Below are 192,265 nucleotides of genomic sequence, written 5' to 3'. Positions count from 1 at the left end.
GGGGCGGACCGTGGGGGGCGGGTGGCGTCGTCGCTCGGGCTCGGCGCCTCGTCGGACATGCGTGGATCCCCCTGCCGCCCGGTTCGGGCCTGTGTCCTGCGTTCCGTCACCCGTACGCCGTTCCGTCCCGCGCACGTTCCGTCATGCTACGGCCCGAGGACGGCGGAGTGCGGGCGGGGCGAGGACCCCGGCGGCCCGTCGCCGCCTCCGCCTACGATGATCCCGACCCACCGATCAGCCGATCACCCGCGTCCCGTCCGGCCTCCGGGCCCGGGGCGCCGTCCCGGGGAGGACCCCATGACCGACCGCCTCGACGCATCCTCCGCAGCCGCCCCGTCCGGCTCCCCCGCGTCCGGCGCGCCCGCCGGTCCCACCGCCGCGGCCGCGGCCGGCGGCCGCGATCTGCACGCGTTCATCGCCGGGCTGCCGAAGGCCGAACTGCACGTCCACCACGTGGGCTCCGCCTCCCCCCGCATCGTCTCCGAGCTGGCCGCGCGGCACCCCGACTCCAAGGTGCCCACCGACCCCGAGGCCCTGGCCGACTACTTCACGTTCACGGACTTCGCCCACTTCATCGAGGTGTACCTGTCCGTCGTCGACCTCATCCGCACCCCGGAGGACGTCCGGCTGCTGACGTACGAGGTCGCCCGCGACCTGGCCCGCCAGCAGGTGCGCTACGCCGAGCTCACGATCACCCCGTTCTCCTCGACCCGGCGCGGCATCGACGCGTCGGCCTTCATGGACGCGATCGAGGACGCCCGCAAGGCGGCCGAGGCGGAGTTCGGGACCGTGCTGCGCTGGTGCTTCGACATCCCCGGCGAGGCCGGGCTGGAGGCCGCCGAGGAGACGACCCGGCTCGCCACCGACGACCGGATCCGCCCCGAGGGCCTGGTCTCCTTCGGGCTCGGCGGGCCCGAGATCGGCGTGCCGCGCCCCCAGTTCAAGCCGTACTTCGACCGGGCGATCGCCGCCGGGCTGCGGTCCGTGCCGCACGCCGGCGAGACCACGGGACCCGAGACCGTGTGGGACGCGCTGACGCATCTGCGCGCCGAGCGGATCGGTCACGGCACCAGCGCCGCGCAGGACGGGAAGCTGCTCGCCCACCTCGCCGAGACCGGGATCGCGCTGGAGGTCTGCCCCACGTCGAACATCGCCACGCGCGCGGTGCGCACCCTCGACGAGCACCCGATCAGGGCGTTCGTGGACGCCGGCGTGCTGGTGACGGTCAACTCCGACGACCCGCCCATGTTCGGCACGGACCTCAACAGCGAGTACGCGGTGGCCGCCCGGCTCCTCGGCCTCGACGAGCACGGCGTCGCCGGCCTCGCGAAGAACGCGGTCGAGGCCTCCTTCCTGGAGGAGAGCGGCAAGCGACGCGTCAGGGACGAGATCGACGCCTACACCGCCGGGTGGCTCGCCCCCTGACGGCGGGCCGCCATGGGGCGCCGGGGGCCGCCACAATGGGCGCATGCAGAACGTGACCGCCGTGGCCCATCGCGGCGACCCCTACCGCTTCCGTGAGAACACGATCGACTCGCTGCGGTCCGCGCTCGACCGGGGCGCGGACGCCGTGGAGTGCGACGTCCGGCTCACCAGGGACGGCGTGCCCGTCCTGCTCCACGACGAGACGCTGAAGCGGCTGTGGGGGCGGGACCGGCCGCTGCGGTCGCTGTCCGCCGCGGAGGTGCGCGGGCTCACGGAAGGGGCGGTGCCCACCCTCGCGGAGGCGCTCGCGGCGACGGACGGCAGCCGGCTGATGCTCGACCTGCCCGGCACCCGGGAGGAGCGCACCGCGCGTCGGATCGTCGACGCCGTGCGCGAGGCCGGGGCGGCCGACCGGGTCTACTACTGCGCCGACGCCGTGGCGATGCTCGCCGTGCGCGCCGCGGCCCCGTCCGCCGAGATCGCGCTGACCTGCACGAGCCTGGCGCCCCCGCGTCCCGCGCTGCTCGCGGCGGTGAAGCCGCGCTGGCTCAACTACCGCTTCTCTTTGGTGGACCGGGACCTCGCCGCGCGCGTCCACCACGACGGCTACCTGCTCTCCGTGTGGACCCCCGACACCCGGCGCGCGCTGCGCCGGCTCATCGACCTGGGCGTCGACTCCGTCACCACCAACCGCATCGACGTCCTGACGGCGCTGCGCGAGCGGGGCTGAGCGCGTCCCGCCACGGCGCGCGTGTCGGACTCAGCGGCGGGTCTTCGACGCCGACGGTCCGCTGGACGGCTCGTTGGACGGCGCGGTGGACGGCGCGTCACGCCGGGGCGAGCGGGAGTCCTGGGGGACGGGCGTCGGGCTGGTGCCGCGGGTGCGGTCCGTGCCCGGGGCAGCGGTGGCGGCGGACGCAGCCGGGGTGGCGGGGCTGCGGGTCGCGTCCGCCCCCCGGGTAGGGCGCTCGGCGCTCTCCGGCGGCGTGGCCGACGGCTCGGGCCGGGGCACGGTGGACGGACCGCCGGTCGCCGGGGGCGGGGCGAGCGGCGGCGTCGGCCGCACGGGCGCGTCGGACGACGTCAGGCGCAGCGGCAGCAGGACGGCGAGGACGGTGACCGCGCACGCCGCTCCGACCCCGGCCGCGGTGCGCAGCGCCCGGCGGCGGACCGCGCCGCGTCGGATCTGCTCGTAGCGGCCGGGCGGCGGGCCGAGGTGTCCGGCGGGGGGGCGCAGGACGACGGTCAGGGGGTCGTCGGGGTCGAGCTCCGGGCCGTCGTCGAAGTCGTCAGCCGGTGTGATCAAGGCTTCTCCTCAGGTGGACGCGGAGCAGTTCGCGGGCCGCGTGCAGGTCGGCCTTGACGGTTCCTTCCTTGCGTCCGGTCAGCACGGACACCTCCCGGATCGGCATGTCAGCGTAGTAGTGCAGCAGGATCGGCACGCGCAGCCGGTCGGGCAGGGACTGCACGAGCATCCGCACCGACGGGTCGGCCTGTTCGGCCGGCGGCGCCACGGCGACCTCGACGGTGACCCGGCGCACCGCCCGGCGTTCGCGTTCCAGCTTGCGCCAGTGGTCGCGGACCAGGTTGGCGGCGGTGACGAAGAGGAACCCCTGGGGCTCGGTCACCGTCGTCCAGCGCGCCCAGAGCCGGGTGAAGGCCTCCGAGGCGATCTCGTGCGCCGTCTCGTCGTCGTCGACGAGACGGCGGCACCAGCCGGCCAGGCGGGGGTAGAGGGCGGCGAACAGTTCGGACGCCGCCCTCTCGCGCGAGCGTGAGCGTTTCAACGTTCTCCCGCAGTACTCGACGCGTCGCCGGCCCCGGCCCCGGACCCCGGGGCGGACCCGGGGACGAGAGCGGCGAAGACGATCACGTTGTCGCGGTACCCGTCGCCGGTGCGCGGGCCGCCGCAGGTGATGAGACGCAGTTCGGGCCGGTCGACGTTCCCGTAGACCTCCTCGGTGGGGAACCGCGCCTTGTCGACGGTCCGCACGCGGGTGACGGCGAACGCGGCCGCCGTGCCGTTCTCCAGGCGCACCGCGATCCGGTCGCCGGGACGCAGCCGGTCGAGGCGCCGGAACACGCCGTCGCCGTACCGGCCGACCGTGACGTGGGCGAGGATCACCGACGGCCCGGTCTGTCCCGGCGTCGGCGAGTGCTCGTACCACCCCGCCCGGTCGTGCCGTTCGATCGGGGGCACCTGCACACTGCGGTCGGCGGCCAGCCCCAGCCGCATGACCGCCGCGTCGACCCCGATGGCCGGGATCCGCAGCCCGACCGGCACCGAGCGCGCGAGGGGGCGCGCGGCCCGGGCGGCCCGGGTCGGGGACCCCGGTCCGCCCGCGGTCGCCGTGCCGGTCGCGCCGGAAGCCGCGGTCGTGCCGGCCCGCGCGGCCGGTTCGCCGCCGTGCGCGGCGCAGCCGGTGAACAGCAGCGCCGCGAGGGCGACGAGCGCCGGGGCGCGCCTGGAGAGCGGGCTCATGCGCCGGTCGCCCTCCGGCGGCGCACGACGTAGAAGACGGTGCCCGCCGCGGCGAACGCCGCGGCCGCGCCGCCCCCGATGAGCGTGCCGTGGCCGTCGGAGGCCGGCTCGGCGACGCCGGTGTCGGCCGCTCCGCGCGGCACGACGCCGACCTGGCCGGGTGCGTCGGACGGCGCCCGGGTGGCGTCGGGCGCCTTGGTGGGCTCGGCCGCCCTGGTCGGGCCGGTGTCGCCGCCCGTGGCCGGGCTGGACGGGCGGGTGCTGGGAACGGGGGACGGCGTCCCCGCGTCGGCGAGCGCCGGGGCCGCGCCGGCCAGCAGGGCCGTGCTCGCAACTGCCAGGGCGGCGAGGCCCGTTCGGGGCATGAGTCGCATGTGTCGCTCTCTTCTCTCGGCGGTCCGTTGACGGATCGAGCGAAGAGACGAGACAGCCCGCGACCGGGTTGTAAAGAGATGGCAAAGCCCCGATGCCCGCGGTCGGAGCCGCCGCCCGGGATCGTCGACCGGACGGCATCGGGCGGCACTCGAGTCGGCCCGCGCGCGTACCGGCGGCCGGGGCGGGGCGTCCCGCGAACGCGGACCGTTACGCGTCGAGGGACGTCATGACGTGCTTGATGCGGGTGTAGTCGTCGAAGCCGTAGCCCGAGAGGTCCTTGCCGTAGCCGGACTTCTTGAAGCCGCCGTGGGGCATCTCGGCGACCAGCGGGATGTGGGTGTTGATCCACACGCAGCCGAAGTCGAGCTTCTTGGACATCCGCATGGCGCGGCCGTGGTCCTTGGTCCACACCGAGGAGGCGAGGGCGTAGTCGACGCCGTTGGCCCACTCCACGGCCTGGTCCTCGTCCGTGAAGGACTGGACGGTGATGACCGGCCCGAAGACCTCGTTCTGGATGATCTCGTCGTCCTGCTTCAGCCCGGAGACGACGGTCGCGGCGTAGAAGTAGCCCTTGTCGCCGACCCGTTCGCCGCCCGCCTCGACCTTGGCGTGGGCGGGCAGCCGCTCGATGAAGCCGGCGACCTGCTTGAGCTGGTGGGGGTTGTTGAGCGGGCCGTAGAGCACGTCCTCGTCGTCCGGCTGCCCGGTCTTCGTCTCGGACGCGGCCTTGGCGAGCGCGGCCACGAACTCGTCGTGGATGGACTCCTGGACGAGCACGCGGGTGGCGGCCGTGCAGTCCTGGCCGGCGTTGAAGTAGCCCGCCACGGAGATGTCCTCGACGGCCTTGGCGATGTCGGTGTCCTCGAAGACCACGACCGGCGCCTTGCCGCCCAGCTCCAGGTGGACGCGCTTGAGGTCCTTCGACGCCGACTCCGCCACCGACATGCCGGCGCGCACCGAGCCGGTGATGGACGCCATCGCCGGGGTCGGGTGCTCGACCATCAGCCGGCCGGTGTCCCGGTCGCCGGTGACGACGTTGAAGACGCCCTTGGGCAGGACGGAGCCGATGATCTCGGCGATCAGGACGGTGGAGGCCGGCGTGGTGTCGGACGGCTTGAGCACGACCGTGTTGCCGGCCGCGATCGCCGGGGCGAACTTCCACACGGCCATCATCATGGGGTAGTTCCACGGCGCGACCTGCGCGCAGACGCCGACCGGCTCACGGCGGACGATCGAGGTCATCCCGTCCATGTACTCGCCGGCCGAGCGGCCCTCCAGCATCCGGGCCGCGCCCGCGAAGAAGCGGATCTGGTCCACCATCGGCGGGATCTCCTCGGAGCGGGTGAGCCCGACGGGCTTGCCCGTGTTCTCCACCTCCGCCGCGATGAGGTCCTCGGCCCGCTCCTCGAACGCGTCCGCGATCTTGAGCAGGGCCTTCTGGCGCTCGGCCGGGGTGGTGTCGCGCCAGCCGGGGAAGGCCTTGGCGGCGGCGGCCATGGCGGCGTCGACGTCCGCCGGGCCGGACAGCGGGGCGGTCGCGTACGCCTCGCCGGTGGCGGGGTTGACCACCTCGGTGGTCCGTCCGTCGGCGGCGTCCCGGAACTCACCGTCGATGTAGTTGCGCAGACGACGCAGCTCGGTGCTCACTGCCGGCCCTCCAGATGTGGGTGTCCATTGACTGAGACACCCACACTAATCGGTGCTCTGACGTTTTCAACACCCCCGATCCCGCCAGGGCTGCGGAATCCGCAGATCTCACACACGTAAACAACGAATTTCATCGCCCCGACCTTGCGGAACTGTCGAGACGTCGTGCACAGTGTGGCCGTGGCCAGTCGAAGCGCAGAGCACAGGGACTCCCGCGAGTCCAGGAACGGCAGCACCCCTCACCTGGATGCCGTGAGTCTCGCCATCATCGAGCAGCTCCAGGAGGACGGCCGCCGGCCGTACGCCGCGATCGGCAAGGCCGTGGGCCTGTCCGAGGCGGCCGTACGCCAGCGCGTCCAGAAGCTGCTCGACCAGGGCGTGATGCAGATCGTCGCCGTCACGGACCCCCTCACCGTGGGCTTCCGGCGGCAGGCGATGGTCGGGATCCACGTCGAGGGCGACGTCGAGTCCATCGCCGACGCGCTGACCGCCATGCCGGAGGTCGAGTACGTGGTGATGACGGCGGGCTCGTTCGACATCCTCGCCGAGATCGTCTGCGAGGACGACGACCACCTGCTCGACGTCATCAACAAGCGCATGCGCGCCCTGCCCGGCGTGCGCTCCACCGAGAGCTTCGTCTACCTGAAGCTGAAGAAGCAGACCTACATGTGGGGAACCCGATAACCGTGAGGACCCGATAACCGTGAGCACCAAGGACCTCAGCCGCACCGCGTACGACCACCTGTGGATGCACTTCACCCGCATGTCCTCGTACGAGAACTCGCCCGTCCCGACCATCGTCCGGGGCGAGGGCACCTACATCTACGACGACAAGGGCAAGCGCTACCTCGACGGTCTCGCGGGCCTGTTCGTGGTCCAGGCGGGCCACGGCCGCGTGGAGCTCGCCGAGGCGGCCTTCAAGCAGGCGCAGGAGCTCGCGTTCTTCCCGGTGTGGTCCTACGCCCACCCCAAGGCCGTGGAGCTGGCCGAGCGCCTCGCCCACCACGCGCCGGGCGACCTGAACAAGGTCTTCTTCACCACCGGCGGCGGCGAGGCCGTCGAGACGGCCTGGAAGCTCGCCAAGCAGTACTTCAAGCTCCAGGGCAAGCCGACCAAGTACAAGGTCATCTCCCGCGCGGTCGCCTACCACGGCACCCCGCAGGGCGCGCTGTCCATCACCGGTCTGCCGGCCCTCAAGGCCCCCTTCGAGCCGCTCGTCCCGGGCGCGCACAAGGTGCCGAACACCAACATCTACCGCGCCCCGATCCACGGCGACGACCCCGAGGCCTTCGGCCGCTGGGCCGCCGACCAGATCGAGCAGCAGATCCTCTTCGAGGGCCCGGACACGGTGGCGGCCGTCTTCCTGGAGCCGGTGCAGAACGCCGGCGGCTGCTTCCCGCCCCCGCCCGGCTACTTCCAGCGGGTGCGCGAGATCTGCGACCAGTACGACGTGCTGCTCGTCTCGGACGAGGTCATCTGCGCCTTCGGCCGCCTCGGCACGATGTTCGCCTGTGACAAGTTCGGCTACGTCCCGGACATGATCACCTGCGCCAAGGGCATGACCTCGGGCTACTCGCCGATCGGCGCCTGCATCGTCAGCGACCGGCTGGCCGAGCCGTTCTACAAGGGCGACAACACCTTCCTGCACGGCTACACCTTCGGCGGCCACCCGGTGTCCGCCGCCGTGGGCCTCGCCAACCTCGACCTGTTCGAGCGCGAGAACCTCACCCAGCACGTGCTGGACAACGAGGGCGCCTTCCGCGCGACCCTGGAGAAGCTCCACGACCTGCCGATCGTCGGCGACGTCCGCGGCAACGGCTTCTTCTACGGCATCGAGCTGGTCAAGGACAAGGCCACCAAGGAGTCCTTCGACGCGGAGGAGACCGAGCGCGTCCTGTACGGCTTCCTCTCCAAGGCGCTGTACGACAACGGCCTGTACTGCCGTGCCGACGACCGCGGCGACCCGGTCGTCCAGCTCGCCCCGCCGCTGATCTCCAACCAGGAGACGTTCGACGAGATCGAGCAGATCCTGCGCGCCACGCTGACGGAGGCGTGGACGAAGCTGTGACGTCAGCCTGATCAGCTGATCAACACCGGCCCCGGCGTCGACCGTTCGAGTGAGAAACGGCGGCCCGGGGCCGCGTGCTGTCCGGATGCCCGCTCCCGCGTCCTTAGCGTGCCAGTGACCGATCGGCCCTGCCTTCGTTCCCCCGCACGGGGGAACGGCACGGGAACCACAGATCTGAACCGAGGTGTACGCCATGGAGGCCCCGCCGGACAACGACGTGCTCTGGGCACGCTCCCTGCACTTCACGCACCCCGACGGCTCCCCCGGGCTGAGCGGGGTCTCGCTGGGTGTGCGGGAGGGCGAGATCCTCGCCGTCAGCGGACCGCGCGGCAGCGGCAAGACGACCCTGCTGCGCTGTCTGGCCGGTCTTGCACGGGCCCGCAGCGGCGAGGTGTGGTTCAACAGCGTCCCCGTGCACACGATGGGCCCGATGGCCCGCGAACGGCTGCGCCGCGACCGCTTCGGCTGGATCGACCCGGCGCCGCTCCTCGTCCCCGAACTCGACGTCTGGGAGAACGCGGCCCTCCCCCTGATGCTGCGCGGCACCAGCCGTCGCCGGGCCAAGGTCGCCGCGCTGGAGTGGCTGGAGCGCCTGGACATCGGCGACCGGTCCCGCTGCCGCCCGCACGAGCTCACCCAGGCCGAGCGCCAGCGGGTCTGCATCACCCGCGCCCTGGCCCCGGCCCCCTCCGTGCTCTTCGCGGACGAGCCGACGGCCCCCCTGCACCGGGCGGACCGGGCGCACGTCCTGCGCACCCTGACGACGGCCGCCCGCTCGCACGGCATCACGGTGGTCCTGGCCACCCACGACGCGGAGACGGCCGCCCTCGCCGACCGCACGGTGGCGCTCCTGGACGGACGCCGGGTCAAGACGGTCCATCTGCCGCCGGTCACCGAGTCGCAGGGCCGGGGGGCGGCGTGCTCGCTCTCCGTCTGACCCGCGGCGCCCGTCCCGCCGTCCAGCTGCGCCGTCTGCTGGTCGCGGCGGCGTCGGCGGGCACCGGCTTCCTCCTGCTGAGCACCCTCGGCCACGCCCTGGCCCACCCCGAGGACCCCGCGGCCGCCGCGCTCCGGCTGGCCTGGTGCGCGGTCCCGCTGGCCGCGACCGTGCACCTCGCGCTGGCGGTCGCCCGCACCGACCCGGGCACCCGGCCGCGCCCCGGACTCGCCGCGATCGGTCTGGGCCCGGCCCGTCTGATGGCCGTCTCGGCGATGACGACGGCCCTGTCCACGCTGCTCGGCTCCATGCTGGCCCTGCTGGTCTTCCTCCATCTGCGCGGCGACCTCACGGGCATGCCCTTCGACGGAGCCGCGAGGGACTTCCTGGCGGCCGGCCGGCCGCTGCCGCTTCCGGCCGCGCTGACCCTGCTGGCCCTCGCACCGGTGTCCGCGTCCCTCGCGGTGGCGCTCATGCTCCGCCCCCGGGACGTACGGGTCGCGGCCCGCACGGCGCCGCGGATGTTCGGCCGCTTCGGGGCGTACGCGACGACGGGACCCGGCGAGACCTTCGGCGCCTACGGCAGGTTCGGCAGCCGGGTGGTCCGCCCCCTCACCGGCCGCGCCGCCCCCGCCGCCGAACCCTCCCCCGGGTCCGCGTCCGCCGCGCCCGACGCGCCCGCGCCCTCCGCCCCTGTCGAGGCCACGCTCCCCGCCCCCGCGGACGGCGCGCCCGGGGAGACGGTCCCGGCCGCCGTGAACGGCTCCGCGCCGCAGGACGTTCCGCCGGCGCCCGCCGTCCCGGCCCCCGACCCCACCGCCCTGCCCTGGGGCACGGCGCTGCTCGCGGTCGGCCTGGCCGTCGAGGCGTACGCCGACCGCGGCCCCGACATCGGCGGGCTCCCCCTCCCCGGGGGCCTGCCCACCGGCCCCGCCGCCGCCCTGCTGGGCTGGACGCTCACCGCCGTGGGCCTCGCTCTCGCCGGCCCCGGCCTCACCCACCTGTGCGGCCGTCTGCTCCAGTCGGTCCGGCCCGGCGCCCTGCGCCTGCTCGCGGGCCGCGGGCTGATGCAGGAGGCCTCCCGCGTGGGCCGCCCGCTGGGCGTGGTCTGCGCGGTGGCCTCCGGCGCGTACACGATGGCCCGGCTGTACGACCCCGCCGACCGGGCGTTCGGCCCGCTCACCACCCTCGGCGCCGTGGTCGTGGCCGGCTGCACCCTCGCCACGCTGGCGACCGCGGCCGTGGAGGCCCGGCAGTCCCGCGCCGACACCACGGCCGCCCTCCTGCGCCTCGGCGCACCGGCCAGGACGCTGCGCACCGCCGCCGCCCTGCGCACCGCCGCCCTGCTGGCGCTCTTCGTCCCGCTCACCCTGCTCGTGGCCGAACTGGCCGCCCTCCCGCTGACGCGCTGAGACCGCCGTCCGCGCCGGCGCAGAAAAAAGCCTCCCGGGGCCGATGAGTTCCGCCCGGTCCCGCGGTCCACCCCTCGACCACGCACACAGCGACAGCGAGCCTTTCGGGAGAGACCGGATGACCACCTCCGCCCATCAGCAGATGATCTTCGTGAACCTGCCCGTGAACGACCTGGACGCCTCGAAGAAGTTCTTCACGGAGCTCGGCTACTCGATCAACCCGCAGTTCAGCGACGACAACGCGGCCTCCGTGGTGATCAGCGACACGATCGTGGCGATGCTGCTCACCAAGCCGTTCTACGCGACCTTCACCAAGAAGGAGATCGCGGACGCCACGACCACCAGCGAGGTGCTCGTCGCGCTGAGCGCGCCGAGCCGCGAGAAGGTGGACGAACTGGTCGACAAGGCGATCGCCGTGGGCGGTTCGCCGAGCGGCGAGACCCAGGACCACGGCTTCATGTACGGCCGCTCCTTCGACGACCTCGACGGCCACACCTGGGAGATCGTCTGGATGGACCCGTCGGCCGTCGCGGGCTGACCGGCCCCGACGCCCCGCCGGGCCCGGGCCGGACCGGAACCGGGGATCGCCTCGAACCCCGGTTCGGCGGTGCCTAGCATGGGCGGGTGCATCCGACGACACCCGCCCAGCCGTTCGACGGTTCCCACGACCGTGAGATCGAGTCCCTCGCCGAGTTCGACGAGGTGGTCGCCGCTCACGGCACACTCACCCACTTCCGCGTCCAGTCCGTCGACCTGACGGACCGTACGGACGCCCTGCTCTCCCTCGACACCTCGGGCGCCGTCTTCCTCGGCTGCCCGATGGACCCGGCGGCCGCCGCCCGCGCACGGGCCTGCGGCGCCCTGGTCTTCCCGCCGGTGCCGGGCCTGTCCTTCGACCCGTACCGCGGCCACGTCTACTCGCCGGACGAGTTGTTCGCCTCCCTCGACGAGGGGTACGAGGCGACGCCGGACGCCCGGACGTACGCCTGGTTCCAGCGAACCAAGGCGGACGGCGACATCTTCGGCTCGATGCTCCGCTCGATCCACGACGACGCCGTCTCGGACGCCCTCGACGAACTGCTCGTCGGCGCACGCGTGGTGGGCGTCATGGGGGGTCACGCGATGGCGCGCGGCACCGAGGAGTACGCGGGCGCCGCCCGGCTCGGCCGCGAGCTCGCCCGCGCCGGGCTGACGGTGGCCACGGGGGGCGGGCCCGGCGCCATGGAGGCGGCCAACCTCGGCGCGTACGCGGCGCCCTTCGACGCCGGGATGCTCACCGAGGCCCTGCGGATCCTCGCCAAGGCGCCGAAGTTCACGCCCTCGGTGACCGATTGGGCCCGGGCCGCCTTCGAGGTCCGCGCCGCCTGGCCCGACGGCGGCCCCTCGGTCGCCGTCCCGACCTGGTTCTACGGTCACGAGCCGCCGAACCCGTTCGCCGCGCACATCGCCAAGTACTTCTCCAACGCCACGCGTGAGGACGGCCTGTTGGCCCGGTGCACCGCGGGCGTGGTGTTCCTGCCGGGCGCCGCCGGGACCGTCCAGGAGATCTTCGACAACGCGACGCCCAACTACTACGAGTCGCGGGGCGAGCCGACGCCGATGGTGCTCGTGGACCGTGCGCACTGGACGCAACGCCTGCCGGCCTGGCCGCTTCTGCGGTCTCTCGCCCGGGAGCGGTCGATGGAGTCCCGCATCACCCTGGTCGACCGGATCGAGGAGGCGCCGGAGGCCCTGAAACGTCTGGGTGGTTAATAAGCGGGTAAAGCCAACCGCTCAGAGGGGTGGCCGCATTGACACTGCTTATGAAACGCTTATAGACCTGTGAGCCTGCTGGGGATGGTGACGCACTCGGCTCACCCGGGGGCGCCATCTCCCCCTCCACCCCCCGCAGTTGCGCTTCCCGTAAAGGACAAACGTGTCCCTTTCCCGCCGTACCGCCGCCCGTTCGGTGCGCATGCTCGGTGTCACCGCCGCCTCCGCCGCCCTCGCGCTGAGCGCCGCCGGCACCGCGCTGGCCTGCGACATCAGCGAGTTCTCCGCCGCCGCCGCCTGTGACGGCGCGAAGGGCGTCATCACCGTCACCGACAAGGACCCCACCGGCGTCCCGGCCGTCGTGACCGTCTTCCTCGAGAACAACGGCGCCGACCTCCGGCAGGTCGGCAAGGAGCAGACGGTCTCCGGCTCGAAGAAGGGCGTCACCGTCTCCTTCGCCGAGGACTGGGAGCCGAACGCCGAGTACCGGGTCCACATCGTGGCCGTCAAGGGCAAGAAGACGCTCGTCGACGCCGACATCGCCCCGAACGTGACCACGCCGTCCAAGGCCTGCAAGGCCGACGACACGACCCCGTCGACCAGCCCGTCCTCGTCGCCGTCGTCGTCCCCGTCCTCGCCGTCGTCGCAGACCGCGCAGCCGCCGGCCGGGACGGCCACGCCGTCGCCGTCCCCGTCCGACTCGGCGGGCGACAGCGCCGCGCCCCCGGCCCCCGCGAGCAACGCCCCCTCGCCCGCGGCCCAGGAGTCCAACCTCGCCGAGACCGGCGCCAACTCCAACACCGGCCTGATCATCGGCATCGCCGCCGTCCTGGTCGTCGTCGGCGGCGGAGCGGTGTTCTTCGGAATGCGCCGCCGCGGAGCCAGCCACCGCTGACACACGGCCGCCCGCCACACGGCCGGCGCCACGCACCGACGGATGGCCCGCCCCCGGTTCCGGGGGCGGGCCATCCGTCGGTGCGGCTCGGCCGAGCGCGGCCGGCCCGCTCCTCAGTCCAGCACCACCGTCTCGGCCGGATCGAAGGACACCCCGACCGCGCTGCCGACCTCCGGCGCGTCGCGCAGGGCGCACGCCGCCTCCAGCCGCGGCGCGCCCTCCGGCTGAAGGTGCAGGGCGACGTGCGTGCCCCGGAAGGTGCGGGCGGCGACCGTGCAGCGCAGCCCGTCGTCCGCGTCGCCCAGCCGCACGCCCGCCGGCCGCACGAGCAGGGTGCGCGCCCCCTGGCCGGACCCGGCCGGCACCTGCGTCTTGCCCCACGGCGTGACCGCGACCTCGCCCGTGACGGTCGCCTCCACCACGTTGTCGAAGCCGAGGAAGCGGGCCACGAAGGCGTCCGCCGGCCGCTGCCAGACCTCCAGCGGCGTACCGGACTGGGCGATGCGGCCGTCCCGCATCACCACCACCCGGTCGGCCAGCGCGAACGCCTCGCCCTGATCGTGGGTGACGGCCAGCACGGTCGTCCCCAGCCGGCCGAACAACTCGCGCAGTTCGACGACCAGCCGCTCGCGCAGCGACCGGTCGAGCTGGCCGAGCGGCTCGTCGAGCATCAGCAGCCGGGGGCGCGGCGCGAGGGCCCTGGCCAGCGCCACCCGCTGCTGCTCGCCGCCCGAGAGCGAGGCCACGGCCCGTCCGGCCGCGCCCGGCAGCCCGACGAGTTCGAGCAGCTCCCCCACCCGCTCGCCCTGCCGGCGCCGGGGCATGCCGTGCATCCGCAGACCGAAGGCCACGTTGCCGCCCACGTCGCGCTGCGGGAACAGCTGGTGGTCCTGGAACATCAGCCCCAGCTCACGCCGGTGCGCGGCCACCCCCGCCTGATCGCGCCCGTCGAGCAGGACCCGCCCGCCGTCCAGGGGCTGCAGACCGGCCACGGCCCGCAGCAACGTCGACTTGCCGCTGCCGCTGGGCCCGAGCACGCACACCACCTCGTGCTCGGCGACGGCGAGATCGACGGCGTCCAGCACGGCCCGCCCGCCGAACCGCACGGTGGCCCGCTCCAGTTCGAGCGCTCGCATCACAACTCCCCCGCCCGGTCGGTCCGCAGCCGCTCCAGCACCAGCAGGGCCACCGCGCACACCACCATCAGAATCGTCGAAAGGGCCATCGCCTGGCCGTAGTTGAGCTCACCGGCCCGGCCGAGCAGACGCGCCACGGCCACCGGCAGCGTCGGGTTGTCGGGCCGGGCGATGAACACCGTCGCCCCGAACTCCCCCAGCGACACCGCGAAGGCGAACCCGGCCGCGACCAGCAGGGCCCGCCGCACCATCGGCAGATCGACCTCACGCCACACCCGCCAGGGCGACGCCCCGAGCACGGCCGCCGCCTCCCGCAGCCGGTGGTCCACCGCCCGCAGCACCGGCAGCATGGTCCGCACGACGAAGGGCACGCCGACCAGCGCCTGAGCCAGCGGCACCAGGATCCATGTGGCGCGCAGATCCAGCGGCGGTTCGTCGAGCGCGATGAGGAACCCGAAGCCGACGGTCACGGCGGAGACGCCCAGCGGCAGCATCAGCAGCGCGTCGAAGCCCCGGACCAGCCGTCCGGCGTCCCGGCGGGCGAGCGCGGCCGCGGCGAGACCGCCGACGGCCACGGCGATCGCGGTCGCGGCGAGCGCGTACCGCAGCGAGTTGCCGATCGCGTCGATCGGCGGGACCAGGAAGACGTTGCCGTCGTCGCCGGTCAGCGCCCGGTAGTAGGCGAAGCCGGGCGCGTCCAGCGAGCGCTGCACCAGCACCGCGAGCGGCAGGACCAGCAGGACGGCGATGTTCGCGAGCACCCCGGCCAGCAGCGCCCACTGCCCGGCGCCGCGCGGCCGGCGCGCCGTCCCGGCGGCGTCCACCAGCCGCAGCGAGGTCTCCCGCCGCCGCACCGTCCAGGCGTGCACGGCGAGGATCGCGCCGACGGCCGCGAACTGGACGATCGTGAGGACGGCGGCCGTGGACAGATCGAAGATCTCGGAGGTCTGCCGGTAGATCTCCACCTCCAGGGTGGAGAAGGTGGGGCCGCCGAGGATCTGCACCACGCCGAAGGAGGTGAAGGTGAAGAGGAAGACCATCAGCGCGGCCGCGGCGACGGCCGGTCCGAGCGCCGGCAGCGTCACCGTGCGCCAGGCCCGCAGCCGGGACGCGCCCAGCATCCGGGCCGCCTCCTCCTGCCGCGGGTCCAGTTGCGCCCACAGACCGCCCACCGTGCGCACGACGACCGCGTAGTTGAAGAAGACGTGCGCGAGCAGGATCGCCCACACGGTGGTGTCGAGACGCACCCCCCACAGCTCGTCGAGCAGCCCGCCGCGCCCGACGAGCGCGAGGAACGCCGTGCCGACGACGACGGTCGGCAGCACGAACGGGACGGTGACGACGGCGCGCAGCACCTGCTTGCCCCGGAAGTCCAGGCGCGCGAACACGTACGCGCCGGGCAGCGCCACCAGCAGCGTGAGCGCGGTGGAGGCGAGCGCCTGCCAGGTGGTGAACCACAGCACGTGCCGGATGTCGGACTGCCCGAGCACGTCCCACAGCCGCCCCAGGCGCCACGCCCCGTCGACGTGCAGCCCCCGGGCGACGATCGCGGCGACCGGGTAGGCGAAGAAGACCGCGAAGAACGCGACGGGCACGGCCAGGAGGCCGAGCCGCGCCGCCGCGCCCCTGCGCGCGCCCTTGGCGGTTGCGGCCGGGGCTACCTCAGTACGAGCGAGGTCCACGACTTGACCCACTGGTCGCGACGGTCGGCGATCTTCGCCGGGTCCATGGTCTCGGGGTGCTCGGCGGCCGGCCCGAACCGCGTGAACTCGGCGGGCACGGCCGCTCCCTTCACCACCGGGTACACGAACATGTTGAGCGGCATGTCCTCCTGGAACTCCTTGCCGATCAGGAAGTCGATCAGCGCCTTGCCGCCCTCGCTGTTGCCGGCGTTGCTCAGCAGACCCGCGAACTCGATCTGCCGGAAGCAGGTGCCGGACGCGACGCCGGTCGGCGCGGTGGCCGGCTTCGGGTCGCCGTAGATCACCTCGGCGGGCGGCGAGGAGGCGTACGAGACGACGAGCGGCCGGTCCGCCTTGGCCTTCTTGCCGCCGGCGGAGCCGGAGAACTCCTCGTTGTAGGCCTGCTCCCAGCCGTCGACCACCTTCACGCCGTTGGCCTTGAGCTTCTTCCAGTAGCCCTCCCAGCCGCCGTCGCCGTACCGGGCGGCCGTGCCGAGCAGGAAGCCGAGGCCGGGCGAGGAGGTGGAGGCGTTCTCGGTGACGAGGAGGTCCTTGTAGGCGGGCTTCACCAGATCGTCGAAAGAGGCCGGCGGGGCCAGCTTGTGCGCGGTGAAGTAGGCCTTGTCGTAGTTGACGCAGATGTCGCCGAAGTCGATCGGCGTGACCCGGTGCCGCTTCGCGTCCAGCTGGTAGGGGCCGCCGACCTGCGCCAGGCCCTTGGCCTCGTACGGCTGGAACAGCCCGTTGTCCAGGGCCCGGGACAGCAGGGTGTTGTCGACGCCGAAGAAGACGTCGCCCTGCGGGTGGTCCTTGGTCAGGATCGCCTTGTTGACCGCCTGCCCGGCGTCGCCGTCCTTGAGGACCTTCACCTTGTACCCGGACTGCTTCTCGAAGTCGGCGAGGACGCCCTTGGAGACGGCCCACGAGTCGTGGCTGACCAGGGTGACCGTCTTCGAGGCCGCCGAAGCCGTCGAGCCCGTCGAGCTCGCCGTCCCCTTGCCGTGCGTGGATCCGCACGCGGACAACGCGGGCAACGCGACGAGACCGAGCCCGACGGCCACGGCCGCGAAGGTCTTGTTCTGCACTGGTTTTCCTCCTGGGGTTGACCAGGAAGAGACGCGGCCCCGCCCGGGGTCCGCGCGGACTCCGGGCAGGGCGCAACAGCTCGAGTGATGACCGAACTTCCTACCCAGAATGACCTGGGCGAGGTTCAGAGGGTCTGCGGGCCTGGGTGCCGCACTCTCAGCGCTGTGGCGCTCCCCTGTCGGAATATGAAGATGTGTACGGTCCTCAGACTACCGCTCGGTGGCCGCGAGCTGACCGCACGCCCCGTCGATCTCCTGACCGCGGGTGTCCCGGACGGTCACGGGCACCCCGTGCGCGGCGATCGCCTCGACGAAGGCCTTCTCGTCCTCCGGCCGGGAGGCCGTCCACTTCGAGCCCGGCGTCGGGTTCAGCGGGATGAGGTTGACGTGCACGGGCTTGCCGCGCAGCAGCCGGCCGAGCCGGTCACCCCGCCAGGCCTGGTCGTTGATGTCCCTGATCAGCGCGTACTCGATGGACAGCCGGCGACCCGAGCGCGCGGTGTACTCGAACCCGGCGTCCAGCACCTCGCGCACCTTCCACCGCGTGTTCACGGGGACGAGGGTGTCGCGCAGCTCGTCGTCCGGCGCGTGCAGGGAGATCGCCAGGCGGCACTTGAAGCCCTCGTCGGAGAACCGCTGGATGGCCGGCACCAGGCCGACCGTCGACACGGTGATCCCGCGCTGCGACAGCCCGAGGCCGTCCGGCGCCGGGTCGGTCAGCGCGCGGATGGCGCCGACGACCCGCTTGTAGTTGGCGAGCGGCTCGCCCATCCCCATGAAGACGATGTTCGACAGCCGCGCCGGGCCGCCGGGGACGTCCCCGTCCCGCAGGGCCCGCATCCCGTCCACGATCTGGTGGACGATCTCGGCGGTCGACAGGTTCCGGTCGAGCCCGGCCTGCCCCGTGGCGCAGAACGGGCAGTTCATCCCGCATCCGGCCTGTGAGCTGATGCACATGGTCACCCGGTCCGGGTACCGCATGAGCACCGACTCCACGAGCGTGCCGTCGAACAGCCGCCACAGCGTCTTGCGGGTGGTCCCCTGGTCCGTCGACAGATGCCGGACGACCGACATCAGATCCGGCAGCAGCGCCTCGCGCAGCTTCTCGCGGGCGCCGGCGGGGATGTCCGTCCACTCCGCCGGGTCGTGCGCGTACCGGGCGAAGTAGTGCTGCGACAGCTGCTTGGCGCGGAACGGCTTCTCCCCGATCTCCGCCACGACCTCCTTACGCTCGGCGGGCGAGAGGTCGGCGAGATGCCGCGGCGGCTTCTTGGCTCCGCGGGGGGCGACGAAAGTGAGTTCTCCGGGTGCAGGCATAACACGACCAGTGTGGCAGATCATCGCCGGGGGCCCAGGCCAGAGCGGGGTGGGGGTGGTCACCCGTGGGTGCCGACTGTCGACGTTGGTCGGCTTCGGACGGCCCAGGGACGGCCCAGGGTTCAGTCAGCCCCCGACTGGCCCTGCCCAAAGCGCGGCGCCCCCGTCACTCCGGCTGCACGGGAGCGACCGGGAGCTGTTCCCTGTAGGGCCATGTGAAGGTGCGGTCGGGTTCGAGATGGGCGTCCCCCCAGTGGATGGCGTGGATGCCGTTCTCGGCGTCGGCCGTGAAGAACACACAGACCAGCCTGGTGGAAGCTCCCAGCTCCTCGAACGCTTCGTGCAACCCCAGGTACTCCTCGGTCACCAAGTCCTCATCGACGTCGAACAGGCCCTCCGGAGGCTGCGGCCCGTGCGCCCGGAACAGCCGGTGCCGAGTGGGCGACGCGTTGGCCGGCAGCCGGGCTCGATCCAGGGGCCTCGGTCTGTCCCCGTACCGGAACGGGAAGAGTGCGTGATCGTTGATCACCGCATACTCGTACCCGCGCACGTCCCGCACGGCTTCCCCCAGCTCGCGCGCCGTCTCCGCCAGGCTTTCGCGCACTCCCCCCGCAAGGGCGACACCGTACGGACTCCGCTTCTTCAGCCCCGCAGCGAGATGCGCGGCATGAGCCTTCCCGTGCGCCTTGGCCAGTTGCACCGGAACCGCAGCGGCCAGCGCGCCGGCATGCAGCCCAAACCGCTCGACGGCCCAGGCCGACGGCCCGACCGGATAGCCCCCCAACACCGACATGCAGTGCTCTCCTCCCCCAGGTCCCGCCTGAGAACTGTGTGACACATACACGAAGGGGAAACAAGGGGGCGATCTGGCCAGGAGCTGGTTTTTACGGGCGCAATGCTCAGAACAGTCACCACTGACCGACCGCGGCTGTGACCCCGCAGTCGCCTCATCGATCAACGCCCCGACCTGGTGCTTAGCCGTCGACAGTTGCCGACGTGGTCATCGTTCAGGTGACGCGCGCTTTGAGGGTGGACGTGGTCGGGAGCTGGGAGCGCAGAGCATGCGGCTACCGCGACACCAGCTCTGCTCTTCGCTCCTTTGGCTGCGGCAAGCGTGTTGATCGCACGTTGCGGCCTGGACGGTGCCTGCTTCGCTACATGTTGAGACTGCCGTCGCCACCGATGGATCTGCACGTCCGCTCCTCTGCGCGGCAGCCGCAAAGTAAGGGTGGGGATCGGGACTATGTGACAGACTGCGACTGATCGGAACCGGACCGAGGCGGAGGCCAAATTGTCGACGGAAGTACATGTGTCCATCACTCCGCGCGGAATGAGTGTCCAGGAAGCCTACAGACTGTTTCGAGATGACTCTCTCCTCGTGAACCGCCGATATCAGCGAAAACTGGTGTGGGCTGTATCCGAGAAGCAACTTCTCATTCGCAGTATTCTTGACGGCTATCCGATTCCTCTTATCTTGCTCGCCGAGCGCCCTGAGATTCATGGGGCTGGCAAGTATGAGATCATTGATGGAATGCAACGACTTGATGCAATCTTCTCCTTTATCGAGCAGAAGTTCGATTACGAGGGTATGCATTTCGACCTGAATCAGAGTGCCCGCGCCCGACAGGCGGCGAACGCGGGAGCATTTCCCCCGGCTGACGCGTCGACAATACTGCCAGCCGAGAAATGCGCCAACATCTTGGATTATCAGCTCGCTGTGACAATTTTCCCCACGCACACCGAGCAGCAGATCACTGAAGTGTTCAGTCGGATCAACTCCAATGGCCGTCAACTCAGCGTTCAGGAAAAGCGCCAAGCTGGCATGCTTAACCCCTTTTCAGAGACTGTGCGGTCTATCGCCAGTTCTCTCCGCGGGGATGTTTCTGAAGACGTCCTCCTACTTCATGACATGCCCAGCATCTCGGTTGACTCGGCCAGAGAGCGCCAGCAGTACGGAGTTAAGGCTGAAGACACTCTGTGGATCCGTCACGGCATCCTGAACGTTAAGCAGCTTCGAGAGGGAGATGACGAACAGATGGTCGCGGACATTGCCGCATCCATCCTGTTCGGCGAACCTTTCGCGGCAAGCAAGGAAGCGTTCGATGATTTGTACGACACCGGTAATGAGAAGTATCGGCGCTTGGATCGCAGCCTTGCAGCCTATGGGATTAAGCGACTTGAGTCAGAGATTCAATCCACCTTCTCTGTCCTGTCGGAGGTTATCGACAGTGAGCTAACACTTCCCAACGGCCTGCGGAATCTTGTGCGACCGGGCGGTTCAAATCCGATTCGAACCCCTTTCTACGCCATATTCATGGCCTTTTATGAACTGATCGTCAAGCAGCAGAAGTCGCCTGACGACTACGCCGCGATCGTCGCCGCCCTGCGTAACGTTGGCCAACGGCTAAAGACGGGGCGTCATTACATTTCAACGGAAGATCGCGTATCCAACATCGATGCCATCACAGGTTTGATTCAGCGTCACTTCGTGGCCAAAGTACCGCCAGTATTCGGGCATGGCCCAGGGCTGGCGCTCGACTTCGAGAATTCGCTGCGCCGTTCTCGCATTGAAACGAGTCGCTACGAGTTCAAGCAAGGCCTTTTGCGTCTTGACGATCGACGCCAATGGGATGACGCCATCATTGGCCGTCTCGCGGAAACAATTTGCGGTATCGCCAATGTTAAGCCGCGCACAGACGGCTACCTGTATTTGGGGGTCGCCGACAAGGAAAGCGACTCGGTGCGCATTAAAACCGTCGACGATATCGAACCAATCGCGGTTGGACCACATTACGTAGTTGGCGTTGACAGGGAAGCACGGAATAAGAAGATGTCACTGGACAACTACGTCCAGCGCTTCGTGACGCACATTTCCCAAGCCGGCCTGAGTGAACCACTCAGCTCGCAGCTCTTGTCCAACGTTGACACTATCGAATATAAGGGACTCTCCGTGATCCGGATACTCATTCCGGGGCAGAGCGACCTCTCGTACTGCAATGACGCCGTATTCGTTCGTCGTGGATCTTCGACGGAACGAATTGACGACGTCAAGCAAGTAGTAGCCCTCGGTCGACAGTTCGTACAAAAATAGATACTCGACCTCGTACGGCCAGGATATCTGGGTCGGCGGAGCGGCTTTGGGCTGGAGCTGCTTAGGGGCGAGTGATCATGGCCCCGTAAGCTCATGGCGAGTCGGGCAGTCTGTGGACCTGCCCGTAAAGCACGACGTTGGGGCCATGATCTTCGAGGCTCGCCCCAAAGTGGCTGCCCAAAGCCTTGGAGCCGACCGCCCCAGCCATAGAGGGTGTCTCCCCTCTTCATGCCCGCAGCCGCCGGGCGCGGCCAGCCGGGGCGCGGCGCAGACAGGAGGCAGGCCGCGCGCGCGCCCGCGCCATGCGCGGGCCTCGGTCCTCCTGGACGCGGGCGAGAGCATCAAGGCCGTGAGGCGAGTACCTCGGCCACGCCGATCCGGCGATGACGCTGCGGGTGTACGCCCACCTGATGCCCAGCAGCAGCGAGCGAGCCCGGCGGGCCCTGGACGACGTCTTCGGCACGGCCCAGGGACGGCCCACGGGGTACGGGACGGCCCCCTGCTGGCGGAAAAACCGCTGGTAGGGGGCTTCTTCATGCCCGTGAGAGATCAGTTCTCCGGGTGCAGGCATAACACGACCAGTGTGGCAGATCATCGCCGGGGGCCCGCTCCGGCCCGGGGGTGGGGGTGGTCACCCACGGCCGGCGCCGGTCGGCCTCGGACGGCCCAGAGCCCACGCCCCGGCACCGGAATGATCTCTCCTGCACCGCGAAGCCGGCCGGCCGTCGCGGAGACAGCAGCCGATGGGTCGGTCAGCGGGACCGACCGTGCTTGTGCAGCGCAGCGCCGGCGCGGATGTGTCGGGCACGCCACGGGGTGGACCGGGGGTCGGAAGCCGCGTGCCGGCCGTCGGTTCGTCGGGCGGTCCGGGGCTATGCCGTGCGGTGCTCCAGTCGGTCCTTCAGCAGCCGTTCGTTCACCGGGAACTCCTTGCGGACCTGGCGGCGGACGACGAGGGGGACGAGGAGCTTGCCCATCCCCTTGCCCTCGAAGTCGAGGTCCATGATCACGCGGGACCGGCGGCCCTCGTCGATGGGGAGGATCTCGCCGTGGAAGTGGCCGCGCACGGGGCCGTCGACGCCCTGCATGGCCCAGGCGCGCGGCGGGTCGTACTCGGTGTACTCCATGGTCATCGGCATCTCCCGGCTGCCGATGTGCCGGGTGACCCGCACGCGGGAGCCGACGGCGGTCGGCCCGGGGTCGAGTTGCTCCGCCGACACCGCGCTCGCCTGCCACTCGGGCAGGTGGGAGGGGTCGATGACGTAAGCCCACACGTCATCGGGAGTGGCGTCGACGTCGATCGATTCATGGAAGTCGGACATACAGCCCGCCCCCTTTCAGGGCGATCCCCCTTGTGGTGCCTCTGCCGGGCGCCCCCCCGTGTGCCGCCCTCACCAGGATCGTCCCATCGGGCCGTCCGCGCGACCACGGCAGCGGGCCCCCTGCCCGGACGATCGGGAAGGGGGCCCGCGCAAGCCGGTCCGGGCCCAGGTCTCAGCCGGAGCCCACGAACAGGACGAGCAGCAGCCAGACGACCGGAGCCGTCGGCAGCAGGGAGTCCAGCCGGTCCATGATGCCGCCGTGTCCCGGCAGCAGCGTTCCCATGTCCTTGATGCCCAGGTCGCGCTTGATCATGGACTCGCCGAGGTCGCCCAGCGTGGCGCTGACGGCGACGGCGAACCCGAGCACCAGCCCCTGCCACCAGGTGCCGTCGTCGATGAGGAACTGCATGCACAGCGCACCGGCGACCATCGCGAACGACACCGCGCCGAGCAGGCCCTCGCGGGTCTTGCCGGGACTGATGCGCGGGGCGAGCTTGGTCCTGCCGAAGCGCCAGCCGACGGCGTACGCGCCCGTGTCGCTGACGACCGTCAGGACCAGGAAGGTCATGACGCGGAACGCCCCGTCGTCGGCGGTGAGCATCAGGGCGACGAACGTGGCGAGGAACGGGACGTAGAAGGCCGCGAAGACCCCGGCCGTGACGTCCTTGAGGTAGCCCTCGGGCGGTTCCGTCATCCGCCAGACCAGCACCGCGAGCGCGGTGAGGGCCATGGCGACCCAGGCGCCCTCCGGGCCGCGGACGTATCCGGCGACCACCATCGCCGCGCCCCCGACCGCGAGCGGCACCAGCGGCGCCTTGATGCCCTTGCGCTCCTGGAGCCTGCTGGTCAGCTCCCACAGGCCGACGACGACGGCGACCGCGACGACGCCGACGAACACGGCCTTGACGACGAACAGCGACGCGACGATGACCACGCCGAGGCCGACCCCGACCCCTATGGCCGCGCCCAGGTCGCGGCCCGCGCTCTTCTTCGGCGGCGCGGGCGCCGGGTGAGGGGCGTCGGGCATGGGCTCCGGATTCTGCGGCGCCGCCGCAGGGGGCTGCGCCGTCGGGGTGTCGTAGCCGTGGGCGGCCAGGCCGTGGGGCCCGCCGCCGTACGGCGCGTGGCCGTGGTGCTCGTCGGGGAACGAGTCGGTGAACAGGGGGCCGCCCAGCCGAGCGGCCCCCCGGTCGTCATCCTGGTTTCCACCGTGTGCGGGGACGTCGGGGACGATGGGCATGGGGCGAGTCTGCTGCGCCTCAGGCGCATCGTACGCGGGACCCGCCGGAGCGGCCCCCTGGACAGGCCCCTGGTCGGCGGGCCCCCAGTACCCGGCCCGCGACCCGGCGTGTGGCGGTGAGCCCCAGGAAGAGTCGTTCATCAGACCTCGAGCAGCTCCGCTTCCTTGTGCTTCAGGAGCTCGTCCACCTGGGCGACGTACTTCGCGGTGGTGTCGTCGAGTTCCTTCTCGGCACGGCGGCCCTCGTCCTCGCCGACCTCGCCGTCCTTGATCAGCTTGTCGATCGCGTCCTTGGCCTTGCGACGGACCGCGCGGATGGACACCTTGGCGTCCTCGCCCTTGCCCTTGGCGACCTTGATGTAGTCGCGGCGGCGCTCCTCGGTCAGCTCGGGGAACACCACTCGGATGATGTTGCCGTCGTTGCTGGGGTTGACTCCCAGGTCGGAGTCGCGGATCGCCTGCTCGATGTTGCGCAGCGCGGTCTTGTCGAACGGCGTCACGACCGCCATGCGCGGCTCCGGCACGGAGAACGAGGCCAGCTGGTTGATCGGCGTCGGCGCACCGTAGTAGTCGGCAACGATCTTGTTGAACATCGCCGGGTGCGCACGGCCGGTGCGGATCGCGGCGAAGTCCTCCTTGGCGACCACGACGGCCTTCTCCATCTTCTCCTCGGCCTCGAGGAGGGTCTCTTCGATCACCACTTGCTCCTGCGTGTCTTGAGTAGGCCCGGCTGCGGATCCTTGCGGGGGCGGCGGCCGGCTGCGTCGCGTCTTCTTCCTGCACGGTTCCCGTCCGGCAGGACATTGTCCATCCTCCGACGACGGTCCGTCCCCCGGTCGGGCGTTGTCGGGGCTCGGACGTTGCCGGGGAGAACCGGGATGGCGCCGGTCAGGACCGGCCGCCTTGCTCACCCACGAGCGTGCCGATCTTCTCACCCTTGACCGCGCGGGCGATATTGCCCTCGGCCAGGAGCTCGAAGACGAGAATCGGCAGCTTGTTGTCGCGGCACAGCGTGATCGCGGTCATGTCGGCGACCTTGAGGTCGCGGGTGATGACCTCGCCGTAGCCCAGGGCGTCGAACTTGACGGCCCCCGGGTTGGTCTTCGGGTCGGAGTCGTAGACGCCGTCGACGCCGTTCTTGCCCATGAGCAGCGCCTCGGCGTCGATCTCCAGGGCGCGCTGGGCGGCGGTGGTGTCGGTGGAGAAGTAGGGCATGCCCATGCCGGCGCCGAAGATGACCACGCGGCCCTTCTCCAGGTGCCGCACGGCCCGCAGCGGGATGTACGGCTCGGCGACCTGGCCCATGGTGATGGCGGTCTGGACGCGGCTGTCGATGCCCTCCTTCTCCAGGAAGTCCTGGAGGGCGAGGCAGTTCATGACCGTGCCGAGCATGCCCATGTAGTCCGAGCGGGCCCGGTCCATGCCGCGCACCTGGAGCTCGGCGCCGCGGAAGAAGTTGCCGCCGCCGATGACGACCGCGATCTCGGCGCCGTCGCGCACGACCGCGGCGATCTCGCGGGCGATCTTGTGCACCACGTCGGGGTCCACGCCCAGGCCCCCGCCGCCGGAGAATGCCTCACCGGACAGCTTCAGCAGAAACCGGCCGTGTACCTTGCCGTCGTCGCTCTTCTGGGCCTTGGTGGTCATGGGAGATCCCGCCTCTTTCACGTGGTGCACATACGAAGAAGGCCACTGCCGGTGGGGTGTCGTGGGCAACCCGTGCGCGGCAATGGCCTCCTCGTCAGATCTGCTGTCGTCCGTCACGCGTGCGCGTGACGGCGTACCGGACGACTGCTCCCGACCCTATCGGGCCGAGGCGTCGAACGCGGTACGGACTCAGATGCCGACCTTGATGCGCGTGAAGCGCTTCAGGGTGACACCGGCCTCGTCCAGGACCTTCTGGACGGACTTCTTGTTGTCCAGCGCGTACGGCTGACCGAGCAGCGTGGCGTCCTTGAAGAAGCCGTTGAGGCGACCCTCGACGATCTTCGGCAGGGCGGCCTCGGGCTTACCCTCGGCGCGGGTGGTCTCCTCGGCGACGCGGCGCTCGGACTCGACGACCTCGGCCGGCACGTCCTCCTTGGAGAGGTACTTCGGCGCGAAGGCGGCGATGTGCTGGGCGACGCCCTTGGCGATCTCCGCGTTCGGCTTGTCCAGCTCGACGAGGACACCGATCTGCGGGGGCAGGTCGGGCATCGTGCGGTGCATGTAGGCGGTGACGTAGCCCTCGGTGAACTGCGCGAAGCGGTCCAGCACGATCTTCTCGCCCAGGTTGGCGTTGGCCTCGTCCACGAACGCCTGGACGGTCTTGCCGGCCTCGATCTCGGAGGCGAGGAGCGCCTCGATGTCGGCCGGGGCGGTCTTGGCGACGTGCTCGGCGATCGCGGTGGCGACGGCCTGGAACTTGTCGCCCTTGGCGACGAAGTCCGTCTCGCACTTCAGCTCGACGAGGACGCCGGAGGAGTTGTCGTCGGCGATGATCGAGACCACGGCGCCGTTCTCGGCGGAGCGGCCCTCGCGCTTGGCGACGCCCTTCTGGCCCTTGATACGGAGCGCCTCGACGGCCTTGTCGACGTTGCCCTCGGCCTCGTCCAGCGCCTTCTTGCAGTCCATCATGCCGGCGCCGGTGAGCTCACGGAGCTTCTTGACGTCAGCGGCGGTGTAGTTCGCCATGATCTGTGAATCTCTCTCGGAGTTCGAAGTCTCGAAGATCTACGAAGATCTGGGGGCTGTGGGTGAACGGCGGGCGGCGCACTCGGCGCCCCCCGCCGTCACTTCATCCCTGGGGCCGGGCGGACGCGACGGCGACCGCACGGCTCACGGCCTGGATCAGGCCTGCTCGCCCTCGGCGGCCGGAGCGGCCTCGGCGGCGGGGGCCTCGGCAGCCGGAGCCTCGGCAGCGGGGGCCTCGGCAGCAGCCTCGGCGGCGGGAGCCTCGGCAGCGGCCTCGGCCGGCTTCTCGGCGGCGTCGGCGTTCTCGGCGTCGGCCTTCTTCTCGCCCTCGAGGAGGTCGCGCTCCCACTCGGCCAGCGGCTCGCTCGCGGCCTTCTCGCCCTTGTCACCGGTGGCGACGCCGGAACGGGAGATGAGGCCCTCGGCGACGGCGTCGGCGATCACGCGGGTGAGCAGGGTGACGGAGCGGATCGCGTCGTCGTTGCCCGGGATCTTGTAGTCGACCTCGTCGGGGTCGCAGTTGGTGTCGAGGATGGCGACGACCGGGATGTTGAGCTTCCGGGCCTCGCCGACCGCGATGTGCTCCTTCTTGGTGTCCACGATCCAGACGGCGCTGGGCACCTTGGACATCTCGCGGATACCACCGAGGGTCTTCTCGAGCTTGGCCTTCTCACGCGAGAGGACCAGGAGCTCCTTCTTCGTCAGACCCGAGGCGGCGACGTCCTCGAAGTCGATGAGCTCGAGCTCCTTGAGGCGCTGGAGGCGCTTGTAGACGGTCGAGAAGTTGGTGAGCATGCCGCCCAGCCAGCGCTGGTTGACGTAGGGCATGCCGACGCGGGTGGCCTGCTCGGCGATGGCCTCCTGCGCCTGCTTCTTCGTGCCGACGAACATGACCGTGCCGCCGTGGGCGACGGTCTCCTTGACGAACTCGTAGGCGCGGTCGATGTACGACAGCGACTGGAGCAGGTCGATGATGTAGATGCCGTTGCGCTCGGTGAAGATGAAGCGCTTCATCTTCGGGTTCCAGCGACGGGTCTGGTGACCGAAGTGGACGCCGCTTTCCAGCAGCTCCCGCATCGTGACGACGGCCATGGCCGTTCTCCTTGTTTTTCTCGGTTGTGCCGCGGGGGCCGGACGGCTCCCGCGCCTGACGCCCGCGATGCGCCGAGCCACGAAGGACCGAGGGGCGCGAGTACCGGAGAACCGACCGGAGCCGGTCCCCGTTACCGGGGCGTGCGAAGTCGACCCGGTGACCCGGATCGCCAGAAGAAGTGTACGGGACCCGCGGGGGCCCGGGTGACGCCGATGTCCACAAGCGGCGGCCGGTCCACAGGTCCGAGCGGCGCCGGGCGGGATGCGGAACGGTTCCGGCATGCACGCGAAGCGACTTCTCGGCGGCCTCGCGCCGCTGCTGATCCTCTCGATCCTGGCGTCCACGGGCCACGCGACCCCGCTGGCACCGCCCCCGCCGTCCACACCGACTCCGACCGTGACCGTCTCGGCCTCCCCACCGGCCCCACAGGCCTCCGACGGCCCGAGCACTCCCAGCCTCCCTAGCGTCACGCCGACCCCCGACGACCCGAGCACCCCGAGCACCCCACCGGCCCCGGCCACACCAGCCGACCCGACCACCCCGACCACCCCGACCCCACCATCCCTTCCAACCGTCCCGGCGGTGGCGCGGGTCTGGCCGGTGGGCTCGCGTCCGCCCGTGGTCCGCGGCTGGGACCCGCCGGCCACGCCGTACGCCCGCGGCCACCGCGGGGTCGACCTGGCGGCGGCGCCCGGCGCACCCGTGCGGGCGGTGGCCACCGGGCGGGTGTCCTTCGCGGGACGGGTGGCGGGCAGGGGCGTCGTCGCGGTGGAACTCGCGGACACGGGCGAGCCGCCGCTGCGGACGACGTACGAGCCGGTGCGGGCCTCGGTGCGCGCGGGCGACCGGGTGGTCGCGGGGCAGGTCGTCGGCGCGGTCGAGCCGGCGGACGCGCACTGCTCCGGAGGCTGCCTGCACTGGGGCCTGCTGAGAGGCGAGACCTATCTGGACCCGCTGAGCCTGCTGCCGCCCTGGCTGAGGCGCAGACTCCCGGCCCGACTCCTCCCGGTCATCGGCGTGCCCCTGCCATGAGCCCGGCCCTGCCCCACCCGGCCCGTGCGCTCCTGCCGTGAGCCGGGCCCGGCCGCATTCGAGCCGTGCGCTCCCGCCAGGAACCGACCCGGCGTCCGCGGCGCGTGCGCTCCCGCCGTGAGCCCGGCACAGCCGCACACTGCCGGCGGACTCCTGCCATGTACCGGCCCGACGCCTGCGACCCGTGCGCCGCTCCCGCCGTCAACCCGGCCGCCTACACCCGCCCTGGCGCCTACCCGCCCGGCCGGCGCACCCTGCCATGAACCGGCCCGGCGTCCGCGGCGCGTGCGCTCCCGCAGTCGCCCCGGCTGGATCGCCCACGGCCCGCGCACTCCTGACCGGTGCCCGGCGTTGCCGCGCACGGCGGTGGGCTCCTGGCGTGGGCGGGGTGGCAGCCCCGCCCGTCCGGTCCGTCAGCCGCCGACGCCGCGCAGGGCCATCGCCACCGCCGCGTCGGTGATCTCCGCGGGGTCCTCGGCCGCTCCGAGCTCGATGCGCCGCACCGCCGCGTCGACCACGCCCTGAAGGAGCATGGCCGTCAGCCTGGGCTGCGTGTGGCCCAGGTCGGCCAGCGCCTCCCCGATCATCGTCACGAGAGCGCCGTGCGCCGCGCGGATCTTCTCCCGGGCGCCCGCGTCCAGTTCGCTCGCCGAGATGGCCACGACGGCCCGGTGACGCCGGTCCCCGACCAGCGCGAGCTGGCGGCGCACATAGGCCTCGACCTTGGCCTGCGCCCCGTCGGCGGCGGCCATCGCCGCCTCGACCTCCGCCGTCCACGCGGGGAAGTCGACCTCGCACAGTTCCTCGACCACGGCGGCCCGCGACCGGAAGTACTCGTACACGGACGAGCGCGCGAGGCCCGTCCGCTCGGCGAGGGCCGGGAAGGTCAGCGCGTCCGTCCCGCCCTCGGACAGAAGGGTGCGCGCCGCGTCCAGGAGGGCGGCACGCTGCATCGACCGGTGCTCGGCCACGGAGGCCGCTCGAATCCTTGGCACGTCGACCACTGTACGGACGCCCCGCCGCCGGCGGGAGTGACGCCGAGGGGCTTCGTGTCGTCGGCCCGGGTCAGCGGCCGAAGCTCGCCAGCTTCGCGCGCAACTGGAGCACGGACTTGGTGTGGATCTGACTGACCCTGCTCTCGGTCACGCCCAGCACGTTCCCGATCTCCGCGAGGGTCAGTCCCTCGTAGTAGTAGAGCGTGACGACCGTCTTCTCCCGGTCGGGCAGCGTGTTGATCGCCCGGGCCAGAAACCGCCGCAGCTCCCGGTCCTCGGCCACCTCCACCGGGTTGTCGGCGGCCGTGTCCTCCAGCGTGTCCATGAAGCTGAGGCCGTCGCCGTCCTCTCCCCCGACGTGCAGCAGCTCCTCGAGCGCCACCACGTTGGCCAGGGACAACTGGCTGAAGACCGCGTGCAGTTCCTCGACGGCGATGCCCAGCTCGGCGGCCACCTCGCCCTCGCTGGGCGTCCGCCGCAGCCGCGCCTCCAGCGTCGCGTAGGCCCGCTCCACGTTGCGGGCCTTCTGCCGCACCGACCTCGGGATCCAGTCCAGCGCCCGCAGTTCGTCGATCATCGCGCCCCGGATCCGGGTGATCGCGTACGTCTCGAACTTGATCTCCCGGTCGAGGTCGAACTTCTCGATCGCGTCGATCAGCCCGAAGACGCCCGAGGAGACGAAGTCGGCCTGTTCCACGTTCGGCGGCAGACCGACGCTCACCCGTCCCGCCACGTACTTCACCAGCGGCGAGTAGTGCAGGATCAGCTGTTCGCGCAGCCGTCCGTCGCCTGTCGCCTTGTACGACCGCCACAGCTCGTCGAGCGTCGAGGGAGCGGGCGGCCGCACGCTGCCACCGTCGCGGGCGGCTGGGGGGACAGCCGCCCGGTCGGACCCGGAGGTGTGCTGGGGCATTCGTCGCCTTGTGCCGTTCTGCCGTGAAGTGCGTGAGGTCGGTACCGCGTGGTGCAGTGGTCCGGTCTGTGCCGGAATCCACGTGAGCGTAGCGTGACTGGAGTGTCGCGGTGAGCGAAGGACGTGCCCGGACCGGTACGCAGATACGTTCCGCTGAACGCTCTCCGGAGTCACGGCGGTCGCTGCGGGTGACGGCCGAGCGGGTCAACTGCCGGAATTGGCAAGGCTTTCCGGCGTTCCCCCGGACGGCCGAACCCCCCGGGTCAACATCGGGGCCGGCCTCCTCGAACGGAGACCATCGCCTGGCGTGTCAACTTCCAGCCGTCGCCGTGTCGTTCGACGTAGCCGAGCGCTCTGAGCTCGTACAGCCGGGCGATCGCGTCGTCCGGTGTGGTGCCGGCCTCCCGGGCGATCTCGGGCGGCGCGGCGGACCGTCGGGCGGGGAGGGCGGCCAGGACCCGGCGGGCGCCCGGCTCCAGCAGGTCGCGCGGCAGTTGCGGCCCGCGTCGGTCCGGGGCCAGTTCTCCCATGTCCCCGACCAGTTCGACGACCTCGGCGGCGTCGGTGACCAGCACCGCCTCCCCCCGCAGGAGTTCGTGCACCCCGGCGGACAGAGCGCTGGTGGCCGGCCCGGGCACGCCCATGGTGTGCCGGCCCAGCCGCTGCGCCGCCCGCGCGGTGACCAGCGAGCCGCTGCGGTAGGCGGCCTCGACGACGACCGTGCCCCTGGTGAGGGCGGCGATCACCCGGTTGCGCAGGATGAACCTGCTCGGCGTGGGGTGGTCGCCCGGCGGCAACTCCCCGACCACCAGCCCCTGTTCCGCGATCCGGCCGATCAACTCCGTGTGCCCGCTCGGGTAGGGCCGGTCGACCCCGCTGGCGAGGACGGCGACGGTGGCGCCGCCCGCGCCGAGGGCGCCCCGGTGGGCGGCGCCGTCGACTCCGTAGGCCCCGCCGGACACGACCACCCACCCCCGTTCCGCGAGGCCGCAGGCGAGCGTGGCGGCCATGTGGGCGCCGTACGGGGTGCAGGCGCGGGCGCCGACCAGGGCGACCGACCGCAGCGCCCACATGCGCAGGCTGGGGCGTCCTCGCACCCACAGTCCGAGCGGCCGGGCGTCGCCGAGTTCGTCCAGCGTGCCCGGCCATTCGGCGTCGCCGGGGCAGACGTACCGGACCCCGGCCTCGCGCGCGACGGCGAGGTCGCGCCGCGGGTCGGCCTGCCCGGCGCGGGCGAGCAGCCCGGCCCACCGTCGCGCGGTCACCCCGGGCAGCGGCTCGCCGTCGTCGCGCAGCCGGCGCACCACCTCCCGCACGCCCCGTTCCCGCACCCACCGGCCGCTCACCTCGTCCCCGGGCTCGACGACCCGCCCGAGGAAGATCCGGTCGAGCCGGTCGTCGGCCGCGGGGCCGTCGCCCGTCACGCCGGCGCTCCGAGAGTCATCGGAACGCCGCGGGGCACCCCGGTGCGCAGTTGCAGCGCCAGGGCCACGTCCCCCGCGTCCGGCCGGTCGTGGCCGACGAGGTCGGCGACGGTCCAGGCGACGCGCAGCACCCGGTCGAGACCGCGGGCGGTGAGCACCCCGCGCTCGAGGTTGCGTTCCGCTTCGTCCATGGCTCCGGCGGCCGCGTGCCAGCGGTTGCGCAGCTCACGGCCCGGCACTTCGCTGTTGGTCCGCCACGGGGTGTCCGCGAGCCGGGCCGCCGCCCGCTCGCGGGCGGCGCGGACCCGGTCGGCGACGGTGCGGGTGGACTCGCCCCCGGGGCCGCGGTGGGCGAGCTCGGTCCGGCCGACCGGGTCGACCTCGACGCGCAGGTCGACCCGGTCGAGGAGCGGGCCGGACAGGCGTGCCTGGTAGCGGCGGATCGCGGAGGGCGGGCATTCGCACAGGGTGTCGCGCTGCGAGAATCGGCCGCACGGGCAGGGGTTGGCGGCGAGCACCATCAGGAAGCGGGCCGGGAAGCGCACCACGCCCGCGCTGCGCGCGATCACCACGTGGCCCGCTTCCAGCGGCTGCCGCAGGGCGTCGAGGGCGTGGCTGCCGAACTCGGGGGTCTCGTCGAGGAAGAGGACTCCTCGGTGGGCCAGCGAGACGGCTCCGGGGCGCGCGACTCCGGGGCCGCCTCCGACCAGCGACTGCATGGTGGCCGAGTGGTGCGGAGCGCAGTAGGGGGGCACGTCGACGAGGGGCTTGCCCGGCGGCAGCAGCCCGGCCACCGAGTGCACCGCCGTGACCTCCAGCGACTCCTGCCGGCTCAGCCGGGGCAGCACCGCCGGCAGACGTTCGGCGAGCATGGTCTTGCCCGCTCCCGGCGGACCCTCCAGGAAGAGGTGGTGGCCGCCGGCCGCGGCGACCTCCACGGCGGTGCGCGCCGAGCGCTGTCCGACCACGTCCGCGAGATCGTGCCCCTGGTCCTGCTGGGCCGCCCCCATGCTGTGCATGCCGGTGGCCGCGCCGGTGCCGGGCATGCGCAGTCCGGCCAGCAGCGGATCGGGGCGGCCCGTGTCGTCCGGTTCCTCCTCGGGCACCGGTTCGTCCGCGAGGACGGCGATCAGCTGGCGCAGGCTGCGCACGCCGAGCACGGAGACGCCGGGCACCAGTGAGGCCTCCGCGGCGGCGCACTCGGGCACGACCACCTGTTCGTATCCGGCGTCGGCCGCGGCGAGCACCGCGGGGAGGATGCCCCGGACCGGGCGCACCCGGCCGTCCAGGCCCACTTCCCCGATCATCACGATGTCGGCGAGCACCCTGGGATCGATGCGTTCGGCCGCGCCGAGGACGGCACAGGCCACGGCGAGGTCGAAGCCCGAGCCCCCTTTGGGCACGGAGGCCGGGCTGAGGCCCACCGTGAGTTTCTTCTGCGGCCACTCCGCGCCGGAGTTCACCACCGCCGCCCGCACCCGGTCGCGGCTCTCGCTCAGGCTCTTGTCGGGCAGCCCTACCAGCGTGAACGCCGCCACTCCGGGCTCCAGGTCGGCCTGGACCTCGACGACGACCCCCTCGACGCCGACCAGCGCCACCGAGCACGTACGCGCGAAGCCCATCTCAGGCCACCCCCCGCGCGTGCTCGACGACGGGCGCACCGCGGCGGGGCAGGAGGACCCCGACGAGGTCGATGCGGACGCCGCCCGGCGGGGCTCCCCCGTGCGCCTGGGTCCATCGCACGGCGAGCGCGCGCAGTCGTCGTGCCTTGTCCGGCGTCACCGCGGCCATCGGGTGCTGGAATCCGCCGCCCCTGCGGGTCTTGACCTCGCAGACGACCAGGACGTCGCCGTCCCGGGCGACGATGTCGATCTCGCCGGTCCTGCCGCAGCGCCAGTTGCGCTCCAGGACCGTCATCCCGGCCTCGACGAGCCGTCGTGCGGCCAGATCCTCGCCGTACCTGCCGAGTGCTCCTCGGGCCAGATCCGTGTTCGTGCTCATGTGGGCACCACCTCCGGCACCCACGCTCACGCATCCGCCGCGCCGGATGGGATCTTGGTGGACAACCCGGCGGCTGTGGACAACCTCGTCACCCGCACGGGCGGCGGGCCGGCCGGGCGCGAGGGGATCAGCTGCCCGGGAGCTCCAGATCGCTCTTGTTCAGCTCCTCGATGTTCACGTCCTTGAACGTGAGCACGCGTACCTGCTTCACGAACCGGGCCGGCCGGTACATGTCCCACACCCAGGCGTCGGCCATCGACACCTCGAAGAACACCTCGCCCTGGACCGAGTGCACCTGCATCTCGTAGTCATTGGTGAGGTAGAAGCGCCGCTCGGTCTCGATCACGTATTTGAACAGACCGACGACGTCGCGGTACTCCCGGTAGAGCTTCAGCTCCATCTCGGTCTCGTACTTCTCGAGGTCCTCGGCGCTCATGGCATGTTCCCCTTCAGCCGTGCGATCTCCCCATTGTGCGCCAGGGACGCGCGCCCCTAGACGATTTCCGTGTCAAGGGTCACGGGCCTGGCCGGGAGACCGTCGTCGAGCAGCGTGCGCAGCAGCTCGGCGAGTCTGGTCGGATACACCGTCTCATGCGCCTGGGCCAGTTCCCGACACGTCCACCAACGCGATCCGGCGACGCTGCGCCGCTCCAGCTCGGTGAAGGCCGTCGCCCCGGTCGCCGCCCCGGTCGTGCGGGCCAGGTAGTACCACTCGTCCTGGTCCCACCGCCGGCCGGCGAAGGGGAACGAGCACACCCGCCGCCACAGCACCGGGCCCAGCTCCACCCCGGTGATGCCGGTCTCCTCGGCGAGCTCGCGCAGTGCGGCCTCCTCGCGGCTCTCGTCGCCCTCGACGCCGCCGCCGGGCGTGAACCACCAGTCGTCGGCGGGATCGTCCGGCTCGTGGCCGTGCAGCAGGAGGATGCGGTCCTGCGGGTCCAGGAGCACGACCCGCGCGACCTTGCGCAGCCCGCCTCCGGCGGGTTCGACGCCGGCCGGCTCGTCCGCCGTCTCAGCGGGCACCGGCGGGCTCCGGACGGGCGCGGCGCCCCGAGGTCCGCTTGGCGATCGGTCCGTAGGCGCCACCGCCGAGCACCAGCACCGCCCCGGCGACGATCAGCCAGCCGATCATGCCCAGCGGGCCCGGCCGGGAGAGGGCGCCGAGCGCCTCGAAGCCCGAGGGCCGCTTCAGCATGCCGTTCATCGGCCAGACGACGGCGTCCACCCGGGCCTTGACGGCGCTGCGCGCGACGGTGCCCTGGGCCGCGTCGGTCAGGTGGGCGGTGGAGTCCAGGGAGCCCTCCCGCTCGTCGCCGAGCAGGAACAGCCGGCCGTCCGGGACCTTCACGGTCGGGATGTTCTTGTTCTCGGCCAGGCTGCCGGCGGGCAGATACGGTTCTTCGATCTGCTTGCCGTTGACGGTCAGCTTGCCGTCGGTGCAGCAGGAGACCGTGTCGCCGCCGACGGCGACCACCCGCTTGACCACGGGCGCGTCGCTGACCCAGGTCTTGTCGGTGAAGACGACCACGTCCCCGCGCCGCACCTCGCCGCCGTCGACCCGCTCGGCCAGCACCCGGTCGCCGGCGGCGATCGTCGGACTCATGGAGCTGGTGGGCACGGTGTACGGCCGGTAGACCAGCGCCGCCCAGCCGAATCCGCCCAGGAACAGCACGAGGCCCAGCGCGACGGCCAGACCGGACAGACGTTGTCCGGTCCGGCTGCCCACCGGGCCACTGCTGGTGCCGCCGCTGTGCGGGGCCGTACGCGTCGTGCTCTCGCCACCCATGGATCCGCACCCTACCCGGCGGTACCGAACCGGGTCAGCCCTTCGCCCCCGGTCTTCCCGGCACGCGCTTCAGGCTTGGGAAAGGGTTTGCACGGTGCAGAGGGAGAGGTCAGCGGGTCCCGGCGTCGCCGTCGCGCCGGCGACGCCACAGGACGACCGGCACGGCGCCGACGAGAGCCAGGCCTCCCGGCGCGACCGTCAGCGCCGCGGAGGCCGCGGACTGGTCGTTCAGGCCGGTCTGGTCGAAGGTGTCCGGCACCGGCAGCGTGCCCCAGTGGCTGATCGGCCAGGCCTTGACGATGGCGCGTCCGACGACCTGGTCGACGGGGACCATGCCGTGGTTCTTGTCCGACTGGTTGTAGCGCGAGTCGCGCGAGTTCTGCCGGTGGTCGCCCATGACCCACACATAGCCCTTGGGGACCTTCACGGTGAACTGACCGCCCTGGTCGTCCTGGCTGCACGGGGTGTTGCCGGGGTAGACGTACGGCTCGTTGAGCGCCTTGCCGTTGACCGTGAGCGGGCCCGTGCCCTTGCAGGAGACGGTGTCTCCGCCGACGCCGATGACCCGCTTGATCAGGTCCTTCTCCTCCGCGGACGGCATCAGGCCGATCCAGCTGAGGACGGTCTGGAAGGCGTTCGGCTCGGCGGTGTTCTCGCCCGCCAGCCAGTCGTCGGGGTCGTGGAAGACGACGACCTCGCCGCGCTCCGGCTCGGAGCCGAACCACGGGGTCAGTTTGTCCACGAGGACCCGGTCGCCGATCTTCAGGGTGTTCTCCATCGACGCCGACGGGATGGAGAAGGCCTGCACCAGGAACGTCTTGATCAGCAGCGCCAGGACGAGCGCGATGCCGATCAGGATCGGCAGCTCCTTCCAGAAGGAGCGGGGCTTCTTCGCCTTCGGTGCCGGGCCGCCCGATCCCTCGCCGCCGGTCCGGGGCGGCTCGCTCGACGGCGGGCCGTCGCCGCCCGCCGCAGGGTCACTCCCGGAGGTCACGCCGTCGTCCGGAGCCGGGTCGGCGGCTTCCACGGGGTGTCCGCGGTGATCCTCGCCGTCGTGCCCGGACCGTGCGCCAACCGCCACATCCCCCACGCCAACTCCTCACTCTGTGCCGCTGCCTGCCCCACGTACGACGCAGGCCCACCACTCCCATAACGAGCGGGAGTTCCGCAGGGCTCGGGAGTTGCCGGACCGATCCGTTCGGATCGCCGGAAGCAACACTATGCGACAGCCGGGCGGGCGCGGTCGCCGCGGCGGCCGAGCCGGTGACGGAGGAGAAAGTTTGCGGTTCCTTGAGGCGCACCCAGTGGCCCAGCGGCCAGGCGATCACCATGGCCCGGCCCACCACCTCGTCCTCCGAGACGGTGCCGCCGTAGTCGGTGTTCTGGTGGAACCGGGAGTCGGCCGAGTTCGCCCGGTGGTCGCCCATCACCCACAGCCGGCCCGGCGGGACGGTGATGTCGAACGGCGTGCTGGAGGGCGCGTTGCCGGGGTACAGATACGACCCCTCCTCCAGGGGAGCGCCGTTGACGGTCACGCGCCCCTGGGTGTCGCAGCACACCACGCGGTCGCCGCCCACGCCGACGACCCGCTTGATGAGGTCCTTCTCGTTGTCGGAGGGCAGCAGACCGATGAAGGTGAGGCCTTCCTTGATCTGCTTGACGACGACCGGGTCCTTCTTCTTCGCCGTGGTCTGCTCGTCGTTCAGCCAGCCGCCCGGGTCCTTGAAGACGACGACGTCCCCGCGCGCGGGCCTGGAGCCGAACCACGGGGTGAACTTGTCGACCAGGACGCGGTCGCCGATCTGGATCGTCTGCTCCATGGACCCGGAGGGGATCACGAAGGCCTGCACCAGGAACGTCTTCAGGACCAGGGCGATCAGCACGGCGACGCCGACCAGCAGCGGGATCTCCCGGACGGCCGACCGCCTGCGCTTGCGCTTGACCTTGCGCTGCAACTTGCGCCGCTCCGCGCGTGAGCGCCCGCCGCCGGGGCTCGCGGCGCGCCGCGAGCCGGTGGGCAGCAGGTTGTCGGCCGGGGACGCGGACATGCCGCGCGGTCTGCCGCGGTTACCCATGGGCGCCCTCCGCGCCGGGCACGCGCGCGTAGGCACTCGGACGGGACAGCCGGGCGAGGTGGGCGTAGGGCCAGACGATCCAGTCGGCGCGGCCGATCACGTCACCGACGGGGATCATGCCGCCGCCCGGTGAGCCGAGGTGGTCCCGCGAGTCGCTGGAGCGGCCGCGGTGGTCGCCGAGGACGAACAGCGCGCCGCCGGGCACGACGACGTCGAAGTCGACCGTGGACGGGCTGTCGCCGGGATACAGGAACGTCGACTCGTCGACCGACCGGCCGTTCACCTGGATCCTCCCCTCCTTGTCGCAGCAGACCACTCGGTCTCCCCCTACCCCCACGACGCGCTTGACGTAGTCGGAGTTCCCGAAGTAGCCGGTGCCGTCGAACACGACGACGTCGCCGCGCCGCGGCTCGGCACCGAAACGGTACGCCAACTTATTTACGAGAACCCGGTCGCCGATCCTCAATCCGTTCTCCATGGATCCGCTGGGGATCTGGAACGGTTGTGCCACGAAAGCGTTGAGGGCCAGCAAAAACACCAGGCAGACCAGCAGGGTCAGGCTGACCCGGCCGCCCGGGATCCACTGGGTGAGGCGTCCCGCGAACGCGAAACGCGACCGGCCCTCCGGTCCGTCCGGGCCCGGGGTCTCCTGGGAGACGTTCTCGGGTGCGGAAGGGCGGGAGGAGCGGTCGCGCTGCGTCGGCTGAGCTTCGGTGTCCATCGGGGCCAGATGCTATCCGGCCCCTCTGTGAACCCCGGAAGGCGCTCAGTTGTCGCGCTTCTCCTTGATCTTCGCGGCCTTGCCGCGCAGCTCACGGAGGTAGTAGAGCTTGGCGCGACGCACGTCGCCGCGGGTCACGAGCTCGATCTTCTCGACGATCGGGGTGTGCACGGGGAAGGTGCGCTCCACGCCGACGGAGAAGGAGACCTTGCGGACCGTGAAGGTCTCGCGGACACCGGCGCCCTGACGGCGGATGACGACGCCCTTGAACTGCTGCACACGGGAGCGGTTGCCCTCGATGACGCGGACGTGGACGTTGACGGTGTCGCCCGGACGGAAGGCCGGGACGTCGCTGCGCAGCGACGCGGCGTCGACGGTGTCGAGCAGGTGAGACATTTCGTCTGCTTTCTTCGCTGATGCCACAGGTCATCAACGGAACTAGATGTTCGAGGATTGAGTGCCGTGTGCCCGTCGAGGCGGGCGTCGTGTCCCCCTGTGGCAGGGGCGCACACCGGACGGCGCACAACAGCGACCTATTGTTCCACGCCGTCGGTCCTGCGCCAAAATCGACCGTGGGGCTCGCCCTCGGGATCGGGTGTCCAGCCCAGGATGGAGAGCATCTCGCGGTCCTTCTTGTCGAAGGACTTCGGCGGGCAGCGCTCGATCAGGTCGGGCCGGTTGGCAGTCGTGCGGCGCAGCGCCTCGTCCCGTCGCCAGCGGGCGATCCTGCCGTGGTGCCCGCTGAGCAGCACCTCCGGGATCTCCCGGCCGCGCCAGGCGGGCGGCTTGGTGTACACGGGGCCTTCCAGCAGGTTGGCCATGGCGCCGGGGGCGAAGGAGTCGTCGCGGTGGGACTCGGCGTTGCCGAGGACGCCGGGCAGCAGACGGGCCACCGCCTCGGTGACGACCAGCACGGCGGCCTCCCCGCCGGCCAGCACGTAGTCGCCGATGGAGACCTCGTAGACGGGGACCCTGGTCGCGTACTCGTCGACCACGCGCCGGTCGATGCCCTCGTAGCGGGCCGGCGTGAAGATCAGCCAGGGGCGTCCGGAGAGCTCGACGGCCAGTTCCTGGGTGAAGGGACGCCCGCTCGGGGTCGGGACGACGATCGCCGGGGCGCGCGCGCCCGTCTCGTAGCCGTCGGCCAGCACCGAGTCGAGGGCGTCGCCCCAGGGGTCGGTCTTCATGACCATGCCGGGGCCGCCGCCGTAAGGCGTGTCGTCGACCGTGTTGTGCCGGTCGTACGTCCACTCCCGCAGGTCGTGCACCCGCACGTCGAGCCGGCCACGCGCGCGGGCCTTGCCGACGAGGGAGACGTTCAGCGGCTCCAGGTACTCGGGGAAGATCGTGACGACGTCGAGGCGCATCAGGACTCGTCCCCGGCCGCGTCCCCGTCGGCGTCCGCGTCGCGCGAGGAGGCGATCTCGGCGCGGTCGTCGATCAGCCCCGGCGGCGGGTCGATGACCGCCCGCTGCTCCTCGAGGTCGATCTCGACGACGATCGCCTCGACGAACGGGATCATCACCTCGCTGCCGTCGGGCCGCTCGACGATGAACAGGTCCTGCGAGGGGAGGTGGGAGATCTCGGTGATCCGGCCCACCTCCTCGCCGTCCCTGGTGACGACGTCCAGGTCCATCAGCTGGTGGTCGTAGTACTCGTCCTCCTCCTCCGGCAGCTCCTCGGGATCGACGTCGGCGATCAGGAGCGTGTTGCGCAGGGCTTCGGCGGCGTTGCGGTCGCGCACGCCCTCGAAGCGCAGGAGGAGACGGCCGCTGTGCACCCGGCCGGTCTCGATGGTCAGCGGGCCGGTCGAGGCCGGGTCCGTGGACAGGACGGCGCCGGGCGCGAGCCGCAGCTCCGGCTCGTCGGTGCGTACCTCGACGGTGACCTCGCCCTTGATGCCGTGGGCGCGGCCGATCCGTGCGACTACGAGCTGCACTTCTCAAGATCTCCTGTCGTGCCTGTCGAACCTGTCGTGCCTGTCGAACCTGTCGAGCGTGGCGAACCTGTTGCGTGTCATGCCCGTCGCGCCGCAACGACTACGGGCCGGGGAGGGCCCAGTGGCCCTCCCCGGCCCGAGCCGGTGCTGCGAAACGCGTCAGCGGACGTGATCCACGTCGACGAGGTCGACGCGGACGCCCCGGCCGCCGATGGCGCCCACGACGGTGCGCAGAGCGCGCGCGGTGCGGCCGTTGCGGCCGATCACCTTGCCGAGGTCGTCCGGGTGGACCCGGACCTCGAGCACGCGCCCGCGGCGCAGGTCGCGCGAGGCGACCTGCACATCGTCGGGGTTGTCGACGATGCCCTTCACGAGGTGCTCAAGCGCCTCTTCGAGCATGCTGCTCAGGCCTCGGTCGGCTCGGAGGACTCGGCGGCAGCCTCGTCCTTCTTCTCGGCCTTCTTCTTCTGGGTGATCGCCTCACCCTTGCCCGAGTCGTCGCCACCGAGGGCCTCGAACGACGGGCGGGCCTTCTTCGGCTCGGCGACGAGCAGCGGCGCCGGGGCGGGCTCGCCCTTGAACTTCTGCCAGTCGCCGGTCTTCTTCAGGATGGCGAGCACGGGCTCGGTCGGCTGCGCGCCGACACCCAGCCAGTACGCGACACGGTCGGCGTCGACCTCGATGATCGAGGGGTGGTACGTCGGCTGGTACTTGCCGATCTCCTCGATCGCACGACCGTCACGACGGGTACGGGAGTCGGCGACGACGATGCGGTAGTGAGGCGAACGGATCTTGCCCAGACGCTTCAGCTTGATCTTGACTGCCACGGGAGTGGGTTCTCCTGGTTTTGACGTGATGGGGCACGGCCTGGTCGCCGCGTGGGGTTGCGGTACCCGAGTGCCCCGATGGACGCGTCAGCCGGAGGAGAGAGGGGTCCTGTGCGACTGTCGAGTACAGCTTGCCATTGTGCCACACACCGCGGGTCGCCTCGGGCCGAGGGCCCGCCCGCGGCCGGGCACACCACGGAGGCGTCCGGCGTGACGGACGCCTGTCGGATGTGCGGCCGACGCCGCCGGGCCCCGGCCGCACACGCCCGTGCCGTACGCCCTCGACCGGCAGCCACGAGATGCCGGTGCCGGGCCGCCCGGGCTACGCCGCGCCGGCGATCTCCGGGATCCGGAACGGCTTGCCGCAGCCCCCGCACACGATCGGCGCCTGGGCCAGGACCGAGGGCACGACCCGGACGTTGCGCCCGCAGTCGCAGACGGCCTTGACCCGGACGCCTCCGCCCGAGGAGCCGTGCCGGGCCGCGGGGCCGCGGAAGGTGCGGGCGGTGTCGGCGGAGGTGGCCGCCGTGTGGGCCTTGAGGGCCCGCTGGAGGCGCTCGATGGTGGGCCGGTAGCGACGCTTGGCCTCCGGGTTGAGCGTCACCAGGGAGAACCCGCTGCTGGGGTGGGGCTCCTCGGGGTGGTCCAGCCCCAGCTCCTCGGCGATCGCGAGGAATCTGCGGTTGTGGTAGCGGCCGGCACGGGAGGTGTCGCGGACGCCTCGGGCGGCGGCGATGCCGTGGACTGCCTCATGGAGCAGTCGCTCGAAGGAGAGCTCGTGACCGCAGGCGGACGACGACTCCCCGATCAGGGACTCTGGCGCGGCGAGATCCGGCAGCTCGGGGTGGTACCGCTGAATGTCGGCCCACGCCTCTGCCAGCTCTGCGGCGAGAACTGGTGGTGTCTGTGTCGTGCTCACGTAATGACAACGAGCGGGGGTGCCCCTGTGTTCCTATTCCGGGGCATCCCAAATAATTTGCACGTACCCGTCAGTTGGCACTGATGCGTCCGGACGAGGGCGGGTGCGCTGATCTGCGGAGAAGCCTCACAGCTCATACCAAGCTGGTGCGTAGTCCGCGCTACGACCCGGCGCGTAGGACCGCTCCGCGCGCCGGGGTGCGGACGTTCCGAGGGGCGCAAGAGGCGTTTCGGACGCTCTCGCCGACGGAGGGCGCCGTCCCGGTAAGCGCGTGCCACGACCGTGACGTTACCGCGACCGTTCCCGCCGTCCGGCACCGGGCCGCCCTCGGCGGCCGACGGGTGCGGGGGCCCCGGTCATGACGCGATGGTACGGCCCCGAGTTGCCGGAATGTGAATTCTCGCCACAGGCACATGCCGTCCCCAACCAGGGCCCCTCAACCCCTGGACGCGGCCGCAGACGGGGAGTTACCTGGCATACGGGAGCGGTGCGAGGGCACTGCACGGGGGCCCACCTGAGCGAGTCGAGCGGCAGACTCCCGGCGGATTGGGGCGCTTTTCCATGACACCTGTGCTCGTGCGACAGCACCTGGCTCACGCGGGGACGTCCCACGCGGATCCGGTCGCCCGCGCGCGTGACTGGTCCGAGATTCAGGAACGGATGCTGGTCCCGCTCTACGAGGCGGTCCACGAGCGGCTGGACGTGGGGCCGGGCACCCGGCTCCTGTCCCTCGGCTGCGGCTCCGGACTGGCCCTGGTGATGGCGGCCTCCGCGGGCGCGGCCTTCACCGGCGTCGAGCCCTCCTCCCCCGCCCGGCTGGCCCTCGCCCGCGAGCGGCTGCTCGGCGACGGCCCGGGATCTCGCGCGCGGGGGGACGCCCGGCTCACCGACCGGCTGCCCACGGCGGACGCGGACCGGCCGGGCGGCCGGCCGGCCCCGTACACCGTGGTCACGGCGTTCGAGCCGATCGGACGCGTGGCGGGCGACACGGAGGAACTGGCCGAACTCCTGGCGGCCGCGGCGCCGCTCGCCCGGCGCGGCGCGCCCGTGGTGCTGGCGGGCTGGGGGCCGCCCGAGCGCTGTGCCACCACCGCGGTGCTACGGGTCGCGGCCAAGCTGGCCGACCAGGACCGCGGCACGGTCCGGTTACGTCCGGCCATCCGCGACGACCTGGAGGAGGTCGCCCGGCGGGCCGGACTGCGGCCGGACGGCTCGGGACGGGTGGCCTGCCCGTTCGGGTACGCCGACCTGGACAGCGCCCTCAAGGGGCTGCTCTCGACGGGCCTGTTCGACGCGGCGGTGGCGGCGACGGACCAGGCGCAGGTCGAGAAGGAGGTCGCCGAGGCGCTGCATCCCTACCGGCGGCCGGACGGGACGGTGTGGATGCCGAACGTGTTCCGGTACCTGATCGCCCGCACTCCCTGACGCCACCCGGCCGAGGGCCGTGACCGTCAGGCCTGCGCGTCGGGCTTGGTCAGCCGGGAGATGCCGGCGATCCGGTACGCGTCCGCCTCCTCCAGCGTCTCGTGTTCCAGCAGCGCCAGAGCGAGGGCGTCCAACTGCCCCCGGTGGTCGCGGAGTTTGCGACAGGCCTCGTCGTAGCACTCGTCGACCAGGCGGCGCATCTCGCTGTCGATGACGTCGAGCGTCGCCGGGGCAGCCGCGAGGCCGTAGGCCTGCTGGGCGTCGCTGGGAAGGGCGGAGAGCCGGCCCACCCGTTCACTCATGCCCCAGCGCGCGACCATCCCGCGGGCGATGTTGGTGACCTGCTCCAGGTCGTTCTCCGCGCCGGTGGTGACGACGTCGTACACGACCTGCTCGGCCGCCATCCCGCCGAGTGCGCCGATGATCCGGCCGCGCAGGTACTCCTCGGAGAGCGCGTACCGCTCGACCTCGGGGGTCGACATGGTCACCCCGAGGGCCCGTCCGCGCGGCACGATGGTCACCTTGCGGACCGGGTCGGCGCCGGGCTGAAGCATGCCGAGGAGGGCGTGGCCGCTCTCGTGGAAGGCGGTGCGCCGGCGGTCCTCCTCGGGCATGACCAGCGTGCGCTCGGCCCCGAGCTGCACCTTCTCCAGCGCCTCGGACAGGTCGGACTGCGTGACCTGCTCCTGCTTGCGCTTGACGGCGAGCAGGGCGGCCTCGTTGGCGAGGTTGGCCAGATCCGCTCCCGTCATGCCGGGGGTCGTCCGGGCCACCCGGGTCAGGTCCACGTCGGACGCGAGCGGGATCTCGCGGGTGTGGATGGCGAGGATCGCCTCGCGCCCGGCACGGTCCGGCGGGGAGACGCTGACCACCCGGTCGAAGCGGCCGGGCCGGGTCAGCGCCGGGTCGAGGATGTCGGCGCGGTTGGTCGCCGCGATGACGATGACGCCCTCGGAGCCGGTGAAGCCGTCCATCTCGGTGAGGATCTGGTTCAGGGTCTGCTCGCGCTCGTCGTGCCCGCTGACCGAGGCGCCGCCGCCGCGGGCCCGGCCGATGGTGTCGATCTCGTCGATGAAGATGATCGACGGCGCCACCTTGCGGGCCTCGGCGAACAGCTCGCGGACCCGGGACGCGCCCACGCCGACGATCATCTCGATGAACTCGGAGGCCGAGGCGGAGAAGAACGGCACGCCCGCCTCGCCCGCCACCGCGCGCGCCAGCAGGGTCTTGCCGGTGCCCGGCGAGCCGGCGAGGAGCACGCCCCGGGGCATCTTCGCGCCCATCCGCCGGTACAGCTCGGGGTGTTCGAGGAAGTCGACGACGTCGTCCAGTTCGCCCTTGACCTCGTCGATGCCGGCGACGTCGGCGAACGTGGTGCGCCGGCCGTCGGGCCGCAGTTCCACCGGCTTGGGCGGGGCCTTGCGCCCGAGCATCCCGCCGGCGCCGCCGAGGCCGCCGCCCATGCGTCGGGCGAAGAAGATCCACAGGGCCGCCAGCAGCACGATCGGCGCCAGCGACAGGAGCACGTTGGAGAGCAGGCTGCGCTGTTGCACGACCGGTCGGGCGGTCACCGTGACGTCCTGGCGGTCCAGGCTCTGCCAGAGGTCGTCGTCGGCGAAGGCCGGGCGCTGGGTCTTGAAGGTGGTGTACTGGCCGCCGCCGTCGGGGTCGTCGCGGGCCTTCTTCAACTGCCCCTGGATGGCGTCGCCCTTGGAGTAGATCTTCTCGACGTTGCCCGAGTCGACCTGTCTGCTGAACTCCGTGTAGGAGATCGTCGGTTCGTCTCCCCCGCCGAGGTAGTTCAGCCCGATGTACACCAGCAGGAAGACGATCACCGCGGTGACGGCCAGCCCCCACCAGCGGCCCCGCGGCCTCCTGCCGTCGGGGGAACGCTGTCCGTCGTCCGGGGTGCCCTCGCTTCGCCATGGCTGGTCGGGGGCCTTGCGCGCCGGAGCGGCATTGCTCATATCTGGACGTTACGGCAGAGCGCGCGGCACGGCATGCGCTGAGGGCGCCCTCCGGCACGGAGAACGCCCTCACGGCCTTGCGGGGCCTCAGCCCATGAACTTCTTGAACTCGTCCGGCAGCTCGAAGTCCTGAGCGCCCTGCTGGGGCAGGCCGAGCGCGTTGCCGCCCTGCGCCTGGGCCTCGCGCCGGCGGGCCGCCTCCAGCTCCTGCTGCTTGCGCTTCATCGGGTTGCCGGAGCGCTGCTTGCCCTTGGCCTGCTTCGGCTGCTTCTTCGTCCGGCCGGCGCCGCCGCCCATGCCCGGCATCCCCGGCATCCCCGGCATGCCGCCGCCCTGGGCCATGCGGGACATCATCTTGCGGGCCTCGAAGAACCGCTCGACCAGGCCCTTGACCGCGCTCACCTCGACGCCGGAGCCCTTGGCGATACGGGCGCGGCGCGAGCCGTTGATGATCGTCGGGTCCTGGCGCTCGCCCGGGGTCATCGACTTGATGATCGCGGCCGTGCGGTCGACGTCGCGCTCGTCGAGGTTGGCGATCTGGTCCTTGATCTGGCCCATGCCGGGCAGCATGCCGAGCAGCTTGGAGATGCTGCCCATCTTCCTGACCTGCTCCATCTGGGCCAGGAAGTCGTCCAGGGTGAAGTCCTGGCCCTTCTTGGACGCCAGCTTGGAGGCCATCTTCTCGGCCTCTTCCTGACTGAACGTCTTCTCCGCCTGCTCGATCAGGGTGAGCAGGTCACCCATGTCGAGGATGCGGGAGGCCATCCGGTCGGGGTGGAACGCGTCGAACTCGTCGAGCTTCTCGCCGTTGGAGGCGAACATGATCGGCTTGCCGGTCACCGAGGCGATCGACAGGGCGGCGCCGCCGCGGGCGTCGCCGTCGAGCTTGGAGAGCACGACGCCGTCGAAGCCCACGCCGTCGCGGAAGGCCTCGGCGGTGTTGACCGCGTCCTGACCGATCATCGCGTCGACGACGAAGAGGATCTCGTCCGGGGAGACGGCGTCGCGGATGTCCGCGGCCTGCCGCATCAGCTCGGCGTCGATGCCGAGGCGGCCGGCGGTGTCCACGATCACGATGTCGTGGACCTTGGCCTTCGCGAACTCGATGGAGTCCTTGGCGACCTGCACCGGGTCGCCCACGCCGTTGCCCGGCTGCGGGGCGTACACCGCCACGCCGGCGCGCTCGGCGACGACGCTGAGCTGGTTGACGGCGTTGGGGCGCTGGAGGTCGCAGGCGACGAGCAGCGGCGAGTGGCCCTGCTCCTTCAGCCAGCGGCCGAGCTTGCCCGCGAGGGTGGTCTTGCCGGCGCCCTGGAGGCCGGCCAGCATGATCACGGTGGGCGGCTGCTTGGCGAAGCGCAGCCGGCGGGTCTCGCCGCCGAGGATCGTGACGAGCTCGTCGTTGACGATCTTCAGGACCTGCTGGGCGGGGTTCAGCGCCTTGGAGACCTCGGCGCCGAGGGCCCGCTCCTTGACGTTCTTGATGAACGTGCGGACGACCGGAAGGGCGACGTCGGCTTCGAGCAGCGCGATGCGGATCTCGCGCGCCGTGGCGTCGATGTCCGCTTCGCTCAGGCGCCCCTTGCCGCGCAAGTTCTTGAAGGTCGCTGAAAGGCGATCGGAGAGAGTATCGAACACGGCGGCGTCGGTCCTCGGAGTCGGGGGCAGTCTGAGCGTCTTCCAGGGTATCCGGCCGCGCAAGGCATTCGTCCCCGCCTGCTGTATTCGGCGGACGGGGACGACGCGTGCGCGGCCCGCGCTCACGCCCGCAGCGTCTCCTCCAGCTTGCGGGTGACGGAGGCGGCCTCGTCGGCGGGCAGGGGCGCGCCGTCGCCTCCGGTGACGTAGAAGGCGTCCACGGCGTTGGCGCCGAGGGTGGAGACGTGCATGCTGCGCACGTGCAGGCCCGCGTCCTCGAGGGCCTGCCCGATGCGGAACAGCAGGCCCGGCGCGTCCTGGGCGCGCACCTCGATGACGGTTGCGTGCCGGGAGGCCGCGGAGGCCACCGTGACGCGGGACGGCGGCGCCACCACGCCCCGGCGGCGGGGGTAGGCGGCGTCCCGTTCCGCGAGCCGTCCGGCGATGTCGAGCGAGCCGTCGAGGGCGCGGACGAGGTCGGCGCGCAGCCGGGCGGCCTGGGGCAGGGAGCCGTACTCGGCGGCGACCCGCCAGTTCAGCAGCAGGACCGAGCCCTCGACGCCGGTCGGCAGGTCCACGGCGCGCAGTTCGGCGGTGCGCACGGTCAGCCGGTGCACGGCGAGCACCCCGGCCACGGCGGGCAGCACGCCGGGCTGGTCGGGCACCGCGATGAGCAGCTCCACGCCGAGCGGCTCGGGGTCGCCGGCGGGGCCGTCCTCGGCGGGCGGCTCGGTCTGGGCGTGCAGGGACAGCACCGGGCTGCCGGTGGCGACGGCCTCGATGGCGAGCCGCTCCTGCTCGGCCGTGGGCGCGGCCGCGTCGGGCTCGTCCGGCTCGTCCCCGGCGAGGACCGCCGCGACCCGCTTGACCAGGTCCGCCACGAGCGAGCCTCGCCAGGAGGACCAGGCGGCGGGCCCGGTGGCGAGCGCGTCGGCCTCGGTGAGCGCGTGCAGCAGTTCCAGGGTGCTCTGCGAGCCGACGGCGTCGGCGACCGAGCGGACCGTGGCCGGGTCGTCCAGGTCGCGCCGGGTGGCGGTCTCGATCAGCAGCAGGTGGTGCCGGACGAGGGTCGACAGCACCGCCACGTCCGCGCGGTCGAAGCCGATGCGGGCGGCGACGTCCTTGGCGATGATCTCGCCCGCCACCGAGTGGTCGCCGGGCCAGCCCTTGCCGATGTCGTGCAGCAGGGCGGCGACCAGGAGGAGGTCGGGGCGGCTGACGCGGCGGGTGAACTCCGAGGCGCGCACGGCCGTCTCGATGAGGTGGCGGTCGACGGTCCAGATGTGCACGGCGTTGCGCTGCGGCCGGCAGCGCACCCGCTCCCAGTCGGGCAGCAGCCGTGTGACCAGGCCCTCGGCCTCCAGCGCCTCCCAGACCTCGACGGTGGGCCGTCCGGAGCCCAGCAGGGTGACGAGCTGCTCGCGGGCCTCGGCGGGCCAGGGCGTGGGCAGGGGCCGTACGGTGGCGGCCAGGCGGCGGACGGCGTGCAGGGAGAGCGGCAGGCCGGCCTGCGCCGCGGCGGCCGCGGCGCGCAGCGGGAGCACGGGGTCGCGTTCGGGGCGGGCGGCCCGGGCGAGCACCACCTCGCCGTCCTGTTCGACGACGCCCTCGGCCAGCGGCGACCGCTCGGGCGCGGGCTTGCCACCGCCGAGCGCCCTCCCGTCGCCCGCCACCGCCCTTCTGAGGAAGTCGCTTCGCTCCCCCACCAGTCTGCGCAGCCGGGGCCGCACGGCGCGCGAGCGCAGCACGCGCCCCACCTCGCGCCAGGTGACGTCGCTCGCGTAGGAGATGACGCGTGCCGCCTCGTAGACCTGCCGCAGCAGGGTGTCCGCGTCCAGCAGCCCCAGCTCGGCGGCGACCTGGTCCTGTTCCTGGAGGGCGAGCCGGTCCGTCGCGCGGCCCGTGGCCAGGTGCAGGGCGTCGCGGACGTCGAGGAGCCGGCGGCGGGCGTCGGCCAGGCCCTCGCGGGGCGCGTCGGCCAGCCAGGAGGCGGCGACGGCGCGCAGCGCGGTGGCGTCGCGCAGCCCGCCGCGCGCCTCCTTGAGGTCGGGTTCCAGCAGGTACTGGAGCTCGCCCTGGCGTTCGGCGCGCTCGGCGCAGAGTTCCTGGAGCTCGGGCAGCCGCCGGGGCGCCTGGTTGCGCCAGTCGGCGAGGACCGAGGTCCGCAGCCCGGCGGTCAGGCCGAGGTCGCCGGCGAGGTGGCGGGCGTCGAGGAGGCCGAGCTGGACCTTGAGGTCCTCCCCGGCGGTCCTGCGGGCCTCCGCCGGGGTGCGCACGGAGTGGTCGAGGGCGAGGCCCAGGTCCCAGACGGGGTACCAGAGGCGGTCGGCGAGGGCCGCGACCGCCTTGGCGTCGCCGCCGTCGTGCAGCAGCAGGAGGTCGAGGTCGCTGCGCGGGGACAGCTCGCCGCGGCCGTAGCCGCCGACGGCGACCAGGGACACGCCCCTGACGTCCTCGGCGCCGGCGGCGAACAGGCCCGCCAGCCACTCGTCGGTCAGTTCCGCGAGGGCCGCACGGCGCGGCGGCCCGGACCGCGCCCCCTCGGTGAGGAGGCGCAGCCGGGCCGCCGCGTAGCCGCTGGGTCCCGAGTCCTCTGCATCCATCGCCACGTCCGTACTCGTCACCCAGCGACTCCTGTTCTGTTCTGCCGTCAGAGCGCGTCCGGGCCGCGCTCGCCGGTGCGGACCCGTACGGCCGTCTCGACCGGGAGGGACCAGACCTTGCCGTCACCGATCTTGCCGGTGCGGGCCGCCTTGACGATGACGTCGATCAGCTGCTCGGCGTCGTCGTCCTCGGCCAGCACCTCGATACGGATCTTGGGGACGAGGTCGACGGTGTACTCGGCGCCACGGTAGACCTCGGTGTGTCCCCGCTGACGACCGTAACCGCTGGCCTCGGTGACCGTCAGGCCGTGCACGCCGAAGGCCTGGAGGGCTTCCTTGATCTCGTCGAGCCGGTGGGGCTTGACGACGGCCGTGATGAGCTTCATGCGTCCACCTTCTTGCTCGCGCCGGCGACCGCGGTCGGCAGGGCGGCGGTCGTGCGGGCGGCGCCACCGCCGGCCCCGCTGAAGTCGTATGCGGTCTCGGCGTGCTCCGCCTGGTCGATGCCGGCGATCTCGTCGTCCTCGGAGACCCGCATGCCGATGGTCTTGTCGAGGAGGAAGGCGAGGACCGCGGAGACCACCAGGGAGTAGGCGAGCACCGCGAAGACGCCGGCGCACTGCTTCCACAGCTGGTCGAAGGAGTGGTCGCCGTAGAAGACGCCGGTCGCGGTGGACTGGCCCTTGCCGGTGGCGAAGAAGCCGATCAGCAGGGAGCCGAGGACACCGCCGACGAGGTGGACGCCCACGACGTCGAGCGAGTCGTCGTAGCCGAAGCGGTACTTCAGGCCGACGGCCATGGCGCACAGCAGACCGGCGATGGCGCCGACGGCGATCGCGCCGAGCGGGGAGACCGCACCGCCCGAGGGGGTGATGGCGACCAGGCCGGCGACCGCGCCGGAGGCGGCGCCCAGCGTGGTGAACGCGCCGTGGCGGATCTTCTCGTAGATGAGCCAGGCGAGCATGGCGGCGGCGGTGGCGACCTGCGTGTTGACGAACATGAGCGCGCCGACGCCGTCGTCGTTGCCGAGCCACGAACCGGCGTTGAAGCCGAACCAGCCGAACCACAGCAGACCGGCGCCGAGCATGACCAGCGGCAGGCTGTGCGGGCGCATCGGGTCCTTCTTGAAGCCCACGCGCTTGCCGATGACGAGGATCACGCCGAGGGCCGCGGCGCCGGCGTTGATGTGGACCGCCGTGCCGCCCGCGAAGTCGATGACGCCCAGCTCGAAGGCCCAGCCGCCGGCGCCCCAGACCCAGTGCGCGACCGGGAAGTAGACGACGGTGGCCCACAGGGCGACGAACAGCGCCCAGGCGGAGAACTTCACGCGGTCGGCGAGCGCACCGCTTATCAGGGCGGGCGTGATGATGGCGAACATCATCTGGAAGACCATGAACACGAAGACCGGGATGGTGTAGCCGTCCCACAGCTGCGTCAGGCCGATGTTGCTGAGGCCCACCCAGTCGGAGTTCCACCCGATGAGGCTGCCGGAGTCGGTCCCGAAGGCGAGTGAGAAGCCGTACAGCACCCACAGGATGGTGACGATCCCCATGCTGATGAAACTCATCATCAGCATGTTCAGCGTGCTCTTGACGCGGACCATGCCGCCGTAGAAGAAGGCGAGGCCCGGGGTCATGATCAGCACCAGGGCGGAACAGATGAGCATGAAGCCTGTGTTCGCGGAGGACAGCTTGGGTGCCTCCGCGGCAAGCGTGATGGCTGCTGCCATCGGCGTCTCCTCGTCGTAGGTACGGCCCCGTGCGGGCGAAGCCAGAGCGGGTTCGTGAGGGGTGGGCCGGTTATGCGCCATGAGATTCGCGCAGCGCGGTTTCGGCGGAAGCCCCTCGTTGTTTCGCCGCCGTGACGAAGACGACTCCTGCGTTACGCCTCGATGAACTGCCTGATGTCCGCCGAGCGGATCGTTATCGTGGCGCAACCTGCACAGCCGGAGGACGGCCAGAAGAAGGACCGGCCGCGGTCGGCCTTCCGATGACCTGGCACGGGGGAGCCGAGTCGGGCTGTTCGGGAGGGCCGGCCGCGGCCGGGGTACCGGGGGTGCTGCGAGGCGGTCAGACCGCCTCGGCCGTCTCCGGGAGCTCGATGGTGAGACGTTCGGTGAGGTCCACGACCTCGGAGAGCTCCCCGAAATCGCGTACAGCGCTGTCGACGGTCTTGCGGATCCGGGTGTTGACCCGCTCGGAGCGCACCTTCTTCGCCTCCCTCATGGCCTGTGTGGCGAGGGTGGCGCTCTGTTCGGGCTCGCGTTGCAGCAGATGGACGGTGGCCATGCCGATCAGGTTCAGCACATAGGAGCGCTGGTGGTCGCCGTCGCCCGCGAACAGCTCGACGGCCCTGCGCATCAGGGGCTCGGCGAGCGAGGCGTAGGTGGGGCTGCGGCCGGCGACATAGGCGAGGTCGCGGAAGGAGTGGCTGTTCTCGCCGTACAGCTCGGCCTCGGAGAAGAAGCGGATCCAGTCCGGGTCCGGCTCGTCCCACTCGTCGGCCTCGGCGAAGGTGTCCTCGGCCATCCGCACCGCCCGTTTGCACCGGCCGGGCTGTCCCATGTTGGCGTAGGCGCGGGCCTCCATCGCATACAGCATGGACTGGGTGCGCGGACTGGCGCAGTCCCGGCTGCCGTACTGCGCGAGGTGGATCAGCTCCAGCGCGTCCTCGGGGCGGCCGAGGTGGATCATCTGGCGGCTCATGCTGGACAGCACGTAACTGCCGAGCGGCCGGTCGCCGGCCTCCTTGGCGGCGTGCAGGGCGAGGACGAAGTACTTCTGCGCGGTGGGTTGCAGGCCGACGTCGTACGACATCCAGCCGGCCAGCTCCGCCAGTTCGGCGGCGACCTTGAACAACTTCCTCGAGGTGGCCTCGGGCTGCGGTTCCTGGAGCAGGTCGGTCACCTCGTGCAGCTGTCCGACGACCGCCTTGCGGCGCAGCCCGCCGCCGCACTGGGCGTCCCACTGCCGGAACATCACGGTGGTGGACTCCAGCAGCTCCAGCTCGGGCCGGGAGAGCCGGCCGCGGGCCCGGCTGGTCGGCATCGCGTCCGGCTCCGCGAGCGGGGCGGGCGGCGAGGGGACCAGCCAGCGCTGCATCGGCTCGACGAGGGAGGGTCCCGCGCACAGGGCGAGCGAGGTGCCGAGGAAGCCGCGCCGGGCCAGCATCAGGTCGCTGCGCGAGAACTCGCTGAGCTGGGCCACCGTCTGCGGGGCCGTCCACGGCAGGTCGACGCCGGTCGCGGAGGGGGCCTGGCGCGCGGCGCGCAGTCCCAGGTCCTCGACCGACACGACGCAGCCGAAGCGCTCGGAGAACAGCTCGGAGAGGATCCGGGGGATGGGCTCGCGGGGGTTCTCGCCGTCCAGCCAGCGGCGCACCCGGGAGGTGTCCGTGGAGATGTGGTTGGCGCCCAACTGGCGTGCCCGGCGGTTGACTTGGCGCGCCAGTTCGCCCTTGGACCAGCCGCTGCGCACGAACCACGAAGTGAGCAGCTCGTTCGGGCGCTTGTCCGCGCCCGCAGCGTTGGTTCCGCTTGCGCCGTTGCCGCTCACTGGAACGCCCCCATTCCTGAGACCACTTGTCACCGAGTGCGCCAAGCCCTATCAGAATGCCGGTAAATACGGCCCGCCGTACGGGACTTGTCACCCTTCGAACGGAAAGGCGACTTGCCTCCGGCATACCCACAAGCGCATGTGCCTCCGTGACCCGCACACTCAACGTAGTCCTACGATCACGCTCCCAGCCATGGCGATCCCGGAATCGCCACCATTCGCCACCCCTTCGAATGAACTCTCGGTGGCCCGTCCGCGATTCACTTGACACAGGACAGCCGGGAGTGAGCGGAGCGATGCACTCAGGGGCGCGCGCGGTCGGCCACGCCACCGCGGACGCTTGAGGGCGCTGCCTGGAACACGCGGCCCGCGGGAAGCGACAACACAGAGAGTCACATCGCGGGACCGCTGCGTAACCATCACCGCGGCGGACCCGTTGGAGGGGGCAGTCGGACCCGTTGGAGGGGGCATGGGCTTCACGATCGGCGGCATTCGCGAGATCCGATCCGGGGCGCGCAGGCGGGGCCGCGCGTCCGAGTGCACCGCCGTCGCCGAGTTCACGGGACTGTGGGGCTGGGACGCGGTGCCGGGCGCGCGGGCCGCGGCGGGCGTCTGCTCGTGCGGCCGCCCCGACTGCCGCGCGCCGGGCGCGCACCCGCTGGAGTTCGCCCCCCGGGTCTGCGCCGGAGCCACCCTCGACGACGTGAGCAGGACCTGGTCCGAGTTCCCGGGCGCCGCGATCATGCTTCCCGTGGGGCGCGCGTTCGACGTGCTCGACGTCGCCGAGGCCGCCGGGCGGCGCGCCCTGGTCCGGCTGGAGCGCATGGGCCTGCCCCTCGGCCCGGTCATCGCCGCCCCGCAGGGACGCACCCAGTTCTTCGTCGCGCCGGGCGCCGCCGCCGAACTGCCCGGACTGCTCTACCGCATGGGTTGGGACGACCCCACCGCCCTCGATCTGCGCGGTCTCGGCCCCGGCACGCACATCACGGCCCCGCCCTCCGACCGCGGCGGCCTCGGCCCGGCGCGCTGGCTGCGTCCACCCGCGCTGGACTCGGCCACCCGGCCGCCGGAGGCGCGGCTGCTGCTGGGCACCCTCGCCTACCTGGCCCACCGCTCACGCGCCTGAGACGGACCCGCGGCGCGCCCGTCGGGCACACCGCGTAGGGCGTGCCCGACGGGCGCACGGCCGTGGGGCGCGTACGAGGGCGTACACAGGCGAAGCGCCCGCTCCCCACTGCACCTGGGGGCGGGCGCTTCTCGCGGTCGGGCGGCGACGGCCGGCACGGGCCCGGCCGCCTCGCACCGCGGCGCTCCTCGGATCCGGGGCGCTCGTCGGATCCGGACGGCGCCGCGTGCCGTCTCAGTCGCCGATGAGGGCGTCGACGAACGCCTCCGGCTCGAAGGGCGCCAGGTCGTCCGCGCCCTCGCCGAGACCCACCAGCTTGACCGGCACGCCCAGCTCGCGCTGGACCGCGACCACGATGCCGCCCTTGGCGGTGCCGTCCAGCTTGGTCAGCACGATGCCGGTGATGTCCACGACCTCGGCGAAGACGCGGGCCTGGACCAGCCCGTTCTGCCCGGTGGTGGCGTCGAGGACGAGCAGCACCTCGTCCAGCGGCGCGTGCTTCTCGACGACCCGCTTGACCTTGCCGAGCTCGTCCATGAGCCCGGTCTTGGTGTGCAGCCGGCCGGCGGTGTCGATGAGGACGACGTCGACCCCCATCTCCTTGCCCTCCTTCACCGCGTCGAACGCGACGGAGGCGGGATCGCCGGCCTCGGGGCCGCGCACGGTGTGGGCGCCGACGCGCTCGCCCCAGGTCTGGAGCTGGTCGGCGGCGGCGGCGCGGAAGGTGTCGGCGGCGCCCAGGACGACGGTGCGTCCGTCGGCGACGAGCACGCGCGCGAGCTTGCCGGTGGTGGTGGTCTTGCCGGTGCCGTTGACCCCGACGACCATCACGATGCCCGGCTTGCGGTCCGCGGGCTCGGTCTTCACCGTGCGGTCGACGTCCGTGCCGACCAGCGTGAGGAGTTCGTCGCGCAGCAGGGCGCGCAGTTCCTCCGGGGTGCGGGTGCCGAGCACCCGCACCCGCTCGCGCAGCCGCTCCACCAGTTCCTGGGTGGGCTGCACGCCGACGTCGGCGGTGAGCAGGGTGTCCTCGATCTCCTCCCAGGTGTCCTCGTCGAGGTGCTCGCGCGACAGCAGCGTGAGCAGCCCCTTGCCGAGGGCGTTCTGCGAGCGGGAGAGCCGGGCGCGCAGGCGGACCAGCCGGCCCTCCGTCGGCTCCGGGATCTCGAGTTCGGGGATCTCGGGAGCGGGCGGCTCCTCGACGGCGGTGCCGCTCGCGCGGCCGCCGGGGAGGTCCACCTCCTCGATCGTGCGGCGCGGTTCGTCGCGCGGCGTCTCGGCCTCGTCGCCGATGTGCGGCTCGGTCGGCGGGGCGGTGATGTCGGGCGTGGTGGGGGGCGGCGGGGGCAGCGACTTCTGCCGTCGACTGCCGACGACGAGCCCGCCGAGCACCGCGAGCACGACCACGGCGATGACTACAGCAAGGATGACGGTTTCCATAACGCACCCAGTATGCGTGACCCCTCCGCGCCCGGACGGTCGGCGACCCGGTCGCCCGTACCCGGTCGGCGCTCCCGGCCGGGCCCTGGCGGGGTCGGCGCGCGGATGCCCGGAGCGAGCGTCGCCGGCGTCGGTCCGCGTCCCCGTCCGCCCCCGGTCCACACCCCCGCACCGGCTCCGGAGCGCGCGCGCCGCCCGCCGGACCGCCCCCGTGTGATCGGCGGCGGCCCGGATCTCACGAGGGCGTGTCGGCGTGGACGAACACGTCGCCCTCGGCGAGGTCGTCGACCTCCTCGGCCGGCACGACGGAGAAGCCGGCCAGCCGCAGGATCCCGATCAGCGCCGTCTGCATGAGCACGACGACCTCGCCGTAGCGCTTCCACTCCGGCGCCGCCGGGTCCTGCCGTTCCGCCGCGGCGCGCAGACCGGCCGCGCCCAGTTCCGGGGCGCCCCACCGGACGTGGAGGCCTCCGGCGTGTTCGCCCTGGCACTCGACCTCCACCGAGGCGCCGGGCGGGCTCGGTTCCTGCGGATGCTGGACATGAGCGGGCAGGCCGGCGCGCCGGAGCTCCCGGCAGACCCGGGCCGCCAGGTCGTGACCGGCGGCGATGACCTCCTCCGGGGCGAACGGCTGACCGTACGCGGCGGCCCGGGCCCGGGTGTCGGGGTCCACGTAGGTCACGGGGTGTCTCCTCGTGTGAAGTCGTCCGGCGTGCGGGCGACGACGGCCGAATGCCGAAGGGGCGTGCGCAACGATCCTCGCGCACCCGCCGCCGTCGAGCGGTCGGGGGGCGGTCCGTGAGCGGGCGTACGGCCGGCGGGCTCCCGAGCATGGCCATCTGACGCTACGTCAGTTACCGTCCCCCCACATCGCCGAAGGGGGTCGCCATGCCCGTCACCGTCGTCCGATTCAACCTCGTCGCGCCCGGTGCGACCCCCGCAGAGCTGGGCGTGCGCTACCGGGCGGCGTTGGAGATGGCCGCGTACGCGGACGAGCACGGGGTCACGACCGTGCAGACCGAGGAGCACCACGGCGTCGAGAACAACTGGCTGCCGTCCCCGTTCACGTTCGCGGGCGCGGTGCTCGGGGCGACCCGGCGGCTGGCGGTGACCGTCTCGGCCGTCATCGGCCCGCTGCACGACCCGCTGCGGCTCGCCGAGGACATCGCGGTGCTCGACCTGCTGAGCGGGGGCCGGCTGGTCACGGTCGCCGGGATCGGCTACCGGCCCGAGGAGTACGCGCGGGCGGGCGTGGAGTGGAAGCGCCGGGGCCGGCTCCAGGACGAGTTGCTGGAGACCGTGCTGCGGGCCTGGACCGGCGAGGAGTTCGTCCACCGAGGCCGCACGGTGCGGGTCACCCCGCGCCCGGCGACCGCGCCGCACCCGCTGCTGCTGGTCGGCGGCTCCTCGCGGGCCGCCGCCCGCCGGGCCGCCCGGCTCGGTCTGCCCTTCTTCCCCAGCGCGCACCTGCCGGAGCTGGAGGCGTACTACAAGGAGCGGCTGGTGGAGTACGGCACCGAGGGCTGGACGATGATGCCCGGCGCCGAGACCCCGCTGCTGCACGTCGCCGAGGATCCGGACCGGGCCTGGGACCGGTACGGCGGGCACTTCCTGCACGAGGCCCGCACGTACGCCTCGTGGCAGTCCGGGGACATCCGCTCGGCGGTGCGGTCGGGGGCGCTCACGGTCGACGAGCTCCGGGACGAGGGCGTGTACCGGATCGTGACGCCGGACGAGTGCGTGGCGCAGGGGCTCGACAACCTCGTCCTGCACCCGCTGGCGGGCGGGATGCCGGTGGAGGAGGGCTGGCGGAGTCTGCGGCTGTTCTGCGAACGCGTGCTGCCCCGGCTCGGGGGGTGAGCCGGGGCAGCACGCGTCACGGGTGTCGAGGAGCGGGCAGCGGGGACTTGGCCCGGCTCCTCGAGTTCGGGGGGGGCGAAGGCCTCGTCGAAGCCGGCCCCGGTCCCGTGGGTCAGCCCATCTCCTCCAGCGCCTTGCCCTTCGTCTCCTTGACGAACTTCAGGACGAACGGGATGGAGAGCGCGGCGAAGACCGTGTAGATCATGTAGGTCGCGGAGAGGTTCCAGTCGGCCAGCGACGGGAAGCTCGCGGTGATGGCCCAGTTGGCGATCCACTGCGCGGAGGCGGCCACGCCGAGGGCGGCGGCGCGGATCCGGTTGGGGAACATCTCGCCGAGGAAGACCCAGACGACCACGCCCCACGACAGGGCGAAGAAGAGGACGAACACGTGGGCGGCGATCAGGGCGATCCAGCCCTGGGTGGCCGGGAGCTTGCCGTCGACGAGGTCGAAGGAGAACGCCCAGGCCTCCAGCGCGAGGCCGACGACCATGCCGACGGAGCCGATGAGGGCGAGCGGCCTGCGGCCGACGCGGTCCACGAAGATCATGGCGATCACGGTGCCGATGATGTTGATGATCGACGTCGTGAAGGAGTAGAAGAACGAGTCCGTCGGGTCGACGCCGACCGACTGCCACAGCGTCGAGGAGTAGTAGAACGCGACGTTGATGCCGACGAACTGCTGGAAGACCGACAGGCCGATGCCGATCCAGACGATCGGCTTGAAGAAGAAGGAGCCGCCGAGCAGGTCCTTGAAGGTGGACTTGTGCTCGCTCTTCATCGCGTGCTCGATCTCGGCGACGCGGGCGTCCAGGTCGATCTTGTCGCCCTCGACCTCTTCCAGGATGTCGCGGGCCCGCTCGCGCCGGCCGACGGAGATCAGGAAGCGCGGGGACTCGGGGATGGCGAAGGAGAGCAGGCCGTACAGGACGGCCGGGACGACCATCACGCCGAGCATGACCTGCCAGGCCTCCAGGCCCATGAGCTTGCCGCGCTGGTCGCCGCCGGCCGCGTTGAGCAGGCCCCAGTTGACCAGCTGCGAGATCGCGATGCCGATGACGATGGCGGCCTGCTGGAAGGAGCCGAGCCGGCCGCGGTAGGCGGGCGGGGCCACCTCGGCGATGTAGGCGGGGCCGATCACGGAGGCCATGCCGATGGCGAAGCCGCCGACGACCCGCCACAGGGCGAAGTCCCACAGGGCGAAGGGCAGGGCCGAGCCCACGGCGCTGACCGTGAACAGCACGGCGGCTATCTGCATCACCCGGATGCGGCCGATGCGGTCCGCCATGCGGCCGGCGGTCGCCGCGCCGACGGCGCAGCCGATCAGGGCGATGGCGATGACCTGGGCGAGGGCCGCGGAGCCCACGTCGTAGCGGTCCCGGATGGCCTCGACGGCGCCGTTGATCACGGAGCTGTCGTAGCCGAAGAGGAAGCCGCCCATCGCTGCCGCCGCGGCGATGAAGATGACATGCCCGAGATGATCGGGGTGAGCCGTCCCGGCTCCTGACTGGGGTGCCTGCGCTGTGCTGGTCACGTGAACTCCTCGGGCCACCGGCAACGCTGCCGGTGTGGTCAGCCCCCCAGGTAGGTGGCACCTGAAGGTAAATCCAACGTTCCTGACCTTATGCCTTCAAGTTTCAAAATCAAACGCGGGGAATTGTGAGAACTCAGACAAGATCACGTCACATGTGTTCACTTCTTGAAGGCAGCGCGAGGTGCGGCGTGCTCCCGGGGCCGGGCGGCCGGGCCGTCAGCGAAGCCGCTGACTGATCACCTTCGACACGCCGTCGCCCTGCATGGACACGCCGTAGAGCGCGTCGGCGACCTCCATCGTGCGCTTCTGGTGGGTGATGACGATCAGCTGCGAGGCCTCCTGAAGCTCCTGCATGATCCGGATCAGCCGCTGAAGGTTGGTGTCGTCGAGCGCCGCCTCGACCTCGTCCATGACGTAGAACGGGCTGGGACGGGCCTTGAAGATCGACACCAGCATCGCGACCGCGGTCAGCGAGCGCTCGCCGCCGGAGAGCAGACTCAGCCGCTTGACCTTCTTGCCGGGAGGCCGCGCCTCGACGTCGACGCCCGTGGTGAGCATGTTGTCGGGGTCGGTCAGGATCAGCCGCCCCTCCCCGCCGGGGAAGAGCCGGCCGAACACGCCCTCGAACTCGCGGGCGGTGTCCCGGAAGGCCTCGGTGAAGACCTGCTCCACCCGCTCGTCGACCTCCCTGACCACCTGGAGCAGGTCGGTGCGGGTCTTCTTGAGGTCCTCCAGCTGCTCGCTGAGGAACTGGTGGCGTTCCTCCAGCGCGGAGAACTCCTCCAGGGCCAGCGGGTTGACCTTGCCGAGCTGCTGGTAGGCGCGCTCGGCGGCCTTGAGCCGCTTCTCCTGCTCCGCCCGGACGAACGCCCTGGGCAGGTTGCGCGGGTGCTCCGGGTCCTCCGGCAGTTCCTCGCCCTCGGCGGGGGGCGAGGGCGGCACCGGCTGGTGCGGACCGTACTCCGACACGAGTCCCGCCGGTTCGACACCGAGTTCCTCCAGAGCCCTGGTCTCCAGCTGCTCGATCCGCAGCCGCTTCTCCGCTCCCAGTACCTCGCCCCGGTGAACCGAATCCGTCAACTTGTCGAGTTCCGCCTTCAGATCACGCCCCGCGGTGCGGGCGGCGGCCAGCTCCTGTTCACGGCGCGCCTTCGCGGCGTCCGCGGCGACGCGCTCCTCCTCGGCCCGGCCGAGGGACACGTCGACGTGGGCGAGCAGCTGCCGGGCGCCGTGGGCCACGGCTTCCGCGACGGCCGCCTCGTGCCGCAGCCGCGCCCTGCGCTGCTCGGCCCGCGCGCGTGCCTCGCGTTCCGTGCGCGCGGCGCGGTCCAGGGAGTCGGCCCGCCCGGCCAGCCCCCTGACCCGCTCCTCGTGGGTGCGGACCTGCAGTCGCGCCTCCATCTCGGTCTGCCGGGCGTTCGCCCCGTCCGCGGCGAGCCGGTCGCGCACCGAGGTGTCGGGTTCCTCCTCGACCGGCATCTCCTCGGCGACGGCCAGCCGTTCGGCCAGCTCCTGCGCCTCCTCGACGGCGCGGTCCAGGGCGTCCTGCGCCCGCGCCGCGGCCGCCGTGGACCGCTCCGCCTCGCCCGCGGCGCCCCGCGCCTGTCCCGCCAGCCGTCCGAGCTGCTGGGCCACGGCCGACTTCTCCCGGTCGGCGGCCCGCCGCCGCTCCCCCAGCTCCTCGACGAGCGCGGCGCACTCCTTGCGCCGCTCCCCCGCCACGCTCTGCGCCCGGGCGAGGTGCTCGCAGCGCACCGCCAGCTCCTCCAGCTCGGCGGCGGCCTCGTCGACGGACGCCTGCACCTCCAGCAGACTGGGCGCCCCGGCCGACCCGCCGGACGCGAAGTGCGCCCCCAGCAGATCGCCCTCCGCCGTGACGGCGACGAGATCGGGGTGGCCGTAGACGAGTTCCTCGGCGTCCTCCAGAGTGCCGACGACGACGATCCCGCGCAGCAGCCGGCGCACGGCGGGCATCAGCTCGGCGGGGCCCCGGACGAGGTCGGCGGCCCAGGGCGGGCCGTCGCCGCGCCGCTGCGCGGGCGGCTCGTCCGCGGCGCCGCTCAGCAGCAGCGCGGCCCGGCCCGCGTCCTGCTTGCGCAGCAGACGGATCGCGTCGGCCGCCGACGCGGGCGTCGTCACGGCGACCGCGTCGGCGGCCGCCCCGAAGGCCGCCGCGAGGGCGACCTCGTGTCCCGGGGTCACCGTGAGCAGTTCGGCGGCGGGACCGAGCAGACCGCTCAGGCGGTCCCGCGCGCCCAGCAGCACGCCGGTGCCGTCCTTGCGCCGCAGCCCGAGCGCGAGGGCGTCGCGGCGGGCCTGCGTCGCGGCGCGGCTGCGCTCGGCCGCCGTGGTGGCCTCGCGGGCCGCGGCGAGGGCGGCCTCCGCCTCGGCGAGCCGCAGCCTGGCGGTCTCGTGCCGCTCGCCGAGCTCGTGATCGTCGGCGTCGAGGCCGTCGACCTCGGCCTTCAGCGTCTCGTACTCCTCCTGTGCGGCGACGGCGCGTTCCTGTGCCTCGTCGCGGGCGGCGGCCAGCCGGTCGATCTCGGCCTGGGCGGACGCGGCGCGCGAGCGCGCGGCGTTGACCTGCCCGTTCAGCCGGGCCAGTCCCTCCCGGCGGTCGGCGATGGCGCGGGCCACGTCCTTCAGCCGCCGTTCCTCCCCGGCGAGTTCCCGTTCGAGGTCGGCGCGGTGGCCGACGGTGTCGTCCAGGGCGTGCCGGGCCGCTTCGAGGGCGGCCTCCAGCTCGGCCTCCTGCTCACGGACGCGGGCGGCCTCGCGCTCCAGGTCCTCGGGGTCGCGGCCGCGCCGCTCCTCGGGGGGCGCCGAGGTGGCGCTCTTCACCCGCGCTTCGGCGAGCGAGATCGTGCCGCGGACGCGTTCGGCGAGCTGGGACAGCTCGTACCAGGTCTGCTGGGCGCGCTGCAACCGCGGCGTGAGCCGGCGGACCTCGTCCTCCAGGAGGGCCTCGCGTTGCAGCGCCTTGCGCAGCTCCTGCTCGGCGGCCTCCTTGCGCTGCTTGAGGGCGGCCTCGTCGGCGATCTCGCCGGCCAGGGCCTCCCGCAGCCGTACGAGGTCGTCGGCGAGCAGGCGCAGCCGGGCGTCGCGCAGGTCGGCCTGGATGACGGCGGCCCGGCGGGCGACGGCCGCCTGCCGGCCGAGGGGCTTGAGCTGGCGCCGCAGTTCGTCGGTGAGGTCCTGCACGCGCGCGAGGTTGGCCTGCATCGCGTCCAGCTTGCGCAGCGCCTTCTCCTTGCGCTTGCGGTGCTTGAGGACGCCGGCGGCCTCCTCGATGAAGGCGCGGCGGCCCATCGGATCGGCGTGCAGGACGGAGTCGAGCTGGCCCTGGCCGACGATGACGTGCATCTCGCGGCCGATGCCGGAGTCGGACAGCAGGTCCTGGATGTCGAGCAGGCGGCAGGTGTCGCCGTTGATCTGGTACTCGCTGCCGCCGTTGCGGAACATGATCCGCGTGATGGTGACCTCGGCGTACTCGATGGGCAGCGCCCCGTCGGAGTTGTCGATGGTCAGCGACACCTCTGCGCGGCCCAGCGGGGGGCGCCCGGTGGTGCCGGCGAAGATGACGTCCTCCATCTTGCCGCCGCGCAGCGACTTGGCGCCCTGCTCCCCCATGACCCAGCTGAGCGCGTCGACCACGTTGGACTTGCCCGAGCCGTTCGGGCCGACGACGCAGGTGATGCCCGGTTCGAACCGGAGCGTGGTCGCCGAGGCGAACGACTTGAACCCCCGGAGGGTCAGGGCCTTGAGGTGCACGGCGCTGGACTCTACCTTCCGGGGGTGTCTCACTCCATGAACCCGCGGTTTCACCGCTGAACGCGCAGGGCACACCAAACGTTAAGAGACTGAAAGGGTGCGTGGGGGAAGCATCGGCGGGGGCCACGGGAGCGACGGGAAAGAAAGAAGGGACGCCGAAGCGGCGTCCCTTGCAAACTCTGACAACTTAGCGGTCCGACGCGGTTGATGTGTGCCGCCCGACCTCTGCGATGCCGTTGTGCAGCGGTGCAGCGATCAGGTGAGCGCAGGCTCCGCCTGGCGTGCGTCGATGCTCTCCATAAGCGATTCGTGAGAAGCGGCAGCCGTCAGCGCGTCGTTCTCGGCCTGGATCCGTCCGAGCTCGGATTCCAGATCCTGTACACGCTGCTGCAGCCGTCGCATCTCGGCGAGGAGTCGCGGGTCGGAGCCGCCGACGTAACCGAGAAGCGCCTTTGCCATGATGGATGGTCCTCCACAATGAGTGACCGACCGAAGCGGTGTGGGTCGTGAGGGATTCGCACCCGCGATGCCTGGCGGGATCTTGTTCGTGCTGGCGTTCATCCATGCCAGACAGCGGAGGTGCGCGGGGTGCTTTCAGCGTCTCACCAAAAAGTTTGACGGTCAACACGATCACGCCCCGTATTGGCGGGCAACCCTGTGGCGCGCGGCCGTCACGGCGGCGCTGCGGCTCCTGCGGGGCCCTGGAGGCGTGGCGATCATCCTTGCGTGCGGAGCCTGCCACCGCAATCGATTCTTGGCAACCACCTGGCGCTTTCCTCTTCCGGCAGCTGCCGGTGGCACATCCCCCCGCTCCCGGGGCACGTCCTCACGCGACTCCCTCAGCGGATCGCGAAGCCGTCGTAGCCGCCGCGCGGTGTGTCCCATATCTCGGTGACGCCGTCGACGCGGCCGGGCGTGTCGTCACCGAGGAGCCAGCCGAGCAGTCCCTCGCAGCCCTCCCGGCCGCCCTCGGCGACCACCTGGACCCGTCCGTCGGCCAAATTGAGAGCAAAACCACTCAGGCCGCCGATCTCCAGTGCCTTGGCCCGCGTGAACCAGCGGAATCCCACGCCCTGGACGTGTCCGCGCACCCAGGCGACCAGCCGTACATCCTCGCTCATGCGTGCAACCTAACCGGGCAATGTCTCTCGCGGCACATCCTCCCCGAGCGCCATGGGGTACCGTCCCCACCCAATGATTCTCATATGAAACTCACTCGATCGGGTGAGTCCGGTCGACCGGGGGGAGCAGGAGGCGCGCGACGCCCCGAGCTCCCGGCCGACCCTGGGGAACACCGCTTGGACGAGGAAGGCAAGGACATGGGACGCCACCGACGCTCCGCCGCCGGCCGCGCCGCCACGAGCCGCGCCACGGGGGTCACACAGACGCACGGCTCGCTCGCGGAGGGTCGCACCCCGCAGGACCGGTACGGCTCCGACCGTCCGACGATGGGCATCGCGCCGTATCTGAACCCCGAGGCGTACGCCGACTCCGTGGCCCGCAGCCAGGAGTACCTGTTCGCCACCGATGACGAGCACCGGCGCGCCGACACCGCCGCGTTCGGGTCCGGCGGTTTCGCTCCCGGCGGCAGGGCCCCGGGCCGCGACGGCTCGGGCCGCCGCCGCAAGAAGCGCGTCGTGACGCCGGTGAAGACGGGCCTGCTCGGCGTGTCCGCGGCGGTCGCCCTGGGCACCGTCGCGGTGGCCACCGGCGTGGTGCCGGGCGTGGACGGCTACCGGATCGGCGGCGGCAACGGCCCCGCCGACAAGGTGCAGGCCGCCGGCTCGCCGACCAACTCGGCCGCCGAACAGGGCGGCACCTCCGGCGCGGCCGAGTCCGGCCGCGGCGCCGAGTCGACCAGTCGTGACGCCGGCCGCGCCGCGTCGCCGTCCACGTCCTCGGCCGCGCCCTCCCCCTCGTCCTCCGCACCCTCGGCCTCGGCCTCGGCCTCGCCGAGCAAGACGGCTGCCGAGAAGCCGCAGGCCACGCCCTCGAAGCAGACGCGCAAGCCGCAGAGCACGCCGTCCAGGTCGAAGACGGCCACCAAGGGACCGCAGCGGGCCGACGCGCCGATCACGGTCTCCGCCGAGGCCCAGGCCGCGGCCGAGGTGCTGAGCCTCGTCAACGAGGAGCGGGCCAAGGTCGGTTGCAGCGCCGTCTCGGCGAACAGCGCCCTGTCGGACCTCGCCGAGAAGTTCAGCGACGACATGGCCGCGCGCGGCTTCTTCGACCACACCGACCCGGACGGGGCGAGCCCCTGGGACCGGGCGGCCAAGGCCGGCATATCCGGCCTCGGCGGCGAGAACATAGCCCGCGGGCAGTCCGACGCGGCCGCCGTCATGGCGGCCTGGATGAACAGCCCCGGTCACAAGGCGAACATCCTGAACTGCGACTTCAAGACCCTCGGCGTCGGCGTCCACTTCGGCCCCGGCGGCCCCTGGTGGACGCAGGACTTCGGGTACTGAGGCCCCTCCGCCGTCCGGGCGCAGAAACGATCAAGCAGACGGGGCGCGGCCGGCCAGGAAGACGGCGGCCGTCGAGGCGACCCGGTGGCCGAGGTGCTCCGCCGTCGCGACGTCGGCCTTGTGCACGGCGTCCGGGCCCTCGTCGACGTTGGTCTGCGCGGCGGCTCCGAGGAACACGCCGAGGCGGTTGAGGTCGTTCTCGGATCCGGTGGAGCTGTTCCAGCCGGGCAGCAGACCGAGGTTGACCCAGTGCATGCCGAGCTGCGCGGCCAGGATCTGGAAGAACTGGAGCGTGTGCAGCTTGTCGCCGCTCTTGGATCCCGAGTTGGTGAACCCGGCGGCCAGCTTGTCCTTCCAGGCCTGGGTGGCCCAGCGGGCCGAGGTCGCCTCGGCGAAGGCGTGGAACGCGCCGGACGCGGTGCCCATGTAGGTGGGCGAGCCGAAGACGATCGCGTCCGCGCCGTCGAGCAGCGTCCACTGCTCCTCGGTGATCTCGTCGACCTTGACCAGGTGCACCTCCGCGCCGGCGTCGGAGGCTCCCGCGCGCACGGCCTCGGCGAGAACCGCGGTGTGGCCGTAGCCGGAGTGGTAGGCGACGGCGACGACAGGGGCGACAGCGGCGACCGGGCCGGCGGCGGCAGCGGCGGGGGCAACGGGGGCGGACATACGCACTCCTCGTGAACAGAGCTGTGGAGCAGCTCAGGGGCAGTGACTGAAGGAAAGCACTAACTTTTCGTTAGTGCAACCTGTCGGCTAGCGCTGCCTTGGAGTACGCTCCCGGTATGACCATCACCCAGGTGGACGCGGAGGATCACGCGCTGCCGTTCAACGTGTTCGCCAAGGCCTGCCCCTCGCGCGGCACGCTGGAGCACATCACCGGCCGCTGGGGCGGGCTCACGCTCGGCGCGCTGTACGAGGGCTCACTGCGGTTCAACGAACTGCGTCGCCGCGTCGACGGCGTGAGCGAGAAGATGCTGTCCCAGACGCTGCACGCCCTGGAGCGCGACGGACTGGTGCATCGCGAGGCCCAGCCCACCAACCCGCCCCGCGTGGACTACGAACTGACCCCGCTCGGGCGCGAGGTGGCCGAACGCCTGCTCGGCCTGATCCACCACCTCGAGAGCCGGATGGACGACGTCCTCGCGGCCCGCGAGGCCTACGACGGTATGCGCGGCGGCGTCTGACACTTCGGGCAGAAGTAGCTGGACCGGTTCATCCACGGGCGCCGGCGCATGGGGGTGCCGCAGCGCTTGCAGGGCAGGCCCTCGCGTCCGTAGGCGTCCAGCGACCGGTCGAAGTAGCCGGATTCGCCGTTGACGTTGACGTAGAGGCTGTCGAAGCTGGTGCCGCCGACGGCGAGCGCCGCGTTCATCACGTCGCGCACGTGGCCCAGGAGCTCGCGCGTGCGCGGACGGGTGAGGTTCCCGGTCGGGCGGTCGTAGTGCAGCCGGGCCCGCCACAGCGCCTCGTCCGCGTAGATGTTGCCGACTCCGCTGATCAGCGACTGGTCGAGCAGGGCCCGCTTGATCGTGGTGCGCCGGCGCCGCAGGGCCTGGTGGAAGGCCTCGTCGTCGAACAGCGGGTCGAGGGGGTCGCGGGCGATGTGCGCGATGACGTCCGGCAGGCCGTCGGGGGTGACGTCGTGCAGGGACAGGCCGCCGAAGGTGCGCTGGTCCACGAAGCGCAGTTCGGTGTCCACCTCGTCGGCGAACCGCACCCGGACGCGCAGGTGCTTCTCGTCGGGCGCCCCGTGCGGCTGGACCAGGAGCTGGCCGCTCATGCCGAGATGGGCCAGGACCGCGAGGCGGGTGTCCTCCAGCGGCAGCCACAGGTACTTGCCGCGGCGGCTCGGCGTGCCGACGCGATGGCCCGTGAGGCGGTGCGCGAAGTCGTCGGCGCCGGCGAGGTGACGGCGCACCGCGCGCGGATGCAGCACCTCGGCGGCGGCGACCGTGCGATGGGCGACCCACCGCTCCAGACCGCGCCGGACGACCTCGACCTCGGGCAACTCGGGCATGGGATCCCCCGTACGGAACGCCCGCCTCCCTGCGGGGGCGGGCGTTCGTCTCGTACTGCTGTCTCGCTGTGTCGCTGCTGTGGTGCTCGTCAGGCGGAGGCGGACTCGGGGTCCGGCGTGCTGCCGTCGGCGACCGGGACGGCCTCGGCCGTCCGCTCCGCCTTGGCGCGCTCGTCCGCGGCGGCCCGGATGGACCGCCAGGCGGACTCGGCGGCCTGCTGCTCCGCCTCCTTCTTGCTGCGGCCGGTGCCGGTGCCGTACGAGACGCCTCCGACGCGGGCGGCAGCAGTGAAGGTCTTCTCGTGATCGGGGCCGGTCTCCGTGACCAGGTACTCGGGCACGCCGAGCCCTTCGGTCGCGGTGAGCTCCTGGAGACTGGTCTTCCAGTCCAGGCCGGCTCCGAGGTTCGAGGACTTCTCGATCAGCGGGTCGAACAGGCGGTGCACCAGTTCGGAGGCCGCTTCGAGGCCCTGGTCGAGATAGACCGCGCCGATCACCGCTTCCAGGGTGTCGGCGAGGATGGACGCCTTGTCCCGGCCGCCCGTGCCCTCTTCGCCCCGGCCCAGCCGGATGAAGGAGCCCAGGTCGAGGCCACGGCCGACCTCCGCCAGCGCACGCGAGTTGACCACCGCGGCCCGAAGCTTGGCCAGTTGGCCCTCGGGCAGATCGGGGTGGGTGCGGTACAGCGTGTCCGTGACGACGAGGCCGAGCACGGAGTCCCCGAGGAACTCCAGCCGCTCGTTCGTCGGCAGACCGCCGTTCTCGTACGCGTAGGAACGGTGGGTCAGCGCACGCACCAGAAGGGCGGACTCGAGCTGATAGCCGAGCCGCCCTTCCAGAAGCGTGTGGGACGAGGCTGTGGTGTCCGCCTTTTTCTTGGCGGTCGTGTCCGCCTTGGCGTCAGACATGAAGCCTCTCACCAGCCGCTCAGACCTCGAGGACCTGGCGCTTGTTGTAGGTGCCGCAAGACGGGCACGCGATGTGCTGCAGCTTGGGCTCGTGGCAGCGCTCGCACGCAACCAGGGTGGGGACCGCAGCCTTCCACTGCGACCGGCGGTGGCGCGTGTTGCTGCGCGACATCTTCCGCTTCGGAACAGCCACGGCTACTTCTCCTGCTTCTCGTCGGCGGGCGCTGATCGAGGCACGCCGCCGCTCATCTCGTCCTTCTCGCCGTCTCCGAGTGAACCGGCGAGTCCCTGCAGTGCCGCCCAACGAATGTCGGTGGCGTCATGGTGGTGTCCCGGGTCGTCCGCCAGCCGGGCTCCGCACTCGGAGCACAGGCCGGGGCAGTCGTCCTGGCACACCGGCTGCATCGGCAGTGCGAGCACCACCGCATCACGCAGCACGGGTTCGAGGTCGAACAGACCGTCCTCGAGAAAGAGCCTGTCCTCGTCTTCCTCGGCGTCGTCGGCCGGCTCCGCTTTCACACGGCCCCGGTCGTCGGCGTCAGGGTACGAGAACATCTCCTGGAACTCCGCTTCGAGATCGAGCTCGAGCGGCTCCAGACACCTTACGCACTCCCCCTCGGCCTGTGCACGGGCGGTGCCTGTGACGAGCACCCCTTCCATGACCGACTCGAGTCGGAGCGAGAGCTCCACCGGGGCGCCTTCCGGCACACCGATGACTCCCTGGATCCCGAGATCCCGGGGAGCGTCGATCTCGCGGGTCAGGCGCTGCAGCGCGCCAGGACGCCGCCCCAGCTCGTGTGTGTCGAACACAAGAGGGTTGCGGTGGTCGAGGCGGGCGTTCAGGGCCATTCCTGCTTTCGATCTTCGAGCTCGGAGCCGCCCCCGGTGTTACGGGCGGCACGATCGCGGGCGCATGCGAAATCGGCCAGGCGCACACGCGACCGAAGAGCCAGGATACTGGAGCTTTCGCCCACAGCCCAATCGGGTGGCGCGGGGCCCTACAGGCCGCGTTCCTGCTCGTACGCGCGCAGCTGCTCGGCGCTGATCATGCTGGTGTCGAAGAGGCTGGTCTCGTCCAGGGCGTACCCGGGCCGGCCCTGTTGCTGCGGTTGCCCGTCCTGCTGCGCCTGCTGGGCGGGCTGGTGCGGGTCGTAGGCGGGCTGCTGGGTGTCGTAGCCGTACGCGTACGGGTCCGCCTGCTGGTAGCCGTAGGCGTCCTGCTGACCGTAGGTCTGCTGCTGCCCCTGCTGCTGGTAGCCGTACGGGTCCGCCTGCTGGGGGTAGCCGTCCCCCTGCTGCTGGTACCCGTACGCCGGCTGCGGTTCCTGCTGCGCGTACGGCTGCTGGGCGGGCTGTGCGGCGCTCGCGTCCTGCTCCGCGAGGGCGGCCAGGTCGGCGAGGTAGTCGGCGTCCGAGGAGTGCTGGAACGTCGTCGGGTCGCCGGCGAGGGCGCCGAGGTCGTCCGTGGCGATGCGGCCGTGCAGCTTCTGGCGGCCGCGGCCGACCGCCTCCAGGGTCTTGGCGAGGACCGCCTCGAAGGCGCCCAGCTTGGTGTCGACGTAGGCGTCGGCGTCGCGGCGCAGGGTCTCGGGGTCGTGGCTGCGCTCGGGGGCGTCCTCGTCCTCGTAGCCGTTCTCGTCGACGCCCGGGCCGGTGCCGAGGAGCTTCTCGCGGCCCCGGCCGACGGAACCGAGCGTCTTGGTGAGGACGACCTCGAAGTTGGCGAGCTTGGAGTCGACGTAGTCGTCGGCCTCGGCGCGGACCTCCTCGGCCTCCTTGCGGGCCTCGGCGAGGATCCGGTCGGCCTCGGACTGCGAGCGGCGGGCGATCTCGGTGTCGGAGAGCAGGGAGCCGCGTTCGGCGTGCGCGGAGGAGATGATCCGCTCGGCCTCGGCGCGGGCCTGCTCGACCATCTGCTCGCGGCCGCCGATCAGCTCCTCGGCCTGGGCCAGGGAGTCGGGCAGGGCCGCGCGCACCTCTTCGAGCAGGGCGAGCAGGTCCGCGCGGTTGACCACGCACGAGGCCGACATCGGCATCGACCGGGCACTGGAGACCGCCGTGACGATCTCGTCGAGCTTCTTCTGCACGTCCACCGGTTGCTCGCCACTTCCTACAGCTGGGTTGGAGACGGACGGGACGACTGTACGGCCACGGGGTGTCCGCAGGACACCGGATGACGGGCCGTCAGAAGCAGCGTGCGACGTCAGTCCTGCCGCAGGCGCTCGGTCAGCGCCTCGAGCACCAGCGCGGGCACCAGGTGCGAGACGTCGCCGCCCCAGGTGGCGACCTCCTTGACCAGGGAGGAGGACAGGAAGCTGTAGGTGGGGTTGGTCGGCACGAACAGCGTCTCGACGCCCGAGAGGCCGTTGTTCATCTGGGCCATCTGCAGTTCGTAGTCGAAGTCGCTGACCGCGCGCAGGCCCTTGACGATGGCCGGGATCTCGCGCTGCTTGCAGAAGTCCACGAGGAGGCCGTGGAAGGCCTCGACCCGGACGTTGCCGTACTCGGCGGTGACCCGGCTGATCAGGTCGATCCGCTCGTCGACCTCGAACAGGCCCTTCTTCGACTTGTTGATCATGACCGCGACATAGACCTCGTCGTACAGACGGGAGGCGCGGGAAATGATGTCGAGATGTCCGTTGGTGATCGGGTCGAACGACCCGGGACAGACGGCACGGCGCACTTGTGCTCCCTCGCTCTCCGGTCCGGTCATCGCGCGTCTTCGCACGTAGAGGCGGCGCGACCGTACCAAAACGTTCCCTCGCCGTAGCGACGAGACCGGAGACCCGTGAAGCCCTCCGGCCAGGGGAACTCCCCGCCTCTGGTGCTGCGCTCCACGGTGACGAGGGCGTCGGCCGCTAGCCAGCCCCCCGAGAGGAGTGTGAGCAGGATCTCGCGAAGATCGTCGTCGGATACGGCGTACGGGGGGTCGAGGAAGGCGAGGTCGTAGGGCGCCGCGGGCGTCTCCTGGACGACCTGGCGGGCCTTGCCCGCGCGGACCTCGGCGCCGGGCAGCCGCAGCGCCTTCACGTTCTCCCGGATCGTGCGGGCCGCGCGGGCGTCCGCCTCGACCAGGAGGGTGTGGCTCGCGCCGCGGGACAGGGCCTCCAGGCCGACGGCGCCGGAGCCGGCGTACAGGTCGAGGACGCGTTCGCCGTCCAGGGGGCCGCCGAGGAGCGACTGCCAGGTGGAGAAGAGACCTTCGCGGGCGCGGTCGGAGGTGGGACGGGTGCCCGTCCCCGGCGGGACGGCCAGGCGACGTCCGCCTGCTGCGCCAGCGATCACGCGGGTCATCTCGGGTCCTCGTTCGGCAGGGGTCACGGGTCCGACGGCGGGGCGGGTCGGTCCGGCGGTTACGGGTCCAGTCTCTCAGGCCGCGCCGGGACGTCGCCGCCCCCTACGACGGCCGCCGGCGCTCAGCCCTTCTCCAGGTACTGCTCCCTCTCCTCGTCCAGCAGGGCGTCCAGGGCCGTTCGCAGGCCCGGGTAGGCGCTGAGCTCCGGGTCCGCCGTGACCACCGCCACCGCCTCCTGCCGGGCCTCGGCGATGACCTCCTCGTCCTCGATCACCGCGAGGACGCGCAGGGAGGTGCGGGCGCCGGACTGCGCCTGGCCGAGGACGTCCCCCTCGCGGCGCTGTTCGAGGTCGATGCGGGAGAGCTCGAAGCCGTCGAGGGTGGTGGCGACGGCGGTGAGCCGCTGCCGGGCCGCGCTCGCCTCCGGCATCTCGCTGACCAGGAGGCACAGGCCGGGGGCCGAGCCGCGGCCCACCCGGCCGCGCAGCTGGTGGAGCTGGGAGACGCCGAAGCGGTCGGCGTCCATGATCACCATGGCGGTGGCGTTGGGGACGTTGACGCCGACCTCGATGACGGTCGTCGCGACCAGGACGTCGGTGTCCCCGGCGGCGAAGCGGCGCATCACCGCGTCCTTGTCGTCGGGGTGCATCCTGCCGTGCAGGACTTCCACGCCGAGTCCGCTCAGCGGGCCCTTCGCCAGCTGCTCGGCCACCTCCAGGACCGCGAGCGGCGGGCGCTTCTCCGCCTCGTCCTCGGCGGACTTCTTCCGGCCGCCCTTCCCGCCGTCCCCGGCTTCGTCGGCGTCGTCGCCGATGCGCGGGCAGACGACGTAGGCCTGGTGGCCGCCTGCCACCTCCTCGCGCACGCGCTCCCACGCGCGCGCCAGGAAGTGGGGCTTGTCGGCGGCCGGCACGACATGGCTGGCGATGGGCGAGCGGCCGGCCGGGAGCTGGTCGAGGACGGAGGTCTCCAGGTCGCCGAAGACGGTCATGGCGACGGTGCGCGGGATCGGCGTGGCCGTCATGACCAGCAGGTGCGGGGGCTGCCTGCCCTTGCCGCGCAGGGCGTCGCGCTGCTCGACGCCGAAGCGGTGCTGCTCGTCGACCACGACCAGGCCGAGGTCGTGGAACTGGACCTTGTCCTCGATCAGCGCGTGCGTGCCGATCACGATGCCGGCCTCGCCGGTGACCAGGTCGAGCAGGGCCTGGCGGCGGGCGGCCGTGCCCATCGACCCGGTCAGCAGCACGACCTTGGTGGCCCGGTCGGATCCGCCGAGCATGCCGCCCTCGGCGAGGTCGCCCATCATCTCGACGACGGAGCGGTGGTGCTGCTGGGCGAGGACCTCGGTGGGGGCGAGCAGGGCGGCCTGTCCGCCGGCGTCGACCACGGCGAGCATGGCGCGCAGGGCGACGAGGGTCTTGCCCGACCCCACCTCTCCCTGGAGCAGCCGGTGCATCGGGTGGTCCAGGGCCAGGTCGTCGAAGATCTCCTTGGAGACCTTCTGCTGGCCTTCGGTGAGGGTGAAGGGCAGGCGGGCGTCGAAGGCGGTGAGGAGGCCGTCGGCGGCGGGCCTGCGGGGAACGGCCGGGAGCAGGGCGTCGGCGTGCCGGCGGCGCGCCAGGGCGACCTGGAGGACGAACGCCTCGTCCCACTTCAGCCGGGCGCGGGCGTCGGCGATGTCGGCCTTGGTGTGCGGGCGGTGGATCTTCAGCAGGGCCTCGGGAAGCGAGACCAGGCCGCGGCCCTCGCGCAGGGAGTCCGGGAGGGGGTCGACCGCGTCGCGGGCGTCGGGCAGGACGGTCTGGACCGCCTTGGCGATCTTCCACGACTCCAGTTTGGCGGTGGCCGGGTAGAGCGGGATGAGGGCGCCGGCCCAGCTCTCGACGGACTCCTCGGCGTCGGCGCGCAGCAGCTCGTAGGCGGGGTGGGCCAGTTGGAGGCGGCGGTTGAAGACCGAGACCTTGCCCGAGAACATCGCGCGCGTGCCCGGCAGGAGGTCCTTGTGGGGCTTGTGCACGCCGCTGCCGAAGAAGACCAGTTGCAGCCGGCCGCTGCCGTCGGTGATGGTCACCTCCAGCCGCTGGCCCTTGCCCCGGGGGGCCTTGGCGGAGGCGAAGCTGTGCAACCGGGCGTCGGCGACCTGGGCGACCACGGTCACGTGCTCGTCCATGGGGAGGTCGGCGAGGTGGGTGAGCTGGCCGCGCTCCTCGTATCTGCGGGGGTAGTGGTGCAGGAGGTCGCCGACGGTGTGCAGGCCGAGGTGCTCGGCCATCACCTTGGCGGTGGCGGGACCGAGCACCGACTTCAGCGGTCGTTCCAGTGGTTCTTTCAGCGCGGGCACGAGATCCATTGCACACCACGGCACTGACATCGCCGCACAGGTGTCCCGAAACCCCTGGTCAGACGGCTCGTTCGGGCCCTACCATGGCGCTTTGGCCATCATCCGCGGTCACCGCCCCACCGGGACCGCCCGACCCCGCGCCGTGCTCCTCCCCCAGCCCGCGGCGCTGCAGCGATGGACTCCCAGACCTCACAGTCATCCCAGGCGCCCCAGCCGCCCCACACGTTCCAGGTCGACCTGCGTGGCCTGGTGGACCTGCTGTCCCATCACCTCTACTCCAGTCCCCGGGTCTATCTGCGCGAGCTGCTTCAGAACGCGGTGGACGCCGTCACCGCCCGGCGGGCCGAGGAGCCCGACGCACCCGCGCGGGTGCGGCTGTTCGCGGCGGACGGACGGCTGCGGGTCGAGGACTCCGGCATCGGGCTCACCGAGGCGGACGTGCACAGCCTGCTGGCCACCATCGGGCGCAGTTCCAAACGCGCCGAGGGCCTGCACGACGTCCGCTCCGACTTCCTCGGCCAGTTCGGCATCGGCCTGCTGGCCTGCTTCGTGGTCGCCGAGCGGATCCGCGTGGTCAGCCGCAGCGCGCGGACGCCGGACGCGCCGCCCGTGGAGTGGACGGCCCGGGACGACGGCTCGTACACCGTGCGGACGCTGCCCCACGAGGAGCGCCCCGAGCCGGGCACCACCGTCCATCTGGTGGCGCGGGCCGGCGCCGCGGAGTGGCTGGCCGAGTCGCGCGTGCTGGCGCTGGCCCGGGACTTCGGGTCGCTGCTGCCCTACGACGTCCGGGTCGGCGACGAGGCGGTCACCGACCTGCCCGCCGTCTGGGACCGCCCGTACCCCTCCCCCGCCGACCGGCGGGTCGCGCTGGCCCGGCACTGCCGCGAGCTGTTCGGCTTCGGCCCGCTGGACGCGATCGAGCTGGACGTGCCGGTGGCGGGGATCCGCGGGGTGGCGTACGTGCTGCCGTCGGCGGTCAGCCCGGCGCAGCGCGGCGGCCACCGGGTGCACCTCAAGGGCATGCTGCTGACCGAGCGCGGCGAACAGCTGCTGCCCGACTGGGCGTTCTTCGTGCGCTGTGTCCTGGACACCGACAGCCTGCGCCCGACCGCATCGCGGGAGGCGCTGTACGAGGACGAGACGCTGGCCGCGGTGCGCGAGGCGCTGGGCGGGCGGATCCGGTCCTGGCTGACGGGGCTCGCCGCGGGCGACCCGGAGCGGCTCGCGGGGTTCCTGGCCGTGCACCACCTGGGCGTGAAGTCCCTGGCGCGGCACGACCGGGAGATGCTGCGCACGATGCTGCCGTGGCTGCCCTTCGAGACGACCGACGGACGGCTGTCGCTGGAGGAGTTCGCCCGGCGCCACCCGGTGGTGCACTTCACCCGGACCGTGGAGGAGTACCGGCAGGTCGCGCCGATCGCGTCCGCGCAGGGCGTCGGGGTGGTCAACGGCGGTTACACCTACGACGGCGAGCTGGTGGAGGCGCTGCCCTCGGTGCGGCCGGGGACCGTGGTCGCCGAGCTGGACGCGGACACGGTGACCGCCCACCTGGACGGCGTCGACGCGGCCGAGGAGCTGGCGCTGGCGGGCTTCCTGGCAGCCGCGCGGGCGCGGCTGGAACCGCTGGCCTGCGACGTCGTCCTGCGGGCCTTCCACCCGCTGTCGGTGCCCGCGCTGCATCTGGACGACCGGGCGGCCCGGCACGAGCAGGCACGCGCGCAGGCCGAGGAGGAGGCCGACGACCTGTGGGCGGGCATCCTGGGCTCGCTGCGCGGGAGCGCCCCGCGCGCGCGTCTGGTGCTGAACCATCTCAACCCGCTGGTCCGGCGGATCGGTTCGCTGCACGATCCCGAGCTGATCGGCACCGCCACGGAGTCCCTGTACGGGCAGGCGCTGCTGATGGCTCAGCGGCCGCTGCGCCCGGCGGACTCGGCGCTGCTGAACCGGGCGTTCATCGGCCTTCTGGAGTGGGCCACACACGGGGAGTCGGCCCAGCGGGAGCCGACGGAGGGACGGGCGGCCGACGATGAGTGAGATCACCGACTTCGACTCCCTGCGCCGGGCGATGGCGGAGAACGGCGAGCAGCCGGAGGGTCCGGCCCGCAACGCGCGCGCGGAGCAGTTGCTGCTGGAGGCCGAGAAGCTGAAGATCCCGCTGGCCGTGATCGAGGCGCTCGGGCACCAGCTGAAGGTCTACAACTACAGCTCCGAGAAGGCGAAGATGTTCGTCCCGTTCGCGCGGCTGCTGCGCATGTGGGACGAGCGGCCCGAGGACTTCGACGCGTACGAGACGCACTCGCTGCACTGGGTCTTCAAGTGGATGTCGGCGGGCATGCTCGACCAGCCGCACGTGCCGTTGGCGTCGGTGGAGAAGTGGCTCGGCGAGATGGAGCACCGCTACCGCCTCGCCGGGCACTCCGAGCGGGCGGTGCGCAGCGCCGAGTTCAGCGTCGCCGCGCACGTGGGGGACGTGGAGCGGGCCGAGCGGGCGTTCGCCGCCTGGCTGGCCGCGGACCGGGACACCATGGCCGACTGCCACGCGTGCGAGCTGCACGGGCAGGGCTGGTGGCAGGCGGAGCGCGGCCGGGACGCCGAGGCCCTGCGGGTGTGGGCGCCGGTCCTGGAGGGCGAGTACGCGTGCGCGCACGAGCCGCACACCGTGCTGGCCTCGTCCCTGGTGCCGCTGTTGCGGCTGGGCCGCCCGGAGGAGGCCCGCGCCCACCACCTGCGCGGGTTCCGCCTGGTGCGGCCCATGGAGTCGATGCGCGGGGCCTACGCCGACCATGTGGAGTTCTGCGCGCTGACCGGCAACGAGGCGCGCGGCCTGGAGCTGCTCGCGGAGCGGCCCGCGTACTTCACCGACGAGGGGCATCCGCGCAGCAAGCTGGAGTTCCTGAGCGTGACGGTGCTGCTCATGGAGCGGTTGGCGGAACTCGGGTGCGGCGATCGGCGGGTGCCCGGTCCGGCCGGCCGGGAGTGGACCGCCGCCGAACTCGCCGCCCACGCGCGCGCCCAGGCGCTCGCGCTGGCCGCGCGTTTCGACGAGCGCAACGGCACCCGGCACGTCAGCGAGCGGGCACGCGCGCGGATGGCGCAGCGGCCCCTGGCGGAGCGGCTGCCCCTGGGGGTGCGGGCCGCCCGCCCGGTGTCCTCCGCGACCGCGTCGGCGCCCTCGGCGCAGGCTCCGGCTCCGGTCGGGGAGTCCGGCGAGCCGGACCTCGCGGCCCTGCTGGCCGAGGCGCGGCGGCTGTCGGAGACCCTGCGGCCGCACGCCGTCGAGGCCTGGGCGCGGGTCGCCGAGGCGGCCGCGGGCTCGGCGGCGGGGGAGCTGGCGGCGCGTGATCGCGCGGAGATCGCCGACCACGAGGCGATCGGTCTGGGCCCCGAGGGCGCCGAACGGTTCGAGCAGGCGGCCGAGCTGTACGCGCGGGCGGGCGACCCCGGGGAGGCGCTGGCGGCACACGCGCGTGCGGCCTACGTCCGTGCGCTCGCCGGCGAGGTGGACGAGGCGCTCGCCGCGGTGGCCGGCCCCTACGACCGCGTCCTCGCGCTGTACGCCGACGGCGGCACCGAGGTGCCCCAGGCGGCGGGCGTGCTGATGGCGCGGGCCCGGATCCTGATGCGGCACGTCCACGGGGCCGAGGGGCCCGTGGACGACGACGTCCTGACGGCGGCGGAGGCGGCCGTGCGGGAGCTGCTGGCGCTGGTGGAGGGACGGGCGGGGGACGACGTGCGGCTCGCCGCGCGGGTCGCCGAGGGCCGTGCGATGCTCGCCGAGCTGGCGGTGCGGTCGGGGGACCCGGAGGCCGGCGTGGAGCTGTTCGCGCGGGCGGCCGGCGAGTTCGTCGCGGCGGGACTGCCGTGGTTCGCCGTGGAGTACGAGGCCCGGCTGGCCGGTCTCGCCCACCAGCTGGACGACATGGCGGAGGCGGAGCGGGCGCTGCGGGCGGCGCTGGAGCACGGCGGACCGTTCCTGGAGGCGGTGGGGCGGGCGCAGCTGTATTTGCAGCTCGCCGAGGTGGTGGGCGGCCGGGGAGAGGACGCCGAGGCCGCGGAGCACGCCCTGGAGGCGGCGCACTGGGCGGACGAGGCGGGCGTGGGCCCGACGTTCGGCGCGTGGGCCCGCCACCAGCTCGGCGGGTACCTGGTCCGGCAGGGCCGCTGGGCCGAGGCCGCGGAGGTGCTGGAGTCGGCGCTCGCGGACCTGAGCGCCGAGACGCACGGCGACGGCGCGGTCGTCCAGACGCAGTGGTGGCTGGGCGACTGTCTCAGCGAGCTCGGGGACCACCGGGACGCGGCCGAGCGGCGGCTTCAGGCCGCCGAGATCGCCCGGCACTGGCCCGAACAGCACGACCACGCGACGCTGGCGCACCTGGCCGCCGAGTCGCTCGGGCAGGCCGGTCTGCACGCCGAGGCGGACCGGGCGTACGCGCGCGCGGGCGCCCTGTGGCGCGACCTCGGCAACGTGCACGGGCTGGTCCGCTCGCTGCGGGCCCGCGCGTGGCTGGCGTTGCGCACGGAGGCGGGCGCCGGGGCCGCGCGCGACCTGATGGCGACCGCCCTGGAGGAGTGCGCGGACGCGTTCGACGCGGCGCGCGACGACGAGGTGCGCCGCCGGATCGTCGCCGAACTGGGCGACACCCACCGTCAGTTCGGCGATCTGCTGGCCCGTTCCGCCGCCGAGGACGCCGACGACGACTCGATCCGGTCCGCCCTGGACGAGGCGCTCTCCCAGATCTCCGAGGCGGTCGCGGTGTTCGTCGCCCTGGGGGACGACGCCCTGCACGCCCGGACCGGCGCGGAGCTGGCGGCCGGCTGGCTGGAGAGCGACCTGGGGCGTCCGGCCGCGGCGGCGGCACGCGCGCGTGCGGTGCTGCGCGCCTACGCGGACGCGCAGGCGGGGGCCGGGTCGGACGCCGACGAGGAGGCCGGGCCCGGCGAGCACGGCGGCGACCGCGGCGACGACGAGACGGCGCGGGCCCGGCGGGCCGAGGCGGAGCAGCTGTTGCAGGTGGCGGAGGAACAGAGGGAGCGCTGACGGCGCCACGCTCGCCCGCACCCCGCGATCCCGTGCAGTTCGGTACGGAGTCGCGGGGGGGGGCGGCCGGGCTACTCCACGCCGATCAGCAGCAGGGCTCCCTGCCGTCCGCCCCGGTAGACCACCGTGTCCACCGCGAGGTACGCCTCCCGCACCCGCGCCTGCAGACGCTCGGCGACGCCCTCGGGGGCCTCGTCGCCCAGGACGAGGGTGACGAGTTCACCGCCGGCCGACAGCATGCGGTTCAGGACGGTCTCCGCGGTGGCGGTCACGTCGGAGCCGATGACCGCCACGTCGCCGTCGACGAGCCCGAGGACGTCGCCGGCCTGGCAGATGCCGGCCATGGTCCACGACTGGCGCTCGGCCACGACGACCTCGGCGTGACGGGTCGCGCCGGCCGCCGAGGTCATCGAGACGACGTCCTCGTCGAAGCGGCGGTCCGGCTCGTGGACGGCGAGGGCGGCGATCCCCTGGACCGCCGAGCGGGTCGGGATCAGCGCCACCCGGATGCCCTCCGTGCGGGCCTGCTCGGCGGCCGCGGCGGCGGTGTGCCGCAGGTCGGCGTCGTTGGGCAGCAGCACGACCTCGCGCGCGTGGGCCCGTCGCACGGCCTCGACGAGCTCGCCGCTGGCGGGCGGCTCACCGGGGCGGGCGAGCACGGTGGTCGCGCCGGCCTCGGCGTAGAGCCCGGCCAGCCCCTCGCCGGGCACGACGGCGACGACCGCGCGCTGCACGCGCTCGCGGGGCGGACGCTCGCTCCCGCGCGTGTGCGCGTCGCCGGCCCCGAAGTGCGTGATGCGGATCCGGTAGGGCCGGCCCGCGTCGACGCCGGCCTCCACGGCGGCACCGGCGTCGTCCACGTGCACGTGGACGTTCCACAGGCCGTCGCCGCCGACCACGACGAGCGAGTCGCCGAGCGCGTCCAGCCGCTGCCGCAGCCGCCCGACCGCGGCGTCCTCCGCCTCCAGCAGGTAGATCACCTCGAAGGCCGGACCGCTCTCGCCCTGCGGCCCGTCCGCGCAGTCCTGCGCGGAGCCCTCGCCGTCGTCGGCCCCGGGCGCCCCCTCCCGGCCCTCCCGGCCGTTCCGGCCCTTCTGCTCCCGGCGCTCGCCGCGCTCCCGCGCCGGGTCGCCGGAGGCGACCGGGGAGAACCCGGGCGCCTCCCCCGTGAACGTCTCCACCAGTGCCGCGAGCACCGCGACCAGTCCCCGGCCGCCCGCGTCGACGACCCCGGCGTGCTCCAGGACGGCCAGCTGTCCCGGGGTCGCGGCGAGCGCCGCGCAGGCCCCCTGGTAGGCGGCCCGGGCGACGGTCCCGCAGTCGCCCTCCGCGCCCTGCGCTCCCACCGCCGTCTGCGCGGCGTCCGCGGCGGCCGAGGCGACCGACAGGACGGTTCCCTCGACGGGGTGGGCGACGGCCTGGCGGGCGGAGTCGGCCGCGCGCCGCAGGGCCAGCCGCAGCCCGCGTCCGTCGGTGTGAGAGGCCTCACCCTCGGCGGCGAGCACCTGGGCCATGCCGCGCAGCAGCTGCGCGAGGATCGTCCCCGAGTTGCCGCGCGCCCCGATGAGCGCGCCGTGCGCCATCGCGCGGGCGGCGTCGGCGAGGGCGGGCTTCCCGGCGGGCTCGTGGGCGCCGCCGGCCCCCGAACCGGCCTCGTACCCGGCGAACACCGCCTCCACGGCGGTCGCCGCCGACTCGACGGTCAGGTACAGGTTGGTGCCGGTGTCCCCGTCCGCGACCGGGTAGACGTTGATCGCGTCGATCTCCTCACGCGCCCGCCCCAGGGCCGCCAGGGCGAGGCCGCACCAGGTGCGCACCGCGAGAGCATCGAAGAATGTCTGCGGCACCTGCGCCACCTGCGCCTCCCTGGCTGCTGGACTGGACGCAGCGTAGACCCCGGACGGGTGAACGGCGGCAAGCGGGCCGGGCCGCGGCGGACGGAGCCGCCCCGGGCGCGGGCCGGGCCCCTGAGCAGCCATGGTAGTTTCGTTGTACCGGCGCAGTCGTTGTATGCTGCTCCGGTTGCCCGATCCGCATCGGGCCATCCCCCTGGCACCGCCACTCAGATCCTAGATCCTGATCCCGGCATGCCGGGATCATCCGTAAGTGCATCTGAAGTCTTTGGAGTGACCCGTGGCTGCCAACTGCGACGTCTGTGGCAAGGGGCCGAGCTTCGGCAACAACATCTCGTTTTCGCACCGCCGTACGTCCCGTCGCTGGAACCCCAACATCCAGCGCGTCCGTACCGTGGTCGGCGGGACGCCGAAGCGCGTGAACGCTTGCACCTCGTGCATCAAGGCCGGCAAGGTCTCGCGCTGACGCACGTCCCCCTGATCTCGACTCCGTTCGAGCCGGGGGGAACCCCTCGCGCGCGGCCACTGCTGGTTCGCTGCATCGAGCCGGTCCACCCAGTGTGGACCGGCTTTTTGCTGTGCCGCGTCCCGTGGGACGCGGAGCGCGGGGCGCGGCCGTCAGGCGGTCGGGGCGCCCCGTGTGAGGGCCCAGCCGTGGTCCACGGGTCCGATGCCCGCGCCGAGCGCGAACCCGGCGGCGATCGCCCCGGTGACGTAGCTCTTCGCCTCCGTCACCGCCTCCGGCACCGAGCGCCCCCGCGCGAGCTGGGAGGCGATCGCCGAGGCGAGGGTGCAGCCGGTGCCGTGCGAGTGCCGGTTGTCGTGCCGCGGGGCGCGCAGCCAGTACTCCTCGACGCCGTCCGTCAGCAGGTCCACCGCGTCGCCGGGCAGATGGCCGCCCTTGATCAGCGCCCAGCGCGGTCCGAACGCCAGCACGGCGGCCGCCGCGTCCCTGAGCTGCTCCTCGGACTCGACCCGCACGCCGGTCAGTTGGGCCACCTCGTCGAGGTTGGGGGTGGCGACGGTGGCCCGCGGCAGCAGCTTCGCGCGCACGCAGTCCAGCGCGGAGGCGGCCAGCAGCGGGTCGCCGTGCTTGGAGACGCCGACCGGGTCGACGACCACGGGGGCGTCGGTCCCGGCCAGCAAGTCGGCGACGGTCTCGACGAGTTCGGCGGAGGAGAGCATGCCCGTCTTGACCGCCTGCACGCCGATGTCGTCGACGACGCTGCGGTACTGGGCGCGGACCGCCTCCGCCGGCAGTTCCCACGCCCCCCGCACGCCGAGGGAGTTCTGCGCGGTGACGGCCGTGACGACGCTCATGCCGTGCACGCCGAGGGCGAGCATCGTCTTCAGGTCGGCCTGGATCCCGGCCCCGCCGCCGGAGTCGGAGCCCGCCACGGTCAGCACCCGGGGCGGGGTCCCCTGGGCGGTCACGACTCCATGTCCCCGAAGTGGTCCCAGCCGCCCTTGCTGGTCCAGGGCGCGCCGTCGACCGTGACCTGCGGCAGTGCGGAGGGGTTGAGCACCTCGCCGATGACCTTCCAGCGGGCGGGGAGTTTCACGTCCGGCGGGAACGTGGCCACGATGGCGTGGTCCTCTCCCCCGGTGAGCACCCACTGCATGGGGTCGACGCCGACGGCCTGCCCGATGTCGTTCATCTGGGTGGGGATGTCTATGGCGCCCGACCGGATGTCGATGCGGACCTTGCTGGCCTCCGCGATGTGCCCGAGGTCGGCGATCAGTCCGTCGCTGACGTCGCACATCGCCGTCGCGCCGAGCGCGGCCGCCGCCGGACCGGCGTGGTACGGCGGTTCGGGACGGCGATGGGCCTCCACGAACGCGCGGGGCGAGCGGAAGCCGCGCGAGAGGACCGCGTACCCGGCGGCGGACCAGCCGAGCCAGCCGGTCACCGCGACCAGGTCGCCGGGCTGGGCGCCGCCCCGGGTGACGGGCTCCTGGTTGCGCAGATCGCCGAGCGCGGTGATCGACACCATGATCGTGTCGCCCCGCACGACGTCGCCGCCGACCACGGAGGCGCCCGCCACCTGGCACTCGTCGCGCAGGCCGTCCATCATCTCCGACGGCCAGGTCACGGGGAGTTCGGCGGGCACCACGAGGCCGAGGAGCAGGGCCGTCGGCACCGCGCCCATGGCGGCGATGTCGGCGAGGTTCTGCGCGGCGGCCTTGCGGCCGACGTCGTAGGCCGTCGACCAGTCGCGGCGGAAGTGCCTGCCCTCCAGCAGGATGTCGGTGCTGGCCACGACCCTGCGGTCGGGCGCGGCGACCACCGCGGCGTCGTCGCCGGGGCCGACCCGGACCGCGGGGGTGGTGGTGAGACGGGAGGTGAGCTCCCTGATGAGCCCGAACTCGCCGAGTTCACCAACAGTGCCCTTCATTTACCCTTCGGCCCCTTCTGTACCTGTTTGTGCCCGGTAGCGCATACCCAGTGTCCTCGATACGGTCGAGGCGTCCGTCGACGTCTTTCGTGCCCCCGCACCCCGGCGCGCGCGCCGTGGTCCTCGTAGGTCTCCCCGCGGCGCGCGGCGACGCGATACCGTGGCGTTCCTTTTCCCCACATGATCCTCGTGGCCGCCCTGGAGGTTCCGTGGTACAGGCGTACATCCTGATCCAGACGGACGTCGGCAAAGCGTCGACCGTCGCCGAGGAGATCGGCAAAATCCCTGGCGTGGTCCAGGCCGAGGACGTGACGGGACCCTATGACGTGATCGTGCGCGCCCAGGCCGACACCGTGGACGACCTCGGCCGCATGGTGGTCGCCAAGGTCCAGCAGGTGGACGGGATCACCCGCACCCTGACCTGTCCGGTCGTGCATCTGTAGCCCCCGTCTACCCTTGGCCGGTGAACCTCTTCCGTCACCGGCCCGTCGGCCTGCCCGCGCTCGTCCTGCTGATCACGCTCGCGGGCTGCTCCTCAGCAGACGACAACGCGTCGACGGCGGTTCCCCGTCCCGGCGCGAAAGCCGCGAAGCTGTGCCGGGACCTGGACAAGGTACTGCCGTCGAAGGTGGACGGGGAGAGCCGCCACGATCCCGAGCCCGCCTCCGCGCTCACCGCGGGCTGGGGAGGTCCGGAGATCATACTGCGCTGCGGTGTCGCGCGGCCGCCGAAGATGATCGACCCCAAGGTCGCCGAGGGGGCGGACCCGGACGCGGTGGCCGGCGGGGTCGACGGCGTCGACTGGCTGATGGAGACGCGGGACGGCGGGGGCAGCCGCTTCACCACGGCCAGTCGCAGCGCCTATGTCGAGGTGTCCGTGCCGGCCGGCACGGACACCTCCGGCGTCCTGATCGACCTGGCCCCCGCCATCAAGAAGGCGATCCCCGAGGGGATCGCCGACTAGACCGTCCGACCGGACCGGCCCCCGCCCGGTCCCGGACCGGCCGCCCCCGGATCAGCGCAGTCCGGTGGACCTGCGCAGCGCCGCCTGCACCAGACGGTCCACCAGCTCGGGGTAGCCGATCCCGGTCTCCTGCCACATCTTGGGGTACATCGAGATCGGCGTGAAGCCGGGCATCGTGTTGATCTCGTTGATGACGAACTCGCCGTCCTCCGTGAGGAAGAAGTCCGCGCGGACCAGGCCCTCGCAGGACGCCGCGTCGAAGGCGTCCACCGCCAGCCTGCGGACCTGCGCCGTCTCCTCGTCCGTCAGCGGCGCGGGGACGATCCCGGGGGTCGAGTCGATGTACTTGGCGTCGAAGTCGTAGTAGGCGTGCGCGTCCGGCGGCGGGATCTCGGCCGGGAGCGAGGCGCGGGGACCGTCCTCGAACTCCAGGACGCCGCACTCGATCTCGCGGCCCCGCAGCGCCGCCTCGACGAGGATCTTCGGGTCGTGGCGCCGGGCCTCGGCGATCGCCTCGTCCAGGCCGGACAGGTCGTCGACCTTGGTGATGCCGATGGACGAGCCCGCGCGCGCGGGCTTCACGAAGAGCGGCCAGCCGTGCTCGCCGGCGAGGTCGACGATCTTCTTGCGGGCGCCCGGCTCGTCCTGCTCCCACTCGCGCGGGCGGATCACCACGTACGGGCCGACCTTGAGCCCGAAGGAGGTGAACACCCGCTTCATGTACTCCTTGTCCTGGCCCACGGCCGAGGCGAGCACGCCCGAACCCACGTACGGGACGCCGGAGAGCTCCAGCAGGCCCTGGAGGGTGCCGTCCTCGCCGTAGGGGCCGTGCAGCACCGGGAAGACGACGTCGACCTCGCCGAGCGCCTTGGGCACCGATCCCGGCTCGTAGTAGACGACTTCGCGGTTGGCGGGGTCGACGGGGAGCACCACTCCGCCGTCCCGCGACTCGGCGAGCTCCTCGACGTCGGGCGTGCGGCGGTCGGTGATCGCCATGCGCTCGGGTTCGTCGGCGGTGAGGAACCAGCGGCCCTCGCGGGTGATGCCGATCGGCAGGACTTCGTACTTGGTCCGGTCGATGGCCCTGAGGACCGCGCCGGCGGTCACCACGGAGATCCCGTGCTCGGAGCTGCGGCCGCCGAAGACGACGGCCACCCGCGGCTTGCGGACGGGCTGCTGAGGGCTCTGGGGGAGGTTCTCGGTGCTCATATCGGCTTGAGAGTACCCGGTGGTAGGGCCGGGAGTCAGCGTCCGCCCGCCGCGTTGGCTCAGCGTCGCTCCGGCTTCGCGCTGCGCGACATGAGCTCCTTGACGGCGACGACCGGAGGCTTGCCCTCGTGCACGATGGCGACGACCGTCTCGGTGATCGGCATGTCGACGCCGTGCCGCCGCGCCAGATCGAGCACCGACTCACAGGACTTGACGCCCTCGGCGGTCTGCCGGGTGACCGCGATGGTCTCCTGAAGCGTCATGCCCTTGCCGAGGTTGGTGCCGAAGGTGTGGTTGCGCGACAGCGGCGAGGAGCAGGTCGCCACCAGGTCGCCGAGCCCGGCGAGTCCGGCGAAGGTGAGCGGGTCCGCGCCCATGGCCAGGCCCAGCCGGGTGGTCTCGGCGAGGCCGCGGGTGATCAGCGAGCCCTTGGCGTTGTCGCCCAGGCCCATGCCGTCGGCGATGCCGACCGCGAGCCCGATGACGTTCTTGACCGCGCCGCCCAGCTCGCAGCCCACCACGTCGGTGTTGGTGTAGGGCCGGAAATAGGGCGTGTGGCAGGCGGCCTGGAGCTTCTGGGCGACGGCCTCGTCGGTGCAGGCGACCACGGCCGCGGCCGGCCTGCGCGAGGCGATCTCCCTGGCCAGGTTGGGGCCGGTCACCACGGCGACGCGGCCCGGGCCCACCTTCGCGACGTCCTCGACGACCTCGCTCATCCGCATGGTCGTGCCGAGCTCGACGCCCTTCATCAACGACACCAGGACGGTGTCCGCAGCGAGCAGGGGCGTCCACTCGGCGAGGTTGGCGCGCAGCGTCTGCGAGGGCACCGACAGGACCGTGTAGTCGGCGCCGGCGGCGGCCTCGGCGGGATCCGTCGTGGCCCGCAGGTTCTCCGGGAGCTCGATGCCGGGGAAGTAGTCGGGGTTGGCCCGGGTGGTGTTGATCGCGTCGGCCACCTCGGGGCGACGCGCCCACAGGGTGACGTCGCAGCCCGCGTCGGCGAGCACCATGCCGAAGGCCGTCCCCCACGAACCGGCGCTGAACACCGCCGCCTTCACGGACTTGCTCACTTGCTGTTCTCCCCCTCGTGACGGGCTTGCGCGTGACCGGTCCCCGGGCCGCTCTCCGCGCCGGTCTCCGCCTGGGTGCGGCGGCGCTGCTCGATCCGCTCCCGGCGCGGGTCGTACGGCCTCTCGGGCGCCTTCTCGCCGCGGATCTCCTCCAGCTGGGCGGTGACGGCCGCCATGATGACCTCCGTCGCCTCCTTCAGGAGCTCGGGGGTCATCTCGTGGCCGTAGAACCGGGTGAGGTCCACGGGCGGGCCCGCGAGCACATGGTGGGTCTTGCGCGGAAGGAGGTGGGGCTTCCTGGCGTAGGGCGGCAGCAGTTCGTTGGCGCCCCACTGGGCTACGGGGATCACCGGGCACTTCGTCTGCAGTGCCACGCGCGCCGCGCCGGTCTTGGCCGTCATGGGCCAGCCGTCGGGGTCGCGGGTGAGGGTGCCCTCGGGGTAGAACGCGACGCACTCGCCGCGCTCCACTGCCTCGATCGCGGCCCGGAAGGCGCTCAGCGCGTCCGTGCTCTCGCGGTAGACGGGGATCTGTCCGGTGCCACGCATCGCGGCGCCGACGAATCCCTCCTTGAAAAGCCCGCTCTTCGCCAGGAATCGCGGCACCCGTCCGCTGTTGTACTGGAAATGGGCGTACGCGAAGGGGTCGACATGCGAATTGTGGTTCACCGCGGTGATAAATCCACCCTCGGCCGGAATGTGCTCCATTCCGCGCCAGTCCCGCTTGAGCAGAACCACCAGCCAGGGTTTGCAGAGGACCGCTGCGAAGCGGTACCAGAAGCCGATTCTGCGGCGGGGCACGCGGACACCTTCCTCTAGGACTTCCCAAGGCCTGCTCCTGGACCCGGGGCCGCACAAGTGTCGCCCCGGGCCGCTGGTCTGTCGAGAACACCGTACGCCCGCCTCCGCGACCTGCGGACGGGCCGGGTGACAATGTCCGCGACGAGAGAGGGACGGTACGCCGGTGCAGTGGAGCTTGGTCATACCCCTGAAGCCCTTGGCGCTGGCCAAGAGCAGGCTCGCGGACACCGCCGGCGACGGGCTGCGCCCCGGACTCGCCCTGGCCTTCGCCGAGGACACCGTGGCCGCCGCGCTGGCCTCGCCGGACGTGCGCGATGTGGCCGTAGTCACGGACGACGCGCTGGCCTCGCGCATCCTGGCGGCGCTCGGCGCCCGGATCGTCCCGGACGAGCCGCGCGCGGGTCTCAACGCCGCCCTGGCGCACGGAGCGGCCGCCGTGCGGGCCTTTCGCCCGGATTCCCCGCTCGCCGCCCTCAACGCCGATCTGCCGGCGCTGCGCCCGGCGGAATTGGCGCGCGTCCTGGCCGCGGCCGCGGAATTCCCCCGCGCTTTCCTCCCGGACGCGGCCGCGGTCGGCACCACGCTTCTCACCGCCGCCCCCGGCCATGCGCTGCGCCCCGCATTCGGCGCGGATTCACGGGCCCGCCACCAGGCCGGCGGCGCCGAGGAACTCCGTCTCGACGCGGTGGATTCCGTGCGCCAGGACGTGGACACCGGCGAGGATCTGCGCGCGGCGCTGGCGCTGGGAGTGGGCTCCCGGACGGCCGCGGCGGCCGCGCGGCTGCTGATCCCGGAGCAGTAGGCTGCCGGCATGCAGGCGACCGCGTACACGTACGACCCCGGCACGCGCAGCGGACAGGTGCTGCTGGACGACGGGACCCCCGTCTCCTTCGACGCGGCGGCGTTCGACGCGGGCGGGCTGCGGCTGCTGCGGCCCGGACAGCGGGTGCGCATCGAGACGGAGCGCGGCGGCGACGGCGGCCCGCGGATCACCCTGGTGACGCTTCAGACCTTCTGAGCGGGCCGCGCACACGCCGCGGGCCGGGCTCCGTGCGGGAGTCCGGCCCGGCGTGTGAGTGCCCCAGGTGCCCTACGCCTTGCGGGCGGTGGCCTTCTTGGCGGTGGTCTTGCGCGCGGTCGACTTCTTGGCGGGGGCCTTGGTGGCCGTCGCCTTCTTCGCGGCGGGGGCCTTCTTGGCCGTCGTCTTCTTGGCGGTGGCCGACTTCGTGGCGGTGGTCTTCTTCGCGGCCGCCGTCGTCTTCTTCGCCGTGGTCTTCTTGGCCGTCGTCTTCTTGGCGGCGCCCGTGGTCTTCTTCGCCGCGGCCGTCGTCTTCTTCGCCGTGGCCGTGGTCTTCTTCGCGGCCCCGGCGCGCGTCGAGGGGGAGGCCTTCTTCGCGGCGGCCTTCTTGACCGTGGCGGAAGAACCGCCGGTCAGGCTGCCCTTGGGGGCCTTCTTGACGGCGACCTCGCCACCGCGGGGAAGCTTCTTCGACCCGCTCACCAGGTCCTTGAAGCCCTGGCCGGCACGGAAGCGCGGCACGGACGTCTTCTTGACCCGCACCCGCTCGCCCGTCTGGGGGTTGCGGGCGTAGCGGGCCGGCCGGTCGACCTTCTCGAACGAGCCGAAGCCGGTGACCGAGACCCGGTCGCCGGCGACCGTCGCGCGGACGATGGCGTCCAGGACCGCGTCGACCGCGTCGGCGGCCTGCTGGCGGCCGCCCACCTTGTCGGCAATCGCTTCTACGAGCTGCGCCTTGTTCACGTCTTCCCCTTCGGAGACATTAGCCGGAACGATACTGTCCGAGCTTTTTCGCACGTTAGGCAGATATATACCGCAAATCAAACACGAAACGGGCTAATCACCCTTGTGCCGCAACGAAATCGGCGGCTCCGGAGGCGATCAACGCTCCTCTTCGGGCGTTCGCCCTTCGTCGAGGTCCGCCATGAACCGCTCCAGACGCCTTGTCGCATCGGCGAGATCGTGCTTGGCCGCGGCCGTAATGACCAGCAGCTTCCGGGTCAGCGCCATCCGTACGCCCTCCGGGACTTGCAGTGCGCGCACTCTCGCGTGCGCTTCCTTGAGTTGGTTCGCGACCGCCGTATAGAGCTCGAGTTGGCCGTCGTGTTCCATGCACAGATTGTGCCATCTGGGGCGAGTTGTCGCCCGCCCAGGGGGCAACTGCCGCCTCAGACGGCCGTCCGGGCACATCCGGCGATCACGTCCTCATCGGGCGCATACCCCGGCAACACCCCGCCTAACGTGGGAAGTTGACTACGACGGTCCGAGCGTGCAGGGCCGAACGGGTGCAGACGCAGCCGTACCCCCGATCGGTGGGATCGGGGGTACGGCGGGGGTGTCGCGGTGGCCGAAACTCGACCTGCCCGGGCCTGTCGGGCTCCGGGATCAGACCGGGAGCGTCCTCGGCTTGTGGGACGGGCGCTTGGCCTCGTAGGCGGCGATGTCGTCCTCGTTGCGCAGGGTGATGGAGATGTCGTCCAGGCCGTTCAGCAGCCGCCAGCGGGAGTTCTCGTCCAGCTCGAAGGAGGCGGTGAGGCCCTCGGCGCGCACCTCGCGGGCCTCGAGGTCGACGGTGATCTCGGCCTGCGGGTCCCGCTCGCTCAGCTCCTGGAGCGCCTCGACGGTCTTCTGGTCCAGCACGACCGTGAGCAGGCCGTTCTTGAGCGAGTTGCCCCGGAAGATGTCGGCGAAGCGAGAGGAGATCACGGCCTTGAAGCCGTAGTTCTGGAGCGCCCAGACGGCGTGCTCGCGGGAGGAGCCGGTGCCGAAGTCGGGGCCGGCGACCAGCACGGTCGCACCCTGCCGCTCGGGGCGGTTGAGGACGAAGTCCGCGTCCTTGCGCCAGGCCTCGAACAGCCCGTCCTCGAAACCGTCCCGCGTGACCTTCTTGAGCCAGTGAGCAGGGATGATCTGGTCGGTGTCGACGTTGGAGCGGCGCAGCGGGACGGCCCGGCCGGTGTGTTTGGTGAATGCTTCCATGGCTGATCAGACTCCAGCGGGCGTACGGGTCTCGGCGTCGGACAGGTCGGCCGGGGAGGCCAGGTGGCCCAGGACGGCCGTGGCGGCCGCGACCTGCGGCGACACCAGGTGGGTGCGGCCCCCCTTGCCCTGCCGGCCCTCGAAGTTGCGGTTGGAGGTGGACGCGGAGCGCTCACCGGGCGCGAGCTGGTCGGGGTTCATGCCGAGGCACATCGAGCAGCCCGCGTGCCGCCATTCGGCGCCGGCCTCCTTGAAGACGACGTCCAGGCCCTCGGAGACGGCCTGGAGACCGACGCGCGCCGAGCCGGGGACGACCAGCATCCGTACGCCGTCGGCGACTTTGCGGCCCTCGACGATCGCGGCGGCGGCCCGCAGGTCCTCGATGCGGCCGTTGGTGCAGGAACCTACGAAGACGGTGTCCACGTTGATGGAGCGCAGCGGCTGTCCGGCCTCCAACCCCATGTACTCCAGGGCCTTTTCGGCGGCGAGGCGCTCCGAAGCGTCTTCGTACGAAGCGGGGTCGGGGACGTCCGCCGAAAGCGGCGCGCCCTGGCCCGGGTTGGTGCCCCAGGTGACGAACGGCGACAGCGCGGCGGCGTCGATGACGACCTCGGCGTCGAACTCCGCGTCGTCGTCCGTCCGCAGCGTCTTCCAGTACGCGACGGCGGCGTCCCAGTCCTCGCCCTCGGGCGCGTGGGCGCGGCCCCGGAGGTAGGCGAACGTGGTCTCGTCGGGGGCGATCATGCCCGCGCGGGCGCCGGCCTCGATCGACATGTTGCAGATGGTCATCCGGGCCTCCATCGAGAGCTTCTCGATGGCGGGGCCGCGGTACTCCAGGATGTAGCCCTGGCCGCCGCCGGTGCCGATCTTCGCGATGATCGCCAGGATCAGGTCCTTGGCGGTGACGCCGTCGGGCAGCTCGCCGTCGACCGTGATCGCCATGGTCCTTGGGCGGGCCAGCGGGAGCGTCTGGGTGGCCAGCACGTGCTCGACCTGCGAGGTGCCGATGCCGAAGGCCAGCGCGCCGAAGGCGCCGTGCGTGGAGGTGTGGGAGTCGCCGCAGACGACGGTCGTGCCGGGCTGGGTCAGGCCCAACTGCGGGCCCACGACGTGCACGACGCCCTGCTCGACGTCGCCGAGCGGGTGCAGCCGCACGCCGAACTCGGCGCAGTTCTTGCGCAGCGTCTCCAGCTGGGCGCGCGAGACCGGGTCGGCGATCGGCTTGTCGATGTCGAGGGTCGGGGTGTTGTGGTCCTCGGTCGCGATGGTGAGGTCGAGACGGCGCACGGGGCGGCCGTTCTGACGGAGGCCGTCGAAGGCCTGGGGGCTGGTCACCTCGTGCAGCAGGTGCAGATCGATGAAGAGGAGGTCGGGCTCGCCCTCGGCGCGCCGGACGACGTGGTCGTCCCAGACCTTCTCCGCGAGTGTCCTACCCATCGCTTTCCCTCCGGCCGGCACAGGAGCACCGGCCCAACTAGAGATCTTGTGGAGGCGACGCCCTCGATCGTGTTCTCGGCGTTCCCGGGCACCCGCCGCCAGGCCCGTTGGTCTGCGGGCCGTCATGTCTCCAAGGGTTGCGCGTCTCACGGAAAAATGAACTTGCGTTTCACAGAGTGAGACGGGAGTATCGTTTCATGGACAACAGTAGCGGCGTCGGCGTCCTGGACAAGGCAGCCCTTGTCCTGAGCGCCCTGGAGTCCGGTCCGGCCACCCTCGCAGGCTTGGTCGCTGCCACCGGACTCGCACGACCCACGGCCCACCGCCTGGCCGTGGCTTTGGAACACCACCGTATGGTGGCGCGGGACATGCAGGGGCGCTTCATCCTGGGCCCCCGGCTGGCCGAGCTGGCCGCGGCCGCGGGCGAGGACCGCCTGCTGGCCACCGCCGGCCCGGTGCTCACGCACCTGCGCGACATCACGGGCGAGAGCGCACAGCTCTACCGCCGCCAGGGCGACATGCGCATCTGCGTGGCCGCGGCGGAACGCCTGTCCGGTCTTCGGGACACGGTCCCGGTGGGCTCCACGCTCACCATGAAGGCCGGCTCCTCGGCGCAGATCCTGATGGCCTGGGAGGAGCCCGAGCGGCTGCACCGCGGCCTCCAGGGCGCCCGGTTCACGGCGACGGCCCTGTCGGGCGTCCGGCGTCGCGGCTGGGCCCAGTCCATCGGCGAGCGCGAGCCGGGCGTGGCCTCCGTGTCCGCCCCCGTGCGCGGCCCCTCGAACCGCGTGGTGGCCGCCGTCTCCGTCTCGGGCCCCATCGAGCGCCTGACCCGTCACCCGGGCCGGATGCACGCCCAGGCCGTCATCGACGCCGCGGCCCGCCTGTCGGAGGCCCTGCGCAGGACGGGCTGACCCCGCCGAGGGGAAAGGGCAGCCTCAACGCCGCGGCGGCCCTCTCCTCCCACGGCGCCGGCCGGTGTGCGAACCGGTCCCGGGCATACCGCCCCCGCTCCCCCAACGGGACCCGACCGTGCGCGGCCGCGAGGCCGAAGGCCGGCATGTCCCCGTAGACCGCCTCGCAGGAGCCTTCCGGCACGCTGTACGCCTCGTGCCAGATCCCGACGTGCCCGCGGACCTTCCCGCGCCGCTCCAGGCGGTCGACCCTCGCCCACGCCCGGTGGCGGAAGGCGTCGGACGCGCTCGCGTAGGCGTAGAGCTTCTCCTTGGACTCCCAGTACCGGACGACGCAGTACGTCCGGGGCGAGGCCGTCAGCAGCACCCGGGAGAGCAGCCCGCGCTCCGGGTCCTTCCTCAGCTCCGCCGGCATGCGGAACATGGCCGGCATGACCGGCGCCCACTGGTGCACGGCCCGGGCATCTGCGCCGGCTGCGGCTGGTGCGCGCGATGATCCAGGTGGGCCGGCTGCCGGTGGCCACCGTCCGCGAGGTGCTCGGCCATGTCGACGGCGACTCCCTGGGGCGCACGATGCGGCTGGGCGCGGCCCTGCGGGCGCTGCCCCGGGCCCCGAGCCGGACGCGGAGGACGACTGCGTGCGCGCGGCGCACCGGGAGGCGGACGGCCTGCTCGTCCGCCTGGGCTGGACGAACGCCCGGCTGCTGAAGTCCCTCTCCCCCGCCTACCGTTCGCTGGTGGTGGCGGTGGCCGCGCTGCGGCGGCTCGGCTACGCGTGGGACGCCGAACTGCTCGTGTCCTACGCCCGGTTGATGCACCGGACGGCCTCGCTCGACCTCGACTTCGTGGAGACGCGGGAGTCGGAGGCGCAGCGGGTGGAGACGGCGCTGCTCGGCGCGATCCGCGTCGAGCCGATGTTGCAGGCGCTGCACCGGCCGGCCCAGGAGGAGGAGTCGGCCCGGCGGTACGGCTTCGGGTGAACGCGCGCACGGAAGGGAACGGGGGAGACCGGAAGGGCACGGGCAGGACACGACGAAGGCCCTCCACCGAAGTGGAGGGCCTTGCGTGGTGCGTACCCCCGACCGGATTCGAACCGGCGCTACCGCCTTGAGAGGGCGGCGTGCTAGGCCGCTACACAACGGGGGCGAGGATCTTGCGTTTCCGCAGATCCGAGCTGGTCTACCAGGACTCGAACCTAGACTAACTGAACCAGAATCAGTCGTGCTGCCAATTACACCATAGACCAATGTGGTTTAGACCAGTTTGTACCCCCGACCGGATTCGAACCGGCGCTACCGCCTTGAGAGGGCGGCGTGCTAGGCCGCTACACAACGGGGGCCCTAGCGATCCTGCATCGAGGTGAGCGGGAGCTACCCGAACTCCCCCCGCGGGAAGGATCTGTACCCCCGACCGGATTCGAACCGGCGCTACCGCCTTGAGAGGGCGGCGTGCTAGGCCGCTACACAACGGGGGCGTTGCGGAGATGATCTCCGCGTGCGCAGATGAGCTCTGCGAGCTGGCCTACCTGGACTCGAACCAAGACTAACTGAACCAGAATCAGTCGTGCTGCCAATTACACCATAGGCCACTGGAACGCAAGCCCCGAAGGGGATCTTGTTCTAGTTTTGCTCCTCCGGTTCCGGCCTTTCGGCCCGCTCTCCGGCGGCGCAGGAAGAACATTACCCGAAGGTGGACTGCGCTCCAAAACGGGTATCGGAGCCGAGCAGCGCGGGAAGTTCGGCGAGGCTGACGATGCGGTGCCGCCCGGACGGGAGCTCGACGGTCGCCCCGCCTCCGTAGCGGTCGATCCACACCGACAGAAGCCCGGCGTCCGCGGCGCCCCGTCCGTCGATCTCCGGATGGTCGCCCACGTAGGCCACCTCGTGCGGGGGCAGGGAGAGCGCCTCGCAGGCCGCGAGGAAGGCGCCGGCCTCCGGCTTGGAGACGCCGAGCTCGGCGGCGCACAGGATGACCTCGAAGCGGTCGTGGACGCCGAGGACGCGCAGCTTGTGGTCCTGCACGTGGATGCTGGAGTTCGACAGCACGGCATGGCGGTGGCTGGCGGCGAGGGCGTCGAGCACGGGCAGGACGTCGGGGAACAGCGACCAGGCGGCCTCGTAGTGCGTGATGTAGCGCCGGAACCAGGCGTCGGCCTCCTCGTCGGTCAGCTCCGGCCGCTCCAGGAACGCCCGCACCCGGTCGCGGCGCTGGTCCTCGAAGGTCATCCCGCCCGCGGAGAACCGCGCCCACTGCTGTTCGGTCACCTCCCGCCAGCGCGCGAGCGCCTCGTCCGCGGTGCCGAAGCGGTCGAGCAGCCGCTCGGTGGTGAGGTACGACCGCATGCCCTCGCGGTCGGCGGTCGTGTAGTCGAAGAGGGTGTCGTCAACGTCCCAGACCACGGCACGAATGCTCATGCCCCGACCGTATCGCGGGCCGGCACGCCGAGGACATGAGCGAGTGCCGGGTCCTGTTCACCGTCGAGGCCCGGGCGGCCTACGACGGTCTGCCGAGTGAGCGCCGGGCGCACCTGGACAAGGCCGTGCGGATACTGGCGCGCGATCCGTTCCGCAAGGCCGCGACCTGGTCGTCGTCGTGCCGGAGATCTTCGACGAGTTCGCCTGCCTGACCGACGAGAGCGACGCCGTGTGGGGGCGAACGCGTGAGGGGCGGCCCCCGGAAGTCCGGGAGCCGCCCCTCATGTGCGGTGCGCCGTCACGCCGCGAGCTTCGCCAGGGCCGCGTCGATCCGGGCCAGCGTCGTGTCCCTGCCCAGGATCTCCAGGGACTCGAAGAGGGGCAGGCCGACCGTGCGGCCGGTGACGGCGACCCGGACGGGGGCCTGGGCCTTGCCGAGCTTCAGGCCGTGAGCCTCGCCGGCGGCCAGGACGGCCTCCTTGAGGGACTCGGGCGAACTCCAGTCGGCCGACGCCAGCTTCTCCCGCGCCGTGGTCAGCAGGGCGTCGCTGCCCTCCTTCATCGCCTTCGTCCAGGAGGCCTCGTCGAAGACCGGCTCCGGCAGGAACAGGAAGTCGACGTTGTCGGTGATCTCGGAGAGGACCTTCAGCCGGGTCTGCGCGTGCGGGGCGATCGCCTGCCACTTCGCCTCGTCGAAGTCCTCCGGGGCCCAGGGGGCGACCGGGGCCTTCAGCCAGGGGGCGCAGCGCTCGGTGAAGTCCTTCACGTCGAGCAGGCGGATGTGGTCGGCGTTGATCGCCTCGGCCTTCTTGAGGTCGAAGCGCGCCGGGTTGGGGTTGACGTCGGCGACGTCGAAGGCCGCGACCATCTCGTCCATCGTGAAGATGTCCTGGTCGGCCGAGAGCGACCAGCCGAGGAGCGAGAGGTAGTTGAGCAGGCCCTCGGGGAGGAACCCGCGCTCGCGGTAGAGGTTGAGCGAGGACTGCGGGTCGCGCTTCGACAGCTTCTTGTTGCCCTCGCCCATCACGTACGGCAGGTGGCCGAAGAGCGGGGTGCCCTTGGCGATGCCCAGCTCGGTCAGCGCCTTGTAGAGGGCGACCTGGCGGGGCGTGGAGGACAGCAGGTCCTCGCCGCGCAGGACGTGCGTGATCTCCATCAGCGCGTCGTCCACCGGGTTGACCAGGGTGTACAGCGGGGCGCCGTTCGCGCGGACGATGCCGTAGTCGGGGACGTTCTCCGGGGTGAACGTCAGCTCGCCGCGGACCAGGTCCGTGAACGTGATCGTCTCGTCGGGCATGCGGAAGCGGACGATGGGGGCGCGGCCCTGGGCCGTGTACTCCTCGACCTGCTCGGCGCTCAGGTCGCGGCAGTGGCCGTCGTAGCCGGACGGCCTGCCGGCGGCGCGGGCGGCCTCGCGGCGGGTGTCCAGCTCCTCCTGCGAGCAGTAGCAGCGGTACGCGTGCCCCGCTTCCAGCAGCTTGTGGGCGACGTCCTTGTAGAGGTCCATGCGCTGCGACTGGCGGTACGGCGCGTGCGGGCCGCCGACCTCGGGGCCCTCGTCCCAGTCGAAGCCCAGCCAGCGCATCGAGTCGAGCAGCTGGGTGTAGGACTCCTCGGAGTCGCGGGCCGCGTCGGTGTCCTCGATGCGGAAGACCAGCGTGCCCTGGTGGTGCTTGGCGAACGCCCAGTTGAACAGGGCGGTGCGCACCAGGCCCACGTGCGGGTTACCGGTGGGCGAGGGACAGAAACGGACGCGTACGGGAGTGCCGGGTGCGCTAGCCACGCTTGACAACCTTGTTGGTGAGAGTGCCGATGCCTTCGATGGTGACGGCGACCTCGTCGCCGACAGCCAGGGGGCCTACCCCTGCCGGGGTGCCCGTGAGGATCACGTCGCCGGGGAGCAGCGTCATGGCCTCGGTGATGTTGACGATCAGATCCTCGATGGAGTGGATCATCTCGCTGGTGCGGCCGAGCTGCCGCTGGGCGCCGTTGACCGTGAGCTGGACGGTGAGGTCGCCCGCGGTCTCGAGGTCCAGGCCGGTCTCCACCCAGGGGCCCAGGGGGCAGGAGGTGTCGAAGCCCTTGGCCCGGGCCCACTGCTTCTCGCGCTTCTGGACGTCGCGGGCGGTGACGTCGTTGGCGCACGTGTATCCGAAGATCACGTCCTTGACGCGCTCGCGGGGGACCTCGCGGCACAGCCGGCCGATGACCACGGCGAGCTCGGCCTCGTGGTGGACCTCCGCGGAGAAGGACGGGTACTGGATGGCGTCGCCGGGGCCGATCACCGAGGTGGACGGCTTGAAGAAGGCGAACGGGGCGTCCGGGACCTCGTTGCCCAGCTCGCGCGCGTGTTCGGCGTAGTTGCGGCCGAAGGCGACGACCTTGTTGGGCAGCACGGGCGGGAGCAGCCGGACCTTGTTCAGCGGCACCTTGGTGCCGGAGAGCTCGAAGTCCGTGAACGGGATGCCCTTGATGATGTCGAGGACGAGCTCGTCCGGCTTGTCGCCCTCGACCGCGCCGAAGGCGACGTTCCCGTCGATGGAGAACCTGGCGATGCGCACGGGTTGGTTGGCCCCTTGACTGAGCTGGCTGGAGTGTGACGGTCCAGGCTAACGCGGAAGGGCGTCCCCGGCCGGGGACGCCCTTGACATCGGTGGACGGCCGCCTTGAGCATTCGGCGGCCGACGCCCGTATCCCTCCACGAAGATCGGCGGACGTCGGCGCGCGACGCACGACGAGCGGCGACGGACAGCGACGGGGATCGAGTGGAGCGACGGGTGGGGCTACTGCGCCACGGAGGCCGCGACCGGAACCTCCATGAGGATGGTGCGCCGGGGGTTGGCGGTCTGGGCCGGGAGGTCGACGGAGTGCTCCGGCTGCACGGGGAGCTGCAGTTCGTCGGCGCCCGCGAGGTGGGCCAGCGTCGTGCGCCGCGGGTTGGCGATCTTGTGGAACATCGTCGTCGTCTTCACTGGTGTACTGGACCCTGTCTTCTCCGGGCGCCGAAGGGGCCTTCGAGGGCCTCCGCCTCGGCGCGGCTTGTCGGATTTGCCATCCCTGTAAAACGTCAGGCTAAACACGCGAATCCCGGTGAACGCGTGAAGGTCACATGATCGCCGTGTGAGTTTGCTCACGAATCCAGGGGTAAAACGGTCAATTCGGCTTCCCAAGCGACTGCAACGAAACGGACATTGACCCCCTGAAGCCCCCATTCCGCTCCTGATCATGGCGACTGGGACACCGGCTGCACCCTGCGGCTTCGCCCTCTTATGTCCGCCTTATGTGGGATCGGTTTCTACATCCCGTGACGTCACCCTCACTTCGTGTCACGGATGTCACAGCCTGGCCAACGGGCCTTGTTGGAGATCCTGCACTGTGCTGGAATTCCTCGGACCGCCGCGGGATCGAGCCGGCGCACGAAGGGCGCGTCAGAGCGCCCGGTGGCGGCGAAGGTCAGGGGGAGCCGGCGCCGGTACTCACGACCATTCGGGGGGCGTAATTCAGGACGCCCCTCCACACGCCGACACCGTCCTTCCGTTCATCCGGAAGGGCGCCTGGTCCAGAGGTTGCGACGCTAGTGCAGGGACGTTTCAAGAGGGATGGCAGCGCTTCGGCCGAGCCGGAGCCGCACGGCGGGACTGGCCCGATGGCAGTCGGCTCCTCGCCCCAGCACGCCCAGAACCCGGGCCCGGCCGCGTCCGGCGACGGCGGTGAGCGCCCCGGGCGCCCCGGCGCGTCCGCGTCGCCGAGTTCTCCTCCCCCGACCCCGACGGCGAAGCCGCCGACCGGTCCCCCCGGTCCCGGCTCGCGCGTGGCGCTGCGCAACTGGCGCATCTCCACCCGTCTGGTGGCGCTGCTCACCCTGCCGGTGGTCGCGGCCACCACGCTGGGCGCGGTGCGCATCAACCAGTCCATGGACGACATCCAGCAGCTCGACAACATGAAACTGCTGACGGACATGACCAAGCAGGCGACCACGCTGGCCGACCGGCTCCAGGACGAGCGCGACAACTCGGCCGGCCCGCTGTCGCACGGCAGCAAGGGGACCGACTTCGGCGTCACGGGCTACCGGCAGAAGACCGACAAGGCCCTGGTCGCCTTCCAGGACGCCTCCGAGGGGATCGACACCGCCAGTGCGGACGGCGACCTCGAGGGCGTCCGCGACAGCCTCGTCGGCCTGCTGGCCGACCTCGGCAACCTCGCCAAGATCCGCACCACCGCCTACGCGGAGCCGGGCAACTCCACCCAGACGGTCGAGGCCTACCACCGTCTGATCACGAGCCTGCTCGACCTGTCCCAGGACATGGCGCAGGCCACGAGCAACCCGGAGATGATCCAGCGCACGCGTGCCCTGGCCGCCTTCTCCGCGGCCCAGGAGTACGCCTCGGTCCAGCGCGCCGTGCTCGCGGCGGCGCTGCCCGTGGGCAACGCCACCACCGGCAAGCTTACCGAGAACGACCGCCAGTACGGCCAGGCCGCGCTCGACAACCAGCAGTCCGAGCTCTCGAGTTTCCGCAGCATCTACGGCAACGAGGGCGCCGACGAACTGCTCCAGCCCATCGACAAGGGCAACCCGGTCATCGAGGAGGCCAACACCTACGCCGACCGGGCGCTCGGCTCCGCCACGGGTCTTCAGTCGCTGGACAAGCGCTCCTACCGTGACTGGATCGACGACAGCACGACCAAGATCAAGCAGATGAACAACATCGAGCACACGCTGCTCGAGGACATGGAGCAGAAGGCGCGTGAGCTGCGCTCCGCGTCCGAGCGCGAGGCGATCATCTCCGGTGCGCTCATCCTGCTCGTGCTCGGCGTCTCGCTGGTCGGCGCGTTCGTCGTCGCCCGGTCCATGATCCGCTCGCTGCGCCGCCTCCAGGAGACCGCCACCAAGGTCGCCCAGGACCGGCTGCCCGAGCTGGTCAAGCAGCTGTCCGAGTCCGACCCGCAGGACGTCGACACGTCCGTGGAGTCGGTCGGTGTGCACTCCCGGGACGAGATCGGCCAGGTGGCCGCGGCCTTCGACGACGTGCACCGCGAGGCGGTCCGCCTCGCCGCCGAGCAGGCCCTGCTGCGGGGCAACGTCAACGCGATGTTCACCAACCTCTCGCGTCGCTCCCAGGGCCTCATCCAGCGTCAGCTCTCGCTCATCTCCGAACTGGAGTCCCGCGAGGCCGACCCGGACCAGCTGTCCTCGCTCTTCAAGCTCGACCACCTCGCGACCCGCATGCGCCGTAACGGCGAGAACCTCCTCGTCCTCGCGGGCGAGGAGCCCGGCCGGCGCTGGACCCGACCGGTCCCGCTGGTCGACGTCCTGCGCGCCGCCGCCTCCGAGGTGGAGCAGTACGAGCGCATCGAGCTCTCCTCGGTGCCGACCACCGAAGTGGCCGGCCGGGTCGTCAACGACCTCGTGCACCTCCTCGCCGAGCTGCTGGAGAACGCCACCTCGTTCTCCTCCCCGCAGACGAAGGTCAAGGTCACCGGTCACGCCCTGCCCGACGGCCGGGTGCTGATCGAGATCCACGACACCGGCATCGGCCTGTCCCCCGAGGACCTCGCCGCGATCAACGAGCGGCTCGCGTCGCCGCCGACCGTGGACGTGTCGGTCTCCCGGCGCATGGGTCTGTTCGTGGTCGGCCGGCTGTCGCAGCGTCACGGCATCCGCATCCAGCTGCGCCCCTCCGACTCCGGCGGCACGACCGCGCTGGTCATGCTGCCCGTGGACGTCGCCCAGGGCGGCAAGAAGCCCCAGCCCAAGCCCGGCCAGGGCGGTACCGCGGGCGGCCCCGCCGCCGCGCAGGCCGCCGCGGGCGTCGCCGCCGCGCGGCGCCAGAACGGCTCGCAGGGCGGCGCGCTCGGCGCGGGCGCCCCGAACGGCGGCGGCGCTCTCGGCGCCGGTTCCGGCGGGGGCGGCCGGCTCGCCGGCGGCCAGGGCGCGCGGGCCGCGCTGCCCGGCCGTGACGGCGGTGGCCGTCCCGGCGGACAGCCGCCGCGCGGACCGCAGCAGCCCGGGCACTCCCCCCAGCAGGGCCGGCCGGCTCCGGCCGGCTTCGGCGGCCAGGCGCCGGGCGCGCCGCAGGGTCTGCAGGCCGCCGGCACGGGGACGCAGGGCACGGACATGTTCGGCGGTGGACGTCCGCCGCAGCAGCGGGGCGCCAAGAACGAGCAGGGCGGCCGCGGCCGTCAGCCGCAGCTGCCGCCGCGCGGTGGTCCGCGCGCCGAGCTGCCCGGCGGCAACGCGCAGCCGCGCGTCACCAGCTGGGGCGACGAGAACGCCCAGCCGCCGGTGCCGCGCACCCCGTTGGACGCCCCGCGCGGCCACGAGGAGCCGGACGTCGCGCAGACCTCGCGCATGCCGCGCATCGACGACCGCCAGGGTCCCGGCGCCACCGCCGAGATACCCGCCATCCCGCGGGCGGACGAGCGCCAGGGCCCGGCGGGCCCCGCCGACTTCGGCCGTCCGGTGGCGAACGGCGTGCACGGCACGGGCCAGTTCCCGGCCGTGTCCGCCCCGCAGGGCGGCTACGACGGACGGCAGGACACGGGCCAGTTCCCGCGCCCCGGCCTGAACGGCACGGGCGGTGCGAACGGTCGGCAGGACGGCGGCCAGTTCGAGCGGCCCGGCACGACCGGTCGTGCGGACGGCAACGGCTTCACCCGCTCCGACGTCTTCGGCGCCCCGAACGGGCAGAACGCTCCGGCGAACCCGAACCAGTTCGCCCCGCAGGCCTACGACAACGGCTCCACCGGCCAGTTCGCCGCTCCCGGCTACGAGGGCTCCGCCACCGGGCAGCACGCGCTGCCCGACCGCCAGGACCCCTCGGCCGCGGGCCGGTACGCCGCTCCGCAGTCCGGCGGCTACGGTGCTCCGGCCCAGCCGGAGGCACTGCCGCCGGCCGGCCCGGGCGATGGCCGCACCCCCCTGTACGACACGCTGGAGACCAACTGGTTCCACGGTCAGCAGGCGGGCGGCACGGCTCCCGAGGCGCAGCAGCCTCAGCAGCCGCAACAGCAGCAGCCGGTTCCGGCCGCACCCCAGCGTCCCGCTGCCGCCAGTGCTTCCTGGCGCACCTCGCCGAACGACGAACTCGTCCGGCAGGCCGAGCGCGTCAGGCAGCCGGCCGCGGGCGGCGTCACCACCTCCGGTCTGCCGCGCCGGGTACCGCGGGCGAACCTCGTCCCGGGCACGGCTCAGCAGCAACAGCACCAAAGCGGTCCGCAGGTCTCGCGTGCGCCTGACGACGTACGCGGCCGGCTGACCAATCTCCGTCGGGGCATCGCACAGGGTCGACAGGCCGGCAACGGCCCCCAGACCGGCAGCTTCCCCAGCCCCACTCACCAGCAGGAGCGTTAGTTGAGCCAGATGAGCCAGGCAGCACAGAACCTGAACTGGTTGATCACCAACTTCGTGGACAACACCCCAGGGGTGTCCCACACCGTCGTGGTCTCCGCCGACGGGCTCCTGCTCGCGATGTCCGAGGGCTTCCCGCGCGACCGTGCCGACCAGCTGGCGGCCGTCGCGTCGGGACTCACCTCGCTGACCGCCGGCGCGTCCCGGATCTTCGAGGGCGGCAGCGTGGCGCAGACCGTCGTCGAGATGGAACGAGGGTTCCTCTTCCTCATGTCCGTCTCGGACGGCTCGTCGCTCGCCGTGCTCGCGCACCCCGAGTGCGACATCGGCCTCGTCGGTTACGAGATGGCGCTCCTCGTCGATCGTGCGGGCGCGGTCCTCACGCCCGATCTGCGCGCCGAGCTCCAGGGCAGTCTGCTCCACTGACCCGCCCGCGTACCACCCGCCTCACGAAATCACCGTCCGGCCGACACAATCCCCCCACCGGCCCAGACGGACGGCACGACAATCCGAGAATGCTGTCCCGCCCGGAGGATCCATGACCCCGCCCACCGCCCATCATGACCCGTACGCGGAGCCGTACGGGGATGAGGGCGACCAGCCGCTGGTGCGTCCGTACGCGATGACCGGTGGCCGGACCCGGCCGCGCTATCAGCTCGCCATCGAGGCGCTGATCAGCACCACGGCCGACCCGGCAGCGCTCATGGGGCTGCTTCCCGAGCACCAGCGCATCTGCCACCTGTGCCGTGAGGTGAAGTCGGTCGCCGAGGTGTCGGCGCTGCTGGCCATGCCGCTGGGCGTGGCTCGGATCCTCGTCGCGGACCTCGCCGAGGCCGGCCTGGTGGCCATCCACCAGCCGGGCGGCGACGAGAACAACGGCGGCGCACCTGACGTGACGCTGCTCGAAAGGGTGCTCAGTGGACTTCGCAAGCTCTGACGGAGGGCGGGCCACCACCTCCGCGAAGATCGTGGTGGCGGGCGGCTTCGGCGTGGGCAAGACCACGTTCGTGGGCGCCGTCTCCGAGATCAACCCGCTGCGCACGGAGGCCGTCATGACGTCCGCGAGCGCGGGCATCGACGACCTCACCCACACCGGGGACAAGACCACCACCACGGTGGCCATGGACTTCGGCCGCATCACGCTCGACCAGGACCTGATCCTCTACCTGTTCGGCACGCCCGGCCAGGACCGTTTCTGGTTCATGTGGGACGACCTGGTGCGCGGCGCGATCGGCGCCGTGGTGCTGGTGGACACGCGGCGGCTGGCCGACTGCTTCCCGGCGGTCGACTACTTCGAGAACAGCGGCCTGCCGTTCGTCGTGGCCCTCAACGGCTTCGACGGTCAGCAGCCCTACCAGCCCGAAGAGGTGCGCGAGGCGCTCCAGATCGGCCCGGACACCCCGATCATCACGACGGACGCCCGGCACCGCTCGGACGCCAAGAGCGCACTGATCACGCTGGTCGAGCACGCGCTCATGGCACGACTGCGGTAACTTTCCACAACATCGGCCTCTACGGCGGTTGTCGTAGACGCTTCGGAGCCGGCTGTGGCCTTTGACACGGCCGGCTCCGGTGTTCATAACGTTTCGGCAGAGGAATCGACGGGAACCGCCACGCGTCGCGGTCGCTCGGTCTCACTGTGCGCACGAAGGCCCCGTCTTTTGGCGGGGCTCGTTCTTTTTGACCGTTTTATCTGGGGTTTACATCACGCCGAACCCATTCTTTCCCATGTTTGGAAGAGGACTGGTCGTCGTGCTGGAATGCCTGAACTGCCCAATAGTCAATGACGTACTCATGGTCGATGGCTGACCGGGCTCTGAGACACTGCGGCACGACGAAGGTGCCGACCGCCGAGAGGTTGTTGGTCGAGTGAGGCGAAGCAAGAAAAGTCCCGAGCCGGCGGCGCGGGGCAACTTCACCCCGCCGCCGCGCGGAGCGGCGACCGCCCCTGCGCCCGGCTCGGAGCCGACGGCCGCGCCCGCGAAGAGCGGCGGCCGTCTCTCCCCGCGCAACTGGCGGGTACCGACCCGGCTGAACGCGATCCTGCTCATACCCGTGGTGGTCGGCCTGGTCATGGGCGGCTTCCAGGTGAAGAGCTCGATCGACACCTGGCAGGAGGCCGAGGACGCGGAGAACACCGCGCGCCTGGTGCGGGCCGCGCTGAGCTACGGCGACGCCCTCTACAAGGAACGCGACGTCTCCGCCGCGCCCCTGCTGGCCGGCAAGAAGGACGACGCCACGGTCACGTCGTCCCGCAAGGCCACCGACGACGCCGCCGACGCCTTCGACGCCGCCGCACAGGACATGCCGTCCAAGCCCGGCCTGGAGCGCAGGCTCAAGCTGTTCCGCGTCACCGAGACCAAGCTGCCCGCGCTGCGCGCGGCCGCCTACAGCTCCAAGCTCACCGGCGTGCAGACCGAAGAGGGATACACCCAGGTCGCGCACCCGCTGATGGAGTTCTCCAACGAGCTCGGCCTGGGCACCGGAAACATCACCTCCTACGGCCGTACCGTCTACGCCATCTCGCTGACCAAGGCCGCGCTCTCCCTGGAGCGTTCGATCGGCATGCACCTGCTGATCAAGCCGGGCCCGCAGGACACCGACTTCGCCAAGCAGAAGGTCTCCCTCTCCTCGTACGCCTACCTCGAGGGCATCGCCGTCGAGGAGTACATCGGCGGCGGCACCGAGGCGGACGCCAAGCGGCTCGAGGACGCCACCGCGAAGATCAAGAGCGACGGCGCCGCGCTGGCCGCCGAGCAGAAGCAGAAGGACCCGGACTACGTTCCGCCGCCGTCCGACCCGACCACGATGGTCGGCGCGATCTCGACGATGGAGACCAAGTCGGGCGCCGAGCGCGCCGGTCTCGCCGAGAAGGGCATCAGCAAGGAGAACTGGTGGGCGGTCACGACGCTGAAGTACGACGCCTACCGGCAGATCGAGTCGGACATGGCCGACAAGGCCGTGACCGAGGCCTCGGACATCGCCGCTGACGCCAAGACGTCCGCGATCATCACCGGCGCGGCCGTCGTCGTCGCCCTGCTCCTCGCGTTCATCCTCGCCGGCGCCGTGGCCCGTCAGATGAGCCGCGCGATGCGCCAGCTGCGCAACGCGGCCTTCGGCATCGCCGAACAGCGCCTGCCGATGCTGGTCGACCAGCTCTCGCGCACCGACCCCGGGCGCGTGGACACCCGCGTCCAGGCCATCCCGATCACCACCACGGACGAGATCGGCGAAGTCGCCCGCGCCTTCGACCAGGTCCACCGCGAGGCCGTCCGGCTCGCCGCCGAGCAGGCGCTGCTGCGTGGCAACATCAACGCGATCTTCACCAACCTCTCGCGCCGCAACCAGTCCCTGATCGAGGGCCAGCTGACCCTCATCACCGACCTGGAGAACAACGAGGCGGACCCGGACCAGCTGGAGAACCTCTTCCGCCTGGACCACCTCGCCACCCGTATGCGCCGCAACGGCGAGAACCTGCTGGTCCTCGCCGGCGAGGAGCCGGGCCGCCGCTGGGACCAGCCGGTTCCGCTGGTCGACGTGCTGCGCGCCGCCTCCTCCGAGGTGGAGCAGTACGAGCGCATCGAGCTGTCGGGCGTCCCGGAGGCCGAGATCCACGGCCGCGCCGTGACCGACCTCGTGCACCTGCTCGCCGAGCTGCTGGAGAACGCCACCACGTTCTCCTCCCCGCAGACCAAGGTCCGCGTGACCGCCACCCGTCTCCCCGACGGCCGGGTCATGATCGAGATCCACGACAAGGGCATCGGCCTGACCGCCGAGGACTTCGCGGACATCAACCACAAGCTGGCCAACCCGCCGACCGTGGACGCCGCGATCTCCCAGCGCATGGGCCTGTTCGTGGTCGGCCGGCTGTCCGACCGGCACGGCATCCGCGTCCAGCTGCGTCCCTCGGGCGAGCAGGCCGGCACGACCTCGCTGGTCATGCTGCCGGACGCCATCACCCACGGCGGCGGCGGCGAACAGCAGCAGTCGCGCGACGACTTCACGGTCTCGCAGATCATCCCCGAACAGCAGCAGCAGCAGAACTTCGGCGGCGAGGACTTCAACACCGGCCTGCCGATGCGCACCGCCGCGGAGCTCGGCTTCGACGACAGCCGCTACGAGGTCCCCGACGACATCCGCGAGCTGGACCCGGTGGGCCGCTCCCTGCTGCGCGAGGAACGGCGTGCGGCGCTGGAGACGCCTGCCGAACAGCAGGCCCAGCAGGAGCAGCAGGCCCAGCAGCAGCAGGCCGGTCAGCCCGGGCAGCAGCAGCCGGGGCAGAACGGACAGCGCGGGCAGCAGCAGCCGACCGAGGCCGCCTCGTACGGCGAGGGCTTCGACGCCCCCCAGCGGTCGGAGTACGACGCCGGGCACAACGGCTACGACCCCGCGTCGAACGGCGCCCGGGGCGGCTACGACGCCCATGCCACCGGCTATGCCGACCTGCCCGGGTCGTTCGACCAGCAGACGGCGTACGAGGAGCAGCAGCGCCCGGCGTACGACGACCAGTACTTCGGTCAGAACGGCGGCCTGCCGCAGAACGACACGTTCTCCACCAACGGCGCCCTGCCGCAGAACGACGCCTTCGCGTCGAACGGCGGTTACCCGGACCCCGCGTATGCGGAGCCCGCCCAGCCGGTCCGTGAAGAGCGTCCGACGCCGTCCGCCGGCGCCTCCGAGGGCTTCCAGCCCTACGAGGAGCAGCAGTCCTACCAGGACGACTGGCCGCAGCAGAACGGTGGGACGAACGGTTACCAGAACGGCTACCCGGACCAGTACGCTCCGGAAGCGGAATCCGTGCAGGCCGCTGACGCGGGTGAACAGAACCGCGTAGGCTTCGACCGTCCGGGACCGGCCTCCTCGGCCCCCCACGCGCTGACCGAAGCCGGTCTGCCTCGCCGCGGATCCACCGCAAGCGGCGCGAACGGCACACGGCCCGCCAAGCAGCAGGAAGCGCCGGCCACCTCCTCCGAGAACGGCGGCGGCAGCGACGTCTGGCGGTCGGCCAACGACGAGCGCTGGCACCAGGCCTCCGCTCTGAAGAGGCCGAAGGCGGGCGGAGTCACCTCTTCCGGTCTGCCGCGGCGGGTTCCCAAGGCCAACCTGGTCGAGGGCGCCGCCGAGAACACCCCCCAGGGCGGCCCACAGGTCTCCCGCGCCCCGGAGGACGTCCGAGGCAGGTTGAGCAACCTGCGTCGGGGCGTCCAGCGCGGACGCAACGCAGGCAGCAGTGAAACGAACGGTCAGGGCTTCGGTTCTGACAGCACCTACAACCAGGAGCGTTAGTGTGAGCCCGATGAGCCAGGCGGCACAGAACCTGAACTGGTTGATCACCAACTTCGTGGACAACACCCCGGGGGTGTCCCACACGGTGGTGGTCTCCGCCGACGGACTCCTTCTGGCGATGTCCGAAGGCTTTCCCCGTGACCGTGCCGACCAGCTCGCGGCCGTCGCCTCCGGCCTGACGTCCCTGACGGCAGGCGCTTCCCGGATCTTCGAGGGAGGCAGCGTGAACCAGACGGTTGTGGAGATGGAGCGGGGATTCCTCTTCATCATGTCCGTATCCGACGGTTCCTCGCTCGCGGTGCTCGCACACCCGGAGGCGGACATCGGCCTCATTGGGTACGAGATGGCCCTTCTGGTGGACCGGGCCGGCTCGGTCCTGACGCCCGACCTTCGTGCGGAGCTCCAAGGGAGCCTTCTCAACTAACAGCGGGACGGTGCGTTTTGGCGTCCCGAGGCCGTAGGGTTTCGGGACGCGGCTTCCACGTGATGGGCGCCAGGCACAGTCGGAGGAGGAGAGAGAGTGGCAACACCCCCAGGCGGTTCCAATTCGGGTAACTGGTCGTACGGCCCTGCCCAGGGCCAGGGCGACGGTTCCCAGAACCCGAACCGTTACAACTTCCCCTCCGCGCCCAGCCAGCAGCGGCCGTACTCGCCCCAGGCCCCCCAGGGTCCCGGGCCGTCCCCGTACGACCAGCCGCAGGCGCCGCGCATCCAGCCCGTGCAGCCGCATCGCCGCACCCCCGAGGCGGCTCCCGCCGGGGCGGCGAACAACCCGCTGGTGCGTCCGTACGCCATGACCGGTGGCCGGACCCGCCCGCGATACCAGCTCGCCATCGAGGCGCTGGTGCACACCACCGCGCAGCCGCACCAGATGCAGGGCCAGTTGCCCGAGCATCAGCGGATCTGCAACCTCTGCCGAGAGATCAAGTCGGTCGCCGAGATCTCGGCGCTGCTGACCATCCCCCTCGGCGTGGCCAGGATCCTCGTCGCCGACTTGGCGGAGGCGGGACTGGTCGCCATCCATCAGCCCGGCGGCGACGAGAGCGCCGGCGGCCAGCCAGACGTGACACTGCTCGAAAGGGTGCTCAGTGGACTTCGCAAGCTCTAGCGGGGGTCCCTCCCGCTCCACCACTTCCGCGAAGATCGTGGTGGCGGGCGGCTTCGGCGTGGGCAAGACCACGTTCGTCGGGGCTGTTTCGGAGATCAATCCGCTGCGCACCGAGGCCGTCATGACGTCCGCGTCGGCGGGCATCGACGACCTCACCCACACCGGGGACAAGACGACCACCACGGTCGCGATGGACTTCGGCCGCATCACCCTGGATCAGGACCTGATCCTCTACCTCTTCGGCACGCCCGGCCAGGACCGTTTCTGGTTCATGTGGGACGACCTGGTGCGCGGCGCCATCGGCGCGATCGTGCTCGTCGACACCCGCCGTCTCGCCGACTGCTTCCCCGCGGTCGACTACTTCGAGAACAGCGGCCTCCCCTTCGTCATCGCGTTGAACGGTTTCGACGGCAACCAGCCGTACAACCCGGACGAGGTGCGCGAGGCGCTCCAGATCGGCCCGGACACCCCGATCATCACGACGGACGCGCGCCACCGTGCGGACGCGAAGTCGGCTCTGATCACGCTCGTGGAGCACGCGCTCATGGCGCGCCTGCGGTAGAAGGTCACGCGGCCCCGGCTGCCCCGGACGGCATCGGCCGTCCGGGGCAGTCCGCATTCGGGGCGTGGCGGCCGGCAGCGCACGCAGAGCATGCAGAAGGGCCCCTCTCCGGGAGAGGGGCCCTTCTTGACACCTGGGGTCAGCGCCAGCTGTGCGGGGCGCGGAAGCCGCCCTCGCGTTCCAGGCGGCGCCAGCCGGCCCGGGGACGGGAGCGGTGCGCGGTGGTCTCGGAGGGACGGGCGGCCGCCCGGGCCAGGAGGATCGCCGTGATGGCGGCGACTTCCTCGGGCTCGGCATGGCCCTTCTCGACGCGGATGTCGGGAGCGTTCATGGGTGTCAGTCTCCGTGGATGAGGTTTCCGCAGGGGATCCGCCGGGTTACCCGTGGGGTCCGTCGGGTTACTGCGGGGGGTTGCCGTGCTTGCGCGAGGGCAGGTCCGCGTGCTTGGACTGGAGCATGGCCAGGGACCTGATGAGGACCTCGCGGGTCTCGGCGGGGTCGATGACGTCGTCGACCAGGCCGCGCTCGGCCGCGTAGTACGGGTGCATCAGCTCGGACTTGTACTCCTTGACCATGCGGGCCCGCATGGCCTCGGGGTCTTCTGCCTCGGCGATCTGACGGCGGAAGATGACGTTCGCGGCGCCCTCGGCGCCCATGACGGCGATCTCGTTCGTCGGCCAGGCGTAGGTGAGGTCGGCCCCGATGGACTGGCTGTCCATGACGATGTAGGCACCTCCGTAGGCCTTGCGCAGGATCAGCGAGATCCGGGGCACGGTCGCGTTGCAGTAGGCGTACAGCAGCTTCGCGCCGTGGCGGATGATTCCACCGTGCTCCTGGTCGACGCCGGGCAGGAAGCCGGGCACGTCCAGAAGAGTGATGATCGGGATGTTGAAGGCGTCGCACATTTGCACGAAACGGGCGGCCTTCTCGCTGGCCTCGATGTCCAGGACGCCGGCGAGGGTCTGGGGCTGGTTGGCCACGATGCCGACGACCTGGCCGCCGACGCGGGCGAGGGCGCAGATGATGTTGCGGGCCCAGCGCTCGTGGACCTCGAGGTACTCGCCGTCGTCGACGATCTCCTCGATGACCCGGGTCATGTCGTAGGGCCGGTTGCCGTCCGCGGGGACCAGGTCCAGCAGGACGTCGCCACGCCGCTCGGCCGGGTCGGAGGACTCGACGCGCGGCGGGTTCTCCCGGTTGTTCTGCGGGAGGAGGGACAGCAGGTAGCGGACCTCGGCGATGCAGGTCTCCTCGTCGTCGTAGGCGAAGTGGCACACGCCGGAGGTCTCGGCGTGCACGTCCGCGCCGCCCAGGCCGTTCTGGGTGATCTCCTCGCCGGTGACGGCCTTGACGACGTCGGGCCCGGTGATGAACATCTGCGAGGTCTCGCGGACCATGAACACGAAGTCGGTCAGGGCGGGGCTGTAGGCCGCGCCGCCCGCACACGGGCCCAGCATCACCGAGATCTGCGGGATCACCCCGGACGCCCGGGTGTTGCGCTGGAAGATGCCGCCGTAACCGGCGAGCGCCGAGACGCCCTCCTGAATACGCGCCCCCGCACCGTCGTTGAGCGAGACCAGCGGCGCCCCCGCCGCGATGGCCATGTCCATGATCTTGTGGATCTTCGTCGCGTGGGCCTCGCCCAGCGCACCGCCGAAGATGCGGAAGTCATGGGCGTAGACGAAGACCGTACGGCCCTCCACCGTCCCCCACCCCGTGACGACCCCGTCCGTGTACGGCTTCTTGGCCTCCAGCCCGAACCCGCTCGCCCGGTGCCGCCGCAACTGCTCGACCTCCTGGAAGGAGCCCGGGTCCACCAGCAGCTCGATCCGCTCCCGAGCGGTCAGCTTGCCCTTGGCATGCTGCGCCAGGGTCGCCTTCTCGCTCGGACCGGCCAGCGCCTGCGCCCGGATACCGTGCAGCTCCGCCACGCGCCCACGCGCGTCCGTGGGCTCCGAGGACTCCGAGGTGGGCTCGCCGGTCGTCTCTTCCAAAACGGTCATGTAGCGACCTTACGAAGCCCGCCAAGGAAAGAGTGACGTCGACTCCGTACAGTCCTCGGAGCGTTTTCCTGGTACCACCGAACAGAACCGGGTCGGCACGCAGCCGTTCCGACTGCTCAGAGGGCCCGGGGGTTGTAGGTGTCGCACAAACTGGGCAGGGGAGACCCGGCTCATATTTCGCCCCGCGCCTGCCCTCCACGGGGTGAACCGGCAGCGCCGGACGGCGGCCGCCCCGCGCCCGGCGGTCGCGACGGGGGGTGCGGGAGTCGCCCGGAAAATCCCTTCCCCGATTAAGTTGAAAGTTGAACGGAATGGGACTACTGTCGTACCCATCAGCTCGTTGAAGGTTAAACATCTTCGACCTCCTCCGTCCCCAAGGAGCACGTCATGGGCATCTTCGGCCGCAAGAACACCGACGAGACCGCCACCGCGACCGCGACCACCGCCGCCACGGTGAACCCCGAGCTCGCCGCCCTGACCGGCGCGTACACGATCGACCCGGCGCACTCGACGATCGGCTTCACCGCTCGCCACGCCATGGTCACCAACGTCAAGGGCAAGTTCACCGACTTCACCGGCGCGTTGCAGCTGGACGGCGCCGACCCGTCCCGGTCGACCGCCACCATCGACGTCACGATGGACAGCATCGACACCGGGTCGGCCGACCGCGACGGCCACCTCAAGAGCGCGGACTTCTTCCGGACCGACGAGTTCCCGGCGATGACGTTCCGCTCCACGTCCGCCGAGGCCCTGGGCGGCGACGACTACCGCGTCTCCGGCGAGCTGAGCATCCTCGGCGTGACCAAGCCGCTCACCATCGACCTGGAGTTCAACGGCTCCGCCAAGGACCCGTTCGGCAACGAGCGCGTGGGCTTCGAGGGCAAGGCCGAGATCCTGCGCTCCGACTGGGGTCTGACCTGGAACGCGGCGCTGGAGACGGGCGGCGTCCTGGTCTCCGACAAGATCAAGCTGAACTTCGACATCTCGGCGATCAAGAACGCGTAAGCGTGGGGCCGAATACGGCTAATACCGGCAGAAAGGGGCCGGAAGCGAAGAGCTTCCGGCCTCTTGGTGTGTCCTGTGTCACAGTCGCGAACCATGAGCATCAAGACCGGACCCCAGTACTATCCCGGCGCCAACCGCGAGCACTGGTACCAGGACGACTTCGGCGGTGACCGCATGGAGGTCAACGTCGTCGTCCTGCACACCACGGAGGGCCGCTCGCTGCCCGACTACCAGGGCGGCTCGGTCGCGCCCAACCTGACGGCGGTGCCCGACCTCGCCGCCAAGCGGCTCAAGTGGTACCAGCACTTCGAGATCGACGTGTCCTCGCGCGCGCTGGCCAACCGGCGCGGGGGCGTCGAGACGAACACGCTCAACGTCTGCCAGGTGGAGCTCGTCGGCACCTGCGACCCCGCGCTGCACACCAAGTGGAACACCCACGGCCAGGCCCACGTCTACTGGCCCAAGGCCCCGGAGTGGGCGCTGCGCGCCGTCGCCCAGTACCTGGCCTGGATGCACATCCACCACGACGTGCCGCTGCGCGGACCGGCGCTGTGGCCCGCGTACCCGAAGTCCGCGGGCAACGGGGGCGGGCAGCGGATGAGCAACGCGCGGTGGAACGGGTTCAAGGGCGTGTGCGGCCATATGCACGTGCCCGAGAACGACCACGGGGACCCGGGGGCGATCGACTTCGAGGCCCTGGTCGGCTTCGCCAAGGCCGCCGCCCAGGACTGACGGCGCGGCTCCCGGGGCGGTGGGCGCCCCGACGGCGGCTGACGGGCCGCGCGCGACCCGTCAGCCGCGGCGGCGGGCGTTGAGGCGGGCGGCCTGGCGGGTCAGGTGGTCGCGCTCGGCCAGGTCGCGCGCCTGGTGGGCCGCCTCGGCGTACAGTCGCGCCGCCGTCACCGGGTCGCCGTCGCGCTCGTGGAGGTAGGCCGCGACGGCGGTGTGGCGGGGCAGCGAGGCGTCCAGCGCCGCGAGCGCGGCCAGACCCGCACGGGGTCCGTCGGCCTCCCCCACGGCGACCGCCCGGTTCAGCCGGACGACCGGGTTGTCGGTCAGGGCCACGAGCTCGTCGTACCACTCGACGATCTGCACCCAGTCGGTCTCCTCGGCGCTGGGCGCGTCGGCGTGCAGCGCGGCGACGGCGGCCTGGGCCTGGAACTCGCCCAGCCGGTCGCGGGCCAGCGCTCTCTGGAGGATCGCCACGCCCTGCGCGATCGCCGCGGTGTCCCACCGGCCGCGGTCCTGTTCGGCGAGCGGCACCAGGCTGCCGTCCGGCGCGGTCCGGGCGGGGCGCCGGGCGTGGTGGAGCAGCATGAGGGCGAGCAGCCCCGCCGCCTCGGGATGGTCGACGGCGGCCGCGAGCTGCCGGGTGAGCCGGATGGCCTCGGCGGCGAGGTCCACGTCGCCGGAGTAGCCCTCGTTGAACACCAGGTACAGGACGCGCAGCACGGTGGCGACGTCGCCGGGCTGGTCGAACCGCACGTCGGAGACGGTGCGCTTGGCCCGGCTGATGCGCTGCGCCATGGTCGCCTCCGGCACCAGGTAGGCCTGGGCGATCTGACGGGTGGTGAGCCCGCCGACGGCGCGCAGGGTGAGCGCGACGGCGGACGACGGCGTGAGCGAGGGGTGGGCGCACAGGAAGTAGAGCTGGAGCGTGTCGTCCGCGGCGGGCGGGGGGCCGGGGACCGGCTCCTCGTCGACGCGGTCCTCACGCCGGCGGCGGGCGGTGTCCGCGCGTCTCGCGTCGAGGAACCGGCGCCAGGCCACGGTGACCAGCCAGCCCTTGGGGTCGCGCGGAGGGTCGTCCGGCCACACGCGCAGCGCCTCGAGGAGCGCGTCCTGCACGGCGTCCTCGGCCGCCGCGAAGTCGGCTCCGCGGCGGACGAGGACGGTGAGCACGCTCGGCATGAGGCTGCGCAGCAGGGCCTCGTCCATCGGGGCGCTCACTCCGTGACGGTGCAGTGCTCGCCCATGAGCGGGCGCACCTCGAGCCATTCGTGGATCGGCCTGCCGCCGGCCCCGGGAGCGGCCGACAGCTCGCCGGCCAGTTCCAGGGCCCGCTCGTGGCTGTCGACGTCGACGATCGTCCAGCCCGCGATGAGGTCCTTGGTCTCGGCGAAGGGTCCGTCGGTGACCGGCGGCCGGCCCTCTCCGTCGTAGCGCACGAAGGTGCCCTCGGGCGCGAGCGCCTGGCTGTCGACGAACTCGCCGGTGCGTTCGAGGCGGGCCGCGAAGTCGTTCATGTACCGCACGTGGGCCGAGATCTCCTGCGGGGTCCACTGGTCCATGGGGACGTCGTTCGTCGGGGCCGGGGCGCCTCGGTAGTGCTTGAGTAGCAGGTATTTGGCCATGGCGGTTCTCCTCGGTGCGGTTGCGGCCCATTGTGGCCGCGTTCGCCCCGGGGACGGAGCCGGACGCGGGTTCTCGACATCGCCGTCCGGCTTCTTCCTGACGCTCGGGCCCCGCCCGCGGCTGGCCGGATCGGCCCCTTGTGCGCGGGGCGGCCGGGTTCGCATAATCCAGCCATGGTTTTGACCTGACCATGTCAGGAGGATGGGCGAATCTTTACGCGTGCGCACCCCATTGACATGCGCACGCTAAGACCCGCACGCCACGGAAGGGCAACCCCCCACGGAGGGCAGCACCTTGAAGAAGCTCCTCACGGCACTCAGAAGATGCGCCGTCGTCGGCGCGGCCGCGCTGGCGATGGCCGGCCTCCAGCCCGTCTCGCCCGCGCAGGCGGCCCCCTCGCCCGTCGTCGGCGGAACCCGCGCCGCGCAGGGCGAGTTCCCGTTCATGGTCCGCCTCTCCATGGGCTGCGGCGGCGCGCTCTACACCCAGCAGATCGTGCTCACCGCCGCCCACTGCGTCGGCAGGACCGGCGCCAACACGGGCATCACCGCCACCGCCGGCGTCGTGGACCTCCAGTCCACCGGCGGCCGGGTCCAGGTCAGGTCCACCTACGTCTACCGCGCCCCCGGCTACAACGGCAACGGCAAGGACTGGGCGCTCATCAAGCTCGCCTCGCCGATCACCACCCAGGCGACCCTGAAGATCGCCACCACCGCGCAGTACAACACCGGGACCTTCACCATCGCCGGGTGGGGCGCCGCGACCGAGGGCGGCTCCCAGCAGCGCTACCTGCTCAAGGCCGCCGTGCCGTTCGTCAGCGACGCGACCTGCCGCTCCTACAGCGGCTACAGCGGCCTCGTGGCGAGCGACGAGATCTGCGCCGGGTACGCGGCCGGGGGCACCGACACCTGCCAGGGCGACTCGGGCGGCCCGATGTTCCGCCGGGACGACGCGGGCGCCTGGATCCAGGTCGGCATCGTGAGCTGGGGCATCGGCTGCGCCCGGGCCAACGCCCCCGGCGTCTACTCCGAGGTGTCCACCTTCGCCTCCGCCATCGCCTCGGCGGCCGCCTCGCTCTGACCCGGGCACCGGCGGGCCCGGCGGGTCCTCGCCGACCGGGCCCTTCTCCCCACACCCCCCACACGGGGTCCACGGGCCCGGCGCCCCACCACGCCGGGCCCGTACCCGTACCACCGCTCGTACGCGGGACCCGGCACTGGGGCCCGTGCGCGCCGCCGCGCTCAGAACCCCCCGCCGAAGTCGCCGCCGCCGAAGTCCCCGTAGCCGGCGCCGTAGCCGGCCGCGTAGGAGGGGGCGGCCATCATCGAGCCGAGCATCGTGCCGACGAGGAGGCCGGGCAGGATGCCCCCGCCGAAGTAGCCGCCGGCCCAGGGGCCGTAGGCGGGACCGGCCTCCCAGTACGGGCGGCGGCCGTAGTCGCTGTCGACCTCGCGGATCACCGGGTCGCGGCCGTCGGCCAGCCGGGTCGCGTCCGCCGCGCAGACCGGCACCTCGCGGGTGGCGCCGCCCGGCGGCGTCCAGGCGGCGTCGGCGACCGAGGGGCCGTGGCGGGGATCGAAGAAGCAGGGCGGACGGCGCTCGGGCAGCGGTCCGCCCTCGCGGCGGGCGGCCAGGGACGCCAGGGAGAACCGGCCGTCCTCCAGCGCCCCGGTGACGGCCCGCACGTCCTCGGGTCGGGCGGCCGCGGCCATGGCCGTCTTCGCCTGCTCGTAGGCGTCCAGGGCGCGTTCGTAGTCGGCGCGCATGGCGTCGTCGGCGCCCGCCTCGGCCGGATGGAAGTCGAGACGGTCGAGTTCCTCGCCGAAGGCCGTGATGTCCTCGTCCACGACGACCCGCAGCCGCTCGAGCGCGGCCCGCTGCTCCTCGGCCCGGCGCCGGCGGCTCCGCCGCACCAGGGTGTACGCGCCCGCCCCGCCGGCCGCGAGCACCGCGCCCGCCACGATCAGCGCGGAGGAGGAGATCCCCCCGCCGCCGCCCGGGGCGCCCCAGCTCGCGGGGGCGGAACCGCCCATGCGGGTCAGGGCGCGGTCGGTGAAGTCGCTCAGCTGGGTCTTCGCGTCGCTCGCTCCGTCGACGCTGCCCACCAGGTTGCGCACGGCCGTCCGCGGCAGGACCGAGGAGTCGGCGCGGGCGTCGAAGCGGTCGCCGAGGCGGACGGCGTACAGGCCGGTGACCCCGGTCGCGGTGCGCAGGTCGCTGAAGAGGCCGGCCGTGGGGTAGCCGGCCGGCAGGACGGCGATGAACAGCGGTTTGTCGGCGTCCTCGATCTGCCGCTCCAGGGCGCGCGCGTCCGCCGGCGACAACTGCGCGGCCGCCGCGGGGTCGACGTAGACCGGATCGCGGCGCAGCGCGTCGGCGATCGTGGAGACGCCCGTGGCGGCGGCCGCCCGCGGGGCGCCCGCCCCCCACACGGTCCACACCGTGAGGGCGACGAGCACCAGCGCGAGCAGGGGTCCGGCGAAGCCTCGGGCCCGACGGGTCGAGAGCACGGCCTTCATACCTCGAAGCTACCCGAACCCCTCACGGAGCGGACATCGGGCGGCTTTCGGGCATCGGGCGGCTTTCGCACATCCGACGCCTCCCGACCGCCCGGCGGCTCCCCGCCGTCACTCGGCCGGGTCCACGCCCGCCCGCAGCAGTCCGTAGGTGTACGCGTCCTCCAGGGCCTGCCACGAGGCGGCGATGACGTTCTCCGCCACGCCCACCGTCGACCACTCCCCCGTGCCGTCGGTCGTGGAGATCAGGACGCGGGTGGTCGACTGGGTGCCGTGGACGCCCTCCAGGATGCGGACCTTGTAGTCGACCAGGTCGAGCTTGGCCAGCTGGGGGTAGATCTTCTCCAGGGCCACCCGCAGGGCGCGGTCGAGGGCGTTGACCGGGCCGTTGCCCTCCGCCGTCGCGACGATGCGCTCGGCCTTGGCCCAGAGCTTCACGGTGGCCTCGTTGGCGTGGGTGCCGTCGGGGCGGTCCTCGACGATGGCGCGCCAGGACTCGACGTCGAAGTACTTCAGCGCCCTGCCCTCGACCTCGGCGCGCAGCAGGAGTTCGAAGGAGGCGTCGGCCGCCTCGTAGGTGTACCCCCGCAGCTCGCGCTCCTTGACCCGCTCCACGACCCGGCCGACCAGTTCGCGGTCGTCGCCGAGGTCGACGCCGAGCTCCTTGCCCTTGAGCTCGACGGAGGCGCGCCCGGCCATGTCGGAGACCAGCATGCGCATGGTGTTGCCGACCTGCTCGGGGTCGATGTGCTGGTAGAGGTCGGGGTCGACCTTGATGGCCGAGGCGTGCAGTCCGGCCTTGTGGGCGAAGGCCGAGACGCCCACGTAGGGCTGGTGGGTGGACGGCGTGAGGTTGACGACCTCGGCGATGGCGTGCGAGATGCGGGTCATCTCCCGCAGGCGGCCCTCGGGCAGCACCTTCTTGCCGTACTTCAGCTCCAGGGCCGCGACCACCGGGAACAGGTTCGCGTTGCCGACGCGTTCGCCGTAGCCGTTCGCCGTGCACTGCACGTGGGTCGCGCCCGCGTCCACGGCGGCGAGGGTGTTGGCCACCGCGCAGCCCGTGTCGTCCTGGGCGTGGATGCCGAGGCGCGCGCCCGTGTCGGCCAGCACCGTCGAGACCACGGCCTGGACCTGCGCCGGGAGCATTCCGCCGTTGGTGTCGCACAGGATGACGACGTCCGCGCCGGCCTCGGCGGCGGCCCGGACGACCGCCTTCGCGTACGCGGGGTTGGCGCGGTACCCGTCGAAGAAGTGCTCGCAGTCGACGAAGACCCTGCGACCCTGCTCCTTCAGGAAGGAGACCGTGTCGCTCACCATGGCCAGGTTCTCGTCCAGGGTGGTGCGCAGCGCCAGCTCGACATGCCGGTCGTGGGACTTCGCGACCAGGGTGATCACCCCGGCGCCGGACTCCAGCAACGCCCTGACCTGCGGGTCCTCGGCGGCCTTCGCTCCCGCTCGGCGAGTCGCGCCGAAGGCGACGAGCTGGGCGTTGCGGAAGGCGATCTCCTCCTGCGCGCGGGCGAAGAACTCGGTGTCGCGCGGGTTGGCGCCGGGCCAGCCGCCCTCGATGAAGCCCACGCCGAAGTCGTCCAGGTGCCGGGCGATGGCCAGCTTGTCGGCGACGGTGAGGTTGATGCCCTCACGCTGCGCGCCGTCGCGCAGGGTGGTGTCGAAGACGTGGAAGGAATCGTCGAGTTCGCTGGGTGCGGTCATGGTCTGAAGGCTCCTGTGTCGGATCTCGGTCGTTACCGGAATGACCGGCTCCACCGTCCCCCCATGGTCCCTCGCGCTCTCGCTCCCGGCTGCGGGTGGGCCAGAAAAGCGAAAAACCCCTCGCGGGTGCGAGAGGTCTGCGCGCGGGTCGAGGACGACGATGGCCGCTCGTACCTGGTCGTACGGAGCGGTCACTGCGGACCGGCGCGCCTGCTGCCAATAATCGTGGCGAACGAGAGCACGCGGGCAGTTTGGCACAGACCGTCCCCGTGCTCACCGGGTGTCTCAGGATGCGAACAGCGCGTTCTCACCGCGGCGCCAGCAGGCTTCCGGCGAGGAACGCGCCGACGTGCCGGAGGACCTGTTCGCGGTCCGTGCCGCGCAGGCCGACGGCGACGTGGATGGAGAACCCGTCGAGGAGGGCCCGCAGCCGGGCCGCGAACGGGTCGGGGTCCACCCGCCGGAACTCGCCGCGCGAGGTCCCCTCGGCGAGCAGGGCGACGAGGTCGCGGTGCCAGGCGCCCTCGATGGCCGCCTGGCGGTCGCGCGCGTCGGTGTCGCCGGCGGCGTTCCGCGAGCGGTTCCAGACCTCCAGCCAGAGCGTCCAGTGCGGGTCGCGGTGGCCGTCGGGGACGTACAGGTCGACATAGGCGTCGAGGCGCTCGCGAGCCGGTGCGGCACGGGCCAGCAGGCGGGCGCGCTCGGCGCCGAGCCGGCCCTCGCTCCACTCCAGGGTGCGCAGCAGGAGCTCGTCCTTGGAGTGGAAGTAGTAGAGGAGGTGGCCGCTGCTCATGCCGACCTCGCGGCCCAGCGCCGCCATGGTGAGCTTCTCCAGACCGCGCTCGGCGATCATCCCCATGGCCGCCGCGAGGACGTCCTCGCGGGGCGGGGCCTGTCTGCGCCCACCGGCCATCCGCTGCTCCTAGATCCTCGGCTGCTGCTGGGTGATGCAGTGGATGCCACCGCCGCCGGAGAAGATCGTACGGGCGTCGACCGGCGTGACCGTCCGCCCGGGGAACAGCCGCCGGAAGATCCCGGCCGCGAGGTCGTCGCGCGGGTCGTCGAAAGCGCACAGCACGACGCCGCCGTTGCAGAGGTAGTGGTTGATGTAGGAGTAGTCGGCCCAGTGGCCGTCGGCCTCCAGCACGGTCGGGGCGGCGATCTCGACGACCTCCAGTGGGCGGCCGCGCGCGTCGGTCTGCGCCCGCAGCAGGGCGACGGTCTCGCGGGTCACCTCGTGGTCGGGGTGCGCCGGGTCCGGCTGGCTGTGGGCGACGACGACGCCGGGGCGGGCGAAGGCGGCGACGATGTCCACGTGGCCGAGGGTGCCGTAGCCGTGCGGGGGGTAGTCCCCGGTGAGTCCGCGCGGGAGCCAGATCGCCTTGCGGGTGCCGAGCATGGCGTGGATCTCCGCCTCGGCCTCCTCCCGCGTCCACCCGGGATTGCGCTCGGGGCCGAGCTGGACCGTCTCCGTCAGCAGGACCGTGCCCTCGCCGTCGACGTGGATCGCGCCGCCCTCGTTGACCAGCCGGGAGGCGTACGTCCGCGCCCCCGCGAGGTCCGACACGGAAGCGGCGATCTTCGCGTCGTGCTCCCAGCGGGCCCAGGCCTGGGCGCCCCAGCCGTTGAACGTCCAGTCGACGGCGGCCAGTTCGCGGCCGTTCGTGAGGAAGGTCGGGCCGATGTCGCGCATCCAGGCGTCGTCGAGGTCGCGCTCGACGGTGTCGACCCCGGGCCCGAGGAGGGTGCGGGCCCGCTCGGACTGTCCGGGGCCGCACACCACCGTCACCGGCTCGAACCGGCGGACCGCGCGGGCGACCGACGCCCAGGCGGCCCGCGCGTCCTCGAGGCCGGCCGGGTCGTCGAACGTCGGGTTCGCTCCCGGCCACGCCATCCAGGTGCGCTCGTGCGGGGCCCACTCGGCGGGCATGCGGAAGCCGTCGGCGGCGGGTGTGCTCATGTCAGGGGTCCTCAGAGGAAGTACAGGCGGTTGAGGGAGACGGAGTCGGCGGGTTCCGAGCGGATCGGCTCCCCGTCGAGGGTGACCAGGCCGGTGCGCCGGTCGACGTCCACGACCCCGGTGCGCGAGTTGCGGCGCAGGTCGGCGGGCCCGATGCCGCGGGTGCCGCGGACGGCGACCCGGCGGCGCCGGGTGGGCATGGTGTCGTTGCCCTGGTCGAGGGCCGCCTGTGCGACGAACGCGACGGAGATCTCGGCCGGTGTGGCGCCGTGCGCGCCGAACTGCGGCCCCAGCACCAGGGGTTCACAGGTGTCGGTGGCCGCGTTCGGGTCGCCGACCACGCCGTACGCGGGGAACCCGGCCTTCAGCACCAGCTGCGGCTTGGCCCCGAAGTACTCCGGCCGCCACAGCACGAGGTCGGCGAGCTTGCCGACCTCGACGGACCCCACCTCGTGCGCCAGACCGTGGGCGATCGCCGGGTTGATGGTCAGCTTCGCGATGTAGCGCAGGACGCGCTCGTTGTCGTGCTCGTCCGGGGCGCCGAACTCGGCCTTCATCTTCGCGGCCATGGCGAGGGTGCGGCGCACGGTCTCGCCGGCGCGGCCCATGCCCTGCGCGTCGGAGGAGGTGATGCCGATCGCGCCGAGGTCGTGCAGCACGTCCTCGGCGCCCATGGTGCCGGCGCGGATGCGGTCGCGGGCCATGGCGGCGTCGCCGGGCAGGTCGGTCTTCAGGTCGTGGACGGAGACGATCATCCCGTAGTGCTCGGCGACGGCGTCCCGGCCGAAGGGCAGGGTGGGGTTGGTGGAGGAGCCGATGACGTTCGCGACGCCCGCCATCTTCAGCACGTCGGGCACGTGACCACCGCCGCAGCCCTCGATGTGGAAGGCGTGGATGGTGCGGCCCTCCAGCACGCGCAGGGTGTCCTCGACCGACAGGCACTCGTTCAACCCGTCGCTGTGCAGGGCGACTTGCACGTCGTGTTCCTCGGCGACCCGCAGCGCCGTGTCCAGCGCCCGGGTGTGGGCGCCCATGTCCTCGTGCACCTTGAAGCCCGACGCGCCGCCCTCGGCCAGCGCCTCGACCAGCGGGGCGCCGTGCGAGGACGAACCCCGGCCCAGGAAGCCGATGTTGACCGGCCAGGCGTCGAACGCGCCGAACGCGTGCCGCAGCGCCCAGGGCGAGTTGACCCCGACGCCCCACACGGGCCCGAACTCCTGCCCGATGATCGTCGTCACGCCGGAGGCCAGCGAGGCCTCCATGATCCGCGGCGACAGCAGGTGGACATGGGTGTCGACGGCGCCGGCGGTGGCGATGAGCCCCTCGCCGGAGACGATGGACGTGCCGGTGCCGACGACGACGTCCACGCCGTCGAGGGTGTCCGGGTTGCCGGCCCGCCCGATCGCGCAGATCCGCCCCTCCCGGATGCCGATGGACACCTTGCGCACGCCCAGCACGGCGTCCACGACGACGACGTTGCTGACGACGACGTCACAGGTCTCGCGCACGGCGGCGGCCTTGAGATGGAGCCCGTCGCGGGCCGTCTTGCCGAAGCCGGCGAGGAACTCGTCGCCGTAGCTCTGGGAGTCGGACTCCACGCGGATCGTCAGCCCGCAGTCGCCGAGCCGGATCCGGTCGCCGGCGCGGGGGCCGTGGGTGGCGGCGTACTCGTGCGGGCCGAGGCGGCGGGCGTCGGTGGGGTGACCTGCGGGGCGGCTCATCGCTCGCCCTCCCGGCCGCCCGGGTCCGCGACGCCGAGGTAGCCGCAGGCGGCGGCGCGGGCCAGGGCCTCCTCGCGGGCGCCGGGGGCGTCCAGCGGGCCGTCGACCAGCCCGGCGAAGCCGATGGCGACGCGGGCCCCGCCGATCGGCACGAGGCCGACCTGAAGCGTCTCCCCCGGCCCGAACCGGACCGACGAGCCCGCCGGTACCGCGAGCCGCATGCCGTAGGCCTCGGCGCGGGGGAAGTCCAGGCGCGGGTTGACCTCGAAGAAGTGGAAGTGGGAGGTGACGGAGACGGGCACGGTCGCGGTGTTGGTGACGGTGAGCCGCACGGCCGCCTCGGGCTCGGCGTGCGCGGGCCCCGGCAGCAGCGCGCCGGGCGCCAGGTCGCGCAGTCCGCCCGCGATGGGGTCCGAGACCACCGCGAGCCGTGAGCCGTCGTCGAAGACGGCTTCGACGTGCACCTCGGTGACGATGTCCGCGACGCCCGGCAGGACGTCGTCGGGTCCGAGCACCGAGCGGGCGGCCTCGACGGCCTCCGCCAGCCGCTTCCCGTCCCGGGCGGCCTCGCAGACGGTGTCCGCGACGAGCGCGGTCGCCTCCGGCACGTTGAGCCGCAGTCCGCGGCCCCTTCTCGCCCTGGCCAGCTCCGCGGCCCCGAAGAGCAGCAGCCGGTCCCGCTCGGTGGGGGTGAGTCGCACCTGGCCTCCCTGTCCGTGTTTGAGCAGCACTCTAAACGTTTTGCAGGAGGATCAGAAGACGTGACGGAAGGTTTTAGAGCGCTGCTCTATACCCGCGGGAGGTGGGGGCGGCGGTGGGCGCGTGAAGACGCCGCAGGGCCGCCCCCGGTCGGGGCGGCCCTGCGGCGACGTCGAAAGGAGCCGGGATCAGCCCAGGCGGTGCATCCAGCCGTGCTTGTCCTCGGCCGTGCCGCGCTGGATGTCCAGCAGTGCCTGGCGCAGGCGGAGGGTGACCTCGCCGGGCTCGCCGCCCGACTGCTGCCACTGGGCGCCGGTGCGCTTGACGGTGCCGACCGGGGTGATCACGGCGGCGGTGCCGCAGGCGAAGACCTCCCGCAGCGCTCCGCTCTCGGAGTCGCGCTGCCACTGGTCGACGGAGACGCGGCCCTCCTCGGCCTCGTAGCCGAGGTCGCGGGCGACGGTCAGCAGGCTGTCCCGGGTGACGCCCTCCAGGATGGAGCCGGTCAGCGAGGGCGTGACGATCTTGTTCCCGTAGACGAAGTACAGGTTCATGCCGCCGAGCTCCTCGACCCACGTGCGCTCGACCGCGTCGAGGTAGCAGACCTGTGCGCAGCCCTGGGCCGCGGCCTCGGCCTGGGCGAGCAGGGAGGCGGCGTAGTTGCCGCCGGTCTTGGCGTCGCCCATGCCGCCGGGGACGGCGCGGACGTGGTCCTCGGAGACCCAGATGGAGACCGGCTTGACGCCGCCCGGGAAGTAGGCGCCGGCCGGCGAGGCGATCACGATGAAGAGGTACTCGTTGGCCGGCTTCACGCCCAGGCCCACCTCGGTCGCGATCATGAAGGGACGCAGGTAGAGGGACTCCTCGCCGCCGTGCGCGGGCACCCACTCCTTGTCCTGGGCGACGAGCGCGTCACAGGCCTCGATGAACGTCTCGACCGGCAGTTCGGGCATGGCCAGACGGCGGGCGGAGCGCTGGAACCGCTCGGCGTTGCGGTCCGGACGGAAGGTGGCGACGGAGCCGTCGGGACGGCGGTAGGCCTTGAGCCCCTCGAAGATCTCCTGCGCGTAGTGCAGCACGTTCGTCGCCGGGTCGAGGGGGATCGGCGCGTACGGAACGAGCTGACCGTCGTGCCAGCCGCGGCCCTCGGTCCACCTGATGGTCACCATGTGGTCGGTGAAGTGGCGGCCGAAGCCGGGGTCGGCCAGGATCGCCTCGCGCTCGGCGGCGGAGAGCGGGCTGGCGGAGGGCTTGAGCTCGATCGTGGGCGTCGTCATGAGTGGTTGTCCTTCACCGGTTGTGTGTGACGGGCCGCGCTCACGTCCGTACGGCCAGTGGCGTGTGCTAGGACGTCCGAGCATTGCCTGATACCGCGGCTCCGCGTTCGATTATCGCAAGCGGGGTGCGCGGAAGAAAACGGCGTGAATGCGACCCGGGGTCGATGGTGACACCCGGCAGGACATACGAGAAGCCGCCGGGTGCGAGGAGACCCGGCGGCTTCGATGGGTTCCCCCCGCTCCTGGGAGCCGGGGGATCGCGTGGTGCGCCGGGTCAGCCGGCTACTCGTGCGCGGAGCGCGTCGCCGATCTCGGAGGTGCTGCGCGCGGGCAGCGCACCGCGCTCGGCCAGGTCGGCGGAGACGGCGTCCTCGATGCGGACCGCCTCGGCGTCGTGCCCGAGGTGGCGCAGCAGCAGGGCGACCGAGAGGACCGTGGCGGTCGGGTCGGCCTTGCCCTGGCCCGCGATGTCCGGGGCCGAGCCGTGGACGGGCTCGAACATGGAGGGGAACTCGCCGGAGGGGTTGATGTTCCCGCTCGCGGCGACGCCGATGCCGCCGGAGACGGCCGCGGCGAGGTCGGTGATGATGTCGCCGAAGAGGTTGTCGGTGACGATGACGTCGAACCGGCCGGGGTCGGTGACCAGGTAGATCGTCGCGGCGTCCACGTGGATGTAGTCCGTGGTGACGTCGGGGAACTCCTCGGCGACCCGGTTGAAGACGTTCGTCCACAGGTGGCCGGCGAAGGCCAGCACGTTGTTCTTGTGGACCAGCGTGAGCTTCTTGCGGGGGCGGGCCTGGGCGCGGGCGAAGGCGTCGCGGACCACGCGCTCGACGCCGAAGGCCGTGTTCACGGAGACCTCGGTGGCGACCTCGTGCGGGGTGCCCTTGCGGATCGTGCCGCCGTTGCCGGTGTACGGGCCCTCGGTGCCCTCGCGGACCACGACGAAGTCGATCTCGGGCTGGCCGGCCAGCGGGGTGGCCACGCCGGGGAGCAGCTTCGAGGGCCGCAGGTTGACGTGGTGGTCGAAGAGGAAGCGCAGCTTGAGCAGGAAGCCCCGCTCCAGGACGCCGGAGGGCACGCTCGGGTCGCCGATGGCGCCGAGCAGGATCGCGTCGTGCTTGCGGAGCGCCTCGGCGTCGGCGTCGGTGAGGGTCTCACCGGTGGCGTGGTAGCGCCGGGCGCCGAAGTCGTACTCCTTGGTCTCCAGCTTCACGTCCTGCGGGAGGACGGCGGAGAGGACCTTGAGACCTTCGGCCACGACCTCCTGGCCGATGCCGTCACCGGGGATCACTGCGAGATTGAGGCTGCGAGACATGCGGGAACCCTACTCCTCGTCCCATGGGATGACACGGACTGTCCGTCATCCGGACAGTGGCGTCGCGGGGCGGACGGGAAGGCCCGAGGAGCGGGCGCGGCTCCCGGACTGCGTGCGGACCGGGCTCAGTGGCCGGTCTCGCCGCCGTTGTCCCTGCGGTCGAGGGCGCGCTGCAACGCGGCGGCGGCGTTCTTGCGGTCGGACTCGGTCGTGCGGGAGACGTGACGGACTCGGCGGCGGACGGTCGTCTCGGCCATGGGGAATCGACTCCTTCGAATTCCAGGGAGTGCCAGGGGAAGTGCGAGACGCCGGAGGGGGCGGGGAGCGGGCCGCAGGGGTTGCCTGCGCGGGGCCCGGCTCACGACCGCCATTCGCTTGATCGAGCGAGACGTTCGGCTCCTACAAAACTAAGGGAGGAGCGCGCGCCTGTCTCCACAGTTACTCGGACTTCCTACTATCTGAGACGGGCGCGGCATATCTAACCGGTGAAAATACATTGACTGGTTAGATGTGCCCGTGGTGCACTCATGCCATGACCTTCCGAGCGCATCCCCAGGTCCGTCACCGCACCGCCACCGTCCGCGGCCACGAGGTGTACTACCGGGAGGCGGGACCGGCCCACGCGCCGGTCCTGCTGCTGCTGCACGGCTTCCCGAGCAGTTCGCACATGTTCCGCGACCTGATACCGCTGCTGGCCGACCGCTACCGCGTCGTCGCCCCCGACCACCTCGGCTTCGGCCGCTCGTCGGCGCCGGCCGCCTCGGACTTCGCCTACGGCTTCGCGGAGCTGGCCGAGATCACCGACGCGTTCACTCAGGTGCTCGGCCTCGACCGGTACGCCCTCTACATCCAGGACTACGGCGCGCCCATCGGCCTGCGGCTGGCCCTCGCGCACCCCGAGCGGGTGACGGCGATCATCACGCAGAACGGCAACGCCTACGAGGAGGGGCTGGGCGAGGAGGCCTGGGCCCCGGTGCGGGCGCTGATCGCGCGGCGCACGCCGGAGACGGAGCGGGCCGTACGGGAGATCAGCAGTGCGGAGGGCGTCCGGTGGCAGTACCTGCACGGCGTCCCGGAGGACCTGCGCGACCTCGTCAGCCCGGACGCCTACGAACACGACGCGGCGAGCATGGCGCGTCCGGGCCAGGCGGAGATCCAGCTCGACCTGATCGCCGACTACGGCTCCAACTTCGCCCTCTACCCGGCCTTCCACGAGTACTTCCGCACCAGCGGGGTCCCGCTGCTGGCGGTCTGGGGCGCCGGCGACGAGATCTTCGTCCCGGCGGGCGCGCTCGCCTACCGGCGCGACCTGCCGAAGGCCGAGGTCCATCTGCTGCCCACCGGCCACTTCGCCCTGGAGACGCACGCGGGGCAGATCGCCGCGCTCATCGGGGACTTCCTCGGCCGCAGCCTCTGAGCACGGGCCGCCCCGCGCGGCGGCCCGGTCACGAGCGGGCCCCGCGCGAGCGGTGACGCGAAGGGCCGGGCGGATGTCCGCCCGGCCCTTCGCGTCACCCGGCCGGTCCCGGCGCGGGGTGCGAACGTCAGCCCATGTGCGGGTACGTGTAGTCGGTCGGCGCGACCAGCGTCTCCTTGATGGCGCGGGTCAGGGTCCAGCGCATCAGGTTCTGCGGGGCCCCGGCCTTGTCGTTGGTGCCGGAGGCGCGGCCGCCGCCGAAGGGCTGCTGGCCGACGACGGCGCCGGTGGACTTGTCGTTGATGTAGAAGTTGCCGGCCGCGTAGCGCAGCTTCTCCATGGTGTACGCGGCGGCCGCGCGGTCGCCGGAGATCACCGAGCCGGTCAGCGCGTAGTCCGACACCGACTCCATCTGCGTCAGCATGGCGTCGTACTGGTCGTCCTCGTACACGTGCACGGCGAGGAACGGGCCGAAGTACTCGGTCGTGAAGACCTCGTTCTCCGGGTCGCTGCACTCGACGACCGTCGGGCGGACGAAGTAGCCCACCGAGTCGTCGTAGGAGCCGCCGGCGACGATCGTGCAGGACGGGTCCGCCTTCGCCCGGTCGATCGCGGCCTTGTTCTTGGCGAAGGAGCGCTCGTCGATGACCGCGCCGATGAAGTTCGAGAGGTCGGTGACGTCGCCCATGGTCAGGTAGTCGACCTCGGCGGCGAACTCCTCCTTGAAGCCCGAGTTCCAGATCGACGCCGGGATGTAGGCCCGGGAGGTCGCGCTGCACTTCTGGCCCTGGTACTCGAAGGCGCCGCGGGTCAGCGCCGTCTTCAGCACCGCGCGGTCGGCGCTCGGGTGGGCGACGACGAAGTCCTTGCCGCCGGTCTCGCCGACCAGACGCGGGTAGGAGCGGTACTTCTCGATGTTCGCGCCGACCGTCTTCCACAGGTACTGGAAGGTCTTGGTGGAGCCGGTGAAGTGGATGCCGGCGAGGTCGCGGTGGTTCAGGGCGACCTCGGACACCTCCAGGCCGTCGCCGGTGACCAGGTTGATGACGCCCTTGGGCAGCCCGGCCTCCTCCAGCAGCTCCATCAGCAGGACGGCGGCGTGCGTCTGCGTCGGGGACGGCTTCCACACGACCACGTTGCCCATCAGCGCGGGAGCGGTCGGCAGGTTGCCCGCGATCGCCGTGAAGTTGAACGGCGTGATCGCGTAGACGAAGCCCTCCAGCGGGCGGTGGTCGAGCCGGTTCCACACGCCCGGGGAGTTGGCCGGGGGCTGCTCGGCCAGGATCTGGCGGGCGTAGGCGACGTTGAAGCGCCAGAAGTCGACGAGCTCGCAGGGACAGTCGATCTCCGCCTGCTGGGCGGTCTTGGACTGGCCGAGCATCGTGGAGGCGGCCAGCGTCTCGCGCCAGGGGCCGGCGAGCAGTTCGGCGGCGCGCAGGATGATCGCGGCACGGTCGTCGAAGGACATCGCGCGCCAGGCGGGGGCGGCGGCGAGGGCCGCGTCGACCGCGTCCTGGGCGTCCTGCCGGGTGGCGTTGGCATACGTGCCGAGGCGGGCCTTGTGGTTGTGCGGCTGCACGACGTCGAACCGCTCACCGCCGCCCATCCGTCGCTCGCCGCCGATGGTGCAGGGCAGGTCGACCGGGTTGTCGGCCAGCTCCTTGAGCTTGGCCTCCAGCCGGGCGCGCTCCGGGGAGCCGGGGGCGTAGCCGTGCACCGGCTCGTTGACGGGGGTGGGGACCTGGGTCACAGCGTCCATGAGTTCCGTAACTCCTTACTGAGCGGTGTTGCGAGCGGGGGTGACGAGCGGGGGCCCGGGGCCCTCGGTGCGGGATCGCGGGCGTGAGCGGGGGCGGCTCAGCCCTTGCTGACCATCGAGCGGAGGAAGAACCGCAGGTTGGCGGGCTTCTCCGCGAGACGGCGCATGAAGTAGCCGTACCAGTCGGTGCCGTAGGCGGTGTAGACGCGCATGCGGTGGCCCTCGGCGGCGAGGCGCAGGTGCTCGTCGCCCCTGATGCCGTACAGCATCTGGAACTCGTACTCGTCGAGCTTGCGGCCGGCCTTGCGCGCGAGTTCCTGCGCGATGGAGATCAGGCGCGGGTCGTGGGACCCGATCATCGGATACCCCTCGCCCTCCATCAGGATGCGCAGGACCCGGACGTAGGCCTTGTCGATCTCGTGCTTCTGCTGGTACGCGACCTGTGCGGGCTCCTTGTACGCGCCCTTGACGAGCCGTACCCGGCTGCCGCTCGCGGCGAGGCGGCGGGCGTCGGCCTCGGTGCGGAAGAGGTAGGCCTGGATCACGCAGCCGGTCTGCGGGAAGTCCTTCCGCAGCTCCTCGTGGATGGCGAACATCGAGTCGAGGGTGGTGTGGTCCTCCGCGTCCAGGGTCACGGTGGTGCCGATGGCGGCCGCGGCCTCCACGACCGGGCGGACGTTGGCGAGCGCCAGATCGTGCCCGCCCTCCAGCGCCTGGCCGAACATCGAGAGCTTGACGGACATCTCGACCCGCTCGCCGAGCTCCAGCTCCGCCAGGCGGTCGACCAGCGCCAGGTAGGCGTCGCGGGCGGCGCGGGCCTCGTCGGGGGTGGTGATGTCCTCGCCGACGACGTCCATCGTCAGCTCCAGCCCCTGCGCGGTGCGCTCCTCGATGATCGGCACGATGTCGTCGACGGTCTCACCGGGGATGAAGCGGTCGACGACCTGTTTCGTCACCGGGGCCGCCGAGATCAGGCGTCGCATCCGGTCGCTGCGCGACGCGGCGAGAATCACGGGACCCAGCACGGGGCACCTCCACAAACCAGCAGATAGAACCACCGTGAAACCTAAGGATCCCTCCGATCCTGAGCCATCGACAGCTGTCACGCATCCGTGCCGCAGATCTCAGACAGATGTCTGAAGGGAGGGCGGTAATGGGAGAGAATGCCCCTGTGACGGCCGATGCTGCATCTTCCTCCCACGCGGGCGACTACCAGGAGCTCGTCGACGAGATCTCGGAGCTGCTCGGCGCCCCCGCGACCCTGGAGAACCGCGACTTCGAGCTGATCGCGTTCGGCGCCTACGACAGCGACGACGAGCTGGACGCGTCCGCGCTCGACCCGGTGCGCACCCGCTCGATCCTGACCCGGCGCTCGACGACGGCCGTGCGCACCTGGTTCGAGGGGTTCGGCATCACCCGCGCCACCGGCCCGGTCCGCATCCCGCCCACCCCCGAGGCGGGGGTCCACCGGGGGCGCGTCTGCCTCCCCGTCCGGCACCGCGGCGTGGCCCTCGGTTACGTCTGGCTGCTGGACGGCGACCCCGGCCCCACCGACGCCCAGCTGGCGGCCGCCATGGAGGTGACGGCGCGGATCGGCGCCCTGCTCGCGGACGAGGCCCAGCACGGCGCGGACCTCACCCGGGAGCTGCGGGCGGTGCTCGCCGCCGGCCGGGGCTGGCCCCGGGACATGGCGGTGGCGGAGCTGCGCACCGCGCTCGGCGCCCGCGCGGAGGCGCCGCACACGGTGGTGTGCGTGGCCCCGTGGCCGTCCGCCGACCCGGACGACGCCCCGTCGCTGCGCACCCTGCCGGGGGCGACGGCACTGTGCACGGCGCCGTGGGCGACGACCGGCCAGTGCCTGGCGGTGCTGGTGCGGCTGCGGTCCGCGGACACCCTCACTCCGGCCACGTCCGCGGCGACGCGGCTGCTGGAGCGGGCGGCGGGGGCGGCGGCGGGGGTCGCCGCCGGGCGGGTCGGGCTGGCCGGTCTCGGGGCCGCGTGGGAGGAGGCCGCGGCGTCGGCGCGGGCGGCGCTGGCGGAGCCGCGCCTCGGTCCGGTCGCGCACTGGGCGGCCGTCGGGCCCTACCGTCTGCTGACCTCACTGCCGCCCGAAGCGGCCCAGGACCCCTGCGTGCGGCCCTTGCTGGCGCCCGCGCAGCAGGAACTGGCCCGCACCGCCGAGGTGTACCTCGACTGCGCGGGCCAGGCCGGCCGCACGGCCTCGGAGCTGGGCATCCACCGGCAGACCCTGTACTACCGGCTGTCGCGGGTGGAGCAGCTGACGGGCCTGGACCTGGACGACGGCGAGGACCGGCTGCTGCTGCACATGACGCTGAAGGCGGCCCGGCTGCCCTGAGCGCGGGCCCGGAGCCCGCGCCCCGAGGCACGCTCGCGCTCCGGGTGCCCGCCCGGCGGGGCGGGTCAGTCGCGCGCAGCGCCCGCGATCACCCGCCGCAGCCCCTCGGTGAGCTGCGCCGCGTCGGTCGCCGACGGGGGGTCGAAGAGCCACTGGACCATGAGCCCGTTCAGGAGGGTCTGGTAGAAGCGGCCCTCCGAGTCGACGGTCTCCTTGTCCAGCTCGTCCTCGGGGACGCCGGTGAACATGGGCACGATCCCCGCGCGGCCCTGCTCCTGCGCCACGGCGAGCAGCGAGCGCACTTCCTGCAACCGGTCGGCGTACAGGATGACCTCGAGGCTCAGCATCCACACCGCGCGGGCCTCGGGCATCGACCGGATGATGTTCGCCCAGACCTCCTCGAAGCGTTCCAGCGACCGCGGGGCCGACGAGCTGTCGCCGCCCGCGCCCCAGCCGGGGTCGAAGGTGTCGCCGAGGCCCTCGATCAGCGCGACGTACGCCTGCACGAGCAGGGCGTCCTTCGATCCGTAGTGGTAGCCGATCGACGCGAGGTTGGTCCCCGACTCCTTGACGATGTCGCGCGCCGTCGTGCGCACGAACCCCTTCTCCAGCAGGCAGCGCTTGGCGCCTTCGAGCAGATCCTCACGGTGTCCCATGCCCGACACCCTACTCCGGATCCATACAGACGTCCCATACGGATGACTTATACATTCGTTCTAGACAACCGTTTAATACACTCGTACAGTCATCGGCATGACGAACCCGACGAGCACCGCCACACCCCCGGCCGCCCGCGCCGGCCGCCGCGAATGGACCGCCCTCGGCGTGCTGATGCTGCCGCTGCTGCTGGTCTCCATGGACGTCTCCGTCCTCTACTTCGCCATCCCCGCGATCAACGCGGACCTGCACCCGAGCGGCACCCAGCAGCTGTGGATCTTCGACGTCTACGCGTTCGTCCTGGCCGGACTGCTGATGACGATGGGCTCGCTCGGCGACCGCGTCGGCCGCCGCAGGCTGCTGCTGATCGGCGCGGCCGCCTTCGGCGCCGCCTCGCTGATCGCGGCCTACGCCGACAGCGCCGGCACCCTGATCGCCGCCCGTGCGGTCCTCGGCATCGGCGGCGCGACCCTGATGCCCTCGACGATGGCGCTGATCCGCACGATGTTCGCCGACCCCGGCCAGCGCGCGAAGGCGATCGGCCTGTGGTCCGGCGTGATGACGGGCGGCATCGCGCTCGGCTCGGTGATGAGCGGCGTCCTGGTCCAGTACTTCTGGTGGGGCTCGGTCTTCCTGGTCAACCTGCCCGCGATGGCCCTGCTGCTCGTCCTCGGCCCGGTCCTGCTGCCCGAGTCGCGCGACCCCGCCCCCGGCCGCTTCGACTGGCTGAGCGTCCCGCTGTCGATGGCCGGCGTGCTCCCCGTGATCTACGGCCTCAAGGAGATCGCCGCCGAGGGATGGCACACCGAGTACGTCTCCTGCGTGCTCGTGGGCCTGCTCTTCGCCGCCCTCTTCGTCCACCGCCAGCGCACGGCAGCCGCCCCGATGATCTCCCCCGCCCTGTTCCGCCGGCCCGGCTTCGCCCCCGCGGTCGTGCTGAACCTCGTCTCCTCGTTCGGGATGCTGGGCTCGGCGTTCTTCACCACGCAGTACCTTCAGTCGGTCCTCGGCCGCAGTGCGCTGGAGGCGGCGCTGTGGGCGCTGCTGCCGTCGGTCCCGATCGGCATGGCGGCCCCCCTGGCCACCTCCCTGGTCCACAAGGGCGTCGACCGGGCCCACGTGGTGACCGCGGGCTTCGTGATCGGCGCGGGCGGCTACGGTCTCCTCGCCCTCGCGGACACCGACTCCCTGTGGCTCGTCCTGACCGCCTGCGGGGTCCTCGCCTCGGGGATCGTCATGGTCCTGTCCCAGATGACGGACCTGGCGATGAGCACGGCCCCGGTCGAGCGGGCGGGCTCGGCGTCCTCCCTGCTGGAGACGGGCGCGGAGTTCGGCGGCGCGCTGGGGATGGCGGTCCTGGGCTCCATCGGCACCGCGCTCTACCGCCACGCCATGCCGTCCTCGGCCCCCGCGGAGGCCCGCGAGACCCTCGGCGGGGCTCTGGCGACCGCCGCTCACCTGCCCGGGAGCACGGGAGACGCCCTGGCCGCCGCGGCCCGCGAGGCCTTCACCGAGGGGATGCGGGGGGCGGCGATCGCCGGAGCGGTGGTCCTCCTGGGAGCCGCGGTGGCGGCGACGGCGACGCTGCGACGAAGCCGCGTCGGCGACGCCGGGTGACAGCACGGACGAAAAACGCCGGACGGGCTGAGGTTCTCAGCCCGTCCGGCGTGCGTCTTCGAACCGGGTCGGGTCACTCCGGCCCGTCCGGCGTTTCGAGGACGAGGCCCCTTCACGGGCCGAAGCGGGGGCCCGGGGGCGGGGGCCCCCGGACCGTGCGGTGAACCTCAGACGAGGTTCACGGCACGCGCGGACGTCGCGCCGATCTCCTCCGCGACCTCCGTCAGCACCGCGGGCGGCACCGTGTCGTCGACGGTCAGCACGGCCAGCGCCTCGCCGCCGGCGACCGCGCGGGCGACCTGCATGCCGGCGATGTTGATCCCGGCCTCGCCGAACACCCGGCCCACCGTGCCGACGACGCCCGGCCGGTCCTCGTACCGCAGGACGACCATGTGGTCGGCGAGCGCGAGGTCCACGTCGTAGTCGCCGACCGCGACGATCTTCTGGAGGTGCTTGGGGCCGGCCAGCGTGCCGGAGACCGACACCTCCTCGCCGTCCGAGAGCGTCCCGCGCACGGTGACGACGTTGCGGTGGTCGGCCGACTCCGAGCTGGTCGTCAGCCGCACCTCGACCCCGCGCTCCTGCGCGAACAGCGGCGCGTTGACGTAGGACACCGTCTCGTCGACGACGTCCTCGAAGACGCCCTTGAGGGCGCTGAGCTCCAGGACCTTCACGTCGTGCTGGGTGATCTCGCCGTACACCTCGACGTCGAGGCGGACCGCGACCTCGCCGGCGAGCGCGGTGAAGATCCGGCCGAGGCGCTCGGCGAGCGGCAGACCGGGCTTGACGTCCTCGGCGATGACGCCGCCCTGGACGTTCACCGCGTCGGGGACGAGCTCACCGGCGAGCGCCAGGCGCACCGACCGCGCGACCGCGATGCCGGCCTTCTCCTGCGCCTCGTCGGTGGACGCGCCGAGGTGCGGGGTGGCCACGACCTGGTCGAACTCGAACAGCGGGGAGTCGGTGCAGGGCTCCTTCGCGTACACGTCGAGACCGGCGCCGGCGACGCGGCCCTCCTTGAGCGCCGAGTACAGCGCCTCCTCGTCGACGATCCCGCCGCGCGCGGCGTTGACGATGCGCACGCTCGGCTTGACCTTGCGCAGCGCCTCGTCGCCGATCAGACCGACCGTCTCGGGGGTCTTGGGCAGGTGGACGGTGATGAAGTCGGAGACCTCGAGCAGCTCGTCCAGCGAGAGGACCTTCACGCCCATCTGGGCGGCGCGCGCGGGCTGCACGTAGGGGTCGTAGGCGACGACCTTCATGCCGAAGCCGGACATGCGCTGCGCGACGAGCGCGCCGATGCGGCCGAGGCCGACGACGCCGAGGGTCTTCTCGGCGAGCTCCACGCCCGTGTACTTGCTGCGCTTCCACTCGCCGTTCTTCAGCGCGGCGTTGGCCTGCGGGATGTGGCGGGCGGTGGCGAGCAGCAGACCGCAGGCCAGCTCGGCGGCGGTCACGATGTTCGAGGTGGGGGCGTTGACGACCATCACGCCGGCCTTGGTGGCGGCGGAGACGTCGACGTTGTCCAGGCCGACGCCGGCTCGTGCGACGACCTTCAGCTTGTGCGCGGCGGCGATCGCCTCGGCGTCGACCTTGGTGGCCGAGCGGATCAGGATGGCGTCGACGTCGGCGATGGCCGGGAGCAGTTCGGCTCGGTCCGCTCCGTTGCAGTGCCGGATCTCGAAGTCCGGGCCGAGTGCGTCCACGGTCGCGGGCGACAGCTCTTCAGCGATGAGTACGACAGGTTTCGAGCTCACGTGAGTCCTCACAAGTCCAGTGCGTGCGGACGGCCGTCCCGACGGCCGCAGGCGGAGGGAGGGGCTAGCCGCGTGGAAGACGCACGACGCTGTGGGCCTGAACGCGAATGTATGCAGCAGTGTAGTGCTGCGGCGGAGGTCGCCTCATGCCTCCGCGGAAGGATCACCCGTCCGTGGTCGGACGGAATGGACAAGGGGGCCGGAGCAGCGCGCTCCGGCCCCTGTCCCCGAGGCTACGCCTCTTCGTTCACCCAGCTCATCAGCTTGCGCAGCTGCTTGCCGGTGGTCTCCAGCAGGTGCTCGGAGTCCGCGTCCTTGTACTCGTTGTACTTCTTCAGACCGCCGTGGTACTCGTCCATCCAGTTCTGGGCGAAGGTGCCGTCCTGGATCTCGGCGAGGACCTGCTTCATCTCGGCCTTGGTGGCGTCGGTGATGATGCGCGGGCCGGTGACGTAGTCGCCCCACTCGGCGGTCTCGGAGACGCTCCAGCGCATCTTCTCCAGGCCGCCCTCGTACATGAGGTCCACGATCAGCTTCAGCTCGTGCAGGCACTCGAAGTAGGCGATCTCCGGCTGGTAGCCGGCCTCGACCAGGGTCTCGAAGCCCGCCTTGACCAGCGCCGAGGTGCCGCCGCACAGCACGGCCTGCTCGCCGAACAGGTCGGTCTCGGTCTCCTCGGTGAAGGTCGTCTTGATGACGCCGGCGCGGGTGCCGCCGATGCCCTTGGCGTACGACAGCGCCAGCGCGAAGGCGTTGCCGGTCGCGTCCTGCTCGACGGCGGCGATCGCGGGGACGCCGCGGCCCTCCTCGTACTGACGGCGGACCAGGTGGCCCGGGCCCTTCGGGGCGACCAGGGCGACGTCGACGCCGGCCGGGGCCTTGATGAAGCCGAAGCGCACGTTGAAGCCGTGGGCGAAGAACAGCGCGTCGCCGTCCTTCAGGTTCGGGGCGATGGACTCCTCGTAGACCTGGGCCTGGATCGGGTCCGGGATGAGGATCATGATGACGTCGGCCTCGGCGGCGGCCTCGGCCGGGGTCACCACGCGCAGGCCCTGCTCCTCGGCCTTGGCCTTGGACTTGGAGCCCTCGTGCAGACCGACCCGGACGTCGACACCGGAGTCGCGCAGCGACAGGGCGTGGGCGTGGCCCTGGCTGCCGTACCCGATGACCGCGACCTTGCGGCCCTGGATGATGGACAGGTCGGCGTCGGCGTCGTAGAACAGCTCGGCCACTTTGGGTTCTCTCCTTGGGGTGCAGGTGTTGCGTCCCACCGTATGACGGCGGGCGGAAGGGAAGTCTCGGGGTCTCGGCATACGGGCGGCCGGATGACGTCGGCCGCCCGCTGCGTGTCCTTAAGCCGACCGGTCGAGTGAGCGCAGGGACCGGTCCGTGATCGAACGGGCGCCACGGCCGATCGCGATCGTGCCGGACTGGACCAGTTCCTTGATGCCGTACGGCTCGAGCATCTTGAGCATGGCGGACAGCTTGTCGCTGCTGCCGGTGGCCTCGATGGTCACGGCCTCCGGGGAGACGTCGACGGTCTTGGCGCGGAACAGCTGGACGATCTCCACGATCTGGGAGCGCGTCTCGTTGTCGGAGCGCACCTTCACCAGAACGAGTTCGCGCTGAACGGCCTGTCCCGGCTCCAGCTCGACGATCTTGAGCACCTCGACGAGCTTGTTGAGCTGCTTGGTGACCTGTTCCAGCGGCAGGGCCTCCACGCTCACCACGATCGTGATGCGGGAGATGTCGGCGTGCTCGGTGACGCCGACGGCGAGCGAGTCGATGTTGAAGCCGCGGCGCGAGAACAGGGCGGCGATCCGGGCCAGGATGCCCGGCTTGTTCTCCACCAGGACGGAGAGCGTGTGCTTGGACATGTCTTCTTTACGTCTCTCTCGCTCAGTCGTCTTCGTTGTCGCCGAAGTCGGGGCGGACGTCCCGGGCGGCCATGATCTCGTCGTTGGAGGTGCCGGCGGCCACCATCGGCCACACCATCGCGTCCTCGTGGACGATGAAGTCGACGACGACCGGGCGGTCGTTGATCGAGTTCGCCTCCTCGATGACCTTGTCGAGGTCGTCAGGGGACTCGCAGCGGATCGCGTGGCAGCCCATGGCCTCGGACAGCTTCACGAAGTCCGGGACGCGCGTGCCCCGGGCGTCGGGGTTCACGTCGTGGGGACCGGAGTGCAGCACCGTGTTGGAGTAGCGCTGGTTGTAGAACAGGGTCTGCCACTGGCGGACCATCCCGAGGGCGCCGTTGTTGATGATGGCGACCTTGATCGGGATGTTGTTCAGGGCGCAGGTGGTGAGCTCCTGGTTGGTCATCTGGAAGCAGCCGTCGCCGTCGATCGCCCAGACCGCCTGGTCGGGCGCGCCGGCCTTGGCGCCCATCGCGGCCGGGACCGCGTAGCCCATCGTGCCCGCGCCGCCGGAGTTCAGCCAGGTGGCGGGCTGCTCGTACCGGATGAAGTGCGCCGCCCACATCTGGTGCTGGCCGACGCCTGCGGCGAAGATCGTCCCCTCGGGGGCGAGCTGTCCGATCCGCTCGATGACCTGCTGCGGGGAGAGCGAGCCGTCGGAGGGCTGGTCGTAGCCGAGCGGGTAGGTCTCGCGCCAGCGGCTGAGGTCCTTCCACCAGGCGGTGTAGTCGCCCCGCTGGCCCTCGCTGTGCTCCTTCTGGACGGCCTGCACCAGGTCGGCGATGACCTCGCGCGCGTCGCCCACGATCGGGACGTCGGCGGTGCGGTTCTTGCCGATCTCCGCCGGGTCGATGTCCGCGTGGACGATCTTGGCGAAGGGCGCGAAGCTGTCGAGCTTGCCGGTGACGCGGTCGTCGAAGCGGGCGCCGAGGGCGACGATCAGGTCGGCCTTCTGCAGTCCGGTGACGGCGGCCACGGAGCCGTGCATGCCGGGCATGCCCAGGTGCTGCGGGTGGCTGTCGGGGAACGCGCCCAGCGCCATCAGCGTGGTGGTGACGGGCGCGCCGGTCAGCTCGGCCAGCACCTTCAGCTCGGCGGTGGCGCCGGCCTTGAGCACGCCGCCGCCGACGTACAGGATCGGCCGCTTCGCGGCGGTGATCAGCTTCGCGGCCTCGCGGATCTGCTTGGCGTGCGGCTTGGTCACCGGGCGGTAGCCGGGCAGGTCCATGACGGGCGGCCAGGAGAACGTCGTCTTCGCCTGGAGGGCGTCCTTGGCGATGTCCACCAGGACCGGGCCCGGACGGCCGGTGGAGGCGATGTGGAACGCCTGCGCGATGACCTGCGGGATGTCCTCGGCCCTGGTGACCAGGAAGTTGTGCTTGGTGATCGGCATGGTGATGCCGACGATGTCCGCCTCCTGGAAGGCGTCCGTGCCGATCGCCTTGGAGGCCACCTGCCCGGTGATCGCCACGAGCGGCACCGAGTCCATGTGGGCGTCGGCGATGGGGGTCACCAGGTTGGTGGCGCCGGGCCCGGAGGTCGCCATGCAGACGCCGACGCGGCCGGTGGCCTGGGCGTAGCCGGTGGCGGCGTGACCGGCGCCCTGCTCGTGCCGGACCAGGACGTGCCGGACGCGGGTGGAGTCCATCAGCGGGTCGTAGGCGGGAAGGATCGCACCGCCGGGAATGCCGAATACCGTGTCGGCGCCGACCTCCTCGAGAGAACGGATGAGGGACTGCGCACCCGTCACGTGCTCGACGGTCGCGGAGTGTCCTCCGGATCGGGGCCGCGGCTGCGGATGGGCCCCGGTGGCCTGCTCGGTCATCGGCATTCTCTTCTCGATGCTGAGGGTTTTACTGAGGGTCGTGCGGGTGGTGCGGGTCGTGCCGGTCCTGCTGCGGGCGGAGCCTGCGGGTTTTGTGCAACAAAAAACCCCTCGTGCCGATAGGCAAGCGAGGGGAGCGCGCCGGGTGTGGGTCGCGGTGAGTTCCGGTCCGACCGGACGTCACCAGCTTCAGCCGACGCGCTTTCCAAGTACGAGAATTCGGGTGCGCATGGCATTGACCCTCCCCCTGGCGCGCACCGACTGTCAAGTGGGTGGGACGTGAGTCTCATTATGTGAGCGACGGGCACTTGCGCTCCCCAGCACGGCGGTGACGCCGCCGACGACGCCGCCGGCGTGGACACCACTGGTGTACACCCCCGCGCCGCCGCCCGCGAACGCGGGCTCCCCGGGTCCGTGCGGCACCGGGAAGCGGCCCGTCGCCAGGGCCCGGCGCAGCCGGTACTCGTCCAGCGGCCCGGAGAAGGCCATGCCCTGGCCGTGGGTGCAGCCCATCGCCCGCAGTGCGACGACCTGTTCGGGAAGGTCCACGCCGTCGGCGACCGACTGGAGCCCCAGGTCGCCGGCGATCCGCAGCAGCCCACTGGTGATCTTGTGCAGGCGCGCGGACTCGACGACGCCCTCGACCAGCGAGCGGTCCAGCTTGAGGATGTCCACGGGGAGCCGGCGCAGCGCCGTGAGGGCCGCGTAGCCGCTGCCGAAGCCGTCCAGGGCGATGCGGACCCCGAGGCGCTTCAGGGCCCCCAGACGGCGCTCCAGCTCGTCCAGCGGCACCCTGGGGTCGGTGTCGGAGAGCTCGACCACGAGCGAACCGGACGGCAGCCCGTGCCGGGTCAGCAGCGCCTCCACCGAGCCCAGGGGCATCGAACGGTCCGTCAGCCGCCGGGCGCCCATCCGCACGACCACCGGCAGGGTCAGCCCGCTCGCGGTCCGGTCGGCGGCCTGCTCGACGGCCTCCTCCAGCACCCAGCGGCCCAGCTCGGCCGTCCTGTCGCCGTCCTCCGCGACGCGCAGGAACTCGGCCGGTGTGAAGAGGACGCCCTGGGAGGAGCGCCAGCGGGCCTGCGCGGCCACCGCCGTGATCCGGCCGTCCTCCAGGCGCGCCACGGGCTGGTGCAGCAGCGCGAACTCGCCGTCGTGCAGCGCGGCCCGCAGCCGGGTGGCCAGTTCGGCCTTGCGCACGACGTCCTGCTGCATCTGCGGCTTGTAGAGCTCGACGCGGCCCTTGCCGCCGGCCTTGGCGCGGTACATGGCGAGGTCGGCGTTGCGCAGCAGTTCCCCGGCGCCGAGGCCGGGCTCGGCGAAGGCGACGCCGATGGACGCGGCGACCCGCACCTCGCCGCCGTCGATGAGGTACGGCTGGGAGAGCGTGAGGCGCAGGCGGTCGGCGAGTTCCAGTATGTGCCGTTCACGGGCGGCACGGTCGCGGACGCCGTCGCCGACGATCAGGGCCGCGAACTCGTCGCCGCCGAGCCGGGAGGCGGTGTCCGACGTGCGGACCGCGTCCTGGAGCCGGCGGGCGGCCTGGACCAGGAGCTGGTCGCCGGCCGCGTGGCCGATGGTGTCGTTGACGGCCTTGAACCCGTCGAGGTCGATGAAGAGGACCGCCGTGCCCCGCAGGGCCTGGCCGCGGTCGGAGCTGCGCCGGCCGGACAGGGCCTGCTGGACGCGCCGGGTGAACAGCGCGCGGTTGGGCAGGTCGGTGAGCGGGTCGTGCTCGGCGTTGTGCTGGAGCTGGGCCTGTAGCCGCACGCGCTCGGTGACGTCCCGGCTGTTGAAGATCAGGCCCCCGTGGTGGCGGTTGACGGTGGACTCGACGTTGAGCCAGCCGCCGTCGCCGGAGCGGAACCGGCACTCGATGCGGGTGGTGGGCTCGTCCTGGGGGCTCGCCGCGAGGAAGCGGCGCACCTCGTGCACCACGCAGCCCAGGTCGCCGGGGTGGATCAGGTCGGCGAGCTCGGTGCCCACGAGGTCCTCGGCGGACCGGCCGTAGACGCCGGCGGCGGCCGGGGAGACATAGCGCAGCACCCCGCTGGGCGCGGCGATCATGATGACGTCGCTGGAGCCCTGCACCAGGGAGCGGAAGTGGTTCTCCTTCTGCGCCAGTTCCTGGGTGAGGGTGATGTTGTCGAGCAGCATGATCCCCTGGCGCACCACCAGGGCGAGCACGACCGTGCCGCCGGTCAGCAGCACCACGCGGTCGACGCTGCGTCCGTTGAGGACGTTGTAGAGGATCCCCAGGGTGCAGACGGCGGCGGCGAGATAGGGCGTCAGCGCGGCCAGCGAGCCGGTGATGGGCCGGGTGACCGGGAAGCGGCCGTGATCGCCTCCCTGCGCAGGCGTCGGGGCCTGCGGGTGCAGGGGGGTGCGGGCCTCCTGCGGCGCGGACTGCCGGGCGCGGCCCGGGATGCGCGGCTGGGCCTGGGGGCGCCCGCCGACGCGCTGGCCGGGGAGGTGTTCGAGCACCACGCGCGTGTGCCCCTCCTCCGCGGCCTGTCGGCGGGAGGCGGCCCAGGGCGCGTAGGCCAGGAGCAGCGAGCCGGCGAACCAGCCCGCGTCGAGGAGCTGGCCCGAGCGGTAGTTGTTGTGCAGCAGCGGCGAGGTGAACAGGGCGTCGCACATCACGGTCAGCGCGAGGGCGCCGACGGCCGTGTTCACCGCCGTGCGGTTCACGGAGGTGCGCCGGAAGTGCAGCACCAGCACCATGCTCACCAGCGCGATGTCCAGCAGCGGGTACGCCAGCGAGAGGGCGGCGTGCGCCACGCTGGGGCCGTCGAACTTGGCGGCCTGGGCGAGCGCGAGGCTCCAGGAGAGGGTGAGCAGCGAGCCGGCGATCAGCCAGGCGTCCAGCGCCAGGCAGACCCAGCCGGCCTTCGTCATGGGGCGGGCGGCGAGCACCAGCAGCCCCACGATGGCGGGGGGCGCGAAGCACAGGAAGAACAGGTCGGCGAAGCTGGGGCTGGGCACGGGGCGGCCGAGGACCACCTCGTACCAGCCCCAGACCAGGTTGCCGAGGGCCGCCATGGCCGAGGAGAGCGAGAACAGCATCCAGGCGGGCCGAAAGCGCACACGGCGGCTGCGCGCATAGAGGAGACAGGAGACGGCGGCCGTGCCGGCCGCACCGGTGAGCCCGAAGTCGCCCATGATCAGCGCGAGTCGGTCGGAGCCCCAGCCCAGCGCGGAGCCGACGGCGTACACCGCGCAGACCAGGGCCAGCAGAAGCTGGTGGACCAGGTGCGATCCCGGACCGTGGGCGGACGGCGGTCCGAGGCGAGGCCTCCCGCTCGGGGGCTGCGTCCGCAGCGCTCCGTCGAGCAGGGGCGCGGAGGTCGACGGCGAACTCACCGCGGCCTCCCGGTCCGTGTCGCTCCCGGACCCCGGAGGGTGCGGGGCGGCTGCTGCGTCCGCCTCCCGCGGTCGCACTCCCGAGGGGGAGGGCCGTGGGGCGGACCGTGGTGGGTGCGGTGACCGTGTGCGCCCGCGGCCGGGCGCCAGGGTCGTCGCCGGCGGCTCCGCCGCGTCGGATCGTTCGTCCATAGGCCGTGCATCGCCCGTCGCCCCCCTCACAAGTCTGAAATGCCCATCCCTGACGCCGATCGTGCGCGGCGCAGCCCCTGTCGGGACGATACACCAGGTTCGTCACTCAGGGACATAGTTCCTCTACGCTGCGTGACGATCATCGGCATATGCATCCGGATGAGGTACAGAACGCGTCCGCGGGACTGCGGAGCGTGCCCGGGACGGGGCGGCGGGCCGCCGGCGCCGTCAGGATCCGTCGTCCGCGCCCGTCGTCACGATCACGTTGCGCAGCGGTTCGCGGTTCACGAAGCGGCTCAACTGGTCCGCCAGCAGCCGCTCGGCGCGGGGGCGGAAGGCGGAGGTGGGTCCGCCGACGTGGGGGCTGATGAGGACGCCCGGAGCGGTCCACAACGGGTGGCCCGGGGGCAGGGGTTCGGGGTCGGTGACGTCCAGTGCGGCCGTGATGCGGCCCTTGCGCAGTTCGACGAGCAGCGCCTCGGTGTCGACGACCGCTCCGCGGGCCACGTTGACCAGCAGCGCGCCGTCCTTCATCCGGGCCAGGAAGTCGGCGTCGACGAGACGGCGGGTGCTGTCGTCGAGGGGCGTCGAGACGATCACCACGTCCGACTCGGGGAGCAGGGCGGGCAGTTCGGCGATCGGGTGCACGGGACCGCGCGCCGTCGTGCGCCAGGAGCGCGCGACGCGCGCCACCCGCGCCACCTCGAACGGCACGAGCCGGTCCTCGATGGCGGAGCCGATCGAGCCGTACCCGACGACGAGGACGTTCTTGTCGGCGAGCGCCGGATGGAACGCGCTGCTCCAGCGCCCCTCGTCCTGTGCGCGCACGAATCGGGGGATGCCGCGCAGGGAGGCCAGGGTCAGGGTGAGCGCCAGTTCGGCGGTGCTCGCCTCGTGCACCCCGCGCGCGTTGCACAGCCGCACCCCGGGCACGAGGTCCGCCAGCCGCGCGGTGATGTCGTCGACGCCCGCGGTGAGGGTCTGCACGACCTCGAGGTTGCGCATCTCCCGCAGCGGCCGCACCTTCACGCCCTGTCGCTTCATGTACGGCACCACGTACACGACGCAGCGCGCGGGATCCCCGGGGAACGGCTGGTCGCCGTTCTCGCCGCCGTCCCAGAACAGGTAGTCGAGCCCCTCGGGAAGCCCGTCGATCTCGTCGGGCGGGATGGGCAGCCATACGTCGCGTGCCAGGTCAGCGGTCATGCCAGGAGGCTATGTCAGGGGCGCCTCGCCCCAGCGGTTAGGTTGGGGGGTCCGGCGAGGGAGGGTCACGAGCAGGTGGAGCGCAGGACGATCGGCGCGGGGGCGCTCGAGGTGGGGGCCGTGGGCCTCGGGTGCATGCCGATGAGCTGGGCGTACAGCCGGTCGCGGCAGCGGGGCGACGAGTCGCTCAGGGCGGTGCACCGGGCGTTGGACGCGGGGTCGTCGCTGCTGGACACCGCCGACATGTACGGCCCCTTCACCAACGAGCTGTTGTTGGGGCGGGCGTTGAAGGAACGGCGGGCGGACGCGTTCGTGTCGACGAAGGTGGGGCTGCTCGTCGGCGACCAGCACCTCGTCGCCAACGGCCGTCCCGGGTACGTGAGACGGGCCTGCGACGCGTCCCTGCGGCGGTTGCAGACGGACGTCATCGACCTCTACCAGTTGCACCGCGCGGATCCCGAGGTCCCGGTCGAGGAGACCTGGGGTGCGATGGCGGAGCTCGTACAGGCGGGCAAGGTACGGGCGTTGGGGTGGTGCGCGGTGGGGGCGCGCGGCGGTCGCCGGTCCGGCGGTCTGTACGACGGAACGATTCGGCAGTTGCGGCGCGTCCAACAGGTCTTCCCGGTGGGCGCGGTGGAGGCGGAGCTGTCGGTGTGGTCGCCCGAGGCGCTGGAGACGCTGCTGCCGTGGTGCGAGGCGCGCGGCGTGGGCTTCCTGGCGGCGATGCCGCTCGGCAACGGCTTCCTGACCGGCACCCTGAAGCCCGGCCGGGGCTTCGAACCGGACGACCTGCGGGCCCGGCATCCGCGGTTCACCGCCGAGATGATGGCCTCGAACCAGCCGATCGTGGCGGGTCTGCGGCGGATCGCCGCCCGGCACGGCGAAGGGGTGACCGCCGCGCAGGTGGCGCTGGCCTGGGTGCTGACCCGCGGCCGGCACGTCGTCCCCGTGCCGGGCGCCAAGCGGGAACGCTGGGTGACGGAGAACGCGGCGGCGGCCGGGCTGCGCCTGACACCGCAGGACCTGGCGGAGGTGGCGACACTGCCGACGGCGCTGGGTTCGTGGGACTGAACGGCCCCCCGGGGGTGGTGTCGGCGCGGATCGGGAACCCTGGAGGCGTGCGCCGCGTAGGACTGGGCGTAGGACGAGTGGAGCCCGTGCCGGGGACCGCCGTGCCGAAGGGACCGTGATCGTGGGACGTCGAGCTGTGTCCGCCGTGGTGGCCGTGCTGACCGGGAGCGCCCTGCTGGCGACGGCCGGCTGTTCCTCGGGCGCCGGGGAGGCTCCGCGCGTCTCCGCCAGCGCCTCCCCGGGTGGCGCGAGTCCGCCCGTCTCCCCGTCCGCCGGGCGGACCCCGCCCGCGAAGGGCACGGCCGCGGTGGTGCGCACGATCGCCCAGGGCCTGAACAGCCCCTGGGGCCTGGCCCCCCTTCCCGAGGGCGGCCTGCTGGTCGCCTCGCGCGACGAGGGGACGATCACCCGGGTGGACGAGAAGACGGGCGCGAAGACGCGAGTCGGCGAGGTGCCCGGCGTCTCCCCCGCCGGCGAGGGCGGCCTGCTCGGCCTCGCCCTGTCCCCCGGCTACGCCTCGGACCGCACGGTGTACGCCTATCTCACCACCGCCTCGGACAACCGCGTCGTGCGGATGCTCTACGACGCGAAGCGGCCGGCCGGGGACCAGCTGGGGGCGCCCGACACGATCTTCAAGGGCATCCCCAAGGGCATGATCCACAACGGTGGGCGGATCGCGTTCGGGCCCGACGGGATGCTGTACGTCGGCACCGGCGAGACCGGCGACCGGGGGCTGGCCCAGGACAGGAAGTCCCTGGGCGGCAAGATCCTGCGGCTGACCCCGGAGGGCGAGCCGGCCCCGGGCGACCCCTTCCCGGACTCACCGGTGTACTCCTACGGCCATCGCAACGTGCAGGGCCTGGCCTGGGACGCGGAGCAGCGACTGTTCGCCTCGGAGTTCGGCCAGGACACCTGGGACGAGCTGAACGCGATCGCGCCGGGCGCCGACTACGGCTGGCCGCTCGCGGAGGGCAAGGGCGGCGCGGACGGGAGGTTCCGCGACCCGATAGCCCAGTGGCACACCGACGACGCCTCCCCCAGCGGCATCGCCTACGCCCAGGGGTCGATCTGGATGGCCGGTCTCAAGGGACGGCGTCTGTGGCGCGTCCCGCTGAACGGCACGGCGGCCTCGGCGGCCCCGCAGGCCTTCCTCGAGGGCGAGTACGGGCGGCTGCGCACGGTCGTGTCGGCGGGCGGCGACAGGCTCTGGGTCACGACCAGCAACACCGACGGCCGCGGCGCGCCGAAGCAGGGGGACGACCGGATCCTGGAGCTGCGGGTGAGCTGAGCGCCGTCACCCGTCCTCGGCCGGCGGCTCCTGCCCGGCCGGGTCGGGCTCGGCGGCGCGGACCACGACCTTTCCCGAGGCGAGGTCTATCGGTCCGCGCCCGGGATCGGCGTCGCCGACGTCCTCCCGGGTCAGCTCCAGCCGGTTCTGCTCGTCCCGGGTGTGCTTGCGGCCCGGCGCGAAGAGCTCCTCGAAGGGATTGAACATCGTCCTCCTCCGCCGTGCCGGGTCACGGGCCGATGCCCATTATCGCGCGCTCACCCGGTCTTCGGCGCGCGGAGGGAACAGCCCCAGCCGGTGCGCCACGGCCGCCGCCTCGCCCCGGCCGGAGACGTCGAGCTTGGACAGGATGTTCGAGACGTGGACGCTCGCCGTCTTCGGCGAGATGAACAGTTCCTCGGCGATCTGGCGGTTGGTGCGCCCCTCGGACACCAGCCGCAGGACGTCCCGCTCCCGGCTGGTCAGGCCCAGGGCGGACAGCGGGTCGGCGGGAGCGGCCGGCCGGCCCGCGACGGGCGCCGGGAGCAGCCGGGCGCGCCGGCCGAGCAGGGCGACGGCGTCGGCGAGGGGGCGGGCGCCGAGGTGGGCGGCGACCGCGTGGGCGAGGCGCAGGAGCTCGGCGGCCCGCTCGCGGTCGCCGTCGGCGCCGGTGGCGAGCAGGGTCTCGGCGAGGCGGAGCCGGGTGCGGGCGAGGTCGTAGGGGCGTTCCAGGCGTTCGAAGGCGCTGACGACCCCGCACCAGTCGTCCGGGTCGGTGTGGCCCTCGGCCCGCCGGAGTTCGGCGCGGACCCAGTGTTCGTGGGCCTGCCAGACCGGCGCGATCGTGACGAGTTTCCTGGCGGCGGCGCGGATGCGGGCCAGCAGGTCGGCGCGGCCGTCGTCGGCGGCGGGCAGGGCGCGGGCGTCGCCCTCGACGGCCGCGGCGGCGAGCAGCAGGGGCCACGCGTCGCGCTGGGTGCCGGGCGGGAAGCCGTGGTCCAGGACGGGTGCGAGGTGGGCGCGGGCCTCCAGCGGGCGGCCTTGGGCCGCGGCCAGCTGGACGGCCAGCCGGGTGAGGGGGAGGTGGTGCTGCGGGGCGCGCTCCTGGGAGACGAAGAAGGCCCGGCCCGCGTCGAGTCGGCGTGCGGCCTCGGCGAGATCGCCGCGTGCGAGGGCGAGTTCGGCGCGCAGGGTGGCGTGCACCCCGCGGACCGCGACGCCCTGTCCCACCCGGCCGGCGGCGGCGCACGCGCGGTCCGCCTCGTCCCAACGGCCCAGGGAGAAGAGGGATTCGGCGAGGTTGCCCCACACCCAGGCCTCGGTGTCCGGCGGTCCGTGCCGCCGGGCGAAGTCGAGCCCCTTCTCCAGCATCGGGACGGCCTCCCGGGAGCGGCCGACCGCCTCCAGCTCGGAGGGGAGGTTGACGTAGGCGTTGAGGGCGACGGCGGGGGCGTCCTCGGCGAGGGCCCGCTCCCTGACCTCGTGCAGCTCCGCGAGCCCGGCCTCGATGTGACCGGCGTGGACCATGAGGACGCCGAGGATCTGGCGGGCGTCGAGCTCGGTCTCGCGCGAGCCGATCATGCGGGCGTACTCCACGGCGCGCTCGGCCGCCCGGTAGGCCTCGGGCCCGGGCTCGTGGATCGTCGACCAGTTGGCGAGGTGGGTGAGCACCTCGGCGTGCACGGCGCTCGGCGGCAGCCCGCGCAGCAGCTCCTGCGCGGTGGCCAGTTCCTCGCGGCCGCTGCCCCGGCCCAGGGAGCGCGCCAGCCGGGAGCGCTGCATCCAGAACCAGGCGGCGCGCAGGGGGTCGTCCTCGTCCTCCAGCAGCCGCAGCGCCCGCTTGGCGATCTTCAGGGCGCGTTCGCGCTCCCCGCAGTAGCGGCCCGCGACGGCGGCCTCGGCCATGAGGTCGAGATACCGCAGCGGCGCGGCGTCGGGGTCGCGCCCGCCCGGGGTCCCCGCCCGCCGTTCGGGCGGTGCGGGAGGGTAGGCCTCGGTGTAGTCGGCGGGGCGCAGCGCGGCGCGCACGTCCTCGGGAGCGGACTCCCACAGTTCCATCGCCCGCTCCAGGAGGCGCAGTTGCTCGCTGTAGGCGCGGCGCGAGCGGGCCTCGACGGAGGCGTCGAGGACGGCGGGCAGGGCCTTGGCCGGGTCGTGGGCGTGGTACCAGTAGCTGGCCAGCCGCATGACGCGCTCGTCGGAGGGGACGAGGGTGGGGTCGCCCTGGAGGGCCTCGGCGTAGCGGCGGTTGAGGCGGGCGCGTTCGCCGGGCAGCAGGTCGTCGCCGACGGCCTCGCGGACCAGGGAGTGGCGGAAGCGGTAGCCGTCGCCGTCGGGGGTGGCGAGCAGGAGGTTGGCGTTCACGGCGGCGCGCAGCGCCCCGATGAGGTCGTCCTCGGCGAGCCGGGCGACGGCGTCGAGCAGCCGGTACTCGACGGTGGAGCCGCCCTCGGCCACGATCCGGGCGACGTGCTGGGCGCTCTCGGGCAGCGCCTCTACGCGGACGAGCAGCAGGTCGCGCAGCGAGTCGGTGAGACCGGTGCAGCAGCCCTCGGTGGCGGCGACGGCCAGTTCCTCGACGAAGAAGGCGTTGCCGTCGGAGCGTTCGAAGATGTCGTCGACCTGGGCGGGGTCGGGTTCCTGGGCGAGGATGCCGGCGATCTGGCGGCAGACCTCGTCGCGGGTGAGGCGGCCCAGTTCCAGGCGGCGGACGGTGCGCAGCCGGTCGAGTTCGGCGAGCAGGGGACGCAGCGGGTGGCGGCGGTGGATGTCGTCGGCGCGGTAGGTGGCGAGGACGACGAGGCGGCCGGTGCGCAGGGTGCGCAGCAGGTAGGACAGGAGGTGGCGGGTGGAGGCGTCGGCCCAGTGCAGGTCCTCCAGGACGAGGACGACCGTGTGCTCGGCGGCGACGCGTTCCAGGACGCGGGCGGTGAGCTCGAAGAGGCGGGCCATGCCCTCCTCGTCGTGGCGGCCGGTCCGGCTGTGCCCCAACTCCGGCAGGAGCCGGGCGAGTTCCTCCTCCTGGCCGGCCGCGCAGGAGGCGAGTTCGTCCGGCAGGGCGCGGCGCAGGGCGCGCAGGGCGGTGGAGAACGGGGCGAAGGGCAGTCCGTCGGCGCCGATCTCGACACAGCCGCCGAGGGCGACGACGGCGCCCCGGCGTCGGGCGGCCGAGGCGAACTCCTCGACCAGGCGGGTCTTTCCGACGCCGGCCTCGCCGCCGATGAGCAGCGCCTGCGGCTCGCCCGTCGTGGCGCGCGCGAGCGCCTCGTTCAGGGTGTCCAGTTCGTCGGCGCGGCCGACGAAGACGGGGCTGACGGACCTGGTCTCCACGGGGGCGAGCATGGCATGCGGGAACGACGAGGGCCCAGCGGATATCGCCGGGCCCTCGTCCGCGGGGCGGCCGACCCCCGTGCGGCCGCCCCGCGCGGTGGCGGTGTTCACGCCGGCCGGGGGAATCCGAACCGGCGCGAACGGCGGCTGGGCGGTTGGCTCTCGGCCTCGTCCTGCGAGCGTCGCGCGGCGGCCTCGCGTCGGGCGGCGCGGACGGCCTCGTGGGCCAGTCGCTCGTCGGCGGCGCGGCGGCGCAGTTCGGTGGAGCGGGCCTGGTGGAGTTCGAGCTCGTACATGGTGTGTCCCCTGAGCGGTCGGTGTCGGGCTTCGCTTGCTGCGATGCCTCTACTGTCGTCCGCCAGGGGGGTGCGCCACATCGGGAGAGTTCCGCATCTTCGGCGGTGGGCGGGGCCTTAGACGCGCCGAAGGGGCCTCAGACCGGCCGTAAGGCGCCTACGGCCGGTCTAAGACCCCTGGTGACGTGCGCGGACTCAGCTCGCGGGGGGCAGGCCGAGCAGGGCGTCGGTGTACTTCAGGACGGCGAGCAGCAGGCCGATGACGCCGAGGACGACGCCGGCCCAGGAGACGGACTTGATCCAGGCCGCCTGCGGGCGGGCCGGGCTGCCGAAGGCCGGGCGGGCCAGCACGACGACGCCGGTGACCAGCGCGGCCAGGGCGAACAGGCCGGCCCACAGCGCGGTGGCCTGCCAGGCGTCGCCGTAGATCGCCTCCAGTTGCCTGGCGACGGTCGTGCCCGAGGAGGCAGACGTCTGGAGCTGGCCGACCAGGGTCTGGCGGGCGCCGGCGAGGGTGCCGATCCAGCTGCCGGTGAGCGAGACGAAGCCGAGCGCGGCGGAGACCACGGCGCCCGCGCCCTGGCCGACGCCGGCGGAGCCGTCCTCGACGGGGGCCCGGTGCTCGGCGGCGGGTTCGTCGGCGCTCTCCTCGGAGTGCGGCGCCTGCGCGGTCACCTCGTCCCCGGCGTCGGTCTCGGTGACGGCCGCCTTCTCGTCGTCGGTCGTGGTCCCGGCGGTCTCGGCGCCGGTCTCGTCAGCAGTCTTGGTTCCCATACCTCGCACCGTACGGACGCTCTCTGAGAGGTCCCTTAATGATCGTCGTGAGCGGCGCGCCCGCGTGCGTCGCGCCACTCCTGGGCCAGCACGGACCACACTTCCAGGTCGTGCCGCACCCCACGATAGGGGTACGCCTGCCGGCGCACGCCGTCCCGGGTCATGCCCAGGCGCCGGGCGACGTTCAGGCTGGGCGTGTTCCCGGCGGAGGCGACCCACTCGACCCGCTGGATCCCGCGCCGGTCCACGGCGAAGTCGATCAGCACCCGGATCGCCCTGGTGATCAGTCCGCGGCCGGTGCCGGCGGGCTCCAGCCAGCAGCCGACCTCGCAGTTGCCGGCCTCGGCGTCGAAGTTCAGGAAGAGCACGCCGCCCACCAGCCGGCCGTCCAGCCACAGGCCGTGCAGCGAGCCGGTGTCGGCGGCCCGCATGTCGGCGTAGCGCTGGAGCACCTCGCGCGCGCCGGCCTCGTCCACGGCCTTCGAGCCGAAGGGGACGTAGCGGTTGATGAACTCCCGGCCGCGTTCGAGGTGTGCGAGGAACTCCTCGGCGTGCCAGGGCTCCAGGGGGCGCAGTTCGGCTCCGTCGTCACCCAGCGATGTCGCGTACATCCGCTCGCCGCTCCTTCTCCAGTACGTGTGCTGCGTCCACAGCCTGCGCGAGCCTCTCATGGGCGGCGCGGCACTCGGGAGGTTCGATGCTGATCCTCGGCAGGCGCCGGTCGAGGCCGCGCGGCAGCCACCAGTTGGCGCCGCCGAGCAGGTGCATCAGCGCGGGAACCAGCAGCGTGCGCAGCACGAACGCGTCGAGGGCGACGGCGGCGGCGAGGCCGATGCCGAACATGGCGATCACCCGGTCGCCGCTGAGGACGAAGGCCAGGAACACCGAGATCATGATGACCGCGGCGGAGTTGATCACCCGGCTGGTCTCGGCGAGGCCGACCCGGACGGCACGCCGGTTGTCGCCGGTCTCCAGCCACTCCTCGTACATCCGGCTGACCAGGAAGACCTGGTAGTCCATGGAGAGGCCGAAGAGCACCGACACCATGATCACGGGGAGGAAGGGCTCGATCGGTCCGGCCCGGCCGAGGCCCAGCAGCTCGCTCCCCCAGCCCCACTGGAAGATGGCGACGACGATCCCGAACGCGGCGGCGACGGCGGCCACGTTCATCACGGCGGCCTTGAGCGGGATGCCGACGGACCGGAAGGCGAGCAGGAGCAGCAGAGCGCCCAGGGTGATGACGACCCCCACGAACAGGGGCAGCTTGCCGACGATGACGTCCGCGAAGTCGTCGTAGCCGGCGGTCACCCCGCCGACGTGCACGTCGAGGGAGGTGCCGGCCTCGGCGCGGGGCAGCACCTCGGTGCGCAGCCGGTCGACGAGGTCGCTGGTGCGCGGCGACTGCGGCGAGGACTGCGGCACGACCGTGAGGTGGGCGGCGCGGCCGCCGGAGTCGAAGGTCACCGGCGTCACGGACGCCACGCCGTCGACGGCGCGCAGGGCGGTGTCGAGGTTGTCCAGGGCGAGCCGGTCCTCGGCGCCCTGGACGCGGGTCACCAGGGTCAGCGGGCCGTTCACGCCGGGGCCGAAGCCGTCGGCGAGCAGGTCGTAGGCCTGGCGGGTGGTGGCTGACTTCGGGCCGTTGCCCTGGTCGGAGCTGCCCAGCCGCAGGGAGAGGGTGGGCAGGGCGAGGACCGCGACGACGACGAGGGCGAGCGCGCCGAGCAGCCGGGGGTGGCGTTCGACGAACGCCGACCAGCGGGCGGCGAGCCCGGTCGGCAGTTCGGGCTGCGGCCCGTGGTCGGCGAGGCGGCGCCGTTCGCGGCGGCTGAGGGCGCGCATGCCGAGGAGCGACAGCAGGGCCGGCAGCAGCGTGACGGAGGCGGCCACGGTGAGCACGACGGTCAGCGAGGCGGCGACCGCCACGCCGTTGAGGAAGCCCAGGCGCAGCGTCAGCATGCCGAGCAGGGCGAGGCACACGGTGGCGCCCGCGAAGACCACGGCGCGCCCGGTGGTGGCCACGGCGTTCGCGGCGGCCTCGGCGACCGGCAGCCCGCGTTTGAGTCCGCGCCGGTGCCTCGTGACGATGAACAGGGCGTAGTCGATGCCGACGCCGAGCCCGACGAGCAGGCCGAGCATCGGCGCGAAGTCGGCGACCGTCATGGCGTGCCCGAGCAGCGAGATCCCCGCGTAGGCGGTGCCCACGCCGACCAGGGCGGTGGCGATGGGCAGCGCCGAGGCGGCCAGCGAGCCGAAGGCGAGGAAGAGCACCACCGCGGCGACGGCCACGCCGACGAGTTCGGCGAGATGGCCGCCGGAGGACTCGGTGAGGGCGATCGCGCTGCCGCCCAGTTCGACCTGGAGGCCGTCGCCGCGGGCGGCCCGCGCGGTGTCGACGACGGCCTGCGCCTCGCCGCGGTCGACGTCCTCGGCGCGGTCGGCGAAGACGACGGTGGCGTAGGCCGTGCGCCCGTCCTTGCTGATCTGCGCCGCGCCCTGACCGTCGTAGGGACCGGCCACGGAGGCCACGCCGGGCAGTTCGCCGATCTTCTCCAGCGTGCGGGTCATGGTCTGTTCGACGTCGGCGGCCCGGACGGCGCCCGTGGTGGTGTGCCAGACGACGGTGTCGCTGTCGCCCCCGAGGTGGGGGAAGGCCTCGGTGAGCAGCTGCGTGGCGCGGCCGGACTCGGTGCCGGGGACCTCGTAGTCGTCGGAGTAGGCCGAGCCGGTGACGACGGCCGCGGTGGCCGTGCCGCCGAGGGCGAGCAGCCAGAGCAGTACCGCGAGCAGACGGTTGCGGACACACCAACGTGCGAGGGCTGCCACTGATGTGCTCCCGGAGGTGAAGTGTGGATCTTTGACCGGGAAACAGCCCGCAAAGAACGTATGAGCGATACGGGTTCACTCTTGCAGGCGCGCGAGATCGTTTGTCGCGTTCGTGTGGCTTTTCACAGGAGTGGGAGGCAGATCACAGGACAATAACGCCCGCGCTGTCGGGGCCGGTCAGTCGGCCTGGTCGCCGAACGCCATCACGGTGACGCCGGCGACGAGCAGCCACAGCGCGCGCCGGGTGCGGCCCCGGGAGCCGAGGAACGCGGCGACGGCGCAGACGGCGGCGCCGAGGGCGTAGGCCGACGGGACGAGGGCCGGGACGGAGCGGGTGAGGCGCATGAGGGAGGCGGCGAGGCCGGCGAGGGTGAGCAGCGCTCCGGTGACGGTCGCGGTCCAGCGCGCCTTGCGGGCGTCCTCGGTGCCGTACTCCTCCTCCGGGGCCTCTATGTCGCTGTGGGGTTCGGAGTCGGTTCGTGCACTCATGGCGGGCGAGCGTAGCGCGTCGCTGCGCGCGCGGCGGAAAGGGGTGCACCGGTTCGCGGTGCACCCCCTCGCCGTCACGGTCGGCCTCAGCCCTCGGTGACGCCCAGCTTCTCCAGGATGAGCTCCTTGACGCGGGCCGCGTCGGCCTGGCCGCGCGTGGCCTTCATCACCGCGCCGACCAGCGCGCCGGCGGCGGCGACCTTGCCGCCGCGGATCTTGTCGGCGACGCCCGGGTTGCCGGCGATGGCCTCGTCGACGGCCGTGCCCAGCGCCGAGTCGTCGGAGACGACCTTCAGACCGCGCTGGTCGACGACCTCGTCCGGGGTGCCCTCGCCCGCGAGGACGCCCTCGATGACCTGACGGGCCAGCTTGTCGTTCAGGTCGCCCTTGGTGACCAGCTCGGTGACCCGCGCGACCTGCTCCGGCGTGATCGCCAGCTCGTCGAGCGAGGCGCCCGACTCGTTGGCGCTGCGCGCCAGTTCGCCCATCCACCACTTGCGGGCGGAGGCCGCGTCGGCCCCGGCGTCGATGGTGGCGACGATCAGGTCCAGCGCACCGGCGTTCAGGATCGACTGCATGTCGGTGGCGGAGATGCCCCACTCGGCGACCAGCCGGTTGCGGCGGACCAGCGGCAGTTCCGGCAGACCGGCGCGGATCTCCTCGACCCAGGCGCGGGACGGGGCGACGGGCACCAGGTCGGGCTCCGGGAAGTACCGGTAGTCCTCGGCCTCCTCCTTCACGCGGCCCGAGGTCGTGGACCCGGTGTCCTCGTGGAAGTGGCGGGTCTCCTGGATGATCGTGCCGCCGCCGTTCAGCACGGCCGCGTGCCGCTGGATCTCGAAACGGGCCGCGCGCTCCACGGACCGCAGCGAGTTCACGTTCTTCGTCTCGGACCGCGTGCCGAACTTCTCCCGGCCGTGCGGGCGCAGCGACAGGTTGACGTCGCAGCGCATCTGGCCCATCTCCATGCGCGCCTCGGAGACGCCGAGCGCCTTGATGAGCTCGCGCAGTTCACGCACGTAGGCCCGCGCGACCTCGGGGGCGCGCTCGCCCGCGCCCTCGATCGGCTTGGTGACGATCTCGATGAGCGGGATGCCGGCGCGGTTGTAGTCCAGCAGCGAGTGGGACGCGCCGTGGATGCGGCCGGTGGCGCCGCCGACGTGGGTCGACTTGCCGGTGTCCTCCTCCATGTGGGCGCGCTCGATCTGCACCCGGAAGGTCTCGCCGTCCTCCAGCTGCACGTCGAGGTAGCCGTCGAAGGCGATCGGCTCGTCGTACTGGGAGGTCTGGAAGTTCTTCGGCATGTCCGGATAGAAGTAGTTCTTCCGGGCGAAGCGGCACCACTCGGCGATCTCGCAGTTCAGCGCGAGGCCGATCTTGATCGCCGACTCGATCCCGATCGCGTTGACGACCGGGAGCGCGCCGGGCATGCCGAGGCACGTGGGGCAGGTCTGCGTGTTGGCGTCCCTGCCGAGCTCGGTCGAACAGCCGCAGAACATCTTCGTCTTGGTGCCGAGTTCGACATGGACCTCGAGGCCCATGACGGGGTCGTACGACGCGAGTGCGTCCTCGTACGACACCAGGTCGGTCGTGGTGGTCACGGTGAAACTTCCCTCTCAGCCCAGCAGGACGTCGTCGTCGCCCAGCCGCTTCAGCTCGCGGTAGAGGATGGCGAGGCCGGTGACGATGGCGACGGCGGACACGGTGGCGTCGATCAGGACCAGGGTGTCCTTCTCGGCGCGGGCCTTCTTGAGCCGCTTGGCGACGCCGAACGCGCCGAACGCGGTCCCGGCGATGGACAGGTACGTACCGGACTTGGACTTCTTGAAGCCCTTGGCCTTGTTCAGTGCGCTCACAGCGACGGAGCCTCCTCGAGAAGCGGGTGCCCCCACCTTTCCACGAAGGCGGCCTCGACGGCGGCGCCGACCTTGTACAGGCGGTCGTCCTTCAGCGCCGGGGCGATGATCTGAAGGCCCACCGGGAGGTTGTCCTCCGGGGCGAGCCCGCAGGGCAGCGACATGGCCGCGTTGCCCGCGAGGTTGGTCGGGATGGTGCACAGGTCGGCCAGGTACATCGCCATCGGGTCGTCGGCGCGCTCGCCGATCGCGAAGGCGGTGGTCGGGGTCGTCGGCGAGACGATCACGTCGACCTGCTCGAAGGCCTTCTCGAAGTCGCGCGTGATGAGCGTGCGGACCTTCTGGGCGGAGCCGTAGTAGGCGTCGTAGTAGCCGCTGGACAGGGCGTACGTGCCGAGCATGATGCGGCGCTTGACCTCGGGGCCGAAGCCCGCCTCACGGGTGAGGGAGGTGACGTCCTCGGCCGAGCGGGTGCCGTCGTCGCCGACGCGCAGGCCGTAGCGCAGGCCGTCGAAGCGGGCCAGGTTGGACGAGCACTCGGACGGCGCGATCAGGTAGTACGCCGACAGGGCCAGGTCGAAGGACGGGCAGTCCAGCTCGACGATCTCGGCGCCGAGCTCCTTCAGCAGCGCGACGGACTCGTCGAAGCGCTGGATGACGCCGGCCTGGTAGCCCTCGCCGCGGAACTGCTTGACGACGCCGACGCGCATGCCGGCGACGCTGCCGTTGCGGGCGGCCTCGACGACCGGCGGGACGGGCGCGTCGATGGACGTGGAGTCCAGCGGGTCGTGCCCGGCGATGACCTCGTGCAGCAGCGCCGTGTCCAGGACCGTGCGGGCACAGGGGCCGCCCTGGTCGAGGGAGGACGAGAAGGCGACCATGCCGTAGCGCGAGACCGCGCCGTACGTCGGCTTCACGCCGACGGTGCCGGTGACGGCGGCCGGCTGGCGGATGGAGCCGCCGGTGTCGGTGCCGATGGCCAGCGGCGCCTGGAAGGAGGCCAGCGCGGCGGAGGAGCCGCCGCCGGAGCCGCCGGGGATCTTGGTGAGGTCCCAGGGGTTGCCGGTCGGGCCGTAGGCGCTGTTCTCGGTGGAGGACCCCATGGCGAACTCGTCCATGTTGGTCTTGCCGAGGATGACCACGTCGGCGGCCTTCAGCCGCTTGGTGAGCGTGGCGTCGTACGGCGGGATCCAGCCTTCGAGGATCTTCGAGCCGACGGTCGTCGGGATGCCCTCGGTGGTGAAGATGTCCTTGAGCGCGAGCGGCACACCGGCCAGCGGGCCGAGCTTCTCGCCGCGCTCCCGCTTCTCGTCGACGGCGCGGGCCTGCGCGAGGGCGCCCTCGCGGTCGACGTGCAGGAAGGCGTGCACCTTCTCGTCGACGGCCTCGATGCGCGCCAGGTGCGCCTCGGTGACCTGGACGGCCGTGAGCGCGCCGGAGGCGATCCTCGCGGCCGTCTCGGCGGCGGTGAGCTTGATGATGGCGACGTTGTCCGTCATGGCGGTTAGTCCTCCCCCAGGATCTGCGGCACCTTGAAACGCTGCTGCTCCTGGGCCGGGGCGCCGGAGAGCGCCTGCTCGGGGGTGAGCGACGGACGGACCTCGTCCGGCCGCATGACGTTGGTCAGCGGGAGCGGGTGCGAGGTCGGCGGTACGTCTTGGTCGGCGACCTCGCTGACGCGGGCGACCGCGCCGATGATGTCGTCCAGCTGTCCCGCGAAGTGTTCGAGCTCTTCGGGCTTCAGCTCCAGACGCGCCAGCCGGGCGAGGTGGGCGACCTCCTCGCGCGTGATGCCAGGCATGCAGCGTTCCTCTGGGGTGGAGTGAGTGTGTGTGCTTTGCGGCCAATCCTAGGGGGCCGGGGGTGGTGGGCGTGACGCGGTTCGGCCGGGCACGGCGACGGGAGCCGGACCCGGGCGGGGAAGAGCAGGGCCGCGTCGATCGCGACGGCCTCGCGGCGGCGAGGCGGATCCCGCACGCCACCGCCGTCACGCCGCCGTGCCGCAGGACCGTGCGGGTGCCGCCGGGCGGGGGCGAACGCCGTCCGGAAGGGGACGGGGACGGAAGACGGGAGGGCCTCTCCCGGGCGCGGGCCGGCGCGACCTCGCGGCCCGGCGGCCCGGCGGGGTCAGTCGTCGGAGGCGGCCGCGGGCAGCGCCGCCGCCGGCCGTTGCCAGCCGCGGGAGCCGCGGGCGCGCAGCCAGGCCGTCGTCTCCTCCGGGGGCATGGCGGCGGCCACCAGCCAGCCCTGCACGGCGTCGCAGCCCAGGTCGCGCAGCCGTTCCCACGTCTCGTCGTCCTCGACGCCCTCGGCGACCACCAGCAGCCCCAGGGAGTGCGCCAGGTCGAGGGTGCAGCGCACGATCTCGGCGTCCTCGGCGTCCACGGCCAGCCGGGCCACGAAGGAGCGGTCGATCTTCAGCTCGCTCACCGGCAGCCGGCGCAGGTGGACCAGGGAGGAGTAGCCGGTGCCGAAGTCGTCCAGGGACATCTTCACGCCGTGGCCGGTCAGCGCGTTGAGGGTGTCGGCGGCGCGCTGCGGGTCCTCCAGGAGGACGTGCTCGGTGATCTCCAGCTGGAGCGCGCCCGCGGGCACCCCGTGCCGGGCGAGGCGCGCGGCGACGGATCCGGCGAAGCCCGGCGTGTGGACGTCGCGCGGGGAGACGTTCACGGCGACCGGCACGAACAGGCCCTGGGCGCGCCAGCGGGCGACCTGGGCGAGCGCGGTGTCCAGCACGTACTCCGTCAGATGGGGCATCAGCCCGGACGACTCGGCGATCGCTATGAACTCGTCCGGCGGAACCTTCCCGCGCTCCGGGTGCACCCAGCGCACCAGGGCCTCCAGGCCCGCCACCTGTCCGTCGAAGCGGACCTTCGGCTGGTAGTGAAGCTGCACCTCGTGCGCGTCCAGGGCGCGCCGCAGGTCGCCCAGCAGACCGAGCCGGTCGGGGGTGTTGGAGTCGCGCTTGGACTCGTACACCTCGACTCCGGTGCGGTCCCGCTTGGCCTGGTACATCGCGACGTCGGCCCGGCGCAGCAGGCCCTCGGCGTCGAGCGCGTGGTCGGGGAAGACGGCGACCCCGGCGCTGGCCTCCAGCACGAGGGTGAGGCCGTCGAGGTCGAGCGGCGAGCTCAGGTCGGCGACCAGGGCCCGGGCGATCCGGCTCGCGGAGGTGGTGGAGTCCGCGACGGGCAGTAAGACGGCGAACTCGTCCCCGCCGAGACGCGCGACCTCCGCCCCGCGCGGGAGCGCGACCCGCAGCCGGTCGGCGATCTGCAACAGCAGCCGGTCCCCGGCGAGATGGCCGAGGGTGTCGTTGACGGAGCGGAAGCGGTCCAGGTCGATGAGCATCAGCGCGGCCCGGGCGCCGATGCGCTCGGCGTCGTCCAGGGCGGTCCAGATCCGCTCCAGCAGCCACTGACGGTTCGGCAGCCCGGTCAGCGGGTCGCGCAGCTGCTCCTCGGCACGGGCGCGCGCTATCCACAGGGTGGAGTCGAGGGCGATGAGCGGGATGGCGAACAGCGGCAGCAGGACGGGCTTGGCCAGGGCCACCACGCAGATCAGGGGGGCGATGCCGAGCAGCGCGACCGCCAGCAGCCCCTGTCTGACCAGGGCGGTGCGGGCGACGGTGGGCAGTCCGCCGACGCGGGGGGCGTGCAGGTACCAGAGCAGGACGCGGGTCACGGCGAGGTAGGCGACGGCCACCAAAACGACCTGGGGGGCGGTGTAGAGCGTCCAGGTGTCCGGCGCCCAGGGGCGCTCCACGGACGGTATCCGCCCGCAGGCGGCCAGCAGGAGCGCGCCCGCGCCGATGCCGAGGACGTCCACCGCGCCGTGCAGCACGCCCTGACGCCAGCGGTGGCGCCGGGCTATGCCGACGAGCACGACCACGGAGAGGCTGACCATGCCGGCCGGCACCCAGCCGTACAGCAGGAGCACGGCGAGGGTGAGGGCGGCGCCGGAGCCGGTGCCGCCCCACCAGCGGGCGCGGCCGAGCAGGACCAGGTGTCCGACGATGACGCCGGCCAGGACGGCCAGCGCCCAGCCGGCCGTGCCGCACGGGAAGAGGGCCTGGCCGTCGGTGAAGGCGCGGTAGAAACCCGCGCCGAGGGCGAAGGCGGCCGCGCCGACGACGGCCGCGGGCAGGGCGGGCCAGGACAGGTGCCGGTCGGCGGCGGCTCCGCCGGGCAGACCGGGAGGCGACTGGAGCAGGGCGCGCGCGTCGAGCGTGGAGTGCGGCTCGGTGTGGGGCACGTACGCCTCCGCGCCGGGACGCGCGGCGGAGCGCTCCGCCCACCAGCTCCCCCACCAGACGCCGGCGACCCCGCGTCGGCGCGCCGCCGCGTCCGGGGCGGCGCTCTCGGTCGGTTCCATTCCCGTCCCTCTCACAGCCGGCGGTGCCCACGCCACGCGGCCCGTTGCCCGGCGATCTGGGGCGGCGCCGCGTTGGAAAACCCTTCCTTCTGCCCGCCAGGGGCAAAGGGATGCCCCGACCGCAGCTGGGCACGGCAGGCGCACGCCTCAACAGTAGGCCGCAGAAGGCTTCCACGGGCAGCGGTCGTCGACGGTTGCCCGAATGCGCCCCGGCCACCCGTATGCATCTGGTATGCGCCGATCGGGTGGCCTTCAACCGCCGCCGCGCGCTACTCCTCGGCGGGCAGGGCCGCTTCGGAAGCCGCCTCGGGACCGCGCTCCAGCAGGACGGCGAAGCCGTCCTCGTCCAGCACGGGAACCTTGAGCTGCATCGCCTTGTCGTACTTCGATCCGGGGCTGTCACCCACAACGACGAACGACGTCTTCTTGGAGACCGAGCCGGTGACCTTCGCGCCGCGGCTCTGGAGCGCTTCCTTGGCGCCGTCCCGGGTGAAGTGTTCGAGGGTGCCGGTGACGACGACCGTGAGGCCTTCGAGGGGGCGCGGCCCCTCGTCCCCGGCGGATCCCTCCTCCTCCATGCGGACGCCGGCCGCCTTCCACTTGCGCAGGATCTCCTGGTGCCACTCCTCGGCGAACCACTCCTTCAGGGAGGCGGCGATGATGGCGCCGACGCCGTCGGTCGCCGCGAGCTCCTCCTCGGTGGCCCGCTCGATCCGCTCGATCGAGCGGAACTCCCGGGCCAGCGCCTCCGCCGCGACCGGTCCGACGTGGCGGATCGACAGGCCGGTGAGGATGCGCGCCAGCGGGCGTTCCTTGGCGGCGGCGATGGTGTCGAGCATGGCGAGCGCGTTCTTGCGGGGCTCGCCCAGCTGGTTGGCGAAGACGGTGGCGATCTTCTCCTCGCCGGTCTTCGGATCGCGCTTGGGCAGTCCGCTGTCCTGGTCGAGGACGTACGCCTTGATGGGCAGCAGCCGGTCGATGGTGAGGTCGAACAGGTCGCCCTCGTCGGCCAGCGGCGGGTCCGCGGGCTCCAGCGGCTTGGTGAGGGCGGCCGCGGCCACGTACCCGAAGTGGTCGATGTCCAGTGCCTTGCGGCCCGCTAGGTAGAAGAGCCGCTCGCGCAACTGGGCCGGGCAGGTGCGGGCGTTGGGGCAGCGCAGGTCGACGTCGCCCTCCTTCATGGGCCGCAGCGGCGTCCCGCACTCGGGGCACTCGGACGGCATCACGAACTCGCGCTCGTCGCCGTCGCGCAGGTCGACGACGGGGCCGAGGATCTCCGGGATCACGTCGCCCGCCTTGCGCAGCACCACGGTGTCGCCGATCAGGACGCCCTTGGCCTTGACGACGTCCCGGTTGTGCAGGGTGGCGAACTCGACCTCGGAGCCCGCCACCGTGACCGGCTCGACCTGGGCGTACGGCGTGACGCGGCCGGTGCGGCCGACGCCCACCTTGATGTCGACGAGCTTGGTGTTGACCTCCTCCGGCGCGTACTTGTAGGCGATCGCCCACCGGGGCGCGCGGGCCGTGGAGCCGAGCCGGCCCTGGAGCCGGATCTCGTCGAGCTTGACGACGACGCCGTCGATCTCGTGCTCCACGGAGTGCCGGTTCTCGCCGAAGTAGGCGATGAACTCCCGTACGCCGTCGAGGTCGTCGACCACCTTGTTGTGCCGGGAGGTGGGCAGGCCCCACGTCTTGAGCAGGTCGTAGGCCTCGGAGAGACGGTCGAGGCCCTCGTAGCCCTCCAGGGCGCCGATGCCGTGCACGACCATGTGCAGCGGACGCGAGGCGGTCACGCGCGGGTCCTTCTGGCGCAGCGAACCGGCCGCCGCGTTGCGCGGGTTGGCGAAGGGCTTGTCGCCGGCCTCGACCAGCCGGGCGTTGAGCTCCTCGAACTTCTCCATCGGGAAGTAGACCTCGCCGCGGATCTCCACCAGGGAGGGGACCCCGTCGCCCGTGAGGCGGTCGGGGATGTCGGCGATGGTGCGCACGTTGGGCGTGATGTCCTCGCCCGTGCGGCCGTCGCCGCGGGTCGCCGCGCGCGTGAGCCGGCCCTTCTCGTAGGTGAGGTTGACGGCGAGACCGTCGACCTTGAGCTCGCACAGGAAGTGGTGGGTCAGCGAGCCGACGTCCTTGTGGACGCGCTCGGCCCAGGCGGCGAGCTCCAGGTCGTCGAAGGCGTTGTCCAGCGAGAGCATCCGCTCGCGGTGCTGGACGGCCGTGAACTCCGTCTCGTACGCGCCCGCGACCTTCTGGGTCGGGGAGTCGGGCGTGCGCAGCTCGGCGTACCGCTCCTCCAGCGCCTCCAGGGCGCGCAGGAGCCGGTCGAACTCCGCGTCGCTGATGACCGGAGCGTCCTTCACGTAGTACCGGAAGCGGTGCTCCTCGATCTGCTCAGCGAGCTGCGCGTGCTGCTCCCGTGCCTCCGAGGACACCGTCGTCTCCGCTTGCCTGTCGCCGGCCACCGTGTCGTCCTCCCGTTACTCTGGGTTGTCCGCGAGGGATCTCGCCGCCCGGACGCAGTGGGCGAGGGCCTGGCGGGCGTACGCGGGAGAGGCCCCCGCGAGTCCGCACGACGGCGTGAGCGTGACCGCCTCCGCGAGCAGTCCCGGTCGCAGCCCCAGCCTGCGCCACAGCGTCCTGACACCCCTGACGCTACCGGCAGGGTCCGACAACGGGGTGTCCACGCCCGGCACGACACCGGCGAAGAGCCGGGTGCCCGCCTCGACCGCCTCGCCGATCACGTCGTCGTCACGCTCGGTGAGGAGCGAGAAGTCGAAGGAGACCGCCGCCGCGCCCGCCCGGCGCAGCAGGGCGAACGGGACGTCGGGGGCGCACGAGTGGACGACGACGGGCCCGTCGCCGTTCACCCCGGCGACGTCCCGGAGCGCGGCCTCGACGATCTGCCGGTCGACGCCCCGGTGGGTGCGGTAGCCGCTGGCGCTGCGGACGTGGCCGCGGAGCACGGCGGTGAGGGAGGGTTCGTCGAGCTGGAGGACCACGTCGGCGCCGGGGATGCGCCGCCGGACGTCGTCGAGGTGCAGGCGCAGGCCCTCGGCGAGGGAGCCGGCGAGGTCGCGGCAGGCGCCGGGGTCGGAGAGCGCGGCCTCGCCGTTCCTCAGCTCCAGCGCGGCGGCGAGCGTCCAGGGCCCGACCGCCTGCACCTTGACCTGTCCCTCGTAGCCCTGGGTGAACTCCTCCAGGGCGTCGAGGTCCTCCCCCAGCCAGGACCGGGCCCGCCTGGTGTCGCGGCCCGGCCGGTCCCCGATCCGCCATCCGCTGGGCTCCACGCGCGCGTACAGCTCGACGAGCATCCCCGCGGTACGGCCGATCATGTCCGCGCCGGGGCCGCGGGCGGGCAGTTCGGGCAGGTGCGGGAGGTCCTCGAAGGACCCGGTGACGGTCCTGGCCGCCTCGCGGGCGTCGCCTCCCGGCAGGGAGCCGACGCCGGTGGCGGGTCCGAAGCTGAAGTGTGCGTTCACGGGTGAAGCCTACGTAGCCGCGCCGGCGCCTTTCTCCCCCGCGGGGTCTCCCGGGCCCGGGAGGGCGGGGGTCAGCCGCCCGGACGCACCGTCAGGTCGTTGACCTCCGCGTCCCTCGGCAGGTCGAGCGCCATGAGGATCGTCGTCGCCACCGACTCGGGGTCGATCCACTCCGCCGGGTCGTACTCCTTGCCCTCCTGCTGGTGCACCTTCGCCTGCATGGGGCTGGCGGTGCGGCCGGGGTAGACGGAGGTGACGCGGACGCCGTTGCCGTGCTCCTCCTGGCGCAGGGAGTCCGCGAGCGCCTTCAGACCGTGCTTGGAGGCGGCGTGGGCGGACCATTCGGCGCTCGCCCGCAGTCCCGCCCCGGAGTTCACGAACAGCACGTGGCCGCGGGCCGCGCGCAGCTGGGGCAGGAAGTGCCGGGTCAGCTCGGCGGGGGCGATCAGGTTGACGTTGAGCTGGTGGCGCCAGGACTTGGGGGTCAGGTCGCCCACCGGGCCCAGGTCGACGACCCCGGCGACGTGCAGCAGGCCGTCCACCCGGCCGGGGAGGCTCTGGTGGGAGAAGGCCCAGCTCAGTTTGTCGGGGTCGGCCAGGTCGCCGACGAGCGTGCGCGCGCCGGGGAAGACCGCCGCCAGCTCCTTCGCACGGCCCGCGTCGCGCGCGTGCAGCACGAGGTCGTCCCCGCGCGCGTGCAGGCGACGGGCGACCGCCGCGCCGATGCCGGAGCCCGCTCCGGTGATCACATGTGTAGCCATGCCCGCCATGCTCGCATCACCGCCGGGTCACCCGATGCCCTGGCTCTCCTCCAGCCAGGCCAGCGCGCCCACCGGCTCCTCGGCGAAGAACACCAGGTCGGCGAGGGGCCGGGGCAGGAAGCCCTCGTCCTCCATGCGCCGGAACTGCGTCTTGAGCCCGTCGTAGAAGCCGGCGGTGTTCAGCAGGACGACCGGCTTGTCGGTGTGTCCGTGCTTCTTCAGCTCCAGGATCTCGGTCGCCTCGTCGAGGGTTCCGGTGCCGCCCACCATGATCACCACGGCGTCGGACTTCTCCAGCAGCAGCCGCTTTCGCTCGGCGAGGTCGGCCGCGATCACCATCTCGTCGGCCCCGGCCCGCGCGGTGGTCGCGAGGAAGCCCACCGACACCCCGCACAGCCGCCCGCCGGCCTCCTGCACGCCGTCGGCGACCACCTTCATCAGGCCGACGTCGGAACCGCCCCACACCAGGGTGTGGCCGCCCTTGCCGAGGAGTTCGGCGAAATCGCGCGCGGGGCCGGTGTAGCGGTCGTCGAGGTCGGCGGCGGAGAGGAAGACGCAGATACGCATGCGGCCACGGTACGCGGGAAGAACCGGGGGCCCGCGCGTGCTGTTCCGGTATGGCCAACGGACACACGATCACGATCGAGCGGGACGACCGGCGCATCAGGGTCGTCCACGAGGACCACGTGCTCGCCGAGACCGACCGGGCGCTCGCGCTGCGCGAGACCGGCTGTCCCGTGCGGTACTACATCCCCGCCGAGGACGTACGGCTCGACCTCCTCACCCCCTCCGACACCCACACGTTCTGTCCCTTCAAGGGCACGGCGTCCTACTGGTCGCTCCCGGACGCGGCGGACCTCGTCTGGGCCTACCCCGACCCGAAGGAGGACGTCGCCGAGATCAAGGACCATCTCTGCTTCTACGAAGTGGAAGTCGTGCCGACGGAGGTGTCGTAGGCCGATGAGTGCGGTGCCGTGCGGCAGTCTGCATGAGCATGGACAAGAAGACTGTTTCCCGCGACGGCACCGAACTCGCGTACGAGAGCACCGGCCGGGGCCCCGCGGTCATCCTGGTGAGCGGGGCGATGTCCACGGGCGGCACCATGGCGCCCCTGGCCGGCCTGCTCGCGGACGGCTTCACCGCCGTGCGGTACGACCGCAGGGGCCGCGGCGAGAGCGGTGACACGGCGCCGTACGCCGTCGGGCGCGAGGTCGAGGACCTGGCGGCGCTGATCGAGGCGGTGGGCGGAGAGGCCGCGCTGTACGGCGTCTCGTCGGGCGGCGCCCTGGCGCTGGAGGCGGCGGCCGCCGGGCTGCCGGTGAGCCGGGTGGCCGTCTACGAGACGCCGTTCGCCCTCGACGACGAGGCCGCGCGGGGGCGCGCCGAGTACACCGCGCACCTCACCGAGGCGCTCGCGCAGGACCGGCGCGGTGACGCCGTCGAGCTGTTCCTGCGCCTGACCGGGCTGGCCGAGGAGATGATCCAGGGCGCCCGGCGCTCGCCCATGTGGGCGGGGATGGAGGCCGTCGCGCCGACCCTCGCCTACGACGACGCGGTCATGGGCGACGGGCGGCCGCCCCGGAAACGGCTGGCGTCGGTCGGCGTCCCGGTGCTGGCCGTCGCGGGCGGGGCCAGTCCGCCCTGGCTCCAGGAGGCCGTGCGCACCGTCGCGGACGCGGTCCCGGACGGCGCGTACCGGACGCTGGAGGGCCAGACCCACATGGTCGACCCGGCCGTCCTCGCGCCGGTGCTGGCGGAGTTCTTCGGCGGCCGCCGCGACTGACGGTCAGGCCACCGGGGCCGCCGCGCGCACCGTGGACGCGATCGTCGCCGAGCCCACCACGCGCGTGCCGTCGTACAGCACGATCGCCTGGCCGGGGGCCACGCCCCGGACCGGCTCGGTGAAGGCGACCTCCAGGCGGCCGTCGACGAGTTCGGCGCTCACCTCGGTCTCGCCGCCGTGGGCGCGCAGTTGCGCCGTGTAGGTGCCGGGGCCGGCCGGGGCGGCGCCGCACCAGCGGGGCCGGATCGCCGTCAGGCCGGTCACGTCCAGGGCGGCGGCCGGGCCCACGGTCACCGTGTTGTCGACCGGGGAGATGTCGAGGACGTAGCGGGGCTTGCCGTCGGCGGCCGGGGTGCCGATGCGCAGGCCCTTGCGCTGGCCGATGGTGAAGCCGTACGCGCCCTCGTGGGTGCCGACCTTCGTGCCGGACTCGTCGACGATGTCGCCCTGCGCCTTGCCGAGGCGGTTCGCGAGGAAGCCCTGGGTGTCGCCGTCGGCGATGAAGCAGATGTCGTGGGAGTCGGGCTTCTTGGCCACCGCCAGGCCCCGGCGCTCGGCCTCCGCGCGGATCTCGTCCTTCGTCGTCACGGTGTCGCCGAGCGGGAACAGCGCGTGGGCGAGCTGGCGGTCGTCCAGCACGCCGAGGACGTAACTCTGGTCCTTGGCCATGTCGGAGGCGCGGTGCAGTTCGCGCACGCCGTCCTCGCCGACGACCACCTTCGCGTAGTGGCCGGTGCACACCGCGTCGAAGCCCAGCGCGAGGGCCTTGTCGAGGAGCGCGGCGAACTTGATCTTCTCGTTGCAGCGCAGGCAGGGGTTGGGCGTGCGGCCGGCCTCGTACTCGGCGACGAAGTCCTCCACGACGTCCTCGCGGAAGCGGTCGGCGAGGTCCCACACGTAGAACGGGATGCCGATGACGTCGGCGGCGCGGCGGGCGTCACGGGAGTCCTCGATGGTGCAGCAGCCCCGGGCGCCCGTGCGGAACGACTGCGGGTTCGCGGAGAGCGCGAGGTGGACGCCGGTCACGTCGTGGCCGGCTTCGGCGGCGCGGGCGGCGGCGACGGCGGAGTCCACTCCGCCGGACATGGCGGCGAGTACGCGAAGGGGGCGGGGGCGCGGCGAGGTCTCAGTCATAACCCTTCCAGGGTACGGGTCGCCGGGAACCGGGGCCCGCGCGTATCCGTTGACGATCTCGAGGGGCGAGGAAGGGCACGGACATGGGGGACGGCAAGAGCGACTCCGACCGGCGCATCGGGCGGCGCGCGCTGCTGATCGGCGGGGCGGCGGCCGCCATCGGCACGGGCGTGCTCGCGCGGGACGAGCTGGCGCGGCTGTACTGGCGCCTGCCGGGCGTGCGCAAGGCGCGGGTGGAGGGCGCGGTGGACTTTCGGGGCGCGCGGTGGGTGGCGGCGTCCGAGGCGAACTTCCGCTGGGCGGACCGGCCGGACGACTACGACGTCGACCGGGTCGTCGTCCATGTCACGCAGGGCGACCTCGGCAGCGCGGTGAAGGCGTTCGAGGACCCGGGGCACAGGGCGGCCGCGCACTACATCGTCGGCAAGGACGGTCGCGTCACGCAGATGGTCCGCGAGCTCGACGTCGCGTACCACGCGGGCAACCGCTCCTACAACGAGCGCAGCGTCGGCATCGAGCACGAGGGCTTCGTGGACCGGCCGCAGGACTTCACGGACGCGATGTACGCGGCGTCCGCCCGGCTGGCGGCCGCGGTCTGCCGGCGCTACGGCATACCCGTGGACCGCGAGCACATCATCGGGCACGTGGAGGTGCCGGGCACCGATCACACCGATCCCGGCGAGCACTGGGACTGGGACCGGTATCTGCGGCTCGTCACGCGGGCGCACGCCGCGACCGCCTGACGGCCGCACAGGGCCGCCGGGCCCGCACGGTGGGGCGTGCCCCGGCCGGCGTCAGCCCACCGCCCGGCGCACGAGGGCGGCGATGATCTCCTCGTCGGCCGCGGTCAGCTTCGTGACGGCGTAGGCGGTCGGCCACATCGCGCCCTCGTCGAGCGCCGCCCGGTCGCCGAAGCCGAGGGTGGCGTAGCGGGAGGTGAACTTGTGCGCGCCCTGGAAGTGGCAGACGACCTTGCCGTCGTCGGCGTACGCGGGCATCCCGTACCAGAGCTTCGGCGCGAGGCCGGGAGCCGCGGCCCTGACGATCTCGTGGATCCGCTCGGCGAGGTCCCGGTCCTCCTCCGGCATCTCGGCGATCTTCGCGAGGACGTCCCGCTCGGCCGCGGCCTCCTTGTCCGCCCGGGAGGCCCCCCGGCGCGCCGCCGCCGTCTTCTGCTCGCGCGCGTGCTCCTTCATCGCGGCCCGCTCCTCTGCGGTGAAGACCTCGTGCTTCTCGGCGGGCGACGACGTGGACGACATGGCGGTTCCTCTCGAGGAGCGCGGTGCGGGGGCGGTGCGGGGTGCGGGAGCGGGCGTCAGGACGGCGTGGGGGCGGGCGGCGCGGCGGCCTCCCAGGCGAACCCGTCGGGGTCGGTGAAGGCGTCGCCGGCGCTGCTCCCGAGCACGATGCCGCGCGGGCCGGAGCCGTCGGCGGGGACGCCGAGGTCCTTGGCCAGCGCGGTGCGCTTGTACAGGGCCAGCTTCACGGCGCCGGCCGGCGCGGAGGCGAACTCGGCGTACTTGCCGCCGAAGCTCTTGGCGACGGTCAGCCCCCGGCCCACGTAGTACTGCTTGGTGGCCTTGACGTCCTCGACGCCGAGCAGCAGGACGAACTCGTCGATCTCGCGGGTGGCGGGTCCGGTGTCCTTCTTGGCGGAGGTCGCGATCTTCCAGATCGTCCCGTCGGGGGCCTGGACGACGCCGCCGTACCCCCACAGCGACTTGGCGGCGGGCTTCAGCACCGTGGCGCCGGCCTCGACGGCGGCGGCGACGAAGGCGTCGACGGTGGCCGGGCCGGACACCGTGAGCGCGAGGGTGAAGCCGCGGAATCCGGTCGGGTGCGTCCCGGCCGCCCGCAGGTGTACGTGCGCGTCCACGCCGAAGGCGCGGTAGAAGCGGCGGGCGGCCTCGGGGTCGGCCACCTCGAGGGTGACGGACGCGAGGCTCGTGCGGGCTGTGGTGGAAGCGGTGGTGGCCATGTACGCAACGCTAGGGGCCGGGCGGCCGGCGGGGCTTCTCCATTCCTGACCGGTTCCCGTCCCGCCGCCCGGGCCCGCTCCACCGCGGGGCCGATGGCCTTGGCGACCGCCTCGACGTCGGCCTGCGTGGAGGTGTGGCCGAGCGAGAAGCGCAGGGTGCCGCGGGCCAGCTCGGGGTCGACGCCGGTGGCGAGCAGGACGTGGCTGGGCTGGGCGACGCCCGCGGTGCAGGCCGAACCGGTGGAGCACTCGATGCCCTGCGCGTCGAGCAGCAGCAGCAGGGAGTCGCCCTCGCAGCCCGGGAAGGTGAAGTGGGCGTTGGCCGGGAGCCGGTCGACGGGGTCGCCGCCGAGGATCGCGTCCGGCACGGCGGCACGGACCGCGTCGATCAGGCCGTCCCGCAGGGCGCCGATCTCACGGGCGAACCACTCGCGCTGCTCGGCGGCGAGGCTGCCGGCGACGGCGAACGCGGCGATCGCGGGGACGTCCAGGGTGCCGGAGCGCACATGGCGCTCCTGGCCGCCGCCGTGCAGGACGGGCACGGGGGTGTGCTCACGGCCGAGGAGGAGGGCGCCGATGCCGTAGGGGCCCCCGATCTTGTGGCCGGAGACGGTCATCGCGGCGAGGCCGGAGGCGGCGAAGTCGACGGGGACCTGACCGAAGGCCTGGACGGCGTCCGCGTGCAGGGGCACCCCGAACTCGGCCGCGACGTCGGCCAGTTCACGGACCGGCAGGACCGTGCCGATCTCGTTGTTCGCCCACATGACGGTGGCCAGCGCGACGTCGTGGGGGTTGCGGGCGAGGGCCTCGCGCAGGGCGTCGGGGTGGACCCTCCCGTAGGAGTCGACCGGCAGGTACTCGATCGTGGCGCCCTCGTGCTCGCCCAGCCAGTGCACGGCGTCGAGGACCGCGTGGTGCTCGACGGGGCTGGCCAGGACCCGGGTGCGGGCCGGGTCCGCGTCGCGCCGGGACCAGTACAGGCCCTTGACCGCGAGGTTGTCGGCCTCGGTGCCGCCGGAGGTGAGAACGACCTCGCTGGGGCGGGCTCCGAGCGCTTCGGCGAGCGCCTCACGGGCTTCCTCGACCGTGCGGCGAGCCCGTCGTCCGGCCGCGTGCAGGGAGGAGGCGTTGCCGGTGACGCCCAGGTGCGCGGTGAGTGCCTCGACCGCCTCGGGGAGCATCGGCGTGGTCGCGGCGTGGTCGAGGTATGCCATGGTGGCCCCGATTCTACGGGGGTGCGGCGGCGCGCCTCGATGCCAGGTGGACGCGGCGGTCAGAAGCTCCAGGAGATGGTCGAGTCCGCCTGCATGAACGCGGCCAGGACCAGCAGGTCGGCGACGCCCAGCGCGAGGCCGAGGTAGGCGCGGCCGCGGCGGGCCGTGCCACGCCACAGGGCCGCCGCCGCCAGGACGATGGCGACCGGGCCGAGGAAGACGTTGAGCACGAGCAGGCCGAGCAGGCCGAGGATGAACGACGCGACGGCCATGCCGTCTGCGTCGCGGACTCCGGTGCGGCGGGTGGCCGGTGCGGTGAGTTGCATGGTCGGTCGACTCCTGTCGGTGGGCGGGGCGGTCAGCGGGTCGGGGTGTGCCGGCGGCCGTGGCGCTCGCGGAGCGCGAAGATGCCGAGCCAGGCGGCGATCACGGCGGCGGCGACGGCGGTGAAGGCGAACGGCGCGTGGGCGACGGTGCCCATGACGACGCCTAGCAGAAGCAGTGCGGCGACGAGGAACAGCATGGGATCGGATCCCCCTCCGTGAAGTTTGGGTGAACACTTGTGGTTACACTTGTTCACTGACTCTTGAGTCTAGCGCGTTCCCCGGCTTTTCAATTCCGGAGAACAGTTGTTAACTGGATGACATGAGTCACACTCTCGGCGTCCGGCAGGCCCAGAAGCAGAAGACCCGGCAGGCCCTCATGGACGCGGCGCTGGCGCTGCTGGAGGAGCAGAGCCTGAGCAGCCTGGGTCTGCGCGAGGTCACCCGCGCCGTCGGGGTCGCCCCGACCGCCTTCTACCGCCACTTCCGCTCCACCGCGGATCTCGGCGTGGCCCTGGTCGAGGAGGCGCTGGGCAGCCTGCACCCGATGATCCGGACCACGGTGACGTCCGCCGAGTCCAGCGGCGAACGCATCGAGCGCGCTGTCGAGTTGATAGCCGGTCACGTCACCGCGTACCCCGCACACGTCCGTTTCATCGCCCGGGAACGACATGGCGGGGTTCAGCCCGTCCGGGAGGCGATCCGCGACCAACTGGGCCGCTTCGCCGACGAGGTGAAGGCCGAGCTGGCCAAGGACGCGCAGGCGCGGGGGTGGAGCGACGACGACCTCCTGATGCTCGCGCACCTCTACGTCGACCAGATGCTCATCACGGCCTCGCTGTTCCTGGAGGCGCTGGAGGCCTCGCCGGAGGACCGCGAGCGGGTGAGCCTGCTCGCGACGCGCCAGATGCGGCTCATCAGCATCGGCCGCCACCACTGGCTGGACTGAGAACCGGCCGGCCGGCCGGAGCGGGGGCGCCCCGAACCGGCCGACGGGACCGGGGAGCACCCCGTACCGGCCGACGGGACCGGGAGCGCCCCACCCTGCGCCCGCCCGGCCTTCGCCCGTCGTCTCAGCCGCATGTCCGTCGCCGGCCCCGGCCCCGGCCCTGGCACGATCTCGGCGCACTGCCCCGCCCGGCACGCACCGCGCGGACGCGCCGGGCGGCGCACCCGTCCCGCGAGTGCGCCGCCCGGTGAAGAGACCGCCTGGTGAGGAGACGGCTCGGTGAAGGCATGGCCCTGCGCCACCGCCCGATGAAGGAACCGCCCGGCCGGGGGACGGCCCGCCGGTCAGCCCTGCTGGGCCTGCTGACCCTGCCCGCCGCTCCGGCCGCCGCCGTCCGGGCCGCCGCAGCCGCCGTCCCGGCCCCCGCCCGGACCGCCCTGCCCTCCGCCCGCGCCGCCGCCGGGACCACCGCTCGCCGCACCCGTGGGCACACCCGTCGGCACGGCTGTCGGCACGGTTGTCGGCGTGCCCGGGGGCCGGCCCGAGGCCGCCGCGCCGGTCGGCACGCCGGACGGAGCCCCGCTCGGAGCCCCCGAAAGCGCGCCGCTCGGCGCGCCCGTGGGGTCGCCCGAGGGCGGCCGGCAGGACTGCTGGGCGGAGGCGCCGCCGGAGGCGGAGGCGCCCGACCCGCAGGCCGCCAGCGCGAGGGGCGAGAGCGCCAGCAGCGCCACCGCGGGGACGAGACGGACGGACATCGGCGCACGCTTCATGAGAGACAGCTCCAGGGAGGATGAGGAGAACCTGAAGCCGAACTCGACCACCGGCGCCCAGGAGCGCCCTGGGCACGCTCTGTGCGCGGCCTGTCCACGGGGCAAAGGGCACCCCAAGTCTCCTCACCGGCCGAGGAGTTCACCCGGGAGTGCGGCCCGGGAGCCCGCGCGGGAACCGGTCAGCCGAGCCGGACCCGGGCCAGCTGGCGCGACTGGGCGACCAGCCGGTCCGCGCTGTCCCAGACCTCGGCGTCCTCCTCCAGGAATCCGCCCGCGAGGTTGCGGGTGGTGATGGACACGCGCAGCGGCCCCGGGGCCGGACGGCAGCGGACGTGCACCGTCAGCTCGACGGTGGGGACCCAGCCGCGCAGGCCGATCTCGAAGGCGGTGGGCGGCAGCGCGTCCACGGCGAGGAGGAGGGACAGCGGGTCGTGGTCGCGGCCGTCCTTCAGGCCGAACCAGGCCCGCATCTCCCCCTTGCCGGAGGGCTGTCCGAGGGCCCAGCCGAGCGTGGAGGGGTCGAGCTTGAGCATCAGGCGGTCGGTGATGGCGGAACTGCCGTCGACCGGCGCCGGCCCGTCCTCCGGGCCGAAGCACTGCTCGATCGGCGGGATCACGGGCGGCGTCGCCGTGGTGCGGACGTCGTCCGGCAGCGCGTCCAGGTCGCCGTAGGAGGCGAGGACGCGGATCCGCTCGACCTCCTCGCCCCGCTCGTCGTACTGAAGGAGCGAGGCCTGGCCGGTGGACAGGGTGCGGCCGGTGCGGACCACGTCCGTGCGGACCACCGCCGGGCCGGGCTGGGAGGCGGTCAGGTAGTGCGCGGAGATCGTGAACGGGTCGCCGTGCGGCAGGGCGTCCGCGAGCGCGCGCCCGAGGATCGCGAGGAGGTAGCCGCCGTTGACCGCGCTGATGATCGTCCAGCCGGCCGACAGGTCGATGTCGTACACGCCGGGCTCGCGGCGGGTGAGCGCGGTGTCCCGGTCGAACTCGCTGTCCCCGACGGTGGCCCGCCGGACCGTCGCCGTAGCTGCTTCTGCCATGGCTGCACGGTACAACACTTGATTACTAAGCGGTAGCTTTTTATGCGCCCGTACGGACGAGTCCTCAGCCCGCGACTGCAATTTCTTGGTAAGTGTCCGAACTCGTCCGTAACCTCGACGCCTCGTTTTCCCTCTGCTAGGGCATGAGCCTCACCGGGACTCCGTTCCTCTACACCCTGATCGCGCTGTCCGCCGTCGCCGTCGTGCTGCCGCTGCTGCTGTGGTCGCGACTGCGCGGGCCGCGGATCCTGCGCGCCGCGGCCCGGGTCATGATGCTGCTGTTCGCCCAGACCACGGCCGTGGGCCTGGTCTTCGTCCTGGTCAACAACTCCAACGGCCTGTACGACACCTGGGCCGACCTCCTGGGCACCGGCACCCACGTGCAGCAGGCCGCCGACCTCGGCGCGGACGGCACCGGCGGCATCGCCCTGGACCGGCTGCCGCGGGTGAGACAGAAGTTCACCCAGGCCGAGGGCCCGGGGATGCACGCGGCCGGCGGGGTGCGCGTCACCCAGGTGCAGGGCCGGGTCTCCGGCGTCAACGCCGAGGTCTACGTCTGGCTGCCCCCGCAGTACGACGATCCGGCCTACAAGCACCGCGCCTTCCCCGTCGTGGAGCTGCTGCCGGGTTACCCGGGCTCCGCCAAGACCTGGTACGGCACGCTCCACGTGCACGAGCAGCTGGCCCCGCTGATGCGCGACGGCAAGATCGCGCCCTTCATCCTGGTCGCCCCGCGCACCACCCTGCTGCCGGGCGTGGACACCGGCTGCGCCAACGTCGCCGGCACCGTCAACGCCGACACCTGGCTCAGCGTCGACGTGCCGAAGATGGTCAAGGACAACTTCCGGGCCCTGCCCGCACCCAAGGGCTGGGCGGTGGCCGGGTACTCGGCGGGCGGTCACTGCGCGACCAAGCTCGCCGTCGCGCACCCGGACCGCTACCGGGCGGCCGTGAGCCTGTCCGGGTACAACGACCCGGTGGTCGAGCGCGACTCGCTCGCCGCCCAGGACACGGGCCTGCGCCGGGCGAACAACCCGTACCTGCTGCTGCGCAAGGCGCTCTCCCCGCCGCCGGTGGCGCTCTACCTGTCCGGCCAGCCGCACGACGGCTACGAGGCGGCCATGGCCCTGCGCCAGGAGGCCAAGGCCCCGACCACCGTGCACGTCGTGTACATCCCGCGCAACGCGGGCGGGCACACCATGGGGCTGTGGCGGCCGCAGGTGGTGCCGGCGTTCCGCTGGCTGACGACGCAGATGGGCCAGCGCGCGGTCGTCGACGGGAAGGGTCCTACTCCTCACGCACCGTCGAGCGGCGGTTCCAAGCGCGCGGAGCTCGCCAGTGGAAGCGCATCGCGAGCAACCGCAGGACGAAAGCGGTGACCGCGGCCACCCCGCTGGCCAGCGGGGTGAGCACGTCGTAGCGGATGCACAGCGCCACCATGGCGGCGCCGGCCATCGCGGGGACCGCGTACAGGTCGCGGTCCCAGCGCAGCAGCGAGGGCACCTCGTTGGCCAGCACGTCGCGCAGCACACCGCCGCCGACGGCGGTGGCGATCCCGAGGGCGGCCGACGCGGTCAGGTTCAGCCCGTAGGCGTAGGCCTTCGTCGTCCCCGTGACGCAGAACAGGCCGAGGCCCGCCGCGTCGAAGACGTTGACCCCCAGCTGGATGCGCTCCACCTGGGGGTGGAGGAAGACGACCAGCAGGGCGGCGAGCAGCGGCGTGAGGAAGTACCCCAGGTCGGTGAAGGCGGCCGGGGGCACCGCCCCGATCACCAGGTCCCGGAACACGCCGCCGCCCAGCGCCGTGACCTCGGCGAGCATGGCGATGCCGAACACGTCGAAGTTCTTGCGGACGGCCAGCAGCGCGCCCGAGATGGCGAAGACGAAGATGCCGACCAGATCGAGCGTGTGCTGGACGGAGGGGCTGAAGATTTGCTGGAGCACCCCTACATTCTCACCCAGCACCCGACCGTTGCCTTACATTACAAGGCGACCCAGCCTCACAGGGACGGTTTGCCCGGTGTGAAGAGCCAGGTCTGGAAGAGGTCGTCGAGCTGTCGTTTGGAGATCTTCTCGGCGAGGCGGATGAATTCGGCGGTGTTCGCGTTGCCATGGCGGTGCAGCCCGGTCCAGGCCGGGAGCAGCCTGAAGAACGCCTTGTCGCCGATCCGCTCGCGCAGGACCTGCAAGGTCATCGCCCCGCGCTGGTAGACGGCGGAGGCGAACATGGTGTCGCGCTGGGGGTCTCCCACCAGCGTCTGCCAGAAGGCGTTGTCGGCGGGGCGGGCGTTGTAGCCGGCCAGGAAGGAGTCGTGCGCCGAGCGGGTGCCCTGGTGCTCGGCCCACAGCCACTGGGCGTAGGTGGCGAAGCCCTCGTTGAGCCAGATGTCCTTCCAGCGAGCCACCGAAACGGAGTCGCCGAACCACTGGTGGGCCAGCTCGTGCACGATCGTGGACTCGTTGCGCACGGCCGAGTAAGCCGGCTTGGACTGCACCTCCAGGGAGAAGCCGGCCTGCGGCATGTCGTCGACGATCGCGCCGGTCTCCTCGAAGGGATACGGGCCGAAGACCTTCGACCAGTAGTCGGTGGCGGCGGCGGTGACGCCGTACACGTCGACGCTGTTGCTGTTCGCGAGCACGGGGTCGATCGCGACGTAGATCGGGGTGCCGCCGGGCGTCGTCCCGGTCCTCACGTCGAACCTGCCGATGGTGGCGGTCGCGAGATACGTGGCCATGGGCCTGGTCTCGCGCCAGTGCGTGTAGGTCGAGGAGCCCTTGTCGTACGTGGAGACCAGCCGGCCGTTGGAGACCGCGGTCAGGCCCCGGGGCGCCTTGATCCGGATGTCGTAGGAGGCCTTGTCCGAGGGGTGGTCGCTGGAGGGGAACCAGGTGGAGGCGGCGTTGGGCTCGCAGGCCACGAAGACGCCGTCCGTCGTCTTCATCCACCCGTAGGAGGACCCGAAGACGATGGGGCCGCCCAGGGGTTCGGGGACGCCGCCGTAGGTGACGCTCACCTCGAAGGTGCGCCCCTTGCGGACCGCCCCGCGCGGGGTGATGCGGATCTCGTCGCCGGCGCGGGTGAACTGCGCTCTCCTGCCGTCCACTTCGACCCGGGTGACCTCCAGTTTCTGAAGGTCCAGATCGAAGGACGAGAGGTTCTGGGTGGCGCGGGCGGTGATCGTCGTACGGCCGTCGAGCCGGTCGGTGTCGGGATCGTAGGCGAGGGAGAGGTCGTAGTGCCGGGCGTCGAAGCCGCCGTTGCCGAGCTGCGGGAAGTAGGCGTCGCCGATTCCGTCGGCGCCCGGGGTGGGGGCGGAGGAAGCGGCGATGACGAGGAAGGAGGCCGCCGCTGTCGCGAGGGCCCCCCAACGTGCCGAACGGGAGAGTGCCATGAGTCGTCCCTTCGAGCGCGTGCCGTGGTGCCGGACGCGGACGACTCTGCACTCTCCCGTTAAGCCATGTACATGACTTTACTAACTCGTCATGCCCTACTTGCCCGTTGACTCCTGGCCCTTGGGCCCGGCGGCGTCGCCGCCCTCGGCGGAGTCGGTCTCGGCGGAGTCGGCCGACGCGGCCGGCTCGCCCTTCGTGAGCCCGGCCGGCTCGGCAACCTCGGCGGCCTCGGCAGTCCCGTCCGCCTCGGCAACCTCGGCAACCTCGGCGGGCTCGGTGGCGTCGTCGGCCTCAGCCGGCTCGGCGGCCTCGACGGCCTCGTCCGCCCCGGCTGCCGCCGTCTCGGTGGACGCGGTGGGCTCGGAAGCCGTCTCCGCGACCTCCGCCGCCAGCGCAGCCGACGTCTCCGCCGACTCCGCGAGCACCTCGTCGGCCACCAGCTCCGCCGCCTCCTTCGCGACGGTCAGCAGGACGGTGTCCTGCGGAGCCTGGTCCTCGAAGTTCTCCGGGTGGTGGCAGGCGACCTGCTGACCGGTCCGCAGCTCGACGAGCTTGGGCTCGGTGGTCTTGCAGATCTGCGTCGCCTTCCAGCACCGGGTGTGGAACCGGCAGCCGCTCGGCGGGGAGATCGGCGAGGGCACGTCGCCCTTGAGCAGGATCCGCTCGCTCTTGGCGTTCTTGCGCCGCGGGTCCGGGATCGGCACCGCCGACATCAGCGCCTTGGTGTACGGGTGCATCGGCGACTTGTAGAGCAGGTCGCGGTCGGCCAGCTCCACGATCTTGCCGAGGTACATCACCGCGATGCGGTCCGACACGTGCCGGACGACCGAAAGGTCGTGCGCGATGATCACGTACGTGAGGCCGAGCTCCTGCTGGAGGTCGTCGAGCAGGTTGACGACCTGGGCCTGGATCGACACGTCCAGCGCCGAGACCGGCTCGTCGGCCACGACCAGCTTCGGGTTCAGCGCGAGCGCGCGGGCGATGCCGATGCGCTGGCGCTGACCGCCGGAGAACTCGTGCGGGTAGCGGTTGTAGTGCTCGGGGTTGAGCCCCACGACCGACAGCAGCCGCTGCACTTCCTTCTTGATGCCGCCCTCGGGCTCGACGCCCTGGAGCTTGAAGGGAGCACCGATGATCGTGCCGATGGTGTGCCGCGGGTTCAGCGACGAGTACGGGTCCTGGAAGATCATCTGCACGTCGCGGCGCAGCGGACGCATGCCGCCGACGCCGAGGTGCGTGATGTCCTTGCCCTCGAACTCGACCTTGCCGCCGGTGGGTTCGAGCAGCCGCGTGATCAGCCGGCCCATGGTGGACTTGCCGCAGCCGGACTCGCCCACGACGCCGAGCGTCTCACCGGAGCGCACCTCGAAGTCGATGCCGTCGACCGCGTGCACCGCCCCGACCTGCCGCTGGAGCAGGCCCTTCTTGATGGGGAAGTGCTTCTGCAGCCCGGTCACCTTCAGCAGGACCTCGCCGGGGGCGGCGTCCTTGGTGAGGGTCGCTCCCCGCGTCGTCGGGCCGTCGGCCTGCGCGGGAATCGTCACCGCTTTCTCTTCGTCGCTCACAGCTTCGGCGCAATCTCTTCGGTCCAGATACGCTCCCGCTGCTCCTTGCCCAGGTGGCAGGCGGCCCAGTGCCGGCTCCCGACCTCGGACAGCTCGGGCCGGACGGTGCGGGTGACGTTGTCCTTCGGCAGGTCCGCGTACGGGCAGCGCGGGTTGAAGGCGCAGCCGGACGGGATGTTGATCAGCGAGGGCGGCGAGCCCTTGACCGGGATCAGCCGCTCCTGCTGGTCGCGGTCCAGACGCGGCATCGAGCCGAGCAGACCCCAGGTGTAGGGGTGCCGGGGCTCGTAGAACACCTTGTCGGCCGGGCCCCGCTCGACGCAGCGGCCGCCGTACATCACCAGGATGTCGTCGGCGAGCTCGGCGACGACGCCCAGGTCGTGGGTGATGACGATGACCGCGGAGCCGAACTCCTTCTGGAGGTCGCGGATGAGGTCGAGGATCTGCGCCTGGACGGTCACGTCCAGGGCGGTCGTCGGCTCGTCCGCGATCAGCAGTTCGGGGTTGTTCACCAGCGACATCGCGATCATCGCGCGCTGGCGCATACCGCCGGAGAACTCGTGCGGGTAGCTCTCCACCCGCTTGTCCGGCTGCGGGATGCCCACCCGGTCGAGCATCTCGACCGCGCGGCGCTTGGCGGTCTTCTTGTCGACGTCGTGGTGGATCCGGTACGCCTCCACGATCTGCTGGCCGATCGTGTAGTACGGGTGCAGCGCGGACAGCGGATCCTGGAAGATCATCGCCATCTCGCGGCCGCGCAGCTTGCGCACGTGGTCGGGGTCGGCGGACAGCAGTTCGGTGCCGTCCAGCCAGATCTCGCCGGAGATCTGCGCCTTGCGCTTGCCGTACTGGCCGGCGGTGTGCAGGCCCATGATGCCCAGCGAGGTCACCGACTTGCCGGAGCCGGACTCGCCCACGATGCCGAGGGTCTTGCCCTTCTCCAACTGGAAGCTGAGCCCGTCGACGGACTTGACCAGGCCGTCGTCGGTGGGGAAGTGCACCTTCAGGTCGCGCACTTCGAGGAAGGACGTCGGCGCGGGCGAAGCGGGGGTGGGCTCGCCCACGGCCGCTCCGCTCTTGCTGAGTTCGGTCACGAGAGCCTCACTCGGGGGTCGATCACGGCGTACAGGATGTCCACCACGAGGTTGGCGACGAGCACCGCGAGGGAAGTGATCAGGGTGACGCCCACGATGATGGGCAGGTCCTGGTTGCGGATGGCGTCCAGTACGGCCCGGCCGAGACCGGGCAGGTTGAACGTGGACTCGGTCAGGATCGCGCCGCCGATGAGGGCGCCGAGGTCCATGCCGAGCATGGTGAGGATGGGCGTCATCGTCGAGCGCATGGCGTGCTTGCCGATGACGGTGGTCTCCTTGAGGCCCTTGGCCCGGGCGGTGCGGATGTAGTCCTCGCCGAGGATCTCCAGCATGGTGGCGCGGGTGATCCGGGCGTACATCGCCGCGTACAGGAAGGCCAGGGTGATCCACGGCAGGATCATGGCGCCGAACCAGCCGGAGAAGCTGTCCTCCAGCGGCACGTACTGCGCGTCGATCCAGTGCAGCCCGAAGGCGAAGATCGCCAGGCTCAGCATGCCGGTGAAGTAGATGGGCAGGGAGACGCCCGCCAGGGCGACCACCATGGCGCCGCGGTCCCACAGGCTGCCGCGCTTGAGCGCGGAGAGCACGCCCGCCGCGACACCGAAGACCAGCCACAGCACGGCGGCGCCGAGCGCGAGACCCAGGGTCACCGGGAAGCGGTCGGTCAGCACAGGCCACACGGCCTGCTCGCTGCGGAAGGAGTAGCCGAAGCACGGTGCGGAGCAGTGGATGGTGTCGCCACCGCCGCTGTACGTGCGTCCCGCGAAGATGCCCTTGAAGAACTCCCAGACCTGCGCGTAGATCGGGTCGGCCAGGCCGAGCTTCTCGCGCACGCCCTCGACGGCGGCAGGGTCGGCCTGCTTGCCCACGAAGCTCAAGGCGATGTCGACGCCCGCCCACTTGGGGAAGAGGAAGAAGATGCTGAAGACCACCATGACGATGACCACGAGCATCACTGCGGCGGCGAACAACCGCCTGATGAGGTAAGCGAGCACAGCTCTCGGCCCGCCGCGGGACCGCGGGCCGTCGGAGGTCTTCCGACGGCCCGCGATCACGCTGCGCCGGCCTTCACCTGCCTTTCGTGCCGTTCGGCGGGTGTGCCGGGATTACTTCTTGGGGTTCTTCAGACCGAGGTTGACGAAGTCGTACTGACCGCTGTAGCCGTCGGTCGTGTAGACGTTCGCCAGGTTGTCCGAGCGCCAGTTGATGAACTTCTCGAAGGTGAAGGGCAGGTAGTACGCGCCCTCCATCACCTTGTGGTTGATCTCCGTGGCGATCTTGGTCTTGCCGGCGTCGTCCAGCGTGGTGACGTACGAGTTGAACAGGCCGTCGATGGCCTTGTCCTTGATGAGCGCGTAGTTGTTGTTACCGCTCTGCTGGATGTACTTGCTGTCCCACAGCGGCAGACCGAAGCCCTGCACGGACGGGAAGTCCGGGCCCCAGCCCATGATGATGATGCCGTAGCCCTTCTTCGCGACGTTCGAGGGGCTGCCGATGATGCCGGTGGTCTGCGAGCCGTCGAACTGGTCGATCTCGGCGGTGATGCCGATCTTCTTCAGCGACGCCTGGAGGGACTGGGCCGTGGCCACCTCGACGGGCTTGTTGTTGCGCACCGCGATGGTGGTCTTGAAGCCGTTCGGCTGACCGCAGGCCTTCAGGGCCTCCTTGGCCTTGGCCACGTTGCCGTTCTTGTTCGCGCCGGCCAGCTCGTACGGGTCGTACTTCTGACCCTCGGAACCCGCGACCGACGGCGGCAGCATGTTGGTGCCGATGTCGCCACCGGCGACCGGGCCGCCACGGGCGGTCTGGAGCGACACGTGGTCGGCGCCGAGGATGACGGCCTTGCGGCAGTCGATGTTGTCGAACGGCTTCACGCTCTGCGGGAAGACCGCGTAGCGGATGTAGCCGGAGACCGGGTTGTCCAGGTTGGCCTTGTGCTGCTTGAGGGCGGTGGTGCGGCCCTGCGGCGACATGCCGGTCTGGGTGAGGTCCAGGTCCAGGTCACCGTTGAGCAGACGCTGGTCGAGCTGGTTGGCGTCCGAGAAGAACTTGACGGTGATCTTGTCCGGGTAGGCCTTGCGGACCGGGTCCGAGGCCTGCTTCCAGGACGTGTTGCGGACCAGCGACAGGTCCTTGCCCGGGCTGTAGGACTCGAACTTGTACGGGCCCGAGGAGAACGGGTGCAGCTGGTACTTGGCCTTGGTGTCCTTGTCCTGGCGGACGGGGGACGCCGAGATCAGGGCCAGCATCTCCTCGAAGTCGGAGTTGGCCTGCGGGAGCTTGAAGACGATGGTCTTGTCGTCCGGCGTCTCGATGGCCTTCAGGCCCAGCTTGTCCGCGGACGTGTCCTTGTAGGGACCCTTGTACTCGCCCTTGGGGTCGAGCACGTCCTTCAGGTACGTCGGACCGCCGGACAGCACGTCCTGCGCCCACACGCGCTCGATGCCGTACTTGACGTCCTTGGAGGTGATCGGCTTGCCGTCCTCCCACATGACGCCGTCGCGCAGCGTGTACGTGTAGGTCTTGCCGTCGTCCGTGACCTTGGCGAGACCGGACGCGAGGTCCGGGGTCAGCTCGGCGCCCGCCTTGCCCGGCTCCGTCTTGTTCGTGACGAGCTGGCGGCTGTAGTAGCGCGCGAAGTTCCACATCATGCCGTAGTAACCGCGCGTGGTGTCCCACGAGTCGGCGTCCTGGGCACTGCCGAACTTCAGCGTGCCGCCCTTCTTGGCGGCGGAGGCCTGGGCGACCTTGTTGTTCGCGGCGTCGAAGCCGGCGGCGCCGGTGCTCGAGCCCTTGTCGTCGTCTCCGCCACCGCACGCAGCCGTGGTCAGCAGCGCGGCGACCGCGGCGGCAGCGGCAAGTGCCTGCTTCCGCCGCCCTGAGGTGCGTTGGGTAGTCACGATCTCGGATCCTCCGGATAGATGAGAGCCCCCGTGTGAAGGTCACGGGAAGGTCGGGGTGCCGTGTTCGGCGGTACCGCTGTGCGGTGGTTCAGCGGGATGCCTTCGGGTCCAGCGCGTCACGGACGCCGTCGCCGAAGAGGTTGAAGGCCAGCACGGTGATGAAGATCGCCAAACCCGGGACCACCATGTACATGGGGTCCGACTCGTAGTAGTCGATCGCGCTCGAGAGCATCTGTCCCCAGGAGGCCGTGGGCGGCTTGACGCCGACGCCCAGGAAGCTCAGCGCCGCCTCGGTGAGGATGTTGGTGGGGATCATCATCGTGGTGTACACGACGATCGGGGCGACCAGGTTGGGCAGCAGTTCCTTGAACAGGATGTACACCCGGCCGGCGCCGAGCGACCGGGCGGCCTCGACGTACTCGCGCTCACGCAGCGAGAGCGTCTGGCCGCGCACCACGCGTCCGATGTAGGGCCAGCCGAAGAAGCCGATGACCAGGATCATCACGAAGACGCGGACGCTCGAACCGGTCAGTCCCAGCATCTCGTTCGGCATGACGGAGACCAGGGCGATGATGAACAGCAGCTGCGGGAAGGCGAGCAGACCGTCCATCACGCGGCTGATCAGGGAGTCGATCCAGCCGCCGAAGAAACCGGCGAGGATGCCGAGCACCGTTCCGAGGATCACGGCCACCACGGCGGACAGGAAGCCGACCAGGAGGGAGATCCGGGCCCCGTAGAGGATGCGGGCGAAGATGTCGCGGCCGTTGACCGGCTCGACGCCGAGCAGGTGGTCGCCGCTCAGACCGCCCAGCGAGCCCGTGGGCGTGCCGAAGAGCGGGTCGATGAGGTTCTCGTGGTACTCGTTCGGGTCCTGCCCGAGGAGGCTCGTGATGACGGGCGCGAGCAGCGCGACCACCACGAGGAGGAGCACCACGATTCCGCCCGTGAGGGCGAGCTTGTCCCGCTTGAGGCGCTCCCAGGCGATCCGGCCCAGGGAACGGCCCTGAACGGCCTTGGCGTCGCTGCTGGCGACCGCCGCTTCCTCGGCCGCACTCGGGGCCGCTTCCGCGGTCGGCTCGTGCAATGGTGCCGTCATCTGGCAGGGACCCCTCTCAACCGGCGGTAGCCGGCCCGCACTTGCCGCTGTAGCGGCGTGATCAGTCCGTAATACGCAGGGGATAAGTCCCCTGGAGCGGGAGTCTTCAACGCTTTGGCGATCTGTTGCCAGACTTGGCAGTGAAAGGATGCGTAAACGTGATGCGGGTAGAGGGGTTCCGTTATCCGGACGGCGGGTAACGCCCCCCGGACAGTGGCAAATACGGACACAATGGGAGTGTCTACTCCATATCGCCGCTATCTACGCGCGAAGAAGTCCGACTCCTTCCACGGGGCGGGAGCGGCGAACGGGTCAGTAGCGTCCGGTGGGCGGAAAGCCGTAACCGCCCGCGGGGGACTGCGCCGGAGCGGCGGCGTGCGCCTCGCGGTCGTAGAACGGCCGCGCGTTGGCGCGCATCCACATCACGACCGGGTCGTACTCGTCGGTCATGGCGACCGTCGAGACCGGCAGCCCGTCCGGCACCGCGCCGATGGACTGCTGCATCATCGCCCGGACCGCGTCCACGGCCGGCGGGGAGGTCTCGTAGACGTCCAGCCCGAGGGCCAGGTAGGGCGCGCCCAGCGCCGGCTGCACCCAGGCCCGGCGCAGCGCGCGGACGACCGGCGTGCGGTGGGCGTTCTGCGCGAGCAGGGCGTAGAACTGCGGGATCTCGATGCCTGGCTCGGACAGCCGCAGCGGGCCGGCGGGCTGGCGCTCCAGACCGGTGGCGATACGGCGCAGGTCCAGCCAGGGGATGCCGATGCCGCCGCCGGGGGCGTGCGGGTTCAGCCAGAGGCCGTAGTGGTCGGGGTAGAGGGTGCGGGCCGCGTCCAGCCCGTCGATCACCTCGTACGACCTGTTCCAGCCGCTGGCGCTCAGTTCCTGCGCGGAGGTCACGCACGGCGCGTAGCCGTGGCCCTCGACCTCCATGTTCCCGTACTGCGCGTCCGGGGAGCCGGCCTGGCCGTGCCACAGCAGCATCCAGACCTGGCCGGAGGAGGGGGTCGCGAGCGCGCGCAGGAGCGCCTCGTAGGCGTCGTACCGCCCGGGCGTGACCTGGCGCAGCATGTGCTCGACCTGACCGGTCGCGATGCCGCTGGCGCTCACCTGTACCGCCCCTTCTTCAGTGTTGCCCCGCGTCGGAGTCCAGCTTAAGCGCCCAAGGGGTCGGGGGACGTGGCACGTTGGCGGGCGCTGTCCGTTTGTGACCGGGCGCCGCGGCACGGAGCCTTCGGCGGCCGTGGCCGCACGCCCTCGCGGCGGCCGTCCTAGCGGCCTGCGGGACCGCCGTCGCCCTCCCCCCGCGCTCGCCGCCGGCCGCCCCGAGGGCCGCCGTCACCCCGCGCTCCCGGCCGCCGCCCGGTAGCCGCCGGGGGCCTTCGCTCCCCGACGCGCCGCCGGGCCGGCTAGTGCAGCTTTGTGTAGAACGGGCGTACCCGTTCCCTCAGCCACTCCCCCACCGGATCCTGGGCGACGTCCAGCAGCACCAGGTTGACGGGCCAGGGCGACGAGGTCGCGCCCAGCGCCCTGCCCAGGGCCTCGAGCGGCAGAGCGCGCAGGTCGCCCTCCCACTGGGAGAGCTCCACGCCGACGAACATCACCGGCTCCGCCGTCTCGATCGCGGCCAGGCAGCGGCGGGCGGTGCGGACCACGCCGACGGCGTCGAACTCCGCGGAGGCCGCGGCCAGGAAGTCGACGGGGTCGTCCTGCCAGTCGGGCTCGTAGAGGCGGACCCGGCCGCCGCTCGCCGGTCCGTCGAGCGGGGTGCGGCCCGCCCGGCACAGCTCGGCCACGGCCGGCGGCGGAAGGGGGACGCCGACCACGCCGTCGGGGTTGACCAGGATGCCGACCTGCGGGGGCAGCCCGCGGGCGAACTCCACGGCCGGGGCGATGGTGTACGACATGTGCGCGCCGACGACCTGGCGGAACTGCTCCTCGGAGCTGAAGACCGGCACGTACACCTGGCCGGCGAGCTCCAGCGTGGGCAGGTCGAGGGGGCCGCTGTGCGGGCCGCCGCCGCCGGGCAGCGGCACCCACACGAAGCTGCGGCCGAGCACCTCCACGATCCGGCCGCCGGCCTCGGGCACGCCGAGGGAGACGGAGAGCACCTCCTCCAGCTCGTTGCCGGGCCATCCGCCGTGCGAATGGGGGTGTGCCTGCGCCGGGAAATCCGTCGGGAAGTCCGCCGGGGGGAAGTCCATCTGCCTACCGCCTGCCGAGAACCGCTCATGCTGCTGTGACCGAAAGGCTAGCGGGTGCCCGGGACCCCGGTTCAGCCCGTGAAGCCGATCCGCCGCAGGACGTCGGCCGCGGGCCGGTCGAGCAGGACCGCCGCGCCGCACCCCGCGGGCAGCCGTCCCCTCTCCACCGAGCGCAGCAGCCGGGCGGCGGCCCGGCGGTGCCGCAGGAAGGCGTAGCGCGAGACGCCCCGGCCGCGCTCGCGCTGTCCCTCCAGCGCCGTGTCCGCGTCGACGTCGAGGACGATCAGGTGGAGCGTGCCGCCCCGGCGGCGGGCCGCGCGGCCCAGCCAGCCGCGGACCCAGGCCTGTGCGCCGCAGTCGTGCACGACGACGCCCTCGCCGCCGCGCAGGGCCCGGCGCAGCCCGGCGTAGTGGGAGAGCCGTACGAGGGGGCGGTAGAGGGCGTAGGGCAGGAAGCCGGGCACGCGGGCCTCCCAGCGGTCGCGGGTGTCCTGGGAGTCGACGCGGACGCCGCCCGCGGTGCGCCGCATCAGCGTGGACTTGCCGCTGCCGGGCAGGCCGGTCACGACGACCAGGTCACGGGGGCCGAAGAGCAGGCCGTGCGGGCTGCGGCCGGCCCGGTCGCGCAGGTCGCGGACGACGGGCGCGGGCCGCGGGCCGCACGCCTCGCGTGCCCCGGGGCCGGGCTGGGCGGGCAGCGCGATCCCCGAGCCGGTCGCGAACGCCGTGGTCCTCGCGGTGCGCGTCGTCCTGTTCACCGTGATCGTCCTCCCCTGGGGTCAGGTGGTCCTCATCCCCTCCGAGCGTAAAGAGAAGGTAATGGGCGGTGCCTCGCGTTTTCGTGCGCGTACCGACACAAGCCGGTTACAGATCCGGCCTGCCGCGATCGGGGCGGGCCGTGCGATGATGGCCGCGCCAACTGCATACCGGCCGTTTGAATCCGCGCGGGAGAGTCCTCAGCAGCAGCTTCGCCGAGGCGCCGAAGGAGCAAGTCCCTCCCTTGAATCTCTCAGGCACCGTTACCGCGCGGGCGAGGCACATCTGAAAAGCGGGTCGCCCCCGGGCGGCTCCACCCAAGGTGCAAGTCACGATCTTCGCGATCATGGCGAACCTCTCAGGTTCCGATGACAGATGGGGAGGAACGACCTCGCCATCCCCCACGCCCGGATCCGTTCGCGCGGGGGACCCCATTGCCCTTGGGAGACGACCGACCGATGAGCAGTACCGAATCCACGGCCGTGCGCCGCACCGCGCTCGACGCCCTGCATCGCTCGCTCGGCGCGACGATGACCGACTTCGCCGGCTGGGACATGCCCCTGCGCTACGGCTCCGAGCGCGACGAGCACACCGCCGTGCGCACCCGGGCCGGCCTCTTCGACCTCTCGCACATGGGCGAGATCACCGTGAGCGGCCCGCAGGCGGCCGAGCTCCTGAACTTCGCGCTGGTCGGCGACCTCGCGGCCGTGGGCACGGGCCGCGCCCGCTACACCATGATCTGCCGGGCCGACGGCGGCATCCTGGACGACCTGATCGTCTACCGGCTCGCCGAGAGCGTGTACATGGTCGTCGCCAACGCCTCCAACGCCCAGGTCGTGCTCGACGCGCTCGTGGAGCGCTCCGCGGGCTTCGACGCGGAGGTCCGCGACGACCGTGACGCCTACGCGCTGATCGCCGTCCAGGGCCCGCAGTCGCCCGGCATCCTGAAGTCGCTGACCGACGCCGACCTCGACGGTCTGAAGTACTACGCGGGCCTGCCCGGCACGGTCGCCGGGGTCCCCGCGCTCATCGCGCGCACCGGCTACACCGGCGAGGACGGCTTCGAGCTGTTCGTGAAGCCGGAGCACGCCGTCGAGCTGTGGCAGGCGCTGACCGCGGCGGGCGAGGGCGCGGGCCTGGTCCCGTGCGGCCTGTCCTGCCGGGACACCCTGCGCCTGGAGGCGGGCATGCCGCTCTACGGCCACGAGCTGAGCACCTCCCTCACCCCCTTCGACGCCGGGCTCGGCCGGGTGGTGAAGTTCCAGAAGGAAGGCGACTTCGTGGGCCGCGAGGCGCTCGCCGCGGCCGCCGCCAGGGCTCAGGAGAAGCCCCCGCGCGTGCTGGTCGGCCTGGTCGCCGAGGGGCGTCGCGTCCCGCGCGCGGGGTACGCGGTCGTCGCCGGCGGCGAGGTGATCGGCGAGGTCACCTCCGGGGCCCCCTCCCCGACCCTGGGCAAGCCGATCGCGATGGCGTACGTCGACGCGGCCCACGCGGCGCCGGGCGCCCCGGGCGTCGGCGTGGACATCCGCGGCGCGCACGAGCCCTACGAGGTCGTGGCGCTGCCGTTCTACCGGCGCCAGAAGTAGCCACCGGGCGCGCGCCCGCGCCCCATGCGTGAGACTGCGACGCATGGGACCGCGCTGCGTGAGACTGCGCACATCCGCGGCGTTCACGCACGTCCAAAGACGTCCCCCTTCATCAGCACTCCCCCGCGTACAGGAGAATTCAGGCCATGAGCAACCCCCAGCAGCTGCGCTACAGCAAGGAGCACGAGTGGCTGTCGGTCGCCGAGGACGGCGTCTCGACGGTCGGCATCACGGAGCACGCGGCCAACGCGCTCGGCGACGTGGTCTTCGTCCAGCTCCCGGAGGTCGGCGACGCGGTGAGCGCGGGCGAGTCCTGCGGCGAACTGGAGTCGACGAAGTCGGTCAGCGAGCTGTACGCGCCGGTCACCGGTGAGATCGCCGAGGTCAACCAGGACGTCGTCGACGACCCGTCGCTCGTGAACTCCGCCCCCTTCGAGGGCGGGTGGCTGTTCAAGGTACGCGTCACGGACGAGCCGGGCGACCTGCTCTCCGCGGACGAGTACACCGCCTACACCGCCGGCTGAGGAGTCGTAGACGCATGTCCGTCCTGAACACGCCCCTGCACGAGCTCGACCCGGAGATCGCCGCCGCGGTCGACGCCGAGCTGAACCGCCAGCAGTCCACGCTCGAGATGATCGCCTCGGAGAACTTCGCTCCGCTCGCGGTCATGGAGGCGCAGGGCTCGGTCCTGACCAACAAGTACGCCGAGGGCTACCCGGGCCGCCGCTACTACGGCGGCTGCGAGCACGTGGACGTCGCCGAGCAGATCGCGATCGACCGGGTCAAGGAGCTGTTCGGCGCCGAGTACGCCAACGTGCAGCCCCACTCCGGCGCGTCCGCGAACCAGGCGGCGCTGTTCGCCCTCGCCCAGCCCGGCGACACCATCCTCGGGCTCGACCTGGCGCACGGCGGTCACCTGACCCACGGGATGCGGCTGAACTTCTCCGGCAAGCAGTTCGACGTGGTCGCCTACCACGTGGACCCGGCGACCGGTCTGGTCGACATGGCCGAGGTCGAGAAGCTGGCCAGGGAGCACCGCCCGAAGGTGATCATCGCGGGCTGGTCGGCGTACCCGAGGCAGCTGGACTTCGCCGAGTTCCGCCGGATCGCCGACGAGGTCGAGGCGCACCTGTGGGTGGACATGGCGCACTTCGCCGGTCTGGTCGCGGCGGGCCTGCACCCGAACCCGGTGCCCTACGCCGACGTCGTCACCTCCACCACCCACAAGACGCTGGGCGGCCCGCGCGGCGGGATCATCCTGGCGAAGAAGGAGTTCGCGAAGAAGCTGAACTCCTCCGTCTTCCCGGGCTTCCAGGGCGGCCCCCTGGAGCACGTGATCGCGGCGAAGGCGGTCTCCTTCAAGGTCGCCGCCTCGGAGGACTTCAAGGAGCGCCAGCGCCGTACAGTGGACGGTGCGCGCATCCTCGCCGAGCGTCTGACGGCCGAGGACACGCGCAAGGCCGGTGTGAACGTCCTGTCCGGCGGCACGGACGTCCATCTCATCCTCGTCGACCTGCGCGAGTCGGAGCTCGACGGTCAGCAGGCCGAGGACCGTCTCCACGAGGTCGGCATCACGGTCAACCGCAACGCGGTCCCGAACGACCCGCGGCCTCCGATGGTCACCTCGGGGCTGCGGATCGGCACCCCGGCCCTCGCGACGCGCGGCTTCACCGCCGAGGACTTCGCGGAGGTCGCCGACGTGATCGCGCGGACGCTGACGGCGCCCTCGCCGTTCGCGGAGGCCGACCGGGCGGAGCTGAAGGCCCGGGTCACGGCCCTGGCCGACAAGCACCCGCTGTACCCCGGCCTGAACAAGTAGTTCCACGGTGGGGGCGCCCGACGACGTGCGCCCCCACCCTTTTTTGAAGGAGTACCCGTGGCCATCTCGGTCTTCGACCTGTTCTCGATCGGCATCGGCCCGTCCAGCTCCCACACGGTCGGCCCGATGCGCGCGGCGCGCATGTTCGCGCGGCGGCTGCGCAACGAGGGCCTGCTGGAAACCACCGCGTCGGTCCGCTGCGAGCTGTACGGCTCGCTGGGCGCGACCGGCCACGGGCACGGCACCCCCAAGGCGGTCCTGCTCGGCCTGGAGGGCGCCTCGCCCCGCACGGTGGACGTCGCGGGGGCCGACGACCGCGTCGAACAGATCAAACAGTCCGCGCGACTGCGGCTGCTGGGCAGCCACGAGATCCCGTTCTCCTTCGACGACGACCTGGTGCTGCACCGCCGCAAGGCCCTGCCCTACCACGCCAACGGCATGACGGTGTGGGCGCACGACGCCTCGGGCGCGGAGCTGCTGTCCAAGACGTACTACTCGGTCGGCGGCGGCTTCGTCGTGGACGAGGACGCGGTCGGCGAGGACCGGATCAAGCTCGACGACACGGTGCTGAAGTACCCCTTCCGCACGGGCGACGAGCTGCTGCGCCTGACCCGGGAGACCGGCCTGTCGATCTCCTCCCTGATGCTGGAGAACGAGCGGGCCTGGCGCACGGAGGACGAGATCCGGGCCGGACTCCTGGAGATCTGGCGCGTGATGCAGGCCTGTGTGTCGCGGGGCATGGCCCAGGAGGGCATCCTGCCCGGCGGTCTGCGGGTTCGCCGCCGCGCCGCCATGACGGCCCGTCAGCTGCGGGCGGAGGGTGACGCGTTGGCCCACTCCATGGAGTGGATCACGCTGTACGCGATGGCGGTGAACGAGGAGAACGCGGCCGGCGGCCGGGTCGTGACGGCCCCGACGAACGGCGCGGCCGGCATCATTCCCGCGGTCCTGCACTACTACATGAACTTCGTTCCCGGCGCGGACGAGGACGGCGTGGTCCGCTTCCTCCTCGCGGCCGGCGCGATCGGCATGCTGTTCAAGGAGAACGCCTCCATCTCCGGCGCCGAGGTGGGCTGCCAGGGCGAGGTCGGCTCGGCCTGCTCGATGGCGGCGGGCGCGCTGGCCGAGGTGCTCGGCGGCTCCCCCGAGCAGGTCGAGAACGCGGCCGAGATCGGCATGGAGCACAACCTCGGTCTCACCTGCGACCCCGTCGGCGGTCTCGTGCAGATCCCGTGCATCGAGCGCAACGGCATGGCCGCGGTGAAGGCCGTCACGGCGGCCCGCATGGCGATGCGCGGCGACGGCTCGCACAAGGTGTCCCTGGACAAGGTCATCAAGACGATGAAGGACACGGGCGCCGACATGAGCGTCAAGTACAAGGAGACGGCCCGCGGCGGTCTCGCGGTGAACATCATCGAGTGCTAGCCGGCCCCTGCCGGACGAAGGACGAAGGCCACCCGGGCGTGTTCCGGGTGGCCTTCGTCGTGCTGCGCCGGCCGCGGGGCGGCGCGATGACCGACCGCCCGCGAGACTCCCCTTTTCCTCCGGGAATTGTTCCCGGATTTCCCTCGGGCCCCTCCCCCGCATTGACCGATGCCATATATTCGTCGCGCCGTACGAACGCACGCCCGAACACGGGCCGGCTCCATGGGGGATTGACGGTGCGTTGTCTGCCTCCGCACGAGGGAGGATTACTGTGACGGAACAGGAATCCGGAGTATCCGAGGACCTTCCCGAGAAAGGTCGGGGCCTGTTGTCCCGGCGTTCTCTGCTGCACCGTTCGGGAGCCGTCGGGCTGGGAGCGCTCTGGCTCGGGGGCGAGGCGGGCCCGCTCGGCGCCGGCGGCGTCGCGCACGCGGCCGACGGCGTGACGGCCGGGGAAGGGGCCGAGGGGG

The 192,265-nt window shown here is 72.1% G+C and carries 173 protein-coding genes, 5 tRNA genes, 4 pseudogenes and 2 riboswitches; of the genes and pseudogenes, 52 read left to right on the top strand and 130 right to left on the bottom strand.

Features of this window, described 5'->3' with window-relative positions:
* Positions 1-297 precede the first annotated feature (297 nt).
* Positions 298-1,425, top strand: a complete 1,128-nt coding sequence (locus tag KMS84_RS01330) for an adenosine deaminase (RefSeq protein WP_256914105.1) — start codon at positions 298-300, stop codon at positions 1,423-1,425.
* 43 nt (positions 1,426-1,468) lie between these two features.
* The gene (locus KMS84_RS01325) at positions 1,469-2,155 is read left to right on the top strand and encodes a glycerophosphodiester phosphodiesterase (protein WP_256914104.1); all 687 of its coding nucleotides are present in this window, start codon (positions 1,469-1,471) and stop codon (positions 2,153-2,155) included.
* Between the two features lie 30 nt (positions 2,156-2,185).
* Here KMS84_RS01325 and KMS84_RS01320 read toward each other — a convergent pair whose 3' ends face one another.
* From KMS84_RS01320 to KMS84_RS01300, 5 genes are all read right to left on the bottom strand, one after another.
* Positions 2,186-2,731, bottom strand: a complete 546-nt coding sequence (locus KMS84_RS01320; RefSeq protein ID WP_256914103.1) for a hypothetical protein — start codon at positions 2,729-2,731, stop codon at positions 2,186-2,188.
* On the bottom strand, positions 2,715-3,212 hold the full coding sequence (locus KMS84_RS01315; protein WP_109002185.1) for an RNA polymerase sigma factor: 498 nt from the start codon (positions 3,210-3,212) through the stop codon (positions 2,715-2,717). The genes KMS84_RS01320 and KMS84_RS01315 overlap by 17 nt, the downstream gene beginning before the upstream one ends.
* Positions 3,209-3,907 carry a class F sortase gene (locus tag KMS84_RS01310; RefSeq protein WP_256914102.1) on the bottom strand — a complete coding sequence of 233 codons (699 nt, stop codon included), beginning with the start codon at positions 3,905-3,907 and terminating at the stop codon, positions 3,209-3,211. The genes KMS84_RS01315 and KMS84_RS01310 overlap by 4 nt, the downstream gene beginning before the upstream one ends.
* A complete protein-coding gene (locus tag KMS84_RS01305; RefSeq protein ID WP_256914110.1) occupies positions 3,904-4,272 on the bottom strand; it encodes a Tat pathway signal sequence domain protein in 369 nt (122 codons plus the stop codon). The genes KMS84_RS01310 and KMS84_RS01305 overlap by 4 nt, the downstream gene beginning before the upstream one ends.
* 217 nt (positions 4,273-4,489) lie before the next feature.
* Complete coding sequence (locus tag KMS84_RS01300; RefSeq protein ID WP_256914101.1) at positions 4,490-5,929, bottom strand: gamma-aminobutyraldehyde dehydrogenase; 1,440 nt, start codon at positions 5,927-5,929, stop codon at positions 4,490-4,492.
* 165 nt (positions 5,930-6,094) lie between these two features.
* Between KMS84_RS01300 and KMS84_RS01290 the strand changes: the two genes are divergently transcribed.
* The 7 genes from KMS84_RS01290 to KMS84_RS01260 all read left to right on the top strand — a co-directional run bounded on the left by KMS84_RS01290 (position 6,095) and on the right by KMS84_RS01260 (position 12,993).
* Complete coding sequence (locus KMS84_RS01290) at positions 6,095-6,613, top strand: Lrp/AsnC family transcriptional regulator (RefSeq protein WP_308287948.1); 519 nt, start codon at positions 6,095-6,097, stop codon at positions 6,611-6,613.
* Positions 6,614-6,632: 19 nt separating this feature from the next.
* Positions 6,633-7,997: an aspartate aminotransferase family protein gene (locus tag KMS84_RS01285; protein WP_256914099.1), complete on the top strand. Its 1,365-nt coding sequence runs from the start codon at positions 6,633-6,635 to the stop codon at positions 7,995-7,997.
* Between the two features lie 193 nt (positions 7,998-8,190).
* Positions 8,191-8,934, top strand: coding sequence for an ABC transporter ATP-binding protein (locus KMS84_RS01280; protein ID WP_256914098.1), 744 nt, complete (start codon positions 8,191-8,193; stop codon positions 8,932-8,934).
* Positions 8,916-10,346 carry a hypothetical protein gene (locus tag KMS84_RS01275; RefSeq protein WP_256914097.1) on the top strand — a complete coding sequence of 477 codons (1,431 nt, stop codon included), beginning with the start codon at positions 8,916-8,918 and terminating at the stop codon, positions 10,344-10,346. Before KMS84_RS01280 ends, KMS84_RS01275 begins: the two co-directional genes overlap by 19 nt.
* A gap of 118 nt (positions 10,347-10,464) precedes the next feature.
* Positions 10,465-10,884, top strand: a complete 420-nt coding sequence (locus KMS84_RS01270; RefSeq protein ID WP_256914096.1) for a VOC family protein — start codon at positions 10,465-10,467, stop codon at positions 10,882-10,884.
* Between the two features lie 86 nt (positions 10,885-10,970).
* Positions 10,971-12,098 carry an LOG family protein gene (locus tag KMS84_RS01265; protein ID WP_256914095.1) on the top strand — a complete coding sequence of 376 codons (1,128 nt, stop codon included), beginning with the start codon at positions 10,971-10,973 and terminating at the stop codon, positions 12,096-12,098.
* A gap of 163 nt (positions 12,099-12,261) precedes the next feature.
* On the top strand, positions 12,262-12,993 hold the full coding sequence (locus tag KMS84_RS01260; RefSeq protein ID WP_256914094.1) for an LAETG motif-containing sortase-dependent surface protein: 732 nt from the start codon (positions 12,262-12,264) through the stop codon (positions 12,991-12,993).
* 113 nt (positions 12,994-13,106) lie between these two features.
* Here the strand turns inward: KMS84_RS01260 and KMS84_RS01255 are convergent, their stop codons facing one another.
* The 5 genes from KMS84_RS01255 to KMS84_RS01235 all read right to left on the bottom strand — a co-directional run bounded on the left by KMS84_RS01255 (position 13,107) and on the right by KMS84_RS01235 (position 19,006).
* Complete coding sequence (locus KMS84_RS01255; RefSeq protein ID WP_256914093.1) at positions 13,107-14,129, bottom strand: ABC transporter ATP-binding protein; 1,023 nt, start codon at positions 14,127-14,129, stop codon at positions 13,107-13,109.
* On the bottom strand, positions 14,129-15,811 hold the full coding sequence (locus tag KMS84_RS01250; RefSeq protein ID WP_256914109.1) for an ABC transporter permease: 1,683 nt from the start codon (positions 15,809-15,811) through the stop codon (positions 14,129-14,131). The genes KMS84_RS01255 and KMS84_RS01250 overlap by 1 nt, the downstream gene beginning before the upstream one ends.
* Positions 15,787-16,896: a thiamine ABC transporter substrate-binding protein gene (locus KMS84_RS01245; protein WP_256914092.1), complete on the bottom strand. Its 1,110-nt coding sequence runs from the start codon at positions 16,894-16,896 to the stop codon at positions 15,787-15,789. The genes KMS84_RS01250 and KMS84_RS01245 overlap by 25 nt, the downstream gene beginning before the upstream one ends.
* Before the next feature lie 210 nt (positions 16,897-17,106).
* The gene (gene rlmN, locus KMS84_RS01240; protein ID WP_256914091.1) at positions 17,107-18,213 is read right to left on the bottom strand and encodes a dual-specificity RNA methyltransferase RlmN; all 1,107 of its coding nucleotides are present in this window, start codon (positions 18,211-18,213) and stop codon (positions 17,107-17,109) included.
* A 166-nt stretch (positions 18,214-18,379) separates the two neighbouring features.
* On the bottom strand, positions 18,380-19,006 hold the full coding sequence (locus KMS84_RS01235) for a hypothetical protein (RefSeq protein ID WP_256914090.1): 627 nt from the start codon (positions 19,004-19,006) through the stop codon (positions 18,380-18,382).
* 585 nt (positions 19,007-19,591) lie between these two features.
* Here KMS84_RS01235 and KMS84_RS01230 point away from each other — a divergent pair.
* Together KMS84_RS01230 and KMS84_RS43530 are read left to right on the top strand one after the other, a co-directional pair.
* Positions 19,592-21,304, top strand: a complete 1,713-nt coding sequence (locus KMS84_RS01230; protein ID WP_256914089.1) for a GmrSD restriction endonuclease domain-containing protein — start codon at positions 19,592-19,594, stop codon at positions 21,302-21,304.
* Positions 21,305-21,602: 298 nt separating this feature from the next.
* Positions 21,603-21,828: pseudogene (locus KMS84_RS43530) on the top strand (site-specific integrase); the annotation flags it as partial.
* Between the two features lie 348 nt (positions 21,829-22,176).
* On the opposite strand, the gene KMS84_RS01220 reads toward KMS84_RS43530, so the two are convergent.
* From KMS84_RS01220 to rpsB, 6 genes are all read right to left on the bottom strand, one after another.
* Positions 22,177-22,626, bottom strand: coding sequence for an SRPBCC family protein (locus KMS84_RS01220; protein WP_256914088.1), 450 nt, complete (start codon positions 22,624-22,626; stop codon positions 22,177-22,179).
* Between the two features lie 172 nt (positions 22,627-22,798).
* Positions 22,799-24,007, bottom strand: a complete 1,209-nt coding sequence (locus tag KMS84_RS01215) for a phosphatidate cytidylyltransferase (RefSeq protein ID WP_256914087.1) — start codon at positions 24,005-24,007, stop codon at positions 22,799-22,801.
* A complete protein-coding gene (gene frr / locus KMS84_RS01210; protein WP_020128692.1) occupies positions 24,007-24,564 on the bottom strand; it encodes a ribosome recycling factor in 558 nt (185 codons plus the stop codon). Before frr ends, KMS84_RS01215 begins: the two co-directional genes overlap by 1 nt.
* Before the next feature lie 190 nt (positions 24,565-24,754).
* Positions 24,755-25,513 carry a UMP kinase gene (gene pyrH, locus KMS84_RS01205; RefSeq protein ID WP_256914086.1) on the bottom strand — a complete coding sequence of 253 codons (759 nt, stop codon included), beginning with the start codon at positions 25,511-25,513 and terminating at the stop codon, positions 24,755-24,757.
* Positions 25,514-25,702: 189 nt separating this feature from the next.
* Positions 25,703-26,539 carry a translation elongation factor Ts gene (tsf, locus tag KMS84_RS01200; RefSeq protein WP_256914085.1) on the bottom strand — a complete coding sequence of 279 codons (837 nt, stop codon included), beginning with the start codon at positions 26,537-26,539 and terminating at the stop codon, positions 25,703-25,705.
* A gap of 156 nt (positions 26,540-26,695) precedes the next feature.
* Entirely contained in the window at positions 26,696-27,631 is a 936-nt protein-coding gene (gene rpsB / locus KMS84_RS01195) for a 30S ribosomal protein S2 (protein WP_256914084.1), read from the bottom strand.
* 574 nt (positions 27,632-28,205) lie between these two features.
* Between rpsB and KMS84_RS01190 the strand changes: the two are divergent.
* Positions 28,206-28,664: pseudogene (locus KMS84_RS01190) on the top strand (peptidoglycan DD-metalloendopeptidase family protein); the annotation flags it as partial.
* A 413-nt stretch (positions 28,665-29,077) separates the two neighbouring features.
* On the opposite strand, the gene KMS84_RS01185 reads toward KMS84_RS01190, so the two are convergent.
* The 17 genes from KMS84_RS01185 to KMS84_RS01105 form a co-directional block, all read right to left on the bottom strand.
* Positions 29,078-29,635, bottom strand: coding sequence for a TetR/AcrR family transcriptional regulator (locus tag KMS84_RS01185; RefSeq protein WP_256914108.1), 558 nt, complete (start codon positions 29,633-29,635; stop codon positions 29,078-29,080).
* Positions 29,636-29,729: 94 nt separating this feature from the next.
* Positions 29,730-30,572 carry an RNA polymerase sigma factor WhiG gene (whiG, locus tag KMS84_RS01180; protein ID WP_256914083.1) on the bottom strand — a complete coding sequence of 281 codons (843 nt, stop codon included), beginning with the start codon at positions 30,570-30,572 and terminating at the stop codon, positions 29,730-29,732.
* Positions 30,573-30,835: 263 nt separating this feature from the next.
* Positions 30,836-31,996 carry a DNA-processing protein DprA gene (gene dprA / locus KMS84_RS01175; protein ID WP_256914082.1) on the bottom strand — a complete coding sequence of 387 codons (1,161 nt, stop codon included), beginning with the start codon at positions 31,994-31,996 and terminating at the stop codon, positions 30,836-30,838.
* Positions 31,993-33,618: a YifB family Mg chelatase-like AAA ATPase gene (locus KMS84_RS01170; RefSeq protein WP_256914081.1), complete on the bottom strand. Its 1,626-nt coding sequence runs from the start codon at positions 33,616-33,618 to the stop codon at positions 31,993-31,995. The genes dprA and KMS84_RS01170 overlap by 4 nt, the downstream gene beginning before the upstream one ends.
* A 1-nt stretch (position 33,619) precedes the next feature.
* Positions 33,620-33,997 (bottom strand): YraN family protein, encoded by a 378-nt coding sequence (locus tag KMS84_RS01165; protein ID WP_256914080.1) that lies wholly within the window; start codon positions 33,995-33,997, stop codon positions 33,620-33,622.
* A gap of 127 nt (positions 33,998-34,124) precedes the next feature.
* Complete coding sequence (locus tag KMS84_RS01160; protein WP_005311352.1) at positions 34,125-34,433, bottom strand: DUF2469 domain-containing protein; 309 nt, start codon at positions 34,431-34,433, stop codon at positions 34,125-34,127.
* 56 nt (positions 34,434-34,489) lie between these two features.
* Entirely contained in the window at positions 34,490-35,020 is a 531-nt protein-coding gene (locus KMS84_RS01155; protein ID WP_256914079.1) for an NUDIX hydrolase, read from the bottom strand.
* Positions 35,010-35,783 carry a signal peptidase I gene (gene lepB / locus KMS84_RS01150; protein WP_256914078.1) on the bottom strand — a complete coding sequence of 258 codons (774 nt, stop codon included), beginning with the start codon at positions 35,781-35,783 and terminating at the stop codon, positions 35,010-35,012. The genes KMS84_RS01155 and lepB (KMS84_RS01150) overlap by 11 nt, the downstream gene beginning before the upstream one ends.
* 109 nt (positions 35,784-35,892) lie before the next feature.
* A complete protein-coding gene (gene lepB / locus KMS84_RS01145) occupies positions 35,893-36,873 on the bottom strand; it encodes a signal peptidase I (protein WP_256914077.1) in 981 nt (326 codons plus the stop codon).
* Positions 36,761-37,858 (bottom strand): signal peptidase I, encoded by a 1,098-nt coding sequence (gene lepB / locus KMS84_RS01140; RefSeq protein ID WP_256914076.1) that lies wholly within the window; start codon positions 37,856-37,858, stop codon positions 36,761-36,763. Before lepB (KMS84_RS01140) ends, lepB (KMS84_RS01145) begins: the two co-directional genes overlap by 113 nt.
* Entirely contained in the window at positions 37,851-38,579 is a 729-nt protein-coding gene (gene lepB, locus KMS84_RS01135; RefSeq protein ID WP_256914075.1) for a signal peptidase I, read from the bottom strand. The genes lepB (KMS84_RS01140) and lepB (KMS84_RS01135) overlap by 8 nt, the downstream gene beginning before the upstream one ends.
* Before the next feature lie 45 nt (positions 38,580-38,624).
* On the bottom strand, positions 38,625-38,975 hold the full coding sequence (gene rplS, locus KMS84_RS01130; RefSeq protein WP_030943163.1) for a 50S ribosomal protein L19: 351 nt from the start codon (positions 38,973-38,975) through the stop codon (positions 38,625-38,627).
* Between the two features lie 137 nt (positions 38,976-39,112).
* Positions 39,113-39,946, bottom strand: coding sequence for a tRNA (guanosine(37)-N1)-methyltransferase TrmD (trmD, locus tag KMS84_RS01125; RefSeq protein ID WP_256914074.1), 834 nt, complete (start codon positions 39,944-39,946; stop codon positions 39,113-39,115).
* Entirely contained in the window at positions 39,946-40,518 is a 573-nt protein-coding gene (gene rimM, locus KMS84_RS01120) for a ribosome maturation factor RimM (protein ID WP_256914073.1), read from the bottom strand. Before rimM ends, trmD begins: the two co-directional genes overlap by 1 nt.
* 159 nt (positions 40,519-40,677) lie before the next feature.
* Positions 40,678-40,917, bottom strand: a complete 240-nt coding sequence (locus KMS84_RS01115; protein WP_005479813.1) for an RNA-binding protein — start codon at positions 40,915-40,917, stop codon at positions 40,678-40,680.
* Between the two features lie 5 nt (positions 40,918-40,922).
* A complete protein-coding gene (rpsP, locus tag KMS84_RS01110) occupies positions 40,923-41,345 on the bottom strand; it encodes a 30S ribosomal protein S16 (RefSeq protein ID WP_079659230.1) in 423 nt (140 codons plus the stop codon).
* A gap of 322 nt (positions 41,346-41,667) precedes the next feature.
* A complete protein-coding gene (locus KMS84_RS01105) occupies positions 41,668-42,264 on the bottom strand; it encodes a hypothetical protein (protein ID WP_069773287.1) in 597 nt (198 codons plus the stop codon).
* Positions 42,265-42,825: 561 nt separating this feature from the next.
* On the opposite strand from KMS84_RS01105, the gene KMS84_RS01100 reads away from it, so the two are divergent.
* Positions 42,826-43,689, top strand: coding sequence for a class I SAM-dependent methyltransferase (locus tag KMS84_RS01100; protein WP_256914072.1), 864 nt, complete (start codon positions 42,826-42,828; stop codon positions 43,687-43,689).
* 26 nt (positions 43,690-43,715) lie between these two features.
* On the opposite strand, the gene ftsH is transcribed toward KMS84_RS01100, so the two are convergent.
* The 6 genes from ftsH to nsdA all read right to left on the bottom strand — a co-directional run bounded on the left by ftsH (position 43,716) and on the right by nsdA (position 53,451).
* Positions 43,716-45,656 (bottom strand): ATP-dependent zinc metalloprotease FtsH, encoded by a 1,941-nt coding sequence (gene ftsH, locus KMS84_RS01095; RefSeq protein WP_256914071.1) that lies wholly within the window; start codon positions 45,654-45,656, stop codon positions 43,716-43,718.
* An 87-nt stretch (positions 45,657-45,743) separates the two neighbouring features.
* Positions 45,744-47,294, bottom strand: coding sequence for a signal recognition particle protein (ffh, locus tag KMS84_RS01090; protein ID WP_256914070.1), 1,551 nt, complete (start codon positions 47,292-47,294; stop codon positions 45,744-45,746).
* 122 nt (positions 47,295-47,416) lie between these two features.
* Complete coding sequence (locus tag KMS84_RS01085; protein ID WP_256914069.1) at positions 47,417-49,918, bottom strand: [protein-PII] uridylyltransferase; 2,502 nt, start codon at positions 49,916-49,918, stop codon at positions 47,417-47,419.
* A gap of 26 nt (positions 49,919-49,944) precedes the next feature.
* Complete coding sequence (locus KMS84_RS01080) at positions 49,945-50,283, bottom strand: P-II family nitrogen regulator (protein WP_003997576.1); 339 nt, start codon at positions 50,281-50,283, stop codon at positions 49,945-49,947.
* Positions 50,280-51,626 carry an ammonium transporter gene (locus tag KMS84_RS01075; protein WP_256914068.1) on the bottom strand — a complete coding sequence of 449 codons (1,347 nt, stop codon included), beginning with the start codon at positions 51,624-51,626 and terminating at the stop codon, positions 50,280-50,282. Before KMS84_RS01075 ends, KMS84_RS01080 begins: the two co-directional genes overlap by 4 nt.
* Positions 51,627-51,966: 340 nt before the next feature.
* Complete coding sequence (gene nsdA, locus KMS84_RS01070; protein ID WP_256914067.1) at positions 51,967-53,451, bottom strand: transcriptional repressor NsdA; 1,485 nt, start codon at positions 53,449-53,451, stop codon at positions 51,967-51,969.
* Positions 53,452-53,920: 469 nt separating this feature from the next.
* Between nsdA and KMS84_RS01065 the strand changes: the two genes are divergently transcribed.
* Positions 53,921-54,577, top strand: a complete 657-nt coding sequence (locus tag KMS84_RS01065; protein ID WP_256914066.1) for a bifunctional DNA primase/polymerase — start codon at positions 53,921-53,923, stop codon at positions 54,575-54,577.
* A 234-nt stretch (positions 54,578-54,811) separates the two neighbouring features.
* On the opposite strand, the gene ftsY is transcribed toward KMS84_RS01065, so the two are convergent.
* Both ftsY and KMS84_RS01055 read right to left on the bottom strand, forming a co-directional pair.
* Positions 54,812-56,017, bottom strand: a complete 1,206-nt coding sequence (gene ftsY, locus KMS84_RS01060; protein WP_256914065.1) for a signal recognition particle-docking protein FtsY — start codon at positions 56,015-56,017, stop codon at positions 54,812-54,814.
* Between the two features lie 235 nt (positions 56,018-56,252).
* Positions 56,253-56,699, bottom strand: a complete 447-nt coding sequence (locus KMS84_RS01055) for a hypothetical protein (protein WP_256914064.1) — start codon at positions 56,697-56,699, stop codon at positions 56,253-56,255.
* A gap of 206 nt (positions 56,700-56,905) precedes the next feature.
* Between KMS84_RS01055 and KMS84_RS01050 the strand changes: the two genes are divergently transcribed.
* Entirely contained in the window at positions 56,906-57,877 is a 972-nt protein-coding gene (locus tag KMS84_RS01050) for an LLM class flavin-dependent oxidoreductase (RefSeq protein ID WP_256914063.1), read from the top strand.
* 112 nt (positions 57,878-57,989) lie between these two features.
* Here the strand turns inward: KMS84_RS01050 and KMS84_RS01045 are convergent, their stop codons facing one another.
* The 4 genes from KMS84_RS01045 to KMS84_RS01030 all read right to left on the bottom strand — a co-directional run bounded on the left by KMS84_RS01045 (position 57,990) and on the right by KMS84_RS01030 (position 64,300).
* Positions 57,990-59,408, bottom strand: a complete 1,419-nt coding sequence (locus KMS84_RS01045) for a sugar porter family MFS transporter (protein ID WP_256914062.1) — start codon at positions 59,406-59,408, stop codon at positions 57,990-57,992.
* 216 nt (positions 59,409-59,624) lie between these two features.
* Positions 59,625-63,179, bottom strand: coding sequence for a chromosome segregation protein SMC (gene smc / locus KMS84_RS01040; RefSeq protein ID WP_256914061.1), 3,555 nt, complete (start codon positions 63,177-63,179; stop codon positions 59,625-59,627).
* Between the two features lie 255 nt (positions 63,180-63,434).
* Positions 63,435-63,638 (bottom strand): hypothetical protein, encoded by a 204-nt coding sequence (locus tag KMS84_RS01035; protein ID WP_109002141.1) that lies wholly within the window; start codon positions 63,636-63,638, stop codon positions 63,435-63,437.
* A gap of 380 nt (positions 63,639-64,018) precedes the next feature.
* Positions 64,019-64,300 carry an acylphosphatase gene (locus KMS84_RS01030; protein WP_256906024.1) on the bottom strand — a complete coding sequence of 94 codons (282 nt, stop codon included), beginning with the start codon at positions 64,298-64,300 and terminating at the stop codon, positions 64,019-64,021.
* Positions 64,301-64,498: 198 nt separating this feature from the next.
* Between KMS84_RS01030 and KMS84_RS01025 the strand changes: the two genes are divergently transcribed.
* On the top strand, positions 64,499-65,644 hold the full coding sequence (locus KMS84_RS01025; RefSeq protein ID WP_256914060.1) for a CAP domain-containing protein: 1,146 nt from the start codon (positions 64,499-64,501) through the stop codon (positions 65,642-65,644).
* 30 nt (positions 65,645-65,674) lie between these two features.
* On the opposite strand, the gene KMS84_RS01020 is transcribed toward KMS84_RS01025, so the two are convergent.
* Entirely contained in the window at positions 65,675-66,310 is a 636-nt protein-coding gene (locus KMS84_RS01020; RefSeq protein ID WP_256914059.1) for a flavodoxin family protein, read from the bottom strand.
* A gap of 116 nt (positions 66,311-66,426) precedes the next feature.
* On the opposite strand from KMS84_RS01020, the gene KMS84_RS01015 reads away from it, so the two are divergent.
* Positions 66,427-66,828 carry a winged helix-turn-helix transcriptional regulator gene (locus KMS84_RS01015; protein ID WP_256914058.1) on the top strand — a complete coding sequence of 134 codons (402 nt, stop codon included), beginning with the start codon at positions 66,427-66,429 and terminating at the stop codon, positions 66,826-66,828.
* Here the strand turns inward: KMS84_RS01015 and mutM are convergent.
* The 8 genes from mutM to recG form a co-directional block, all read right to left on the bottom strand.
* Positions 66,801-67,661 carry a bifunctional DNA-formamidopyrimidine glycosylase/DNA-(apurinic or apyrimidinic site) lyase gene (gene mutM, locus KMS84_RS01010; protein WP_256914057.1) on the bottom strand — a complete coding sequence of 287 codons (861 nt, stop codon included), beginning with the start codon at positions 67,659-67,661 and terminating at the stop codon, positions 66,801-66,803. The genes KMS84_RS01015 and mutM overlap by 28 nt on opposite strands.
* Before the next feature lie 89 nt (positions 67,662-67,750).
* A complete protein-coding gene (gene rnc, locus KMS84_RS01005; RefSeq protein WP_256914056.1) occupies positions 67,751-68,569 on the bottom strand; it encodes a ribonuclease III in 819 nt (272 codons plus the stop codon).
* A 19-nt stretch (positions 68,570-68,588) separates the two neighbouring features.
* Positions 68,589-68,762, bottom strand: a complete 174-nt coding sequence (gene rpmF / locus KMS84_RS01000; protein WP_007493396.1) for a 50S ribosomal protein L32 — start codon at positions 68,760-68,762, stop codon at positions 68,589-68,591.
* A 2-nt stretch (positions 68,763-68,764) separates the two neighbouring features.
* A complete protein-coding gene (locus tag KMS84_RS00995) occupies positions 68,765-69,418 on the bottom strand; it encodes a YceD family protein (protein WP_256914055.1) in 654 nt (217 codons plus the stop codon).
* Between the two features lie 149 nt (positions 69,419-69,567).
* Entirely contained in the window at positions 69,568-70,662 is a 1,095-nt protein-coding gene (locus KMS84_RS00990; protein ID WP_256914054.1) for a F0F1 ATP synthase subunit B, read from the bottom strand.
* 110 nt (positions 70,663-70,772) lie between these two features.
* On the bottom strand, positions 70,773-71,252 hold the full coding sequence (gene coaD / locus KMS84_RS00985; RefSeq protein ID WP_256914053.1) for a pantetheine-phosphate adenylyltransferase: 480 nt from the start codon (positions 71,250-71,252) through the stop codon (positions 70,773-70,775).
* Between the two features lie 26 nt (positions 71,253-71,278).
* Complete coding sequence (rsmD, locus tag KMS84_RS00980; RefSeq protein WP_256914052.1) at positions 71,279-71,890, bottom strand: 16S rRNA (guanine(966)-N(2))-methyltransferase RsmD; 612 nt, start codon at positions 71,888-71,890, stop codon at positions 71,279-71,281.
* Between the two features lie 95 nt (positions 71,891-71,985).
* Entirely contained in the window at positions 71,986-74,214 is a 2,229-nt protein-coding gene (gene recG / locus KMS84_RS00975; RefSeq protein ID WP_256914051.1) for an ATP-dependent DNA helicase RecG, read from the bottom strand.
* A 165-nt stretch (positions 74,215-74,379) separates the two neighbouring features.
* Here recG and KMS84_RS00970 point away from each other — a divergent pair, with 165 nt between their 5' ends.
* Both KMS84_RS00970 and KMS84_RS00965 read left to right on the top strand, forming a co-directional pair.
* Positions 74,380-76,242 (top strand): HSP90 family protein, encoded by a 1,863-nt coding sequence (locus KMS84_RS00970; RefSeq protein ID WP_256914050.1) that lies wholly within the window; start codon positions 74,380-74,382, stop codon positions 76,240-76,242.
* Positions 76,235-79,246 (top strand): tetratricopeptide repeat protein, encoded by a 3,012-nt coding sequence (locus tag KMS84_RS00965; RefSeq protein ID WP_256914049.1) that lies wholly within the window; start codon positions 76,235-76,237, stop codon positions 79,244-79,246. Before KMS84_RS00970 ends, KMS84_RS00965 begins: the two co-directional genes overlap by 8 nt.
* A gap of 71 nt (positions 79,247-79,317) precedes the next feature.
* On the opposite strand, the gene KMS84_RS00960 is transcribed toward KMS84_RS00965, so the two are convergent.
* Positions 79,318-81,102 carry a DAK2 domain-containing protein gene (locus KMS84_RS00960; protein ID WP_256914048.1) on the bottom strand — a complete coding sequence of 595 codons (1,785 nt, stop codon included), beginning with the start codon at positions 81,100-81,102 and terminating at the stop codon, positions 79,318-79,320.
* Positions 81,103-81,379: 277 nt separating this feature from the next.
* On the opposite strand from KMS84_RS00960, the gene rpmB reads away from it, so the two are divergent.
* A complete protein-coding gene (gene rpmB / locus KMS84_RS00955; protein WP_079041368.1) occupies positions 81,380-81,565 on the top strand; it encodes a 50S ribosomal protein L28 in 186 nt (61 codons plus the stop codon).
* A 152-nt stretch (positions 81,566-81,717) separates the two neighbouring features.
* Here rpmB and thiD read toward each other — a convergent pair whose 3' ends face one another.
* Positions 81,718-82,533 carry a bifunctional hydroxymethylpyrimidine kinase/phosphomethylpyrimidine kinase gene (gene thiD / locus KMS84_RS00950; protein ID WP_256914047.1) on the bottom strand — a complete coding sequence of 272 codons (816 nt, stop codon included), beginning with the start codon at positions 82,531-82,533 and terminating at the stop codon, positions 81,718-81,720.
* A complete protein-coding gene (locus KMS84_RS00945; protein ID WP_256914046.1) occupies positions 82,530-83,495 on the bottom strand; it encodes a thiamine-phosphate kinase in 966 nt (321 codons plus the stop codon). The genes thiD and KMS84_RS00945 overlap by 4 nt, the downstream gene beginning before the upstream one ends.
* 209 nt (positions 83,496-83,704) lie before the next feature.
* On the opposite strand from KMS84_RS00945, the gene KMS84_RS00940 reads away from it, so the two are divergent.
* Positions 83,705-83,938 (top strand): Lrp/AsnC family transcriptional regulator, encoded by a 234-nt coding sequence (locus KMS84_RS00940; RefSeq protein ID WP_109002124.1) that lies wholly within the window; start codon positions 83,705-83,707, stop codon positions 83,936-83,938.
* A gap of 20 nt (positions 83,939-83,958) precedes the next feature.
* The gene (locus KMS84_RS00935) at positions 83,959-84,459 is read left to right on the top strand and encodes a DUF3515 domain-containing protein (protein ID WP_256914045.1); all 501 of its coding nucleotides are present in this window, start codon (positions 83,959-83,961) and stop codon (positions 84,457-84,459) included.
* Between the two features lie 51 nt (positions 84,460-84,510).
* On the opposite strand, the gene KMS84_RS00930 is transcribed toward KMS84_RS00935, so the two are convergent.
* Genes KMS84_RS00930 through KMS84_RS00920 form a run of 3 tightly spaced genes read right to left on the bottom strand, consistent with a single transcriptional unit; the run spans position 84,511 to position 87,538 of the window.
* Positions 84,511-85,668, bottom strand: coding sequence for a D-alanine--D-alanine ligase family protein (locus tag KMS84_RS00930; protein ID WP_256914044.1), 1,158 nt, complete (start codon positions 85,666-85,668; stop codon positions 84,511-84,513).
* A 59-nt stretch (positions 85,669-85,727) separates the two neighbouring features.
* Complete coding sequence (locus tag KMS84_RS00925; protein WP_256914043.1) at positions 85,728-86,738, bottom strand: NAD(P)H-dependent glycerol-3-phosphate dehydrogenase; 1,011 nt, start codon at positions 86,736-86,738, stop codon at positions 85,728-85,730.
* Positions 86,735-87,538 (bottom strand): lysophospholipid acyltransferase family protein, encoded by an 804-nt coding sequence (locus KMS84_RS00920; RefSeq protein WP_256914042.1) that lies wholly within the window; start codon positions 87,536-87,538, stop codon positions 86,735-86,737. The genes KMS84_RS00925 and KMS84_RS00920 overlap by 4 nt, the downstream gene beginning before the upstream one ends.
* Positions 87,539-87,701: 163 nt before the next feature.
* Here KMS84_RS00920 and cofC point away from each other — a divergent pair, with 163 nt between their 5' ends.
* Both cofC and KMS84_RS00910 read left to right on the top strand, forming a co-directional pair.
* On the top strand, positions 87,702-88,340 hold the full coding sequence (gene cofC / locus KMS84_RS00915; RefSeq protein ID WP_256914041.1) for a 2-phospho-L-lactate guanylyltransferase: 639 nt from the start codon (positions 87,702-87,704) through the stop codon (positions 88,338-88,340).
* Positions 88,341-88,349: 9 nt separating this feature from the next.
* On the top strand, positions 88,350-88,556 hold the full coding sequence (locus KMS84_RS00910) for a copper-binding protein (RefSeq protein WP_256914040.1): 207 nt from the start codon (positions 88,350-88,352) through the stop codon (positions 88,554-88,556).
* Positions 88,557-88,628: 72 nt separating this feature from the next.
* Here KMS84_RS00910 and KMS84_RS00905 read toward each other — a convergent pair whose 3' ends face one another.
* From KMS84_RS00905 to leuC, 4 genes are all read right to left on the bottom strand, one after another.
* Entirely contained in the window at positions 88,629-89,300 is a 672-nt protein-coding gene (locus KMS84_RS00905; RefSeq protein ID WP_256914039.1) for an HU family DNA-binding protein, read from the bottom strand.
* Positions 89,301-89,438: 138 nt separating this feature from the next.
* Positions 89,439-89,669 carry an SCO5555 family protein gene (locus KMS84_RS00900; protein ID WP_256914038.1) on the bottom strand — a complete coding sequence of 77 codons (231 nt, stop codon included), beginning with the start codon at positions 89,667-89,669 and terminating at the stop codon, positions 89,439-89,441.
* A gap of 273 nt (positions 89,670-89,942) precedes the next feature.
* A complete protein-coding gene (gene leuD, locus KMS84_RS00895) occupies positions 89,943-90,536 on the bottom strand; it encodes a 3-isopropylmalate dehydratase small subunit (RefSeq protein ID WP_256914037.1) in 594 nt (197 codons plus the stop codon).
* Positions 90,537-90,542: 6 nt separating this feature from the next.
* Complete coding sequence (gene leuC / locus KMS84_RS00890; protein ID WP_256914036.1) at positions 90,543-91,973, bottom strand: 3-isopropylmalate dehydratase large subunit; 1,431 nt, start codon at positions 91,971-91,973, stop codon at positions 90,543-90,545.
* Positions 91,974-92,170: 197 nt separating this feature from the next.
* Here leuC and ndgR point away from each other — a divergent pair, with 197 nt between their 5' ends.
* Positions 92,171-92,887, top strand: a complete 717-nt coding sequence (gene ndgR / locus KMS84_RS00885) for an IclR family transcriptional regulator NdgR (RefSeq protein ID WP_007384919.1) — start codon at positions 92,171-92,173, stop codon at positions 92,885-92,887.
* Here ndgR and KMS84_RS00880 read toward each other — a convergent pair.
* On the bottom strand, positions 92,838-93,341 hold the full coding sequence (locus KMS84_RS00880) for a monooxygenase family protein (RefSeq protein ID WP_256914035.1): 504 nt from the start codon (positions 93,339-93,341) through the stop codon (positions 92,838-92,840). The two genes, ndgR and KMS84_RS00880, sit on opposite strands and share 50 nt — an antisense overlap.
* 8 nt (positions 93,342-93,349) lie before the next feature.
* On the opposite strand from KMS84_RS00880, the pseudogene KMS84_RS00875 reads away from it, so the two are divergent.
* Positions 93,350-93,867: pseudogene (locus tag KMS84_RS00875) on the top strand (MerR family transcriptional regulator); the annotation flags it as partial.
* A 93-nt stretch (positions 93,868-93,960) separates the two neighbouring features.
* Here KMS84_RS00875 and KMS84_RS00870 read toward each other — a convergent pair.
* The 6 genes from KMS84_RS00870 to KMS84_RS00845 form a co-directional block, all read right to left on the bottom strand.
* A tRNA-Glu gene (locus tag KMS84_RS00870) sits at positions 93,961-94,033 on the bottom strand.
* Between the two features lie 28 nt (positions 94,034-94,061).
* A tRNA-Gln gene (locus KMS84_RS00865) sits at positions 94,062-94,133 on the bottom strand.
* Positions 94,134-94,153: 20 nt separating this feature from the next.
* Positions 94,154-94,226: transfer RNA gene (locus KMS84_RS00860), tRNA-Glu, on the bottom strand.
* Positions 94,227-94,288: 62 nt separating this feature from the next.
* Positions 94,289-94,361: transfer RNA gene (locus KMS84_RS00855), tRNA-Glu, on the bottom strand.
* A 42-nt stretch (positions 94,362-94,403) separates the two neighbouring features.
* A tRNA-Gln gene (locus KMS84_RS00850) sits at positions 94,404-94,475 on the bottom strand.
* A gap of 91 nt (positions 94,476-94,566) precedes the next feature.
* The gene (locus KMS84_RS00845) at positions 94,567-95,301 is read right to left on the bottom strand and encodes an HAD family hydrolase (protein WP_256914034.1); all 735 of its coding nucleotides are present in this window, start codon (positions 95,299-95,301) and stop codon (positions 94,567-94,569) included.
* A 35-nt stretch (positions 95,302-95,336) separates the two neighbouring features.
* On the opposite strand from KMS84_RS00845, the gene KMS84_RS00840 reads away from it, so the two are divergent.
* Entirely contained in the window at positions 95,337-95,513 is a 177-nt protein-coding gene (locus tag KMS84_RS00840) for a hypothetical protein (RefSeq protein WP_256914033.1), read from the top strand.
* 86 nt (positions 95,514-95,599) lie between these two features.
* Here the strand turns inward: KMS84_RS00840 and gltX are convergent, their stop codons facing one another.
* The 3 genes from gltX to KMS84_RS00825 all read right to left on the bottom strand — a co-directional run bounded on the left by gltX (position 95,600) and on the right by KMS84_RS00825 (position 98,273).
* Complete coding sequence (gltX, locus tag KMS84_RS00835) at positions 95,600-97,084, bottom strand: glutamate--tRNA ligase (protein ID WP_256914032.1); 1,485 nt, start codon at positions 97,082-97,084, stop codon at positions 95,600-95,602.
* Complete coding sequence (locus KMS84_RS00830; RefSeq protein WP_256914031.1) at positions 97,077-97,862, bottom strand: fumarylacetoacetate hydrolase family protein; 786 nt, start codon at positions 97,860-97,862, stop codon at positions 97,077-97,079. The genes gltX and KMS84_RS00830 overlap by 8 nt, the downstream gene beginning before the upstream one ends.
* Positions 97,863-98,084: 222 nt before the next feature.
* Positions 98,085-98,273: a hypothetical protein gene (locus KMS84_RS00825; protein ID WP_256914111.1), complete on the bottom strand. Its 189-nt coding sequence runs from the start codon at positions 98,271-98,273 to the stop codon at positions 98,085-98,087.
* Between the two features lie 605 nt (positions 98,274-98,878).
* On the opposite strand from KMS84_RS00825, the gene KMS84_RS00820 reads away from it, so the two are divergent.
* The 8 genes from KMS84_RS00820 (at position 98,879) to KMS84_RS00785 (ending at position 109,605) form a co-directional block, all read left to right on the top strand.
* Positions 98,879-102,652, top strand: a complete 3,774-nt coding sequence (locus KMS84_RS00820; protein ID WP_256914030.1) for a nitrate- and nitrite sensing domain-containing protein — start codon at positions 98,879-98,881, stop codon at positions 102,650-102,652.
* A gap of 9 nt (positions 102,653-102,661) precedes the next feature.
* On the top strand, positions 102,662-103,075 hold the full coding sequence (locus KMS84_RS00815) for a roadblock/LC7 domain-containing protein (RefSeq protein WP_003993189.1): 414 nt from the start codon (positions 102,662-102,664) through the stop codon (positions 103,073-103,075).
* A 112-nt stretch (positions 103,076-103,187) separates the two neighbouring features.
* Positions 103,188-103,586, top strand: a complete 399-nt coding sequence (locus tag KMS84_RS00810; protein ID WP_009190816.1) for a DUF742 domain-containing protein — start codon at positions 103,188-103,190, stop codon at positions 103,584-103,586.
* Positions 103,567-104,142 (top strand): GTP-binding protein, encoded by a 576-nt coding sequence (locus KMS84_RS00805; RefSeq protein ID WP_030793795.1) that lies wholly within the window; start codon positions 103,567-103,569, stop codon positions 104,140-104,142. The genes KMS84_RS00810 and KMS84_RS00805 overlap by 20 nt, the downstream gene beginning before the upstream one ends.
* 376 nt (positions 104,143-104,518) lie before the next feature.
* Positions 104,519-107,935, top strand: a complete 3,417-nt coding sequence (locus KMS84_RS00800; RefSeq protein WP_256914029.1) for a sensor histidine kinase — start codon at positions 104,519-104,521, stop codon at positions 107,933-107,935.
* A 10-nt stretch (positions 107,936-107,945) separates the two neighbouring features.
* The gene (locus KMS84_RS00795) at positions 107,946-108,359 is read left to right on the top strand and encodes a roadblock/LC7 domain-containing protein (protein WP_037781109.1); all 414 of its coding nucleotides are present in this window, start codon (positions 107,946-107,948) and stop codon (positions 108,357-108,359) included.
* A 96-nt stretch (positions 108,360-108,455) separates the two neighbouring features.
* Entirely contained in the window at positions 108,456-109,043 is a 588-nt protein-coding gene (locus tag KMS84_RS00790; RefSeq protein WP_256914028.1) for a DUF742 domain-containing protein, read from the top strand.
* Entirely contained in the window at positions 109,024-109,605 is a 582-nt protein-coding gene (locus tag KMS84_RS00785; RefSeq protein ID WP_026248371.1) for a GTP-binding protein, read from the top strand. Before KMS84_RS00790 ends, KMS84_RS00785 begins: the two co-directional genes overlap by 20 nt.
* A 139-nt stretch (positions 109,606-109,744) precedes the next feature.
* On the opposite strand, the gene KMS84_RS00780 is transcribed toward KMS84_RS00785, so the two are convergent.
* Positions 109,745-109,936: an acyl-CoA carboxylase subunit epsilon gene (locus KMS84_RS00780; RefSeq protein ID WP_256914027.1), complete on the bottom strand. Its 192-nt coding sequence runs from the start codon at positions 109,934-109,936 to the stop codon at positions 109,745-109,747.
* Positions 109,937-110,003: 67 nt separating this feature from the next.
* Complete coding sequence (locus KMS84_RS00775) at positions 110,004-111,608, bottom strand: acyl-CoA carboxylase subunit beta (RefSeq protein ID WP_256914026.1); 1,605 nt, start codon at positions 111,606-111,608, stop codon at positions 110,004-110,006.
* A gap of 387 nt (positions 111,609-111,995) precedes the next feature.
* Between KMS84_RS00775 and KMS84_RS00770 the strand changes: the two genes are divergently transcribed.
* Positions 111,996-112,613 (top strand): YceI family protein, encoded by a 618-nt coding sequence (locus KMS84_RS00770; protein WP_256914025.1) that lies wholly within the window; start codon positions 111,996-111,998, stop codon positions 112,611-112,613.
* A gap of 93 nt (positions 112,614-112,706) precedes the next feature.
* The gene (locus KMS84_RS00765) at positions 112,707-113,345 is read left to right on the top strand and encodes a hypothetical protein (protein ID WP_256914024.1); all 639 of its coding nucleotides are present in this window, start codon (positions 112,707-112,709) and stop codon (positions 113,343-113,345) included.
* 60 nt (positions 113,346-113,405) lie between these two features.
* On the opposite strand, the gene KMS84_RS00760 is transcribed toward KMS84_RS00765, so the two are convergent.
* Positions 113,406-114,551: an RNA polymerase sigma factor gene (locus KMS84_RS00760; RefSeq protein WP_256914107.1), complete on the bottom strand. Its 1,146-nt coding sequence runs from the start codon at positions 114,549-114,551 to the stop codon at positions 113,406-113,408.
* Positions 114,552-114,559: 8 nt separating this feature from the next.
* Positions 114,560-114,967 carry a YciI family protein gene (locus KMS84_RS00755; RefSeq protein WP_256914023.1) on the bottom strand — a complete coding sequence of 136 codons (408 nt, stop codon included), beginning with the start codon at positions 114,965-114,967 and terminating at the stop codon, positions 114,560-114,562.
* 295 nt (positions 114,968-115,262) lie between these two features.
* Here KMS84_RS00755 and KMS84_RS00750 point away from each other — a divergent pair, with 295 nt between their 5' ends.
* Entirely contained in the window at positions 115,263-116,048 is a 786-nt protein-coding gene (locus KMS84_RS00750; protein WP_256914022.1) for a S1 family peptidase, read from the top strand.
* Between the two features lie 161 nt (positions 116,049-116,209).
* On the opposite strand, the gene KMS84_RS00745 is transcribed toward KMS84_RS00750, so the two are convergent.
* The 9 genes from KMS84_RS00745 to KMS84_RS00705 all read right to left on the bottom strand — a co-directional run bounded on the left by KMS84_RS00745 (position 116,210) and on the right by KMS84_RS00705 (position 126,432).
* Positions 116,210-117,487 carry a hypothetical protein gene (locus KMS84_RS00745; protein WP_256914021.1) on the bottom strand — a complete coding sequence of 426 codons (1,278 nt, stop codon included), beginning with the start codon at positions 117,485-117,487 and terminating at the stop codon, positions 116,210-116,212.
* 108 nt (positions 117,488-117,595) lie between these two features.
* The gene (cimA, locus tag KMS84_RS00740; RefSeq protein WP_256914020.1) at positions 117,596-119,200 is read right to left on the bottom strand and encodes a citramalate synthase; all 1,605 of its coding nucleotides are present in this window, start codon (positions 119,198-119,200) and stop codon (positions 117,596-117,598) included.
* A 307-nt stretch (positions 119,201-119,507) separates the two neighbouring features.
* On the bottom strand, positions 119,508-120,113 hold the full coding sequence (locus tag KMS84_RS00735; RefSeq protein WP_256914019.1) for a TetR/AcrR family transcriptional regulator: 606 nt from the start codon (positions 120,111-120,113) through the stop codon (positions 119,508-119,510).
* A gap of 9 nt (positions 120,114-120,122) precedes the next feature.
* A complete protein-coding gene (locus tag KMS84_RS00730) occupies positions 120,123-121,160 on the bottom strand; it encodes an agmatine deiminase family protein (protein ID WP_256914018.1) in 1,038 nt (345 codons plus the stop codon).
* An 11-nt stretch (positions 121,161-121,171) separates the two neighbouring features.
* Complete coding sequence (locus KMS84_RS00725) at positions 121,172-122,881, bottom strand: urease subunit alpha (RefSeq protein ID WP_256914017.1); 1,710 nt, start codon at positions 122,879-122,881, stop codon at positions 121,172-121,174.
* Entirely contained in the window at positions 122,878-123,582 is a 705-nt protein-coding gene (ureA, locus tag KMS84_RS00720) for an urease subunit gamma (RefSeq protein WP_256914016.1), read from the bottom strand. The genes KMS84_RS00725 and ureA overlap by 4 nt, the downstream gene beginning before the upstream one ends.
* A 186-nt stretch (positions 123,583-123,768) precedes the next feature.
* The gene (locus tag KMS84_RS00715) at positions 123,769-124,857 is read right to left on the bottom strand and encodes a branched-chain amino acid aminotransferase (RefSeq protein ID WP_256914015.1); all 1,089 of its coding nucleotides are present in this window, start codon (positions 124,855-124,857) and stop codon (positions 123,769-123,771) included.
* Between the two features lie 274 nt (positions 124,858-125,131).
* The gene (locus tag KMS84_RS00710; RefSeq protein WP_256914014.1) at positions 125,132-126,175 is read right to left on the bottom strand and encodes a 3-isopropylmalate dehydrogenase; all 1,044 of its coding nucleotides are present in this window, start codon (positions 126,173-126,175) and stop codon (positions 125,132-125,134) included.
* A gap of 125 nt (positions 126,176-126,300) precedes the next feature.
* Entirely contained in the window at positions 126,301-126,432 is a 132-nt protein-coding gene (locus tag KMS84_RS00705) for a hypothetical protein (protein ID WP_106971817.1), read from the bottom strand.
* A gap of 275 nt (positions 126,433-126,707) precedes the next feature.
* Here KMS84_RS00705 and KMS84_RS00700 point away from each other — a divergent pair, with 275 nt between their 5' ends.
* Positions 126,708-127,592 (top strand): alpha/beta fold hydrolase, encoded by an 885-nt coding sequence (locus KMS84_RS00700; protein WP_256914013.1) that lies wholly within the window; start codon positions 126,708-126,710, stop codon positions 127,590-127,592.
* Between the two features lie 127 nt (positions 127,593-127,719).
* On the opposite strand, the gene pruA is transcribed toward KMS84_RS00700, so the two are convergent.
* Both pruA and KMS84_RS00690 read right to left on the bottom strand, forming a co-directional pair.
* Positions 127,720-129,351, bottom strand: a complete 1,632-nt coding sequence (pruA, locus tag KMS84_RS00695; RefSeq protein WP_256914012.1) for an L-glutamate gamma-semialdehyde dehydrogenase — start codon at positions 129,349-129,351, stop codon at positions 127,720-127,722.
* 98 nt (positions 129,352-129,449) lie between these two features.
* Positions 129,450-130,376, bottom strand: a complete 927-nt coding sequence (locus tag KMS84_RS00690) for a proline dehydrogenase family protein (protein ID WP_256914011.1) — start codon at positions 130,374-130,376, stop codon at positions 129,450-129,452.
* 128 nt (positions 130,377-130,504) lie between these two features.
* Between KMS84_RS00690 and KMS84_RS00685 the strand changes: the two genes are divergently transcribed.
* Positions 130,505-131,707 carry a PucR family transcriptional regulator gene (locus KMS84_RS00685; protein WP_256914010.1) on the top strand — a complete coding sequence of 401 codons (1,203 nt, stop codon included), beginning with the start codon at positions 130,505-130,507 and terminating at the stop codon, positions 131,705-131,707.
* Positions 131,708-131,772: 65 nt separating this feature from the next.
* Here the strand turns inward: KMS84_RS00685 and KMS84_RS00680 are convergent, their stop codons facing one another.
* Positions 131,773-132,363, bottom strand: coding sequence for a TetR/AcrR family transcriptional regulator (locus KMS84_RS00680; RefSeq protein ID WP_256914009.1), 591 nt, complete (start codon positions 132,361-132,363; stop codon positions 131,773-131,775).
* 97 nt (positions 132,364-132,460) lie between these two features.
* On the opposite strand from KMS84_RS00680, the gene KMS84_RS00675 reads away from it, so the two are divergent.
* Positions 132,461-133,981: an MFS transporter gene (locus tag KMS84_RS00675; protein ID WP_256914008.1), complete on the top strand. Its 1,521-nt coding sequence runs from the start codon at positions 132,461-132,463 to the stop codon at positions 133,979-133,981.
* Between the two features lie 167 nt (positions 133,982-134,148).
* Here the strand turns inward: KMS84_RS00675 and serA are convergent, their stop codons facing one another.
* The 6 genes from serA to KMS84_RS00645 form a co-directional block, all read right to left on the bottom strand.
* The gene (gene serA, locus KMS84_RS00670) at positions 134,149-135,738 is read right to left on the bottom strand and encodes a phosphoglycerate dehydrogenase (protein ID WP_256914007.1); all 1,590 of its coding nucleotides are present in this window, start codon (positions 135,736-135,738) and stop codon (positions 134,149-134,151) included.
* 233 nt (positions 135,739-135,971) lie between these two features.
* Positions 135,972-136,970 (bottom strand): ketol-acid reductoisomerase, encoded by a 999-nt coding sequence (gene ilvC, locus KMS84_RS00665; protein ID WP_190152578.1) that lies wholly within the window; start codon positions 136,968-136,970, stop codon positions 135,972-135,974.
* A gap of 120 nt (positions 136,971-137,090) precedes the next feature.
* On the bottom strand, positions 137,091-137,615 hold the full coding sequence (gene ilvN / locus KMS84_RS00660; protein WP_069770471.1) for an acetolactate synthase small subunit: 525 nt from the start codon (positions 137,613-137,615) through the stop codon (positions 137,091-137,093).
* Positions 137,616-137,637: 22 nt separating this feature from the next.
* Positions 137,638-139,488, bottom strand: coding sequence for an acetolactate synthase large subunit (locus tag KMS84_RS00655; protein WP_256914006.1), 1,851 nt, complete (start codon positions 139,486-139,488; stop codon positions 137,638-137,640).
* A 258-nt stretch (positions 139,489-139,746) separates the two neighbouring features.
* A complete protein-coding gene (locus tag KMS84_RS00650) occupies positions 139,747-142,845 on the bottom strand; it encodes a putative bifunctional diguanylate cyclase/phosphodiesterase (protein WP_256914005.1) in 3,099 nt (1,032 codons plus the stop codon).
* A 420-nt stretch (positions 142,846-143,265) separates the two neighbouring features.
* Entirely contained in the window at positions 143,266-144,243 is a 978-nt protein-coding gene (locus tag KMS84_RS00645) for a 2-hydroxyacid dehydrogenase (protein ID WP_256914004.1), read from the bottom strand.
* 75 nt (positions 144,244-144,318) lie between these two features.
* Between KMS84_RS00645 and KMS84_RS00640 the strand changes: the two genes are divergently transcribed.
* Together KMS84_RS00640 and KMS84_RS00635 are read left to right on the top strand one after the other, a co-directional pair.
* A complete protein-coding gene (locus KMS84_RS00640) occupies positions 144,319-145,314 on the top strand; it encodes an aldo/keto reductase (RefSeq protein WP_256914003.1) in 996 nt (331 codons plus the stop codon).
* Between the two features lie 121 nt (positions 145,315-145,435).
* Entirely contained in the window at positions 145,436-146,602 is a 1,167-nt protein-coding gene (locus KMS84_RS00635; RefSeq protein ID WP_438818886.1) for a PQQ-dependent sugar dehydrogenase, read from the top strand.
* Between the two features lie 6 nt (positions 146,603-146,608).
* On the opposite strand, the gene KMS84_RS00630 is transcribed toward KMS84_RS00635, so the two are convergent.
* From KMS84_RS00630 to KMS84_RS00555, 16 genes are all read right to left on the bottom strand, one after another.
* Positions 146,609-146,809, bottom strand: a complete 201-nt coding sequence (locus KMS84_RS00630; protein WP_256914001.1) for a DUF6191 domain-containing protein — start codon at positions 146,807-146,809, stop codon at positions 146,609-146,611.
* A gap of 39 nt (positions 146,810-146,848) precedes the next feature.
* Positions 146,849-149,923, bottom strand: coding sequence for a helix-turn-helix transcriptional regulator (locus tag KMS84_RS00625; protein ID WP_285892975.1), 3,075 nt, complete (start codon positions 149,921-149,923; stop codon positions 146,849-146,851).
* A gap of 95 nt (positions 149,924-150,018) precedes the next feature.
* Entirely contained in the window at positions 150,019-150,207 is a 189-nt protein-coding gene (locus KMS84_RS00620) for a hypothetical protein (RefSeq protein ID WP_256914000.1), read from the bottom strand.
* 195 nt (positions 150,208-150,402) lie between these two features.
* Entirely contained in the window at positions 150,403-150,981 is a 579-nt protein-coding gene (locus KMS84_RS00615) for a hypothetical protein (RefSeq protein ID WP_256913999.1), read from the bottom strand.
* A 35-nt stretch (positions 150,982-151,016) separates the two neighbouring features.
* Positions 151,017-151,592, bottom strand: coding sequence for a GNAT family N-acetyltransferase (locus KMS84_RS00610; protein WP_256913998.1), 576 nt, complete (start codon positions 151,590-151,592; stop codon positions 151,017-151,019).
* A complete protein-coding gene (locus KMS84_RS00605) occupies positions 151,570-153,807 on the bottom strand; it encodes an MMPL family transporter (RefSeq protein WP_256913997.1) in 2,238 nt (745 codons plus the stop codon). The genes KMS84_RS00610 and KMS84_RS00605 overlap by 23 nt, the downstream gene beginning before the upstream one ends.
* A 177-nt stretch (positions 153,808-153,984) precedes the next feature.
* Positions 153,985-154,296: a hypothetical protein gene (locus tag KMS84_RS00600; RefSeq protein WP_256913996.1), complete on the bottom strand. Its 312-nt coding sequence runs from the start codon at positions 154,294-154,296 to the stop codon at positions 153,985-153,987.
* An 86-nt stretch (positions 154,297-154,382) separates the two neighbouring features.
* Positions 154,383-155,897, bottom strand: coding sequence for an Asp-tRNA(Asn)/Glu-tRNA(Gln) amidotransferase subunit GatB (gatB, locus tag KMS84_RS00595; RefSeq protein ID WP_256913995.1), 1,515 nt, complete (start codon positions 155,895-155,897; stop codon positions 154,383-154,385).
* A 15-nt stretch (positions 155,898-155,912) separates the two neighbouring features.
* Complete coding sequence (locus KMS84_RS00590) at positions 155,913-156,152, bottom strand: hypothetical protein (RefSeq protein WP_020131415.1); 240 nt, start codon at positions 156,150-156,152, stop codon at positions 155,913-155,915.
* Complete coding sequence (gatA, locus tag KMS84_RS00585; protein ID WP_256913994.1) at positions 156,149-157,651, bottom strand: Asp-tRNA(Asn)/Glu-tRNA(Gln) amidotransferase subunit GatA; 1,503 nt, start codon at positions 157,649-157,651, stop codon at positions 156,149-156,151. The genes KMS84_RS00590 and gatA overlap by 4 nt, the downstream gene beginning before the upstream one ends.
* A gap of 5 nt (positions 157,652-157,656) precedes the next feature.
* Complete coding sequence (gatC, locus tag KMS84_RS00580; protein WP_030231941.1) at positions 157,657-157,953, bottom strand: Asp-tRNA(Asn)/Glu-tRNA(Gln) amidotransferase subunit GatC; 297 nt, start codon at positions 157,951-157,953, stop codon at positions 157,657-157,659.
* A 326-nt stretch (positions 157,954-158,279) separates the two neighbouring features.
* Positions 158,280-160,526, bottom strand: a complete 2,247-nt coding sequence (locus KMS84_RS00575) for a putative bifunctional diguanylate cyclase/phosphodiesterase (RefSeq protein ID WP_256913993.1) — start codon at positions 160,524-160,526, stop codon at positions 158,280-158,282.
* A 269-nt stretch (positions 160,527-160,795) separates the two neighbouring features.
* Positions 160,796-162,988, bottom strand: a complete 2,193-nt coding sequence (gene ligA / locus KMS84_RS00570; RefSeq protein WP_256913992.1) for an NAD-dependent DNA ligase LigA — start codon at positions 162,986-162,988, stop codon at positions 160,796-160,798.
* A gap of 15 nt (positions 162,989-163,003) precedes the next feature.
* Positions 163,004-164,005, bottom strand: a complete 1,002-nt coding sequence (locus KMS84_RS00565; protein WP_256913991.1) for a methionine synthase — start codon at positions 164,003-164,005, stop codon at positions 163,004-163,006.
* 71 nt (positions 164,006-164,076) lie between these two features.
* Complete coding sequence (locus KMS84_RS00560; protein ID WP_256913990.1) at positions 164,077-164,775, bottom strand: SDR family oxidoreductase; 699 nt, start codon at positions 164,773-164,775, stop codon at positions 164,077-164,079.
* A gap of 18 nt (positions 164,776-164,793) precedes the next feature.
* Positions 164,794-165,333, bottom strand: a complete 540-nt coding sequence (locus tag KMS84_RS00555; RefSeq protein WP_256913989.1) for an LOG family protein — start codon at positions 165,331-165,333, stop codon at positions 164,794-164,796.
* Between the two features lie 50 nt (positions 165,334-165,383).
* Between KMS84_RS00555 and KMS84_RS00550 the strand changes: the two genes are divergently transcribed.
* Both KMS84_RS00550 and KMS84_RS00545 read left to right on the top strand, forming a co-directional pair.
* Complete coding sequence (locus tag KMS84_RS00550) at positions 165,384-165,722, top strand: DUF427 domain-containing protein (RefSeq protein ID WP_256913988.1); 339 nt, start codon at positions 165,384-165,386, stop codon at positions 165,720-165,722.
* Between the two features lie 38 nt (positions 165,723-165,760).
* On the top strand, positions 165,761-166,549 hold the full coding sequence (locus tag KMS84_RS00545) for an alpha/beta fold hydrolase (protein WP_256913987.1): 789 nt from the start codon (positions 165,761-165,763) through the stop codon (positions 166,547-166,549).
* A 3-nt stretch (positions 166,550-166,552) separates the two neighbouring features.
* On the opposite strand, the gene mnmA is transcribed toward KMS84_RS00545, so the two are convergent.
* Entirely contained in the window at positions 166,553-167,683 is a 1,131-nt protein-coding gene (gene mnmA, locus KMS84_RS00540) for a tRNA 2-thiouridine(34) synthase MnmA (RefSeq protein WP_256913986.1), read from the bottom strand.
* An 83-nt stretch (positions 167,684-167,766) separates the two neighbouring features.
* On the opposite strand from mnmA, the gene KMS84_RS00535 reads away from it, so the two are divergent.
* Positions 167,767-168,426 carry an N-acetylmuramoyl-L-alanine amidase gene (locus KMS84_RS00535; protein ID WP_256913985.1) on the top strand — a complete coding sequence of 220 codons (660 nt, stop codon included), beginning with the start codon at positions 167,767-167,769 and terminating at the stop codon, positions 168,424-168,426.
* A gap of 51 nt (positions 168,427-168,477) precedes the next feature.
* Here KMS84_RS00535 and KMS84_RS00530 read toward each other — a convergent pair whose 3' ends face one another.
* The 5 genes and pseudogenes from KMS84_RS00530 to KMS84_RS00510 all read right to left on the bottom strand — a co-directional run bounded on the left by KMS84_RS00530 (position 168,478) and on the right by KMS84_RS00510 (position 171,398).
* Positions 168,478-168,942, bottom strand: coding sequence for an iron chaperone (locus KMS84_RS00530; RefSeq protein WP_256913984.1), 465 nt, complete (start codon positions 168,940-168,942; stop codon positions 168,478-168,480).
* A gap of 56 nt (positions 168,943-168,998) precedes the next feature.
* On the bottom strand, positions 168,999-169,661 hold the full coding sequence (locus KMS84_RS00525) for a VOC family protein (RefSeq protein WP_256913983.1): 663 nt from the start codon (positions 169,659-169,661) through the stop codon (positions 168,999-169,001).
* Between the two features lie 59 nt (positions 169,662-169,720).
* Positions 169,721-170,875 (bottom strand): annotated as a pseudogene (locus KMS84_RS00520) (cysteine desulfurase family protein); the annotation flags it as partial.
* Between the two features lie 59 nt (positions 170,876-170,934).
* Complete coding sequence (locus KMS84_RS00515; protein ID WP_256913982.1) at positions 170,935-171,201, bottom strand: DUF4190 domain-containing protein; 267 nt, start codon at positions 171,199-171,201, stop codon at positions 170,935-170,937.
* A gap of 32 nt (positions 171,202-171,233) precedes the next feature.
* A complete protein-coding gene (locus KMS84_RS00510) occupies positions 171,234-171,398 on the bottom strand; it encodes a hypothetical protein (RefSeq protein WP_256913981.1) in 165 nt (54 codons plus the stop codon).
* Between the two features lie 122 nt (positions 171,399-171,520).
* On the opposite strand from KMS84_RS00510, the gene KMS84_RS00505 reads away from it, so the two are divergent.
* Positions 171,521-172,147, top strand: a complete 627-nt coding sequence (locus KMS84_RS00505; RefSeq protein ID WP_256913980.1) for a TetR family transcriptional regulator — start codon at positions 171,521-171,523, stop codon at positions 172,145-172,147.
* 344 nt (positions 172,148-172,491) lie between these two features.
* On the opposite strand, the gene KMS84_RS00500 is transcribed toward KMS84_RS00505, so the two are convergent.
* On the bottom strand, positions 172,492-172,917 hold the full coding sequence (locus KMS84_RS00500) for a hypothetical protein (protein WP_256913979.1): 426 nt from the start codon (positions 172,915-172,917) through the stop codon (positions 172,492-172,494).
* 179 nt (positions 172,918-173,096) lie between these two features.
* On the bottom strand, positions 173,097-173,957 hold the full coding sequence (locus KMS84_RS00495) for a thioesterase family protein (protein WP_256913978.1): 861 nt from the start codon (positions 173,955-173,957) through the stop codon (positions 173,097-173,099).
* Between the two features lie 143 nt (positions 173,958-174,100).
* Between KMS84_RS00495 and KMS84_RS00490 the strand changes: the two genes are divergently transcribed.
* Positions 174,101-175,336, top strand: a complete 1,236-nt coding sequence (locus KMS84_RS00490; RefSeq protein ID WP_256913977.1) for an alpha/beta hydrolase — start codon at positions 174,101-174,103, stop codon at positions 175,334-175,336.
* Here the strand turns inward: KMS84_RS00490 and KMS84_RS00485 are convergent.
* The 10 genes from KMS84_RS00485 to KMS84_RS00440 all read right to left on the bottom strand — a co-directional run bounded on the left by KMS84_RS00485 (position 175,245) and on the right by KMS84_RS00440 (position 186,967).
* Positions 175,245-175,901, bottom strand: a complete 657-nt coding sequence (locus KMS84_RS00485) for a trimeric intracellular cation channel family protein (protein ID WP_256913976.1) — start codon at positions 175,899-175,901, stop codon at positions 175,245-175,247. The genes KMS84_RS00490 and KMS84_RS00485 overlap by 92 nt on opposite strands.
* Before the next feature lie 56 nt (positions 175,902-175,957).
* The gene (locus KMS84_RS00480) at positions 175,958-177,349 is read right to left on the bottom strand and encodes a M1 family metallopeptidase (RefSeq protein WP_256913975.1); all 1,392 of its coding nucleotides are present in this window, start codon (positions 177,347-177,349) and stop codon (positions 175,958-175,960) included.
* A 96-nt stretch (positions 177,350-177,445) separates the two neighbouring features.
* Entirely contained in the window at positions 177,446-178,894 is a 1,449-nt protein-coding gene (locus tag KMS84_RS00475) for an ABC transporter ATP-binding protein (RefSeq protein ID WP_256913974.1), read from the bottom strand.
* A gap of 17 nt (positions 178,895-178,911) precedes the next feature.
* Positions 178,912-180,009, bottom strand: a complete 1,098-nt coding sequence (locus KMS84_RS00470) for an ABC transporter ATP-binding protein (RefSeq protein ID WP_256913973.1) — start codon at positions 180,007-180,009, stop codon at positions 178,912-178,914.
* Positions 180,006-181,004, bottom strand: a complete 999-nt coding sequence (locus KMS84_RS00465; protein ID WP_256913972.1) for an ABC transporter permease — start codon at positions 181,002-181,004, stop codon at positions 180,006-180,008. The genes KMS84_RS00470 and KMS84_RS00465 overlap by 4 nt, the downstream gene beginning before the upstream one ends.
* A 111-nt stretch (positions 181,005-181,115) precedes the next feature.
* Positions 181,116-182,909, bottom strand: coding sequence for an ABC transporter substrate-binding protein (locus tag KMS84_RS00460; protein WP_256913971.1), 1,794 nt, complete (start codon positions 182,907-182,909; stop codon positions 181,116-181,118).
* Positions 182,910-183,000: 91 nt separating this feature from the next.
* Positions 183,001-184,008, bottom strand: coding sequence for an ABC transporter permease (locus KMS84_RS00455; RefSeq protein WP_256913970.1), 1,008 nt, complete (start codon positions 184,006-184,008; stop codon positions 183,001-183,003).
* A gap of 312 nt (positions 184,009-184,320) precedes the next feature.
* Positions 184,321-185,115, bottom strand: a complete 795-nt coding sequence (locus KMS84_RS00450) for an enhanced serine sensitivity protein SseB C-terminal domain-containing protein (protein ID WP_256913969.1) — start codon at positions 185,113-185,115, stop codon at positions 184,321-184,323.
* Between the two features lie 299 nt (positions 185,116-185,414).
* Positions 185,415-186,209 (bottom strand): enhanced serine sensitivity protein SseB, encoded by a 795-nt coding sequence (locus tag KMS84_RS00445; RefSeq protein ID WP_256913968.1) that lies wholly within the window; start codon positions 186,207-186,209, stop codon positions 185,415-185,417.
* 71 nt (positions 186,210-186,280) lie between these two features.
* The gene (locus KMS84_RS00440) at positions 186,281-186,967 is read right to left on the bottom strand and encodes an AAA family ATPase (protein WP_256913967.1); all 687 of its coding nucleotides are present in this window, start codon (positions 186,965-186,967) and stop codon (positions 186,281-186,283) included.
* A 177-nt stretch (positions 186,968-187,144) separates the two neighbouring features.
* A riboswitch (glycine riboswitch) is annotated at positions 187,145-187,244 on the top strand.
* A riboswitch (glycine riboswitch) is annotated at positions 187,245-187,350 on the top strand.
* Between the two features lie 73 nt (positions 187,351-187,423).
* On the opposite strand from KMS84_RS00440, the gene gcvT reads away from it, so the two are divergent.
* The 4 genes from gcvT (at position 187,424) to KMS84_RS00420 (ending at position 191,795) form a co-directional block, all read left to right on the top strand.
* On the top strand, positions 187,424-188,551 hold the full coding sequence (gcvT, locus tag KMS84_RS00435) for a glycine cleavage system aminomethyltransferase GcvT (protein ID WP_256913966.1): 1,128 nt from the start codon (positions 187,424-187,426) through the stop codon (positions 188,549-188,551).
* A gap of 146 nt (positions 188,552-188,697) precedes the next feature.
* Entirely contained in the window at positions 188,698-189,075 is a 378-nt protein-coding gene (gene gcvH / locus KMS84_RS00430; protein ID WP_256913964.1) for a glycine cleavage system protein GcvH, read from the top strand.
* A 14-nt stretch (positions 189,076-189,089) separates the two neighbouring features.
* A complete protein-coding gene (gene glyA, locus KMS84_RS00425; RefSeq protein ID WP_256913963.1) occupies positions 189,090-190,370 on the top strand; it encodes a serine hydroxymethyltransferase in 1,281 nt (426 codons plus the stop codon).
* Between the two features lie 57 nt (positions 190,371-190,427).
* Entirely contained in the window at positions 190,428-191,795 is a 1,368-nt protein-coding gene (locus KMS84_RS00420) for an L-serine ammonia-lyase (protein ID WP_256913962.1), read from the top strand.
* Positions 191,796-192,265: the final 470 nt, after the last annotated feature.

Origin of the sequence: Streptomyces hilarionis, from assembly GCF_024539675.1 — a bacterium.
Taxonomy (GTDB): domain Bacteria; phylum Actinomycetota; class Actinomycetes; order Streptomycetales; family Streptomycetaceae; genus Streptomyces; species Streptomyces hilarionis.
The sequence above is the reverse complement of the archived record's forward strand: the minus strand, read 5'-3'. Positions and strand labels throughout refer to the sequence as shown.

Bases quoted from the DNA above. Each gene is read 5' to 3' on its own strand.
- KMS84_RS00545 (WP_256913987.1), top strand. From the start codon at position 165,761: ATGGACAAGAAGACTGTTTCCCGCGACGGCACCGAACTCGCGTACGAG.
- KMS84_RS01080 (WP_003997576.1), bottom strand. From the start codon at position 50,283: ATGAAGCTCATCACGGCCGTCGTCAAGCCCCACCGGCTCGACGAGATC.
- KMS84_RS00625 (WP_285892975.1), bottom strand. From the start codon at position 149,923: ATGCTCGCCCCCGTGGAGACCAGGTCCGTCAGCCCCGTCTTCGTCGGC.
- KMS84_RS00445 (WP_256913968.1), bottom strand. From the start codon at position 186,209: ATGGACTTCCCCCCGGCGGACTTCCCGACGGATTTCCCGGCGCAGGCA.
- KMS84_RS00620 (WP_256914000.1), bottom strand. From the start codon at position 150,207: ATGTACGAGCTCGAACTCCACCAGGCCCGCTCCACCGAACTGCGCCGC.
- KMS84_RS00795 (WP_037781109.1), top strand. From the start codon at position 107,946: ATGAGCCAGGCGGCACAGAACCTGAACTGGTTGATCACCAACTTCGTG.
- KMS84_RS01280 (WP_256914098.1), top strand. From the start codon at position 8,191: ATGGAGGCCCCGCCGGACAACGACGTGCTCTGGGCACGCTCCCTGCAC.
- KMS84_RS00505 (WP_256913980.1), top strand. From the start codon at position 171,521: ATGAGTCACACTCTCGGCGTCCGGCAGGCCCAGAAGCAGAAGACCCGG.
- KMS84_RS00715 (WP_256914015.1), bottom strand. From the start codon at position 124,857: ATGACGACGCCCACGATCGAGCTCAAGCCCTCCGCCAGCCCGCTCTCC.
- KMS84_RS00630 (WP_256914001.1), bottom strand. From the start codon at position 146,809: ATGTTCAATCCCTTCGAGGAGCTCTTCGCGCCGGGCCGCAAGCACACC.
- KMS84_RS00730 (WP_256914018.1), bottom strand. From the start codon at position 121,160: ATGAGCACACCCGCCGCCGACGGCTTCCGCATGCCCGCCGAGTGGGCC.
- leuC (WP_256914036.1), bottom strand. From the start codon at position 91,973: ATGGGTAGGACACTCGCGGAGAAGGTCTGGGACGACCACGTCGTCCGG.
- KMS84_RS00645 (WP_256914004.1), bottom strand. From the start codon at position 144,243: ATGACCGCTGACCTGGCACGCGACGTATGGCTGCCCATCCCGCCCGAC.
- KMS84_RS00680 (WP_256914009.1), bottom strand. From the start codon at position 132,363: ATGGGACACCGTGAGGATCTGCTCGAAGGCGCCAAGCGCTGCCTGCTG.
- KMS84_RS00525 (WP_256913983.1), bottom strand. From the start codon at position 169,661: ATGGCCACCACCGCTTCCACCACAGCCCGCACGAGCCTCGCGTCCGTC.
- ndgR (WP_007384919.1), top strand. From the start codon at position 92,171: ATGGACAACAGTAGCGGCGTCGGCGTCCTGGACAAGGCAGCCCTTGTC.
- KMS84_RS00510 (WP_256913981.1), bottom strand. From the start codon at position 171,398: ATGCTGTTCCTCGTCGCCGCACTGCTTCTGCTAGGCGTCGTCATGGGC.
- KMS84_RS00815 (WP_003993189.1), top strand. From the start codon at position 102,662: ATGAGCCAGGCAGCACAGAACCTGAACTGGTTGATCACCAACTTCGTG.
- gatC (WP_030231941.1), bottom strand. From the start codon at position 157,953: ATGCCTGGCATCACGCGCGAGGAGGTCGCCCACCTCGCCCGGCTGGCG.
- gcvT (WP_256913966.1), top strand. From the start codon at position 187,424: ATGAGCAGTACCGAATCCACGGCCGTGCGCCGCACCGCGCTCGACGCC.
- KMS84_RS01025 (WP_256914060.1), top strand. From the start codon at position 64,499: ATGGGACGCCACCGACGCTCCGCCGCCGGCCGCGCCGCCACGAGCCGC.
- rplS (WP_030943163.1), bottom strand. From the start codon at position 38,975: ATGTCTCACCTGCTCGACACCGTCGACGCCGCGTCGCTGCGCAGCGAC.
- KMS84_RS00725 (WP_256914017.1), bottom strand. From the start codon at position 122,881: ATGAGCCGCCCCGCAGGTCACCCCACCGACGCCCGCCGCCTCGGCCCG.
- KMS84_RS01015 (WP_256914058.1), top strand. From the start codon at position 66,427: ATGACCATCACCCAGGTGGACGCGGAGGATCACGCGCTGCCGTTCAAC.
- KMS84_RS00575 (WP_256913993.1), bottom strand. From the start codon at position 160,526: ATGGAACCGACCGAGAGCGCCGCCCCGGACGCGGCGGCGCGCCGACGC.
- KMS84_RS00765 (WP_256914024.1), top strand. From the start codon at position 112,707: ATGAGCATCAAGACCGGACCCCAGTACTATCCCGGCGCCAACCGCGAG.
- KMS84_RS00770 (WP_256914025.1), top strand. From the start codon at position 111,996: ATGGGCATCTTCGGCCGCAAGAACACCGACGAGACCGCCACCGCGACC.
- KMS84_RS01220 (WP_256914088.1), bottom strand. From the start codon at position 22,626: ATGTCCGACTTCCATGAATCGATCGACGTCGACGCCACTCCCGATGAC.
- KMS84_RS00755 (WP_256914023.1), bottom strand. From the start codon at position 114,967: ATGGCCAAATACCTGCTACTCAAGCACTACCGAGGCGCCCCGGCCCCG.
- KMS84_RS00535 (WP_256913985.1), top strand. From the start codon at position 167,767: ATGGGGGACGGCAAGAGCGACTCCGACCGGCGCATCGGGCGGCGCGCG.
- KMS84_RS00490 (WP_256913977.1), top strand. From the start codon at position 174,101: ATGAGCCTCACCGGGACTCCGTTCCTCTACACCCTGATCGCGCTGTCC.
- KMS84_RS01325 (WP_256914104.1), top strand. From the start codon at position 1,469: ATGCAGAACGTGACCGCCGTGGCCCATCGCGGCGACCCCTACCGCTTC.
- KMS84_RS01050 (WP_256914063.1), top strand. From the start codon at position 56,906: ATGCCCGTCACCGTCGTCCGATTCAACCTCGTCGCGCCCGGTGCGACC.
- mutM (WP_256914057.1), bottom strand. From the start codon at position 67,661: ATGCCCGAGTTGCCCGAGGTCGAGGTCGTCCGGCGCGGTCTGGAGCGG.
- trmD (WP_256914074.1), bottom strand. From the start codon at position 39,946: ATGCGCCTCGACGTCGTCACGATCTTCCCCGAGTACCTGGAGCCGCTG.
- KMS84_RS00995 (WP_256914055.1), bottom strand. From the start codon at position 69,418: ATGGCCCTGAACGCCCGCCTCGACCACCGCAACCCTCTTGTGTTCGAC.
- whiG (WP_256914083.1), bottom strand. From the start codon at position 30,572: ATGCCCCAGCACACCTCCGGGTCCGACCGGGCGGCTGTCCCCCCAGCC.
- KMS84_RS01115 (WP_005479813.1), bottom strand. From the start codon at position 40,917: ATGCTCGAAGAGGCGCTTGAGCACCTCGTGAAGGGCATCGTCGACAAC.
- KMS84_RS01270 (WP_256914096.1), top strand. From the start codon at position 10,465: ATGACCACCTCCGCCCATCAGCAGATGATCTTCGTGAACCTGCCCGTG.
- KMS84_RS00965 (WP_256914049.1), top strand. From the start codon at position 76,235: ATGAGTGAGATCACCGACTTCGACTCCCTGCGCCGGGCGATGGCGGAG.
- KMS84_RS00705 (WP_106971817.1), bottom strand. From the start codon at position 126,432: ATGGCCGAGACGACCGTCCGCCGCCGAGTCCGTCACGTCTCCCGCACG.
- KMS84_RS01020 (WP_256914059.1), bottom strand. From the start codon at position 66,310: ATGTCCGCCCCCGTTGCCCCCGCCGCTGCCGCCGCCGGCCCGGTCGCC.
- KMS84_RS00550 (WP_256913988.1), top strand. From the start codon at position 165,384: ATGGCCAACGGACACACGATCACGATCGAGCGGGACGACCGGCGCATC.
- KMS84_RS01330 (WP_256914105.1), top strand. From the start codon at position 298: ATGACCGACCGCCTCGACGCATCCTCCGCAGCCGCCCCGTCCGGCTCC.
- recG (WP_256914051.1), bottom strand. From the start codon at position 74,214: ATGGATCTCGTGCCCGCGCTGAAAGAACCACTGGAACGACCGCTGAAG.
- lepB (WP_256914078.1), bottom strand. From the start codon at position 35,783: ATGGGTGGCGAGAGCACGACGCGTACGGCCCCGCACAGCGGCGGCACC.
- lepB (WP_256914076.1), bottom strand. From the start codon at position 37,858: ATGGGTAACCGCGGCAGACCGCGCGGCATGTCCGCGTCCCCGGCCGAC.
- KMS84_RS00600 (WP_256913996.1), bottom strand. From the start codon at position 154,296: ATGAGTGCACGAACCGACTCCGAACCCCACAGCGACATAGAGGCCCCG.
- KMS84_RS00910 (WP_256914040.1), top strand. From the start codon at position 88,350: ATGCAGGCGACCGCGTACACGTACGACCCCGGCACGCGCAGCGGACAG.
- glyA (WP_256913963.1), top strand. From the start codon at position 189,090: ATGTCCGTCCTGAACACGCCCCTGCACGAGCTCGACCCGGAGATCGCC.
- KMS84_RS00655 (WP_256914006.1), bottom strand. From the start codon at position 139,488: ATGCCGATGACCGAGCAGGCCACCGGGGCCCATCCGCAGCCGCGGCCC.
- KMS84_RS00615 (WP_256913999.1), bottom strand. From the start codon at position 150,981: ATGGGAACCAAGACTGCTGACGAGACCGGCGCCGAGACCGCCGGGACC.
- pyrH (WP_256914086.1), bottom strand. From the start codon at position 25,513: ATGACCACCAAGGCCCAGAAGAGCGACGACGGCAAGGTACACGGCCGG.
- cimA (WP_256914020.1), bottom strand. From the start codon at position 119,200: ATGACCGCACCCAGCGAACTCGACGATTCCTTCCACGTCTTCGACACC.
- KMS84_RS00480 (WP_256913975.1), bottom strand. From the start codon at position 177,349: ATGGCACTCTCCCGTTCGGCACGTTGGGGGGCCCTCGCGACAGCGGCG.
- KMS84_RS00900 (WP_256914038.1), bottom strand. From the start codon at position 89,669: ATGGAACACGACGGCCAACTCGAGCTCTATACGGCGGTCGCGAACCAA.
- KMS84_RS01030 (WP_256906024.1), bottom strand. From the start codon at position 64,300: ATGAGCGAGGATGTACGGCTGGTCGCCTGGGTGCGCGGACACGTCCAG.
- lepB (WP_256914075.1), bottom strand. From the start codon at position 38,579: ATGGACACCGAAGCTCAGCCGACGCAGCGCGACCGCTCCTCCCGCCCT.
- pruA (WP_256914012.1), bottom strand. From the start codon at position 129,351: ATGGACGCTGTGACCCAGGTCCCCACCCCCGTCAACGAGCCGGTGCAC.
- KMS84_RS00515 (WP_256913982.1), bottom strand. From the start codon at position 171,201: ATGCAACTCACCGCACCGGCCACCCGCCGCACCGGAGTCCGCGACGCA.
- KMS84_RS00710 (WP_256914014.1), bottom strand. From the start codon at position 126,175: ATGTCTCGCAGCCTCAATCTCGCAGTGATCCCCGGTGACGGCATCGGC.
- KMS84_RS00610 (WP_256913998.1), bottom strand. From the start codon at position 151,592: ATGTACGCGACATCGCTGGGTGACGACGGAGCCGAACTGCGCCCCCTG.
- KMS84_RS00530 (WP_256913984.1), bottom strand. From the start codon at position 168,942: ATGTCGTCCACGTCGTCGCCCGCCGAGAAGCACGAGGTCTTCACCGCA.
- rlmN (WP_256914091.1), bottom strand. From the start codon at position 18,213: ATGCCTGCACCCGGAGAACTCACTTTCGTCGCCCCCCGCGGAGCCAAG.
- KMS84_RS01170 (WP_256914081.1), bottom strand. From the start codon at position 33,618: ATGGGCTTCGCGCGTACGTGCTCGGTGGCGCTGGTCGGCGTCGAGGGG.
- ftsH (WP_256914071.1), bottom strand. From the start codon at position 45,656: ATGAGCAATGCCGCTCCGGCGCGCAAGGCCCCCGACCAGCCATGGCGA.
- KMS84_RS00775 (WP_256914026.1), bottom strand. From the start codon at position 111,608: ATGACCGTTTTGGAAGAGACGACCGGCGAGCCCACCTCGGAGTCCTCG.
- KMS84_RS01160 (WP_005311352.1), bottom strand. From the start codon at position 34,433: ATGAGCGCCGAGGACCTCGAGAAGTACGAGACCGAGATGGAGCTGAAG.
- gcvH (WP_256913964.1), top strand. From the start codon at position 188,698: ATGAGCAACCCCCAGCAGCTGCGCTACAGCAAGGAGCACGAGTGGCTG.
- KMS84_RS00945 (WP_256914046.1), bottom strand. From the start codon at position 83,495: ATGAAGGGCACTGTTGGTGAACTCGGCGAGTTCGGGCTCATCAGGGAG.
- rnc (WP_256914056.1), bottom strand. From the start codon at position 68,569: ATGTCTGACGCCAAGGCGGACACGACCGCCAAGAAAAAGGCGGACACC.
- KMS84_RS00840 (WP_256914033.1), top strand. From the start codon at position 95,337: ATGAGCGAGTGCCGGGTCCTGTTCACCGTCGAGGCCCGGGCGGCCTAC.
- KMS84_RS01035 (WP_109002141.1), bottom strand. From the start codon at position 63,638: ATGGCAAAGGCGCTTCTCGGTTACGTCGGCGGCTCCGACCCGCGACTC.
- ilvN (WP_069770471.1), bottom strand. From the start codon at position 137,615: ATGTCCAAGCACACGCTCTCCGTCCTGGTGGAGAACAAGCCGGGCATC.
- KMS84_RS01310 (WP_256914102.1), bottom strand. From the start codon at position 3,907: ATGAGCCCGCTCTCCAGGCGCGCCCCGGCGCTCGTCGCCCTCGCGGCG.
- KMS84_RS00745 (WP_256914021.1), bottom strand. From the start codon at position 117,487: ATGAAGGCCGTGCTCTCGACCCGTCGGGCCCGAGGCTTCGCCGGACCC.
- KMS84_RS01065 (WP_256914066.1), top strand. From the start codon at position 53,921: ATGGGCTTCACGATCGGCGGCATTCGCGAGATCCGATCCGGGGCGCGC.
- KMS84_RS00495 (WP_256913978.1), bottom strand. From the start codon at position 173,957: ATGGCAGAAGCAGCTACGGCGACGGTCCGGCGGGCCACCGTCGGGGAC.
- KMS84_RS00455 (WP_256913970.1), bottom strand. From the start codon at position 184,008: ATGACGGCACCATTGCACGAGCCGACCGCGGAAGCGGCCCCGAGTGCG.
- tsf (WP_256914085.1), bottom strand. From the start codon at position 26,539: ATGGCGAACTACACCGCCGCTGACGTCAAGAAGCTCCGTGAGCTCACC.
- KMS84_RS01100 (WP_256914072.1), top strand. From the start codon at position 42,826: ATGACACCTGTGCTCGTGCGACAGCACCTGGCTCACGCGGGGACGTCC.
- KMS84_RS00675 (WP_256914008.1), top strand. From the start codon at position 132,461: ATGACGAACCCGACGAGCACCGCCACACCCCCGGCCGCCCGCGCCGGC.
- KMS84_RS00970 (WP_256914050.1), top strand. From the start codon at position 74,380: ATGGACTCCCAGACCTCACAGTCATCCCAGGCGCCCCAGCCGCCCCAC.
- KMS84_RS00760 (WP_256914107.1), bottom strand. From the start codon at position 114,551: ATGGACGAGGCCCTGCTGCGCAGCCTCATGCCGAGCGTGCTCACCGTC.
- KMS84_RS01235 (WP_256914090.1), bottom strand. From the start codon at position 19,006: ATGTCGGTGTTGGGGGGCTATCCGGTCGGGCCGTCGGCCTGGGCCGTC.
- KMS84_RS00500 (WP_256913979.1), bottom strand. From the start codon at position 172,917: ATGAAGCGTGCGCCGATGTCCGTCCGTCTCGTCCCCGCGGTGGCGCTG.
- KMS84_RS01165 (WP_256914080.1), bottom strand. From the start codon at position 33,997: ATGAGCACGAACACGGATCTGGCCCGAGGAGCACTCGGCAGGTACGGC.
- KMS84_RS00685 (WP_256914010.1), top strand. From the start codon at position 130,505: ATGGGAGAGAATGCCCCTGTGACGGCCGATGCTGCATCTTCCTCCCAC.
- KMS84_RS00780 (WP_256914027.1), bottom strand. From the start codon at position 109,936: ATGAACGCTCCCGACATCCGCGTCGAGAAGGGCCATGCCGAGCCCGAG.
- gatA (WP_256913994.1), bottom strand. From the start codon at position 157,651: ATGACGGACAACGTCGCCATCATCAAGCTCACCGCCGCCGAGACGGCC.
- KMS84_RS01255 (WP_256914093.1), bottom strand. From the start codon at position 14,129: ATGCGAGCGCTCGAACTGGAGCGGGCCACCGTGCGGTTCGGCGGGCGG.
- KMS84_RS00555 (WP_256913989.1), bottom strand. From the start codon at position 165,333: ATGCGTATCTGCGTCTTCCTCTCCGCCGCCGACCTCGACGACCGCTAC.
- KMS84_RS00845 (WP_256914034.1), bottom strand. From the start codon at position 95,301: ATGAGCATTCGTGCCGTGGTCTGGGACGTTGACGACACCCTCTTCGAC.
- KMS84_RS00810 (WP_009190816.1), top strand. From the start codon at position 103,188: ATGACCCCGCCCACCGCCCATCATGACCCGTACGCGGAGCCGTACGGG.
- mnmA (WP_256913986.1), bottom strand. From the start codon at position 167,683: ATGACTGAGACCTCGCCGCGCCCCCGCCCCCTTCGCGTACTCGCCGCC.
- rpsB (WP_256914084.1), bottom strand. From the start codon at position 27,631: ATGGCCGTCGTCACGATGCGGGAGCTGCTGGAAAGCGGCGTCCACTTC.
- KMS84_RS00735 (WP_256914019.1), bottom strand. From the start codon at position 120,113: ATGGCCGGTGGGCGCAGACAGGCCCCGCCCCGCGAGGACGTCCTCGCG.
- KMS84_RS00930 (WP_256914044.1), bottom strand. From the start codon at position 85,668: ATGAGCACCGAGAACCTCCCCCAGAGCCCTCAGCAGCCCGTCCGCAAG.
- KMS84_RS00700 (WP_256914013.1), top strand. From the start codon at position 126,708: ATGACCTTCCGAGCGCATCCCCAGGTCCGTCACCGCACCGCCACCGTC.
- KMS84_RS01075 (WP_256914068.1), bottom strand. From the start codon at position 51,626: ATGGCAGCAGCCATCACGCTTGCCGCGGAGGCACCCAAGCTGTCCTCC.
- ftsY (WP_256914065.1), bottom strand. From the start codon at position 56,017: ATGGAAACCGTCATCCTTGCTGTAGTCATCGCCGTGGTCGTGCTCGCG.
- leuD (WP_256914037.1), bottom strand. From the start codon at position 90,536: ATGGAAGCATTCACCAAACACACCGGCCGGGCCGTCCCGCTGCGCCGC.
- KMS84_RS01305 (WP_256914110.1), bottom strand. From the start codon at position 4,272: ATGCCCCGAACGGGCCTCGCCGCCCTGGCAGTTGCGAGCACGGCCCTG.
- KMS84_RS00560 (WP_256913990.1), bottom strand. From the start codon at position 164,775: ATGGCGGGCATGGCTACACATGTGATCACCGGAGCGGGCTCCGGCATC.
- KMS84_RS01215 (WP_256914087.1), bottom strand. From the start codon at position 24,007: ATGAACGACTCTTCCTGGGGCTCACCGCCACACGCCGGGTCGCGGGCC.